This is a genomic window from Arsenophonus sp. PmNCSU2021_1, assembly GCF_036919435.1.
In the GTDB taxonomy this organism is placed as follows: Bacteria; Pseudomonadota; Gammaproteobacteria; order Enterobacterales; family Enterobacteriaceae; genus Arsenophonus; species Arsenophonus nilaparvatae.
The window spans coordinates 696,485-918,585 of the sequence record NZ_JAZHPL010000004.1; the positions used below are offsets into that span (position 1 = coordinate 696,485).

278 protein-coding genes, 4 tRNA genes and 21 pseudogenes (1 of these 303 cut by a window edge) are annotated in these 222,101 nt (G+C 43.6%); 152 read left to right on the forward strand and 151 right to left on the reverse strand.

The window, feature by feature from the left end:
- Positions 1–333: 333 nt before the first annotated feature.
- Positions 334–852, reverse strand: a complete 519-nt coding sequence (locus V3224_RS08435; protein ID WP_334469865.1) for a KilA-N domain-containing protein — start codon at positions 850–852, stop codon at positions 334–336.
- A gap of 102 nt (positions 853–954) precedes the next feature.
- On the opposite strand from V3224_RS08435, the gene V3224_RS08440 reads away from it, so the two are divergent.
- Positions 955–1,380: a hypothetical protein gene (locus V3224_RS08440; RefSeq protein ID WP_334469867.1), complete on the forward strand. Its 426-nt coding sequence runs from the start codon at positions 955–957 to the stop codon at positions 1,378–1,380.
- A gap of 16 nt (positions 1,381–1,396) precedes the next feature.
- Here the strand turns inward: V3224_RS08440 and V3224_RS08445 are convergent, their stop codons facing one another.
- Positions 1,397–1,654 (reverse strand): hypothetical protein, encoded by a 258-nt coding sequence (locus V3224_RS08445; RefSeq protein ID WP_334469869.1) that lies wholly within the window; start codon positions 1,652–1,654, stop codon positions 1,397–1,399.
- A gap of 261 nt (positions 1,655–1,915) precedes the next feature.
- Here V3224_RS08445 and V3224_RS08450 point away from each other — a divergent pair, with 261 nt between their 5' ends.
- Both V3224_RS08450 and V3224_RS08455 read left to right on the forward strand, forming a co-directional pair.
- Positions 1,916–2,461: a hypothetical protein gene (locus tag V3224_RS08450; protein WP_334469871.1), complete on the forward strand. Its 546-nt coding sequence runs from the start codon at positions 1,916–1,918 to the stop codon at positions 2,459–2,461.
- Positions 2,462–2,544: 83 nt separating this feature from the next.
- Positions 2,545–2,766: a hypothetical protein gene (locus V3224_RS08455; protein WP_334469873.1), complete on the forward strand. Its 222-nt coding sequence runs from the start codon at positions 2,545–2,547 to the stop codon at positions 2,764–2,766.
- 75 nt (positions 2,767–2,841) lie between these two features.
- Here the strand turns inward: V3224_RS08455 and V3224_RS08460 are convergent.
- Positions 2,842–3,861, reverse strand: a pseudogene (locus V3224_RS08460) (IS256 family transposase); the annotation flags it as partial.
- A 217-nt stretch (positions 3,862–4,078) separates the two neighbouring features.
- Positions 4,079–4,702 carry a helix-turn-helix domain-containing protein gene (locus V3224_RS08465; protein ID WP_334469875.1) on the reverse strand — a complete coding sequence of 208 codons (624 nt, stop codon included), beginning with the start codon at positions 4,700–4,702 and terminating at the stop codon, positions 4,079–4,081.
- Positions 4,703–4,847: 145 nt separating this feature from the next.
- Between V3224_RS08465 and V3224_RS08470 the strand changes: the two genes are divergently transcribed.
- The 21 genes and pseudogenes from V3224_RS08470 to V3224_RS08560 all read left to right on the forward strand — a co-directional run.
- Entirely contained in the window at positions 4,848–5,099 is a 252-nt protein-coding gene (locus tag V3224_RS08470) for a helix-turn-helix domain-containing protein (RefSeq protein ID WP_334469877.1), read from the forward strand.
- Between the two features lie 2 nt (positions 5,100–5,101).
- A pseudogene (locus V3224_RS08475) lies at positions 5,102–7,192 on the forward strand (Mu transposase C-terminal domain-containing protein).
- 73 nt (positions 7,193–7,265) lie between these two features.
- Entirely contained in the window at positions 7,266–8,207 is a 942-nt protein-coding gene (locus V3224_RS08480) for an AAA family ATPase (protein WP_334470353.1), read from the forward strand.
- A 2-nt stretch (positions 8,208–8,209) separates the two neighbouring features.
- A complete protein-coding gene (locus tag V3224_RS08485) occupies positions 8,210–8,422 on the forward strand; it encodes a hypothetical protein (RefSeq protein ID WP_334469532.1) in 213 nt (70 codons plus the stop codon).
- Positions 8,412–8,831: a hypothetical protein gene (locus V3224_RS08490; protein WP_334469531.1), complete on the forward strand. Its 420-nt coding sequence runs from the start codon at positions 8,412–8,414 to the stop codon at positions 8,829–8,831. The genes V3224_RS08485 and V3224_RS08490 overlap by 11 nt, the downstream gene beginning before the upstream one ends.
- Positions 8,815–9,054, forward strand: coding sequence for a hypothetical protein (locus tag V3224_RS08495; protein WP_334469530.1), 240 nt, complete (start codon positions 8,815–8,817; stop codon positions 9,052–9,054). The genes V3224_RS08490 and V3224_RS08495 overlap by 17 nt, the downstream gene beginning before the upstream one ends.
- 43 nt (positions 9,055–9,097) lie before the next feature.
- Positions 9,098–9,730, forward strand: a complete 633-nt coding sequence (locus tag V3224_RS08500; RefSeq protein WP_334469879.1) for a DUF3164 family protein — start codon at positions 9,098–9,100, stop codon at positions 9,728–9,730.
- A gap of 79 nt (positions 9,731–9,809) precedes the next feature.
- Complete coding sequence (locus V3224_RS08505) at positions 9,810–10,115, forward strand: hypothetical protein (RefSeq protein ID WP_334469526.1); 306 nt, start codon at positions 9,810–9,812, stop codon at positions 10,113–10,115.
- On the forward strand, positions 10,112–10,630 hold the full coding sequence (locus V3224_RS08510) for a gp16 family protein (RefSeq protein ID WP_334469881.1): 519 nt from the start codon (positions 10,112–10,114) through the stop codon (positions 10,628–10,630). The genes V3224_RS08505 and V3224_RS08510 overlap by 4 nt, the downstream gene beginning before the upstream one ends.
- Before the next feature lie 112 nt (positions 10,631–10,742).
- Positions 10,743–11,171 carry a Mor transcription activator family protein gene (locus tag V3224_RS08515; protein WP_334469883.1) on the forward strand — a complete coding sequence of 143 codons (429 nt, stop codon included), beginning with the start codon at positions 10,743–10,745 and terminating at the stop codon, positions 11,169–11,171.
- A 125-nt stretch (positions 11,172–11,296) separates the two neighbouring features.
- Entirely contained in the window at positions 11,297–11,803 is a 507-nt protein-coding gene (locus V3224_RS08520; protein WP_334469884.1) for a lysozyme, read from the forward strand.
- Positions 11,800–12,168: a hypothetical protein gene (locus V3224_RS08525; protein ID WP_334469885.1), complete on the forward strand. Its 369-nt coding sequence runs from the start codon at positions 11,800–11,802 to the stop codon at positions 12,166–12,168. Before V3224_RS08520 ends, V3224_RS08525 begins: the two co-directional genes overlap by 4 nt.
- Entirely contained in the window at positions 12,140–12,337 is a 198-nt protein-coding gene (lysC, locus tag V3224_RS29845; protein ID WP_442890173.1) for an Rz1-like lysis system protein LysC, read from the forward strand. The genes V3224_RS08525 and lysC (V3224_RS29845) overlap by 29 nt, the downstream gene beginning before the upstream one ends.
- Before the next feature lie 3 nt (positions 12,338–12,340).
- Positions 12,341–12,511, forward strand: a complete 171-nt coding sequence (locus V3224_RS29850; RefSeq protein WP_442889627.1) for a TraR/DksA family transcriptional regulator — start codon at positions 12,341–12,343, stop codon at positions 12,509–12,511.
- Complete coding sequence (locus tag V3224_RS08530; protein WP_334467899.1) at positions 12,501–12,809, forward strand: DUF2730 family protein; 309 nt, start codon at positions 12,501–12,503, stop codon at positions 12,807–12,809. The genes V3224_RS29850 and V3224_RS08530 overlap by 11 nt, the downstream gene beginning before the upstream one ends.
- Entirely contained in the window at positions 12,806–13,096 is a 291-nt protein-coding gene (locus tag V3224_RS08535) for a VpaChn25_0724 family phage protein (RefSeq protein ID WP_010618208.1), read from the forward strand. The genes V3224_RS08530 and V3224_RS08535 overlap by 4 nt, the downstream gene beginning before the upstream one ends.
- Positions 13,097–13,106: 10 nt before the next feature.
- On the forward strand, positions 13,107–13,691 hold the full coding sequence (locus V3224_RS08540) for a DUF3486 family protein (protein WP_334469887.1): 585 nt from the start codon (positions 13,107–13,109) through the stop codon (positions 13,689–13,691).
- Between the two features lie 38 nt (positions 13,692–13,729).
- Positions 13,730–15,397 carry a hypothetical protein gene (locus V3224_RS08545; protein ID WP_334469888.1) on the forward strand — a complete coding sequence of 556 codons (1,668 nt, stop codon included), beginning with the start codon at positions 13,730–13,732 and terminating at the stop codon, positions 15,395–15,397.
- Positions 15,397–16,077: pseudogene (locus V3224_RS08550) on the forward strand (phage portal protein family protein); the annotation flags it as partial. The gene V3224_RS08545 and the pseudogene V3224_RS08550, both read left to right, overlap by 1 nt.
- A 164-nt stretch (positions 16,078–16,241) precedes the next feature.
- Positions 16,242–17,126 (forward strand): annotated as a pseudogene (locus V3224_RS08555) (phage portal protein family protein); the annotation flags it as partial.
- Positions 17,110–17,511 (forward strand): annotated as a pseudogene (locus V3224_RS08560) (phage head morphogenesis protein); the annotation flags it as partial. The pseudogenes V3224_RS08555 and V3224_RS08560, both read left to right, overlap by 17 nt.
- An 86-nt stretch (positions 17,512–17,597) precedes the next feature.
- Here the strand turns inward: V3224_RS08560 and V3224_RS08565 are convergent.
- Positions 17,598–18,188 carry a recombinase family protein gene (locus V3224_RS08565; protein ID WP_334469889.1) on the reverse strand — a complete coding sequence of 197 codons (591 nt, stop codon included), beginning with the start codon at positions 18,186–18,188 and terminating at the stop codon, positions 17,598–17,600.
- A gap of 89 nt (positions 18,189–18,277) precedes the next feature.
- Here V3224_RS08565 and V3224_RS08570 point away from each other — a divergent pair, with 89 nt between their 5' ends.
- Positions 18,278–18,868 (forward strand): tail fiber protein, encoded by a 591-nt coding sequence (locus tag V3224_RS08570; protein ID WP_334469890.1) that lies wholly within the window; start codon positions 18,278–18,280, stop codon positions 18,866–18,868.
- 10 nt (positions 18,869–18,878) lie between these two features.
- Here the strand turns inward: V3224_RS08570 and V3224_RS08575 are convergent, their stop codons facing one another.
- The 5 genes from V3224_RS08575 to V3224_RS08595 are packed head-to-tail and all read right to left on the reverse strand — an operon-like array spanning position 18,879 to position 22,586.
- Positions 18,879–19,961, reverse strand: a complete 1,083-nt coding sequence (locus tag V3224_RS08575; protein ID WP_334469891.1) for a gp53-like domain-containing protein — start codon at positions 19,959–19,961, stop codon at positions 18,879–18,881.
- Positions 19,948–20,538: a YmfQ family protein gene (locus tag V3224_RS08580; protein WP_334469892.1), complete on the reverse strand. Its 591-nt coding sequence runs from the start codon at positions 20,536–20,538 to the stop codon at positions 19,948–19,950. The genes V3224_RS08575 and V3224_RS08580 overlap by 14 nt, the downstream gene beginning before the upstream one ends.
- A gap of 5 nt (positions 20,539–20,543) precedes the next feature.
- Complete coding sequence (locus V3224_RS08585) at positions 20,544–21,614, reverse strand: baseplate J/gp47 family protein (protein WP_334469893.1); 1,071 nt, start codon at positions 21,612–21,614, stop codon at positions 20,544–20,546.
- Positions 21,604–22,014, reverse strand: a complete 411-nt coding sequence (locus tag V3224_RS08590) for a phage GP46 family protein (RefSeq protein ID WP_334469895.1) — start codon at positions 22,012–22,014, stop codon at positions 21,604–21,606. Before V3224_RS08590 ends, V3224_RS08585 begins: the two co-directional genes overlap by 11 nt.
- 5 nt (positions 22,015–22,019) lie before the next feature.
- The gene (locus V3224_RS08595; protein ID WP_334469896.1) at positions 22,020–22,586 is read right to left on the reverse strand and encodes a phage baseplate assembly protein V; all 567 of its coding nucleotides are present in this window, start codon (positions 22,584–22,586) and stop codon (positions 22,020–22,022) included.
- A 47-nt stretch (positions 22,587–22,633) separates the two neighbouring features.
- Here V3224_RS08595 and V3224_RS08600 point away from each other — a divergent pair, with 47 nt between their 5' ends.
- On the forward strand, positions 22,634–23,080 hold the full coding sequence (locus tag V3224_RS08600) for a hypothetical protein (RefSeq protein WP_334469898.1): 447 nt from the start codon (positions 22,634–22,636) through the stop codon (positions 23,078–23,080).
- Here V3224_RS08600 and V3224_RS08605 read toward each other — a convergent pair.
- The 3 genes from V3224_RS08605 to V3224_RS08615 all read right to left on the reverse strand — a co-directional run bounded on the left by V3224_RS08605 (position 23,077) and on the right by V3224_RS08615 (position 25,835).
- Positions 23,077–24,138, reverse strand: a complete 1,062-nt coding sequence (locus V3224_RS08605; protein ID WP_334469899.1) for a phage baseplate assembly protein — start codon at positions 24,136–24,138, stop codon at positions 23,077–23,079. The two genes, V3224_RS08600 and V3224_RS08605, sit on opposite strands and share 4 nt — an antisense overlap.
- 114 nt (positions 24,139–24,252) lie before the next feature.
- Positions 24,253–24,843, reverse strand: coding sequence for a recombinase family protein (locus tag V3224_RS08610; protein ID WP_334469889.1), 591 nt, complete (start codon positions 24,841–24,843; stop codon positions 24,253–24,255).
- Between the two features lie 119 nt (positions 24,844–24,962).
- Positions 24,963–25,835 (reverse strand): IS982 family transposase, encoded by an 873-nt coding sequence (locus V3224_RS08615; RefSeq protein WP_334467716.1) that lies wholly within the window; start codon positions 25,833–25,835, stop codon positions 24,963–24,965.
- A 124-nt stretch (positions 25,836–25,959) separates the two neighbouring features.
- On the opposite strand from V3224_RS08615, the gene V3224_RS08620 reads away from it, so the two are divergent.
- Positions 25,960–26,592, forward strand: a complete 633-nt coding sequence (locus V3224_RS08620) for a hypothetical protein (RefSeq protein ID WP_334469901.1) — start codon at positions 25,960–25,962, stop codon at positions 26,590–26,592.
- On the opposite strand, the pseudogene istB (V3224_RS08625) reads toward V3224_RS08620, so the two are convergent.
- A pseudogene (istB, locus tag V3224_RS08625) lies at positions 26,492–27,254 on the reverse strand (IS21-like element helper ATPase IstB). The gene V3224_RS08620 and the pseudogene istB (V3224_RS08625) overlap by 101 nt on opposite strands.
- Positions 27,241–27,654, reverse strand: coding sequence for a hypothetical protein (locus tag V3224_RS08630; RefSeq protein WP_334469902.1), 414 nt, complete (start codon positions 27,652–27,654; stop codon positions 27,241–27,243). Before V3224_RS08630 ends, istB (V3224_RS08625) begins: the two are co-directional and overlap by 14 nt.
- A gap of 142 nt (positions 27,655–27,796) precedes the next feature.
- On the opposite strand from V3224_RS08630, the gene V3224_RS08635 reads away from it, so the two are divergent.
- Complete coding sequence (locus tag V3224_RS08635) at positions 27,797–28,669, forward strand: IS982 family transposase (RefSeq protein WP_334467716.1); 873 nt, start codon at positions 27,797–27,799, stop codon at positions 28,667–28,669.
- Between the two features lie 30 nt (positions 28,670–28,699).
- Here the strand turns inward: V3224_RS08635 and V3224_RS08640 are convergent.
- The 5 genes and pseudogenes from V3224_RS08640 to V3224_RS08660 form a co-directional block, all read right to left on the reverse strand.
- Positions 28,700–29,089 (reverse strand): annotated as a pseudogene (locus tag V3224_RS08640) (DDE-type integrase/transposase/recombinase); the annotation flags it as partial.
- 235 nt (positions 29,090–29,324) lie between these two features.
- Positions 29,325–30,068: pseudogene (locus V3224_RS08645) on the reverse strand (IS701 family transposase); the annotation flags it as partial.
- 17 nt (positions 30,069–30,085) lie between these two features.
- Positions 30,086–31,048, reverse strand: a complete 963-nt coding sequence (locus V3224_RS08650) for an IS701 family transposase (RefSeq protein ID WP_442890175.1) — start codon at positions 31,046–31,048, stop codon at positions 30,086–30,088.
- A gap of 131 nt (positions 31,049–31,179) precedes the next feature.
- Positions 31,180–31,659, reverse strand: a complete 480-nt coding sequence (locus tag V3224_RS08655) for a hypothetical protein (protein WP_334469908.1) — start codon at positions 31,657–31,659, stop codon at positions 31,180–31,182.
- Positions 31,660–31,720: 61 nt separating this feature from the next.
- Positions 31,721–32,503, reverse strand: a complete 783-nt coding sequence (locus V3224_RS08660) for a Rha family transcriptional regulator (protein WP_334469909.1) — start codon at positions 32,501–32,503, stop codon at positions 31,721–31,723.
- A 282-nt stretch (positions 32,504–32,785) separates the two neighbouring features.
- On the opposite strand from V3224_RS08660, the gene V3224_RS08665 reads away from it, so the two are divergent.
- Both V3224_RS08665 and V3224_RS08670 read left to right on the forward strand, forming a co-directional pair.
- Positions 32,786–33,172 carry a hypothetical protein gene (locus tag V3224_RS08665; protein WP_334469910.1) on the forward strand — a complete coding sequence of 129 codons (387 nt, stop codon included), beginning with the start codon at positions 32,786–32,788 and terminating at the stop codon, positions 33,170–33,172.
- Positions 33,173–33,182: 10 nt separating this feature from the next.
- Positions 33,183–33,258 (forward strand) — tRNA-Lys (locus tag V3224_RS08670).
- Here the strand turns inward: V3224_RS08670 and V3224_RS08675 are convergent.
- The 4 genes from V3224_RS08675 to V3224_RS08690 all read right to left on the reverse strand — a co-directional run bounded on the left by V3224_RS08675 (position 33,237) and on the right by V3224_RS08690 (position 35,686).
- Positions 33,237–33,494 (reverse strand): hypothetical protein, encoded by a 258-nt coding sequence (locus V3224_RS08675; protein ID WP_334469912.1) that lies wholly within the window; start codon positions 33,492–33,494, stop codon positions 33,237–33,239. The genes V3224_RS08670 and V3224_RS08675 overlap by 22 nt on opposite strands.
- Before the next feature lie 3 nt (positions 33,495–33,497).
- Positions 33,498–33,932: a hypothetical protein gene (locus V3224_RS08680; protein WP_334469914.1), complete on the reverse strand. Its 435-nt coding sequence runs from the start codon at positions 33,930–33,932 to the stop codon at positions 33,498–33,500.
- 352 nt (positions 33,933–34,284) lie between these two features.
- Positions 34,285–34,614 (reverse strand): hypothetical protein, encoded by a 330-nt coding sequence (locus tag V3224_RS08685; protein WP_334469916.1) that lies wholly within the window; start codon positions 34,612–34,614, stop codon positions 34,285–34,287.
- Between the two features lie 97 nt (positions 34,615–34,711).
- Positions 34,712–35,686, reverse strand: a complete 975-nt coding sequence (locus tag V3224_RS08690) for an IS701 family transposase (protein ID WP_334469918.1) — start codon at positions 35,684–35,686, stop codon at positions 34,712–34,714.
- A gap of 305 nt (positions 35,687–35,991) precedes the next feature.
- On the opposite strand from V3224_RS08690, the gene V3224_RS08695 reads away from it, so the two are divergent.
- Positions 35,992–36,354, forward strand: a complete 363-nt coding sequence (locus tag V3224_RS08695; protein WP_334469657.1) for a super-infection exclusion protein B — start codon at positions 35,992–35,994, stop codon at positions 36,352–36,354.
- Between the two features lie 23 nt (positions 36,355–36,377).
- Positions 36,378–36,515, forward strand: coding sequence for a hypothetical protein (locus V3224_RS08700; protein WP_334469659.1), 138 nt, complete (start codon positions 36,378–36,380; stop codon positions 36,513–36,515).
- Between the two features lie 119 nt (positions 36,516–36,634).
- On the opposite strand, the gene V3224_RS08705 is transcribed toward V3224_RS08700, so the two are convergent.
- The 6 genes from V3224_RS08705 to V3224_RS08730 form a co-directional block, all read right to left on the reverse strand.
- Positions 36,635–36,892 carry a hypothetical protein gene (locus V3224_RS08705; RefSeq protein WP_334469661.1) on the reverse strand — a complete coding sequence of 86 codons (258 nt, stop codon included), beginning with the start codon at positions 36,890–36,892 and terminating at the stop codon, positions 36,635–36,637.
- An 81-nt stretch (positions 36,893–36,973) separates the two neighbouring features.
- Positions 36,974–37,315, reverse strand: coding sequence for a transcriptional antitermination N peptide (locus V3224_RS08710; protein WP_334469919.1), 342 nt, complete (start codon positions 37,313–37,315; stop codon positions 36,974–36,976).
- Between the two features lie 526 nt (positions 37,316–37,841).
- Positions 37,842–38,045, reverse strand: coding sequence for a hypothetical protein (locus V3224_RS08715; protein WP_334469921.1), 204 nt, complete (start codon positions 38,043–38,045; stop codon positions 37,842–37,844).
- A 65-nt stretch (positions 38,046–38,110) separates the two neighbouring features.
- The gene (locus V3224_RS08720; RefSeq protein ID WP_334469923.1) at positions 38,111–38,476 is read right to left on the reverse strand and encodes a hypothetical protein; all 366 of its coding nucleotides are present in this window, start codon (positions 38,474–38,476) and stop codon (positions 38,111–38,113) included.
- Position 38,477: 1 nt separating this feature from the next.
- Entirely contained in the window at positions 38,478–38,837 is a 360-nt protein-coding gene (locus V3224_RS08725; protein ID WP_334469925.1) for a hypothetical protein, read from the reverse strand.
- A gap of 70 nt (positions 38,838–38,907) precedes the next feature.
- Positions 38,908–39,387 carry a helix-turn-helix domain-containing protein gene (locus V3224_RS08730; RefSeq protein ID WP_334469927.1) on the reverse strand — a complete coding sequence of 160 codons (480 nt, stop codon included), beginning with the start codon at positions 39,385–39,387 and terminating at the stop codon, positions 38,908–38,910.
- A gap of 97 nt (positions 39,388–39,484) precedes the next feature.
- On the opposite strand from V3224_RS08730, the gene V3224_RS08735 reads away from it, so the two are divergent.
- A complete protein-coding gene (locus V3224_RS08735) occupies positions 39,485–39,685 on the forward strand; it encodes a LysR family transcriptional regulator (protein WP_334469929.1) in 201 nt (66 codons plus the stop codon).
- Between the two features lie 133 nt (positions 39,686–39,818).
- On the opposite strand, the gene V3224_RS08740 is transcribed toward V3224_RS08735, so the two are convergent.
- Positions 39,819–40,130 (reverse strand): hypothetical protein, encoded by a 312-nt coding sequence (locus V3224_RS08740; protein WP_051297179.1) that lies wholly within the window; start codon positions 40,128–40,130, stop codon positions 39,819–39,821.
- Between the two features lie 501 nt (positions 40,131–40,631).
- Entirely contained in the window at positions 40,632–41,048 is a 417-nt protein-coding gene (locus V3224_RS08745) for a transcriptional regulator (protein ID WP_334469935.1), read from the reverse strand.
- 97 nt (positions 41,049–41,145) lie between these two features.
- Here V3224_RS08745 and V3224_RS08750 point away from each other — a divergent pair, with 97 nt between their 5' ends.
- The 6 genes from V3224_RS08750 to V3224_RS08775 all read left to right on the forward strand — a co-directional run bounded on the left by V3224_RS08750 (position 41,146) and on the right by V3224_RS08775 (position 44,331).
- Positions 41,146–41,382, forward strand: a complete 237-nt coding sequence (locus V3224_RS08750; RefSeq protein ID WP_334469937.1) for a transcriptional regulator — start codon at positions 41,146–41,148, stop codon at positions 41,380–41,382.
- Between the two features lie 107 nt (positions 41,383–41,489).
- Complete coding sequence (locus tag V3224_RS08755) at positions 41,490–41,861, forward strand: hypothetical protein (protein WP_334469939.1); 372 nt, start codon at positions 41,490–41,492, stop codon at positions 41,859–41,861.
- A gap of 66 nt (positions 41,862–41,927) precedes the next feature.
- Complete coding sequence (locus V3224_RS08760; protein WP_334469941.1) at positions 41,928–42,095, forward strand: hypothetical protein; 168 nt, start codon at positions 41,928–41,930, stop codon at positions 42,093–42,095.
- Positions 42,092–42,307, forward strand: coding sequence for a hypothetical protein (locus V3224_RS08765; protein ID WP_442890070.1), 216 nt, complete (start codon positions 42,092–42,094; stop codon positions 42,305–42,307). Before V3224_RS08760 ends, V3224_RS08765 begins: the two co-directional genes overlap by 4 nt.
- Positions 42,308–43,139: 832 nt before the next feature.
- Positions 43,140–43,379 carry a hypothetical protein gene (locus V3224_RS08770; RefSeq protein WP_334469943.1) on the forward strand — a complete coding sequence of 80 codons (240 nt, stop codon included), beginning with the start codon at positions 43,140–43,142 and terminating at the stop codon, positions 43,377–43,379.
- Positions 43,357–44,331, forward strand: coding sequence for an IS701 family transposase (locus V3224_RS08775; protein WP_334469945.1), 975 nt, complete (start codon positions 43,357–43,359; stop codon positions 44,329–44,331). The genes V3224_RS08770 and V3224_RS08775 overlap by 23 nt, the downstream gene beginning before the upstream one ends.
- Before the next feature lie 371 nt (positions 44,332–44,702).
- Here the strand turns inward: V3224_RS08775 and V3224_RS08780 are convergent, their stop codons facing one another.
- Positions 44,703–45,677: an IS701 family transposase gene (locus tag V3224_RS08780; protein WP_334469947.1), complete on the reverse strand. Its 975-nt coding sequence runs from the start codon at positions 45,675–45,677 to the stop codon at positions 44,703–44,705.
- A gap of 121 nt (positions 45,678–45,798) precedes the next feature.
- Between V3224_RS08780 and V3224_RS08785 the strand changes: the two genes are divergently transcribed.
- From V3224_RS08785 to V3224_RS08795, 3 genes are read left to right on the forward strand one after another with little or no spacing between them, the layout of a single operon-like run.
- Entirely contained in the window at positions 45,799–46,050 is a 252-nt protein-coding gene (locus V3224_RS08785) for a DUF1187 family protein (protein ID WP_334469949.1), read from the forward strand.
- A gap of 34 nt (positions 46,051–46,084) precedes the next feature.
- On the forward strand, positions 46,085–47,002 hold the full coding sequence (locus tag V3224_RS08790; RefSeq protein WP_334469951.1) for a hypothetical protein: 918 nt from the start codon (positions 46,085–46,087) through the stop codon (positions 47,000–47,002).
- The gene (locus tag V3224_RS08795; protein WP_334469953.1) at positions 47,002–47,418 is read left to right on the forward strand and encodes a recombination protein NinB; all 417 of its coding nucleotides are present in this window, start codon (positions 47,002–47,004) and stop codon (positions 47,416–47,418) included. Before V3224_RS08790 ends, V3224_RS08795 begins: the two co-directional genes overlap by 1 nt.
- Positions 47,419–47,457: 39 nt before the next feature.
- Here the strand turns inward: V3224_RS08795 and istB (V3224_RS08800) are convergent, their stop codons facing one another.
- On the reverse strand, positions 47,458–48,246 hold the full coding sequence (istB, locus tag V3224_RS08800) for an IS21-like element helper ATPase IstB (RefSeq protein ID WP_334469955.1): 789 nt from the start codon (positions 48,244–48,246) through the stop codon (positions 47,458–47,460).
- Positions 48,243–49,265: an IS21 family transposase gene (gene istA, locus V3224_RS08805; RefSeq protein ID WP_334469957.1), complete on the reverse strand. Its 1,023-nt coding sequence runs from the start codon at positions 49,263–49,265 to the stop codon at positions 48,243–48,245. Before istA (V3224_RS08805) ends, istB (V3224_RS08800) begins: the two co-directional genes overlap by 4 nt.
- Positions 49,266–49,350: 85 nt before the next feature.
- Between istA (V3224_RS08805) and V3224_RS08810 the strand changes: the two are divergent.
- Positions 49,351–49,431: pseudogene (locus tag V3224_RS08810) on the forward strand (tail assembly protein); the annotation flags it as partial.
- Positions 49,432–49,482: 51 nt separating this feature from the next.
- Positions 49,483–49,818, forward strand: a pseudogene (locus V3224_RS08815) (host specificity protein); the annotation flags it as partial.
- A 25-nt stretch (positions 49,819–49,843) separates the two neighbouring features.
- On the opposite strand, the gene V3224_RS08820 reads toward V3224_RS08815, so the two are convergent.
- Positions 49,844–50,716: an IS982 family transposase gene (locus V3224_RS08820; protein WP_334467716.1), complete on the reverse strand. Its 873-nt coding sequence runs from the start codon at positions 50,714–50,716 to the stop codon at positions 49,844–49,846.
- A 12-nt stretch (positions 50,717–50,728) separates the two neighbouring features.
- On the opposite strand from V3224_RS08820, the gene V3224_RS08825 reads away from it, so the two are divergent.
- The 4 genes from V3224_RS08825 to V3224_RS08840 are packed head-to-tail and all read left to right on the forward strand — an operon-like array spanning position 50,729 to position 55,742.
- Entirely contained in the window at positions 50,729–53,353 is a 2,625-nt protein-coding gene (locus V3224_RS08825; protein ID WP_442890074.1) for a host specificity protein J, read from the forward strand.
- Entirely contained in the window at positions 53,350–54,381 is a 1,032-nt protein-coding gene (locus V3224_RS08830; protein WP_334469961.1) for a hypothetical protein, read from the forward strand. The genes V3224_RS08825 and V3224_RS08830 overlap by 4 nt, the downstream gene beginning before the upstream one ends.
- Positions 54,382–54,416: 35 nt before the next feature.
- Entirely contained in the window at positions 54,417–54,740 is a 324-nt protein-coding gene (locus V3224_RS08835) for a hypothetical protein (protein WP_334469963.1), read from the forward strand.
- Positions 54,741–55,742, forward strand: a complete 1,002-nt coding sequence (locus V3224_RS08840; protein ID WP_334469965.1) for a phage tail fiber protein — start codon at positions 54,741–54,743, stop codon at positions 55,740–55,742.
- Positions 55,743–56,026: 284 nt separating this feature from the next.
- On the opposite strand, the gene V3224_RS08845 is transcribed toward V3224_RS08840, so the two are convergent.
- The 5 genes and pseudogenes from V3224_RS08845 to V3224_RS08865 form a co-directional block, all read right to left on the reverse strand.
- Positions 56,027–56,227 (reverse strand): helix-turn-helix transcriptional regulator, encoded by a 201-nt coding sequence (locus tag V3224_RS08845; protein WP_334469967.1) that lies wholly within the window; start codon positions 56,225–56,227, stop codon positions 56,027–56,029.
- 184 nt (positions 56,228–56,411) lie between these two features.
- Positions 56,412–57,149 (reverse strand): M91 family zinc metallopeptidase, encoded by a 738-nt coding sequence (locus V3224_RS08850; protein WP_334469969.1) that lies wholly within the window; start codon positions 57,147–57,149, stop codon positions 56,412–56,414.
- Positions 57,150–57,152: 3 nt separating this feature from the next.
- Entirely contained in the window at positions 57,153–57,638 is a 486-nt protein-coding gene (locus V3224_RS08855) for a hypothetical protein (protein ID WP_334469971.1), read from the reverse strand.
- 47 nt (positions 57,639–57,685) lie between these two features.
- Positions 57,686–57,862, reverse strand: a complete 177-nt coding sequence (locus V3224_RS08860) for a hypothetical protein (protein ID WP_334469973.1) — start codon at positions 57,860–57,862, stop codon at positions 57,686–57,688.
- Positions 57,863–57,900: 38 nt separating this feature from the next.
- Positions 57,901–58,776 (reverse strand): annotated as a pseudogene (locus V3224_RS08865) (dermonecrotic toxin domain-containing protein); the annotation flags it as partial.
- Positions 58,777–59,518: 742 nt separating this feature from the next.
- On the opposite strand from V3224_RS08865, the gene V3224_RS08870 reads away from it, so the two are divergent.
- Positions 59,519–60,112: a tail fiber protein gene (locus V3224_RS08870; protein ID WP_334469975.1), complete on the forward strand. Its 594-nt coding sequence runs from the start codon at positions 59,519–59,521 to the stop codon at positions 60,110–60,112.
- Between the two features lie 5 nt (positions 60,113–60,117).
- On the opposite strand, the gene V3224_RS08875 is transcribed toward V3224_RS08870, so the two are convergent.
- The gene (locus V3224_RS08875; RefSeq protein ID WP_334469794.1) at positions 60,118–60,633 is read right to left on the reverse strand and encodes a tail fiber assembly protein; all 516 of its coding nucleotides are present in this window, start codon (positions 60,631–60,633) and stop codon (positions 60,118–60,120) included.
- Positions 60,634–60,640: 7 nt separating this feature from the next.
- Positions 60,641–61,261: a tail fiber protein gene (locus V3224_RS08880; RefSeq protein ID WP_334469796.1), complete on the reverse strand. Its 621-nt coding sequence runs from the start codon at positions 61,259–61,261 to the stop codon at positions 60,641–60,643.
- Positions 61,262–61,353: 92 nt separating this feature from the next.
- On the opposite strand from V3224_RS08880, the gene V3224_RS08885 reads away from it, so the two are divergent.
- The 8 genes and pseudogenes from V3224_RS08885 to V3224_RS08915 all read left to right on the forward strand — a co-directional run bounded on the left by V3224_RS08885 (position 61,354) and on the right by V3224_RS08915 (position 66,144).
- Positions 61,354–61,944 (forward strand): recombinase family protein, encoded by a 591-nt coding sequence (locus tag V3224_RS08885; RefSeq protein WP_334469889.1) that lies wholly within the window; start codon positions 61,354–61,356, stop codon positions 61,942–61,944.
- A 252-nt stretch (positions 61,945–62,196) separates the two neighbouring features.
- Entirely contained in the window at positions 62,197–62,313 is a 117-nt protein-coding gene (locus V3224_RS29855; protein ID WP_442890078.1) for a Com family DNA-binding transcriptional regulator, read from the forward strand.
- 237 nt (positions 62,314–62,550) lie between these two features.
- A complete protein-coding gene (locus V3224_RS08890; protein WP_334469977.1) occupies positions 62,551–63,270 on the forward strand; it encodes a Mom family adenine methylcarbamoylation protein in 720 nt (239 codons plus the stop codon).
- A gap of 106 nt (positions 63,271–63,376) precedes the next feature.
- Positions 63,377–63,817 carry a hypothetical protein gene (locus V3224_RS08895; RefSeq protein WP_334469978.1) on the forward strand — a complete coding sequence of 147 codons (441 nt, stop codon included), beginning with the start codon at positions 63,377–63,379 and terminating at the stop codon, positions 63,815–63,817.
- Positions 63,810–65,108 carry a DUF2800 domain-containing protein gene (locus V3224_RS08900; RefSeq protein WP_334469980.1) on the forward strand — a complete coding sequence of 433 codons (1,299 nt, stop codon included), beginning with the start codon at positions 63,810–63,812 and terminating at the stop codon, positions 65,106–65,108. The genes V3224_RS08895 and V3224_RS08900 overlap by 8 nt, the downstream gene beginning before the upstream one ends.
- Positions 65,109–65,123: 15 nt before the next feature.
- Positions 65,124–65,348, forward strand: coding sequence for an ssDNA-binding protein (locus V3224_RS08905; protein ID WP_442890081.1), 225 nt, complete (start codon positions 65,124–65,126; stop codon positions 65,346–65,348).
- A 164-nt stretch (positions 65,349–65,512) separates the two neighbouring features.
- Positions 65,513–65,874, forward strand: a pseudogene (locus V3224_RS08910) (ssDNA-binding protein); the annotation flags it as partial.
- Between the two features lie 75 nt (positions 65,875–65,949).
- Complete coding sequence (locus V3224_RS08915; RefSeq protein ID WP_334469982.1) at positions 65,950–66,144, forward strand: hypothetical protein; 195 nt, start codon at positions 65,950–65,952, stop codon at positions 66,142–66,144.
- A 40-nt stretch (positions 66,145–66,184) separates the two neighbouring features.
- Here the strand turns inward: V3224_RS08915 and V3224_RS08920 are convergent, their stop codons facing one another.
- Both V3224_RS08920 and V3224_RS08925 read right to left on the reverse strand, forming a co-directional pair.
- Entirely contained in the window at positions 66,185–67,396 is a 1,212-nt protein-coding gene (locus V3224_RS08920) for an IS256 family transposase (protein WP_334469984.1), read from the reverse strand.
- Between the two features lie 68 nt (positions 67,397–67,464).
- Positions 67,465–67,540 (reverse strand) — tRNA-Lys (locus V3224_RS08925).
- A gap of 481 nt (positions 67,541–68,021) precedes the next feature.
- Here V3224_RS08925 and V3224_RS08930 point away from each other — a divergent pair.
- From V3224_RS08930 to V3224_RS08985, 12 genes are all read left to right on the forward strand, one after another.
- Positions 68,022–68,459 (forward strand): hypothetical protein, encoded by a 438-nt coding sequence (locus tag V3224_RS08930; protein ID WP_442890084.1) that lies wholly within the window; start codon positions 68,022–68,024, stop codon positions 68,457–68,459.
- 248 nt (positions 68,460–68,707) lie between these two features.
- Complete coding sequence (locus tag V3224_RS08935) at positions 68,708–68,920, forward strand: hypothetical protein (RefSeq protein ID WP_334469986.1); 213 nt, start codon at positions 68,708–68,710, stop codon at positions 68,918–68,920.
- Between the two features lie 12 nt (positions 68,921–68,932).
- Entirely contained in the window at positions 68,933–69,145 is a 213-nt protein-coding gene (locus V3224_RS08940) for a hypothetical protein (RefSeq protein ID WP_334469988.1), read from the forward strand.
- Positions 69,146–69,276: 131 nt separating this feature from the next.
- Positions 69,277–71,193 (forward strand): DNA polymerase, encoded by a 1,917-nt coding sequence (locus V3224_RS08945; RefSeq protein ID WP_334470355.1) that lies wholly within the window; start codon positions 69,277–69,279, stop codon positions 71,191–71,193.
- Between the two features lie 26 nt (positions 71,194–71,219).
- A complete protein-coding gene (locus V3224_RS08950; RefSeq protein ID WP_334469989.1) occupies positions 71,220–71,441 on the forward strand; it encodes an ANR family transcriptional regulator in 222 nt (73 codons plus the stop codon).
- The gene (locus V3224_RS08955; protein ID WP_334469991.1) at positions 71,432–71,713 is read left to right on the forward strand and encodes a VRR-NUC domain-containing protein; all 282 of its coding nucleotides are present in this window, start codon (positions 71,432–71,434) and stop codon (positions 71,711–71,713) included. The genes V3224_RS08950 and V3224_RS08955 overlap by 10 nt, the downstream gene beginning before the upstream one ends.
- Positions 71,714–71,999: 286 nt before the next feature.
- The gene (locus V3224_RS08960; protein ID WP_334469993.1) at positions 72,000–72,770 is read left to right on the forward strand and encodes a BRO-N domain-containing protein; all 771 of its coding nucleotides are present in this window, start codon (positions 72,000–72,002) and stop codon (positions 72,768–72,770) included.
- A gap of 134 nt (positions 72,771–72,904) precedes the next feature.
- The gene (locus tag V3224_RS08965; RefSeq protein ID WP_334469994.1) at positions 72,905–73,879 is read left to right on the forward strand and encodes an IS701 family transposase; all 975 of its coding nucleotides are present in this window, start codon (positions 72,905–72,907) and stop codon (positions 73,877–73,879) included.
- A 23-nt stretch (positions 73,880–73,902) separates the two neighbouring features.
- Complete coding sequence (locus V3224_RS08970; protein WP_334469995.1) at positions 73,903–74,697, forward strand: antA/AntB antirepressor family protein; 795 nt, start codon at positions 73,903–73,905, stop codon at positions 74,695–74,697.
- Entirely contained in the window at positions 74,669–76,093 is a 1,425-nt protein-coding gene (locus V3224_RS08975; protein WP_334469996.1) for a DEAD/DEAH box helicase, read from the forward strand. Before V3224_RS08970 ends, V3224_RS08975 begins: the two co-directional genes overlap by 29 nt.
- A 378-nt stretch (positions 76,094–76,471) precedes the next feature.
- Positions 76,472–76,717 (forward strand): hypothetical protein, encoded by a 246-nt coding sequence (locus V3224_RS08980; protein WP_334469997.1) that lies wholly within the window; start codon positions 76,472–76,474, stop codon positions 76,715–76,717.
- Positions 76,718–76,865: 148 nt separating this feature from the next.
- Complete coding sequence (locus V3224_RS08985) at positions 76,866–77,084, forward strand: hypothetical protein (RefSeq protein WP_334469998.1); 219 nt, start codon at positions 76,866–76,868, stop codon at positions 77,082–77,084.
- Here V3224_RS08985 and V3224_RS08990 read toward each other — a convergent pair.
- Entirely contained in the window at positions 77,078–78,481 is a 1,404-nt protein-coding gene (locus V3224_RS08990) for a tyrosine-type recombinase/integrase (protein WP_334469999.1), read from the reverse strand. The genes V3224_RS08985 and V3224_RS08990 overlap by 7 nt on opposite strands.
- Positions 78,482–78,875: 394 nt before the next feature.
- Here V3224_RS08990 and V3224_RS29860 point away from each other — a divergent pair, with 394 nt between their 5' ends.
- The 3 genes from V3224_RS29860 (at position 78,876) to V3224_RS09005 (ending at position 80,930) form a co-directional block, all read left to right on the forward strand.
- The gene (locus tag V3224_RS29860; RefSeq protein WP_442890089.1) at positions 78,876–79,118 is read left to right on the forward strand and encodes a hypothetical protein; all 243 of its coding nucleotides are present in this window, start codon (positions 78,876–78,878) and stop codon (positions 79,116–79,118) included.
- Complete coding sequence (gene istB, locus V3224_RS09000; RefSeq protein ID WP_334467780.1) at positions 79,105–79,866, forward strand: IS21-like element helper ATPase IstB; 762 nt, start codon at positions 79,105–79,107, stop codon at positions 79,864–79,866. Before V3224_RS29860 ends, istB (V3224_RS09000) begins: the two co-directional genes overlap by 14 nt.
- A 191-nt stretch (positions 79,867–80,057) precedes the next feature.
- On the forward strand, positions 80,058–80,930 hold the full coding sequence (locus tag V3224_RS09005; protein WP_334467716.1) for an IS982 family transposase: 873 nt from the start codon (positions 80,058–80,060) through the stop codon (positions 80,928–80,930).
- A 26-nt stretch (positions 80,931–80,956) separates the two neighbouring features.
- On the opposite strand, the gene V3224_RS29865 is transcribed toward V3224_RS09005, so the two are convergent.
- Positions 80,957–81,076: a cation transporter gene (locus V3224_RS29865; protein ID WP_442890091.1), complete on the reverse strand. Its 120-nt coding sequence runs from the start codon at positions 81,074–81,076 to the stop codon at positions 80,957–80,959.
- A 130-nt stretch (positions 81,077–81,206) separates the two neighbouring features.
- Between V3224_RS29865 and cueR the strand changes: the two are divergent.
- Positions 81,207–81,605 (forward strand): annotated as a pseudogene (gene cueR, locus V3224_RS09010) (Cu(I)-responsive transcriptional regulator).
- On the opposite strand, the gene V3224_RS09015 reads toward cueR, so the two are convergent.
- The 9 genes from V3224_RS09015 to ppiB all read right to left on the reverse strand — a co-directional run bounded on the left by V3224_RS09015 (position 81,571) and on the right by ppiB (position 89,154).
- Entirely contained in the window at positions 81,571–82,053 is a 483-nt protein-coding gene (locus tag V3224_RS09015; protein ID WP_334470000.1) for an NfeD family protein, read from the reverse strand. The pseudogene cueR and the gene V3224_RS09015 sit on opposite strands and share 35 nt — an antisense overlap.
- A gap of 16 nt (positions 82,054–82,069) precedes the next feature.
- Positions 82,070–83,011, reverse strand: a complete 942-nt coding sequence (locus V3224_RS09020; RefSeq protein ID WP_334470001.1) for an SPFH domain-containing protein — start codon at positions 83,009–83,011, stop codon at positions 82,070–82,072.
- Between the two features lie 20 nt (positions 83,012–83,031).
- Complete coding sequence (locus V3224_RS09025; protein WP_334470003.1) at positions 83,032–83,889, reverse strand: co-chaperone YbbN; 858 nt, start codon at positions 83,887–83,889, stop codon at positions 83,032–83,034.
- A gap of 59 nt (positions 83,890–83,948) precedes the next feature.
- Positions 83,949–84,737, reverse strand: coding sequence for an SDR family oxidoreductase (locus V3224_RS09030; RefSeq protein ID WP_334470005.1), 789 nt, complete (start codon positions 84,735–84,737; stop codon positions 83,949–83,951).
- Between the two features lie 98 nt (positions 84,738–84,835).
- On the reverse strand, positions 84,836–86,095 hold the full coding sequence (locus V3224_RS09035; RefSeq protein WP_334470007.1) for an MFS transporter: 1,260 nt from the start codon (positions 86,093–86,095) through the stop codon (positions 84,836–84,838).
- An 86-nt stretch (positions 86,096–86,181) separates the two neighbouring features.
- Entirely contained in the window at positions 86,182–87,270 is a 1,089-nt protein-coding gene (purK, locus tag V3224_RS09040; protein WP_334470009.1) for a 5-(carboxyamino)imidazole ribonucleotide synthase, read from the reverse strand.
- Positions 87,267–87,797: a 5-(carboxyamino)imidazole ribonucleotide mutase gene (gene purE / locus V3224_RS09045; protein WP_334470011.1), complete on the reverse strand. Its 531-nt coding sequence runs from the start codon at positions 87,795–87,797 to the stop codon at positions 87,267–87,269. The genes purK and purE overlap by 4 nt, the downstream gene beginning before the upstream one ends.
- Before the next feature lie 127 nt (positions 87,798–87,924).
- The gene (gene lpxH, locus V3224_RS09050; protein ID WP_032115160.1) at positions 87,925–88,650 is read right to left on the reverse strand and encodes a UDP-2,3-diacylglucosamine diphosphatase; all 726 of its coding nucleotides are present in this window, start codon (positions 88,648–88,650) and stop codon (positions 87,925–87,927) included.
- 9 nt (positions 88,651–88,659) lie between these two features.
- The gene (gene ppiB / locus V3224_RS09055; RefSeq protein WP_032115161.1) at positions 88,660–89,154 is read right to left on the reverse strand and encodes a peptidylprolyl isomerase B; all 495 of its coding nucleotides are present in this window, start codon (positions 89,152–89,154) and stop codon (positions 88,660–88,662) included.
- 270 nt (positions 89,155–89,424) lie between these two features.
- Here ppiB and cysS point away from each other — a divergent pair, with 270 nt between their 5' ends.
- Positions 89,425–90,816: a cysteine--tRNA ligase gene (cysS, locus tag V3224_RS09060; RefSeq protein ID WP_334470014.1), complete on the forward strand. Its 1,392-nt coding sequence runs from the start codon at positions 89,425–89,427 to the stop codon at positions 90,814–90,816.
- Positions 90,817–91,374: 558 nt separating this feature from the next.
- Here the strand turns inward: cysS and V3224_RS09065 are convergent.
- Positions 91,375–91,683, reverse strand: coding sequence for a peptide deformylase (locus tag V3224_RS09065; RefSeq protein ID WP_334470016.1), 309 nt, complete (start codon positions 91,681–91,683; stop codon positions 91,375–91,377).
- Here V3224_RS09065 and V3224_RS09070 point away from each other — a divergent pair.
- On the forward strand, positions 91,668–92,642 hold the full coding sequence (locus tag V3224_RS09070; protein ID WP_334470018.1) for an IS701 family transposase: 975 nt from the start codon (positions 91,668–91,670) through the stop codon (positions 92,640–92,642). The two genes, V3224_RS09065 and V3224_RS09070, sit on opposite strands and share 16 nt — an antisense overlap.
- Here V3224_RS09070 and V3224_RS09075 read toward each other — a convergent pair.
- The 3 genes from V3224_RS09075 to V3224_RS09085 form a co-directional block, all read right to left on the reverse strand.
- The gene (locus V3224_RS09075; RefSeq protein ID WP_334470020.1) at positions 92,625–93,011 is read right to left on the reverse strand and encodes a peptide deformylase; all 387 of its coding nucleotides are present in this window, start codon (positions 93,009–93,011) and stop codon (positions 92,625–92,627) included. The genes V3224_RS09070 and V3224_RS09075 overlap by 18 nt on opposite strands.
- Positions 93,012–93,257: 246 nt before the next feature.
- Positions 93,258–94,502 carry a glycoside hydrolase family 68 protein gene (locus tag V3224_RS09080; protein WP_334470022.1) on the reverse strand — a complete coding sequence of 415 codons (1,245 nt, stop codon included), beginning with the start codon at positions 94,500–94,502 and terminating at the stop codon, positions 93,258–93,260.
- Between the two features lie 49 nt (positions 94,503–94,551).
- Positions 94,552–95,499: an IS701 family transposase gene (locus V3224_RS09085; RefSeq protein WP_442890178.1), complete on the reverse strand. Its 948-nt coding sequence runs from the start codon at positions 95,497–95,499 to the stop codon at positions 94,552–94,554.
- 640 nt (positions 95,500–96,139) lie between these two features.
- Here V3224_RS09085 and V3224_RS09090 point away from each other — a divergent pair.
- Positions 96,140–96,328, forward strand: a complete 189-nt coding sequence (locus tag V3224_RS09090; protein ID WP_072012855.1) for an ogr/Delta-like zinc finger family protein — start codon at positions 96,140–96,142, stop codon at positions 96,326–96,328.
- 135 nt (positions 96,329–96,463) lie between these two features.
- Here the strand turns inward: V3224_RS09090 and V3224_RS09095 are convergent, their stop codons facing one another.
- Positions 96,464–96,625: an RNA-binding S4 domain-containing protein gene (locus V3224_RS09095; RefSeq protein WP_442890098.1), complete on the reverse strand. Its 162-nt coding sequence runs from the start codon at positions 96,623–96,625 to the stop codon at positions 96,464–96,466.
- 58 nt (positions 96,626–96,683) lie between these two features.
- Positions 96,684–97,556, reverse strand: a complete 873-nt coding sequence (gene folD / locus V3224_RS09100; RefSeq protein ID WP_334470027.1) for a bifunctional methylenetetrahydrofolate dehydrogenase/methenyltetrahydrofolate cyclohydrolase FolD — start codon at positions 97,554–97,556, stop codon at positions 96,684–96,686.
- A 187-nt stretch (positions 97,557–97,743) separates the two neighbouring features.
- Between folD and V3224_RS09105 the strand changes: the two genes are divergently transcribed.
- Positions 97,744–97,820, forward strand: a tRNA-Arg gene (locus tag V3224_RS09105).
- 14 nt (positions 97,821–97,834) lie between these two features.
- Here V3224_RS09105 and V3224_RS09110 read toward each other — a convergent pair.
- The 13 genes and pseudogenes from V3224_RS09110 to V3224_RS09170 form a co-directional block, all read right to left on the reverse strand.
- Entirely contained in the window at positions 97,835–98,992 is a 1,158-nt protein-coding gene (locus V3224_RS09110; protein WP_334470359.1) for a tyrosine-type recombinase/integrase, read from the reverse strand.
- On the reverse strand, positions 98,875–99,216 hold the full coding sequence (locus V3224_RS09115) for a helix-turn-helix domain-containing protein (RefSeq protein ID WP_334470029.1): 342 nt from the start codon (positions 99,214–99,216) through the stop codon (positions 98,875–98,877). Before V3224_RS09115 ends, V3224_RS09110 begins: the two co-directional genes overlap by 118 nt.
- Positions 99,217–99,460: 244 nt before the next feature.
- Positions 99,461–99,694 carry a hypothetical protein gene (locus tag V3224_RS09120; RefSeq protein WP_334470031.1) on the reverse strand — a complete coding sequence of 78 codons (234 nt, stop codon included), beginning with the start codon at positions 99,692–99,694 and terminating at the stop codon, positions 99,461–99,463.
- 150 nt (positions 99,695–99,844) lie between these two features.
- Positions 99,845–100,591 carry a phage antirepressor KilAC domain-containing protein gene (locus tag V3224_RS09125; protein ID WP_334470032.1) on the reverse strand — a complete coding sequence of 249 codons (747 nt, stop codon included), beginning with the start codon at positions 100,589–100,591 and terminating at the stop codon, positions 99,845–99,847.
- Between the two features lie 281 nt (positions 100,592–100,872).
- The gene (locus V3224_RS09130) at positions 100,873–101,118 is read right to left on the reverse strand and encodes a hypothetical protein (RefSeq protein ID WP_334470033.1); all 246 of its coding nucleotides are present in this window, start codon (positions 101,116–101,118) and stop codon (positions 100,873–100,875) included.
- Positions 101,119–101,144: 26 nt separating this feature from the next.
- Entirely contained in the window at positions 101,145–101,579 is a 435-nt protein-coding gene (locus V3224_RS09135) for a single-stranded DNA-binding protein (protein ID WP_334470035.1), read from the reverse strand.
- Positions 101,531–102,199 (reverse strand): lambda exonuclease family protein, encoded by a 669-nt coding sequence (locus V3224_RS09140; RefSeq protein WP_334470037.1) that lies wholly within the window; start codon positions 102,197–102,199, stop codon positions 101,531–101,533. Before V3224_RS09140 ends, V3224_RS09135 begins: the two co-directional genes overlap by 49 nt.
- Positions 102,200–102,365: 166 nt before the next feature.
- Positions 102,366–102,809: pseudogene (locus V3224_RS09145) on the reverse strand (Sak single strand annealing protein); the annotation flags it as partial.
- Entirely contained in the window at positions 102,806–103,054 is a 249-nt protein-coding gene (locus V3224_RS09150) for a hypothetical protein (RefSeq protein ID WP_334470039.1), read from the reverse strand. The pseudogene V3224_RS09145 and the gene V3224_RS09150, both read right to left, overlap by 4 nt.
- A gap of 196 nt (positions 103,055–103,250) precedes the next feature.
- Positions 103,251–103,565: a hypothetical protein gene (locus V3224_RS09155; RefSeq protein ID WP_334470040.1), complete on the reverse strand. Its 315-nt coding sequence runs from the start codon at positions 103,563–103,565 to the stop codon at positions 103,251–103,253.
- 7 nt (positions 103,566–103,572) lie between these two features.
- On the reverse strand, positions 103,573–104,367 hold the full coding sequence (locus V3224_RS09160; protein WP_334470041.1) for an antA/AntB antirepressor family protein: 795 nt from the start codon (positions 104,365–104,367) through the stop codon (positions 103,573–103,575).
- 64 nt (positions 104,368–104,431) lie between these two features.
- On the reverse strand, positions 104,432–105,205 hold the full coding sequence (locus tag V3224_RS09165) for a BRO-N domain-containing protein (protein ID WP_334470043.1): 774 nt from the start codon (positions 105,203–105,205) through the stop codon (positions 104,432–104,434).
- Positions 105,206–105,480: 275 nt separating this feature from the next.
- Positions 105,481–106,275 carry a KilA-N domain-containing protein gene (locus V3224_RS09170; protein WP_334470046.1) on the reverse strand — a complete coding sequence of 265 codons (795 nt, stop codon included), beginning with the start codon at positions 106,273–106,275 and terminating at the stop codon, positions 105,481–105,483.
- 101 nt (positions 106,276–106,376) lie between these two features.
- Here V3224_RS09170 and V3224_RS09175 point away from each other — a divergent pair, with 101 nt between their 5' ends.
- Positions 106,377–106,856: a hypothetical protein gene (locus V3224_RS09175; RefSeq protein WP_334470048.1), complete on the forward strand. Its 480-nt coding sequence runs from the start codon at positions 106,377–106,379 to the stop codon at positions 106,854–106,856.
- Here V3224_RS09175 and V3224_RS09180 read toward each other — a convergent pair.
- From V3224_RS09180 to V3224_RS09190, 3 genes are all read right to left on the reverse strand, one after another.
- Positions 106,853–107,182, reverse strand: a complete 330-nt coding sequence (locus tag V3224_RS09180; RefSeq protein ID WP_334470050.1) for a hypothetical protein — start codon at positions 107,180–107,182, stop codon at positions 106,853–106,855. The two genes, V3224_RS09175 and V3224_RS09180, sit on opposite strands and share 4 nt — an antisense overlap.
- A 288-nt stretch (positions 107,183–107,470) precedes the next feature.
- Positions 107,471–107,818 (reverse strand): transcriptional antitermination N peptide, encoded by a 348-nt coding sequence (locus tag V3224_RS09185; protein ID WP_334470052.1) that lies wholly within the window; start codon positions 107,816–107,818, stop codon positions 107,471–107,473.
- 515 nt (positions 107,819–108,333) lie between these two features.
- Positions 108,334–109,035, reverse strand: a complete 702-nt coding sequence (locus V3224_RS09190; protein ID WP_334470054.1) for an XRE family transcriptional regulator — start codon at positions 109,033–109,035, stop codon at positions 108,334–108,336.
- A 129-nt stretch (positions 109,036–109,164) separates the two neighbouring features.
- On the opposite strand from V3224_RS09190, the gene V3224_RS09195 reads away from it, so the two are divergent.
- Positions 109,165–109,392 carry a transcriptional regulator gene (locus V3224_RS09195; protein WP_290604188.1) on the forward strand — a complete coding sequence of 76 codons (228 nt, stop codon included), beginning with the start codon at positions 109,165–109,167 and terminating at the stop codon, positions 109,390–109,392.
- Between the two features lie 156 nt (positions 109,393–109,548).
- On the opposite strand, the gene V3224_RS09200 is transcribed toward V3224_RS09195, so the two are convergent.
- Positions 109,549–109,851, reverse strand: coding sequence for a hypothetical protein (locus V3224_RS09200; RefSeq protein ID WP_334470058.1), 303 nt, complete (start codon positions 109,849–109,851; stop codon positions 109,549–109,551).
- 438 nt (positions 109,852–110,289) lie between these two features.
- A complete protein-coding gene (locus tag V3224_RS09205) occupies positions 110,290–110,667 on the reverse strand; it encodes a helix-turn-helix domain-containing protein (protein WP_334470060.1) in 378 nt (125 codons plus the stop codon).
- 105 nt (positions 110,668–110,772) lie between these two features.
- On the opposite strand from V3224_RS09205, the gene V3224_RS09210 reads away from it, so the two are divergent.
- The 5 genes from V3224_RS09210 to V3224_RS09230 all read left to right on the forward strand — a co-directional run bounded on the left by V3224_RS09210 (position 110,773) and on the right by V3224_RS09230 (position 113,883).
- Entirely contained in the window at positions 110,773–111,009 is a 237-nt protein-coding gene (locus V3224_RS09210; protein ID WP_334470061.1) for a transcriptional regulator, read from the forward strand.
- A 106-nt stretch (positions 111,010–111,115) separates the two neighbouring features.
- Positions 111,116–111,487 carry a hypothetical protein gene (locus V3224_RS09215; protein WP_334470063.1) on the forward strand — a complete coding sequence of 124 codons (372 nt, stop codon included), beginning with the start codon at positions 111,116–111,118 and terminating at the stop codon, positions 111,485–111,487.
- Positions 111,488–111,562: 75 nt separating this feature from the next.
- Positions 111,563–111,736 carry a hypothetical protein gene (locus V3224_RS09220; protein WP_334470065.1) on the forward strand — a complete coding sequence of 58 codons (174 nt, stop codon included), beginning with the start codon at positions 111,563–111,565 and terminating at the stop codon, positions 111,734–111,736.
- Positions 111,711–112,535, forward strand: a complete 825-nt coding sequence (locus V3224_RS09225) for a replication protein (protein WP_334470067.1) — start codon at positions 111,711–111,713, stop codon at positions 112,533–112,535. Before V3224_RS09220 ends, V3224_RS09225 begins: the two co-directional genes overlap by 26 nt.
- A gap of 232 nt (positions 112,536–112,767) precedes the next feature.
- Positions 112,768–113,883, forward strand: coding sequence for a replicative DNA helicase (locus tag V3224_RS09230; RefSeq protein ID WP_334470069.1), 1,116 nt, complete (start codon positions 112,768–112,770; stop codon positions 113,881–113,883).
- Here the strand turns inward: V3224_RS09230 and V3224_RS09235 are convergent.
- Positions 113,834–114,802, reverse strand: a complete 969-nt coding sequence (locus tag V3224_RS09235; protein WP_032115191.1) for an IS110 family transposase — start codon at positions 114,800–114,802, stop codon at positions 113,834–113,836. The genes V3224_RS09230 and V3224_RS09235 overlap by 50 nt on opposite strands.
- A gap of 172 nt (positions 114,803–114,974) precedes the next feature.
- Between V3224_RS09235 and V3224_RS09240 the strand changes: the two are divergent.
- The 40 genes and pseudogenes from V3224_RS09240 to V3224_RS09435 form a co-directional block, all read left to right on the forward strand.
- Positions 114,975–115,331: pseudogene (locus tag V3224_RS09240) on the forward strand (DnaB-like helicase C-terminal domain-containing protein); the annotation flags it as partial.
- A 14-nt stretch (positions 115,332–115,345) separates the two neighbouring features.
- Positions 115,346–115,597: a DUF1187 family protein gene (locus V3224_RS09245; protein ID WP_334470071.1), complete on the forward strand. Its 252-nt coding sequence runs from the start codon at positions 115,346–115,348 to the stop codon at positions 115,595–115,597.
- A gap of 19 nt (positions 115,598–115,616) precedes the next feature.
- Positions 115,617–116,552 carry a hypothetical protein gene (locus V3224_RS09250; protein WP_334470073.1) on the forward strand — a complete coding sequence of 312 codons (936 nt, stop codon included), beginning with the start codon at positions 115,617–115,619 and terminating at the stop codon, positions 116,550–116,552.
- On the forward strand, positions 116,553–116,909 hold the full coding sequence (locus V3224_RS09255) for a RusA family crossover junction endodeoxyribonuclease (protein ID WP_334470075.1): 357 nt from the start codon (positions 116,553–116,555) through the stop codon (positions 116,907–116,909).
- A 74-nt stretch (positions 116,910–116,983) separates the two neighbouring features.
- Positions 116,984–117,331: an antiterminator Q family protein gene (locus tag V3224_RS09260; protein WP_334470077.1), complete on the forward strand. Its 348-nt coding sequence runs from the start codon at positions 116,984–116,986 to the stop codon at positions 117,329–117,331.
- A gap of 242 nt (positions 117,332–117,573) precedes the next feature.
- Complete coding sequence (locus V3224_RS09265; protein ID WP_334470078.1) at positions 117,574–118,335, forward strand: BRO-N domain-containing protein; 762 nt, start codon at positions 117,574–117,576, stop codon at positions 118,333–118,335.
- Between the two features lie 360 nt (positions 118,336–118,695).
- Positions 118,696–118,911: a phage holin family protein gene (locus V3224_RS09270; RefSeq protein ID WP_442890108.1), complete on the forward strand. Its 216-nt coding sequence runs from the start codon at positions 118,696–118,698 to the stop codon at positions 118,909–118,911.
- Complete coding sequence (locus V3224_RS09275; RefSeq protein WP_334470080.1) at positions 118,871–119,353, forward strand: lysozyme; 483 nt, start codon at positions 118,871–118,873, stop codon at positions 119,351–119,353. The genes V3224_RS09270 and V3224_RS09275 overlap by 41 nt, the downstream gene beginning before the upstream one ends.
- Positions 119,323–119,598: a hypothetical protein gene (locus tag V3224_RS09280; protein WP_334470081.1), complete on the forward strand. Its 276-nt coding sequence runs from the start codon at positions 119,323–119,325 to the stop codon at positions 119,596–119,598. The genes V3224_RS09275 and V3224_RS09280 overlap by 31 nt, the downstream gene beginning before the upstream one ends.
- 19 nt (positions 119,599–119,617) lie before the next feature.
- Positions 119,618–119,851 (forward strand): Rz1-like lysis system protein LysC, encoded by a 234-nt coding sequence (gene lysC, locus V3224_RS09285; protein ID WP_334470361.1) that lies wholly within the window; start codon positions 119,618–119,620, stop codon positions 119,849–119,851.
- A 50-nt stretch (positions 119,852–119,901) separates the two neighbouring features.
- Positions 119,902–120,345: a hypothetical protein gene (locus tag V3224_RS09290; protein WP_334470082.1), complete on the forward strand. Its 444-nt coding sequence runs from the start codon at positions 119,902–119,904 to the stop codon at positions 120,343–120,345.
- 62 nt (positions 120,346–120,407) lie between these two features.
- Entirely contained in the window at positions 120,408–120,593 is a 186-nt protein-coding gene (locus tag V3224_RS09295; RefSeq protein ID WP_334470084.1) for a hypothetical protein, read from the forward strand.
- Between the two features lie 153 nt (positions 120,594–120,746).
- Positions 120,747–121,220 (forward strand): DUF2280 domain-containing protein, encoded by a 474-nt coding sequence (locus V3224_RS09300; RefSeq protein ID WP_334470086.1) that lies wholly within the window; start codon positions 120,747–120,749, stop codon positions 121,218–121,220.
- Positions 121,221–121,361: 141 nt separating this feature from the next.
- Positions 121,362–122,984 carry a TerL protein gene (locus V3224_RS09305; protein ID WP_334470088.1) on the forward strand — a complete coding sequence of 541 codons (1,623 nt, stop codon included), beginning with the start codon at positions 121,362–121,364 and terminating at the stop codon, positions 122,982–122,984.
- A complete protein-coding gene (locus tag V3224_RS09310) occupies positions 122,981–124,393 on the forward strand; it encodes a DUF1073 domain-containing protein (RefSeq protein WP_334470090.1) in 1,413 nt (470 codons plus the stop codon). The genes V3224_RS09305 and V3224_RS09310 overlap by 4 nt, the downstream gene beginning before the upstream one ends.
- Positions 124,290–125,045 carry a phage head morphogenesis protein gene (locus V3224_RS09315; RefSeq protein WP_334470092.1) on the forward strand — a complete coding sequence of 252 codons (756 nt, stop codon included), beginning with the start codon at positions 124,290–124,292 and terminating at the stop codon, positions 125,043–125,045. Before V3224_RS09310 ends, V3224_RS09315 begins: the two co-directional genes overlap by 104 nt.
- A gap of 4 nt (positions 125,046–125,049) precedes the next feature.
- Positions 125,050–126,267 carry a DUF2213 domain-containing protein gene (locus V3224_RS09320; RefSeq protein ID WP_334470094.1) on the forward strand — a complete coding sequence of 406 codons (1,218 nt, stop codon included), beginning with the start codon at positions 125,050–125,052 and terminating at the stop codon, positions 126,265–126,267.
- Entirely contained in the window at positions 126,264–126,782 is a 519-nt protein-coding gene (locus V3224_RS09325; protein WP_334470096.1) for a structural cement protein Gp24, read from the forward strand. The genes V3224_RS09320 and V3224_RS09325 overlap by 4 nt, the downstream gene beginning before the upstream one ends.
- An 11-nt stretch (positions 126,783–126,793) precedes the next feature.
- Positions 126,794–127,735, forward strand: a complete 942-nt coding sequence (locus V3224_RS09330; protein WP_334470097.1) for a DUF2184 domain-containing protein — start codon at positions 126,794–126,796, stop codon at positions 127,733–127,735.
- Positions 127,736–127,769: 34 nt separating this feature from the next.
- A complete protein-coding gene (locus V3224_RS09335; protein WP_334470098.1) occupies positions 127,770–128,048 on the forward strand; it encodes an STY1053 family phage-associated protein in 279 nt (92 codons plus the stop codon).
- Positions 127,999–128,409: a DUF4054 domain-containing protein gene (locus V3224_RS09340; RefSeq protein WP_334470362.1), complete on the forward strand. Its 411-nt coding sequence runs from the start codon at positions 127,999–128,001 to the stop codon at positions 128,407–128,409. The genes V3224_RS09335 and V3224_RS09340 overlap by 50 nt, the downstream gene beginning before the upstream one ends.
- Entirely contained in the window at positions 128,406–128,954 is a 549-nt protein-coding gene (locus V3224_RS09345) for a hypothetical protein (protein WP_334470099.1), read from the forward strand. Before V3224_RS09340 ends, V3224_RS09345 begins: the two co-directional genes overlap by 4 nt.
- The gene (locus tag V3224_RS09350; RefSeq protein ID WP_334470100.1) at positions 128,941–129,330 is read left to right on the forward strand and encodes a head-tail adaptor; all 390 of its coding nucleotides are present in this window, start codon (positions 128,941–128,943) and stop codon (positions 129,328–129,330) included. The genes V3224_RS09345 and V3224_RS09350 overlap by 14 nt, the downstream gene beginning before the upstream one ends.
- Positions 129,320–129,871: a phage neck terminator protein gene (locus V3224_RS09355; protein WP_334470101.1), complete on the forward strand. Its 552-nt coding sequence runs from the start codon at positions 129,320–129,322 to the stop codon at positions 129,869–129,871. The genes V3224_RS09350 and V3224_RS09355 overlap by 11 nt, the downstream gene beginning before the upstream one ends.
- The gene (locus V3224_RS09360) at positions 129,871–131,349 is read left to right on the forward strand and encodes a DUF3383 domain-containing protein (RefSeq protein WP_334470102.1); all 1,479 of its coding nucleotides are present in this window, start codon (positions 129,871–129,873) and stop codon (positions 131,347–131,349) included. The genes V3224_RS09355 and V3224_RS09360 overlap by 1 nt, the downstream gene beginning before the upstream one ends.
- A gap of 9 nt (positions 131,350–131,358) precedes the next feature.
- Entirely contained in the window at positions 131,359–131,799 is a 441-nt protein-coding gene (locus tag V3224_RS09365) for a phage structural protein (RefSeq protein WP_334470103.1), read from the forward strand.
- Positions 131,799–132,209 (forward strand): phage tail assembly chaperone, encoded by a 411-nt coding sequence (locus V3224_RS09370; protein ID WP_334470104.1) that lies wholly within the window; start codon positions 131,799–131,801, stop codon positions 132,207–132,209. Before V3224_RS09365 ends, V3224_RS09370 begins: the two co-directional genes overlap by 1 nt.
- Positions 132,210–132,322: 113 nt before the next feature.
- Positions 132,323–132,400 carry a DUF6889 family protein gene (locus V3224_RS29870; protein ID WP_442890181.1) on the forward strand — a complete coding sequence of 26 codons (78 nt, stop codon included), beginning with the start codon at positions 132,323–132,325 and terminating at the stop codon, positions 132,398–132,400.
- Positions 132,387–134,381, forward strand: a complete 1,995-nt coding sequence (locus tag V3224_RS09380) for a transglycosylase SLT domain-containing protein (protein WP_334470105.1) — start codon at positions 132,387–132,389, stop codon at positions 134,379–134,381. The genes V3224_RS29870 and V3224_RS09380 overlap by 14 nt, the downstream gene beginning before the upstream one ends.
- Entirely contained in the window at positions 134,381–134,965 is a 585-nt protein-coding gene (locus V3224_RS09385) for a phage baseplate protein (protein ID WP_334470106.1), read from the forward strand. Before V3224_RS09380 ends, V3224_RS09385 begins: the two co-directional genes overlap by 1 nt.
- A complete protein-coding gene (locus V3224_RS09390) occupies positions 134,955–135,254 on the forward strand; it encodes a phage baseplate plug family protein (RefSeq protein ID WP_334470107.1) in 300 nt (99 codons plus the stop codon). Before V3224_RS09385 ends, V3224_RS09390 begins: the two co-directional genes overlap by 11 nt.
- Before the next feature lie 11 nt (positions 135,255–135,265).
- Positions 135,266–135,418: a hypothetical protein gene (locus V3224_RS09395; protein WP_334470108.1), complete on the forward strand. Its 153-nt coding sequence runs from the start codon at positions 135,266–135,268 to the stop codon at positions 135,416–135,418.
- Between the two features lie 14 nt (positions 135,419–135,432).
- A complete protein-coding gene (locus tag V3224_RS09400) occupies positions 135,433–136,404 on the forward strand; it encodes a phage protein (RefSeq protein ID WP_334470109.1) in 972 nt (323 codons plus the stop codon).
- Positions 136,404–137,156 (forward strand): Gp138 family membrane-puncturing spike protein, encoded by a 753-nt coding sequence (locus tag V3224_RS09405; protein ID WP_334470110.1) that lies wholly within the window; start codon positions 136,404–136,406, stop codon positions 137,154–137,156. The genes V3224_RS09400 and V3224_RS09405 overlap by 1 nt, the downstream gene beginning before the upstream one ends.
- Positions 137,157–137,318: a hypothetical protein gene (locus V3224_RS09410; protein ID WP_334470111.1), complete on the forward strand. Its 162-nt coding sequence runs from the start codon at positions 137,157–137,159 to the stop codon at positions 137,316–137,318.
- A 13-nt stretch (positions 137,319–137,331) separates the two neighbouring features.
- Positions 137,332–137,685, forward strand: a complete 354-nt coding sequence (locus V3224_RS09415) for a hypothetical protein (protein WP_334470112.1) — start codon at positions 137,332–137,334, stop codon at positions 137,683–137,685.
- Complete coding sequence (locus tag V3224_RS09420; protein WP_334470113.1) at positions 137,685–138,875, forward strand: baseplate J/gp47 family protein; 1,191 nt, start codon at positions 137,685–137,687, stop codon at positions 138,873–138,875. The genes V3224_RS09415 and V3224_RS09420 overlap by 1 nt, the downstream gene beginning before the upstream one ends.
- Complete coding sequence (locus V3224_RS09425) at positions 138,872–139,525, forward strand: DUF2612 domain-containing protein (protein WP_334470114.1); 654 nt, start codon at positions 138,872–138,874, stop codon at positions 139,523–139,525. Before V3224_RS09420 ends, V3224_RS09425 begins: the two co-directional genes overlap by 4 nt.
- Positions 139,526–139,533: 8 nt before the next feature.
- Positions 139,534–140,664 (forward strand): phage tail protein, encoded by a 1,131-nt coding sequence (locus V3224_RS09430; RefSeq protein ID WP_334470115.1) that lies wholly within the window; start codon positions 139,534–139,536, stop codon positions 140,662–140,664.
- Positions 140,664–141,176 (forward strand): tail fiber assembly protein, encoded by a 513-nt coding sequence (locus V3224_RS09435; RefSeq protein ID WP_334470116.1) that lies wholly within the window; start codon positions 140,664–140,666, stop codon positions 141,174–141,176. The genes V3224_RS09430 and V3224_RS09435 overlap by 1 nt, the downstream gene beginning before the upstream one ends.
- 419 nt (positions 141,177–141,595) lie before the next feature.
- On the opposite strand, the gene V3224_RS09440 is transcribed toward V3224_RS09435, so the two are convergent.
- The 4 genes from V3224_RS09440 to V3224_RS09450 form a co-directional block, all read right to left on the reverse strand.
- Positions 141,596–143,131 (reverse strand): phosphoethanolamine transferase, encoded by a 1,536-nt coding sequence (locus V3224_RS09440; protein WP_334470117.1) that lies wholly within the window; start codon positions 143,129–143,131, stop codon positions 141,596–141,598.
- 50 nt (positions 143,132–143,181) lie between these two features.
- Positions 143,182–143,946, reverse strand: coding sequence for a Rha family transcriptional regulator (locus tag V3224_RS09445; RefSeq protein WP_334470118.1), 765 nt, complete (start codon positions 143,944–143,946; stop codon positions 143,182–143,184).
- Entirely contained in the window at positions 143,924–144,079 is a 156-nt protein-coding gene (locus tag V3224_RS29875) for a hypothetical protein (protein WP_442890119.1), read from the reverse strand. Before V3224_RS29875 ends, V3224_RS09445 begins: the two co-directional genes overlap by 23 nt.
- 340 nt (positions 144,080–144,419) lie before the next feature.
- Entirely contained in the window at positions 144,420–144,689 is a 270-nt protein-coding gene (locus V3224_RS09450) for a transcriptional regulator (protein ID WP_334470119.1), read from the reverse strand.
- Between the two features lie 211 nt (positions 144,690–144,900).
- Here V3224_RS09450 and V3224_RS09455 point away from each other — a divergent pair, with 211 nt between their 5' ends.
- Positions 144,901–145,374: a hypothetical protein gene (locus V3224_RS09455; RefSeq protein WP_334470121.1), complete on the forward strand. Its 474-nt coding sequence runs from the start codon at positions 144,901–144,903 to the stop codon at positions 145,372–145,374.
- Positions 145,375–145,384: 10 nt separating this feature from the next.
- Positions 145,385–145,460 (forward strand) — tRNA-Lys (locus tag V3224_RS09460).
- Between the two features lie 331 nt (positions 145,461–145,791).
- Here V3224_RS09460 and V3224_RS09465 read toward each other — a convergent pair.
- The 3 genes from V3224_RS09465 to V3224_RS09470 all read right to left on the reverse strand — a co-directional run bounded on the left by V3224_RS09465 (position 145,792) and on the right by V3224_RS09470 (position 147,887).
- Complete coding sequence (locus V3224_RS09465) at positions 145,792–146,931, reverse strand: tyrosine-type recombinase/integrase (protein ID WP_442890183.1); 1,140 nt, start codon at positions 146,929–146,931, stop codon at positions 145,792–145,794.
- On the reverse strand, positions 146,814–147,179 hold the full coding sequence (locus V3224_RS29880) for a helix-turn-helix domain-containing protein (protein ID WP_442890122.1): 366 nt from the start codon (positions 147,177–147,179) through the stop codon (positions 146,814–146,816). The genes V3224_RS09465 and V3224_RS29880 overlap by 118 nt, the downstream gene beginning before the upstream one ends.
- A 126-nt stretch (positions 147,180–147,305) precedes the next feature.
- Positions 147,306–147,887 carry a recombinase family protein gene (locus tag V3224_RS09470; protein ID WP_334470125.1) on the reverse strand — a complete coding sequence of 194 codons (582 nt, stop codon included), beginning with the start codon at positions 147,885–147,887 and terminating at the stop codon, positions 147,306–147,308.
- A gap of 224 nt (positions 147,888–148,111) precedes the next feature.
- Here V3224_RS09470 and V3224_RS29885 point away from each other — a divergent pair.
- Positions 148,112–148,334: pseudogene (locus V3224_RS29885) on the forward strand (phage tail protein); the annotation flags it as partial.
- Positions 148,335–148,642: 308 nt separating this feature from the next.
- Here V3224_RS29885 and V3224_RS09480 read toward each other — a convergent pair.
- The 29 genes from V3224_RS09480 to V3224_RS09620 all read right to left on the reverse strand — a co-directional run bounded on the left by V3224_RS09480 (position 148,643) and on the right by V3224_RS09620 (position 170,791).
- Positions 148,643–149,815, reverse strand: coding sequence for a phage tail protein (locus tag V3224_RS09480; protein ID WP_334470128.1), 1,173 nt, complete (start codon positions 149,813–149,815; stop codon positions 148,643–148,645).
- 97 nt (positions 149,816–149,912) lie between these two features.
- Positions 149,913–150,479, reverse strand: coding sequence for a phage tail protein I (locus V3224_RS09485; RefSeq protein ID WP_334470130.1), 567 nt, complete (start codon positions 150,477–150,479; stop codon positions 149,913–149,915).
- Positions 150,469–151,593, reverse strand: coding sequence for a baseplate assembly protein (locus tag V3224_RS09490; RefSeq protein ID WP_334470132.1), 1,125 nt, complete (start codon positions 151,591–151,593; stop codon positions 150,469–150,471). Before V3224_RS09490 ends, V3224_RS09485 begins: the two co-directional genes overlap by 11 nt.
- Entirely contained in the window at positions 151,584–151,946 is a 363-nt protein-coding gene (locus V3224_RS09495) for a GPW/gp25 family protein (RefSeq protein WP_334468073.1), read from the reverse strand. The genes V3224_RS09490 and V3224_RS09495 overlap by 10 nt, the downstream gene beginning before the upstream one ends.
- 23 nt (positions 151,947–151,969) lie before the next feature.
- Entirely contained in the window at positions 151,970–152,611 is a 642-nt protein-coding gene (locus tag V3224_RS09500; protein ID WP_334470134.1) for a phage baseplate assembly protein V, read from the reverse strand.
- A complete protein-coding gene (locus V3224_RS09505; RefSeq protein ID WP_334470136.1) occupies positions 152,608–153,792 on the reverse strand; it encodes a phage late control D family protein in 1,185 nt (394 codons plus the stop codon). Before V3224_RS09505 ends, V3224_RS09500 begins: the two co-directional genes overlap by 4 nt.
- A complete protein-coding gene (locus tag V3224_RS09510; protein WP_334469180.1) occupies positions 153,780–154,022 on the reverse strand; it encodes a tail protein X in 243 nt (80 codons plus the stop codon). Before V3224_RS09510 ends, V3224_RS09505 begins: the two co-directional genes overlap by 13 nt.
- Positions 154,023–154,036: 14 nt before the next feature.
- Positions 154,037–154,918, reverse strand: a complete 882-nt coding sequence (locus V3224_RS09515; RefSeq protein WP_334470138.1) for a phage tail protein — start codon at positions 154,916–154,918, stop codon at positions 154,037–154,039.
- The gene (locus tag V3224_RS09520) at positions 154,918–157,356 is read right to left on the reverse strand and encodes a phage tail tape measure protein (protein WP_334470140.1); all 2,439 of its coding nucleotides are present in this window, start codon (positions 157,354–157,356) and stop codon (positions 154,918–154,920) included. The genes V3224_RS09515 and V3224_RS09520 overlap by 1 nt, the downstream gene beginning before the upstream one ends.
- A gap of 34 nt (positions 157,357–157,390) precedes the next feature.
- Complete coding sequence (locus V3224_RS09525; protein WP_334470379.1) at positions 157,391–157,519, reverse strand: hypothetical protein; 129 nt, start codon at positions 157,517–157,519, stop codon at positions 157,391–157,393.
- Positions 157,488–157,811: a phage tail assembly protein gene (locus V3224_RS09530; RefSeq protein WP_334469186.1), complete on the reverse strand. Its 324-nt coding sequence runs from the start codon at positions 157,809–157,811 to the stop codon at positions 157,488–157,490. Before V3224_RS09530 ends, V3224_RS09525 begins: the two co-directional genes overlap by 32 nt.
- A 25-nt stretch (positions 157,812–157,836) precedes the next feature.
- Complete coding sequence (locus V3224_RS09535) at positions 157,837–158,361, reverse strand: phage major tail tube protein (protein WP_334469187.1); 525 nt, start codon at positions 158,359–158,361, stop codon at positions 157,837–157,839.
- A gap of 43 nt (positions 158,362–158,404) precedes the next feature.
- Positions 158,405–159,841 (reverse strand): phage tail sheath subtilisin-like domain-containing protein, encoded by a 1,437-nt coding sequence (locus V3224_RS09540; RefSeq protein WP_334469190.1) that lies wholly within the window; start codon positions 159,839–159,841, stop codon positions 158,405–158,407.
- Positions 159,838–160,461: a hypothetical protein gene (locus tag V3224_RS09545; protein WP_334469192.1), complete on the reverse strand. Its 624-nt coding sequence runs from the start codon at positions 160,459–160,461 to the stop codon at positions 159,838–159,840. The genes V3224_RS09540 and V3224_RS09545 overlap by 4 nt, the downstream gene beginning before the upstream one ends.
- Positions 160,436–160,933 carry a Gp37 family protein gene (locus V3224_RS09550; protein ID WP_334469194.1) on the reverse strand — a complete coding sequence of 166 codons (498 nt, stop codon included), beginning with the start codon at positions 160,931–160,933 and terminating at the stop codon, positions 160,436–160,438. Before V3224_RS09550 ends, V3224_RS09545 begins: the two co-directional genes overlap by 26 nt.
- Positions 160,930–161,394, reverse strand: a complete 465-nt coding sequence (locus V3224_RS09555) for a gp436 family protein (RefSeq protein ID WP_334470142.1) — start codon at positions 161,392–161,394, stop codon at positions 160,930–160,932. The genes V3224_RS09550 and V3224_RS09555 overlap by 4 nt, the downstream gene beginning before the upstream one ends.
- Entirely contained in the window at positions 161,394–161,747 is a 354-nt protein-coding gene (locus V3224_RS09560) for a capsid cement protein (RefSeq protein WP_334469198.1), read from the reverse strand. The genes V3224_RS09555 and V3224_RS09560 overlap by 1 nt, the downstream gene beginning before the upstream one ends.
- A gap of 3 nt (positions 161,748–161,750) precedes the next feature.
- Positions 161,751–162,689 carry a hypothetical protein gene (locus V3224_RS09565; RefSeq protein ID WP_334469201.1) on the reverse strand — a complete coding sequence of 313 codons (939 nt, stop codon included), beginning with the start codon at positions 162,687–162,689 and terminating at the stop codon, positions 161,751–161,753.
- A complete protein-coding gene (locus tag V3224_RS09570) occupies positions 162,682–163,755 on the reverse strand; it encodes a peptidase (protein ID WP_334469204.1) in 1,074 nt (357 codons plus the stop codon). The genes V3224_RS09565 and V3224_RS09570 overlap by 8 nt, the downstream gene beginning before the upstream one ends.
- A 225-nt stretch (positions 163,756–163,980) precedes the next feature.
- A complete protein-coding gene (locus V3224_RS09575) occupies positions 163,981–164,436 on the reverse strand; it encodes a phage virion morphogenesis protein (protein ID WP_334469206.1) in 456 nt (151 codons plus the stop codon).
- Positions 164,433–165,266, reverse strand: coding sequence for a phage head morphogenesis protein (locus V3224_RS09580; RefSeq protein WP_334469209.1), 834 nt, complete (start codon positions 165,264–165,266; stop codon positions 164,433–164,435). Before V3224_RS09580 ends, V3224_RS09575 begins: the two co-directional genes overlap by 4 nt.
- A complete protein-coding gene (locus tag V3224_RS09585; RefSeq protein WP_334470144.1) occupies positions 165,250–166,710 on the reverse strand; it encodes a DUF935 domain-containing protein in 1,461 nt (486 codons plus the stop codon). The genes V3224_RS09580 and V3224_RS09585 overlap by 17 nt, the downstream gene beginning before the upstream one ends.
- Complete coding sequence (locus V3224_RS09590) at positions 166,710–168,026, reverse strand: phage terminase large subunit family protein (protein ID WP_334470146.1); 1,317 nt, start codon at positions 168,024–168,026, stop codon at positions 166,710–166,712. Before V3224_RS09590 ends, V3224_RS09585 begins: the two co-directional genes overlap by 1 nt.
- The gene (locus V3224_RS09595; protein WP_334470148.1) at positions 168,023–168,574 is read right to left on the reverse strand and encodes a DUF3486 family protein; all 552 of its coding nucleotides are present in this window, start codon (positions 168,572–168,574) and stop codon (positions 168,023–168,025) included. The genes V3224_RS09590 and V3224_RS09595 overlap by 4 nt, the downstream gene beginning before the upstream one ends.
- Before the next feature lie 2 nt (positions 168,575–168,576).
- Positions 168,577–168,888 (reverse strand): hypothetical protein, encoded by a 312-nt coding sequence (locus V3224_RS09600; protein ID WP_334470150.1) that lies wholly within the window; start codon positions 168,886–168,888, stop codon positions 168,577–168,579.
- 2 nt (positions 168,889–168,890) lie between these two features.
- Positions 168,891–169,214 carry a hypothetical protein gene (locus V3224_RS09605; RefSeq protein WP_334470152.1) on the reverse strand — a complete coding sequence of 108 codons (324 nt, stop codon included), beginning with the start codon at positions 169,212–169,214 and terminating at the stop codon, positions 168,891–168,893.
- Positions 169,211–169,612, reverse strand: coding sequence for a hypothetical protein (locus tag V3224_RS09610; protein WP_334470154.1), 402 nt, complete (start codon positions 169,610–169,612; stop codon positions 169,211–169,213). The genes V3224_RS09605 and V3224_RS09610 overlap by 4 nt, the downstream gene beginning before the upstream one ends.
- A 214-nt stretch (positions 169,613–169,826) precedes the next feature.
- Positions 169,827–170,471, reverse strand: a complete 645-nt coding sequence (locus V3224_RS09615) for a transglycosylase SLT domain-containing protein (protein WP_334470156.1) — start codon at positions 170,469–170,471, stop codon at positions 169,827–169,829.
- Positions 170,468–170,791 (reverse strand): putative holin, encoded by a 324-nt coding sequence (locus V3224_RS09620; RefSeq protein ID WP_334470158.1) that lies wholly within the window; start codon positions 170,789–170,791, stop codon positions 170,468–170,470. The genes V3224_RS09615 and V3224_RS09620 overlap by 4 nt, the downstream gene beginning before the upstream one ends.
- A gap of 276 nt (positions 170,792–171,067) precedes the next feature.
- On the opposite strand from V3224_RS09620, the gene V3224_RS09625 reads away from it, so the two are divergent.
- Entirely contained in the window at positions 171,068–171,835 is a 768-nt protein-coding gene (locus V3224_RS09625; RefSeq protein ID WP_334470160.1) for a DNA adenine methylase, read from the forward strand.
- 29 nt (positions 171,836–171,864) lie between these two features.
- On the opposite strand, the gene V3224_RS09630 is transcribed toward V3224_RS09625, so the two are convergent.
- Positions 171,865–172,902, reverse strand: a complete 1,038-nt coding sequence (locus V3224_RS09630) for a hypothetical protein (RefSeq protein WP_334470162.1) — start codon at positions 172,900–172,902, stop codon at positions 171,865–171,867.
- A gap of 139 nt (positions 172,903–173,041) precedes the next feature.
- On the opposite strand from V3224_RS09630, the gene V3224_RS09635 reads away from it, so the two are divergent.
- The 15 genes from V3224_RS09635 to V3224_RS09705 all read left to right on the forward strand — a co-directional run bounded on the left by V3224_RS09635 (position 173,042) and on the right by V3224_RS09705 (position 181,665).
- A complete protein-coding gene (locus tag V3224_RS09635) occupies positions 173,042–173,275 on the forward strand; it encodes a hypothetical protein (RefSeq protein WP_334470164.1) in 234 nt (77 codons plus the stop codon).
- 57 nt (positions 173,276–173,332) lie between these two features.
- A complete protein-coding gene (locus tag V3224_RS09640; protein ID WP_334470166.1) occupies positions 173,333–173,653 on the forward strand; it encodes an IclR family transcriptional regulator in 321 nt (106 codons plus the stop codon).
- A gap of 12 nt (positions 173,654–173,665) precedes the next feature.
- Positions 173,666–174,619, forward strand: a complete 954-nt coding sequence (locus V3224_RS09645; RefSeq protein ID WP_334470168.1) for a DUF3102 domain-containing protein — start codon at positions 173,666–173,668, stop codon at positions 174,617–174,619.
- Positions 174,616–176,403, forward strand: coding sequence for an integrase catalytic domain-containing protein (locus V3224_RS09650; RefSeq protein ID WP_334470170.1), 1,788 nt, complete (start codon positions 174,616–174,618; stop codon positions 176,401–176,403). The genes V3224_RS09645 and V3224_RS09650 overlap by 4 nt, the downstream gene beginning before the upstream one ends.
- Before the next feature lie 12 nt (positions 176,404–176,415).
- The gene (locus V3224_RS09655; protein ID WP_334470172.1) at positions 176,416–177,570 is read left to right on the forward strand and encodes an AAA family ATPase; all 1,155 of its coding nucleotides are present in this window, start codon (positions 176,416–176,418) and stop codon (positions 177,568–177,570) included.
- An 11-nt stretch (positions 177,571–177,581) separates the two neighbouring features.
- Positions 177,582–177,884, forward strand: a complete 303-nt coding sequence (locus tag V3224_RS09660; protein WP_334470174.1) for a hypothetical protein — start codon at positions 177,582–177,584, stop codon at positions 177,882–177,884.
- A gap of 2 nt (positions 177,885–177,886) precedes the next feature.
- Complete coding sequence (locus V3224_RS09665) at positions 177,887–178,117, forward strand: hypothetical protein (protein WP_032116679.1); 231 nt, start codon at positions 177,887–177,889, stop codon at positions 178,115–178,117.
- 32 nt (positions 178,118–178,149) lie between these two features.
- Positions 178,150–178,680, forward strand: coding sequence for a host-nuclease inhibitor Gam family protein (locus V3224_RS09670; protein WP_334470177.1), 531 nt, complete (start codon positions 178,150–178,152; stop codon positions 178,678–178,680).
- Positions 178,677–178,847 (forward strand): hypothetical protein, encoded by a 171-nt coding sequence (locus tag V3224_RS09675; protein WP_334470179.1) that lies wholly within the window; start codon positions 178,677–178,679, stop codon positions 178,845–178,847. Before V3224_RS09670 ends, V3224_RS09675 begins: the two co-directional genes overlap by 4 nt.
- 100 nt (positions 178,848–178,947) lie before the next feature.
- Positions 178,948–179,820: an IS982 family transposase gene (locus V3224_RS09680; RefSeq protein ID WP_334467716.1), complete on the forward strand. Its 873-nt coding sequence runs from the start codon at positions 178,948–178,950 to the stop codon at positions 179,818–179,820.
- Positions 179,821–179,866: 46 nt separating this feature from the next.
- On the forward strand, positions 179,867–180,109 hold the full coding sequence (locus tag V3224_RS09685; protein WP_334470181.1) for a hypothetical protein: 243 nt from the start codon (positions 179,867–179,869) through the stop codon (positions 180,107–180,109).
- A gap of 246 nt (positions 180,110–180,355) precedes the next feature.
- On the forward strand, positions 180,356–180,541 hold the full coding sequence (locus tag V3224_RS09690; protein WP_334470183.1) for a hypothetical protein: 186 nt from the start codon (positions 180,356–180,358) through the stop codon (positions 180,539–180,541).
- Positions 180,542–180,557: 16 nt separating this feature from the next.
- Positions 180,558–180,737, forward strand: a complete 180-nt coding sequence (locus tag V3224_RS09695; protein ID WP_334470185.1) for a hypothetical protein — start codon at positions 180,558–180,560, stop codon at positions 180,735–180,737.
- A gap of 137 nt (positions 180,738–180,874) precedes the next feature.
- Complete coding sequence (locus V3224_RS09700) at positions 180,875–181,297, forward strand: gp16 family protein (RefSeq protein WP_334470187.1); 423 nt, start codon at positions 180,875–180,877, stop codon at positions 181,295–181,297.
- Positions 181,291–181,665 carry a Mor transcription activator family protein gene (locus tag V3224_RS09705; protein WP_334470189.1) on the forward strand — a complete coding sequence of 125 codons (375 nt, stop codon included), beginning with the start codon at positions 181,291–181,293 and terminating at the stop codon, positions 181,663–181,665. The genes V3224_RS09700 and V3224_RS09705 overlap by 7 nt, the downstream gene beginning before the upstream one ends.
- Before the next feature lie 139 nt (positions 181,666–181,804).
- Here V3224_RS09705 and V3224_RS09710 read toward each other — a convergent pair whose 3' ends face one another.
- Both V3224_RS09710 and V3224_RS09715 read right to left on the reverse strand, forming a co-directional pair.
- Positions 181,805–182,413: a DUF4145 domain-containing protein gene (locus tag V3224_RS09710; protein ID WP_334470191.1), complete on the reverse strand. Its 609-nt coding sequence runs from the start codon at positions 182,411–182,413 to the stop codon at positions 181,805–181,807.
- A 49-nt stretch (positions 182,414–182,462) separates the two neighbouring features.
- Positions 182,463–183,335, reverse strand: a complete 873-nt coding sequence (locus V3224_RS09715) for an IS982 family transposase (protein WP_334467716.1) — start codon at positions 183,333–183,335, stop codon at positions 182,463–182,465.
- Positions 183,336–183,617: 282 nt separating this feature from the next.
- Here V3224_RS09715 and V3224_RS09720 point away from each other — a divergent pair, with 282 nt between their 5' ends.
- Positions 183,618–183,890: a hypothetical protein gene (locus V3224_RS09720; protein WP_334470193.1), complete on the forward strand. Its 273-nt coding sequence runs from the start codon at positions 183,618–183,620 to the stop codon at positions 183,888–183,890.
- Between the two features lie 294 nt (positions 183,891–184,184).
- Here V3224_RS09720 and V3224_RS09725 read toward each other — a convergent pair.
- Positions 184,185–185,159: pseudogene (locus tag V3224_RS09725) on the reverse strand (IS701 family transposase).
- Positions 185,160–185,467: 308 nt separating this feature from the next.
- Here V3224_RS09725 and V3224_RS09730 point away from each other — a divergent pair.
- The gene (locus V3224_RS09730; RefSeq protein ID WP_334470195.1) at positions 185,468–185,659 is read left to right on the forward strand and encodes a hypothetical protein; all 192 of its coding nucleotides are present in this window, start codon (positions 185,468–185,470) and stop codon (positions 185,657–185,659) included.
- Positions 185,660–185,705: 46 nt separating this feature from the next.
- Here V3224_RS09730 and istB (V3224_RS09735) read toward each other — a convergent pair whose 3' ends face one another.
- From istB (V3224_RS09735) to V3224_RS09750, 5 genes and pseudogenes are all read right to left on the reverse strand, one after another.
- The gene (gene istB, locus V3224_RS09735; RefSeq protein ID WP_334470197.1) at positions 185,706–186,494 is read right to left on the reverse strand and encodes an IS21-like element helper ATPase IstB; all 789 of its coding nucleotides are present in this window, start codon (positions 186,492–186,494) and stop codon (positions 185,706–185,708) included.
- Positions 186,491–186,736 carry a hypothetical protein gene (locus tag V3224_RS09740; RefSeq protein ID WP_334470199.1) on the reverse strand — a complete coding sequence of 82 codons (246 nt, stop codon included), beginning with the start codon at positions 186,734–186,736 and terminating at the stop codon, positions 186,491–186,493. Before V3224_RS09740 ends, istB (V3224_RS09735) begins: the two co-directional genes overlap by 4 nt.
- A gap of 332 nt (positions 186,737–187,068) precedes the next feature.
- Positions 187,069–187,314, reverse strand: a pseudogene (locus V3224_RS29890) (IS701 family transposase); the annotation flags it as partial.
- A 6-nt stretch (positions 187,315–187,320) separates the two neighbouring features.
- On the reverse strand, positions 187,321–188,193 hold the full coding sequence (locus V3224_RS09745; RefSeq protein WP_334467716.1) for an IS982 family transposase: 873 nt from the start codon (positions 188,191–188,193) through the stop codon (positions 187,321–187,323).
- 111 nt (positions 188,194–188,304) lie between these two features.
- The gene (locus V3224_RS09750; RefSeq protein WP_334470201.1) at positions 188,305–188,430 is read right to left on the reverse strand and encodes a hypothetical protein; all 126 of its coding nucleotides are present in this window, start codon (positions 188,428–188,430) and stop codon (positions 188,305–188,307) included.
- 46 nt (positions 188,431–188,476) lie between these two features.
- Here V3224_RS09750 and V3224_RS09755 point away from each other — a divergent pair, with 46 nt between their 5' ends.
- Complete coding sequence (locus V3224_RS09755; RefSeq protein ID WP_334470203.1) at positions 188,477–190,003, forward strand: hypothetical protein; 1,527 nt, start codon at positions 188,477–188,479, stop codon at positions 190,001–190,003.
- A 182-nt stretch (positions 190,004–190,185) separates the two neighbouring features.
- On the opposite strand, the gene yfcD is transcribed toward V3224_RS09755, so the two are convergent.
- Positions 190,186–190,740, reverse strand: a complete 555-nt coding sequence (gene yfcD / locus V3224_RS09760; protein ID WP_334470205.1) for an NUDIX hydrolase YfcD — start codon at positions 190,738–190,740, stop codon at positions 190,186–190,188.
- Between the two features lie 844 nt (positions 190,741–191,584).
- On the opposite strand from yfcD, the gene V3224_RS09765 reads away from it, so the two are divergent.
- Positions 191,585–192,505, forward strand: coding sequence for a TIGR01777 family oxidoreductase (locus V3224_RS09765; protein ID WP_334470207.1), 921 nt, complete (start codon positions 191,585–191,587; stop codon positions 192,503–192,505).
- On the opposite strand, the gene V3224_RS09770 is transcribed toward V3224_RS09765, so the two are convergent.
- The 11 genes from V3224_RS09770 to V3224_RS09820 form a co-directional block, all read right to left on the reverse strand.
- Positions 192,498–193,070 carry a UbiX family flavin prenyltransferase gene (locus V3224_RS09770; protein ID WP_334470366.1) on the reverse strand — a complete coding sequence of 191 codons (573 nt, stop codon included), beginning with the start codon at positions 193,068–193,070 and terminating at the stop codon, positions 192,498–192,500. The genes V3224_RS09765 and V3224_RS09770 overlap by 8 nt on opposite strands.
- A gap of 95 nt (positions 193,071–193,165) precedes the next feature.
- A complete protein-coding gene (purF, locus tag V3224_RS09775) occupies positions 193,166–194,677 on the reverse strand; it encodes an amidophosphoribosyltransferase (protein WP_334470209.1) in 1,512 nt (503 codons plus the stop codon).
- Between the two features lie 13 nt (positions 194,678–194,690).
- Entirely contained in the window at positions 194,691–195,194 is a 504-nt protein-coding gene (cvpA, locus tag V3224_RS09780; protein ID WP_334470210.1) for a colicin V production protein, read from the reverse strand.
- 191 nt (positions 195,195–195,385) lie between these two features.
- Entirely contained in the window at positions 195,386–196,003 is a 618-nt protein-coding gene (locus V3224_RS09785; protein ID WP_334470211.1) for an SPOR domain-containing protein, read from the reverse strand.
- Positions 195,993–197,300 carry a bifunctional tetrahydrofolate synthase/dihydrofolate synthase gene (folC, locus tag V3224_RS09790; protein WP_442890185.1) on the reverse strand — a complete coding sequence of 436 codons (1,308 nt, stop codon included), beginning with the start codon at positions 197,298–197,300 and terminating at the stop codon, positions 195,993–195,995. Before folC ends, V3224_RS09785 begins: the two co-directional genes overlap by 11 nt.
- 4 nt (positions 197,301–197,304) lie before the next feature.
- Positions 197,305–198,258 carry an acetyl-CoA carboxylase, carboxyltransferase subunit beta gene (gene accD / locus V3224_RS09795; RefSeq protein WP_334470213.1) on the reverse strand — a complete coding sequence of 318 codons (954 nt, stop codon included), beginning with the start codon at positions 198,256–198,258 and terminating at the stop codon, positions 197,305–197,307.
- Positions 198,259–198,367: 109 nt separating this feature from the next.
- Positions 198,368–199,048, reverse strand: a complete 681-nt coding sequence (locus tag V3224_RS09800) for a DedA family protein (RefSeq protein ID WP_334470215.1) — start codon at positions 199,046–199,048, stop codon at positions 198,368–198,370.
- A 58-nt stretch (positions 199,049–199,106) separates the two neighbouring features.
- Positions 199,107–199,922, reverse strand: a complete 816-nt coding sequence (gene truA / locus V3224_RS09805; protein ID WP_334470217.1) for a tRNA pseudouridine(38-40) synthase TruA — start codon at positions 199,920–199,922, stop codon at positions 199,107–199,109.
- Entirely contained in the window at positions 199,922–200,932 is a 1,011-nt protein-coding gene (locus V3224_RS09810) for an aspartate-semialdehyde dehydrogenase (RefSeq protein WP_334470219.1), read from the reverse strand. The genes truA and V3224_RS09810 overlap by 1 nt, the downstream gene beginning before the upstream one ends.
- Before the next feature lie 33 nt (positions 200,933–200,965).
- The gene (pdxB, locus tag V3224_RS09815) at positions 200,966–202,096 is read right to left on the reverse strand and encodes a 4-phosphoerythronate dehydrogenase PdxB (RefSeq protein WP_334470221.1); all 1,131 of its coding nucleotides are present in this window, start codon (positions 202,094–202,096) and stop codon (positions 200,966–200,968) included.
- 308 nt (positions 202,097–202,404) lie between these two features.
- Complete coding sequence (locus V3224_RS09820) at positions 202,405–203,190, reverse strand: AraC family transcriptional regulator (protein ID WP_334470223.1); 786 nt, start codon at positions 203,188–203,190, stop codon at positions 202,405–202,407.
- A gap of 113 nt (positions 203,191–203,303) precedes the next feature.
- On the opposite strand from V3224_RS09820, the pseudogene V3224_RS09825 reads away from it, so the two are divergent.
- A pseudogene (locus tag V3224_RS09825) lies at positions 203,304–204,213 on the forward strand (DMT family transporter).
- 86 nt (positions 204,214–204,299) lie between these two features.
- On the opposite strand, the gene fabB reads toward V3224_RS09825, so the two are convergent.
- The gene (gene fabB, locus V3224_RS09830; RefSeq protein ID WP_334470225.1) at positions 204,300–205,520 is read right to left on the reverse strand and encodes a beta-ketoacyl-ACP synthase I; all 1,221 of its coding nucleotides are present in this window, start codon (positions 205,518–205,520) and stop codon (positions 204,300–204,302) included.
- Positions 205,521–205,782: 262 nt separating this feature from the next.
- Here fabB and mnmD point away from each other — a divergent pair, with 262 nt between their 5' ends.
- Positions 205,783–206,874: a tRNA (5-methylaminomethyl-2-thiouridine)(34)-methyltransferase MnmD gene (gene mnmD, locus V3224_RS09835; RefSeq protein WP_334470370.1), complete on the forward strand. Its 1,092-nt coding sequence runs from the start codon at positions 205,783–205,785 to the stop codon at positions 206,872–206,874.
- A gap of 319 nt (positions 206,875–207,193) precedes the next feature.
- Here mnmD and istB (V3224_RS09840) read toward each other — a convergent pair whose 3' ends face one another.
- The 12 genes and pseudogenes from istB (V3224_RS09840) to V3224_RS09895 form a co-directional block, all read right to left on the reverse strand.
- Positions 207,194–207,955 (reverse strand): IS21-like element helper ATPase IstB, encoded by a 762-nt coding sequence (istB, locus tag V3224_RS09840; protein WP_334470228.1) that lies wholly within the window; start codon positions 207,953–207,955, stop codon positions 207,194–207,196.
- Positions 207,942–208,965: pseudogene (gene istA, locus V3224_RS09845) on the reverse strand (IS21 family transposase). Before istA (V3224_RS09845) ends, istB (V3224_RS09840) begins: the two are co-directional and overlap by 14 nt.
- 46 nt (positions 208,966–209,011) lie before the next feature.
- Positions 209,012–210,922: a neuraminidase-like domain-containing protein gene (locus tag V3224_RS09850; RefSeq protein WP_334470230.1), complete on the reverse strand. Its 1,911-nt coding sequence runs from the start codon at positions 210,920–210,922 to the stop codon at positions 209,012–209,014.
- Between the two features lie 146 nt (positions 210,923–211,068).
- Positions 211,069–211,344 carry a hypothetical protein gene (locus tag V3224_RS09855; RefSeq protein WP_334470232.1) on the reverse strand — a complete coding sequence of 92 codons (276 nt, stop codon included), beginning with the start codon at positions 211,342–211,344 and terminating at the stop codon, positions 211,069–211,071.
- 151 nt (positions 211,345–211,495) lie between these two features.
- Positions 211,496–212,692, reverse strand: a complete 1,197-nt coding sequence (locus V3224_RS09860; RefSeq protein WP_334470234.1) for a Tc toxin subunit A — start codon at positions 212,690–212,692, stop codon at positions 211,496–211,498.
- 1,399 nt (positions 212,693–214,091) lie between these two features.
- Positions 214,092–214,232: pseudogene (locus V3224_RS09865) on the reverse strand (RHS repeat-associated core domain-containing protein); the annotation flags it as partial.
- 248 nt (positions 214,233–214,480) lie between these two features.
- Positions 214,481–214,807 (reverse strand): hypothetical protein, encoded by a 327-nt coding sequence (locus V3224_RS09870; protein WP_442890141.1) that lies wholly within the window; start codon positions 214,805–214,807, stop codon positions 214,481–214,483.
- 200 nt (positions 214,808–215,007) lie between these two features.
- Positions 215,008–215,175 carry a hypothetical protein gene (locus V3224_RS09875; protein WP_334470236.1) on the reverse strand — a complete coding sequence of 56 codons (168 nt, stop codon included), beginning with the start codon at positions 215,173–215,175 and terminating at the stop codon, positions 215,008–215,010.
- A gap of 216 nt (positions 215,176–215,391) precedes the next feature.
- A complete protein-coding gene (locus tag V3224_RS09880; RefSeq protein WP_334470238.1) occupies positions 215,392–216,027 on the reverse strand; it encodes a hypothetical protein in 636 nt (211 codons plus the stop codon).
- A gap of 393 nt (positions 216,028–216,420) precedes the next feature.
- Positions 216,421–216,585: a hypothetical protein gene (locus V3224_RS09885; protein ID WP_334470239.1), complete on the reverse strand. Its 165-nt coding sequence runs from the start codon at positions 216,583–216,585 to the stop codon at positions 216,421–216,423.
- A gap of 494 nt (positions 216,586–217,079) precedes the next feature.
- Positions 217,080–219,218 (reverse strand): phosphate acetyltransferase, encoded by a 2,139-nt coding sequence (gene pta, locus V3224_RS09890; protein ID WP_334470240.1) that lies wholly within the window; start codon positions 219,216–219,218, stop codon positions 217,080–217,082.
- 73 nt (positions 219,219–219,291) lie between these two features.
- A complete protein-coding gene (locus V3224_RS09895; RefSeq protein WP_334470242.1) occupies positions 219,292–220,494 on the reverse strand; it encodes an acetate kinase in 1,203 nt (400 codons plus the stop codon).
- 421 nt (positions 220,495–220,915) lie between these two features.
- Between V3224_RS09895 and yfbV the strand changes: the two genes are divergently transcribed.
- The 3 genes from yfbV to V3224_RS09910 all read left to right on the forward strand — a co-directional run.
- On the forward strand, positions 220,916–221,371 hold the full coding sequence (gene yfbV / locus V3224_RS09900) for a terminus macrodomain insulation protein YfbV (protein ID WP_334470244.1): 456 nt from the start codon (positions 220,916–220,918) through the stop codon (positions 221,369–221,371).
- Between the two features lie 181 nt (positions 221,372–221,552).
- Positions 221,553–222,047, forward strand: a complete 495-nt coding sequence (locus tag V3224_RS09905; protein WP_334470245.1) for a YfbU family protein — start codon at positions 221,553–221,555, stop codon at positions 222,045–222,047.
- Positions 222,048–222,065: 18 nt separating this feature from the next.
- Positions 222,066–222,101, forward strand: the start of a protein-coding gene (locus V3224_RS09910; RefSeq protein WP_334470246.1) for a sugar phosphatase. 630 nt of this gene lie beyond the right edge of the window; only the first 36 of its 666 coding nucleotides appear in the window; its start codon is at positions 222,066–222,068; its stop codon lies beyond the right edge, outside the window.

Here is a 222,101-nt window from a genome sequence, read left to right on the forward strand (position 1 = left end):
CACTAACGATCATCTAAAACTGATCCACTTTGCCAATTTAAGCGGCACCATCCTCTAAAAAATGTTTAGAAGAACCGCCTAAAATCCAACATGAAAGATGACTCAAAGTAGACACATATTGAACCGACCACATCATTGACATCCCTAAACCAAAGATCGGCTTAGCAGTGGGCTGGCGCGGTTTTATGCGCTATGTCTGTAATGAGGTTCGCTTCACTCACGTATCGGCGAAATGAAACTTATGAAAACTTTATAAATATTTTTTTCGCCTTCCATGCCTATGGCATAAAAACCATAAAGAGAATTGGGTGGATCAATTTTGATTGATCGTATTTAGCTAAAAAGTGGATCAGTTTTCGGTGATCGTTGACAAAAATAGCGTAAGCTGGCAATATATCCGGCATACCAAGCGATGACTGTAGCTTTTTCATCGAGCCAAGTAGACCAGAAGGGGCGATACGTAGTTCCTGCTTGTAAAATCATTGCCAAGCCAGCTTGTACTTTTTCGACAAGTACCCCGTTATTGCTTTTTATTGAATCCCTGAACCGCTCGTAAACCTGAACTTCAAAAGCAGGGTCTATCCATGCTGCATATCGGATGGCGATAATTTCAACTGCCCAGCTGCCAGATTCAAGGCCACCTTTGATGATGTTGACCGAAGCACTCTGCGATGCTTCGCTTACTTTTTGTGCAAAAGTGCTGATGCCCTCGCTTCTGAGAAAGACAGAAGGTCTCTGAGATTCTGTCGCTTTACCCTGAGCAACAGCTGCCCTGTGTAAATCATTCAGACAGTAACGCCCGAAAGCATCTTGACGAACAACGGTATTTTCGATAATAACTAATTTAGACATAAAAATATTTCTCCGTAATGAAACGAATTAAGGTATTAACGTGAAAGATTTTGCAGATTGTCCCCTAAACCCGTTATACTTCCCAAAAAGGAGGATAACGTTATGGGTCAGGTCGCATTTGATACACTACAAGCATCAGAAGAGCTTCAAACGGCTGGGCTTACTAGTCAGCAAGCTAAGGCTATTTCGCTTGTTGTACGTAGATCGCATGAGGTTGCTGATGTAGCGACTAAAGCTGATATTGCTGAGGTAAACCGCAATATTGCTGATGTTCGCAAAGATTTATCTTCTGAAATTTCAGATATCCGTAAAGATATGGTTGCTCGCTTTGAAAAAAACGAAGCTCAAATTGCTGATGTTCGCAAAGACTTATCTGCTGAGATGAATTTACGTTTCGAGAAAACTGATGGTCAGATAGCGTTGATTCGTAAAGACGTTGAAACTATTGCTACTGGACTACTTTTAAAACTTGGTGGTGTAATCGTTGTGACTATTAGTGCTGCAACTGCAATACTGAAATTCTTTTAATTCTTCGGTTGCAGGTTCAAGCCCTGCACAGCCCGCCAATCTCACGATGTATCTTCATCAGTCTTAAATTCTCTTTTTTAAGACGCTTATTTTCTTTTGTTAAGCACTGTATAATTTCTTTGAAAGTTCTTGTTTCCATGTCGTCGTCATTCCATATATCAATGCTGCTCAGGTATCTTGAATCACTTAAATTACGACTACCATTGGTCACGCCAACCAGATTACCCATGTTAGGATGTTTTGCTGTTACAATGCGTGGATTATCCAATCTCATGATGTGTACTCCCTCGTTAACATTTACTGAAAAGATAGGATGTGTGCCAAGTGCCACTTGGTGTCCGATTACAGTCATCACGGACGGGTAAACGCAATCAAACTATATTTAGCTATTGAAAGATAATTTATAGTGTGTTGACTGTCCCACGAGCGCAGAGCCGCATTCACACATCCTGAAATTGATTTGATTGCCTGAATGTTTAACCACCTCAGGCGGCAGTGGTTTGCGTATTTACCACAACACACAAAACAGGTTATTATGTGCTCACCACAACACATAGAAAAAGGAATGACACGCTCAATGACACCAATTAAAGAGAGGCATTTAATGCTAATTCGAGAATTAAATAATCCTGATAGCCCCATGCAGCCAATAAGCACTGAGAAATTTGACTTTTTAGAGGAAAAGATAGGCACTAATCAATTAGCATTAGATCTTAATTATTTGATTGAAATTGGTCTTGTTAAAAAAGGTGCCGTTGTTTTAGGTCATAATAATTATTCATTATTTTATGTTGAACATATGGCTTTAACTGCTAAAGGTTTTGATTACGCCAATACCGATACTATCGGTAGTGAACTAAACGCCGTTACAATTAAAATACACAAAAATACTCTTGAGCAAATTGAAACAATTATCAGATCGGCTAATTTAGCTGAACCAGAAAAGCAAACGCTTTTAAAACTAGTGAAAGAAAAAGGCGCAGAATCTGTTGTAGGCAAATGTGTTGATACTTTGTTTGCTAATGCTGGTACAGTGACTCAAGTTCTTTCTGAATTAGCTAAAAGTCAATTTAACTCTTAATTGATTTGATTGCCTGATTATTTAGCCACCTCAGGCGGCAGTGATACACTTGGTGTTTTCCACAACAACCAAGAGGTAGAGTAATGAATGATTCATTAGCTAATTTCGATAGAAATTTACAATTTGAACTGCTTGAGTTAGCGGTGTACGATTATCCCGATGTTATTGAAACAGAAAATATTCCTGATCATTCACGTTTAGTTGATAAGAAAAAGCTTCTTCAAAACATCGCTTATTTGCAAGAAGAAGGACTGGTTAAGGGAGGAATTCCTTTCAGGAAAAGAACCTGCAATACATCGGATTAAAGCAACCAAAGACGCTATAAACCTTCTTACTGAGGAAGGGGGTCTGTAAAATTTTTTGTGTAAATGGCTCCTCCGTTAGCAGGTGATCCGATCACCGTACATCAACATAAATTGACTCATGGCGGGTTTCCAATCTTTGATAGGCATCGTCCATTTTATTGAAATATTATGCAACGCTAAATAAAGTAGCTTGAGGACAGATTCATCTGTTGGGAAAACTCGCCGCGTTTTAGTAATCTTACGCAATGACGCATTAAGTGACTCAATCGCATTGGTGGTATAAATGGCTTTACGGATTTCAGGAGCAAAGTCAAAAATAACGATTAGCCGTTCCCAATTGTTTGTCCATGACGGACTAATTGTTGGGTACTTCTCATCCCATTTGGCTGAGAATGCCTCCAGAGCAGACTCAGCAGCATCGACTGTCGCTGCACCGTAGATAGCTCGCAGGTCTGCTGCCACCGCTTTACGCTCTTTCCAGTGGACGTAGCGAAGAGAATTACGTACTTGATGGACCAGGCATAATTGAACACGGGTTTGCGGGTAAAGCACTTCAATAGCCTCAGGAAAACCTTTTAAACCATCACAGCACGCAACGAAAATATCTTGCAAGCCTCGATTCTTGAGTTCTGTCATCACCGATAGCCAGAATTTAGCTCCTTCGCTTTTTGCTATCCACAAGCCCAATAATTCCTTCTCTCCATGGATATTTATGCCCAAAGCGAGATAAACGGATTTGTTGATGACTACGCCGGAATCCTGGCTTTTAACAACAATACAATCAAGATAAACAATAGGATACAGCGCCTCCAACGGCCTTTTTTGCCAGGCTTTAACCTCTTCCATGACCTCATTGGTTACCTGAGAAATGAAGGTTCCTGACACTTCAACACCATAGACTTCTTGAAAATGCGCCTGAATATCTCGAACCGTTAACCCTCTCGAATACAGAGAAATTATACGCTCATCAAATCCATTAAACTGTCTTTCCCCTTTCGATATCAACTTTGGTTCGAAAGTGCTATTTCGATCGCGAGGAACATCCAACCCGATAGCTCCATGCACAGAACGTACATTTTTACCGGTTGTGCCGTTTATACAGAAGTAGTTTATTTGATACTTACGGGAATTGGCGGGATCTGGCGGGAACTCATGGGATTTCTTGAGGTTAGGGGTGATTTTGGGATTTGATACCAACGGTTAAAAAACAAACAACCCTTCATCTAGAAGTAAAATATTTGATACCAATACAAACGAGCTTTAATGTCCTTTAAGTTGCATTTATAAATAGTTTTACTTGGGCCAGGGCTTCTTAGGCTCTGGCCCGGATGTTAGCGTTAGAGTGCTCTACTTTTGAAATGGTGTCTTCGGTACTGATTTCAATTTTGGACAAAATCTCTCTGAACTGTTCTTCTGACATGGAGTCCATCCGCAAAGCGACTCGTTTTTTATCTTCTCTTAGCTCAAGAAGCGCTTGGTTTGCAGGATCTAGAAGGTATAGAACCGTTTCTACTCCCTTTCTAACTAAAACCTCCATGATTCTTTCTTTTTCATCCTTGGATAGAAAGGATAATAACTCCATAATTTTCAAGTCAATCAATTCGTTGCTAACTCCTTGTTTTAGAATCAATTCTTTTTTGTTCATTTCGTTCTTTATGCTCTTTTTGAAATCTGGGATTTCACCTTCTCCTGTGAGTAACCAATCTAAAGATACTTGTTCTTTTTCTGCAATTTTAAGCAGATGAGCCTTGCGTGGCGTAGGCTCTATATCCTTACGCTTATAATAATTTTGTAGGGTACTAATGTTCATGCCCCAAGCTCTTGCTGCTTGAGAGCGTGACGGATAACGATCTACTAACTGAAAAATTCGATCGATGACAGTTTCTTTTCCTTTGGAGCAAAAAGAACGGGTCGGTTCTTTTTTAAAACTAGACATAATCACACCTAATATATTGATATTAAAAGATAATAACCAAAAGAACTAACAAAAACACTTGATTTTAATTCTTTTTGTTCTTATCATTCTATCCGTAGAGATAACCATCTGATTACCCATACGGATAACTTTTTAGGATAGACGAATGACGACTAAAAAAGAAGACATATGTGCTGATTGGCACCCTGAGATCATTAAAGCGGAGATCCATAAGCGAGGGTTGTCGTTTCGCTTACTGTCCTTGCAGGCCGGTTACAGCAAGGATTCACTCAAAACGGTTTTACGGACGCCCTGTAAAACCTATCAGAAGATTATTGCCGAAGCGCTGGGGATCGAGCCGGAAGCTATTTGGCCCAGCCGTTACAAGATTAAAAGTTACATACGTAAGGCATCATAATTATGTTTGTTGTTGCTAAAGAACTTATTGGCGTAATGGGTCTCCCTAAAACTACTAAAGGCATTAGAGAGATATTGGCGCGTTTAACGAAAAATACGCCCGATTTGGTACGTAAACGTCCCGGCACCAAGGCTTACGAATACCACATTGATTGTCTGCCCATTGAAGCCCAGTGCGCGATCCGTGAGCGTCATCTTCAACAACTGATGATTGCTGCACCGGTGGATGATGCAGCCAAACAACCCACTGTATCAAAGGTCAGCACCGATCCGGAGAAGCTTGGCAAGCTGGACGTTTACCGGCGTTGCCCGGCATTGGTTGGCAATAAACTGGCCGATCTGACGGACAAGCAGCGCCAGATTGCCGATGCACGCATGTTATTGGTGCAGCATATCCTCACCATAGGCCAACAGCCCCGTTATAGCTGTGCGCAGGCCATCCGCTTTATTGTCCAGCAGGCGAAAACTGGCCAGTTGCCCGAGAATATCGCCCAGGCGGCACAGGTAGCCAATGCCAAGAAAGGTAAAAGCCGTCAGCTCAGCGAAATCACCCTCAAGCGCTGGCTGGCCGACTACAGAAAGGCCACTACCCCCGCCGAACGTCTGATAGTGCTGGCACCGGGTAAGCGTGAAGTCGTTAAGCCGGAGCAAATCGCCTGGTTACATGACTATCTGGCGCACTATCGCAAGCCAAACGGGTGCAGCATGAAAGAGGCCTATGTAGATTTTTGCGCCGAGTGGCAACAACGCTATGCCGATGAGCCGCTGATGTTGGCCGCGCAGCCGTCCTATGATGCGGTGCTGTATGCGATGGATAAACTCCCCGAAATCGTCAAACAGCGCGGGCGCAAAACCGGCAGCGAATATCGCCAGCTGGAAGGGTTTGTCCGCCGCGACTGGAGCAGTTTACCGGTTAACTACGTCTGGATTGGAGACGGTCACGGCATGAAGATGAAAGTCGCCCATCCCGACCACGGTCAACCTTTTTCGCCGGAAGTGACCTTTATTCTCGATGGCAGCTGCCGCTATATCACCGGCTGGAGCCTCTCGCTCTCTGAAAACGTGATTGCCGTCACCGATGCCCTACGTTATGGCATTGCCACTCACGGCAAGCCGTTTCTCTACTACTCAGATAACGGCAGTGGGGAAACCAATCTCACCCTGGATGCAGACGTGACCGGTATTCTGCGGCGGCTCGAGATTGACCACCCGACCGGTATCGCCGGCAATCCCCAGGGGCGCGGCATTATTGAACGCCTTAACCGTACCTTGCCCATGTACATTGCCCGCCGCTTTGCCACTTATTACGGTACCGGCGCTGATCGGGAAACCGTGCGCAAGACTGGCAAGGCGCTTAAATCCGCCTTAAATGCCCAGGCAAAGGGCCATGCACTGACCGTCGCCCAGCAGAGCACGCTACGCAAGCTGCCCTCCTGGGAGATGCTGATTGATGAAATCAAGGCCGGGGTCGAGTGGTACAACGCCCGTCCGCACAGTGAATTACCCAAACGCCCCGATGGCCAGCATTACAGTCCGGCCGAGTTTCGCCGCTGAAAGCTGGAAAACGAAGCCACCGAGCTGGAATGGCTGACACAGTTTGAACTGCGTGACCTGTTTATGCCACAGACCGAGCGCACGGTCAGGCGCTGTGAAATCCGTTTCCTTAACAATATTTATTATGCCGCCAAACTGGCCGAGGAGCACGACCGCAAGGTGTTAATCAGTTACGACATTCACGATGCCAGCAAGGTTATCGTGCGCCGTATGGACGGTACTTACCTCTGTGACGCCCTGTGGGACGGCAATAAACAGCTGGCCTTCCCGGTAACGGCGGAATACCACAACCGGCAGCAACGTATCAAAGGGATGCGTAAGCGGGGTGAGGAGAAAGTGGCGCTTGCTGAGGCAGAAAACACCCTGACGTTGCCGGGTGAGAAAGTGAATGACCTCGAGTTACCGGTCAATGTTTATCGGCAATTGGGGAATACCGCATTAAAAGCTGAGGTTGAAGAACAGAGCGACCTTGATACGGAAGCGGCACTACAGCGGGGTTTGGCATTACTGGAAGCCCAGCAGATTGACCCGCTGTTGTAAAAAAGCCATCTGGTCGGCAAACCGAATGGCCTTATCGAAACACAAAAACACTTTCTTTCAAAGAGGCAAGATGATGACTCAAAATGATGATCTTATCAAGACGCTGCATCAACTGATTGATTCAGGCCAGGTCACACAGGCGCAGATTGCCCGTGAAACCGGCCAGTCGAGTGCAGTGATATCCAGCTTTATCAACGGTAGTTATAACGGCAATAACCAGCGCGTCGGTGAACTGTTAACCCGCTGGCTGACGGATTATCAGCAAAAAAAGACTTTGCCCGCGCCGCCGCAGTTTGTGGAGACCGCCACGGTCAAGGAGATATGGGCGGTGTTCCAGTTTGTCCGGCTGGCGCAGTGCATGAATGTGATTGTCGGGGTGCCGGGGGTGGGCAAAACCTTTGCCGCCCGTCAGTACTGCCAGCATGCCAATACCTGGATGGTGACCCTTTCCCCGGCCCACGCCAGCATCACCGAGTGTCTGCTGGAGCTGGCGGAAGCGCTGGGCCTTAGCGACCTGCCTAGAAACAAGGGGACGCTGGCGCGTGCAATTCGGCGGCGGCTAACCGGCACTCACGGGCTGGTGATTGTCGATGAGGCTGACCACCTGGGCATTGACGGGCTGGAGCAGCTGCGCGCCATTCAGGATGCGACCGGGGTCGGTATGGTACTGATTGGTAACCCGCGCGGCCTGTCGAAATCGGCCCGCTCAACCCAGGGGGCGGATGACCTGGCCCGGTTGTACAGCCGTATCGCCCGCTCTAAACGGCTGTTAAAGGCAAAAAAAGCGGATGTGGCCGCGATTGCTGCCGCCTGGGGCATTACCGGCGAGAGTGAGCTGACGCTGGTACAGGCCATTGCCCAGAAAGCCGGTGCCTTGCGGGTATTGTCGCACACCCTGCGCCAGGCGTGGCTGATGGCCAGCGGTGATGCACAGGCCCAACTGGGGGAAAAATACATCAAGGCGGCCTTCAGGGAGGTGTATACCGAGACCGACCTGCTGCCGGCCAGGGGGTGAGCATGGGCGGCGTACTCTTTACCGACAGCACCGGACGCCAGGTGCTGCTCAATACCCGGCGGGTGGTGTCCGTCTCGCTGGAATCGTCACACAGCCTATTAGTGTCATTTGGCAATCGGGGCGCTGCGCTCTATGTGTTGCCGGATGCGCAAGAGGTGATGATGCAGTTATGTCATGACATGAACCGTTTACTCAGGAGAGCCAATGATGAATAACCCTGTACGCCATGAAGTCCGCGCCCTGCGGCGTATGGCCCGCTACGCCAGCTATAACGTTGATGGGACTATCCGGCCCAATATTACCCTGTCACGCGGGGCAACGCCGTACCTCTGGCTGGACCGGTATGAGATGGCGGCGGCGACCTTGCCCCCGGCCCAGCAACAGTATTACCGGTGGCAGGGATTTGATGTAGATAGCTGGGAAGCGCTGCAACTGGGCTGTTATCTCTCTGGCCCAAGCCGGCGTCAGGCGTGGTACGCCGCCTGGCGCACCTTACGGGCATTGTTGTCCGGGCGGTCAGTGCCGTCCGAATCGGGGCCGGTTTTACTGAGCACGCTACTGTGTGAGGCTCGGTTATCAATGAATATGCTGAAAAGGAAAGGTCATCATGATGAACATGTTTGATGCGATGAATAGCGTGCGTTATCAGTTACGCGCGGTCGGCAGCGACATTCTGTCCGCCCGGCGTTATCGGCAGCGCCCGTTTATAAAAATTATCCCGCCGGCGGGTCAGCCGACGGCGTCCGATGCGGTGACGGCCATTACCTTGTATTACCAGGGCCAGCGGCGTCAGGTCTACGCTAAACCGTTATCAGGCTGTCTGGTCTATTGGGACGCGCAGGACTAAATGCGCCGCCGTTATCCACTCTTTTAGCGAGGAAAAACAAAATATGCATTATCACCCTGAAAAATCTCCCCTAACACCCCCTGACGGCTATCGCATTAATGCGTTAGGGCATATGGTGCCGGTCAGTCATATCAAGCCGATTGACCTGCTACGCGATGAATTGATTGACAGCCTGTTTACCGAGGCGCGGCAGCTCCGGCATCAACTGGCCGAATTTAAATTGCGCGCCCTGCAACGTATTCGGGATTTTGTCGATTTATCCGCCGCCGAATATGGCGTCAATTACGGGGCCGCTAAAGGCAATGTCACCCTGACCAGCTTTGACGGGCAGTATCGTCTCGTTCGGGCGGTGGGCGAACACCGTATTTTTGATGAACGTATCCAGGCGGCGAAAGAAAAAATCGAGGCCTGCATTACCAAATGGTCAGATGGCGCGGATGCGAAATTAATCGCCATCGTGAAGCGTTCCTTTAAGGTCAATAAACAGGGACAGATTGATATTAATGAAGTGCTAGCGCTACGGGATTTAGATATTGACGATGAAGAATGGCAAGAGGCGATGCGCGCGGTCAGCGATTCGATTAAGGTCAGCGGCAGCAGTACCTATCTGCGTTTTTATCAGCGGGAAGTGGACAAAGCCTATAAACAACTGTCGCTCGATATCTCCAAACTGTAATGCCTTTTTAATCGATGGCTTTACATCCGGCGCGCACGTCGGGGCACCGGGCGCGCCGAATTCAGCCGAGGACATATTGATGGTAGTGAATGAAAATTTAATTTATGACGCCGCCCTGGCGCGTTGGGGGCATGACCGACAGATGTTAAAAACCATTGAGCGCTGCGGGGCACTGGCCGGCGCGCTGTGCCGTTTTCTTTCGCAGGGTCAGAATATGCGACAAGTCTGTCAAGCCGTGGCGGACATGGAAATCATGCTCGCCCAGCTTCGTCTAAACGGTCTGGCGGCGATGATTGACGATGAAAAAGTGCGCAAGCTGGCCGCCTTGTCGCAACGCCTATTGACCCAACCACCGGCGACGATAAACACGGGAGATAAGGCATGAACCGGGCTACCTTAATCAAACTTATCCATGTGGCCCGTCGGGAGTTGCAGCTGGATGAAGAAACCTACCGCGCGGCGCTGATGAAGGTGTGCGCCGATAAAACCAGTTGCCGGGAAATGACGGTACCGGAGCTGGTCAGGGTGTTACATGCCTTTCAGCAAAAAGGCTTTACCGTGCGTTCAAAGCCGGTTTTACGCGGCGTTAAACCCGCTTCACCGGTCGCCAAAATCCTCGCCATCTGGCAGACCATGCACCGCCAGGGGTTTGTGCAGTCGGGCGATGAGGCAGCACTGAATGCCTGGATAACGCGCACCACGGCCAGGGAGAACGGTGGCCTGGGGGTGGCACAGCTGGCCTGGCTCAATCAGGATAACGCCCTGGCCGTCAAGGTGCTTGAAAGTCTCAAGCGCTGGCATCGGCGCTGCATGCTGGCGACACTCCCACCGGGTACGCCGACTGAAAGTTATCCGCGCGTTTGTCAGCGTTATGAGGCCGAGACCCGTGTATCGTCATAACGTCGGTAACGGGTTATCGTCACCGTGGGCAGAAGGGGCGTCTCGCTTTAGGGTTATGGGATAATATATTGTATAATAACATTATTACTCAACTCACCTGATGAGGTAGACGATGAAGATACAACAAGCAGATTTACTCGCCGATGATACCCAGCTGCATGCGTTAATTGACCGAATAGACTGCGTGGATGAGGAAACCTTACAGCCTCAGTGGCCACAATTACTCGCCGCGTTGGTGGATGTGATGGATAATGAACTGCAACGCCAGGGATTTACCGCCCCCCAATCTCGCCCTCTGGCGCGTAAAATGGCGGCGGCCCTGGCCGCGTATGCGGGTGGGCGTAACTATTATTTGCCCAAAGGCGACAGTCTGCTTACGGCGTTACGCGACGATGAAATTTTCCACCGCTGGCAGCAGGGCACACCGATTGAAACGCTACGCAAGGCATACCGGCTCGGCCAGATACAGATTTATAAAGTGATTGCCACCCAGCGCCAGCGCTATGTCAAGCGTACCCAACCTGCCCTGTTTGCCGACTAATCCCTGCTAACGTATCCGAACAATCGACTGGCCCCCAGGGGACGGATTGTTAACGGAGCGTAATCCCCCGCCTTATCACGCAACGCTTACCCTGTGACCAGGAATCCCTGTATCAAGGTATCGCTATGCCGCCGTTGCCCGACCCGTTACGTAAAAAACTCCTCGCCGTCTCCGGTGCCGGTCTGTTGACTATTGCCGCCTGCTATACCGCGTTCTGGGAAGGTCACGCTCTCCAGCCCTATGCCGACAGCGGCGGGGTGCTGACGGTGTGCTACGGCCATACCGGTGGCGACATCACCCCCGAGACGACCCAAACGCCGGCGCAATGTGAGGCCCTGCTGGCGGCGGATATGCGCCAGGCTTTCGCTGTGATTGACCAGCATGTCACCGTACCGCTGTCAGACGGGCAGCGCGTGGCGCTCGCGGCGTTTATTCACAATCTCGGGTCGGGGGCCTTTGCGCGCTCGACCCTGCTAAAGCGCCTGAATGCCGGCGATATCCCGGCGGCCTGCGATGAGTTTCGTCGCTGGGTTAAGGTGAAGGGTGTCACGCTGAACGGTCTGGTCAATCGCCGCGCCGCCGATGAATGGCTGTGTCGGCATGGACTGCCTGACCCCGAGGCGACGCCGTGAACACGTTACTTAAAACGGTGCTGACGCTGTGCCTGCTGGCGTTATTACTCGCTACCGCCGGCTGGCTCTGGCAACGTGAACGCCTGCGGGAAACCGCGCTGCACGATTTGCGCCAGGAGCGGGACGAAGCCTGGCAGGCGCTGGCAGAGCAACGCCAAATACAGCAGGTATTTCATACCCTGGAGCAGACCGTCACGCATGAAAAACAGCAACAGCGCGAGGAAAGCGAAAAAGACCGCCAACAGGTGCGCCAGCGGTTATCGCGGGTCAATTGTGCCCGTGAGCCTGTGCCTGGCCCTGTGGCTGACCGGGTGCGCCGCGCCGCCCGTGAAAGTGGTGACGTTGCCGCCCGTACCGCTCCCTGAAGGCTTACTGGCGGCCTGTCCGGCGCCGCTGCCGCCGGAGCCGTTGACCTTTGGGGCCAGCGTGGACTATTCCCTGCAACTGCTGGCCGTGATTAAACAGTGTAATGCCGACAAGGGCGCGTTGCGCCAGGCCGAGCATTACCGACAAGAGCAACCCCATGATGAGTAAACGATGGAAACGATAACCCCCTCAATACCGGACAACGGACGGACCCGAACCCCGCCCGCGCGTTATTGCGCCGCGTGCCGGGTTCCGATAGACCCGGCAAGGCTGGCCGTGATGCCCCAGGCGCGCTGCTGTGTGGCCTGCCAGGCACGACGGGAGCGGCGGCGTGTGGGTTAACGTGCTTAAAGACTCTATTGCCCCGGCGCTCTCTGCTGCCAGCACCGCCGGGGCGCTGTTTATGTGGCTGATGCGCCGCTCCTTTGCCGGACGCGAGCAGGTCGAGCGCCTTAACGCCCGTCTGCTGACGGTAGAAACCCAGCTGGGTAATGCGCCGTCGGCACAGACAGTGCATGCCCTGAAAGTGGAAATCACCGAGCTGCGCGGCGATTTGAAAGAAACCCGCGCCAGCTTGCAGGCGGTGACGCATCAGCTGGAATTACTGGTGGAAAAAGCCCTTTACCGGAGTGACGGATGATTGACGATATTTTGACGCAAGACCAACGCCTGGTGATAGTGCGTTCACTGAATGAGTATCACGGCGAATTAAATGAATCGGTGTTGCAGGACTGCCTCGACGCCTACGGTCATAAGGTGTCGCGCGACCGGGTGCGCGTGTTACTGGCCTGGCTGGCGGAGCAGGACCTGTTGCGGCTTGACACCTTGCCCGGCGGCTATCTGGTGGCCCATCTGAGCGGGCGCGGGCAGGAGGTCGCCGAGGGTCGCGCAACCGTGCCGGGCGTGAAGAAGCCGCGTCGGCGCTAGGGAGGTCGCGATGGAAGAAAACCTCACGCGCGGGCGCGCCAGTAAGGTGGATTTATTACCGGCGGATATTCGTCAACGCCTGTTTGCCCTGCTGCGAGAAAAACGCATTACCCAGTTACAGATTGTGGACGAGATTAACCGCCTGATTGATGCCGCAGGCCTCCCTGTCGAGCAACAACTGTCCCGCTCAGGGGTGAACCGGCTGGCAACGCAAAACGAGCGGGTGGCGCGGGATTTACGCGAGCTGCGTGAGCAGACCCGCGCCCTGACCGCTGAACTGGGCGAAAAACCCAGCGGCGAAACCTCGCGGCTGATTATGGAGATGGCGCGCTCCCTGCTGTTCAAGGGCATCCGCAAGCACCAGCTTGCCAGCCAGGATAACGACGAGATTGATATTGATTTTCTCAAAGAAGCCATGTTGGCCGCCCAGCGCCTGGAGCGCACGGCAGAGATGAGCCACAAGCGCGAGGCACAAATCCGTCAGGCTTATGCTGAGGAAGCGGCAAATGCCGTCAGTGAAGCGCTCCGTGGACAAGAGGGCATGAGTCACCAGATGGAAAGCAAAATCCGCGACATTTTGCTGGGTAAGGCCTAATGCATTTTTTAACAGTTTGATTTTTAATGGAAAAAACAATGCGAACCGCTGAACAACCGGCCCCGATGCACCGATTGACCGACCCGCGCAAAATTGACCTGCGCGAGGCTACCCGCGCCTGCGGCGTCTATGTGCCTGAATCACTGGCGTTACCCGAAAATGAACCGGTGTTTTTGCCTTATCAACAACGCTGGTTCCTCGACGACAGCCCGGTGTGCATTGCCGAAAAATCCCGCCGTACCGGCCTGACCTGGGCCGAGGCCGGGCGCAACGTCATCACCGCCAGCAAGTCGCGGCGCGATGGCGGACGCAACGTGTTTTACGTCGGCAGCAAGAAGGAGATGGCGCTGGAATATATTGCCGCCTGCGCGCTGTTTGCCCGCGCCTTTAACCAGCTGGCCCAGGCCGATGTTTACGAGTCCACCTTCTGGGACAGCGAGAAGCACGAGGAAATTCTCCAGTACATGATCCGCTTTCCGCACAGCGGCTTTAAAATTCAGGCGTTAAGCTCTCGCCCGTCCAACCTCCGGGGCTTGCAGGGCGATGTGGTGATTGACGAGGCGGCGTTCCATGAATCCCTTGAAGAGCTGCTCAAGGCGGCGCTGGCGCTCAACATGTGGGGCGCGCGGGTGCGGTTGATTTCCACCCATAACGGGGTCGATAACCCGTTTAATGCCTATATTCAGGACGCCCGCGAAGGGCGCAAGGATTACAGCCTGCACCGCATCACGCTCGATGAGGCGATTGGCGAGGGACTGTATCGCCGTATCTGCACGGTCACCGGGCAGGTGTGGTCGCCTGACGCCGAAAAAGCGTGGCGCGATAACCTGTATAAAAATGCCCCCAATCGCGAATGTGCCGAGGAGGAATACGGCTGTGTGCCGCGCAAGTCGGGCGGTGCCTATCTTGCCCGCCCGCTGATTGAGGCGGCGATGGCCCCGACAGGCCGTGTCCCCCTGCTGCGCTTTGAGGCCCCGGCGGTATTTGAACTGTGGAGCGCCGCGCAGCGTGAAGCTGAAGTGGAGGCCTGGTGTCAGGCGCACCTCGAGGCGGTACTGGCGAGCCTTGCGCCGGACTGTCGTTACTGTTTCGGCGAGGACTTTGCCCGCAAGGGCGATCTGTCGGTGTTTGTGGTACTGGCCATCGCCCCGGATTTAAGCAAGCGCGAGGCACTGCGCGTCGAGCTGCGCAACGTCACCTATGACCAGCAAAAGCAGATAATGCTCACTATCCTGACCCGGTTGCCGCGTCTGGTGGGGGCCGCCTTTGACGCCACCGGCAACGGCGGCTATCTGGCCGAAGCCGCCCGGCTGCATTTCGGCCCGGACATGGTGGATTGCATCACGCTCTCGGCAAAATGGTATGCCGAATGGATGCCCAAACTGAAAGGCGAGCTGGAAGCGCAAAACCTGACCCTGGCCCGCCATCAGTCCACGCTGGATGATTTGCTGCATATCAAGGTAGTGAACGGGATACCGCAAATTGACAAGGGCCGCAGCAAGGATACGCCGTCAGGCGTTCAGGGCGCGCGCCGTCACGGTGACTATGCGGTGGCGCTCTGTATGGCCAACCGCGCCGCCGCGCTGGACGGTTTTGTGCTGGATGAGGCGGCCTGTCAGGCATTGCCCGCCCGTCTCCGGGCGATGGAGTATGCCGATGAGGTCGGCGATGACGATGATAACGCCGATGAGCGAGGATGCTGGTAATGAAAAGGCTGGTAGATATTCAGGGGCACCCGCTGGTGTTTTCACCGGACAGCCAGACGGCAAAGACCGATATTCCTCAGGTGGCCAGCCGTGCGCCAGAACATCCGGCGTCCGGTATCACCCCTAACCGTGCCGCACTCTGTTTGCGGGCGGCAGAGCACGGTGACATGACCGCTCTGGTGGATTTGGCCGCCGATCTGGAAGAAAAAGATACCCATCTGTTTTCTGAACTCAGCAAGCGCCGCCTGGCGCTGCACAGTGTGGAATGGCGTATTCAGCCGCCGGATAACCCCAACGCCCAGGAGAAAGCCCAGGCAGTGGCGCTGGAAGCGCGGCTCACCGATGCGCCCTGGTTTGACAATGCCCTGTTTGACGCCACCGACGCCCTTCTCAAAGGCTATGCGATGCAGGAAATTATCTGGGGTCCCCGGCGCGGCGGCGAATTTTTCCCGACCGCCGTCCACTGGCGCGATCCGGCGTTATTCTGCGTCAATCCCGACGACTACCGCGAGCTGCGGCTGCGCGATGGCAGCCATGCCGGGCAGGTGTTACAGCCGTTTGGCTGGATTTGCCATGAGGCCAAGGCCAAAACCGGCTACCCCGGCACGCAGGGGCTGGTACGCACGCTGATTTGGCCGTTTATCTTCAAGACACGAGTTTCGCACAGGCCTATAAAATTCTAGAAATGGCTTAAAAGTAATGATTAATCCGCAAGTTACTGAAATGCATAAATTCACTTAATTTACAATAAGTTATATTTAATTTATAAGGTTTTATCTATTTACATATTATGCTGAATTAAACTTAAAAATAGAGCGTTTTTTTATTGGTGCGAAACTCGTGCAAGAATTACAGCGTGCGGGATTTTGCCGAGTTTCTGGAGATTTACGGACTGCCGCTGCGGGTGGGGAAATACCCCAGCGGCGCGAGTACCGAGCAGAAAAGCGCCCTGATGCGGGCGGTGATGGATATTGGCCGTCGGGCCGGGGGGATCATTCCCGCCGGCATGAGCCTGGAGTTTGAGGCCGCCGCTAACGGTCAGTCTGACCCGTTTATGGCGATGATTGCCTGGGGGGAGCGCGCGATATCTAAAGCGATCCTCGGCGGGACACTGACCTCAGAGGCGGGCGATAAAGGCGCGCGCTCGCTGGGCGAGGTGCATAATGCGGTGCGCAAGGAGATCCGCAACGCCGATTTACGCCAGCTGTCACGGACCTTTAACCGTGATCTGATTTATCCGCTGCTGGCGCTGAACAGCCCGGTCCCGCTTGACCCGCGGCGACTCCCCCGCCTGGTGTTTGATACGCTGGAATGTGAGGATATGGCCAGCTTTGCCGAGGCTATTCCCAAACTGGCGACCGGCATGGCGATACCGGTTTCCTGGATCTACGATAAGCTGCGCATTCCGGTGCCGGATGGCAATGAGGCGGTGTTTACCATCTCGTCGCCCCCGGCGGTGGCGCACACGGCGCTATCCGCGACCCTCACACCGGCAACGCCGATAAGCGACGCGGTGGAGACAGCACCCGACGCCCCGGGATTGAACGCCAGTGCCGACCCGTTACTGGCACCGGTGATAGCCGCTATCCGTGAGCAGGGGCCGGAGGCGGCGCTGGAGCAGGCGGCGATCCTTTACCCCGAGATGGACGACCGCGCGCTGATTGAACTGCTGACCCGCGCCACCTTTGCACTGGAAGTCTGGGGGCGTCTCGATGCCACAACCGATTGATTTGGGCGTCGTTGCCCGCCTGCCGCCAAAAGAGGCCATCGCCTACTTCCGCGCCAAGGGGTATCACATCACCTGGAACTGGTTTGAGCAACAGGCGGCCATTCACGCCCGGATGTTTACCGTCGCCAAGGCGGCGCGGCTGGACGTCCTGAGTGCGATCCGTGACGAAGTGGACCGGGCCATTGCCCAGGGAATATCCCGGCAGGACTTTATCGACACGCTGACGCCCCGGCTGCAAACGCTCGGATGGTGGGGGAAACAGGTCGTGGTCGACAGCCAGGGCAAGGCCGACGCCGTGCAACTGGGCAGCGCCCGCCGTCTGGCGACGATATATAACGTCAATACCCGCGTCGCCTATAATGCCGGGCGCTATGCACAGATGATGGTGATGCGGCGTGCGATATTTGAAGCCAAAACGTGCGATAAATGGTGGGCTACTTTTGTTTCCGTCAGTGCAACGTAATTACACTTTTATTTTTTGTCGGGATCGCTTTGACCTGTTCGAGCATTTAGATTAACTGGACAATATTTGTAGATGCTAGCTAATGAGACGCCATACAGTAATGCCAGCTGCTTTCTACTATTGCCGGACTCAAGTAATTTTTTAGCCTGCTCTTGCTGTGCGGAAGATAATGAGCAAGGTCTCCCCCCGATACGTCCCTTGCTTCTTGCTGCGGCTAAACCTGCCTTAGTACGCTCAACAATCAGTTCTCGCTCCATTTGCGCCAACGCACTCATCACATGAAAGAAAAAACGACCTGCTGACGAAGAAGTGTCGATAGAATCTGTCAAACTATGAAAATGAATACCTTCATCTTCCAGTTTGGAGATTAAAGTAATCAAATGTTTAATGCTACGACCCAGCCTGTCGAGCTTCCAGACCACCAGAGTATCCCCCGATTTCAGGCAGTTTAACGCGCGTTTTAATCCGGATCTCTGGTCTGTTTTTCCACTGATTTTATCCTCAAAAATCTGTTCACAATTTGCACAAATCAAGGATTTTTGCTGTAAATCGGTGTTTTGGTCATTTTTTGACATCCTCATATAGCCAATTTTTGCCATTTTTAACCTTTTCTCAGACCCGGTAAGCCTTGTAATCGCTGGTTATTGTCTAAATTTTACCTAATTTCTCGATTTAATAAAACCTTGGTTTGTTAGAAACGGTAAATCTGGCTAAAAATGCCACACCCAATCAGCGTAAAATTAACGGCAAAACTCTCACTCAGGATGTGCAGCTAACTGCCACAGATGTTCATGCTGTTACACCCGAAGTATTGCGTGTCGAAATCCCGGTAGGTATTCCCCTGCCTTGGCCTGCTGAAAGAGCGCCGACCGGTTGGTTTATCTGCAACGGTGAGCCATTCGATAAGAAAAAATACCCGCTTTTAGCACTCGCCTATCCATCAGGAAAACTCCCTGATTTACGTGGTGAGTTTATTCGTGGCTGGGATGCTGGGCGAGGCGTGAATCCTAGGCGTAAGGTTTTATCGTCTGAAACTGCATCACTCGAGAGCCACGCTCATGGTTATCGGGACAGGTATTATGTTGAAGATGATGGTCCACTAGGCCACGCAAACAATAAAGAAAAAATGCCTGTAGGGTATAATGCAGATACAGGTTCACGTGCTACGGATGGAGATAATGATTCTTTTCTATTCATTGACAAAACAACGTCTAATGCAGGCGGTAGCGAAACCCGCCCGCGAAATGTCGCGTTTAACTACATTGTCAGGGCGGCCTGATAATGTTGAGTTAGTAGCAAACCAGCTCCCATGTTCTCGGCGCTTTAATCCCTGTTCTGGTATAATCTGCACTGATAATTAACGATTTTCCGACTATTTCGACATAAGTACCTAAATTGCCCTCGGGAGCAATACCTTTGTATTTTACCGTCGCGTTTGCCGAGAAAATGGCATGAGGGACGGGACAAGGTAAAGATACCGTATAAATCTGTCCGGCATTGAGTGGTGGTGTGATGCCCCATTGTCTGATAAGGCCGCTGTCACCACATTTCCACCATCCATTCGTAGCGAGGTGAGCTGTATTTTTTGCTCCTCGATTGTTAATCTGCATATTAAGCCAGCTGCTTAACGCCCCGCCCCAAATAGGGCCAGTTACATCACCATTTTCTTGATAAACCGCGGTTCTGCCGCCCCATGAGATATGCAAATTGCTATGAGTATTGATGGTTCCATCAATTTCTACACTCTTTAACCAATGCAATCGATCATTATTCCAGGAAGCTACTTTTGCATTATTAGCATAAAATGCCACGTTGCCATCGCCATTAGCCCGTAATCCTGAATCGTTATCGCCGATATGCACAGATTGGGTCACATGGAGGTTGCCATTGACGCTACCACCCGTTCGTTTATCCAGTGCATTTTTTGCACAATCTACCGTTTCCGTTAAACCAAGGTTTTTCAGAAAAAGATTCTTGTCTGGGATGTCAGCGCCATTTTGATTTTTTGCTAATTTCTGATTTAATATATTAGTCACCGTTTCGGAAAATTTCGGGTCATTGCCAAGGGCTTTAGCAAGCTTGTTTAGCGTATTCAAATCTACTGTGGAGCCATCAATCAGCGCGTTTTTTGCTTTATTCGCTTCTACCTCAGATAATTTTTTCACTGCTTGATAAAGCTGGTCATGCTGGCTTTTATTAAGACGAATACCTGAGCGTTCAATAACGGTACACACTTCCTCTTGTAGTGCATCATAAAGATCACTATTCAATTTTGTTGACGGTGTTCCCGTAGTCGGATCGCCGTTGGTAAACCCGTTTTTTCCCTGCCCGAATTTATCTTTTTGGGCAGTAGAGGTATCAATTCGATGCATCATTTTCTCCTTTAATGTAGGCAAAAAGTACTTGGGTATGTGAAGGACACTGGCGCTCAATAACACATTCCACGGCGCTATCTCCCCACGTCCTAATCGACTCATTGCAAGCACTGGTACAGCTAATCCAGCGTACATTCGCTTCAGCAGGAATATTTATCCGCCAGTAATAGCGCCACTTGTCACCCCAAGCCGGATCGGGTGTACTATCAAGATGTTGAAATTGTTCTATTGTTGCTGTTGGATAGCCCAATATTTCCAACTGCTTTTTGAAAAAAGCCGCATTAATACCGCCCACAGTATTAACCTTGGCATCAAGCACTTGTTGCCTTTCTTCTAGTGTTTGCGCTCTATTAGCGAGGCATTTATCCGGCAATCCGCATAATTTTTCGTAACGGTTAATTAATTCAACCGATTGGGCCGGGTTAATTTCAATCATCAGGCTATCAGCGTGTTGATGGGCTTGAGCCAGTGAAGGTGCTAGCCCTTTAATGAGCGGATCTTCTTCATCCCATGCGGGGCCGGGCGGTAATAACGTTCGCAACAATTGCGTATATTCGTCGTCCAGATTTGTCATAATGCTCACTCTTTATATTTTGCCCACGTGACCTCACCCAATACCGGCACTTCCGTCTGGGCCAATTCAATATCTGCCGTTGGCGCAATAAGACGATGAGCGATTTCACCTGCTGCAAGACTGATAGCTTCAGCGAGTCTTGAAAGAAAAAGCTTGCTGCCAGGTTCGCCTTCTCGTTGTAAGAAGGCTTTGATTTCTGCGATAACCGCTGCCCGTATTTCTGGCGTATCCGTTGATAAGGCTATCGAAATAGCAACGGTTTTTGCTGTAACGGGGAAAATAGTTAAGCCACTTCCGGCAACAGGAGCAAGGGGTAAGATATGCTCTCTGACTTTGGTTAAGATTTCCTGTGTGGGGGCAGGATGGTCTACATCATCACTCGCCACCATCACCCCAACCGTGCCGATACCGTTTTTATGGCGATGTGTCCATGCGCGACTTATGCCTAAAACTTCTTTCGCCCAGCGAACATAATCACTATCCGCACCGCCTTGTGGCGTATCGTACCAGCGCGCCATGATGCGTTGTCGCCAGCTATCCAAATCTTCAATATCGGCTCCTGTCCTGATGTTATCGGCATAACCGGTCGATGATAAACCAGAAATAGGGGTAGCAAGTCGTAGTGCAATGCCGTCTTCGCAATTGGCCGCCTGACCGCGGCTTTTTGCAACGACGGGTACGCGAAGTACACCCTTTGCTGAGGTTATTGGGGCCGTTGTGGTGTATATTTGACCATCATCACGGTGTATTTCAGTGTCAGCGGGCAGCGATAGGGCATTTTGTACACCTTCCCAGCGAACAAATCCGCTAGCTTTGGTTGCCCCTTTTCGTGGACAACGCTTGATATTACCGTGGCGGGTCAACCAGTCTTCATCGGCTAAATCCGGCAAGATATTGCGCGCTAAATAATCGATATAGCCGTATAGGGTATGAATAGCGGCGGCCTGTACTCTTGCGTACACTTCAGCATCGAGACGGCGCAACACGCTATCTTCATTAAATCGCGTGAGCAAATCACCGCGAATGGTGTCTATCAGTTGTGGCAGTGTCGGGCGCGAAAAACCGCTATTTTGCATGGATCACACTCCACAAATTGTTGATGGTCATCGTTTTTGTATAATGATCAGGCAAGGTAAGTGTAACGGTTGCGGTTAATTTATCGATGCCTGAGCGTATTACCTCAATATCAACCCGAAGCGCGATACCGTCGTCTGTCATCCATGTGAGCGCCTGAGCGATATATTCTTTCGCCTTTTGCACTGTCTGGTTAGTTAAAGTGCTACGTTTTAACAAGTGCAATCGAGAGCCAATCCGGTCATTTTGTACGGTCGGCCACGTATCGCCCCACCACCCAAACGGCGTATCGGTGTCATCATCCGGTTCAGCGCGTCGCCAGGTGAAAAGCGATATCATCACTGCCCGCCTGAGCCGTTCCTGATCGGGTAACGCTGTATTCACTTTTTTATTCATCAGCATATTATTTACATCTGTTGATTGGGTTTGCCTGTTATGCCACCGCTATCACCTTTGTGATCGTGGGTATTGTACTGCGCTCGCATGGTGCTCAATGAGCCGGTTTTGTCCTGTACTTCTGCCTGTGAAACGATGGATTGTGCCGCCGTGATCTTTCCCGGCGTTTCTACTTGTTGTGTGTCCAGCACGATCTTGTTTTTGGCGTGAATAATAAAAGTTTCCGTGGTCGCTTCTATCAATCGTCCACGCTTGAGCATGATGCTGTCGCCTTCGTCCGTGTAGATCGCTACTTCACCGCTTTTTAGCCCTTTTATCCGGTAGCGCCGATCAGCAACGCTAATCACGATGCCGTGAGAACGGTCGCCAGCGAGAAATAGCGCTACACCTTCTGCACCGGAATGAGCCGTTGAAGTAAAGCCGTAAGGTTCGAGATATTCCATGCCCGCTTTTGTATCGCCTGCTATCATTGCAACATCTACTTGTTGACAGGCTGGCGTACTATTCAGCCTTTGAACGACAGCCCGTGACCAGAGACGCGCAAGGCCGCGCTGCAAAGTAGAAAAAATATTTTGCATAATTCACTCATTAATAGGTTAAACTAAGAAAAACAGGAGATTGTGGAATGGGCCAAGTTGCATTTGATACACTACAAGCATCAGAAGAGCTTCAAACCGCTGGACTTACCAGTCAGCAAGCCAAGGCTATCTCGCTTGTCGTACGCAAATCCCATGAGGTTGCTGATGTGGCAACTAAAGCGGATATTGCAGAAGTTAAGCGTGATATATCTGATGTTAGAAAAGAAATAGCCGATGTCCGTAAGGATTTATCTGCTGAAATAGCCGATGTCCGTAAGGATTTATCTGCTGAAATAGCCGATGTCCGTAAGGATTTATCTGCTGAAATAGCTGATGTCCGTAAGGACATGGAACATCGCTTTGAAAAGGTTGAATTACAAATACTAGATGTACGTAAAGATATCAGCATAATAAGCAAAGATTTACTTTTTAAACTGGGTGGGTTGATGGTTACATTGTTTGGCTTGACCATTGCTGCGATGAAGTTTCTTTAAATATCAGTTTCTTCCTCTAGTGCTTTCAATTTCTCAAGTGGTGGAATATAAGCAGCTTCCGGTGCAACACGTAATTCGCATAACGTACCACTCTCATCCTGCGTATAAACAACTTCGCTAATGACCAGTTCCCGATTGTTAAAACCTAACACGGGATCAAAGACGATAACTCGCTGGTTAGGTTTCCACAGGCTGCCGTCACCTTGCCGCCAGCCCTGGACGCTATAAGTCGTTTCTTCCGTTCTGGCTGCTCGCTGTTTGGCTTCAAATTCGCTACGTGCTTTACAACTGCCCCCTGTGGCATTACCGGATTGCTGGATATGTTGCGGACGATAGCGCGTTATCTGGCTATCTTTGTCTTTGGCCCGAATGACAGTTAATGTCGCTTCCCCGAAATCGTCATCATCACCCGATCGTTGACCCGCAACCTGATATTCCGAAAAGCGTTCACGGATACTCTGTTCCGTATCACAGGTGAGAATATTTTCTCCCCAGACAAGCGCCGTTGTCGCACGATCATTGCCGACTGTACCAATTAACAGATTGCCCTCTTCATCATCCCAGGCGAGCGCCTGTTGGCTTCCTAGCGCCTTGTTTAATACTTCGTGTACTGTTTCGCCGTAATCGGCCTGAAAAGCCTGTAGCGGCGTTTTTGGGGCCTTTTGGCTAATGACCTTAATGCTAAACGGTTTGGCCAGTTCTGACGCGATTTGATGTAAGGTTTTGCCCGTAAAAAGCGTCGTATTCGCCGCACAGTCGATTAAATCTGCTGTCTTACTACGACCACTGATACCAACCTGGATACTTTTAGCGTCATAACGTATCGGGGTGGCTTCAATCCAGCCGGTGAGGACTTTATCCTGACCGATGAGGACTTCGACAAGTTCACCTTTTTTAATTCTGGGTTGTAACGGTACGCTTCCTGATCCACCAGGCCATTGGCGGGTGATTTCTACATTGAAATCGCGTGACAGCCGCTCTATGCCTGCTGAAATCTGTACCCGCGTCCAGCCCCCCCATTCGCGCCCGTTGACGCGCAATATCACGTGATTACTCATCTTGCGGGTACTCTCAAAGGTTTCACTGGTGATGCGGCGTGCGATATTTGAAGCCAAAACGTGCGATAAATGGTGGGCTACTTTTGTTTCCGTCAGTGCAACGTAATTACACTTTTATTTTTTGTCGGGATCGCTTTGACCTGTTCGAGCATTTAGATTAACTGGACAATATTTGTAGATGCTAGCTAATGAGACGCCATACAGTAATGCCAGCTGCTTTCTACTATTGCCGGACTCAAGTAATTTTTTAGCCTGCTCTTGCTGTGCGGAAGATAATGAGCAAGGTCTCCCCCCGATACGTCCCTTGCTTCTTGCTGCGGCTAAACCTGCCTTAGTACGCTCAACAATCAGTTCTCGCTCCATTTGCGCCAACGCACTCATCACATGAAAGAAAAAACGACCTGCTGACGAAGAAGTGTCGATAGAATCTGTCAAACTATGAAAATGAATACCTTCATCTTCCAGTTTGGAGATTAAAGTAATCAAATGTTTAATGCTACGACCCAGCCTGTCGAGCTTCCAGACCACCAGAGTATCCCCCGATTTCAGGCAGTTTAACGCGCGTTTTAATCCGGATCTCTGGTCTGTTTTTCCACTGATTTTATCCTCAAAAATCTGTTCACAATTTGCACAAATCAAGGATTTTTGCTGTAAATCGGTGTTTTGGTCATTTTTTGACATCCTCATATAGCCAATTTTTGCCATTTTTAACCTTTTCTCAGACCCGGTAAGCCTTGTAATCGCTGGTTATTGTCTAAATTTTACCTAATTTCTCGATTTAATAAAACCTTAGTTTAACCTGAGTTCGGGATAAGCATTATCAATTATACTTGAAGATACGTACCTGCAACAGGTATCTTTGGTTTAGATGGCATTAAACAATATGCAACCAGTCCGCCTAATAAATTCACTACAAAGTTAGCCGGAGAGCGATGTCGCGTATGCTCTATTTGACAAAGATTTTTTAACTCATCAAATACCGTTTCAATGACAGAACGATGACGCAAGATGGCTTTGTCGAAACAAGTCTGTTTAATAGGCTTCATTTTCTTCTTGATATTCGTTATAAGGCTAATTCCCATCGTTTTGAGTTGCTGTTTCAGTGAAGCCGATAAATACCCTTTATCTGCGTACAAACAACCAGAAAGATCCTTTGTCAGCTCAGGCAATGGTTTCCGATCATCGGTGTTTCCTGGTGTGAGTCGAAAACTGAGTATTTCCCCCAAATGATTGATAATTACATGAAGCTTGAAACCAAAGAACCAACCTGTTGAATTTTTTCCCCGTTCAGCTATCCCATTGAAGACTTTATGTCTGCGGATCCGTAAGTTATCACACACCGCTATCGGAGTAGAATCGGCAACCGATAGCCCCGTGCATTTTCCCTTAATTGACTCAAACAGTGCCGTTAACGCTAAGGCACTACGCGGAAGTAACTCTACACAGCGTGAATAGGATGGCAAGTTAGGAAATTCCTTCCGGAGATATAAGCGGACATAATAGAGATAAAATACCTTGAATTGCCTGAATCGGAGTTGATGAAACAACACAACCAGTGTCATCATTTCCGCCAACGAAAGCTGAGTAGACCGTCTACGACGCTTAGTACCGTTAGTCAGCAAATATTCATGCATTTTTGGCTCGAAGTCTTTGCAAAAATCATCCATCAGGCAATAAAGTTCAGTAAGATTTTCCATAATTGTTTAACAATGCTCTACTCTTTAACCAGACTGTTAGAGTATTTTAACAAAACAGGCTCATTCAACTGTTTGAATATCAAGACTTTCTCTTTATTTCTTATCCCGAACTCAGGTTAGTTTATTGGAAACGGTAGATTGTGCAAAAAACGCACTGGATAAACGAACCGGCGGAACTGTCAACGGAGGTGTCACATTAGGGCAAAATTTAACCATTTCATGGGGCGGCAGAACGGCCACTTATCATGAAAACGGTGATGTAACTGGCCCTATTTGGGGCGGGGCGTTAAGCAGCTGGCTTAATATGCAGATTAACAATCGAGGAGCAAAAAATACCGCTCACCTTGCTACTAACGGATGGTGGAAATGTGGTGATACCGGCTTTATCAGGCAATGGGGCGTTACACCACCCCTCAATGCTGGACAGATTTATACGGTATCTTTACCTTGTCCCGTCCCTCATGCCATCTTCTCGGCAAACGCGACGGTAAAATACAAAGGTATTGCTCCCGAGGGAAATTTAGGCACTTATGTCGAAATAGTCGGAAAATCGTTAATTATCAGTGCAGATTACACCAGAACAGGGATTAAAGTGTCAACGATCACCGTGATCCACTTTTTAGCTAAATACGATCAATCAAAATTGATCCACTGTTTTACTCGGTTATTGCTCCTGATCGCCGCTTATCTTTCAATCGATAGCTTTCACCGCTCAATTGCAGTACATGCGAATGATGAAGTAAACGATCAAGCATAGCGGCGGTTAATGTTGCGTCATCAGCAAAAGCACCAGGCCATTGTCCAAATGATAAGTTACTCGTCAATATGACACTGCCATGCTCATAACGCTTGGCAATCACATTGAAAAATAAGTTTGCTTCCTCTCGCCCAAATGGCAGGTATCCAATCTCATCTATGATCAACAACTTCGGGGCCATTACCGAACGTGATAGATATTGTTTGAGCTTATTTTGTCGTTTAGCAGTTGAGAGTTGCAACATCAGTTCAGCCGCTGTTGTAAAGCGAGTTTTCTTCCTGGCCTGTACTGCTTTTAATCCTAATCCAATAGCTAAATGCGTTTTGCCTACACCGCTTGGGCCAAGCAACACGACATTTTCATTACGTTCAATAAAAGTTAATGCACTTAATTCTTGTATTTGTTGCTTAGGAACACCCGTTGCAAACTTAAAATCGAACGAACTAAGTTCTTTGTGCGTTGGGAATCCTGCCATCCGACTAAAGAGATGGCGAGTTCGTTCATCTCGTTGTTGTTGCTCACATTTTAATAGGGACAATAAAAACTCTCCGTAGCTTTTGTCTTGGGCAATGCACTGTTGGGCAAAGTGATGACCAATGAGTCGGAACAGAATTTAATTTCAATGACTCACACAGGTGTTCAATTTGTTCATGCAATAACATGTTCACCTCCCAGCAATGCTTCATATACGCTGATTGAGTGTTGCAAATTGACAGATTCAAGCGGCGGTACGATACGGATATTAAGCGCATTAGTCTGCGGGATAGATTGGCAAATCCTTGTTGGCAAAGGAAGAAGATACTTAATTTCCTTAGCTAATCTATCTGCTGGCTTCTCTAACGTTGTTCCATGAATCCGCTGATGAGCGACTCGTTGTAACCAGGGCCCCACTTTTGCATTGGCTATCTCCATGTCCAGTTCAAGATTATGAGCACGAAGGTCGGTATTTAATGGTACGATAAAGCTGTTTTTTAAGTAGTGGTTAAAGCGCTCTACTTTACCTTTTGTTTTTGCCCTGTAGGGCTTACAAGCACTCAATTTAAATCCGTAATCTTTCGACATCTGAAGCATTTCGACATTTAATTTAACCTGAGTTCGGGATAAGAAATAAAGAGAAAGTCTTGATATTCAAATAGTTGAATGAGCCTGTTTTGTTAAAATACTCTAACAGTCTGGTTAAAGAGTAGAGCATTGTTAAACAATTATGGAAAATCTTACTGAACTTTATTGCCTGATGGATGATTTTTGCAAAGACTTCGAGCCAAAAATGCATGAATATTTGCTGACTAACGGTACTAAGCGTCGTAGACGGTCTACTCAGCTTTCGTTGGCGGAAATGATGACACTGGTTGTGTTGTTTCATCAACTCCGATTCAGGCAATTCAAGGTATTTTATCTCTATTATGTCCGCTTATATCTCCGGAAGGAATTTCCTAACTTGCCATCCTATTCACGCTGTGTAGAGTTACTTCCGCGTAGTGCCTTAGCGTTAACGGCACTGTTTGAGTCAATTAAGGGAAAATGCACGGGGCTATCGGTTGCCGATTCTACTCCGATAGCGGTGTGTGATAACTTACGGATCCGCAGACATAAAGTCTTCAATGGGATAGCTGAACGGGGAAAAAATTCAACAGGTTGGTTCTTTGGTTTCAAGCTTCATGTAATTATCAATCATTTGGGGGAAATACTCAGTTTTCGACTCACACCAGGAAACACCGATGATCGGAAACCATTGCCTGAGCTGACAAAGGATCTTTCTGGTTGTTTGTACGCAGATAAAGGGTATTTATCGGCTTCACTGAAACAGCAACTCAAAACGATGGGAATTAGCCTTATAACGAATATCAAGAAGAAAATGAAGCCTATTAAACAGACTTGTTTCGACAAAGCCATCTTGCGTCATCGTTCTGTCATTGAAACGGTATTTGATGAGTTAAAAAATCTTTGTCAAATAGAGCATACGCGACATCGCTCTCCGGCTAACTTTGTAGTGAATTTATTAGGCGGACTGGTTGCATATTGTTTAATGCCATCTAAACCAAAGATACCTGTTGCAGGTACGTATCTTCAAGTATAATTGATAATGCTTATCCCGAACTCAGGTTAATTTATGTTCACCTTCTGCATAAGCATCCCGTTCGATGATGAGAGCTTTTGCGTTATCACACCATACTTCCTGTGGTACACCACCAAAATAGTCGAAAGCGTCTTTTAAACCTTGTTGCCAGGATTCTGCTCGCTCATTATCAAAGAATTTTACATAACTCGCACGCGAGTAGCCGAGCGTTGCAACAAACGCTTTTAGGGGTTGTTTTCCTCGCCGGATGGTGGTGAAGTCGATTTGCATTTGTTGACCTGGCTGTGTTTCAAAATGGACGACAGCTTCGGGAACGATGCTTGGTTTAAATTGACAAACAAATCGGCGTAATTGAGCAATACCGCCTTGATAACCTCTTTCAACTACCTCACGAGTTTCGCACAAAACTAATTTGGGTACGCTAATAAAACACGGATTTGCTCAGTAATAGCACTTTTGATTACGTCCCAATTTTGTTGATAAAGGGTTATTTTTTCAGATACACGAGTTTCGCACAGGCATATAAAATTCTAGAAATGGCTTAAAAGCAATGATCAATCTGCAAGTTACTAAAACACATGAATTTTCTTAAATTACAATAAGTTGTATTTGATTTATAAGGTTTTATCTATTTATATATTATGCTGAATTAAACTTAAAAATAGCGCGTTTTTTTATTGGTGCGAAACTCGTGAGATATACGACGTTTATGTTGTTCAAACCACGCAGAAATAACGAGAAAAATATGATTTCTTTGCGCTCGGCTCGTGCGAGCCTGACAGCGTTCAATACCACAGTTTTGTTTAACTTCTCGATGATAAACTTCAACAGACCAACGGGCATCCATGATAGATTTGAGGTATTGACGGGTGGGATTCTCTTTGTTTGTTACTATGTAATCAATACGGCCGTTTTTGGCTGTAAATTTGAAAACGGTTACCCAACCATATCCTCGCAAGTGTATTGACGTTCCTTCTTCTGAGATGTCTAACTTGTTCAGTTGTTTGTTATGGTTAACAATCCTATTTTTCCTCAGCGTGTTTACCCAGATCCAACCATGAGAGCGAATTGATTTCAGGTTATCCAGGCTAGAATACCAAGCATCCATCACTACGGCTTCTGGCATGATCCCTCTTTTTTTAGCAAGAGTGAGCATTTCGGAAAAGTGCGTGTTTTTTGTTTTTCCATCAGAATCTTTATCATAAATACGATAATTGATAGGAATTGATTCAACCTTCGTCAGATCATGCCAAAGCAAATTAACTAAACCTATGCCAGCAATAACATCATGTTCATTACCTGAATATTGATAATGGACCATCACTATTTTTTTACTACGTGTTTTGGCAATCAATGTATCATCGGCAATTAGTACGCAAGGGCTTTTTTTGTCTATAGCACGAGTTTCGCACAAAACTAATTTGGGTACGCTAATAAAACACGAATTTGCTCAGTAATAGCACTTTTGATTACGTCCCAATTTTGTTGATAAAGGGTTATTTTTTCAGATATACGACGTTTATGTTGTTCAAACCACGCAGAAATAGCGAGAAAAATATGATTTCTTTGCGCTCGGCTCGTGCGAGCCTGACAGTGTTCAATACCACAGTTTTGTTTAACTTCTCGATGATAAACTTCAACAGACCAACGGGCATCCATGATAGATTTGAGGTATTGACGGGTGGGATTCTCTTTGTTTGTTACTATGTAATCAATACGGCCGTTTTTGGCTGTAAATTTGAAAACGGTTACCCAACCATATCCTCGCAAGTGTATTGACGTTCCTTCTTCTGAGATGTCTAACTTGTTCAGTTGTTTGTTATGGTTAACAATCCTATTTTTCCTCAGCGTGGTTACCCAGATCCAACCATGAGAGCGAATTGATTTCAGGTTATCCAGGCTAGAATACCAAGCATCCATCACTACGGCTTCTGGCATGATCCCTCTTTTTTTAGCAAGAGTGAGCATTTCGGAAAAGTGCGTGTTTTTTGTTTTTCCATCAGAATCTTTATCATAAATACGATAATTGATAGGAATTGATTCAACCTTCGTCAGATCATGCCAAAGCAAATTAACTAAACCTATGCCAGCAATAATATCATGTTCATTACCTGAATATTGATAATGGACCATCTCTATTTTTTTACTACGTGTTTTGGCAATCAATGTATCATCGGCAATTAGTACGCAAGGGCTTTTTTTGTCTATAGAAGGTTCAACTAATCGCCATAGGTCTTTAGGTCTAAAACATCTACTTTTTAGCCATCGGCTAACAGTGTCATGAAATAAAGGCGATGGGCTTACTTCTGATAACGCTAAATCAGAGTATCTTAAACTGCTTACTTGTAAGAATGTTTTATACACGAGTTTCGCACCAATAAAAAAACGCTCTATTTTTAAGTTTAATTCAGCATAATATGTAAATAGATAAAACCTTATAAATTAAATATAACTTATTGTAAATTAAGTGAATTTATGAATTTCAGTAACTTGCAGATTAATCATTACTTTCAAGCCATTTCTAGAATTTTATAGGCCTGTGCGAAACTCGTGTTATAGATATCTTTAATACATGGATAACCCGACAAAATATGAACACCCTGATTTTTTCTTGTTTTTAAATTTATACTTCTTTTTTGGAGATTGCGAAACTCGTGTAGAATTGACTTTTCTATCTGACAAACTAGTACATTCTCAATTAATTCTTTATTAACCTCAGTTACTGTATTTTCGTATACAAAAATATCTTTAAAACCAAAACGGTCATGGCAGCTAATAATGTATTTCAGTGCGATATTCCTTCTCACCATTGCAGTTAAGCATTTAAGCCCTTCCATGTGTTCATCATGAGATAGCGGGGCAGCGTCCGGTTTAAAGCGACTGTAGTCATCTAACCAGGAGGGATAATTAAGCCCCAAGCAAGTAAAATTTTCTTTTGCGACCGCAATTTCTTTTTGAATCTCATGACATTTATATGATGAATTTGACACAAGGGTATCCCTCAAAATTAATTGATGAATGATTGCCCCTGAAAAGGGGCGTTAAGATTATTTAGTTACGTTGGAGGAAGCGATTGACGTTCGCTTGTTGCCATTTTTCAAGTGATTGGCTCATGACGCTATCGTGTTCGTGAGTACTGGCTTCTAACAGTTGTTGCATTTCACGAAGTACCGTATCGACATTTTCCTTATGGCGGAGTAGACGACGGATAACTTGTTTTTCAGCATCAAAAATAGCGGATTTGAGCGTACTGGTCATGCCGTAAATTCGTCGGCATTCTTCTGCGATTATCGATATTTGACTAACTTCAAAATGTTGAGGGGATGCAACTCCTGTCGCATGACGTAGCGCATACCAAATACCTTGTGTCCATGCTCTCTCAAATCTAAATCCATTCGCCATGCTCCAGACAAGATGAGTCAGATTGCGTGTGTCGTTATCGGTTAAGAGTTCGGGTGCTTCTGGTCTACGTTTAGGGATTGAATGTAGCTCTGCTTCCATGCGATTAAATTCAGCAATATAGGCTTCCTTGAATTGTGCTGCTTTTTTTCCTGTGAATCCCATCACCAAGAATACGAATCCCTCTTTGGTCATTTCGTAGCATTTTGTTGAAATTCCATCGCTTCCATTTGGATTTTTTCTTATGTAAGACGTCTCCTTAAAATTCAGGAGACGAAACTCTGATGAACAATCAAGAGATTCTATTTTTTGAATGACGTTATCGTGACGTTTTGCAAAGTATATTGCAACGGCATTTGATGACGTTACTACTTTACCATTGTGGATAAATACATTTGGAGTGCTAACTTCATTAGCTGCAGTTTGAATAGTCATTTTACGTTCCTATCTGATCGTTGATTTACCCTTGTTGAGAGGGAGGTCGGGTACTTCAACACCGCAGATAGACGGCCAGCAATTTTCCCTTCGAAAAGGTGTTGTATCTTTTGCTCGCTACCCGACCATAATAATCTATGGACGTAAAAAAACCGCATTACTTTCGGGAGCGGTATCCGCTATCTGGGTATGTTGAGTACCTGATAGAAACTATAGCGCATGATTTCTTCTTTCGTCAATGGGTATTGTTAGGTTATACTTCCCAAAAAGGAGGATAATGTTATGAGTCAGGTTGCATTTGATGCACTACAAGCATCGGAAGAACTAGAAAGTGCTGGCATTTCCAGAGAACAGGCTAGGGCTATTTCGCTTGTTGTACGTAGATCGCATGAGGTTGCTGATGTAGCGACTAAAGCTGATATTGTTGAAGTAAATCGCAATATTGCTGATGTCCGCAAGGATTTATCGACTGAGATAGCTGATGTCCGCAAAGACTTATCGGCTGAAATAACCAATGTCCGCAAAGATATGGAAATAACCCGTAAAGACTTACAACTTGAAATGTCAGGCATTCGCGCTGAACAAAAGTTAATGCGCTGGATGTTAGGTGCGGGTATTTTAGGTATCCTTTCTCTGGTGGTAAAAGCGTTTTTGATGCCCGCCTTATAACAAATGCTGTGGGTTATTAGTTCAGTTGGTAGAGCAGTGGACTCTTAATCCATCGGTCGCAGGTTCAAGTCCTGCATAGCCCACCAATTTCACGATGTACCTTCATCAGTCTTAAATTCTCTTTTTTAAGACGATTATTTTCTTTTGTTAAGCAGTGTATTATCGTTTTGAAAGTACGTGTTTCCATGTCGTCGTCATTCCATATATCAATACTGCTTAAGTATCTTGAATCGCTTAAATCACGACTGCCATTGGTCACGCCAACCAGATTACCCATATTAGGGTGTTTTGCCGTCACAATGCGTGGATTGTCCAATCTCATGATTTATTCTCCACTTAAAAGCGCAATCATCGCCTCAGCAGCTGCTATGGCGTCTTCTTTAGTTAAGAAAATCAGACTATTTTTTAAAAGATACTGATCATATCCGCTATTGTTCCATCTATGCCATGTTTGTAAGCTACCATCAAATTGTGGGGTATAGTATATTTCCGCCTCTTTTAACGGCTCTCGCTCAGGCGCATTAATTTCACGATTGCTAATTTTGATCGTGCGTGGTTTTAGTCTATAGTCATATTTTTCATAAAATGAATCTTCCGCCATTGGAAGCCATTCATGTTCTTTATTCAGTCTCCAGTCAAACTCTTCCCACCAATCATATCTGTTTTTAGCTATCTCAGGAGCAGTAACCATTAATTCAGCGTGGGGGTGTCTTTCTGTTATTTGATACATTGGGAAATCCTTATATGCATTTCGTAACATATTGTTATCATTGATAAATGAATATCGAGAATCACTTTCGTTAGCTACTTCGTAATATTTACACGAGTTTCGCACAGGCGTATAAAATACTAGAAATGGCTTAAAATCGATGATTAATCTTCAAGTTACTAAAACACATAAATTTTATTAAATTACAATAAGTTGCTTTTGATTTATAAGATTCTGTCTATTTATATATTATGCTGGATTAAACTTAAAGATAGAGCGTTTATTTATTGGTGCGAAACTCGTGATTTATTTAAAGTTACCCCTTCTTGCCAAGCCTCATCAGCGTATTCAAACGTTGTAATTTTTATATGTTTTGTCATTCAAATTCCTCATCACTACTCGCTTAATTCAACCAACATGGACGCTCACCTTTACCCAAGTAAAAGTCTAAGATATCAAGTAAGCGAGGGTAGAATTCAAGTGCTTTTCTGCCGTCCATTTCTGCGATTTCTTCTTTACTAAATTGCCGCCACTTCTCTACCGAATGATGTTGACATCCGGCATGCAAATAATCTCCATTTGTAATTATGATTGGATAGGTTTCACCCATGATCACAAATGTATGCTCTGGCAGGTTGGCTCCGATTAGGTTGGCCTTACGTCCCTTTTTGCCAAGCGACTCTACCCAAACTTTATGCTCATCAAGTATTTTTCTTAATTCATCGTTGTTCATTTCATTACCTTTAGGCGAAAAAAAGACCTGATCAGGTCTTATATATATGAGATAGGATGTGTGCCAAGTGCCACTTGGTCACGAGTTTCGCACAAAACTAATTTGGGTACGCTAATAAAACACGGATTTGCTCAGTAATAGCACTTTTGATTACGTCCCAATTTTGTTGATAAAGGGTTATTTTTTCAGATATACGACGTTTATGTTGTTCAAACCACGCAGAAATAGCGAGAAAAATATGATTTCTTTGCGCTCGGCTCGTGCGAGCCTGACGGCGTTCAATACCACAGTTTTGTTTAACTTCTCGATGATAAACTTCAACAGACCAACGGGCATCCATGATAGATTTGAGGTATTGACGGGTGGGATTCTCTTTGTTTGTTACTATGTAATCAATACGGCCGTTTTTGGCTGTAAATTTGAAAACGGTTACCCAACCATATCCTCGCAAGTGTATTGACGTTCCTTCTTCTGAGATGTCTAACTTGTTCAGTTGTTTGTTATGGTTAACAATCCTATTTTTCCTCAGCGTGGTTACCCAGATCCAACCATGAGAGCGAATTGATTTCAGGTTATCCAGGCTAGAATACCAAGCATCCATCACTACGGCTTCTGGCATGATCCCTCTTTTTTTAGCAAGAGTGAGCATTTCGGAAAAGTGCGTGTTTTTTGTTTTTCCATCAGAATCTTTATCATAAATACGATAATTGATAGGAATTGATTCAACCTTCGTCAGATCATGCCAAAGCAAATTAACTAAACCTATGCCAGCAATAACCTCATGTTCATTACCTGAATATTGATAATGGACCATCACTATTTTTTTACTACGTGTTTTGGCAATCAATGTATCATCGGCAATTAGTACGCAAGGGCTTTTTTTGTCTATAGAAGGTTCAACTAATCGCCATAGGTCTTTAGGTCTAAAACATCTACTTTTTAGCCATCGGCTAACAGTGTCATGAGATAAAGGCGATGGGCTTACTTCTGATAACGCTAAACCAGAGTATCTTAAACTGCTTACTTGTAAGAATGTTTTATAGATATCTTTAATACATGGATAACCCGACAAAATATGAACACCCTGATTTTTTCTTGTTTTTAAATTTATACTTCTTTTTTGGAGATTGCGAAACTCGTGTTGGTTTCCGATTACAGTCATCACGGACGGGTAAACGCAATCAAACTATATTTAGCTATTTGAAAGATAATTTATAGTGTTGACTGTCCCACGAGCGCAGAGCCGCATTCACACATCCTTAAATTGATTTGATTGCCTACTTTTAACCACGTTAGGCGAGGTGGTTTCTCTTGTACCCCTACAGAGAGAAATAAGCTAAAATAATTTCACCCTTACAGAGTGAGAAAATTAAGCCTATGAACAACACTTGGTGGCAGGAATTTGTTCGTTTCTTCCTGCAAGGAATAACCCTAAATCGGTTGATTTATATGCTTATTATATTGATTATCTTAATAATCATTACACCAGCACAGATAAAAGAATGGATAAATTTTTACAATCCTGAAATTATTCCAAGTTATTGGATGTACTACACTCTATTATTTTGTGTTAGCTATGTTATAGCTTCCATTTTCGGTGCTACCTACAATTTTATAAAGCCTTTTTATTACTCACTGTTAAATTGGATATATAAGCGTAAAGCCGAAAAATATATAGACCAATTAACGGATGATGAGAAAGACTTTATTTGTTTGTTTTTAGATTTGAAGTACCAGTAAATAAGTTCAATAGGAATAACCCGTTGATAGAAACATTGGTTCAAAAAGGGATTCTGATTGATTTGGGCGCATTACCCTATCAGCAAGATAAAAATCAGTATAAAATTAATGAGTATTATTCTTCTTTGATTATAATAAAGCTTTCATCTAGATGGAATTAAACTTTAATTAAATACAAATCTGGATTTTATTATTGTTCATCTTTTGATTTCTCAAGCTGCTCTATAATATATCCAGCTAGCCTTAGTTATATTTGATTTTATATTACTTGAGCTAACTGTCATTTCAGTTCCTTATTTTTGAAGGCCCAATTCAATACATCATAAAGAAGCCATTTTTTAGATAATATATGAACTCCATCGTCACGAACAGGTTTAGGAAAGTCTTTTTCTAACATTATTATATTTTTAAGCGCAATATAATTAACGCCAAGTATCGATGATAGATAGGATAGATTACATTCAATTTTGTTATATTTAAGCATGACTAGTAGAGCATTTATGAACATTTCATCTTTAACTATATAATTTTTTCTCATATGAGACCTCGAAACTAATTAAGTATATGACGTCTAATCTTATTTTAGACAATAAATTTCATGATATTTATATTGCTAATCTTAACAATTAGCGGTGAATCCAAAATGTGATTTTGGCTTTTTGTTAAACCGTCTAGAAGTGTACAAAGCTGCTATGGGCAAACAGCAATTATCAAATGAGTCATAAACTTTAGTAGGGCGAATTGATATTGCTATTTCAATACGACTCATCACTTTTCTTTTTAGTGAAAGAGCAGGGCGTTTAGTGTTGGGTGGTGTTTGTTGCTGAGAGGGTTTACTTGGATTTAAGGCTGCTTTCAGTGCCATATTAAGTGCTTTGTTATAGTTATAGGCTGCTTGTTTAGCTTTTCTACGCTCTTGTCTACGACTACGAGCATTATCATAGCCATGAAAGTTACACATATTACCTCCTACAATGGGTTTTGGTGGTGTGTGCCGGAGGTGTCCGGATTATATTTACAGTCATATTGGTAGTTCCCTAGTGTTGGTTTTAACTTAATGACTGTATTTTGGTTATTTCACACACCCCAAAACCGACTGTTTGGGTGTTTTATGGTTCGCTTTTTCAGCGTAATAGTGTTAAAGAGCGGTACTGCTTAACTGTCGTCACTGGCCTTCATGTTCATACGCCTCGGGCTGGCTACTTAGCAATCTCTGGCAAAGTTTCAGATAACTCGGAGTCTTGTCTGGCGTTTGCCTGTTGCAGTGATGAATATTACATTAGGTAATAAATAAAGTCAATACCGAATATATTATAAATTTATTATCTTATTTTTATTGAATGATTTTAAGAGAATTATTTTTCAGCGATTAAAAACTGGATTATTTAAACAAAGATGGAGGGTAATGTATGTATTTTTATCAGGTGCGCCGTAAAACCCCGTTCTTTTGCGACAGCCTCTTTAGGGCGGGGAGGATGTTAATAAAGTTATTTTTCCGTGACACTTTTAACGTAAATTATAATTGCTGACTTAATTTCTTCACCTAAAATTTGTGCATTTATGCTTAAATGAAGAGGTTCTCTATCCCATTCTGCTTTTTGCAACATCTCTTTATTCTCTTTTTCATCGAGAAAAATGTCTTGAACTATACATGTAACAAGTTTATTAGTATCAGTCTCTCTAACAGTCACTTTAAAGACATCAGGATCTGATGAATCTACTTTTTCTACTCCGTATATGCCATCAATTCTTGTAGTTATAGGTTTTTCCTTGCATTTGTTGAGAGTTGTTTTGTCATTTCTTGATCTAAGTTGATATCAGCAAATTCTACATTTTTAGCGTTAGATAATGATTTTAGTAACTCGGCTTTTGCATCATCAGCAATGTCTTGCTGTTGTTTTAATTGTGGTATTCCATCTATGACTTTTTGAAAAATTTCCATTCGCTTGGTTTCTTCTTGTGACATTATTGTCATAGTATTAAGAAATTGCTTTTCACTTTCATTTTTAGCCTCTAGCGCTCTTATTTCGCGGCGGTGATCTAAGTATTTTTTAAACATAGATGCTGCACCCCAGATAACCGCGGTTCCAAGAACAATAGTAATCATTTCTTGAGGTGTCATTTTATCTATAATAGCCTTCTGAGCCTAAAAGTCCATTAAAATCAATATTAATGATAGATGAACCGCTATCAACAGTAACAATTATCTCAATGGATTGCCTTTCTTCCTGTGACAAAATTTTTTCTGGATCATTGTACTTGAGTGTTGCATATACTTTATTTACCTGAGATTGCATTTTAACAAAACCCTTCATAACAGAAGGAGTTATACTGCTTTGGAATTTTTCTCCTGTTAATTTGAATGCTAGATTAGGCCAACCATCAAGTTTAATGTTATTAGGTATAGCATGTCCTTCTGAGTATTGCTCCAAATATTTTATCACTTCATCTTCAGACTGAATAATTATAATATCGTTTTTCAAAATATTTCCTTAATATTTAAATCAAACTGGCTGATGAATCGTCTGAAATTTATTATTATTTCCACCCAGATCACGATGCTCTTTTGGATTTCTTCTCTTTTTCTTTCATTTCTTTATAAATTCGTTCAAGATTAGCCCGAGTCTCAGTAATTTCTTTCAAATAATTTTTTTGTTCTTCTTGTGTGAGAGCGTTGAACATTTCTAAAAGATTTTCTTCTGTTTTTGTTAATTTGATATATGAATTATCAGGTATCATATAACTATAATCTGTTGGTAGCATTAATTTTGCTATTTCTTCTAACTCTAAAGCTATTGATGGGCTTATGTCACTTGGTTTTACTTTTAGTAGTTTTGCAAATAGAGCTACAGTTTTTGCATTTAAAGGATTTACGCCATTTAGATAATGACTAACCGCAGCCTGACCAATACCTAATTGATCTGCTATATCTTCTTGTGTGATGCAAAGTTCATTTTTTTTAAGCATATAGATTGATTTCAATCTTTTTGCATCATCTAGCTGTTCTTTTGTCAAAGGTTTTTTCTTATTCATGTTCTTATTTTATTACCGTTGATCATATTATAGAAATACATTCGGTATTGACATGCGTTATTACCGAATGTAATGCTATATTTAAAAGGAGATTCGGATGAACAAAATTACTATTAAGGATTATGTAAACCGACATGGACAAGAAATAACTGCTAAGGAACTTGGTATTACCCAAGGAGCCGTTAGCAGAGCATTGAAGCAACATCGGAAAATGTTTTTAAATTTTACTAAGAATGGAATAGAGGCAATAGAAATAAAGCCTTTTCCATCAAATGGTAATAAGCAAAAATCGAACTAATTTACACCGCTCTTTAACAATCTGGCCTCCCTGAAATTGGGAGATTTCAAATTCCCAGCCCATCGGGAGGGATAACTATTATCTGAAACTAATGGATTAAGTGTAGGATAAGATTGCTGCAAAGACTATCAAATCATTTTGTCTGTATGCTATTTGATTTGCGTGTTTTTGAGTATTTTCTTGCAGAATAGAGATAAGTATTTGGTAAGCAACAGTTATCAAATGAAGGCTGAGGCTTTTTGTCTTTTAGATTGAGCGTGAGTGATGCAAGGGTATTAACGGTATCATCTTGTTTGTTGAATATGGAATCAAGGATTTGCTCTGTAGAACGTGGCTTAGGTTTCGCTTCATATTCAGCGCGTTTTCTATCCCAAAATGCCATTTGTTTTGCTAGGCGACGAGATTTAGCATTGTCTTTTTTAGGTTTAAAGATAATGGTTGCCATTTTGTTCCTCCTAAATAAGTTTTAGTGGTGTGTGCCGAATACTTACGGTTAATGTTCACAGTCTGTTTATTCCCTGGTGTAGAAACGAGATTTGACTGTTCTGTTCATATTCACACCCCGCAAAACTCACTTGGTGGTGTTGCTCTAACGCTTATTCAGAGCGGTGATTCCAGTATGTTAAAGAGCGAAATGACTTAGTTACTGATGACTACACTTGCCTTCATGTTCATACGCCTCAGGCTAGCTACTTGGCAACGTCTGGCAAAGTTTCAGATAACTCGGAGTCTTGTCTTGGCGTTTGCCTGTTGCAGTGAGTTGATGGATTTATTAAATATGAAACTTAAATTTAAGCCAATATTAAATTTAATTAAAGGTAAGTTTTAAACTTATCAATTAGGTTAACAATATGATTTTATTTAAAAAATAAATTTAGAATTAATTGATAGAGGGTTTTTGCGTTTTTATGAGGAAAAAAACGAGGGTTTTGTTAAAGTTTTACCTTTACAATGGTTTGTTTATGTTTTTCTTTTGTAAAAGTTCTTTTAATAGTTTGTCGTAATAATATTTTTTTTCAGTCAAAGTTTTTAAAAGTTCATTAGATTCACTTTCTGGTAATTCATTGAATAGTTTTAATAATAATTTTTCTTTTTCTGATAATTCAGGTTTCGGGAGGTCCAAGTCATCAATTGAAGCATCACCTTCACCTAAAATCCAAGCCACAGAAACATTTAAATGATCCGCTAATTTTATAGCAGACTCTTTTCCTATGCTTCCCCTTATATACCAGCCATTAACAGATTGGGGAGTGACTCCGCAAATTTTTGCCATGTATGATTTTGTAATTGATTTTACCTCAATAAGTTTATTGAGCCTTTCTGATAAGGGGTTGTTTGTGTTTTTATTTATCATTTTGTTCATATATTAATTTTAAACTTAAAGTTTAAATAATTAAATAAGTTTAAAATTGACTTTTATTAAGTTTTTTATTTAAATAAAGACTAAAGGAGGAACAATCATGTCTGCCCTAAAGAAAGTTATTAACGTAACAGGCACTGCTACTCGTTTAGCTGCTGCGTTAGGTGTTTCAAATATGACAGTTAGTCAATGGAAAAATAAGTATAAAGGTCGTGTGCCTGTCGATCGTGTATTAGCAATTTACGAATTAACAGGAATAACTCCCCATGAGTTACGCCCTGATATTTACCCAAACCCAACAGACGGTATCCCTGCTAATAAGCAAAATACTCTCTGAGTAACACCGTTCTTTAACATTTTGACTCGCTCTGAATAAGCGTTAGAGCCACCACAACCTCATAGGAATATCGAGGTAGGGAATTTTATTACTTAAGGATTATAACCATGGAATATACAAAAACTATCAAAATCACCTGCAAACCTGAGCATTTAGAATCTTACTTTTACCAGAAGATGTCATCAGAAGGGGGTAATAACGGGTTTGCTAAATCACTAGGGATCCACCCCTCAACAGCGAGTCGGGATAAAACTAGAATATTTAAACTAGCCTGTCAGGTCGTCTCAGAATACGGTTTGCCTAGGCATGTGGTGAGTGTGCCTGATTCATCGACACAGGAGCTTGTTATTACGAATATATCAGGTGAAGAAATACGCAAGCTGATAGACATGCTAGAACATTTGAGATTGCCAAAAAAAGAAGCCTCAAAGTTAAAAAACAATGAAGCTTTTGAATGTCAGATGGAATGTTGTATTTAACTAGTATTTCAAGGAGAAGGGAATCGTCGAATTTCCCTTTTTTCTTTCAATTTCAGCGAGGTCATTATGCCAAAAAATCGCCGATTTTACCAGTCAAATATTCATAAAAACATTATTCGAGAGAGAGTCAATCGCTCTTTCACGGAGTTAGCCGCCAAGAAGCTAAAAGCCGCATTTGAAGATGCAAAATTAAGGCTTAAACATCGCAAAGAATCCATTAGAGGTAATCAATGAAACATCTTACTCCAACCGAGACCGTTAACCAAATTGGGCGTATAAATCTGTCTGGTAATGTTATCCCTGCTAACTGGTGGCATCATATTAAAATGCCAAGCGGAAAGCCTGACAGCACAGCTATTGTTTTGCTATCTGAAATTATTTACTGGTATCGTCCAACTGAAATCAGACACGAGTTTCGCACCAATAAAAAAACGCTCTATTTTTAAGTTTAATTCAGCATAATATATAAATAGAAAAAATCTCATAAATTGAAAATAACTTATTGTAATTTAAGTAAATTTATACGTCTTAGCAAGTTACAGATTAATTATTGTTCTGAAGCCATTTCTAGAATTTTATATGCCCGTGCGAAACTCGTGTCAGAGACAAATGTACGGGCAAGCTGAAAGGCTGGCGCAAGCGTTTTCAGGGTGACAAATTACAGCGTAGCTATCAATCTTTTGCTGATCAGTTCGGATTTACAAAACGCGAAGTAACTGATGCCTTAAAACGATTGAAATCGCAAGGTATTATTACACTAGAACTCCGTACAATTAATACTTGAACAGGGCCTTGTTGTAATGTTTTGTTCATTGAACCTGTTCCTGCACGCATTGATGAGATAACTAACGCTATACAATTAGTTAACAATCAACCTAAATTAGACTCAGTTTTTGTAATAGCTCCTACGAAAAAACGTAATAGGGGTTACGTTGAAACGGAATACCCCCTACGAAAAAACGTAACACCCCCTACGTTGAAACGTAAGACGTATACAGAGACTACTACAGAGATTACTACAAAGAATAAAAACATATTGATCGAACCCGTTCGATCTGAGGTTGAAAAAACAGAATCTGAAATCACAAAACCAAATCAAATACGAGTTTCGCACGGGCATATAAAATTCTAGAAATGGCTTCAGAACAATAATTAATCTGTAACTTGCTAAGACGTATAAATTTACTTAAATTACAATAAGTTATTTTTAATTTATGAGATTTTTTCTATTTATATATTATGCTGAATTAAACTTAAAAATAGAGCGTTTTTTTATTGGTGCGAAACTCGTGTCAAAATCCAATTGATTTAGCGTTTGAAGGCATATTCTGGCCACAGGTTCAGCGTAAGGTGGGTAAGCAATCAGCCAAATCAGCATTTAAAACTCAATTCAAGTTGTGGCGGAAAGAGACAGGTGAGACAGCGGCACGAGTTTCGCAATCTCCAAAAAAGAAGTATAAATTTAAAAACAAGAAAAAATCAGGGTGTTCATATTTTGTCGGGTTATCCATGTATTAAAGATATCTATAAAACATTCTTACAAGTAAGCAGTTTAAGATACTCTGGTTTAGCGTTATCAGAAGTAAGTCCATCGCCTTTATCTCATGACACTGTTAGCCGATGGCTAAAAAGTAGATGTTTTAGACCTAAAGACCTATGGCGATTAGTTGAACCTTCTATAGACAAAAAAAGCCCTTGCGTACTAATTGCCGATGATACATTGATTGCCAAAACACGTAGTAAAAAAATAGAGATGGTCCATTATCAATATTCAGGTAATGAACATGAGGTTATTGCTGGCATAGGTTTAGTTAATTTGCTTTGGCATGATCTGACGAAGGTTGAATCAATTCCTATCAATTATCGTATTTATGATAAAGATTCTGATGGAAAAACAAAAAACACGCACTTTTCCGAAATGCTCACTCTTGCTAAAAAAAGAGGGATCATGCCAGAAGCCGTAGTGATGGATGCTTGGTATTCTAGCCTGGATAACCTGAAATCAATTCGCTCTCATGGTTGGATCTGGGTAACCACGCTGAGGAAAAATAGGATTGTTAACCATAACAAACAACTGAACAAGTTAGACATCTCAGAAGAAGGAACGTCAATACACTTGCGAGGATATGGTTGGGTAACCGTTTTCAAATTTACAGCCAAAAACGGCCGTATTAATTACATAGTAACAAACAAAGAGAATCCCACCCGTCAATACGTCCAATCTATCATGGATGCCCGTTGGTCTGTTGAAGTTTATCATCGAGAAGTTAAACAAAACTGTGGTATTGAACGCTGTCAAGCTCGCACGAGCCGAGCGCAAAGAAATCATATTTTTCTCGCTATTTCTGCGTGGTTTGAACAACATAAACGTCGTATATCTGAAAAAATAACCCTTTATCAACAAAATTGGGACGTAATCAAAAGTGCTATTACTGAGCAAATCCGTGTTTTATTAGCGTACCCAAATTAGTTTTGTGCGAAACTCGTGAGCGGAACAGTTTGCCGAATTTCTTGTAGCTGATATTTGTTCGAGGTTACAGGTTAATCAGTTTGGCTTTGAAAAGTTACATCCTGCCACTTACCTCAATGGCAAACGCTGGTTAGACGATAAACCGGTAATACAATCACATTCAACCAAACCTCAAGCAACAACCACATCAACGTTTACCGTTAGCAACGGCTTAGTATTTTTCTAACAAAATCATCATGAAATCAATTATCAAATCAATACTCATCCGTGGGTATAACTACGGCTGGCTAAGTGCTCGCATTGTTCAATACGGGTTTGACAAATTTAATCTGAGGGAAGCATGATAACGATTACACGAGTTTCGCACAAAACTAATTTGGGTACGCTAATAAAACACGGATTTGCTCAGTAATAGCACTTTTGATTACGTCCCAATTTTGTTGATAAAGGGTTATTTTTTCAGATATACGACGTTTATGTTGTTCAAACCACGCAGAAATAGCGAGAAAAATATGATTTCTTTGCGCTCGGCTCGTGCGAGCCTGACAGCGTTCAATACCACAGTTTTGTTTAACTTCTCGATGATAAACTTCAACAGACCAACGGGCATCCATGATAGATTGGACGTATTGACGGGTGGGATTCTCTTTGTTTGTTACTATGTAATCAATACGGCCGTTTTTGGCTGTAAATTTGAAAACGGTTACCCAACCATATCCTCGCAAGTGTATTGATGTTCCTTCTTCTGAGATGTCTAACTTGTTCAGTTGTTTGTTATGGTTAACAATCCTATTTTTCCTCAGCGTGGTTACCCAGATCCAACCATGAGAGCGAATTGATTTCAGGTTATCCAGGCTAGAATACCAAGCATCCATCACTACGGCTTCTGGCATGATCCCTCTTTTTTTAGCAAGAGTGAGCATTTCGGAAAAGTGCGTGTTTTTTGTTTTTCCATCAGAATCTTTATCATAAATACGATAATTGATAGGAATTGATTCAACCTTCGTCAGATCATGCCAAAGCAAATTAACTAAACCTATGCCAGCAATAACCTCATGTTCATTACCTGAATATTGATAATGGACCATCTCTATTTTTTTACTACGTGTTTTGGCAATCAATGTATCATCGGCAATTAGTACGCAAGGGCTTTTTTTGTCTATAGAAGGTTCAACTAATCGCCATAGGTCTTTAGGTCTAAAACATCTACTTTTTAGCCATCGGCTAACAGTGTCATGAGATAAAGGCGATGGGCTTACTTCTGATAACGCTAAACCAGAGTATCTTAAACTGCTTACTTGTAAGAATGTTTTATAGATATCTTTAATACATGGATAACCCGACAAAATATGAACACCCTGATTTTTTCTTGTTTTTAAATTTATACTTCTTTTTTGGAGATTGCGAAACTCGTGGTCTCTAGAGATTAAACCCAGCTTCAATATCTTCGAATAATCAGGAAACCCAATGAAATACCAAATCGAAGCAACCATTGTTAAGGATGGTGGCGAGCCTGTGCATTGGTATCGCTTTAGCGACAAAGCACTATCAGAACAGGATTGCCTGAAAATGTTATCGGCGCCATCCATGTTCAAAATGCAATTTAGCGAGATAGGTTACTACTGGACTATTGTCAGTGACAAGGCTGGAAATCGTGGCAAATTGCCAAAAGTGTCAATAGAAAATTTCACCTGTACTCCGCTAAACCTACCCCAATAAGAATCAAATAGGCAAAAATATGAAAATTCAAAGCATGGCAAATCGCTGTGAGGGACATCTTTGTGCCCAAAGTGAGGACTTCAATATATTTAACCGCCAAAAAGCGGTGATTTCGGGTAACTGGTCAGTCATTAACAACGGTATCTGTACATTAACGGATTTAGGATTGAGACACAATGGAAATGGATTAGTGTGGCTTAACTCGGGGATTTCTGTTCATGAGGCAGATAGTGATATTGGCCTAACAGGTCAGGATAAGCAATCTTATGATTATCATTCGGAGGTGCGCACAACTAATAGATTGGAAAATAATGATTATTATGAATTTGTGCAGCCCAAAGATATTGATAGTTATGCACTGAATATTATCGGCAAAGTCAATAAGAATTTTACTGAACGTAAAGACGGTTCACCTTTGGCTACCTTTGCGTTGTTGATTGACCAACAAGCACGGAAACAAGCGGTTGATAATTGGACGCTTTACCGTCATCCGAAGCAAGGCGATAAATACACGATTTTGAATAAATATTACCATCTCGGATTGATAAAAATCCATGAGGCTAAAGACTGGCAAGCTGAACCGCTACGATATATCGGGAATTTAATCCGAAACAATGCTGAATTTAGTAAGCTGATGAAACGACTGGGTTATACCAAAGTACGAACGCGAAAGATAACCGGAAAGCTCAATGATTTTTGGATTTATCGATGTAAAGAAAGAAGAGTTAATGAGTTGCGCACAAAAGAAACAATTAAAAACAATAAGTTAATACGATTTGTGCAGTACACAAAACAACCAATGAGAGCTTTTAAACACATCCTTGTCGATAGTGAATACCGTTATGTTTATGAAGACCATATCCATTTTCTAACAAAAAAACGTCAACGGATAGCAGGTAAACAGTTAACCGGTTATACAGCTAAAGGGGTGGAGATGAGAGAGATTAGCTGATGGAAGATAAATTACTCTTCCACGAATCAACGAAACAATCCGTCTGGCAAACCTTAAAAGCTGTTCTCGCAACAAACCAACCTCATCACCTCATCATCAAGCCCTACAAGCAAATTCGCTCGTTATCTCAAAACTCACTCTTTCACATGTGGGTGGGAGAGATAAGCAAATATCTGTGTGCTAACAACGCTAACGTTACCTCTGAGCAAGTGAAGGAAATGTTGAAACATACATTCTTAGGCTATGAGGTGGTTGAACGTATCGATGTGACCACACAGCAGCCAGAGCGCGTCAGAATGCTCAGAAGGACATCAAAACTTGATACGGGTGAGATGCATGTTTTTATGCAAAAAGTGGAATGCTGGGCGATTGGCATACGTTGTTTCGTGACGATGTCAATGCCAACTGAATTCTGATCCACTTTGCTAAAGTAAAACTGATCCACCCCCTTTAATTTACTCGCTAAGTTCCGGTTTCAATTTTTTATGTAGCTGACCGCTTTTTAGCTTGTCTTTTAACCAATAACTTTGTCCACTAATCTGTACAATATGTGCATGGTGCAGCAATCTATCCAGCATAGCCGCTGTTAGCGTCTCATCGTCACCAAATGTACTTGACCACTGAGCAAAAGACAGATTACTAGTTAAGAGCACACTACCCGCTTCATATCGCTTTGCCACCACCTGGAAGAACAGGTTTGCTTCTTCCTTGCCAAAAGGTAAATAGCCAACTTCATCGATAATCAATAGTCTAGGTTTACTGATAACTCGGGTAAGATATCCTTTAAGGTCACCTTGTCGATGAGAGGTAAGCAGCTGCAACATCATGTCCGCCGCAGTTAGAAAACGGATGCTTAATCCCTGCATCGCAGCCCTATAGCTGATGGCAGTAGCAAGGTGGGTCTTACCGACACCAGACGGACCTAGCAACACGATATTCTCCTGGCGCTCAATAAAAGCCAGTCCAGCCAGTTCCTGTATTTGGTTACGGGGAACACCGCTGGCATATTTGTAATCAAACTGCTCCAACGTCTTTATCACTGGCAGCCCAAATAAACGGAGTATCGTTTGACGCCGACGTTCAGTAAGTCCTTCATACTGGAGTCGAAAAACAGACTCTAGAAAGTCAGCGAGTGTACCGTTCTTGTCGACAGTTCCTTGCGCTACAGCTGGCCACTCTGTGCTTAGTCTGTCCAGTTTAAGCTGCTGGTAGAATTTTTCGATGCGTTCATACTGAAGACTCATATCGGCATCTCCAGAATCGACTGATAGACGGACAAAGGATGTTGTAGGCTCTCGATAGGAATGGGGCGAGTCTGATGTATCGGTAAAGGAAATGCTTGCATGACTTTCGGCAGCGGCAACAGTGCCAAGCGTTCTTGTAGCATGCGCTCTTCCGGCGATACACCCGTAGTGCCGTGTTTACGTACATTAGCTATTGTACTCAGCCAGTCTCCAATACGTGAGTTGGCGGCGGTAGCATCCAAAGTAAGCCCTGCCTGACGAAATGACGCGGTTAGTGGAACAATGAAACTGTTCTTAAGATAGTGATTAAAAGGTTCAACCTTACCTTTAGTCTTCGCCCTGTATGGACGGCAGACTTTCGGACTGAAAGCATATTTTTCGGCAAGTTTGATAAGCTGTGGGTTCCAGCGGTGTTTACCAGGACCATAAACATCACGCTCAATGATAATGGTCTTCGCATTATCAAATAGCAGCTGACGAGGCGTACCGCCAAAATACTGTAGGGCTGACTCAATCCCGTCGCCCCAGGCTGCTGAATTTTGACAGGTGTAAAACCTAACAAAAGTGGAGCGACTCCAGCCTAACGTGGCAACGAATGCCATCAAAGGATTCTTCCCCTGTCTGATAATCGTGAAGTCAACCTGCATCTGTTCACCGGGTTCAGTCTCAAAGCGGACAACATCTTCAATAACGGTTTTTTTCATAGGATGAAGAAAAGCGGTCAGCAAGCTATAGCTGCCTGTGTAGCCTCGTTCACGGATCTCCCGTAGCAATACGCAGGCCGGTATCCAATCAGGTCTGGCCGCCTCTACGCGTTCGAGAATATATACCTTGAAGGGATCCAACTTACCGGGTCTAGGCGCTCTCGATTTATAACGCATATTCGCCGCCGCTTCAGTGCTACGAAGATATCGCCTCCCGGTTACTCTTGAGCATGAAAGCCGTCGCGCAATCGCACGTATAGACATATCCTGGCGATGTAAAACAGAAATTTCCACTCTGATCTCCAATGTTATCATCGGCAGTACCTTAAAACTGCCATATTTATTCTTAGTGGATCAGTTTTACATTAGCAAGTGGATCATTTTTACATTGGTAGCGACACCGTTATTGTATACCTTGGATAGAAAAGAGATAGGTGGGGCAATCATATCCGCGGGGATTTACACCGAAGACCAACGATAACATTAATTATGGACATTGAGTCGCTGAGGCGACTTTTTTTATGGGTGAAATATGACAAATGTTATTTTTGGGGCGAAAGGTGGTGATGGCGGTGGACATAAACCCGTAGAGTCTCCTGATAGTTTGCTATCGGAATCAACCGCAAAATTACTCTTTGCTATTTCTGAAGGAGAAATTGCCGGGGGGTTAGATGCTACCCGTATTTTTCTAGATGGTACGCCTATCGGTAATGCTGACGGCAGTAAAAACGTTGAGGGCGTGACGTGGGAGTTTCGTCCGGGCAGTGAGCAACAGGCATACATCAAAGGTATTCCGTCAGTTGACAATGAAATTAGCATAAGCAGGGAGTTAAAAGATGAACAGCCGTATATCAGGTCGATAAATAACCTGAGTTCGGGATAAGCATTATCAATTATACTTGAAGATACGTACCTGCAACAGGTATCTTTGGTTTAGATGGCATTAAACAATATGCAACCAGTCCGCCTAATAAATTCACTACAAAGTTAGCCGGAGAGCGATGTCGCGTATGCTCTATTTGACAAAGATTTTTTAACTCATCAAATACCGTTTCAATGACAGAACGATGACGCAAGATGGCTTTGTCGAAACAAGTCTGTTTAATAGGCTTCATTTTCTTCTTGATATTCGTTATAAGGCTAATTCCCATCGTTTTGAGTTGCTGTTTCAGTGAAGCCGATAAATACCCTTTATCTGCGTACAAACAACCAGAAAGATCCTTTGTCAGCTCAGGCAATGGTTTCCGATCATCGGTGTTTCCTGGTGTGAGTCGAAAACTGAGTATTTCCCCCAAATGATTGATAATTACATGAAGCTTGAAACCAAAGAACCAACCTGTTGAATTTTTTCCCCGTTCAGCTATCCCATTGAAGACTTTATGTCTGCGGATCCGTAAGTTATCACACACCGCTATCGGAGTAGAATCGGCAACCGATAGCCCCGTGCATTTTCCCTTAATTGACTCAAACAGTGCCGTTAACGCTAAGGCACTACGCGGAAGTAACTCTACACAGCGTGAATAGGATGGCAAGTTAGGAAATTCCTTCCGGAGATATAAGCGGACATAATAGAGATAAAATACCTTGAATTGCCTGAATCGGAGTTGATGAAACAACACAACCAGTGTCATCATTTCCGCCAACGAAAGCTGAGTAGACCGTCTACGACGCTTAGTACCGTTAGTCAGCAAATATTCATGCATTTTTGGCTCGAAGTCTTTGCAAAAATCATCCATCAGGCAATAAAGTTCAGTAAGATTTTCCATAATTGTTTAACAATGCTCTACTCTTTAACCAGACTGTTAGAGTATTTTAACAAAACAGGCTCATTCAACTATTTGAATATCAAGACTTTCTCTTTATTTCTTATCCCGAACTCAGGTTATCCTAATACCGCTTTATTGTTTATCACCTTTGATACAAGACAATTTAATAATCGCATCCCTAAAGTCAGTTTGCGCCCCAAAGGTGGTTTGCTGGTAAAAGTACCCGCAAACTATGACCCTGTAAACCGAACTTATTCGGGCGTCTGGAATGGCACCTTCAAGTTGGCCGCGACGAACAATCCCGCCTGGATTTTTTATGACCTGGTTTTGAATAACCGTTACGGTTGTGGAGAGCGGATTAATAGCACACAGATAGATAAGTGGGATTTATACCAGATAGCCCAGTATTGCGATGAAAACGTTCCTGACGGTCAGGGTGGTTCAGGTAAAGAGCCTCGTTTTTTATGTGATATTTATATTCAGTCTCAGGAATCGGCTTATCAGGTATTGCGTGATATTGCGGGCATTTTTAGAGGCATGACTTTTTGGGCGGATAATTCTGTCAAAGCGGTGGCTGATATGCCCTCGGATGTCTTTCGGATTTTCACGCAAGCGAATATCGTCGATGGAAAGGTGACATATTCAGGCGGTAGTCAGCAAAACCGTTATACGCAGGTGCTGGTTTCCTATTCGGATGCCGATAATCACAGTCATGATGGGATTGAGGCGGTCTCTGATAGCAAACTGCAGCGCCGTTATGGTGTGCGTAAAACGGATATTTCGGCGATGGGTTGCACTCGGCAATCAGAAGCAAACCGACGTGGACGCTGGATATTATTAACGAATGCTTATGACAGGACGATTACCTTTTCAACAGGGCTTGAAGGGGCTATTCCAACGCCTGGACAGATTATAGGGGTAGCGGATGCAAATCTTGCAGGGCGAATTATTGGTGGCAGGATTTCATCTGTTGATGAGAGAAAAATTACGCTCGACAGGCAGGCAGATGTTAAATCGGGTGACAGACTTATCATTAACTTACCCGATGGAAAATCAGAAGCAAGAACCGTCCAGACGGTTAACGACAATATTATCACTGTAACAGCCCGTTATTCTCAACCCATTGAAAAAAATGCGGTTTGGACAGTAGATGCCAATGACTTGGCGATTCAGCTTTATCGCGTAATTAGCCTTCAGGACAACGCCGATAATACATATACCCTCACGGGGACTTTCCATAATCCAGATAAATATGCGCATGTTGATTCGGGCGCCAGGATTGATAAAAGACCAATTACTGTCATCCCACCGGGTGTTCAATCGCCCCCTAAAAACGTACATATCTCTGCTTATACCCAAATCAGTCAAGGGATTGCTGTTACAACGTTAAGCGCTGACTGGGATGCCACAGAAAATGCGATTGCCTATGAGGCGCAATGGCGAAGAGGAAATAATAACTGGGTAAGTATACCTCGAACATCTACATCCAGTTTTGAAGTTCAAGGGATATATGCCGGACGTTATCAGGTAAGGGTAAGAGCCATAAACTCATCGGATATCTCATCAATCTGGGCGAATGCGCCTGAGACAATACTGAAAGGTAAGGAAGGCGAACCCCCTACACCTGTTAACTTCAGAGCTTCCACGTTGGTGTTTGGGATTAAGTTAGACTGGGGATTCAACGAAAATACGGAAGATACGTTAAAAACAGAGATTCAGTACAGCGAAACGAATGACGGTGAAGGCTTGATGTTACTGGCTGATATCCCTTATCCGTCAAAAAGCCATGAAATGTCAGGGTTGGCCGCAGGGACAGTCTTTTATTTTCGCGCAAGACTCGTTGATAAATCCGGTAACCCGTCACCGTGGACAGAATTTGTGCGGGGTGAGTCAGAATTCGATGCCAGCAGTATCATTGATGAAATTGATAAAAAAATTAACGATACGGAAGCGATTAAGCAGCTAAAGAAAGGGATAGACAGTAGCACAGAAGCGATACTGGAAAACGCGAAGGGACTTAACGGCAATACGCAGTATTTCATGCGTCAAAATGGCAAGATTAAGGCGGAAATTGTCAGGGTTGACAATTATGTGGTAACCGAGACTAAAGCCTTGGCTGAATCTATCCATCAGGTCAGAGCGACAGCAGATAAGTCCTGGGCAGCCGCGCAAAACTCGCTACAAGCCAAATATGACATGAAAAAGGGTGAGGCTTCTGCAACCTGGACATCGTTAGTCAAGATTGTTTATGACGGCGTCTCTTATGATGCAGGCATGGTGATTGGTGCTGAGCTTAAAAACGGTAAAGTCAGCACACAAATTGGCTTTAGCGCCCAAACATTCATCGTATACAATCCGGCTAATGGCAAGATGGAGCCGGTTTTTGCCATCAAAAACGGTCAGGTAATTTTTAATGATGCGCTAATAAGTAAGGCAACCATTGAAAATGTAATAGTCGGAATGGATTTAAAGTCTAAAAATTATATTCCCGGACAACAAGGAACACGTATAGATATGGTTAACGGTAATTTTGAAGTTAACGGCGTATCCTCTAATTATCGGACAAGACTAACAAACAAAGGTTTTTATGTATATTTAGGCAATACTCCGATTATAGAAATTGGAGAATTTATATGATTGGCTTAAGAATAACAAATCCAGATGGTTCTTTTTTTTATTTTAATGAAAATACAACACCAGCGACAAATATATGGACAAAAGCTGTTGACGTTAGAAGAGGTAGTTGGACCTGCCCCAACCCAATACCGCAAGGTTATAAATTTGTTATTTCTCGCGGAGGAGCACTTGCTAGTGTAAGATTTGTGCAGCATGGTAACGCTATGGTTGCCGCAGGGACAGAAACACTAGTATCTTATTCTGAGTCTAATCGTTTAGTGACAGTACGTAATTTACACGGGGTGGGGACTGAACCTATCCAAATTATAGCTTATCCAGACTACAATAAAATACCTCTTGTAGGAAGCGCGGGGTTGAAGATACTAGGTAGCGCTATTTTTCTAAGTTCACTGCCGATAACTGGTTATTCATACGCTTTTCACAAGAAGATTATGATTATTGATGGAGTTTTTAATCCTGTAGAATTAGGAGCTGGTTTAACACCAGATAATGCCATTTATTTTTTTTATTCTACCGATGTAAAAAATTATATTGGCAGAGAGCCTATCAGGGATGGGGGTGGAAGTGTAAAAAGTTTGAGGATATCAAACATAAGACGTAATTCACATAGCTTGGCAAAATCTAAATATTATGTAATTGCTTTTAGGGCAGCTAAATCTGGCGAACTAGAGACCAAGGGGTGTGGACTAAAATTGCGTAATATTGATGGTAATGTGACATTTAATTCTCAGTTTAATGTTATGACAAAACCTGTTTTAGTACCAAGTAGTGAATTTGCGGTTGGAAAAGGAAAAACAATTCCAGGAATAAAAAGGCCGATGTACACCCCTCAACGGGTTGGAGATTATTTTTGGCATACGGATGGCGGTTATCTAGATTATCTAAATGTCTGTCAATACAGTGCAACAAGTTTAGGTCTTTCTCGTTACAGATATTTTTATAATTCAGCATATATTGGTGAAACGACAACCGCCTTGTCATCTTTCCCAGTATTAGTATTGGATGCAGAAGATTACTTTAAATTCTAATTAAAACCCTTCTTTTATTTATAACGGAAATAAAAATGATTTATTCAGATGGCACAATTACAATAGTGTCAGGCTCTTCTATTGTCAAAGGCACAGGCACAAAATGGAATAGCAATAATCCACTAGTATCACCTGGCATGTTAATGCTGATTAAAAATGGTGATGTGAATTATCCGTACATGATATTGGCAGTTAATAGCAACACGGAATTAGTCCTTGCTGAAGAAGCAACATTTTCAGCTACCGACACAACATACACGATTAATCTCACCGAGCCCAATAATAATTCTGATGCAGCAAGAGCACTTGTTGCAGCCAACACTTACATTATCTATTTTCTGCAAAACATGAACACATAGATGACTGAAAATGGTGTGGTTGAAATCACGTTACCGAGTGGTAAAACAGTTAAGTTAGCGTCGATTAAAGCACTGCAAGAGCTAGTAGAAAGCAAAGCAGATGCTAGTAGCATTGAAGAGATAAAAACTGCACTAGAAAGTAAAGCTGATACAAAAACTGTTGAAGACATAAGTGAAACGGTGACCGGTAAGTTTGATAAGGAAAGCGTAGTTCAGGAAATCGGTAGCGTTACTGATAAAGTCATGAGTCAAAAAGCATCTACTGATATTCTTGCGAAAAAAGATTCAAATGAACAACTTAGAGCTGGAAAAATAAGTGCCTCACATTCTACCGGTGACTCAGTTATATGGTTAGGAGATCCTAAAGAGGGTTATGATTTAGTCTATGTACGTTCATCTAAACGTGGTTTTATACGTAATAATAGGCTTAGCGTAGCAACTTATTTTCCAGATAAAGATGGAACATTTGCTTTATTGTCAGACATTCCAAAAATGATAGCGGATGCTAACGGTTTTTTTAAAAGAGCCTCGCCGATAGTAAAAATCCATCCCGATGGTAGTTTTGAAACCAACGAAGAATCAGAAGGGGCAAGAGTCCAACGAACTGGAATTGGCAGCTATTTTATTTCCGGCGTCATGGGTTATAACGCTGATGGAGCATGGGGTGTGAATGGCGGAATATCAATCCCTAAAGATATTAATGGATTAGAACTTATCTACGTCAGAGACAAAATCTTATCCAATGGTGATATTGAGATTCAAACATTTCACCGACAACACACCCATTTGCCTAGAGATTTTCAAAATTGGCGAATTAAAGAAATTATTGACGGCAAACCAGTTTATTACGCTGACGGTGAGCAAGTTGATATTCCACCCTCGACATGGTTAGACGTGCGGGTGCAAATGCCGGATAATTCAATCTGGAATAAGCAACAAACCAGAAAGGTAATAGCCCCATCACAGGGGCTTCATATTAGCAGCGTTGGAGGAAGTTGTTAAGAATTAGTTGTTAGTTGTGTGTGAGGGGTTTTGTGTGAGAACTAGGCTAAACGGGGAAATAAAGACGCTATATTTAGTGGGACAAATTTGGGACAAGTATCTGCGAGTATGATGAAGTATCCATAGGTATCTGAAGGCATCTTTTGACGTGAGAGCGAGGAAAGATGCGGTGTATCAATGAATTATAAGGTGAGTCTACTCACTTCTAAGCCGTAGGTCGTAGGTTCGAGTCCTACAGGGCGCGCCAATAAAATCAAGGCGTTATGTGAACTTTCCTCTGTAAATTAAAAATGACGGGTGCTGTTATCTCTTTGAGAGTCAACCCATTCTTCATAATCTTTTTCAGGCCAGCCTAAGAAAGTACCGCTTTTACTTTTCTGGGGAGTAGGAAAATCTTTCTTTTTCGCCCACATCCGCCACAAGGTAGGATGGCTTTTGCCGGTCAACTGGCACATTTCTTTAAGTCCGATATAACGGGTTGCCATTTTATAAACCTCTCTTTAATATTAAGCTGCTTCACTATTCGTCATAACGGTGAGCAATCAGGAAATTGTGAATCGTAGGTATGGCTTTGTGGTGATGTAATGAAGGAGGGTCAGTATGTCGCACCAATGTATTTAACTTGACATTCTCACAGTCCTAATCTTTTTTGGCGGTAGTTCCAGCCACTCAATATCCGCGGCATGAGACCTTGTGCGATATTTTAAGTACAAAATGTGCAATAAATAGCGTGTTACTTTTGCTAGACTCACAGCTAAAGCCGCGGATGTAGTTTTTTTGCTCAAATCCCTTAGTCACAGTACTGTTATCATGTATTATGTATGAATCATGAGGATAGGAGGTTCTTCGTGGTACACCAATTTCTTTACGAAATTTATTTTCTGACAGTGCCTCTTCAGAATAATCTCCTAATCCAACCGTTTTTGCTTCTTCAAGTAAAGGTGGATAGGATATGTATGTTTCTGTTTCGGAAGATAGAGGCTCGATATCAATACGTTCACCATTTAAATTATTAACAAGACGCTCACCCTTCAAATTGTTGAGAACGTGGATCAATTCATGAAAAATCTTGCACGCATCAAAGTTCTCCTGACTTATTGCTTGCTCGCTAGTGTGTTGAATTTTATTCAAATTGCAGTAAAAGTCAGAACCAGTTCCATGAGAGTTATGAGCATCTGCGTAAGAGTGTGGTACTACACCCAAATCTTCAGAATCGAGGTATATTGCCAATTTCATCGATTTATCGCGGAATATTTCATCAATAGATTTCAAAAGAGTGCTCCCAGTATCCGTTGACTCAATCTTATTGAGTGCCACTTCAAATCGTTGGTAAATATTATTATCACTCCCGAAGACAGAAAGGTATTGATTGTTTTGTAGCCAGTTTATCTTGCTTTTCTTTAGCAAAGATTAAATGTCTGTAGTTGTAACAGAACTAGAAGATGATGATAAGTTTAAATTTAGGGATCTTTTCTGTTTATCAAGTTTTAGTTTTTCCGTTGGCTTTGAATGGGTCATCTCATCTACTGAAGCGAGTAACTTCCTTGATGTTGAAGATTCTGCTGCCATGTTTCTATCCGCCTCTTTTGAACCCTTACCACTCAGACCTTCAGTGCGAATCTTGTTTAAACGTTCACTCAGAGGAAGCGGGATAGGCTCAAGTATATCTGAATAATCTTCAGACCGATAATACCGTCTACCAAATACCTTTTCCGTTATGGGGTCGTATCTCATCCAGATATCTTTTCCATTTTTATCTTCCGCTACTTTTACTACAGAAATACTTTTATTTATTCCTTCTATAAAACCCCTTACTTGTTTTTCAGCGGCGTTATTGATATGAACTTCTGTATAGGGGTCGGCTAACTCACTTAATTCTGATAGTTCGTTTTTCACCTCAACAAATTTAGCAACACCCGCAAACAGTAACGTTGTCCCGATATCTATACTGGCAGCCCAAAACCCTCTTTGCGTTCTTCTTCAGTATCACCGGTTACTGTTTGGTGAATCTCCATACCTATCTGTGCTACGAAGGTTCCTGTTGCTAAAATTGCCCAAAAAGTTCCACATAATCCAACAATAGGGCCAAACATTTGATTCGCTATCTTTGTGTAACCCAACCATTGCTCCCAAGTAATTTCAGCATTTGATTTTATTACTATATCTGCGTCACTGAAGTTTCTTTCTTTTGTTTTTTTATAACGGTCGAAAATACATCACTGGCAAAAAAAGCATTACCATTCTTATCAATTCCACTTCCTGATATATCCCATGAACCTGAGATTAAATTTAACAAGCCATTATCTACTCCTTTATGAAAATAACCATCCTGACGATTATACAAAGAAAAATGACTTTCTAATCTAGAAAGTTTTTTTGAAACTTTACCTTGTTCTACAATCCATTGACGCATTGCATTGTCATTTTTAAAAATTTCAAATGGCTTTTCCTCACCAGGAATATAGAGGATTTCATGACCATCATTTTTTACAAATCGTAAAATATCATTGGAATAATAACCATTGATATCGAGAGAATATACATATCCTTGCGAACAGGTTTTACTCGCCAGTTGGTTGATGGTAACCGGACCTTATAAAGGAAGATGGGGAACCACGGTTTGCATGACCAATTTATAATCATCTTCAGAAAGAACACCTTCTAACCTGGCCAGTCTTGCTTCTGACACAAATGTAGCTTTAACTAGAGTGAGCATATCGGCTTCATGCTTTTCCCAGAAGGTATTAAGATTATTTTTCACCAGCGAATAAAAGTCATTTTCATTTAATATTTTCCTTAAATCAGATGGCAATATTTTTACTTGATCTTTTTCTGTAAAATGTTCAACCATGCGTCTTTCCGCTACTCCATAATGATATGGATATGTATATATCACTTTTTCTTTTGGTCCGTCTTTATAAACTCCGTAGTTTAATTTTAAATCATCTGAAGTCAGGTCTTGGTCATGAGCACTAAAATTTGTGAATGCAAGATCGGTTAATGTTAAAGATTTTTCAGGTGCCCAATATTGCCATCCAGAGTATGATGTGGCTAGAGGTTATGCCAGCTGAAATCCTGAATATATGCGAACATGATCTGGGTCTATATCCTGTCCAGTCAGTTTTTTTATGTGCTCTTTCATAAAACTTTTTGCCATCAACTTCAAGTTGGGTATTTCACTTAAAACTTTATGTTTAAATTCAGCATAGTTTTTTATCTCTCACGAGTTTCGCACCAATAAAAAAACGCTCTATTTTTAAGTTTAATTCAGCATAATATGTAAATAGATAAAACCTTATAAATTAAATATAACTTATTGTAAATTAAGTGAATTTATGCATTTCAGTAACTTGCAGATTAATCATTACTTTTAAGCCATTTCTAGAATTTTATAGGCCTGTGCGAAACTCGTGTCTCTAACATTTCGTTTAAATGCGTATCTTTTTGATTTGAGATTTCTTGACTCATAGTTAATACCCTTATGATTTCTTGTTATTATTTTAGGATTTAAATTTCTTCGTCCTAAAACACAATTGTTAAAAACAATAAAATTTTCACTGTCGGTTTTGACTAAGATTTGTTGATACTTTTATTCTGGATTACCCCCTTAAAAACTGTTTAAATTTTGTGCAAATGAGCATTTTTGCGCATAAATCGGCGATTTGGTCGTTTTTTGACCTAAAAATAGCCGCTATTTTTCACTTTTTTCCTTGCTTACCTGTCATGTATGGCTTGTTATCACTGCTTTTTGATGAATTTTTTGTCAAAATAGGGTTTTGAAAAACCTTGGTTTATTGGAAACAGTAAATCTGGCTAAAAATGCAACGCCAAGTCAGCGTAAAATTAACGGTAAAACACTCACTCAGGATGTGCAGCTAACCGCCACCGATGTTCATGCTGTTACACCCGAAGTATTGCGTGTGGAAATCCCTGTAGGTGTTCCCCTGCCGTGGCCTGCTGAAACAGCGCCAACGGGTTGGTTTATCTGCAACGGTGAGCCATTCGATAAGAAAAAATACCCGCTCTTAGCACTCGCCTATCCATCAGGAAAACTCCCTGATTTACGGGGCGAATTTATCCGGGGCTGGGATGCAGGACGAAAAGTGGATAACGGACGCGAAATATTAAGCGTACAAGTTGATACCCTTCAACATTTCACTGGAAACATAACCGGCATTCAATTTGTCGGTCAATCATCAGCCAGTGGGATTTTCAAAATGGGAAGAAGAATGGTCAGTAGTAGCATTAATGGAGGAACCAGCGGCGTATTCGCTGTTGATTGCTCAGCCAGTTTTCAGTCTGGTTTGAGAACCGCTTCAGAAACAAGGCCGCGAAATGTCGCGTTTAACTACATTGTCAGGGCAGCATAAAGTTTTTATCTTTTCGGAGCTTCCGGCCACGCAACATCCAGCGTTTTGCTGATATCGACACGGTTTAGCAGCACGCGGTATTTTTTCCAGGCCAGCAGTGAAGTTTTTTCGGCGTCTGTCGCCATATCGAGGTCTACCGCATCCTGTAGCGGAGCAATAGCGATGCTCGCCATCTGCATCAGCTCTGCTTTCTCACGCTTAGCTTTCGCAACAAATTCACCCTGGGTCGGGATGCGGGGGACTACTTTTTGACCATCAAATAGCCAGCCACCCGAGATATCCACCCCACCAGGCAGTTCATCGACGTCGACAACGGTAAACCCGGCGGGGTACAGGGTGGATACATCTTCAGCCATTGAGCGAATGATACCGGTATCGGGTTCTATACAGAGTGTGTATTTTTTGGTGAACAGGTTCAGCGATTCATAAAAATCCTGCCCCTCTTCACTCTTAAAATACTGGACACCATGACCATAGGGCATGTTATCCGGGGAATAGCGGGAGACATTTTTTAATTCCATAGTGACCTCATTTTGAATCAGAAATGTCAGAAATCGTGCGCCATGCGCCATTGATTTTAATCTGCAACGGGCAATAACGAACCTGATAAACATGTGTACCCGAAGAGCCGTCACCACTCAGTGTCACCCCTACCATGACACACCCCTTCGAGGCATCAGTGGATACACCTTCTGGTGTGTAGATTGCGCTCACGGCACCACGCTGTACATCCCGAACATACCGGGCGTCTGATTCCTCCTTGGTGTAAGCCTGACCCACCCCCTTGGGCTGGAAGGTTTTTTTCAGGTAAGCGTCCAGCCACTGATTTCCCCATTGACTGCCGTAGATATTGCCGTCATGGGCTATCCTTGCAGCTCCGGCATACACGGAAGAAGGGGCATGAAAACCGCCATCTTTATGGAAAACGTACTCACCACCACCGTCACTGCCGTTGTTCAGTCGAACACCATCACCGCCCTTGTCTTTGAAGAGCCACATGCGAACGCTACCATCCTGATTATGAATACCCAGATGCTTGCGATCATCCCCCTTCAGTGAGAGTACACCACCTTGTGAAATAATGTCGCCATTGACCGTTCCGCCGGTTCGTTTGTCCAGTGCGTTTTTTGCACAATCTACCGTCTCCAATAAACCAAGGTTTTATTAAATCGAGAAATTAGGTAAAATTTAGACAATAACCAGCGATTACAAGGCTTACCGGGTCTGAGAAAAGGTTAAAAATGGCAAAAATTGGCTATATGAGGATGTCAAAAAATGACCAAAACACCGATTTACAGCAAAAATCCTTGATTTGTGCAAATTGTGAACAGATTTTTGAGGATAAAATCAGTGGAAAAACAGACCAGAGATCCGGATTAAAACGCGCGTTAAACTGCCTGAAATCGGGGGATACTCTGGTGGTCTGGAAGCTCGACAGGCTGGGTCGTAGCATTAAACATTTGATTACTTTAATCTCCAAACTGGAAGATGAAGGTATTCATTTTCATAGTTTGACAGATTCTATCGACACTTCTTCGTCAGCAGGTCGTTTTTTCTTTCATGTGATGAGTGCGTTGGCGCAAATGGAGCGAGAACTGATTGTTGAGCGTACTAAGGCAGGTTTAGCCGCAGCAAGAAGCAAGGGACGTATCGGGGGGAGACCTTGCTCATTATCTTCCGCACAGCAAGAGCAGGCTAAAAAATTACTTGAGTCCGGCAATAGTAGAAAGCAGCTGGCATTACTGTATGGCGTCTCATTAGCTAGCATCTACAAATATTGTCCAGTTAATCTAAATGCTCGAACAGGTCAAAGCGATCCCGACAAAAAATAAAAGTGTAATTACGTTGCACTGACGGAAACAAAAGTAGCCCACCATTTATCGCACGTTTTGGCTTCAAATATCGCACGCCGCATCAGAAAATCGTACTACCGACCTTGCGCCGGCTAACATGAAACATAAGTGTCATTAGCGATCAATAAAGCCTTATCGATCGCTAAAACAGATCAATTACAGTGGCTTAATCACATTCACAATACTTGATGTGTAACATGATATTCCTTGATTAAGTAGGGATATCAGAAGATGTTACAAGAGATACGTTGCTGTGGTTGTCACCGGTTGCTGGCAAAAGCAAACGCGATTTACATCCAGATCAAGTGTCTGCGCTGCAAAGCATTTACACGAGTTTCGCACCAATAAATAAACGCTCTATCTTTAAGTTTAATCCAGCATAATATATAAATAGACAGAATCTTATAAATCAAAAGCAACTTATTGTAATTTAATAAAATTTATGTGTTTTAGTAACTTGAAGATTAATCATCGATTTTAAGCCATTTCTAGTATTTTATACGCCTGTGCGAAACTCGTGATTTAATGAAATGAGGATGAGCAATCCCTCAACCAGCGTCTCCGAACGCCAGTCGGAGACCGGAAATGAAGCGCGCACATACGTCACGCATTATCACACCACCCCAGCCCATTTTCGATAATGACCAGATTGTTGGATACGGCTCACACGAATTGCGGGTAGAAACCATTGCCTGCTGGCTGGTCCGCGTCATTGTAACAAGTCGGCATTATAGCCGGCGGTTTGTTAATAATTCCTGGCTACATCTTGGGGTATTCTCCGGTAGGGCTCTGGTTGGGGTGATGCAGTGGGGGTACGCCCTGAATCCTAACAGTGGCGCAAAAGTGGTCTCTGGTACAGGGAATCGTGAGTATATGGAGCTTAACCGCTTATGGCTGCATGATGACATGCCTAAAAATTCAGAGTCACGAGCGATCAGCTATGCACTGAAAACTATCAGGTTACTTTATCCTCAAGTGCAATGGGTGCAATCCTTTGCAGATGAGCGCTGTGGGCGTTGTGGCGTGGTGTATCAGGCGAGTAATTTTGAATATATCGGCAGCCATTACTCGCGATTCTATGAGCTTGATGGTGAGTGGTATCACGAAATAGCCCGCAACGCGATCACGCGGGGCGGCAAGCGAGGAGAATACCTGAGGGCCAATATAGAGCGTGCAACTGTTCATCGCTTCCAGCAGTTCCGATATATCCGCTTTTTGGACAAACGCGCGAAGAAGCGCCTCAATACAAAATTATTTAAAGTGCAACCTTATCCTAAGCCGGAAACGTTAAAACCAAGTTCATGATGTTTTAGGAACAATAAAAGCGTTACATCAGTACAACAATTGGTATCAAATAATTTTCATTTGTGTGATTTTTGAGCGTATCAAATATTTTGCCTTTCGGTATCAAATGATTTGCCGCGCTATATTTGCATCTGAAAAAGAAGATAGCGTCACCGGACAAATTGATGCGCTGTATTGCGCCTTGAATGGGTTACCTAAAGTGCGATTTCTTCCCAAAGCCAAGATCTTAATTATCTGCCTAAAAACGTTGGCAAATTGGGATAATATCTCAGGTATCACCGAACGACGCGAATTTGCCTTGTCATTATTGCGTGAATTGCCTACGCCTGCGGAAGTGAAATCGGTAGAAGCTGAAGACCCACGCACTAAGTCTTCAAAACTGATAACCGAATTGGCAAAAAAAGGCTATCGAAATGACGTCGTTAAAATATTCGATCAATTTAAGGCTAAAAGACTGAGTGATATTACCGATGACAATCTGGCTCAATTCATTGAAAAACTGGAAAGCGTTTTAGCCGATGATAACGCCGAGGGTAGCGATGGCTGAACATGCAAAACTTTCCCCCTCCTCAGCGCATAGATGGATTAAATGTAGCGCCAGTCTCGCAGTCGAGGCCACATTACCCGATAAAACATCGCCGTTTGCTGAAGAAGGCAGCGCGGCGCATGCCTTAGCGGAAAGTATCTTAAAAATGCGCCAAAATCCCTATAGTGACGGGCGTAGACGAACATCTGGCTTTGATGCGAAGGATTATATCGGCACTTATCCGTTGCTAAAAGCCAACTCGCCACAAGTGGATGAGGATATGATTGAGCACGTCCAGACCTATGTTGATACTGTCTGGCACCTAGCGGACGGGAAAATCTTACAGGTTGAGGAGCGAGTTGACTTTTCAGCGGCCATTGGCGTAGAGAATTCATTCGGTACCGCTGATGCGATTATTATCAGCGATGATAAGTTACAAATCCATGACCTGAAATATGGTAAAGGCGTTAAAGTAGACGCCCCGAACAACGAGCAGCTCATGCTCTATGCGCTAGGGGCGTTACATCAGTTTGACCTTGTTTATGACTTCAAAACGGTTCGTCTTTTCATCCATCAACCTCGCCTTAACCATCGGTCTGAATGGACGCTATCGGTTCAAGATTTAAAAGACTTTGGTGATTTGGCCAGATTAAGGGCGCAAAAAGCCATGGAGATGGCAACCCTCGCCGAGCGCAACGGGCTTGATGCGCTACCCGATAGTGCCTTTTCACCGGGTATCAAACAATGCCAGTTCTGCAAAGCCAAAGGCGGATTGTGTTTTGCTCAGGCGCAATTTGTCCATAATGAAGTCAGAGGCGATTTTGTCGATTTAACTCAACCTTTGAACCCCCAACTAAGTGATGCACCAAAACGCATTACGCTACTAACCCCTGAGCAAATGGCAACACTCTACCCGCATGTCGATTTGATAGAGAGCTTTTGTAAAGCCTTACGAAATCGGGTAGCCGAGGCATTACATAACGGGCAATCGGTACCTGGCTTTAAACTGGTTACGGGCAAACAGGGGAATCGCTTATGGGGTGATGAACGTGAAGCCGAAACGCTGTTAAAAAATGCCAAACTTAAACAGGAGCAAATCTACCACAAGAAAATTATCAGCCCACCACAGGCTGAAAAATTGCTTAAAAAAGACAAACCGAGTCGCTGGGCAAAACTGGAAGCGCTTATTGAGCGCGCAGACGGTAAACCCGTCATCGCACCGGAATCAGACCCAAGACCTGCCATTATTACTAACCCCTTAAACGACTTTGACGATGTGACCGAAGCGGCACTCGCTGATAAATCCATTTAATTAAAAGGTAACACTATGAAAATCAAATTAAACAACGTACGTCTGGCTTTTCCTGATTTATTTGAACCTACGCAAGTCAGTGGTCAAGGAGCGTTCAAATACCGTGCCAATTTTCTTATCGCCAAAAGTAGTAAGGATCTGATTGAGGAAATCAAAACGGGGATTAAGGCGGTTATTAAGGAAAAATGGGGCGCCAAAGAGGTAGAAAAAATTTATCACGAGTTTCGCACAGGCATATAAAATTCTAGAAATGGCTTAAAAGCAATGATCAATCTGCAAGTTACTAAAACACATGAATTTTCTTAAATTACAATAAGTTGTATTTGATTTATAAGGTTTTATCTATTTATATATTATGCTGAATTAAACTTAAAAATAGAGCGTTTTTTTATTGGTGCGAAACTCGTGTTTATAACAGCATCTGCCACTCCAACAACCGTTTTTGCTTCCGCGACGGCGACAATAAGGAATACGACGGCTATGCCGGAAATATGTACATCAGCGCCAGTAATAAAGATCGTCCGTCAGTCTTCGATCGTAATCTCTCACCCCTGACCGCACAGGACGGCCGCCCCTATTCTGGCTGTTACGTTACTCCACAATTGAGTTTTACGCGTATGACAACAATGGTAAAGGGGTTTCAGCGTCATTAAGAGGCGTTCAGTTTTACCGCGATGGTGATGCGTTTAGCGGTGGAAGTGTGGCCTCCGTTGACGAGTTTGACGACCTGAGCATGGCTGAGGAAGAAGAATTATTGGCAAGTTAACACCAGGGAACCACTGCCGCCTTAAGTGGTTAAATAATCAGGCTACCGCGCTAAATTCCTTGAGGAGGCTTAAAAATGAAATTAGATAATATTGATAAAACCATTGCGCTCACTAACCCCAGTAATAACAGCCATTATCTGCTCAACCTAGCGCAACCCGTTTACGCCGATGAGGAAACCAAAACCTTAATCAATATGATTCAACTACTGGCAGAAGAAAACCAATACCTGAGAAAAGAGAATAAGCGATTGGCAAAAAGCCATCGGTAAAATGGGGTCTGTAAAATTTTTTGTGTAAATGGCTCCTCCGTTAGCAGGTGATCCGATCACCGTACATCAACATAAATTGACTCATGGCGGGTTTCCAATCTTTGATAGGCATCGTCCATTTTATTGAAATATTATGCAACGCTAAATAAAGTAGATTGAGGACAGATTCATCTGTTGGGAAAACTCGCCGCGTTTTAGTAATCTTACGCAATGACGCATTAAGTGACTCAATCGCATTGGTGGTATAAATGGCTTTACGGATTTCAGGAGCAAAGTCAAAAATAACGATTAGCCGTTCCCAATTGTTTGTCCATGACGGACTAATGGTTGGGTACTTCTCATCCCATTTGGCTGAGAATGCCTCCAGAGCAGACTCAGCAGCATCGACTGTCGCCGCACCGTAGATAGCTCGAAGGTCTGCTGCCACCGCTTTACGCTCTTTCCAGTGGACGTAGCGAAGAGAATTACGTACTTGATGGACTAGGCATAATTGAACACGGGTTTGCGGGTAAAGCACTTCAATAGCCTCAGGAAAACCTTTTAAACCATCACAGCACGCAACGAAAATATCTTGCAAGCCTCGATTCTTGAGTTCTGTCATCACCGATAGCCAGAATTTAGCTCCTTCGCTTTTTGCTATCCACAAGCCCAATAATTCCTTCTCTCCATGGATATTTATGCCCAAAGCGAGATAAACGGATTTGTTGATGACTACGCCGGAATCCTGGCTTTTAACAACAATACAATCAAGATAAACAATAGGATACAGCGCCACCAACGGCCTTTTTTGCCAGGCTTTAACCTCTTCCATCACCTCATTGGTTACCTGAGAAATGAAGGTTCCTGACACTTCAACACCATAGACTTCTTGAAAATGCGCCTGAATATCTCGAACCGTTAACCCTCTCGAATACAGAGAAATTATACGCTCATCAAATCCATTAAACTGTCTTTCCCCTTTCGATATCAACTTTGGTTCGAAAGTGCTATTTCGATCGCGAGGAACATCCAACCCGATAGCTCCATGCACAGAACGTACATTTTTACCGGTTGTGCCGTTTCGAGAATTTCCCGAGTTGTTACCGATAGGATCATGTTTGTCATAACCAAGATGCATCGCCATTTCCGCTTCCAGCACCCTTTCAGCAAGACGTTTGGTGAGTTCTTTAAGCAACCCACCTTCGCCCAATAGGTCTTGTGGGGCATTACAATCTTTGAGTAGTTGATCAATCAATTCGTTACTGATAGGCATTTTGTTATCCTGTAAAAAGTTTTTTATCAAAATGCCATTTACACAGTTTATTTTACACTCTCGTAAAATGGTGGGCTATGCAGGGCTCGAACCTGCGACCGATGGATTAAGAGTTCACCGCTCTACCCACGGAGCTAATAACCCGCAATATTTGTTATAACAATCCTTTTAATAAACATGGCGGGAAGTAATTATCAAAACCTTCAGCGATACTATAATCTCTTAGTTGTTTTCGTGTGTAAATATCAATCTTATTACATATCTGTCGGATTATTTGCTCTACAACACAAGAGTAGGTACCTAACTTATTAGCGTATATAAAACGAGATTCAATATTTTTTATACCCCAACCATCTCCCCGTCTTTCCATAGATGAGATAAGATGATTTGTTAATACATCACTAGTTTTCATAAATATCAATATTAAAATTTAATTCTTATGATTAAGTTTATATTTCTTTTTTTTAAAAATATATAAACTTCTGGCTTTCTTATTAAATCCCCTACTGCACCGATCAGTGGTACGAAGGTGAACTGACCCATTTCTTAGAACGTCACTAATTAATCTTAACGCCCCTGTCTAAGGGGCAATCTTTCATCAATTTAACTATTGAGGAATTTTTATATGCAAAATTTAATGAACGCACAAAATATCGCCCTATCCGACAGTGAAACAATTGACTCGCAACAATTACTGCTCATGGTCAACGAGACACGAAAAGAACACGGCGAACCACCAATTAGAAACAACAAATTTATTGAAAAGGTTAAAGATGAGCTTGAAGGAGAGTACTACACAAAAAGTGTAGTGCAAAAAATGAACAACACGGAATCAGAAATTATCGAAATGACGCTTAAACAAGCCCTCCGCGTTGCCGCCCGTGAATCGAAAGCGGTTCGCCGCTCACTGATTGATAAATTAGAACAGCAAAGTAAACCACAAAGCGCCAATGAAATTATCGCAGCAATGGCATTGGCTAACGTTGCACAGGAGCGTCGGTTAAAAAGTATCGAATATCAGGTACACGAGTTTCGCACCAATAAAAAAACGCTCTATTTTTAAGTTTAATTCAGCATAATATATAAATAGATAAAACCTTATAAATCAAATACAACTTATTGTAATTTAAGAAAATTCATGTGTTTTAGTAACTTGCAGATTGATCATTGCTTTTAAGCCATTTCTAGAATTTTATATGCCTGTGCGAAACTCGTGAGGTAGAGCAAGTCTCAGAAGACATCGAGCATATCAAACAAGGCACTATTCCACAAGGCTTTCAAGGCTATAGCTATCTGAAAACAAAGTATGGTTTGAGTGATGCGAAATGTCGCCAGTTAGTGATGGCGTGGAATATACCTTATAAAAAAGTGCCCCATGTTACGCCAGGGGGACAGATTACCCAAATGTCGGTGGTTGGTGAAGCAGCCTTTAGAAGTGCACTGGATAATATGATGCTTGAGTCTGAGAAACGCGGCAGTCAGTGGTATCACCCTAAAATGGGGCGTTTTTCCGTAACCGCCTGATAAGGATGGATTATGCAAAATTTACTATTTTGTGATTTAGAAACCTATAGCGATATCCCCATTAATTGTGGCACGCATCGCTACGCTGAAAATGCAGAAATATTACTTTTTGCGTATGCTTATAATCATGCTCCTGTCAAGGTCTGGGATGTGACGCAAGATAAAACGATGCCAAAGGATTTAAAACACGAGTTTCGCACCAATAAAAAAACGCGCTATTTTTAAGTTTAATTCAGCATGATATATAAATAGACAAAACCTTATAAATTAAATACAAATTATTGTAATTTAATAAAATTTATGTGTTTTAGTAACTTACAGATTAACCATTGCTTTTAAGCCATTTCTAGAACTTTATATGCCTGTGCGAAACTCGTGTAAAAGCCTATCTTGATGACCCTGCGATCTTAACCGTTTGGCACAATGGCGGTATGTTTGATACGGTAATTTTAAACAAAGTGTTAAATATTGACTTACCGTTATCCCGCGTTCACGACACATTAGTACAAGCACTGGCACATGGCTTACCCGGTGCGCTTGGTTCGCTTTGCGATGTCTTCAACGTCAATAGCGATAACGCCAAAGATAAAGAAGGTAAAGCGCTCATACAGTTATTTTGCAAACCGCGCCCTAAAAATAGCAAAATACAACGCGCCACGGCGTTAACACATTTCGAAGAGTGGCAGCGGTTTAAAACCTACGCAGGTTCAGATATTTTAGCCATGCGCGAGATTTATCAACATTTACCGCGTTGGAATGTGGATTTTGATGAAACAACGTTATGGCAATTAGACCAACAAATTAATCGCCGTGGGATGTGTATGGACGTTGAACTGGCGAAAAGCGCCTTGACTGCCGTTGAAAACGAGCAAAAACGGTTATCAACCGTCACCCGGCAATTAACAGATAATGCCGTACAAGCCGCGACCCAACGCGATGCCCTGTTACAGCATATCACCTCGTCATTTGGCATCACATTACCGGATATGCAAGCCAGCACACTACAGCGCCGAATTAATGACCCGAACATTCCACCGGCTTTACGCGAACTGCTATCAGTCCGTCTGCAATCGTGCACAACCAGCACCAGTAAATACAAGGCACTGTTAAAATCGGTAAGCGCAGATGGGCGTCTTCGAGGAACCAAGCAATTTTGTGGTGCCTCACGAACCGGACGATGGGCGGGGCGGATTTTTCAGCCGGATAATCTCCCAAGACCTTCACTTGACCAGGAAGCCATTGATAACGGCATTGACGCATTAAAAGCTGGTTGTGCTGAGCTGATTTGCGATGACATTATGCAACTGACCAGTTCTGCACTTAGAGGATGTATTATTGCCCCACCCGGTAAAAAACTGGTTATCTCGGATTTATCAAATATTGAGGGCCGCATGCTGGCATGGCTGGCAGGGGAAAACTGGAAAGTCAACGCTTTTAGCGAGTTTGATAACGGCAAAGGTGATGACCTCTATAAACTGGCCTATGCGCGCGCATTTAATCTTTTACCTGAGAACGTCACTAAAGCTCAACGACAAATCGGTAAGGTGATGGAACTCGGCTTAGGCTATGGCGGTGGGGTTGCGGCATTTTTGACATTCGCCCTCGCCTACGGTCTGGATTTAGATGAACTGGCGGAAGTCGCATTACCTAACATACCGCCTGGTGTTAAGCGAGAGGCAATAAGCTGGTATCAAAAATCTATTGAAACGGAGAAGACTTATGGCCTCAGCGAAAAAGTCTTTGTTACCTGCGATGCCCTTAAGCGCATGTGGCGCAATGCCCATCCACAAACCGTATCATTCTGGTACGACATTGAAGAGGCAGTAAAACAGGCCATTCAGTCACCGGGGATAGCGTTTAAGTGCCGTAAACTTAGCGTCCGTCGCGATAAAGGCTGGCTCAGAATTTGTTTACCATCAGGACGGAGTCTTTGCTACCCTTCTGCGCGAATAGAGAATGGACAGATTACCTACATGGGGACTAACCCCTATAGCCGTAAATGGGAAAGGCTAAAAACCTATGGCGGGAAAATCACAGAAAATATCTGTCAGGCAGCAGCACGCGATGTCTTGGGCTATAACATGCCACCTATCGAAAAGGCGGGTTATGAGATTGTCCTAACCGTCCATGATGAGATTATCAGCGAAGCGCCCGAAACTCCACAATTTTCCGCCGAGGGGTTAAGCACACGGTTAAGTGCCAAGCCTGACTGGGCTTTTGATTTACCGCTTAGTGCAGCGGGGTTTGAGACTTATCGCTATCGCAAGGAATAAATAACACACAGGATAAAATAAACATCATGGCCTTTAGAAAAAACGATAGCCCACTTTATTTCAAGGCGGCACAGGATGCGGTACACCTTGAGCAGTCAGGGCAATACCATGAAGCCGCGCGCGCATGGTCACAGGCAAATCGGCTGGCGCGCAATCGCAATAACCGTATCTGGAGTGAACACCGCGCCGATTTTTGCCTGATGCAAATAAAACGGGAACATATTAAAAGGATGTATTCATGCTGTTAATCAGGGAAGAGAGTATCGAAAAACATTTGGTGCGTGAAGTGCGAAAAATGGGGGGCATTGCCTATAAGTTTGTTTCGCCTGGACGACGGGGCGTACCTGACCGATTAGTCGCCCTGCCCAATGGCAAGATTATTTTTGTGGAATGTAAAGCACCGGGCGAAAAACCTACCCCCTACCAATTACGCGAACACGCTCGGCTTTTTGCCCTGGGTCATCAAGTCATCGTATTGGACAGTCAGGATCTAAGCAGCATCTTACCCACTGTTGACTGAAAATTAACTTATTGACGAAAGAAGAAATCATGCGCTATAGTTTATTTGCATCTGCAAAATCAGATGTCGGGATTGACCTCTCGCCAGATACAACCGCGACATGTACACGCCGCGAGCGTGTTTTTTAATGTCGTAATCTAGCTACATTTCAATGGTGGGCTGGATGAGGGAGCAGAAATGCTCGCCGATTGGTTGTATTCGGTAAGGTCAACCTCGTTCAGTTCACCACCCAAGATTGACCTCAAAGGTGGTGATAAGCATAGATACAACCACTATTGGAGGTCGTATGACCAAATTGATAGTTAATCCTTTTACATTCGAAAATCATCAAATCCGTATAATAATCAAAAATAATGAGCCGTGGTTTGTTGCTCAAGATATATGCAATGTACTAAAAATAGTTAACAGCCGAGACGCTTTAAGTAAGTTAGATAACGATGAAAAGGATGTAGGTTTAACCGACACCCTCGGCGGCCAGCAAAGTATGAACATAATATCAGAATCAGGTATGTATACTTTAGTACTACGTTGCCGTGATGCAGTAAAACAAGGAACGCTCCCTCATCGTTTTCGCAAATGGGTAACAAATGAAGTTCTCCCATCAATCCGCAAAACTGGCAGATATGATCACCCTCAACCCCACACTAAAGCCGTAGAGCGTTTTACCCATTCAGACACCCGTAACCTAACGCATTTAGTCTGGTGCATGACAAATGGCTTTCGATTTGAGCGTTCATGGAGTAATGCAGTGTGGTTGGCGTTACGCGAAGTAACTGGCACGCCATCACCCGAGCGTTTTCAGGTAGCGCATATCCCCTTAATGGCTGACGAGTGCAGACGCATTTACTATATTACCGAGTCACTACGACAAATTATTAATGACGCTGAAAAACAGGTTATCAAACGCCTTTTGCGCAAGCGTGAAAATATCGATACCGTATTATCAGAAATAAAACAGCTTTTTGAGCAATTCCACCATCAACAAACCGGAATAATCACCGCTCGCACCGATCAGTGGTATGAAGGTGAATTGACCCATTTCTTAGAACGTCACTAATTAACCTTAACGCCCCTTTTTACAGGGGCAATCTTTCATCAATTTCATTATTGAGGAATTTTTACCACGAGTTTCGCAATCTCCAAAAAAGAAGTATAAATTTAAAAACAAGAAAAAATCAGGGTGTTCATATTTTGTCGGGTTATCCATGTATTAAAGATATCTATAAAACATTCTTACAAGTAAGCAGTTTAAGATACTCTGGTTTAGCGTTATCAGAAGTAAGCCCATCGCCTTTATCTCATGACACTGTTAGCCGATGGCTAAAAAGTAGATGTTTTAGACCTAAAGACCTATGGCGATTAGTTGAACCTTCTATAGACAAAAAAAGCCCTTGCGTACTAATTGCCGATGATACATTGATTGCCAAAACACGTAGTAAAAAAATAGAGATGGTCCATTATCAATATTCAGGTAATGAACATGATATTATTGCTGGCATAGGTTTAGTTAATTTGCTTTGGCATGATCTGACGAAGGTTGAATCAATTCCTATCAATTATCGGATTTATGATAAAGATTCTGATGGAAAAACAAAAAACACGCACTTTTCCGAAATGCTCACTCTTGCTAAAAAAAGAGGGATCATGCCAGAAGCGGTAGTGATGGATGCTTGGTATTCTAGCCTGGATAACCTGAAATCAATTCGCTCTCATGGTTGGATCTGGGTAACCACGCTGAGGAAAAATAGGATTGTTAACCATAACAAACAACTGAACAAGTTAGACATCTCAGAAGAAGGAACGTCAATACACTTGCGAGGATATGGTTGGGTAACCGTTTTCAAATTTACAGCCAAAAACGGCCGTATTGATTACATAGTAACAAACAAAGAGAATCCCACCCGTCAATACCTCAAATCTATCATGGATGCCTGTTGGTCTGTTGAAGTTTATCATCGAGAAGTTAAACAAAACTGTGGTATTGAACGCTGTCAGGCTCGCACGAGCCGAGCGCAAAGAAATCATATTTTTCTCGCTATTTCTGCGTGGTTTGAACAACATAAACGTCGTATATCTGAAAAAATAACCCTTTATCAACAAAATTGGGACGTAATCAAAAGTGCTATTACTGAGCAAATCCGTGTTTTATTAGCGTACCCAAATTAGTTTTGTGCGAAACTCGTGTTTACATGCAAAATTTAATCAACATCGAAACAAAAAACATCAATGACTCATTAATCCAAACGGTTAATGCCCGTGATTTACATCAATTTTTAGAAGTTGGCAAGGATTTCTCAAATTGGATTAAAGACCGTATTAAGCAATACGGATTTGAAGACAATATCGACTATATAGTTTTCGCCAATTCTGGCGAAAACCGCTTAGGAGGTCGTCCGGCAAAGGAATATCACATTTCCCTTGATATGGCGAAAGAACTATCCATGGTTGAGCGTAACGAAAAAGGGAAGCAGGCCAGACAGTATTTTATTGAATGCGAAAGGCGTATTTTACAACCTCAAGCATTACTACCAACGGCAAAAGAACTGGCGCTCATGGTTGTTCGTGCCGAGGAAGAGAAAGAAAAGCTGTTACTGGAAAATAAAAGTCTCTCAACCGAAAACGATTGTCTTAAAAATCTCTTCAAAGAAGGTATGACCCCTACCCAGTTTAGCAAAATGCTTAACGGGGTGAATAGTCAACAGATAAATCATTACCTTGCAGCGAAAAACTGGCTCTATAACGAAAGTAAGTCCGGTAACAATTTACGCTGGCGCGTTGCTGCTAATGCTCGGGATAAATATTTAACCGAAAAACAAAATGAAATCAGCCCCCATGGTGCGAATAGCTTCATTAGTTATCGCCCTGTTTTACTGAGAAAAGGCGCACAGCGAATTTATGACCAGTATTTGGCTGACAAACTCCCCATGAAAAAGAACTGGAACGGATTACATACCCATGACAAAACTATCCAGATTGTCGCCTGAACAAAAGACAACCGCAAAACCCTTCACCCCTCGCCCTTACCAAAATCTCATTATCAATCACCTACTCGATATCAAACGCTCAAATGTCTGGGCGGGAATGGGTATGGGTAAAACAGCAGCAACGCTGACGGCGTTAGAAAATCTCTATTTATCAGGCAGTGAAACCAAACCCACATTGGTATTAGCCCCTCTAGGGGTAGCCCAATCCACCTGGCCGGATGAAGCACTTAAATGGAACCACCTCCATAATATCGAGGTGCAACCCATCATTGGCACTGCCAAATCACGGATGGCAGCACTCAAAAATACCCATGCCAGCGTATTTACGGTCAATTATGACAATCTCGTCTGGCTGGTTGACATCCTTGGAGACAGTTGGCCTTTTGGCACAATTATTGCCGATGAGAGCACCCGGTTAAAATCATTCCGGTTACGCAAAGGGGGTAAACGCACCGCAGCCCTTGCCAAAATCGCCCATAAATCTGTCCATAGATGGGTAAATCTAACCGGTACACCTTCATCGAATGGTCTAATGGACTTATGGGGGCAAGCGTGGTTTGTTGACCAGGGCGAACGCTTAGGCAGAACGCATAATGCGTTTACGTCCCGCTGGTTTAACCGTATCCAGTTCCCTGGGCAACAGTGGAGCAGGTTTGAGCCTTTAGGATTTGCTAATCTACAAATTCAGGCAGCTCTCAGTGATGTCACCTTATCCCTTAATGCCACTGACTGGTTTGATATCGAAGAGCCGATACACAACGTTATCAACGTTGAACTACCTGCAAAAGCGCGAGCACACTATCAGGCGATGGAAAAAGAACTGTTTCTTGAATTAGGTGATAGCGCTATTGAAGAGTTAAACGCCGCGGCCAAAACAATAAAAACCTTACAAATTGCCAGTGGCGCTATTTATAGCGATGACAATCACAACTGGACAGAAATACACGATGCCAAAATCCAGGCACTGGAAAGTATTGTTAATGAATCAGGAGGGATGCCAGTGCTGGTTGCTTACCACTGGAAGCATGACCTGGAGCGTTTATTAAAAGCCTTCCCAAAAGGCAAAATGTTAGACGCTAACCCACAAACCCTTACCGACTGGAATAATGGCAAAATTCCGTTGCTTTTTGACCACCCCGCAAGCTGTGGACACGGCTTAAATTTACAGGACGGCGGTAATATTCTGGTCTTTTTCTCCCACTGGTGGGACTTGGAGCAGTACCAGCAAATTATCGAACGTATCGGCCCTACGCGTCAAGCACAAGCCGGACATAACCGCCCTGTCTTTATTCACCATATCGTCGCTAAAGATACACTCGATGAAGTGGTCATGGAAAGGCGCAACTCAAAACGGGCAATACAGGATTTATTACTGGAAGCTATGAAGAGAAAGTAAAAAAGACCAGCGCAAGGCTGGCCAACACCAGGGGAAAAAAAATTGTGAATAGCAAACACACAACCCAATAATTATACAAGAGAAATAAAGAATTAACCTTAAATTTACAAATATTTATACATTTAAAACAAATAGTTACCATTAACATTATTATTCTTATTAGCAACGGAGAACTTACCATGTGGATTTTAATCTTGGCCATGTACACCAGTCCTTAGGCATCCAGTAACTTTGCAAGTCTTCATACTCAGGAATTTGACACTGAAAATATGTGTCAATTTGCCGCTAAGCAGTTTCAGCGGGAATTTGAAACTTTCAAGGATATCAACGCCAAAGCGATTTGCGTTAAGAAATAAGCCAATTTCAAAAGGTTCAACCATGAAACTTAACATCATCAAATTACTAATCACGACATTATTGTTTATCGGTGCAGCATTTGCCTTTGAATTGGCAGTTGGACATCTTGCGCACGCCGATACTATCATTGACCCGCAAATCAGGTTCAAACGTGGTGAATTAGGCAATATCCATTTAGGTGGGCAAGAGCTACTGGTTATCGGCATTATGATAGTCTCTGCACTCTTGGTCTATTTGGGGGTATTTCTAGATACATTAAAGAAATAGTCTAGAGCGAATAGTTATTATTCCACCTGAATTTACCCCGCTTGAATTATCAATACCGAAAGGTGAACGTCTATCAATTTGATATTCAGGGATAACTATATGCAAAAGCCAAACTTTTATAGGAATAAATTAGTATATTGAGGTAACCATGCAGAATACTAAAAAACAATATCAAGATAATGATTTGTTAAATATTGAAGAAGTATGTGAATTAATTGGAGGCATAAGTAGTAAAACTCTTGCAGATTGGAATAATACTCACCGACATAGAAAAGTTTTATCTCCTATCCGTTTTACTAGTAAAATAATTAGATATGAGTATAAAAACGTAAAAGCTTTTATTGAAAAATGTCGAAGTATCTATTGATACAACTTGCGCCGCAATAAAGCAGCCTGAATCAATATACTAGTTTCATGAGCTTCAAAAGCCTGACGCTTTAATACCATTTCTTCTTGTAATATCTCTTCTGAAAAATCATAATGTTCAGCCATAGGATCAATACTCCTATCTGAGTGATGTAAGCATAAAAGGCTTATTTCACGAGTATCAGACCGTGAAAAGCCTTTTGCTCGCATCTGAACAATGACATTGCTTTTTAAAAATTTCCTACACATAGTGTTAAATGCCCCAGCTTTCCCTTTTACTGTTCCTTCATGCGTAATGCCTTTCACAGCACCCTTAGGACTGTGCATTTTAACTAATTTATCTAATGATCTTTTTGCAAAAGGTAGATTAGGATCTCTAGGTTGCAAGAAAACGAATACATGATTACAACTTGGAACTGAATCATTCCATTCTTTTTGCTCTTCCAATATTTTTTTCATTGCACAAGTAATCGGTAATCTAAATTCCTTTTGAGTTTTCATTGCGCCTCGCATCCCAGTAACTCCCGCAGGATATATAATTTCCAGATTGTCTAGATCAACATATTCCCAACGTAAATTAGAAACATTTATAGGTCTTACACCTGTTAATATCATAAATCTGACTGCATTTTTTTGGTGTATAGAAGAGCAGGAAGCAACATTTAACCAAAGTGCTGCAATAGATTCTAGATCAGTAAATAACCTTGTTGGCTGAGGTTTTTGAACTCTAGAAGAAACATAATCGTTTGGTAAACTAGCTGCAATATTCTTACCGTTACAATAAAGTGGTGCCGCATATTTCCAGAAACGTCGTAATTCAGCAAATAATTCAAAAGATTGATTATTCGATTTTGTTTGGATCCAAGTATCCAACACTTCAATTAATCGAGAATAAGTTATATCACTAAAAATTTCACGAGGTTCAAAGGCTTCTTTTAATTGTTTAATTCGACAACAATAAGTCTTATAACTATTTTGACTAAGCTTAGTACGCTGTACTTTCCCCCATAAGTCTTTCTCGTATAAATCCAATAGCTGGTGAATAGACTCTGCTTTTAGTCCATATTTTGCTAACTCTTGGGCTTTTTCCCTCGCCAATGGTAAAGTTAATTCAGGCCACTCTCCTAATCTTTTTCCTTTTAACCCCATATGTTTAGGAAACTCCGCATATATGGTAACTTTGCCGACTTTATTGAAATCTAGCCTTAAATTATATTGTTTTTCATATTTTGATCGTCGCGGTTTACCTAAATGTTTTAGAATAGATTTAGCTGCCACAACACAGATCTTCATGTGTGAGCTTGTGTAAGGGGGTTTACATGACTCCCAACGCTCTAAAGCTTCTAAATATTCATCAGAATAAGTATTTTTTTGTCTTTGTGTTGTTCCGAGAGCCATTGAATTTACCTTTTAAAACAAAATATTGAGTTTAATGCTCACACACTTAATATTTTTAGATATTAAAAACAGTATGTGTTGTTATTTTGTGTTGTAGAATTAGGTTTTTCAATGTAATGTATACTGTATAAAATTACAAGTTATAGATAAAAGGAACTAATAGATTTTATGCATAACTTATTGATATTCATGTAATTTAATCATAAGGTATTGATATGTCTTTATTAATTACTCATCGCTGTATCAACTGTGTGCTTGCAAGCCCTACAGGGCAAAAACTAAAGGGAAAGTAGAGCGCTTTAACCACTATTTAAAAAACAGCTTTATCGTACCATTAAATACCGACCTTCGTGCTCATAATCTTGAACTGGATATTGAGATAGCTAATGCAAGAGTGGGGCCCTGGTTACAACGCGTTGCCCATCAGCGGATTCATGGAACAACGTTAGAGAAGCCAGCAGATAGACTAGCTAAGGAAGTTAAGTATCTTCTACCCTTACCAGCAAGGGTTTGCCAATCTATCCCGCAGACTGATACGCTTAATATCCGTATCGTACCGCCCCTTGAATCTGTCAGTTTGCAACACTCAATCAGCGTATACGAAGCATTGCTGGGAGGTGAACATGTTATTGCATGAACAAATTGAACACCTGTGTGAGTCATTGAAATTAAATTCTATTCCGACTCATTGGTCATCACTTGCCGAACAATGCATTGCCCAAGACAAAAGCTACGGAGAGTTTTTACTGTCCCTATTAAAATGTGAGCAACAACAACGAGATGAACGAACCCGTAATCTTTTGAGTCGGATGGCAGGATTCCCAGCACATAAAGAACTTAATACGTTCGATTTTAAGTTTGCAACGGGGATCCCCAAACAACACATACAGGAATTAAGCGCATTAACGTTTATTGAACGTAATGAAAATGTCGTGTTGCTTGGCCCAAGCGGTGTAGGCAAAACGCATTTAGCTATTGGGTTAGGATTAAAAGCAGTACAGGCCAAGAAGAAAACCCGCTTTACCACGGCAGCTGAACTGATGTTGCAACTCTCAACTGCCAAACGACAAAATAAGCTCAAACAATATCTATCACGTTCGGTGATGGCCCCGAAATTGTTGATTATCGATGAGATTGGATACCTGCCGTTTGGGCGAGAAGAAGCAAACCTGTTTTTCAATGTGATTGCCAAGCGTTATGAGCATGGCAGTGTCATATTGACGAGTAACTTATCATTTGGGCAATGGCCAAATGCTTTTGCTGATGACGCAACATTAACTGCCGCTATGCTTGATCGTTTACTTCATCATTCGCATGTACTGCAATTAAGCGGTGAAAGCTATCGATTGAAAGATAAGCGGCGCTCAGGAGCAATGACTGAGTAAAAGTGGATCAATTTTGATTGATCGGATTTAGCTAAAAAGTGGATCAGTTTTCGGTGATCGTTGACACATAATTAACCTGAGTTCGGGATAAGAAATAAAGAGAAAGTCTTGATATTCAAATAGTTGAATGAGCCTGTTTTGTTAAAATACTCTAACAGTCTGGTTAAAGAGTAGAGCATTGTTAAACAATTATGGAAAATCTTACTGAACTTTATTGCCTGATGGATGATTTTTGCAAAGACTTCGAGCCAAAAATGCATGAATATTTGCTGACTAACGGTACTAAGCGTCGTAGACGGTCTACTCAGCTTTCGTTGGCGGAAATGATGACACTGGTTGTGTTGTTTCATCAACTCCGATTCAGGCAATTCAAGGTATTTTATCTCTATTATGTCCGCTTATATCTCCGGAAGGAATTTCCTAACTTGCCATCCTATTCACGCTGTGTAGAGTTACTTCCGCGTAGTGCCTTAGCGTTAACGGCACTGTTTGAGTCAATTAAGGGAAAATGCACGGGGCTATCGGTTGCCGATTCTACTCCGATAGCGGTGTGTGATAACTTACGGATCCGCAGACATAAAGTCTTCAATGGGATAGCTGAACGGGGAAAAAATTCAACAGGTTGGTTCTTTGGTTTCAAGCTTCATGTAATTATCAATCATTTGGGGGAAATACTCAGTTTTCGACTCACACCAGGAAACACCGATGATCGGAAACCATTGCCTGAGCTGACAAAGGATCTTTCTGGTTGTTTGTACGCAGATAAAGGGTATTTATCGGCTTCACTGAAACAGCAACTCAAAACGATGGGAATTAGCCTTATAACGAATATCAAGAAGAAAATGAAGCCTATTAAACAGACTTGTTTCGACAAAGCCATCTTGCGTCATCGTTCTGTCATTGAAACGGTATTTGATGAGTTAAAAAATCTTTGTCAAATAGAGCATACGCGACATCGCTCTCCGGCTAACTTTGTAGTGAATTTATTAGGCGGACTGGTTGCATATTGTTTAATGCCATCTAAACCAAAGATACCTGTTGCAGGTACGTATCTTCAAGTATAATTGATAATGCTTATCCCGAACTCAGGTTAATTAAGTGTAACGGCAACTTGTTGTATGTCTGGCAGTGCTTCCAGCGCTTTAGTTAGCTTGCTAATACAATTGGAGCAAGTCAGTCCTTGTAGCGCTAGAATGGTGATATTAGGCATGATTGACACTCTTAATGCATACAATAAATTAATTGGTATAATGCTAATTACGTCCTAACATTATGGCTGAAATAACCTGGATTATGATAAAGGTTAAACCTTCTAGTAAGGGTAAGGTCAAGGAGAAATAATGAATATTACTCAAGTTGCAGAGAAAACGGGATTAAGTGCCAAGACAATTCGGTTTTATGAGGAAAAGTCATTAATTACTCCGCCAGCGAGAAGTGAAAATGGCTATCGCCATTATCAACCTGCTCACTTGGAAGAATTAACATTATTAAAGCAAGCCAGAGAGGTTGGATTTACGTTATAAGAGTGTCGGAAATTACTTGAACTTTTCCGTAATCCACGTCGCCACAGTGCGGATATAAAAGCGGCGACGTTAAATAAAATTAGTGAAATTGAAAAAACCATTACCGAACTTAATTTGATCCGCGATAGCTTGCTTTCATTGGTTGCATCGTGTCCAGGGGATGACAATGCAAAATGCCCGATTATTGATCATCTGGTTGGTCATCATGTTGATTAGACCAAACCGGTTTGACGGTTAGCGTAATACCATCGACATCAATCACTTCGACTTCAGTGTTAGCTAATAATTGCTGAGAACAATAAACCCGCCAGCTACCATCAGCCAGTCGTATTCTGCTATAGCCATTATTGGTATCTGAGATTAAACGTGCTTTTGTGCCAATTAATTGATGTTGCTTTTGATTAGGTTCATCGGGCATTGATTTATTACGTATGCTAAGCCATTTACTCCAACCCAATACAGAAAGAATGATCATAATGGCAAATAATAGACCTTGCCAATCCCAACTCATTTCAGGTATAAGCCAGGTAATAAGCGCCATGATAACGGCAGCAACACCAGACCAGAGTAGATAACCGCCGGCACCGAGTAGCTCAGCAATTAACAGTAATCCACCTAAATAGAGCCAAAACCAGGCTGGTTGCGCAATTATTTGCTCAAGCATCGTTTAATACCTCTAGTTATGTTTGATTGCTTTTTTGGCTATCGCGTTTTTTGTTGTCTTGAAATAGTTCACTGATGCCACCAATAGCAGCCATTAAATTACTTGCTTCAAGCGGCATCATAATAACTTTGCTGTTATCAGCTTTACCAATATTGGTTAGCGCCTCGGTATATTTTTGTGCAATAAAATAGTTTATCGCCTGCATATCACCATTGGCAATGGCATTAGAGACCATTTGGGTTGCTTTGGCTTCGGCTTCTGCCGCGCGCTCTCTCGCTTCAGCATGTAGAAATGCTGATTGACGTTCACCTTCTGCTTTTAAAATTTGTGACTGCTTTTCACCTTCAGCTTTTAGAATAGCTGCCTGGCGTATCCCTTCAGCCTCAAGAATGTCAGCGCGCTTAGTTCGTTCTGCTTTCATTTGCGCATTCATGGCATTAATTAATTCTTTCGGCGGCCGAACATCACGGATTTCAATCCGGGTGATTTTAAGCCCCCAGGTATTGGTAGCTTCATCGACAATATGCAGTAAACGACCATTGATTACATCTCGTTGAGACAAAATTTCATCTAGTTCCATCGCACCTAATACCGTACGAATATTGGTCATGGTTAGATTAATTACAGATAATTCAAGGTTATTCACTTCGTATGCGGCACGAACGGGATCAACAACTTGAATAAAGCAAACGGCATCAATAGTGACATTGGCATTATCTTTAGAAATAACTTCTTGCGATGGAATATCGAAAACTCGCTCCATCATGTTAATTTTTCTTCCTATTTTATCCATGAACGGAACAATGAAATGTAAACCTGGTAGTAGTGTACGGGTGTAGCGGCCAAAACGTTCAACCGTCCATTGAAAACCTTGTGACACGGTTTTCACACAAGTTAAAACAATGACAATAGCAACAAAAATAATGATGGGTATGGCACCAAAAGAAAATAAGTCCATCGCGTTTTTCCTGTTTGATGTTAGTAAAGTAGTGAGTAAATTTGATGACGGTAGCGATTTGTTAAGGGATCACTAGAGCCTAAGGCAGATAAAATATCCATCATCGTTTTTTTCACAGAACCGTCTCCTGCCGACAAATCTTTCTTAAGAAATGTTAGCAAAATTTCTAATGCTTCTTCATTTCTATTTACTTGATGTAGTTTAAGAGCCAGTTGTACCGCTAGTTCGGCATTTTCTGGCTGTTGAGCGAAGGTTTCTTGTAGTTGCTTAATTTCCGGTGTATCTGCGGCTTTCTTTTGTAGTTCAATTTGGGCTAATAAACCTTGATAACGGCTATTTTGATCTTGAATAGCGATGGTGTTCAAAATTTTCTGGCTTTCATCTAACTGATTGAGGGTAATTAATGCTTCTGCATAAGTTAGGCTAATGTCACTATTTTTAGGCGCTAGTTGATGGGCTTCTTTTAACAAGGGCAAAGCTTCGGCGGTTTTTCCAGCGGCCATTAATTCAGTCGCTTGAGCAATTTTTAATTCTTCTGCTGTTGGTAGGACATGCGTTAACATTTCGCGGATAAATTCTTCAGATTGAGGTCCTTGAAAGCCATCAATCGGTTGACCTTGCTGTAATAAATAGACAGTTGGAATGGCTCGTAATCCAAACTGAGCGGCAACCATTTGCTCGGTGTCACAATTGACTTTTGCTAGCGTGAATTGGCCAGTATATTCAGCCGCTAATTTATCCAGCGTGGTACCTAAGGTTTGGCAATGAGGGCTTTGTGGTGACCAAAAATAGAAAACAACCGGTTGCATCATTGATTGTTCGATGACTTGTTGCAGATTAGATTCGTTTACGTCGATGGCATAAGCAGCTGCTAGCATGATGTTTCTCTTAAATTATGTTCGGTGATCCCTATAAAATAAGCTCAAACTTGGTTATTTCAAGGGGAAAAAGATATTTGTGATGTTAAAAATTTATCCATTAACCGATCAGGTAATAGACGTTTCATAAAGGCAATAGCGTAAGTTAATAGTGTTACTGGGTAGCGAATTTTAGGCTTGGGACTCTCTAATGCATGGAGTAGTCGTTTGACAACGTGTTCTGGCGTTAATGCAAGCCTTGCAGCGATAGTTGGATTTTCAACCGGATTATCTTTGTTGGTTTGATCGACGTTGTCAGTAAAACGTGTCTTAATTGGGCCAGGTTCGATAATACAAACTTTTATACCCGAGCCTTTTAGTTCAAGACGAAGTGCATCTGACCAAGCCTCTAAGGCATGTTTACTGGCCGCGTAGGCTCCACGACCAGCAGAAGAGACAATTCCTAACACAGAGCTGGTCTGAATGATACGCCCTTCGTTATATGGTAGCATGGCCGGTAGCAATAGAGTGGTGAGCTGATGGATACTAAAAAAATTAGTGGAAAACTGCTGCTCTAGTTGTTGTCGACTGATGGTATTCAGTGAGCCATAGACACCATAGCCGGCATTGTTAAATAAGGCATATAATCGGCCATTAGCTAATTCGATAACTTGTTGGGCTGCTTGTTTTACACTTTCTGCATTATCCATATCAATTTTAATCGGTTCAAAGCCTAGTGTTTTCATGGTAATTAAATCGGCTTCTTTACGACAACCCGCTAATATTCGATAACCTTTGGTTAGCAAAATTTTGGCAGCGCATAATCCAATACTACTTGAGGTTCCGGTAATAAAAATCACTCTTTTCATAGTTTTTGATCTCAATAAAATTATCATTCTACGTATTAGTATTGATTCTTAATGCCAACAGATAAAGCGCTAAATAAGTAAAATAAGTCTGTTTTTAATTACAATTTGTAATTTTGAGGTAATCGCTGTACTGGCGGTTTCATGAATAATGTTAGTGATAAAATGATGAAAACAGGAATAGTAATAATTAAAAATGCCGGAGTAAAACTCGCTGTATAATCTTTTATTATTCCGCCGAAGAATGGGGCAAAGCAGGCGCAAGTAGAGAGTAAGTTCATGACAGAAAAAAGCTCCAGGTATGGATCTCGACCAAAATAATTAGCCAGTAAAACACTTGAGGCTAGAAAGGTCATGCCATAACCGACTCCAACACCAATAGTAAATAAGATTAGCCACAGCCAGGTTGTGGCAAAACTGAGGGCAATAAGTCCACAAATAATAATTATTAGACTGATTATTAATAATTTTTTTGGCTCTAGCTGCTCGCCGACTGCACCGCCAGCCAGGCGAGAGAAGGCGTTGATAAACGCCATTGCACTTAAGGAACCTGCGGCAATTGTTTCGCTAAAACCTTGTTCTATAATGTGGGCAACGGCAAAGCTATTAACGGTAATACCGCACCAAAGAAAGGCGGTATAGCTAGCGGCAATGATATAAAATTGCCAGGTGCGTAGGGCACCACTGGCAGTCCATATTTCTTTCGTTTTGTAAATTGTTTCTGAAGAGTGTTGTGTCAATTTGTCAGCGATCGTTTTGGCATGTGAAATTTCACGTTGGCCTTCGCGTAAGGTTAATAGTGTAATAAAAACAACAATTACCAAACAAAGCGCTGAAATGACCCAGTGTATGCGCCATGAACCCCAGACACGTGTTGCCAGGAAATAGATCCAAGGGCCTACCACACCGCCTAAGCCACCAATAGTGAAGTAGAAGCCAAAAGCGAGTGATTGTTTTTCAAACAATCGCGAAATAACATAAGTACCTGGTACCGTTGCTAAAAAAGTAAAGCCAATGCCTAACAAGGCAGTACCAGAAAAGTAATCAAATAAACTGGCGGTAGAATAGAGGCAATAAAAGCCAAGGATAAAAATAGTAAGGCCGAATAATAATGTTATTCGAAGACCCAGTTTACGGATCATTAAGGTGGGTAGATAGCTTGATAAACCACAGGTTAATCCTAATATTGTGAACCCCAGTCCTGCTTCTGCCCAGTTCCAATTGAATTCATTAATCATGCTAGGTAGTACGACACCTAGAGAAGTGAAAGTGGTGGCTGTTGATAAGAAGTAAATTAATCCCAATAAAACTAACATATACCATGGGTAAATAGGACCAAATATTTGTTGTTGTGCAGGCATTATGACTCCTAAGCAGACAACTATTGCATGAAAACAGTAAGCTTAACAATAAACTGGCTTATTCAACATGGTAGTTGTTTTTATTTTCACTCATCGTGTCGTGGGGAATGCATTAATTTTGTGTTTAGCCATCCAATACTATCGTTATATTCACTAGGAAGTAAGGTTTTTATTGTATTTAATGAGTTTTTTATCGCTTGCCGATTGTTACTACACAAATTTAGATGGCCTACTTTGCGCGCTGGACGGACGTCTTTTTCATACCAATGTAGGTGAACTAAAGGTAATGACAACCATGCAGGATTTAATGCTGTACCTATCAAATTAATCATGACTGCCGTAGTGTCTATATTAGGGGTAGGAATTGGTAAATTTGAAATGGCTCGCAGATGGAGTTCAAATTGACTAATAGATGCGCCATTTTGCGTCCAGTGACCGCTATTATGAACACGTGGCGCTAATTCGTTAATTAGCAGTTTATCATTTAAAATAAAACATTCCATTGCCATAACACCCACATAATTTAATTTTGTCATAATGGTCGACAGCATCAATTCTGCCTGAGTTTGCAATTTTTTATCTGGCTGAGGAAAAGCGATACTTGCCCGTAGTATGCCCTCTTGAGGCAGATTGTATGTTAGCGGGTAAAAAACACATTGGCCATTTATATTACGTGCACCGACGAGTGAAACTTCTCCTAAAAAAGGAATGGCTTTTTCAACAATTGCTTGGCCATAAATCTCAGCTGGCAGTATTGATAGGTTATCCGGTGTGATACGCCATTGTCCACGGCTGTCATAACCACCAGTACGACATTTAACAATAACAAAATCGCCTAACTCGGTAAATAATTGTGGCCATTGTGTTTGATTGGTAAGAGGTTGCCAGGGAGCCGTCGTTAAGGCTAAAGAATCTAGCAATTGCTTTTGTGGCAACCGGTCGGCCAGTTGCGGAAAGATATCGCGATTAATAAAGCTAGCTTGGCAAGCTAATTCACATGTAAGCGGCGTTTCGGGCCAGCGCTCAATTTCGGCTGTTATGATGCTGTGTTGATAGGAGATAGTTTCTAATTTATCATCGATACCGATAGGATAGACACTAATACCTAACGGCTCTCCTGCTTGGCGTAACATGCGGCCTAACTGGCCATTACCAAGGACGCAAATCGATTTCATTCCACCTCCCGTGGATCGCGATTGCTTAAGACGTCATTAGTTTGTTTTAAACGCCAGATTGATAAACTCTCATAAAGTTCATTATCTGTACCAGCAAGAAATTGGGCTGCCAGTAATGCTGCATTGGCTGCCCCAGCTTTACCAATTGCGAAGGTAGCCACCGGAATGCCCTTTGGCATTTGAACAATCGAATAAAGGCTATCAATACCATTAAGTGTCGCTGTTACAACGGGAACGCCAAAAACAGGAACTAACGTTTTAGCTGCTAGCATACCGGGTAAATGTGCGGCTCCACCAGCACCGGCAATGATAATTTGCAATCCTTTTTCTTTTGCTTGTTCAGCAAAGGTGAAGAGTTTATCTGGCGTGCGATGAGCAGAAACAATTTCTACTTGATAGGGTAGTTCTAGTTCATTAAGTATATCGGCTGCATATTTCATCGTGCTCCAGTCGCTTTTGGAGCCCATTACTATGGCAATTTTGGCGTTAGAATGTGATGGTTTCTGTGCATCAAATTGAGCGATCATTAATTTGTTGCTCCTGGATTTAAGTCATTTATTGATGGCAAATTAAGAGAGATCATATCATGGCCGATAAAGAAGGAAAACGTTTGCCTAAATTTTTCATCACAGGATTAAGCTGAGATGGGAAATGTTAATAAAAAGGGAAATGAAGCAGCTCGATAGTTTTAGGCGTTATTTTGATCACTGAACCATTTTGATCCCAGGCACCTAACACCGCTCGGTGTAATATTTTACCATTAACATTAATTTCGTGGATAGCAGGTCGATGCGTATGGCCGTGGATCATCCAATCGACTTGATATTTTCGAAATTTTTCAATTACTGTTTGTTCATTAACATCGGTAATATACTCTGGCTTAAGTCGGGTGGCAGATTGGCTATTCTTACGCATTCTTTCAGCGATGCGGTGGCGGGTAGATAATGGAAGCGCTAGAAATAGCCGTTGCAACCAGCGATTATATACTCGTTTTCGATAACGCTGATAGGAAATATCATCAGTACAAAGTGTATCACCGTGTAAAATGAGGATATTATGGCCATGTAGCGTTAATACTTTCTCTGCTGGTAATAAAATCATGCCACTTTCTTTAGCAAATTTCTTACCCAGTAAAAAATCACGATTACCATGAATAAAGTAGCAGGGAACACCTTTACTTTGCAGTTCCTTAAGTTCTTGCGCTATAGCTTCATGTAGCAGGCTGGGATCATCATCACCGATCCAATAATCAAAAAAATCACCTAAAATATACAAAGCCTTAGCTTGGCTCGCCTGTTCGCGTAAGAAATGTAGAAAACCGGCAGTGATAGCCGGCTCTTTTTCACTTAAATGTAAGTCAGCAATAAATAAGATTGCCATAGTTTATAATTATTCGTTAACCGTTATGCGTTTGATGATAACATCTTCAACTGGTACATCTTGATGTAAGCCACTACGACCTGTTTCGACTCCTTTAATTTTATCAACAATATCCATTCCTTCAACTACTTCGCCAAAAACACAGTAACCCCAGCCATTTTGCTGTTCTGAACGGAAATTTAGAAAGTCGTTGTCGACAACATTAATAAAGAATTGTGCTGTGGCTGAATGTGGATCATTGGTTCTAGCCATAGCGAGCGTACCACGGTTATTTTTTAATCCGTTATTCGCTTCATTTTTGATTGGATCCTTGGTCGTTTTTTGCTGCATTCCGGGTTCAAAACCTCCACCTTGGATCATAAATCCATTAATAACGCGATGAAAAATCGTGTTATCGTAAAATCCATCACGACAATAGTTTAAAAAATTTTTTACCGTTATGGGCGATTTCTCATCAAAAGTTTTAATGACAATATCGCCTAAATTGGTGTGAAAAGTTACCATAATCACTATCCTGATAAATCGTTATAAGTAATGTAAAAATCAAAAAGCAAAGTAATCAATTTAAAGTAGATCAACTATTTTATACCATATTGGGCTAATTGCGTCAGTATTTGTGGAATATTGAATAATTTCCTTGCGCCTTGTAGTTGCATAACTCAGAATATAGGGCTCCAATAGTTGTGTTTATTGGTAGCAATGGCCTCTTGCATAATCTTGTAATTAAAATAAACCATTTACCGCATGTACCGGCTGATGATGGAAAAAGTCTCAATGTTAAAAATTTATAATACACTAAGTCGTCAAAAAGAAGAGTTTAGACCAATTACCCCAGGCAAAATTGGCATGTACGTGTGTGGTGTTACTATTTATGATTTATGTCATATTGGTCATGGCAGAACTTTTGTCGCTTTTGATGTGATTAGCCGTTATTTGCGTTATCTTGGTTATGACCTGACTTATGTGCGTAATATTACTGATGTGGATGATAAGATCATCAAACGGGCAGCTGAAAATAATGAAACATGCGACGCTTTGACATCACGCATGTTGGCTGAAATGTATAAGGATTTTGATGCGTTAAATATTTTGCGCCCCGATTTTGAACCAAGAGCAACTGACCATATTAAAGAAATTATTGATTTGACTGCGCGCCTAATTGAGCGTGGCCATGCTTATATTGCAGACAATGGTGATGTCATGTTCGCTATTAATAGAGATCCTGATTATGGACTATTATCCCGCCAAGATCTCGAGCAATTACAAGCTGGAGCGCGGGTTGAAGTCACGGATGCCAAGCGTAACCCATTAGATTTTGTGCTATGGAAAATGTCTAAACCGAATGAGCCCAGTTGGTCTTCTCCTTGGGGAGATGGGCGACCAGGTTGGCATATAGAGTGTTCAGCCATGAATGGTAAACAACTGGGTGAACATTTTGATATCCATGGTGGTGGGGCAGATTTGATGTTTCCTCATCATGAAAATGAAATAGCTCAATCATCCTGTGCCCATAATGGCCCCTATGTAAACTATTGGATGCATACTGGAATGGTTATGGTAGATCGGGAGAAAATGTCAAAATCATTAAATAATTTCTTTACCATTCGTGATGTATTGACACATTATGATGCCGAAACAGTGCGTTATTTCTTATTATCAGGGCATTATCGTAGTCAATTAAATTATACCGAAGAAAATTTAAAGCAGGCTCGCACCGCACTTGAGCGTCTGTATACCGCTTTACGAGATACTGATACTAATAATTTTATATCTACTGATAATGAAATATTTAAGCGGCGTTTTATGCAAGCAATGAACGATGATTTTAATACGCCGGAGGCTTATTCAGTTCTATTTGATTTGGCAAGAGAAATTAATCGACTGAAAGTCGATGATATGGCAATGGCGAATAGATTAGCAGTACAATTACGCCAATTAGCCAATATCTTGGGGTTATTAACACAGGATCCTGAACAATTCTTACAAAGTAGAGCACAAGTTTCTCACAGTGCTGACATAGAAAAAATTGAGGCATTAATTAAGCAACGTAATGATGCACGCGAAAACAAATTATGGGCGCAGGCTGATTCAGCGCGTGATGAACTGACTAAAATGGGCATTATATTAGAGGATAGTTCGCAAGGAACCGTATGGCGTCGTAAGTAAAAAACAGGTTCAAATTTTAGTCTATATATGGTTGTTAGCTTGATTGTTTTTAGCTAAGTTTTGGTTTGTTGTGTAAATAGCGTGGTTAAACGGAATGTTTCTTTATAGGATTTATTTCATCAGTAAACTATAAATCAATTCAGCCACCATGAGATCGCCAGCGCCGGCTGTACCAGTAATTTTACAAGCCGGCAGTTTTGCCAACTATATTCCTCTATTATTAATCCATATAGGCTCCTCTTTACCTAATGATATTATTATGTGATTAATACACTCTTTTGTGATCGTAAGGCTGTTTGTTGAATATCCAGTAAAGCTGCAAGTGAATGATCAGCCCATATTCCAGTTGGTATCGATTCTAATTTATTTACACTGGTACTTAAGAGATTCTTTAAGTTTGGTAACTTATAAGCTTAATTTATTATTAATGTGTTAAAAACAAATATTGCTTTGATAATTCGTCATGTTTTCATTAATAAGTGAATTTGATTGAGCGTGAATTATTTCTAAATAGCCTCATGTTTTGCCAAAGCTTTTCCTGTTAATACGACATTACCTTTATTTTTCTATTTTCATTATGTTTAAAGCTTCGGAGGTTGAAACAAATCGGCAATCATTACATAAATAATCAATATATAATTTACCATTTAAATGATCTATTTGATGCTGAATAAGCCTAGCCAAAAATCCTTTTGCGTGAACACTTATTTTCTTATCTTCTAGTGTATAAGCCTCATAATGTATTTCATTATAGCGATAAACTTCGTCGATCTTATTTGGTACACGAGTTTCGCAATCTCCAAAAAAGAAGTATAAATTTAAAAACAAGAAAAAATCAGGGTGTTCATATTTTGTCGGGTTATCCATGTATTAAAGATATCTATAAAACATTCTTACAAGTAAGCAGTTTAAGATACTCTGGTTTAGCGTTATCAGAAGTAAGCCCACCGCCTTTATCTCATGACACTGTTAGCCGATGGCTAAAAAGTAGATGTTTTAGACCTAAAGACCTATGGCGATTAGTTGAACCTTCTATAGACAAAAAAAGCCCTTGCGTACTAATTGCCGATGATACATTGATTGCCAAAACACGTAGTAAAAAAATAGAGATGGTCCATTATCAATATTCAGGTAATGAACATGATGTTATTGCTGGCATAGGTTTAGTTAATTTGCTTTGGCATGATCTGGCGAAGGTTGAATCAATTCCTATCAATTATCTTATTTATGATAAAGATTCTGATGGAAAAACAAAAAACACGCACTTTTCCGAAATGCTCACTCTTGCTAAAAAAAGAGGGATCATGCCAGAAGCCGTAGTGATGGATGCTTGGTATTCTAGCCTGGATAACCTGAAATCAATTCGCTCTCATGGTTGGATCTGGGTAACCACGCTGAGGAAAAATAGGATTGTTAACCATAACAAACAACTGAACAAGTTAGACATCTTAGAAGAAGGAACGTCAATACACTTGCGAGGATATGGTTCGGTAACCGTTTTCAAATTTACAGCCAAAAACGGCCGTATTGATTACATAGTAACAAACAAAGAGAATCCCACCCGTCAATACGTCAAATCTATCATGGATGCCCGTTGGTCTGTTGAAGTTTATCATCGAGAAGTTAAACAAAACTGTGGTATTGAACGCTGTCAGGCTCGCACGAGCCGAGCGCAAAGAAATCATATTTTTCTCGCTATTTCTGCGTGGTTTGAACAACATGAACGTCGTATATCTGAAAAAATAACCCTTTATCAACAAAATTGGGACGTAATCAAAAGTGCTATTACTGAGCAAATCCGTGTTTTATTAGCGTACCCAAATTAGTTTTGTGCGAAACTCGTGTGGTACTGAAAAACAACCTTCCCAATCTTTAATTTGACAGGCATTTAATATAGGGGTATAAACCGGATTTATTAGTATCGTCGGTGATAAAGTATCATAAACATATTTACGTTTTTCTTTTGCCTCTGGAGGTATCTGAATAATTACGATTTTAAATGGATAACCAATTTGAGGTGCGGCTAAACCGGCTGGTTTTCCTAAAGGACTTTTTAAATTATGGAAAAATTTTTGCAAAGTAGAAATAAATTTTTTTTGCTTGCTATTTAGCGGGAATACTACAGATGTTGCTGACTTGAGTAATATATTATGATCGTCTTCTTCAATAGTAACTAATCGTACTGTATCTTTCATATTATTACCTTTATTACTATTTGTTAATGCATAACAGAAACCGATTTTATAAAGGAATAGTAGAATCACATACAAAAATATTTTCTTCATAATTGCTAATATTCTTTTAGTTTATATAGGTGTCATGCAGAATATTGATTGACATTTGAATTGAATAATCATGCGTATTTTTTACTTTTCATTATGTGTTTTAAGCGATATTTTATAATGAAATCGAAAATATCGCTCAATATCAAGATAATTTATTTATCTGACAACTATGTTTTTTAGCGGTGGAATAAAGCCGTAATCAAACTGTTTGACGACAAAAGTTCTATTACCAACAATTTTAATTTGCACAGTCGGTGCTTCGGTGCCACCGATACGAAACTTGTCACCACGACCAGGAACGTTATCGATGAATGAAGTGACAAGACCGTTAGGCATAACATAATGTGAGTAAGTCTGAAACGGTTGGGAAGATGGATTGCCTAACACTAAACCAGAACCGTTAAGTGGTGTATAAGGGCCGAATAATGAATCGCTGACAAAACCATAAACACCATCTGGGCCTTTCAAACCATCGGTATAAGTGTATTGATGACTAATGGTAAAAAGATAATATTTACCATCTTTAAATACAAAATGTGGACGCTCTGTTTGATCATTTACACCTACGGCGGTGAGCAATGGAGGAAGTATTCCCCAATTATTTCCCGTGCTGTCTCTTGCCACTGCAAAACCAATACAACCAACTTGATACTTAGCGCCGCCCACATCCTCACCTGGCGGCACATTGCCCATATCAGCGCTAGAAATAATATGAGAGCCTCTATCACCGGCAACATTACCCTCAAAGACGATATAAAGATTGCCATCATTGGGATCAATGAAAGGGCAAGGATCGCGGAAATTCCAATACTCATTCTGTTCTTCTGTCTGATAATAAACGCCATCGGCAGAGAAAAGCGGGATAACCTTGTCAAAGCCACTTAGTTTTACACTATTATTGTCAGTTTGCACTTTACCACTAACTTTAGCGATAGTTGCGCCAGGTGTAACACAGGTATAATAAAGATCAATGTCACCGTTATCATTTAGTAAAATAGGAGTACCGGCCCACTCACGTTCTGTTGGTGATACGCCATCATTCATTACTCGGCCACCGTATTGCCAACTCTTACTATTTCTGGCGTACCAAAAGCACATGCGGGCTCGGCCATGTCGATCATTCCAGTCTTTAACAATATCGTAATTACCATTTTTGTCTTTAAATCGGTCGGGTTGTTTCACTGCCGTGAGAGTAAAAATAATCGACCAACCATCCACTGATACAATATTGCCTTCAAGATCTCGTAATGGCATGGTATCCCAGATAAACAACTTTTCACTCATAACGGGGAAGTCAATATTGACCTTGGGTTGCGTTGTTGTTGGATCATCGAAATGAACCTTAAGTGCATCAGCTCGCGTCCAACAACTAGTAATAACTCTGTCTCTTAGTATGTCCATGATTTAAGTTAATCTCCTTATCTTTATAGGACACGAGTTTCGCACAAAACTAATTTGGGTACGCTAATAAAACACGGCTTTGCTCAGTAATAGCACTTTTGATTACGTCCCAATTTTGTTGATAAAGGGTTATTTTTTCAGATATACGACGTTTATGTTGTTCAAACCACGCAGAAATAGCGAGAAAAATATGATTTCTTTGCGCTCGGCTCGTGCGAGCCTGACAGCGTTCAATACCACAGTTTTGTTTAACTTCTCGATGATAAACTTCAACAGACCAACGGGCATCCATGATAGATTTGAGGTATTGACGGGTGGGATTCTCTTTGTTTGTTACTATGTAATCAATACGGCCTTTTTTGGCTGTAAATTTGAAAACGGTTACCCAACCATATCCTCGCAAGTGTATTGACGTTCCTTCTTCTGAGATGTCTAACTTGTTCAGTTGTTTGTTATGGTTAACAATCCTATTTTTCCTCAGCGTGTTTACACAGATCCAACCATGAGAGCGAATTGATTTCAGGTTATCCAGGCTAGAATACCAAGCATCCATCACTACGGCTTCTGGCATGATCCCTCTTTTTTTAGCAAGAGTGAGCATTTCGGAAAAGTGCGTGTTTTTTGTTTTTCCATCAGAATCTTTATCATAAATACGATAATTGATAGGAATTGATTCAACCTTCGTCAGATCATGCCAAAGCAAATTAACTAAACCCATGCCAGCAATAACCTCATGTTCATTACCTGAATATTGATAATGGACCATCTCTATTTTTTTACTACGTGTTTTGGCAATCAATGTATCATCGGCAATTAGTACGCAAGGGCTTTTTTTGTCTATAGAAGGTTCAACTAATCGCCATAGGTCTTTAGGTCTAAAACATCTACTTTTTAGCCATCGGCTAACAGTGTCATGAGATAAAGGCGATGGGCTTACTTCTGATAACGCTAAACCAGAGTATCTCACGAGTTTCGCACCAATAAAAAAACGCTCTATTTTTAAGTTTAATTCAGCATAATATGTAAATAGATAAAACCTTATAAATTAAATATAACTTATTGTAAATTAAGTGAATTTATGCATTTCAGTAACTTGCAGATTAATCATTACTTTTAAGCCATTTCTAGAATTTTATAGGCCTGTGCGAAACTCGTGTATCTTAAACTGCTTACTTGTAAGAATGTTTTATAGATATCTTTAATACATGGATAACCCGACAAAATATGAACACCCTGATTTTTTCTTGTTTTTAAATTTATACTTCTTTTTTTGGAGATTGCGAAACTCGTGTAGGAGTCTTTAATCTAACAATAAAAAAACAAATTTTTAACGTTAAAAAAATCTGTCGTCAACCACACAACAAAAAGGATAAAAGGACGCGTTGCGGCTTAAAAAAGAAAAGCGAGTGGTGATCTAGGTAGTGGTAAATATATTGAAATATCAAATAATCAACAAAAAATAACAAAAAAGAGATGGTTGTTGCTATCTAACCTTGGTATAACGAGTTGATGTTCCATTTTCAATGGATATTGATTTAAATAGCGCTAGTACTGAAGTACAAGGTAGAGATTTATAACGAAAACAGATCATTTTACCTCTATATAAATTACTCAATCTTAAGTTTTAGGAGGTGTATATGATGCGTTGCCCTGTTTGTAAAAATACCGCTCATACTAGAACGAGCCGTTACTTAACTAACAAAACTAAGGAATCTTATTATCAATGTCAAAATATAAGATGTTCTTGTACCTTTAAAACATTAGAAAGTTTAGCCAGAATAATTTCTGCTCCAGAGACAGAAGAAAATTTTACTATTGTTACCTGATAAGAATAATATTATAAAATATTCACTCATTAGCTTTAAAAGCTGTAAATCATTACTTAAAAATGAGTAAAAATTAAGCAGAAGATTAGCCCCCGTTATAAGGGGCATTGTTAAATATTTTTTTATAATTGATGATTACTCTTTAACTATTACGCTGTTATTAATTAAAGTGACAATATTATTTTTGCTAATTTTACAGCGTTTACGGGTTTCAATTTCACCATCAACTTTTACATCACCTTGGGCGATAAGTGCTTTGGCTGCGGCGCCGCTATCCACCCAACCTTGTAATTTCAATAAATCACATAATTTAATATAAGGCTGCCCATTTGATGAAAGGTTTCCATTTTATCGCTTACTGGTTAGTATTTTGAATATCATGATATTCTTCACAAGCTTGTAAGGTATTTTGCATAAGTGTTGCCACTGTCATTGGGCCAACGCCACCAGGCACAGGAGTGATCCAGCTAGCGCGTTGTTGTGCTTCTTGATAGCAGACATCGCCAGTAACTGTGCCATTTTCAAGCCGATTAATTCCCACATCCATAATAATGGTACCCGGTTTTATCCATTCACCGGGAATAAAATTTGGTTTACCAACAGCGACAACTAATAAATCAGCCTGCTCTATATGTTGACGTAAATTAGTAGTAAAGCGGTGGGTGACAGTAGTTGTACAACCAGCAAGTAACAATTCCAGGCTCATTGGGCGACCTACGATATTTGAAGCACCAACAATAACTGCATTTAAACCAAGTAGATTAATTTGGTAGCGCTCAAGTAAGGTAATAATGCCGCGAGGTGTACAAGGGCGTAGTCTTGGGGCTCGTTGGCAAAGACGGCCTATGTTATAAGGATGAAAACCGTCAACATCTTTGTCTGGATGTATATGTTCTAGTATCTTGATATAGTCAATAGTTTTGGGCAGTGGTAATTGAACCAGGATGCCATCAATTGCCTTGTCATTATTAAGTTGATCAATTAATTGTAAAAGTTCAGACTCAGTGGTTTTTTCCGCTAAATCATATGAGCGAGAAATAAAACCAACCGCTTCACAAGTACGACGTTTACTGTTTACGTAGATCTGTGAAGCCGGATCATTACCGACTAGAATGACTGCAAGTCCGGGAGCTCGCTTGCCTAGTGAAAGTCTCAATTTAACTTTTTCGGCAATTTCCTGTTTGATTGTTTCGGAAATCATTTTTCCGTCAATAATTTTTGCTGACATTTATTTCATTAATCCATAAAAACATTGTGATACTGCTATTTTGTCAGAAGAAAGCGATGCTGTCAGTTTTATTAGTAGTCAGAAAATGAGCAGATAGATAATTTGTCATTGAAAAGACGTTGACTCAGTGCTCAGCAACCGTATAATCCAACGGCATTATTTTATTATTGAATAAGCATTTTTCTAAGCGCCCTTAGCTCAGCTGGATAGAGCAACGGCCTTCTAAGCCGTAGGTCGTAGGTTCGAGTCCTACAGGGCGCGCCAATAAAATCAATAGGTTACGATTTATTTAGTCTTTCATTGAATAACCCTTGTGTCGTATTTGTGTCGTTATCTGTAAAAACAGCATCAATTTTACGTGCGTGTTCAGTAAGATGATTAGGCGCTAAGTGAGCGTATCGTCTGACCATCTCTATACTTTCCCATCCACCCATTTCTTGTAAAGCTGAAAGTGGAACACCAGATTGAATTAACCAGCTTGCCCAAGTATGCCTTAGATCATGAAAGCGGAAATCGTCAATACCCGCTTTTTTAAGGCCAGCATACCAAGCATTGTTGTCATCAACGCGCATTTTACGCACAGCTGGAGTTAATGTTCCATCTGGACGACATTTTGCTGTTGTATGTACAAATACCCAACGATGATGTTTGCCTATCTGAGCACCAAGTACTTTACATGCGGTGTCATTTAAAGCAATACCTATAGCTTTCCCCGCTTTTGCATTTTCAGGATGAATCCATGCAACTTTTCTTTGTATATCAATTTGTGTCCATTCTAGATCAAGGATGTTAGATCGGCGTAATCCAGTCGATAAAGCAAATATGACGATAGGCTTAATGCTTTCAGGCATACATTCAACAAGCCTGTTGGCTTCTTCTTTTGTTAACCATCTGATTCGTTTGCTTGCCGGTTTTTTAGCTTTAATAACTGGAGCTGATTTCATCCATCCCCAATCATTTGCTGCTGCTCTAAGTAAAGAACGCATAAAAGATAAGTATTGACTTTTAGTTGCTTGGCTAATTGGAATTGGCGTATAAGCTGGGGTTTCCTTACCTTTTCTAATAGCTGCATCCTTTTTAGCCTCCCATATTTGGTAATGTTTCCGATTTTTCATCTCAGAAACAATGCTATTAACTTCCTCTGCTGTTATTGTGGAAATATCCCGACCTGCAAAATGCTGAAGAAAAAACGCTATTTTAGTTTTATCGTCATCAAGCGATCGTTTATGTTCTTTTTCTTTTATCCAACGTATGCAGCATTCTTCAAATGCCCTTATAGGAAGATCTTGTAATTTATCAATCCTCCATGCTTCAGACTTTATCTTATCGTATAGCTCCTTTGCTTGTTTTTTGTCCTTCGTTCCAAGAGAGCGTCTAATTCTTTTACCTGACGGTGTGAAGAAATGACAGTGCCATATTCCGTTTCGTTGGGTGATTGACATGATAAGTTACCTTTTATATCACCCGCGTTCGCTCGTATAGTTTCATGCGGGACTGATAAATATGCAAGACATGCTTCTCCAGTTGTACGATACTTATTACCTATTTTACGGCCAGATAATTGTCCTGAAGCAATTAACTTATGGATTGTTCTTGGTGAAACCTGGAGAAAATCTGCCGCCTGTTCAGCTGTTAAGATTTTTTTATATTCAATGCTCATATTGCATGCTCTTATTTGATGGGTATATCATTCAAAACTCACACTATTCTCAGGCGCTTCATTGCCCCACAGAAACCAATGACTAAGTACGAATGTTTATATTCAGTGTTTGTTAGGTTAGGGATATGATTTAATCAGGTAGATTATTAGGGGTTATTTGCAGCGCCTTTTGATGCTTTGTTTTGGTATTGCCAATGTGGGTCTGCGAGTATCAGGTCATACTTCACGTCATCCCCTAAACATATCAGCTTTTACTTTTATACAAGTCATTTATTTTTTCTAAGACAGTGATTTTATTACCGCCATTTCCGGTTAATGTTCCGCTTTCTCCATCATTATCAAATTGATATATCAATCCTTTGTTTGTTAATTTTTTTTCCTTCAATCTAATTATTTTCATCATTACACCATGATAAATAACCTGCATCCCTGCTTTTACATGATGTAATGTTGTTCGGTATGAATGGGTGTTATTCATAGGATTTTTCCGGTTATTGATTAAATAAATGTGATGAAGATCAAAAATTGATCATCTGTAAATTTTTATGGTAGGATTGTTTCCGTTGTGTGTTATGCACAACATTTTCCCTGGTGTTGGCCAGTCTTGCGCTGGTCTTTTTTATTAGCATTATTCAGTAATAAGAACAGATAATTTGCCAAGTCCTTTTGGCGTAATTCTTACCTGCTCAGTTAATTTTTCTGAGCCATCATTTCTGGCAACAACGGTTACTTTATGCTCAATTAAATCTTGTTTAATTTTATCCTGATAACCGACCCAGTTTTTTCCGCCAACACGCCGATAAATCCAGTCATGTCCTTGTAACCATGAGAAAAGGGTTTTCGGTTTCATTTGGAGTGATTTAGCTGCATCGGTAATACAAAGTGAACCTTCCGAATAGCTGATTCGTTTTAATGCTTCGACTTGCGGTTTCATCTCATCGACTTTGTGTTCAAGGGCAATAACCTTTTCTGTGTAATTGAGTAGTAATCCTCTCATCGCGGAAGGGTCATTTAATATCTCAACAGGATTAACAGATTCTAAGGCCTTTCTTTCGCATTCAATGAAATACTGTCTTGCCTGTTTCCCTTTCTCATTGCGTTCGACCATTGATAACTCTTTAGCCATATTGATAGAGATTGCATATTCTTTAAGCATCCGTTGTCGAGATTTTGCACTCGCCAGTTTTGGCGAGCTCAAATTTTCAACAATAATGAAATCATCGCCCTCTAAAAATCCATATTGTTTAATTCTATCTTTTATCCAGTTGGAAAAATCTTTACCAATTTCCAGGAATAAATGTAAATCACGAGCATTAACCGTTTGGATTAATTCACCATTGATGTCTTTTGTTTCAATATTGATTAAATTTTGCATATTGTAATTCCTCAAAATTAATTGATGACACGAGTTTCGCACCAATAAAAAAACGCTCTATTTTTAAGTTTAATTCAGCATAATATATAAATAGAAAAAATCTCATAAATTAAAAATAACTTATTGTAATTTAAGTAAATTTATACGTCTTAGCAAGTTACAGATTAATTATTGTTCTGAAGCCATTTCTAGAATTTTATATGCCCGTGCGAAACTCGTGGATGAATGAGTATTGATTAAGTGGAATAAGTTAGGGTGGGATAATGACTGTTCGTTCTAGACTACTTCTTCAATGTGTCGAGGAATACCCCCAAATAGACTAAAAGTGCAGGGACTAACATGATCGCAATAATCAGTAGCTCTTGCACACCTAAATGGATGTTGCCTAATTCACCACGCTTAAACCTGATTTGTGGGTCAATGACGGTATCGGCGTGCGCAATGTGACCAACTATCAATTCGAAAGCAAATGCCGCGCTGATAAACAATAATGTCGTGATTAATAATTTGATGATGTCAAGTTTCATAACTTAACCTCCGGTATAATTAGCGTCTAGAAGGGTATATCTTGGTCTTCAAAATCAGCTTGATGAATAGGGTTAGTGGTTGGTATACCCGTTCTACCTTGGCTTTCCTGCGGTTTCTTCTCTTTCCGATTGCCCAATATTTCAATGTCATTGACCAGAAATTCAGGTGATATCCTTTGCTGACCGGATTTGTCTGTCCATTTATTCTCTTGATAGGTAGTGGTAACACGAACAAAAGTGCCTTTTTGTGCATGCTTCTCAATATATTCGGCTATTTGCTTAAATGCCTTGCAGTTTATCCATGTTGTGTCATCAATCCATTGACCGTTACTATCTTTCATTGATTTACTAATAGCTAGAGAAAATGTGGTAAATGGAATAAAAATATCGTTACTGGGAATATAGCGGATGTCTAATTTACCGATGCGTCCGGTAAAGTTACACTGGTTTTGGTTTGCCATGAGGTCTCCCTATATTGATTAATTTTGTTGATTTCTGATTTCAGTTTTTCAATAAATGCTTGAACAGATTGTTCAATCTCGTGAACCAAATTGTCATCCTTGATAATTCGGATTTTGTAGTAGGCAAGGTTAGGGGGAAGTCTGTCATCATAACTGACAAAATCGCACCAGTTTCTCCCTGTGCACATCATTTGCCCATGCATTTGTAGTAGGTATTCGTATTTGGGCTTTCCTGTGACAATGGTTTCAATGTGGGTAGTGGTGTTGGGGCATTTTATTTCGATAAGTCCATCATCATTAACCAGGCCGTCAGGACTGGCACCAAATAGTGCAATAGTCGGGTGGAGAATAAAGCCTATTTCGGTGACCGTGACATCAAACTCATTGAGACAATATCGTGCTCTGGCTTGAGGCTCTAGGGCAATGCCGCGTTCAATGGCCTGATTGGTTTTAATTTCTTCTCGTCGTCCGGTAAGGGTTTCACAGACTAACTGCATGAGGTAGTGTCGTTGTGTTGTTCCCTTGCCTTTGGATAACACCTTGTGTAAATTGCTGGCGGTGACTTTCCCAAGTCTTGCCTGAAACCACTCGTCCGTTTTCTGCTTCATGATGAGCCTCATTTTTCATTGCGATGTTGCGATAAATAGCCATTTTATTTTCTTCGCCGATGACATCTTTATCTTCTGGTGTTAATTTCAACCAATGGGATTTCATTGATTCAACACCGCCTTTTGCTGCTATTTCTAATTCCTTGATTAATTGGGCTAAACGGGCTTTTTGTTGTGTTTGTTCTTGCTGTATCACGATTTTTTCCTGTTCAGGCAAGTCTTCACCGGCATAGATATAAAATCCTAATCCAAACATCGAAATGGCTTTAGTGAGACAGCGCATCAGCGTTTTATTGATATCAACGGCGTTAGGGTTAGAAATCGCCTGATTCCGGTAATCCATAACGGGTAACCACATTTTGCGAGGAAATTCGTTATCACCCTGTTTAACCGTGAGGGTTAATGACACCATGGCACTGCCATCATTGTTATAGCTAACGGCATCAATGACATAGTAAGATTCTGGGTAATGTGCCATTAATACGCCCCATGCCCAAGCCCATGAGAGATAAGAGAGGCCGCTTTTCTTTTCAACCTTATCGTTAACGTTAATCGTAGAAAGGGTTTCCCAAACCTGTTGTTGAAAACTTCTCTCTTTTTCGATATGTTGTGTTTCGCTCATAGATATTTCCTCTTGGGCGCTCGAAGTGCTTTGTACTGATGGATATTCTCATTTTTGAAATGGTCAAACAGCGCCTTCCAGATATCGTCAAAATCCTCAATACTGAGTTTTCGCATCACTGAGGAAGGCAGGCAGTCATAAACAGGTTGGACAATTTCGCTGATTTCGTCGTCCAGCCTGTCTTCCCAATAAGCAATTTCTTGTTGTTGTTCGTACCAGTCATCTTGCATGGCGTAGGGATTCATGTAACCTCCTATCTTGCTAACAGTAAAACGAGGCTTGCCAACGCGATGATCAGCAAGGCGGGGATAATTTTTAGGGATTCTTTTCTGGCGAAGCTGTCACTATTTAAGACGTAGCGTAGCTCCTGCTGTTTAAGCTGGTTCATATTGTTAACTCTCAATTGATATTCAGGTATGATTGATTGGTAGAATACGGTCTTTATTCGTCCGTTTTCTTTGATTGATATTTGAGTAGCGCCTGTGTTGCTTTGCGGTGTCGACGATGTGCGTTATAGAGTTCACGCTTTTTCTTCATTAACGTCCTATAGTGAGGCTTTGTATATTTGATGACCCCTTCGTATTCCGGTTTTTCTGGACTAAGTGAACCACAATGCGTTCTTGGGTCACCATTTTTGAGCAAATATTGGCGTATGGCAGAATGATAAATATCTTTCAGCGTTACGATGGCTTTTTCACAGGTAAAAATATCTTTGGATGCGGCAATGATACGAGCAATAATAACGTCCTGATTCATCCTCATCTTAGGCCACCTGACTATATTTATCGTGGGTGAATTCACCATTCCACTCTTTCTTCATCGGTAGCTTCCTTTTGAGGTATTGGTTATATAGCCATGAGGCGCCCTTTTTTAGCAGAACGATTTTGTAACACTGGCGTTGCCCGTAATCGTTTGTCATGATGAAGGGTGATTCGGTTAAATATTTATCTCTTGCATACGAATGAACACGCCAGACATGAGACTTGCTGATATCCTTTTCTGCATCGTAGAGAAAATTGCGCGATTCCAGAAAAAGGTCGACCTGGTTAATATTTACGCCATTAAGTTGTTTGCAGAATTGGACAGGTGACATGCCAACTTGGAACAGGTTTTTTAAACTATCGATTTCGGTTTTTTGTTCCTTGTTAACTAACGATAAGTGTTGAACTTTCTCTGCCATTTCAGCAGCAAGCCGTAGTGCATCAGGAAGGGTTTGTGGAATAACATGTGTAGCAGTTTTAGCCTGTCTTTCGCATTCAATAAAATACTGTCTGGCCTGTTTGCCTTTTTCGTTGCGCTCAACCATCGATAGCTCTTTCGCCATATCGAGGGAAATGTGGTATTCCTTTGCCGGACGGCCTCCGAAAGGGTTTTCGCCAGAATTGGCGAAAACTATATAATCAATATTTTCTACAAATCCGTACTGCTTAATACGGTCTTTAATCCAATTTGAGAAGTCTTTGCCAACTGCCAAAAATTCATGTAAATCACGGGCATTAACCGTTTGGATTAATCCACCGTTAATGTTTTTTGGTTCAATATTGATTAAATTTTGCATAAGGGTATCTCTCAATAGTTAAATTGATTAATGATTGCCCCTGTGAAAGGGGCGTTAGGATTATTTAATTACGTTGGAGGAAACGATTGACGGTCGCTTGTTGCCATTTTTCAAGTGATTGGCTCATAACGCTATCGTGTTCGTGAGTACTGGCTTCTAACAGTTGTTGCATTTCACGAAGTACCGTATCGACATTTTCCTTATGGCGGAGTAGACGACGGATAACTTGTTTTTCAGCATCAAAAATAGCGGATTTAAGTGTATTAGTCATGCCGTAAATTCGTCGGCATTCTTCTGCGATTATCGATATTTGATTAACTTCGAAGTGCTGAGGTGAGGCAACTCCTGTGGCATGACGTAGCGCATACCAGATACCTTGTGTCCACGAACGCTCAAATCTAAATCCATTCGCCATGCTCCATACCAAATGAGCCAGATTGCGTGTGTCGTTATCGTTTAAAAGTTCGGTTGCTTCTGGTCTGGGTTGTGGATGCTCATATTTTCCTGTTTTGCGTATAGATGGGAGTACTTCATTTGTTACCCATTTGCGAAAACGATGAGGGAGTGTTCCTTGTTTGACTGCATCACGGCAACGGAGTACTAATGTATACATGCCGGATTCGGAAATTATTAATGTATTTGGATTTCCACGATTACCGTCGGTTAAAGCGACAGTATTTTTTTCGTCATCATCGAGTCTTTCTACAGCATCGCGATTATTTGTAATTTGCAATGCTTGACAAACATCTAATGCAACAAACCAAGGATCATTATTAATGATAATTGTACGAATTTGAATGTTATCAAAATGAAATGGAATAATCGATAGATTGGTCATATTGACCTCCAACGGTATTTTTAAACTTTGCTAACACTAGAGTTTCCAATCTCGTGGTGGCAGCCCAGATAGGGTTGGAAATGCCGGATACCGTAACCGGTGAACTTTTAGTTCCCCTACCTGAGCCACCATAGAAGGCTGCTGAGGCAATAAAAAAACACGCTTATGCGTGTCAGTTTACGACACGGTATTACGGCGGGTTTCCAATCCCGACATCTGATTTTGCAGATGCAAATAAACTATAGCGCATGATTTCTTCTTTCGTCAATGTTTTATTATGCCGCAACCCCGTTCATCATTACCTCTAACAATCTAGGGAACTGGTTATCGTAGAAATGAGGTTGAGTCTGACGAGGGTTATTAGGGTCAGTCAGATTTTTACCAAACTGTAATCCTTTTTCTGTCAATGACCAGAATAGTTTTTCCTTGTCAGGATGTTTGCTACTTGGACGTGATTTACGTTCAGCAAGTCCTAGCAGTTGTAGTCGTCGATAACCAGATTGTGCCGTATAGGGTTTGCCATGAAGCAACAAAAGCTCCGTAAAGGAATGCGTCACTTCGCTTGAACCCGTTAAACTCCCTTCTGGTGCATCAACAGCGTAAGCTGGCAATATATCCGGCATACCAAGCGATGACTGTAGTTTTTTCATTCCACCAAGCATACCAGAAGGTGCGATACGCAATTCTTGTTTGCAGAATGCCAGCATTGCTAATCCAGCCTGAACTCTATCGGTTAGCGGTTGGATAGGTGTAGAAATAACTTCATCAAACGTCCGAATAACTTTGAGATGGAAAACTGCGCTAATCCACATTGCATAAGTATAAATTAGTTCTTTAGCGACGTAAGTACCTTGTTCCACGCCACCTTTAACAATGTTAACAGAAGCGATGCTCATATCTGAGCATCGGTCAATTTCTAAACAAAGTTCTCTAACCGAATCAATTCTGAGAAAATTGGAAGGTTTATGTTTATCATGTCCCCCTGATGCCTTGTGTAAATCATTTAGACAGTAACGCCCGAAAGCATCTTGGCGTACAATGGTATTTTCAATAACAACTATTTTAGACATAAAAATATTTCTCTGTAGTTAAACGAATTAAGCTATTAACGTGAAAGATTTTGCAGATTGAACCCTAAACCCGTTATACTTACCAAAAAGGAGGATTTCCTATGGGTCAGGTTGCATTTGATACACTACAAGCATCAGAAGAGCTTCAAACGGCTGGGCTTACTAGTCAGCAAGCTAAGGCTATTTCACTTGTTGTACGTAGATCGCATGAGGTTGCTGATGTAGCGACTAAAGCTGATATTGTTGAAGTAAATCGCAATATTGCTGATGTTCGTAAAGATTTATCTGCTGAGATCGCTGATGTTCGCAAAGATATGGCTGCTCGTTTTGAGAAGAACGAAGCTCAAATTGCTGATGTCCGCAAAGACTTATCTGCTGAGATCGCTGATGTTCGTAAAGATATGGCTGCTCGCTTTGAGAAGAGCGAAGCCCAGATACAAGCGCGCTTTGAAAAAACTGATGCTCAGATAGCCTTAATTCGTAAGGATGTTGAACATATTGCTACAGGACTACTTTTAAAGCTCGGTAGTGTGATAGTTTTGACTATCGGTGCTGCAACGGCAATACTCAAATTCTTCTAATCCCTATATTGCAGGTTCAAATCCTGCACAGCCCGCCAAATGTTATTTAATGATTTTGTTAATTTATTATTTTCTTTATTCAGGTATTTATTTTGCTGAGTTAAATAGTGAATAAAGGTCTTTAGTGCTTTGGTGTATTCGTCTTCTGCATCCAATGGCTCAAGATTAATCATGTAATGAGCATAATTATCACCGTCATAAGTCATATCTATAAAGTTAACTAAATTAGGATGCTTTGCCATTACAATGCGTGGATTGTCCAATCTCATTATGTGTACTCCCTTGTTAACATTTTCTGAAAAGATAGGATGTATGCCAAGTGCCACTTGGTGTCCGATTACAGTCATGACGGACGGGTAAACGCAATCAAACTATATTTAGCTATTGAATAGATAATTTATAGTGTTGACTGTCCCACGAGCGCAGAGCCGCATTCACACATCCTTAAATTGATTAGTTTCCTGATTGTTATTTAACCACTTAGGGTGGAAGTGGTTTTGTGTATTCCCACAACACATAAAAAGGAATAATGATCACCTTGATAATTCATTGATTATATTATGAATGACTTGTTTATGATTAATGAGAAGAAAATATTTTATCTTATGAGTTGATTAAACTTTTGCAGTTACTTCTATTGATTTAAGAACATGGTGAAAATGTCTATTTTTGACTGAATACAGAGCTACTTGAGGCAAACAACAATTATCAAATGAGTCATAAACTTTAGTAGGGCGAATTGATATTGCTATTTCAACACGACTCATCACTTTTCTTTTTAGTGAAAGAACAGGGCGTTTAGTGTTTGGCGTTGTTGTTTGTTGCTGAGAGGGTTTACTTGGATTTAAGGCTGCTTTCAGTGCCATATTAAGCGCTTTGTTATAGTCGTAAGCTGCTTGTTTGGCTTTTCTGCGCTCATGTCTACGACTACGAGCATTATCATAACCATGAAAGTTACACATATTACCTCCTGACAATGGGTTTTGGTGGTGTGTGCCGGAGGTGTCCGGATTATATTTACAGTCATATTGGTAGTACCCTGGTGTTGACTTTTACTTAATGACTGTATTTTGGTTATTTCACACACCCCAAAACCGACTGTTTGGGTGTTTTGTGGTTCGCTTTTTCAGCGAAAGAGTGTTAAAGAGCGGTACTGCTTAACTGTCGTCACTTGCCTTCATTTTCATACGCCTCGGGCTGGCTACTTAGCAACTTTTGGCTCGGCTTAAGATAACTCGGAGTATTGTCTGGTGTTTGCCTGTTGCAGTGAGTTGATAGGATCATAATAGGTTTTTCTATTTTAATTGTCAATCGTAAAAACGATTAAAGTTAATAATTTTGAATAACTAAATGATAATATAGTGTTTTTTATCTGAAAAACGATTGTCGTTAATTTTGAAATGAAAAGTAGATTTGGAATATATAAATTAATTGAAGGCTACTAAATGCCCACTTGGATAGTGGGCTAATTATATGTTTAATCGATTTTACCTGCTACATAGTAGATTTTCCCTATTATTAGTAGCTCTGATGCAGAAACGATCAATTCTGGGTAATCATCAGATTTATAATTTTTTAATTTAATTTTATTTTCAGGCAAGCTGTAAAGTGCGCGTATCATAAATACACCACCATAAGATACTAAATAAATCTTACCATTTTTAATATCTTTTATGCTCGTATCCAGTACAACGGTAGAGTTTTCTTGAATAATCGGTGACATGCTGTCATCAGGTGCAATTATTGATATTGAATCTTTGATTGAGCTATTGGTTTCTTCAACTATATTTTTAGGTATTAAAAACATAGAATAAGTATCCTCTTTATCCCTAACGCTAGGGGAAAGCACCCACTCAATGCGGTTGTATAATTTTAGTTTGACAACATTATTATCTTTTTCATAAGCTTTACTCTTGTTCGTGTAATGTGATACAGAATCAATCATTAATTGATTATTAGATTTAATCTCATGAGCTTTCATCGTTCCAATACCATCTGAAAGCCATTCAGGGTTGACATCTAAAACTTTTGCTATTTTTATTAATTTTTTTGTTCCTAATGCTCCACCACTCGTCAGTCGCCATACGCTTGATTGAGCCATTCCGACAGCTTTAGCTAAAGCGCCTTGACTGAATCCTTTTTCTTGCATTGCTTGCTTGAGTCTCTCTGAAAAGCTCACCTAAATAACCCCACGAAGATATTTGATCAAATAATATCGCATTAACGATATATACGCAAAATAGCAAATACGATTGACAGTTTATTAATTGATTCTTATAATCGGTTTTATCTATAGGAGATTCGATTAATGAAAAATTATGGAATAGAAACTGCTATTAAAATAGCCGGAAGTCAGAAGGCATTAGCAAAAAAATGCGGATTAGCTCAATCGACTATTTGTGATTGGTTAAATGGTAAAAAACCAGTATCTCCCAAATCTGTACCTGATTTAGTTGAAGTCACGGGAGGTACAGTTCCTGCTTATCGTTTTAGACCTGATCTACCAAAGTTATTCCCTCATCCTGAAAGTGAATAATAAATAATTACGATTTTTAGTACCACCGCTCTTTAACAACCTGGCCTCCCTGAAATTGGGAGATTTATAAATTCCCAGCCCATCGGGAGGGAAAGCTATTATCTGAAAGTTATGGACTAAGTGTAGGATAAGATTGCTGCAAAGACCATCAAATTGTTATGCAATTCTTAATTTGCGGGTTTTTGAGTATTTTCTTGCAGAATAGAGATAAGTATTCGGTAAGCAACAGTTATTAAACGAAGGCTGAGGCTTTTTGTCTTTTAGATTGAGAGTGAGTGATGCAAGGGTATTAACAGTATCATCTTGCTTGTTAAATATGGAATCAAGGATTTGCTCTGTAGAACGTGGCTTAGGCTTAGCTTCATATTCAGCGCGTTTTCTATCCCAAAATGCCATTTGCTTTGCCAGGCGACGAGATTTAGCATTGTCTTTTTTAGATTTAAAGATAATGGTTGCCATTTTGTTTCTCCTAAATAAGTTTTAGTGGTGTGTGCCGAATACTTACGGTTAATGTTCACAGTCTGTTTATTCCCTGGTGTAGAAACGAGATTTGACTGTTCTGTTATATTCACACACCCCAAAACTCACTTGGTGGTGTTGCTCTAACGCTTATTCAGAGCTTGATTCCAATATGTTAAAGAGCGAAATAACTTAGTTACTGCTGACTGCACTTGCCTTCATGTTCATATGCCTCAGGCTGGCTACTTAGCAACGTCTGGCAAAGTTTCAGATAACTCGTGGTATTGTCTGGCTTTTGCCTGTTGCAGTGAGTTGATGGGAATAAGTGTAAGTAATTAGCTAACACTTGTCAACTTAAAGTAAGCAATTAATGTATGATAAATAAAAAAAGCCGCTTGATGCGGCTTATTATTTAGGAAGTGTATTTATGAGTAAGGGTTAATTATTTTTAATTACATAACGATTGTAGTATTCTTTTAACTCTTTTAAGCGCATTTCAAATGCTGATAGCATATTCAGTTTTTCAGCATTAGGTAATTCTCGAAATAGATCTAAGAGTTTCATTTCATCTTGTGATAATTCGACCAAGTTACTAGCGTCCTCTCCCAATATCCATGCTAATGACACCCCAGTTGCAGATGAAAGTTTTAGTGCTGCTTCTTTGCTTATACTGCCGCGCTTGAACCAACCATTGACTGAAGCACGACTTACACCAGTAACCCTGGCCATGTCAGATTTAGACATATGCCTAGTTCTTAATAATTCATCGAGACGTTGTGTTATCAACGATTCTTTTTCGATATTCATTTTTTTCATAATTAAAGTATAAGCAAGATGCTAATATCACTCAATCTAGTATATTGTTGACATTAGTTAGCTAAATGCTTACAATTGTTAATCTTTCAGAATCAAGGAGTGCTTATGAACGGACTTGATAAAGCCATTAAACAATTTGGAAGCCAGCGAAAATTGGCTATTGCTTTAGGAGTTACACCAGCTTCTTTGAATAGATGGGTCAAAAAGAATGCTGGTAAAGCTCCACCTGAGCGTTTATTACCAATTTATAAACTTACAGGCATAAAGCCACATGAAATTAGGCCAGATCTTTATCCAAACCCAACAGATGGTATCCCTGCTGATAAGCAAGCTACTATCTGAGTAACAACGTTCTTTAACATTTTGACTCGCTCTGAATATGTGTTAGAGCCACCACAACCTCATAGAAATATCGAGGTAGGGAATTTATTACTTAAGGATTATAACCATGGAATATTCAAATACTATCAAAATCACCTGCAAACCTGAGCATTTAGAATCTTACTTCTACCAGAAGATGGCGTCAGAAGGCGGTAATAATGGGTTTGCCAAATCACTAGGGATCCACCCCTCAACAGCGAGTTGGGATAAAACCAGAATATTTAAATTAGCCTGTCAAGTCGTTTCAGAATACGGCTTGCCGAGGCATGTGGTCAGTGTGCCTGATTCATCGACACAGGAGGTTGTCATTACGAATATATCAGGTGAAGAGATACGCAAGCTGATAGACATGCTGGAGCATTTGAGATTGCCAAAAAAAGAAGCTCCAAGGTTAAAAAACGATGAAGCTTATGAGAATTGTAATGAGCTTTGTGTTTGATGAAGAAAGTTTAGTATTTCAAGGAGAAGGGAACCGTAAATTTCCCTTTTTTCTTTCAATTTCAGCGAGGTCATTATGCCAAAAAATCGCCGATTTATCAATAAAAACCATGAAGAAAAAGCGCATCCAGATAGTCCTGATGGGCTATTGGTTGCTGCATCAAAAAATAAAGATTTCGCCCGTCGGTTAATATCAGAATTCAGAAAGTTACAAGGAGTTAAAAATGGCTGCAATAGTCACCAGTCTTGATGATTACAGAGTTAAAAACGAAGTCAGGGAGAATGCCGTGGCTGAGATTGAAAATGGGTATACCAAAATACCGAATGAGCTTTATGAGGAACTAATTATCTCTGATTTAACAAGGAATCAGGCAAAGGTAGCTCATTCAGTTTGTAGAAAAACTTACGGATTTCATAAAGAGTTTGACCGTATTTCTGATAGTCAGTTATCAGAATTGACTAAATTACCAAGACAAAAAGTAAACAAAGCAAAAAACGAATTAATTGCTATGAATATTCTAATTAAATCAGGTAATAAGATTGGATTAAATAAAATGATTTCTGAGTGGAAAATTCAAGTGTGTCACCAAAATAGTGACAATTTAAGAAATGTCACCAAAACAGTGACAAAAAGTGTCACCAAAAGCGTGACAGCGTTGTCACCAAAACAGGGACACACAAAAGAAACTATTACAAAAGAAAATAAATATACTCCCCTAACCCCTCACGAGGGGAATGATGAGAAATTAATTTCTAACAATCGAAAAACCAAAATCCCCTATCAGGAAATTCTCCAAGTTTACAACGAGACAGTAGGTGACAGATTACCCAATGCTGAATCACTGAACGACAAACGAAAACGAGCTATTGGTAAATTCTGGAAAGAACTCAAAAATCCTTCGGTTGATGCTGCCAGAAACTATTTTGAAGTATTTGTTGAAACCGCAAACTCCTGGTATTTCGGTGAGAATAATCGAGGCTGGCGAGCAAGTTTTGATTATCTGCTAAGACCTGACACGGTAACAAAAACTAGGGAAGGGGCGTTATGAGTTATCAAGTGGTAATTCAGTCAAGGAGGACAGAGCAAATGACCGAAGTTAAAAATTAGCATTTTTACCTCAGACTTAAAATTTAATCTCAATTTGCTATTCAAACACCCTCTAAAACGCTCTGTAATCCATTCTAAGCCGTTTTCTCGATTTAAGCATAAATTCGCACCACTAAAATTTTATCGTCGCTCAGAATGCGATAAGGCGAGTTTTAGATTTAAGGAATGACCCAATGAGATATAGTATTAATCAAGTACCTAATAACATCGCTGCTGAGCAAAGTGTTATTGGTGGTTTGTTGATAGACCCGATGAGCGACAATGCCTTGAAGGTGTTTTCACTGCTAAGCCCTGATGATTTTTATGCAACACACCACCGATTGATTTATGCAGAAATGAGCGCGATGAGCCGGAAACGTCAGGCAATTGATATTATCACAGTGGATGAAGCGTTGTCTAAATCAGGGATGGCGCAAAAAGTGGGTGGATTTGCCTATCTTGCTGAGATAGCCAAAAATATCCCGAGTGCCGCAAACATCGTCAGTTACGCAAAAAGTATCAAAGAGTGTGCGGCAGGGCGTTATACCGTTGAAAAAGCCATTGAGATACAAAAACTGTTTATTCAGCCTAATGCTTTAGGATTTACTGATAAAATCGACATGGCGCAACGTCTAATTGATGAAGCGGCAAAGTTTGGCAAGATTGGAAATAAGGCAGGACTTCGTCGGATTGATGACGTACTGGATGGCGTATTCACAGATATTTGTGACCGTCAGGACAACCCTGAGAAACACTGTGGACTCAAAACAGGCTTTAGGGACTTTGACGACTTACTGAAACCTAAGCAAATCGTTAATGGCTCGTTGTTCGTGGTTGGCGCACGCCCAAAGATGGGTAAAACCACAGTGCTGACTGAAATGGCGAAAAACGTTTCCAATCAAGGGAAAACTGTATTGTTATTTAGTATGGAAATGACTGATTGTCAGTTAGCCGAGCGAACATTAAGCCAACAATCTAATCTTAATTCAAATCGGTTTTATGGGAAGCTGGAAGAGCATGAATGGGATGAGTTATGTAATGCGATTGGCCGACTCAAACAGTGCCCAAATATCTGGATTGATGATACGCCCGCCATGACTTTGCATCACATACAATCAGAATGTCGAAAAATAAAACGTAAAACAGGGGATATTGGGTTTATTGGTGTTGATTATTTAACGCTGATGCAGACTGAGAAAGCGGATAGAAACGATTTAGCCTACGGAAATATCACCAAAGCAACTGTCTTGAACAGTATATTTATGGAGCAACGTTATGATACGACTCATCCCATTCTTGGTTCTTTCTGAGAATCGCATTCAGGATAGTCAGCAGTTTGCGCATACAGGCAACCAGCGCCACTTTTTTGGCTTTTCCTGCTGCAACCAGCCGTGTGTAAAATGCTTTTATCACCGGATTGAAACGAGTTGCAACCAGTGCAGCCATGTACAAAGAGGTTCGAACTCCGGCCCGACCGCCAAAAATGGTTCGTCGGCCACGCATGGTTCCCGAGTCTCTATTAACAGGAGCTACCCCAACCAGTGCACTGATCTCCCTGCGCGAGAGTTTCCCTAACTCAGGGACTTCTGCCAGCAATGTAGCAGCAGTCATCATACCAATGCCTTTGATAGTACTTAGCCGCTCTGCAAGCTCGTTGAAATGATCCGTAATATGCTTATGCATATCCTCGTCAATCCGTTTAAGTTCATTTTCTAGTGCATTGATGATGTTACTGATGCTTTTTCTGTTTTGCGGGTGAGATGGATGCATCCGGTTTCTTTCAGCTACAAGCATTGCAATCAGCTGGCGTCTGCGCACCACCATAGCAGCAAGAATCTGACGCTCTGCATCAGGAATAGCCTGGATAAAACGTGACCGCTCAGGATGGCGGTTAATGACATCAGCCATCTGAGCTAAAACTCTGGCATCTATTCTATCAGTCTTTGCCAGATAGCCCATGGATCGAGCAAAGTCTCTGGCTTGCCTGGGATTGATAACGGCAACATCAAAACCTTCAGCCTGAAGAGCGCATGCAATCGCTGCCTCGAGACCACCTGTAGCTTCCATCAGAATCAAGGCTATGTTGTTCTTTTTCAGTTGATAAATGATGGTATCGAACCCGTCAGGGTTATTGCTGACTCTGAACTGCTCAATGTTATTGGTGCCTGCAATATCCAATGAAGCTTTAGAAACATCAATTCCTACACAAATTGGATTTAGCTGACTCATATTACCCATCCTTGCAAATACGTTATGAATTACGGACAACTGTTCGGGTTTCAGATGAGTGGCTAAGTGTATGCATCATTCGCTTTGCTACGGGCTATAAACCCCAGGGACAATCGGATTACATACACCTTGCCAAATCTAATCGCTATTATTATAACCAAATTTCAAGATACAAGGGTTAAAAGTCTTGGCAAAAGAACTCAATACTGTTGTCGTGTTATTAACACAATTAAACCGAAGTTTAGAACAGCGCACCAACAAAAGACCCATGCCCAGTGACAGCCGCGATACGGGGCAAATTGAGCAGGATTGCGATTATTGGTTAGGGATTCATCGAGAATCGGTTTATGACCCTGACGCAGATAAAACATTAACAGAACTCATATTACGGTTAAATCGACATGGTAAAACAGGCACGGTTTACGTTGACCAGAAAGGACTTAGTATTTCCCCTGTTGACCAGCATGTAGCCACAGCAAAAAGCCAACCTCAAAAAGAACCTAAGCGCTATTCCGATAAGAAATTCTAATCAGGACACCCCCAATGAAATACCAAATCGAAGCAACCATTGTTAAGGATGGCGGTGCGCCCGTGTATTGGTATCGCTTAAGCGACAAAGCACTCTCAGAACAGGATTGCCTGAAAATGTTATCCCAGCCGTCCATGTTCAAAATGCAATTTAGCGAGCTGGATTACTATTGGACTGTTGGCAGTGGCAAAGCTGGAAAGCGTGGCAAATTGCCAACAGTGTTAATAGAAAATTTTACCTGTAATCTGATAAACCCCACCCAATAAAAATCAAATAGGCAAAAATATGAACATTCAAAGCATGGCAAATGGCCGTGAAGGGCTTCTTTGTCCCCAAAGTGATTACATCGATATATTTAACCGCCGAAAAGCGGTGATTTCAGGCAACTGGTCAGTCATTAACGATGGTCTCTGTACATTAACGGATTTGGGACTGAGACACAATGGAAATGGGTTAGTTTGGCTAAACTCTGGGATTTCTGTTCATGAGGCAGATAGTGATATTGGACTGACAGGTCAGGATAAACAATCTTATGATTATCATTCAGAGGTGCGCACAGCTAGTCGATTGAAAAGTAATGATTATTATGGATTTGTGCAGCCCAAAGATATTGATAGTTATGCACTGAATATTATTTGCAAAGTTAGTCAGCAATTCACTGAACGTAAAGAGGGTTCACCTTTGGTTACCTTCGCGTTGTTGATTGACCAACAAGCACGGAAAGAAGCGGTTGATAATTGGATATTATACCGTAATCCTAAGCAAGGCGATAAATACACGATTCTGAATAAACATTACCATCGTGGATTGATAAAAATCTATAAGGCTAAAGACTGGCAAGCTGAACCGCTACGATATATCGGGAATTTAATTCGTAATGACGCGGAATTTAGCAAACTAATGAGGCGACTTGGTTATATCAAAGTACGTACCAGAAAGATAACCGGCAAGCTTAATGATTTTTGGATTTACCGATGTAAAGAAAAAACACTCAAACAGGTGCGCACAAAAGAAATATTTAAAAACAATAAGTTAATACGATTTGTGCAGTATACAAAACAACCAATGAAAGCTTTTAAACACATCCTTGTCGATGGTGAATACTGTTATGTTTACGAAGACCATATCCATTTTTTGACGAAAAAGCGTCAACGGATAGCGGGGAAACAGGTAACCGGTTATACCGCTAAAGGCGTGGAGATGAGAGAGGTTAAGTCATGAATGAAAACCTATAAAATCACGGTTCCTTTTCCCCCTTCTGTCAATCACTACTGGTATCACGCCAAACACAAACACTTCATCACCGAAAAAGGCAAATTATACCGCCAGTGGGTAGTCACTGAAATAATGCGTCAAAAGCTCTGTAAGCGATTATCGCAACGTTTAGGGGTTGAGATAGGGGTGTATCCGCCTGACCGTCGTAAGCGAGATTTAGATAACCTGATGAAAGCACCGATTGATGCGCTCTGTCATGGCGGTTTAATCATTGATGATGCTCAGATAGATGTGTTGCATGTCGAGCGAAAGGAAATCATTAAGGGCGGGAAATTAATTATCACCATTTGGGAAATAGCGTAATCAAGAAACCACCATTAGACATTTAAAGCAGGGCATTGAAACCATGCCCCTATTCATATTTTGCCGGAGGAGAGATGAGTAGGCACGTAAAAGATTTACTCGAAGGATGGGGAAACTGGAGCATGAGCCGCATTGGAACCGAGTACAAAGGTATGTCTTCCATTGCTCCTGTTAAATTCGATGATGACAGACCTTGGTTAAGCGATGAAGAAGGCGAAATTGTTGATAAGGCCGTAGCAGGATTAAAAAAATATGATATCGATGGATATAACATTATTTGCTTACATTACCAGCATCATATCTCATTTAGAGCAATTGCTAAAAATATACACAAGCGCCACCAATATGTCTCTGATTATTGTGAGCGGGCAGAAGCTTACATAGCGGGCACTGTTCACGCACTCTTTAAAGCAACAAATTGACAACACCGTATAGACTATCGTATGCTGACCGTACTGAATACATAAGCGGCAACCCGCACCCGATAGCCATGCGGCTTTTTTATGTCCGTTATACGGCATAATCACATCCGAAGGCCGGGTGGAGAGGCGTAATAAAATACTCGAAAGGGGAATATGCCCGGAGCGTCTTATGTAGCTCAGTTGACACCTGGCTACCAGTTACTAACTGGTAGTCGTAGACTAAATACATAAGGAGGCCGAACATGGCTGCTTTATCAATCTCATTTTCTTTCAAAGAAACCCATAATGTACGCATAAAAATAATTGATGCTGAACCGTGGTTCTGTCTTAAAGATGTTTGTGAAGTTCTAACGATCACAAATTCACGACGTGTAGCTTCTGAAGTACTAGATCAAGATGGGGTACGCAAAACGTACATCACTGATTCTATCGGAAGAGAACAAGAAGCAGCATTTGTGAATGAACCTAATTTGTACCGTGTGATTTTTCGCAGCAATAAACCTGAAGCAAAACAATTTCAAGATTGGCTCTTTAACGAAGTTCTTCCATCTATCCGCAAAACGGGTAAATATGAACACCCTAATCATAAACCAGAAGCAAGAGAATTACTAACCGCAGATGACACCTCACATCTTTCTCGTCTCATCTGGACAATGGCTAACGGATTCAGATTTGAGCGTTCGTGGACGCAAGGTATCTGGTATGCGCTACGTCATGCAACAGGCGTAGAGTCACCTCAACATTTTGAAGTTAATCAGATACCCATCATCGCAAAAGAATGCGAAAAGATTTATAACTTCACTAATGGCGTTAAAGAAGCTATTTATGAGGCAGAGAAACAGGCCGTAAGGCGAGTACTTCGCAAACGTGAGGATGCAGACAAGGTGTTAGCTGAGATGAAGCAATTACTTGAAGAGAGTTATCAGGAACAGACTCTCGTTCTGGCAGATACACTAACACGTTGGCAACAAGCGGAAATACAGCAATTTTTACAGCGCCGTTAAATACTGATCAAATCATCAGTAAAATACTTGACTGGTCGACCGGTCGACCATATAATTGTGGTATATTAGCGCAAAGCTATTGAGTTAGCGCTTAAACATACATTAGAGCCTCGCTTTTTGCGGGGGCTTTTTATTAAAAGTTGAAATAAAATTATTATATTCTGACATCGCACTACTTTTTATAATCTTGTAGGGTACATATAGGTAAATAAGCCAGTAGTGCATAGCCCCATGTGAAAACGTGGGGTTTTTCATTTGTACCACTGTAAAACTGACAGACCGAATAATCTAAATCGGTAAAGCGATTGGCTCCCTATTTAACTCAAAGCAAAGGAACCCTCAACGGTAGGGTATATGCGCATGTCTGAAAAATACTCAACACCCACCGCCTACCTTTGGGGCATTATGACAACCATCTTAGGTTTCTTCACTCTTGAACAATGGGTGGCGGTGATAGGTATTGTCTGCACGATAGGGACATTTTCAATCAACGTGTACTACCGCAAAAAGGAGTACAAACTCAAGGAGCGTCAGTATGAAAATACCCAAAAAAATATGGATGGCAACAGGCGGTAGTGCGTTATTTCTGGCCTCAAGCATGATAACCCATTTCGAAGGATTGAGACTTAAGCCCTATTTTGACGGTGGCGGTATTCTTTCTGTCTGTTATGGACACACAGGAAGCGATATTGAGCGTAACCGGACGTACACCAAAGAATATTGCGACAATTGGCTTGATGACGATTTAAAAGCGGTAAAACGTTACGTTGACCCGTTGATTAAGGTCAATATCAACACGCTCACACAAGCTGCGCTTTACTCATTTGCTTATAACGTGGGTGTGGGGAATTTTGCTAAATCAACGTTACTCAAAAAGCTCAACGCCAATGACCGAAAGAGCGCTTGTGATGAGATGAAGCGATGGGTTTATGTCGATGGTAGAAAGTGGAAAGGGTTAATGACCCGTCGAGAGATAGAGAGCGTAATATGTTATGGCGACCTTACGCATTTGTCGTAGTGATTATTGCAGGATTAATCTTATGGGCGTCTTGGTTGTTAACATCCTTAAACGAAGTCAGGGCATTGAATAAAAAACTCACCGTTGACCTCAATAAACAGGTAGCCATCACGACTAATGCTTTTCAGTCAATGAGGGTAATCAATGATATTGCACGCATCAATAGTGAAACGCGTCGGCGTAAAGTGGTTGACTCTGAGGCAACGCAAGCAGCAATTAAAAGGCATATCGTCAATCAGGATTGAGCCAATATCGTTATCCCTAATGGTGCTGTTGTCGAGTTGCAGCAGCACACGAACCGAATACGTTCAGGCTCTTCACATTCCGATACCCTCTCACCTACTCGCTGACTGCTTGCCGCCAGCCATCACGGGTATGATGACATGGCGTGATAGCCTGATACTCAATGAGCAGTTACTGACAGTGATTGAGCAGTGTAATCTTGACAAACAGGCGATAAGGCGAATTCAAGAGCAGAGAAATGATGGTAGAGAATGAGAAGCAGGTGGAATATTTGCAGCGTTATATCAAGACATGGAGGTAATACGATGTCAGGAGAAATCACCGATAGAATTCTCTACAGTTACTATCTTGAACAGTTGTTTGCAATAATCGCGGGACGCATAGACAGATTTATTTCGGGATTACTGTTCATTTCTGGTTTAGTGATTGTGTTGAATGGAAATCCTTTCTTTTTTGGTATGTCAATTGTTGTCCTTTCCGCCATTCAATCAACTTGCCAATTTGGTAAAAAATCAGGCGCTGCAAAGAAAAAAGCGTTTGATTATCTAAAACTTTATACCCATGAATCTAAATTTGATGATAGTGAATTAAGAAAGCGTCTGTTAGAGCTGGAAAGTACCGATGAAATCATCTGGCCTTGTTTGGAATCGATAGCGCTACTTAAAACACAGATTAGGTTAAATATTGAGCCACAGTTTCAAGAGAAATTACCTTGGTATCAAAAGCTAGTGTATTTGACGTGTAGCTAGATCAGATTATTTACAGCAGTACATAAAAACACCGTGTCAATTCCATTAAAAGGAAAAGCAATATGTTCAAACATGAATTAGGTCAGGTAGTTCAAATTACTATCAGTGGGGAAGAGGGCCGTATCAAAGGGCGGGCTGAATATACAAACATGAGTAACAAGTATTATTTTCATCATCTAACGGCGGATGGCTATGCCTTTGATAGGTGGTTCGATGAGAGTGATTTGTCGCCAGCGAAACCGGTATGACTGAACTGTAGCTATCAAGAAATTGAAGAAAAAGATTTCACGACAAAGCGGGTATTCATTTCCTGTCCTTAATTCAAAGTAACGACTTTTTTCCTCATCAAATAACCATAATGATCTCAATAATTATATTAACTTAGCAGGAGGACGACACCAATGGCGGCATTATCTCCAGAGGTTAAAGCCTTCATCGTGCAGTCGTTAGCCTGTTTCGATAGCCCAACTCAGGTGCTCAAACAGGTGAAACTGGAATATGGATTAACGCTTACCGTACAACAGGTCTCTTCCTATGACCCCACAAAAGCGATTGGAAAAAGCCTTGGTCAAAAATGGGTTGATCTCTTTCACTTTACGAGAGAGCGATTCAAAAAAGAGATTAGTGACATTCCTATTGCCAATAAAGCGTATCGACTGCGTGTGTTAAACCGCATGGCTATTCGAACAGAGTCGATGGATAATTTTTTGCTCACGGCACAAATGATAGAGCAGGCGGCTAAAGAGTGCGGTGATGCGTATACGAATAAACAGAAAATAGAACATTCAGCAACTTCACATAGTCAGGTTGAATTAATCACCCATGACATGACGCCTGAACAGGCGGCAGAAGCCTATAAAAAATTGATGGGGTAAAGAGCTAAAAATCCCTTACTTATTTTCACTAGAAATAATATTTATATAAAAATAATACATTAATATCCTGTTTTTTATTTTTTATGTACGCAGTTATGTGCGATATATTTTTTTGACTCGCCTTTTTTCGGACATTTTTCCATGCCATTACCGTTTCCTTTTGACTTTAAAAAGCCGGATTATGTCCAGGTGTTTGAGTGGCGTGCTGAGCGATTAAAACGTCTCCGTGAGCAGCCGAAAAGTCTTAAACTATTAACCCGATTTTACAATGAAAACCCTGCACAATTTATCATTGACTGGGGTATGACCACAGATCCACGTAACATTGATTATGGACTACCGGTGACTATTCCTTTTTTGCTGTTCCCGAAACAGGAAGCCTGGATTGACTGGATAATGACCCGCTGGCGTGGGCGGGAAAATGGCATTACCGAAAAAAGCCGCGAAATGGGCTTAAGCTGGACGTCCATTGCATTGGCCTGTTCGTTATGTCTCTTCAACAAGGAAATGGTGATTGGCTTTGGCTCGCGCAAAGAAGAGTATGTTGACAGCACGGGTGACCCGAAAGCGCTATTTTGGAAAGCGCGCAAGTTTGTGGAAACGCTACCTCAAGAATTCAGGGGGGGATGGGAAGCGAAAAAGCATGCGCCTTATATGCGGGTCAATTTCCCAAACACTGGCGCCATTATCAAAGGTGAAGCAGGGGATAATATCGGACGGGGCGACCGCACAACACTCTATTTTGTCGATGAAGCCGCTTTTTTACCGCGTCCGTTACTGATTGATGCCGCCTTATCGCAAACGACTCGCTGTCGCATTGATTTAAGCTCGGTTAACGGTATGAATAATCCGTTTGCCCAAAAACGTCATAGCGGACGCATTCCGGTATTCACCTTTCACTGGCGCAGTGACCCCCGTAAAGATGAGCATTGGTACGAAAAAGAGTGCCAGAAAATTGATAATCCGGTCATTGTGGCGCAAGAACTGGATTTGAATTATCAGGCGTCGGTTGAAGGTGTCTTAATTCCGGCAGAGTGGGTACAGGCGGCGATTGATGCCCACACGAAACTTGGCATTACCCCAACCGGTATCCGCCTGGGCGCCTTTGATGTGGCGGATGAGGGCAGAGACAAGAACGCTTTTTCTTGGCGTCACGGCTTCTTGCTTGAAGGCATTGAGGAATGGTCGGGAAAAGGCAGTGATATTTTTGGCAGCGTTGAGCAGGTGTTCAATTTAGCCGATAAATATCAGCTTGAAAGTTTTCGCTTTGATGAAGATGGATTAGGGGCAGGTGTACGAGGCGATGCACGTATTATCAATGACCAGCGCAGACAAAGAAGAGCCGTACGTATTGACGCAGTGCCGTTTCGCGGTAGCGCTGGTGTATTTGACCCAGACAAAGAGGCGGTTGCTGGTTTTGACGGACAGAATGCGCGATTGAACAAGGATTTTTTCGCCAATGCCAAGGCACAAAGTTGGTGGCATTTACGCAAACGCTTTCAAAATGTCTATCGTGCGGTGGTGGAAAAACAACCCTTCAAACCGGATGAACTGATTGCCATTAATGGCGCAATGCGACTCAAAGACAAACTCATCGTTGAGCTATCGCAGCCAACCTATTCTATTAACACCGTGGGGAAAATCGTCATAGATAAACAACCCGATGGGACAAAGTCCCCCAATCTAGCCGATTCGGTGATGATTAACTTTGCCCCAATGAACACGTCACTTGAAATTTGGTCACTACTGGGCAGGAGCGCATGACAAAAAAGAAAAAATCACACTCTCAAAAAACCGTTGACGGGTATGAGAATTTTACCGCCCGAGTCGGGATGCAAACTCCCAATCAACATGCGGATTCCACTTATCGCCCTGATTGGACAAGTCGAAACAGGTTATTGCTTGAATATGCTTATCGTTCATCGTGGATCATTGGTGCGGCGGTCGATACCGTCGCCGATGATATGACCCGAAAAGGCGTGCGGATCACCTCACAAATGGAGTCGACCGATAAAGGTGCAATCGAATCCTTGTTTGACGAATTGGAAATCTGGGAAAGCCTGAATAACGCCATTAAGTGGTCACGGCTCTACGGCGGCGCATTAGGGCTTATTATGATAGAAGGGCAAGCGCCTTCTACCCCCTTACGTGTTGAGACGATAGGTCAGGGTAAATTCAAAGGCATTTTACCGCTTGACCGTTGGCAGGTTAACCCCGATTTGAATCGGCGTATCAAAACATTGAGCAAGGACTTAGGTAGACCAGAATTCTACGACATTGTGACCGTTGAGAACGGGATACCCGCCTGGCGAGTGCATTATAGCCGATTAATTCGATTTGATGGCGTCACCCTCCCTTATCAGCAAGCTAAAACGGAGAATGAGTGGGGTATGTCAGTCATTGAACGTATTTTTGACCGGTTAACTGCCTTTGATAGCACCACAACGGGTATTGCGCAACTGGTCTATAAAGCACATTTACGAACCTTTAAAGTCAATAAGCTCCGTGAAATTATTGGCTTTGGCGGTGAAGAATACCAAGCATTGATGAAGCACATGAATATGATACGCCAGTACCAAAGTAACGAAGGCATGACGCTGATGGACGCTGACGATACCTTTGAAACGCATAGCTATTCCTTTTCAGGATTGGATAACGTGCTGGCGCGGTTTGCTGAACAAATCAGTGGGGCAACCGGTATTCCTTTAGTCCGATTGTTTGGTCAATCGCCATCAGGATTTAATACCGGCGATGCGGATTTAGCCAATTACTACGATAATATCGCGACACAACAAGCAAGGCGCCTAAAACAACCGTTACGAAAGTTATTTGAGATAGCGCATCAATCGACATTAGGTAAACCGTTGCCCGATGATTTTGCGTTTGCCTTTAACCCGCTGTGGCAAATGTCAGACATGGATAAGTCTGCCGTTGCGGTTAACATGATTAATGCGCTCAATGCCGCGCAGGATGGCGGCATGCTGTCAATGAAAGCGGCAATGTCGTCGCTACGGGATTTGTCCGATATTATTAGTATTGGCAGTACCATCACCGATGAGGACATAGCGAATGCGGAAGAAGAAGTACCGCCAAGGCTCAGTGCTGTCCACGCACCAACGGTCAAAACGGGCGGAAACCCAATATCGAACGAGCCTTATTCAAGTTGCCCGTGAAATCGGCGCTATCATCAATCAGCGTTACGATGGTTCTAATGATTCTGTGTTGGAAATCCAGCAAGCGTTATCGGATTACAGCGCACTCATCGATAGCTGGGCAAAGCGGATAGCGACAAAGTTTGTCGAAACCGTATCACAAGATAATGCGAAGTTGTGGCAGCAACATAGCCATGAAATGCGCAGAGAACTCAAGCAATTGATTGCTCAAGCGCCAGTAGGTCATGTGATGCAATCACTTGTTCATGAGCAAATCAAGTATATCAAATCCTTACCGATTGAGGCCGCTGACAGGGTTTATGACATCCAAAACCGGGCGATTGAGGCGGTTGCGAACGGTGAGCGCCCTGAACATTTTATCGCAATGATAGCGGATTCCGGCAAAGTGACGGCATCGCGGGCAAAGATACTAGCCCGAACCGAATTAGGCAAAGCAACGCAAGCCTTAACTCAAGCGAGAGCATTGGCAATTGGCTCAACCGGCTATATTTGGCGGACCGCCCATGATGGTGATGTAAGGCCATCACACAAACAACTGGAAGGTCAATTTATCGATTGGCACAACCCACCCACCTTGGATGGGTTGACAGGGCACGCGGGTGCATTACCTAATTGCCGTTGCTATTGTGAAGTCTCTTTTTCTGACAGATAACATCATGAAATATTTTTTTAAAACCCGTCTGGGTAACACCCGTTATCAGATGGCGGACGGCTCGCTACTGTGTAAAAACGTTCCGATTGCCCGAACAGGCACGCAAGTTTATTCCGCCTTGGATTTGCCGAATCTGACGCCTGACAATCGTGGCCAAATTCTCGTTGAAAGAAGTGAAGATGAAGTTTTTCGTCCTGAAACGCTGGCCTCGTTTGAAGGTATGAGTGTCACGCTGCTGCATCCCGAAGATGGGGAAGGCAATGTCATTTTTGTTGACACCGACAATTGGCGCGATTTAGCGCAAGGGCATTTACAAAACGTCAGACGGGGAGAAGGGGAACAGGCGGATTTGATAATCGCGGATTTAATTATCAAAGATGCGCTCGCAATCGAGGAAATTAATCACGGCAACGACGAAGTCTCGTGTGGCTATGACGCGCAATACGAACAGATTGCGCCTGGCATCGCACGTCAGTATGAAATCGTTGGCAATCATGTCGCTCTGGTCCCTAAAGGCAGAGCGGGAATACGGTGTGCAATTGGAGACAGCATGTCAAACAAAACACAAACCTGGTTCAAACGGCTGCTAAGTGCCCATCGCACGAAAGATGCCGTTGCCATGGAGTCAGCACTAAATAACGCGCCCGAGTCAATTACGGGCGATGAAGGAACAGAGGAACTACCAAAGGCGATTAATATTAATATTAGTCCGCAACATCCGATGCCAGCGGAAAAACCCGAAGTCGAGACCCGTGATGAGGGTGTTAATGATGTCATTCAGGCTATTTTGACCCGATTAGATGCCCTTGAGGGGAAAACCGCTGATAGTGGCGATAAACCGGAGGATAAAACAGCCGGTACGGTTGATGACGAGGAAAAAAACGAAAAGGCAGAAACCATTACCGGCGATGCGGCGTATAAAGCAGAGTTGATTATGCCAGGGATAGCGTTATCCACACCGATAAAACCCACCATCTTTAAACGTCAGGTGTTAGCCAATGCAGACCAAACTATGGTGCGCTCAATTGTGGGCGATGCAGAAATTAACCGATTACCCAAGCGCACGGTGGATATGGCGTTTAATGCGGTGGCAGAACTTTCGAAAAACCGCAATACAGCCAATACCCCCACTATCGATTCAATCCGAAAATCCGGCAATGCGATTGCGGATTTAAACAAGTCAAATGCCGAATTTTGGGCGACACGAGGTAAACAACAATGATGAAACCTTATTTATACCGGATGCCAGTGGGTATCGCCGGTGCAATCTCCCGTTACCGTGATTTAACCACCGAACCGGTGTTACTAAAATCTAAAGACAGTTTTCCGGACTATGGACTAGCAGGTAAATATGACGACGATTATTTTGTGCCGCTTGCTGAAAATGACACGGCAGACGTCATCAAAGGCATTTATATTCGCCCTTATCCAACGACGCAAACGCAGGATTTTATCCGGCAAGTCGGCAAAGAGAAAAATTTTACTGGCGATGCGCTAAAACGCGGATATGTCTTGGTGAATATCGGTGTGGATAGTCAACAGGTTAAAAAAGGCGCCAAGGTCTATGTGCGAGTGGCAGGAGCAACGGATAAAAGCCCACTGGGTTCTATTTTGATTGCCGAAGAAAAAACAGGGTCAGGGGCGTCAGAAAAAATCAATACCGTGATATTGGCGAATGCTGAGTTTACCGGCCACGGTGATGCTGACGGCAACGTTGAAATCTCGTACAAAATTTAAGGAATTAACCCATGTTAACATATGACCAACGCACGTTTGACTCAACCGGTGCTTTTCTTATCGGTGAGCTCGAGCGTTTAGACCAAACGATTAATATGCCTTTGGTGCAATACACCAACAGTCGGGATGTCCAACGCAGGGAAGATGTCTCGATTGCGGATGAAATTTCGAGTTTTACGCGTACGGGTTTTGCGGCGGCAGGCAGTGGCGCCAACCCGAATGGGAAAAACTGGATTGGTACAGATTCGACCGCATTAGCGAGCATCAATATCGATATTCAAAAATACGGCTTCCCTTTGCCGCTTTGGGGAATGGAGTTGGGCTGGACGGTTGTCGAATTACAATCCGCCAGACAAGTAGGTCGCCCCGTGGATGCACAGAAACATGAAGGGATGCGTCTGAAATGGAATATGGATATGGACGAACAGGTTTATATTGGTGATTCCGGTTTAGGTATTAAAGGGTTACTCAATCTTGATAATATCAAGACCAACAATGCCGCCAAATTGTGGAGCCAGTCGACTGCCGATGAGATACGTGACAGTATCAACAAAATCTTAAGCGATGCATGGGCTGCATCGGCTTACTCGATGGTTCCCACCGACTTACTTATACCACCAGAACAATTTGCTCACATATCCAGTGTTATCGTCTCTAGTGCGGGTAACCAGTCATTACTGACGTATCTAAAAACCAACACCATTGCGTATCACCAAAACGGGGTGCCACTCAATATTTATGCGGTGAAATGGTTAAAAGGGCGGGGGGTTAGCAACAAAGATCGCATGATCGCTTATACCAATGATAAACAATATGTTCGCTTCCCAATGGTACCGTTACAGAGTATCCCTATCCAGTATCGAGGATTGTATCAACTGGTGACTTATTATGGTCGTCTTGGTGCGGTTGAAGCGGTTTATCCCGAAACACTTGCCTACTGTGATGGTATCTAAGCCCGTATTGGGGCTTCATTTTTGGAGTTCATTCATGAAAATTCAGGTACATACCCCTTTTACGCTTACCCATGAGTCAGGTGAGCAAACCGATTTTGATGTGGGTATTCATGAGGTAAGTAAAAGCACGGCGGAGCATTGGTTTGCCAAGGCACATAGTATTGTCCTTAATCCCGTAAAAGCGCAAACCAAAGAAACAGTGAATACCAAGAAAAAAGGGAAAGAAGAAATCAACCAGGAACCTAAAAATAAAGAGGGTATCGATCAGTCAACGGAACAAACACCTGCCAACGATCCAACAATTCCGCAATGATTTTCCTCAGTTTAACGATGAGGTTAAATTTCCTGATTCACAAATTCAGCTTCGTTTAAATTTAGCCGACAAATTCCTCAGTGAAAATGTCTCAGGGAGTGATGTCTTTCCTTACTGGGTGGGGTTATTTGTTGCGCATTACCTCACGCTTTATGCCATGGATGAACGATATTTAAAGGCTGGCGGTGTGGGCGGTTCAAGTTCAGGGGTGGCAACCTCTAAGTCAGTGGATAAGGTGAGTGTCAGCTATGACAACAGTATGACACTCAACCCCAACGCCGGATTTTGGAATAACACCCGTTATGGCGCGGAGTTTTACCAATGGTTGCTTATGTTTGGAGCTGGAGGACGGCAATTATGAAAAGTGGTGTCACCTTACGTATCGACAACACGGGTAAATTGTTTGATGCCCTCGTTCAACTTGGTAAAAAAGAGGTACTGGTCGGCATTCCGGCTGAAAATAGCAATCGCGATGACATTCTCTTTAGCAATGCAGTGATTGGTTATCTCAACGAGTTTGGTTCGCCCGTTAAAAACATTCCGGCAAGACCCCATCTAATACCTGGTATTCGTTCAGTTGAAACCAAAACAACCTCTGAACTTAAAATAGCCGCTAAAGCCATTTTGGATTCTCAACCGGATAAAGCAGAGCAAGGATTAAATCGAGCAGGCCAAATCGCCGTTCAAGGGGTGCAGACTGTCATTACCCAAAGCAATTTTACCCCGCTGGCTGACAGTACATTAGCTGCTCGGGCACGACGAGGACGTAAAGGGGCGGCGCAAGAGCTGGAAAATCGAAAAGCCGGTTTACCGCCCGATAACAACAACGCTAAACCGCTGATTGATACGGGAACCTATCGGCGTGCTATCACTTATGTTGTGAGGAAGAAAAATGCCAATGCTTGATGTAACCGATGTGCTTTTTGATCCGGATTTTTGCGATACCTCGCTCACTCACACACGACGGGAAATTTTGATTGATGATGAAGGTATCACCTCGACAAAAGAAAGTACTTACCCTTTTTCAGGCGTAGTGACCGTAGATAGTTCAATTGAGGCGCAAATACGAACATCGGGTCAACTAGTGAGTGGACGAATATTGGTGATCACCACCACCCGATTGATTGCCGGCGAAACGCATCATATTGGCGATATTGTCACCTATCAGGGACGAAAATATCTGGTGAAATCCGTCGATCCTTACACCGCTTATGGTGCGGGATTTGTTCAGGCGCATTGTGAACTGATGCCGTTTGACGGAGGTATGGCTCATGAGCAATAACAGCAGTACGGAGGCAGGTTGGCTAACGCCGTTTGATGATAATGCCCTGTATAATGAAGGCTTAAATCGTCTGTTAAGTCTTTGGGTTTGTGGCGTCTCGGGGTTGCCCGCAAAACACGTTTTACCTCGCTGGCAACGCGATCCGGCACCGTTGCCATCCCCTGATACTAACTGGTGCGCGTTTGGCCTCATCGATATTGAGAGTGAGCCAAATCCCGCCATGGTCAATCAACGTGATGAACTAAGCGAACTTTGGCAGTACGAGACCTTAACGTGTATGGCCTCTTTCTATGGAAAAGACGGCATGTACTATGCCGCCCGTTTTCGTGATGGCCTTATGCTTAGTCAAAATAACGCTGAACTGAATAAATCCAATCTTACTTTAGGTAGTTACAGTCAAATTAATGCTTTTCCTGAGCTTATCAACAATCAGTGGGTGAACCGGTTTGATATAACCGTTCATCTACGTCGCAAAGTGGTGCGTCGCTATCACATCAAATCAGTGACAGATGCCCACGTCACCTTTTTGGGAGACAAATAATGTCAACAGGTTTACCCGTTTCAAGGGTGGTTAAGGTCACGCTTGATATGTCACCGCGCGCGGCAAGTGGCCGTAATTTTGGTTCACTGCTGCTTTTAGGTGACTCACCCGTTATCGATCCGCTTGAGCGATTACGGGCGTATTCCAATATTGAGGAAGTCGCCAATGATTTTGGTACAACCGCACCCGAGTATCAGGCGGCTTCACTCTATTACCAGCAGTCACCCAAACCCGTTGATTTATACGTGGGACGCTGGGTAAAAGCAGCCTCACCCGCATTATTGCGCGGTGGCATTTTGTCCGAAGAAGAGACAAAAATTAACAATTTTAAGGTGATTACCGATGGCGCGATGAATATCAGTGTAAACGGAAGAACGGTTAAGTTAAGTGCCATTGATTTTTCGCAAGAAACCAATTTAAACGGGGTTGCCGCTCGAATTGGTGAAAAAATAAGCACATCTACAATAACGTGGAATAATAACGATAGTCGATTTGTGATGACATCGAATACGGCAGGTAAAATAAGCGCAGTGGGTTTTGCTTCCGCACCGGAATCAGGCACTGACTTATCGGCGTTGTTGAAACTAACCCAAGAGAGCGGCGCAACGCCGGTTTCAGGTATGGACGGTGAAACTATTGTTGATGCGGTGACAACCTTGGCGGATTTTTCCAGCAATTGGTATGGACTGGTGGTAACCGCTGCCCTTTCTACCGATGAAGTCAAAGGTATCGCCAACTTTATTGGCGCGGCCGGCAGTTCCCGCGTTTTTGGTTATACCACCCAAGATACCGCTGTCCTTGATAGCACGAAAGCGGATGATATCGCTTCCCAGTTAAAACAAGCAAAATATCAACGGGTGTTTACCCAATATTCCGCTTCGACGCCCTATGCAGCGGCTTCGGCTTTTGGTCGGGCGTTTTCCGTCAACTTCAACGGCAATAACACCACGATCACACTTAAATTCAAACAGGAGCCTGGTGTTAAAGCGGAGACCTTGACTACGTCTCAGGCGAATACGCTGGCGGCAAAAAACTGCAACGTGTTTGTCAATTACGATAACGACACTGCCATCATCCAGGAAGGTGTGATGGCCAATGGTGATTTTTTCGATGAACGCCACGGCCTGGATTGGTTGCAAAATTTTGTGCAAACCAATTTGTATAATCTGTTGTATACCCGTACCACCAAAGTCTCTCAAACGGAGCAAGGCAGCACGACGCTTTTGACCAATGTTGAGCAATCCCTGGCTCAGGCGGTCACCAATGGACTACTCGCGCCTGGGGTATGGAACGGGGGCGATATAGGTCAATTAGCAAGCGGGGATACACTTACCAAAGGGTATTACGTCTATATTCAACCGCTGGTAGAGCAAGCGCAGTCTGAACGCGAAAAACGCAAGGCGCCACCGATTCAGGTTGCCTGTAAGTTAGCGGGTGCGGTGCATTTCGCGGATATCTTAATCACCATTGTTCGATAAGGAGAGAAAATGGCCACTTATAGTTTTGTGGATGTTTCCGCCACGCTAACCGGCCCCACGGGGGTGATAGATTTGGGCGCTGGCTCGGCGAACTCGGAAGAAGGCATTGTGGTGACAATGACCGAGGCTAAAAACACCATGACCATTGGTGCCGATGGGGAAGGGATGCATACCCGACATGGCGGAAAATCCGGCACAATTACCGTGACACTGATTAAGGCCTCACCGGTTAATAAAAAATTGATGATTGCTTATAACGCGCAAAGCGTGTCATCTACGCTTTGGGGTAATAATGTGATTGTGATCCGTAATCCGGTATCCGGCGATATCATCACCGCCCGTAGTTGCGCTTTTCAAAAAATACCGGATTTGCAAAATGCGAAAGCGCCGGGCACGTTAGCTTGGGTCTTCGACTGCATCAAAATCGATGCGCTATTAGGAGAATTCTAGTGGAAATTGAAATTAACGGTCATGCGTATCGCGCGACAAAACTCAGTGTATTTGACCAACTTAAGGTGACGCGAAAGTTATTGCCGGTGCTATCCGGTTTAACCGGTGAATGGCAAAAATTACAGCAAGGGGAAATGCCAATGGCAGCGGTGCTACCCATTATGGCAAATGCCATTGCGCAAATGAGCGATGAAGATTGTAATGCGATTTTGCACCCTTGTTTAGCCGTGGTTTCACGCAAAAATGCCAAGGCATGGACGCCGATTTTTCGCCAGGGCGAGTTGATGTTTGATGATATTGACTTGAAGACCCTGCTTGAGATTGTGGCGCAGGTGATTGGGGACTCCCTCGGTAATTTTTTTCACGCACCCCAAGGCGACGAGACAGCCAGCCTCCCAGCACAGGATTAACACTGGATTCACTGCCGGATGGTAAGGACTTCTTACGCCTTCCTGTTAAGTATGGCTACATTAAATTCGACAAATTAAAAGATGGCTCAATTGATTTGGCAGATTTAGCTGAAATGAATGAGTGGATAGACATCGAACAGGATAACGAAGCGCGAATTGCGCGTTGGAGGGATCGCCATGACGAATGCTGAAACATTGCGGGACTTTCTCATCAGCCTCGGTTTTAAGGTTGATGACAGTGGCATGCGAAAATTTCAGTCCGTTGTTACAGGGGTGAGTGCTAATGTTATCAAACTGGGGGCGACTGTTGAGGGGGCAGCGCTGGCCGTCGTGGGGTTTACCACGCAAATTGCGGCAGGACTAGATAAGATGTACTGGGCGTCACAGCGTACAGGCGCCAGTGTTAACGGTATAAAAGCATTAGGGTATGCCGCCAGTCTCACCGGCAGTAGCGCAGAAGCGGCAAGCGGTTCACTTGAAAATCTGGCACGATTTTTTAGAAATAGTCCAGGTGCTGAGGGGTTTTTAAATCGCCTTGGGGTGCAAACCCGTGATGCCAAGGGCAATTTGCAGGATATGAGCGCTATTTTTACCCGTGTGGGGAATAAACTGGCCTCTATGCCCTATTACCGCGCCAATCAATACGCTCAAATGCTTGGCATTGATGAAAATACGCTAATGGCAATGCGTAGAGGCATTAATGCCTTTTCTGCGGATTACCAGCGGATGCTCAAACAAACCGGATTTAACGCAGACGTTGCTGCCAAACAGTCAAACCAGTTTATGACCTCGATGAAAGGATTGACGGGGTTATTTGGCATTTTGCGCGATAAGGTTGGGTCAAACTTAGCAGGGGGATTGAGCAGAGAGATAGACAATCTCCGAAAAAGGCTGCTGGATAATTTCCCGAAAATTGAACGGGTGTTAACCAGTATAATCAAAGGTATTATTCGAGCGGGTGAAATGGTGGGTCGGGTTATCTGGCGAGTCAGTGAGGTAATTGGACAGGTTTTTGACTGGTGGCGCAATTTAGACGAAAAATCTAAAAAACTCATCACGACCTTTAGCGGATTGGCAGCGGCTATCTGGGTGCTCAATCGCGCATTCTTTGCCTCGCCCATCGGGATTATCACCGGTCTTATTGCTGCTTTACTGTTACTTTGGGAAGACTACCAGACGTGGAAAGAAGGGGGAAAATCCTTTATCAACTGGTCGAAGTGGGAAGGTGAAATAAACCAAGCAAAAGCGGCATTTAAGTGGTTAGGTGAAAAATTAACAGGATTGGTTGACCTGGTAGGCGGTTGGAAAAATGCGCTTGAGCTAGTGGCGGTGTTTATTGCTGGTCGGTGGTTAACCAAGGTATTGGGGGCTTTTGGTCAAATCAAAAAGTTGCCGATGCCACCGTGGATGGCTGGACTCAGCGCTTACATGCTGTATCTAGACCAAGACAAGAACAATATTAAAGCCAGCGCAAGTTCGTCTTGGGATTACAACACCCGTCAAGCCAAACGCGCGATTGGCGATGGCTTGCGTTTTTTTGGTATTGATAACGGTTGGGCTAATCAAAAGAAAGGCGGAAATATCCGAGATAATATCGCCGATGTCCCGACGGGTAGACCCAAACCCAATGCATCAGGCAGACAACTCCTTGGGTGGTTACAACCGACACTTGGCAAACTGGAGCAGCTTTATCGACTCCCTGAAGGCTTACTTCGCAGTGTGGCCATCACAGAGTCTGGCGGCAATCAGTTTGCGATTTCCCGCGCTGGCGCAAAAGGATTATTCCAGTTAATGGATGGCACCGCCCGTGATCTTGGGCTAAACGGGAATGAGGTATTTGATCCGGTTAAATCAGCGCAAGCGGCCGCGCGTTATCTCGCTCAACTGTTTAAGATGAACGGTGGGGATATTGAAAAGACATTAGCTTCTTACAATTGGGGGATTGGCAATGTGCAAAGGCATGGTATGGCGTTAATGCCACAGGAAACCCGCAATTACATTCCGAAAGTATTAGGCAACATGCCTGGATCTAGCGGAAATTCAGTTGCTCAGGAAACGAATATTTATGTTCAAGGTGCCTTAGATCCCCTCGCTACTGCCAATGAGATTGCAGATAAACAAACGGGCGTTAACGCCAGATTGATTGGACAATTAACCCAGCGAGCCTACTGATGGATATGCTTTCTACGCTTTTTTCTCAACGTTCGCGCAAAATTGGTTTACTGGTGCCGGATGTCATTATCTCAGAAAAACATCACGACACCCTTGAAATCACCGAGCATCCGGTTGAACTCGGCGCGGAAATAGCCGATCACGCTTACAAACGTCCGGCGGAAGTGACGATGGAGGTGGGTTTTTCAAGTGGGGGATCGCTGCTGGATTTTTGGGACACATCAAAATTGGGTATTAGCGTAGGGTTAAGCGCACCGGAAATCTACCAGCAAATTTTAGCGCTTCAAGCCAGCCGTCAACCGTTTGATGTGATAACAGGTAAGCGCAAATACCAGAATATGCTAATTCGGGCAATCGAAGTGACCACCGATAAACACACGGAAACCGTGTTGATGGCGATATTAACCTTACGGGAGCTTAACATCACCCAAACCCAAACGGTTAATATAAAATCTACCGATGCAAAAAATATGCGGGAAGGGAATGCAACGAGTGGCGTGAGTAATACCGGTATGAAAACGCCAAAACCCGTAGATAATCGCAGTCTATTACAGCGAGGAGCCGCATTTTTTAATGGAAATTAACGAAATACCGCTTACCCCCACCAACCAGCAATTTACGATTAAGCTATCCGATACCGTGTGGCAATTTCGCCTTATCTGGCGTGATAGCGCTGGCTGGGTGCTGGATATGCTTACGGTTGATAATCAACCCGTGATACAGGGTGTTCCTCTAGTTGTGGGTGAAAATTTAGTTGCCCAATACTGCCACCTTATCCCCGAAGGGAAACTTGTCTTGCTATCGGATGGGGAAAGCGACATCAACGCGGATACGTTGGGCACAACCGTAAAATTATACTGGATAACCGATTGAGGATTTACGGGATGCTAAATAAAAAAATGAGTGAATCTCTGCCAAAAACACCCCAGGCAAATAAAGTTATTGAACGTCAAAATGCTGCTATGTCTTTCGAAAAAGCGTTGCAGTTAACTCAGCAGAAATATGCACACATTATTAATGCGTTAGCAGATAAATAAGTGAATCTATCGCCATGTCAAAAAACTGGATAAGAAAATGCTCACTGATTGTTTCTGATAAAAAAGGTGAGGGTATTGAGTTATCGGATTTTCGCGCCACCTTCAATATCACGTGGCCAGATACGCGTTATCCTCGCACGGGGGTGTTTAAAGTCTGGAATCTGAAAAAAGAAACCGTCAGTCAAATTCAGGCAAAGGAGTTTGTTAACATTCAGCTCATGGCAGGCTATCAGGATAATACGGGTCTGATATTTACTGGAAAAATCCGCTACACGATTTCAGGTAGAGATAATCCTACTGACACGTTTGTTATTGTTCAGGCGATTGATTCTCATGAGGCATATGACTACGCCACGTTAAATACTACCTTAAGCGCAGGGCATACACAGGCAGAACAACACAATACGTTACTGACAGGGCTTGCCCCTTACGGGATTATTAAAGGGGTAACACCTGAATTTGATAACACCCGCTTTCCAAGGGGTAAAGTGTATTTTGGTATGGTTAGGGACGCCGCTGATAATCTGGCGGGGCAATGCCTTGCCTCGTGGCAATACATTAACGGCCAGCTCGTGATGGTGCCAGAAAATAGGTACGTTCAGGAGGCCATTGTGCTTAATAGTGCAACGGGCTTGATTGGCTTACCGCAACAAACGATTGAGGCGGGGGTGAATGTGCGTTGTTTGATTAACCCAAACATACAAATTAATGGGCTTATTCGTCTTGACCAGGCGTTAGTTTATCGCACGATGTTACCCAACAGTGATATTGCACTGGGATATGGCAAGTTAAGCGAAAACGATGACGGTGGCTTACGGCAAACCCAAGGCGCTGTTTCACAACCGGCCAGTCTTTCCACCGATGGGGATTATATTGTGAAAAACATCACGTATACCGGTGATACGCGCGGCAAGCCGTGGTATATGGACTTGGTGTGTATTGCCAAAGGGTCAAATGACCGAATCGATATTAAGAAGGTGGGATAATGGCAATTTCCGTTTCAGAGCGTATTGGTGACCCGCAACAATTGCTCAAAGTCTTCAATCATGCGATTTCATCACAACTTCGCGTCGCCATGCCAGGCATTATTCAGTCATTCGATGCCAATAAAGTCACTTGTGTTGTACAGCCAGCGATAAAGGGGACATTGACTGATAGCCAAGGGAATGTGCAGTCGGTGAATTTACCGCTACTGGTTGACGTGCCCGTTGTGTTCCCGCGTGGTGGCGGTGTGACAATGACCTTTCCCATCAAAAGCGGTGACGAATGCCTGGTGGTCTTTGCAGACAGGTGCATTGATTTTTGGTGGCAAAATGGCGGAATTCAAGAAGCGATTGACCCCAGACAGCATGATTTATCGGATGCCTTCGCTTTTATCGGTGTGCAATCACAAGCGAAAAAAATAAGCAACATCAATGAGAGTGCCATGCAGTTAAGAAGTGACGATGGCGCAACCTATTTTGAAGTAAACCCGACAACGCAAAAAATGAAAATTGTTGCCCCTGGGGGTATTGAAATCATCACCCCCGAGGCCATTTTCTCAGAGAGAGTGACCATCAAAGGACTATTAAGTTGGCTAGGCGGCATGGTCGGTTCAACGCCCTCCGGTGTGGCCGCAAAAATTACCGGTGCGATTGAATTTTTGGGCACATTGACATCTAATGGCAAACGGATTGATGAAACACATACCCACAAAGGCGTCAAAGCCGGTGGGGAGAGTTCAGGTGAGGTAAATTAAATGAAAGAAAGTGTTAACATTTTTTTTGGCGGTTCTTATTTGCACAAACTAAAAACCGCATGGCGACTTCTGGGCGTGATTTTTTTATTAATTCTTAATGATGAGCCTTCTCTCAAGTTGGAAGACATCAAGGTAGTTGAGAAAAATAAAAAGCAACAGTAAAAGGGTTCTATTGATGCGTTATCGACGAGAAACAAATGGGGGCGATTACAGCTTTGGGCAAGGCGATAACACGTTTTTAACCAACAGCCCTGATGCCGTCGCCCTGGCGATTAAAACCCGTTTGTCCCTCTGGCAGGGACAATGGTTTTTAGACAGCGAAGAAGGTACGCCCTGGTTGCAATCGGTATTAGGTAAGCCTTATTTGGAGGCTTACGGTATGACCATCAAAGAGCGCATACTGGATACACAGGGCGTAACCACGTTAACCGATTTTACTGTCAGCCAAAATCCAACGACCCGAAAACTGAGTATCACCGCAAAAATACAAACCCAATACGGCGAAACTTCCTTTATCCACGAGGCATAATGTTAAATCTTGATACGTTAGGGTTGTCAGCGAAAGTGACTGACGACGGCATCAGTGCGCCGGATTATCAGACCATACTGATGCGATTAACCGATTTTTTTCATGAAGTTTATGGGCAGGATGCGTATTTAACACCGGATAGTAAAGACGGCCAGATGATAGCCATTTACGCGCTCGCCATCCATGATGCCAATAATGCGCTTATCGCCACCTACAACAGTTTTAGCCCAAGCACGAGTAAAGGCGCTGCACTATCAAATAATGTCGCCATTAATGGTATTTCCCGTCATGCATCGGGTTATTCCAATGTGGATGTCGTATTAACGGGTCAAGTGGGTACGGTGATAAAAAATGGTCGTGTACGCGATAAAAACGGCAATATCTGGCGGTTACCTGAAACGGTTACGCTCGATACGCACGGCGAAGCGACGGTGACGGCTGTTTGTCTGGTTGCTGGAAGTGTTACCGCATTAGCTGGTGAAATAACCGAGATAGCCACACCCACGCGAGGCTGGCAAACGGTGAGCAATCCCAAATCCGCAACACAAGGCAGGCCGATTGAAACGGATAATCAGTTACGGGAGCGGCAGCGAAAATCGGTCTCACTCCCTTCACGCACGGTACTGGAAGGTATACAGGGCGCAATTAGCCTGATACACGGGGTAACCAGGCAGCGCGGTTTTGAAAATGATACCAGCAAAACCGATAAAAATGGGATTCCGCCGCATTCTATTGCCATGATTGTGGATGGTGGCGATGTGAACACGATTGCCAACGCAATCGCCCAAAAGAAAACCCCAGGGGCGGGCACGTTTGGCGACACTTCAATTACGGTCAAAGACCGTTACGATATGCCAATTACGATTCGCTTTTCACGCCCCAAGACGGTTGATGTGCATGTTGAAATCGACTTAACCGCATTTTTAGGATTTACCACACTAACAGGCGATAAAATCCGACGTAAAGTTGCAGACTATATCAACCAACAACTCATTGGCGACAATCTGTATCTGACCCGTCTTTATTCACCAGCAAATCTGCCCGCTGATGAAGAAGGGAAAACGTTTGATATCACGGCGCTAAAAATCGGGCGAACAGAGGCGGATGTCAAAGAAGAAAATTTGATTGTGGCTTTTAATGAAGCCGTTAGTTGTCGTGAGAATAACGTCAAACTGGTGGTAACCTCATGAGAGATTACACCGAATACATTACCCCGCAACATCGTCAAGCGGAAAAGTTTACGCAACATATTGAATTAATGACAAAACCTCTAAGCGATATTGCAGCCTTGGCCGCGCAGCTTAATGCGTTTTTCAGTATCGATAATGGAACAGGAAAACAACTGGATGCCGTCGGTGAATGGATAGGACTATCACGATTTGTCAAAACGCCAATAAAAGGTGTCTATTTTTCACTGGATACCGAAAAGGTGGGCTTTGACCAGGGAAGCTGGAAACGACGCTTTGATGCCGACAGTGGCTTTACCGAACTCGATGATGAAACCTACCGCTTTATATTGAGAGCAAAAATACGCGCAAATCACTGGGACGGCACAAGCGAGATGCTCTCAGAAATTTATCAGGGTGTTATTCCTGATGAAACGGTAAAAATCTTTTTTATCGACAATCAGGATATGTCAATGGATGTGTATCTGACCGGTGGCGTCATACCGGAAGTGACAAAAGCGGTTATCAAACAGGGGTATCTCAATATTAAACCCGAAGGGGTAAGACTCAACGCCTATACCGGTTCCGAAGGGGATAACGGTATTTTTGGCTTTGATGTTAACAATCGTTATATCGATGGCTTTGATGTCGGTAGCTGGGCAGTCAGATTATAGGAAATAGTATGGCAAAAAATGAAATTTTACCGTTTGCAATTGCAGATGGGGCTAACGTATTGCCAGCAGAGGAGTATCAGAAACTCCCTGCGCGTAATAACGGATTTAGTGCAGGTGTCGCTCGCTCACAGGAGCTAAACAAGGTCTGGCGTCAGTCATCAATGATTGCGCATGTAATAGCGCAATTTATTGCAGAGACCAATAACAGTGATGTACTTGACGACGGCAACGTTGACAAACTCAAAGCCGGACTCATCAGTGCCTTATCGAAAAATGTGAATAATACCGTACCTGCCGCGACAAAAACAGTAGCAGGGATAACGAAACTCAGTAGTGCGACGAATAGTGACGATGAAACACAGGCCGCAACGCCTAAAGCTGTCAAAATTGCTTATGACTTAGCGAAAACGGTGAGTATTGATGAAATCAATAAAAAATTCGATAAAGCAAGCGTATTACAAACGACGGGTGATGCCACGGATAAAGTGATAAGCCAAAAAGCCTGTGACGAGTTCTATGCCAAGAAAGACTCTTGGGAAAAATTCACCGCGGGTCAAATAAATATAAAGAGCAGCGGTAACTACTCCAGTTTGATCCTTATAAAAGGTAGTGGTGATACTCTGTTGCTCGAAACTTCACCCAATGATGCCTATTTCGTTTACAGGGATGCGGAAGGAAAAAATAAAGGCGTCATCACTATTCCGTCAAATAAAAATGGCACGCTGGCATTAACCTCATCAACAGACACATTCAAAGCTGGAAGATTAAATATTGAATCAGCAACAGGTGATACGATTTTTAATCTGGGCGGCACAAATGGCTCTTCTGGTTCTGAAATTTCTTACGTCAGAAGTTCAAAAAGAACGCAAGTGCATGATATAAATTCGAAAACAACGGTTGTGTTTCCCCAAAAATCCGGTGAACTTGCTTTATCTTCTGATTTTATTAGCAATATCCGCAGAGGTGCTAAAGTTAAATCACCAGACACTAGCGAATGGGGGCCAAATGAATGTCCATCTGGTTGTGTATTAACTCAGGTTGTCCATAAAGGTAATACAGAATGGGGTGTTAATAATTGGTATCGCCCACTCCAAATATTTATCAATGGTAAGTGGAAAACATTAGCAGGGGATGTATAATGCAATTAAATAACTTCAAACGATATGAGCCGGAGAATCCTTCAGATGGGGTTAGGGTTCAATATTTTATATCGGAAGATGGGACTGATTTTTACGAATCATTTAAATTATTTTCAAAGAAGTATAAAATAGGTTTCGACGAAAATAGAATTATTAGAACACTCTCTGAGGATATTTCAGCAATTTATCCTCATGAATTATCAATAGTTGATATTGAAGAATTACCAGATGATTTTAATATTGATGAAAAATGGGTATATATCAATGGTGAAATTGAGCGTTATCAATTAACAAAAAAAGAATTGATTCAACAAGCTGAGCAAAGTAAATATTCCTTAATGAATAACACGAATATGATAATACATCCTCTTCAAGATGCTGTTGATTTAAATATGTCTACTGAAAATGAAAAGTTGCAACTTGGAAAATGGAAAAAATATCGTATACTACTTAATCGAATAGACACATCGGCTGCACCAGATATTGAATGGCCTAAAAAACCCGTGTTATAAAATTATTGTATTTTATGGCTTTGTTGAATAATAGGTAATCATGCTGTTTTTCCATGCCAGTTTTGGTTGAAAATGCTTGTCATATCAGGTGTACAGTTTTTTCATGAGGCGGCTTTGTTGAATAAACAGATTTTATGCTGCCTCTCCAGTGCAACTGCTGATTGTAGCAACGTAAAATCATGCAGTTAGGCTACGTGATAAAACGGTACACCTAGGGTGATAAGAATTTTCCGCCAAAACGAGTATGGCAAAACAGCACAATTCTCTATTATTCAACAAAGCCTCATGAGGCCTAACTGCATGATTTTGCGTTGCTAGGATCCGTCGTTTCACTGGGCTGCCAGCATAAAATCTATTTATTCAACAAAGCCGTATTTTATATGAAACCTGTCGGAAAAGACGGGTTAATTTTGTTATCCTTATTCAGAGATTTCTGCAAACAGTATTGGCTTTTCATTAGCGTTTAGTATTCTGTCATAATCTCTTTCTTTTTTAAGAATATTTTTATCAATTTCATAACCGAGAAGTTCAGATAAAATATACTTATTCATCAACCCACTCAGATATCCATCTTTATTACGAAAAGATTCGATAAACCGACAATCGTAGATAGGATTAGTAGATTTATACATAAAAGGAATTAAATATTGTTCTTTGCCTTTTAATGATCCATGACCAACATTTACTTTCTCGCCGTGATCAGATGTATAAATTAAATTAAAATCAATTTTCTTTTCGTTAATGACATTAAATATATCATTAACAACTCTGTCAGTATAATGGATGGTCAAATCATATTTTTCCGCGTTTGGTAGTGCTTTTTTGTCTACTTCATCATAGTTATCGTATGGCATGTGATTACCAAACAGATGAATAATGATAAATCGCTTTGGAGCACTGTCCGATAGCACTTTTGCTAAAATGTTAGGCAATTGATTATCTTTATAATTAGTCAACTTTACATAGTCGCTTTTTCCAGCAATAAAACCATATTTGGAGCTATAAATACCTTGTAGTTCTTGAGACCCCAACCAATAAGTTTTATATCCATTAGCGCTGGCCATTTCGACAATAGACTTATTTTCTGACAAGTTTTTAGCACTTTCTGGCGTATTGAATGCTAAAGTCATAGGAATTGAATCTCTAGTTACTGGAGCGCTAGAATGTGCGTTATTAACTATACAACTATTCTCTGTAGAAAAGATTTTTTGCATATGTGGAGTTGTATTTAAATGATAACCGTACGCGCTGTAACGTGAAAATAAAGAAGACTCACCCATGATTAATATTATATTTTTATTATTATTTTCTCTTTTCGAAAGAATGGAAGAATTAAATTTCTCAATTTCGGCGGTATTTAAATACTTATCATCATTTGCTGATATTATCAAATAAATAATATCACCAAAAACCAAAGGTATTTTATGTTGAAAAAAAACACCAAGTTCTAATTTATCTACTTTAATATGAGAAATTAACCTTTGATCATTTTTTATATCTAAAGCAATCAGGATAATAGAAAGTATTGCAGAGAATAATATCGAATACAAAAATAGAGATGTGTTTTTTTCATTTTTCTTGATTTTATCGATGAAATAAAATGAACCAGCAGTGATGATAAATGAAGGTAAAATCAACTTCAAAAATAAAGCACTGATCATAGATAGCGTTTCATGAGTGTTTGTTTCAAGAATTGAACGTAGGACAGCAGTTGTCACATTACCGTTAGAGTATAACGCATATATAATTTTTAAACTAATTAAAAATAAAAGAAATATCCCGATGAGCTTTTTTATTTTGCTATTACTAATAATTAATATAAAGGTTATTAAGAGAATAGTAAAAGTAGATACATGAGGGACTCTAGAATCTTCTTCAAAAACAAAAATATTCAGAAGTATCGATACTAAAAATATTAATAGCAAAATTATATAGTTAAGATTATCTTTTTTCATATATTTCAATTTTTATAATAACAAATTAGCCCCATCCAAGGGGCATCATATTAGCAGCGTTGAAGGAAGTTGTTAACATTAGCTTGTTGCCATTTTTCAAGCGAGTGAGTCATGACGCTATTGTGCTCGTGAGTACTGGCTTCTAGCAGTTGCTGCATTTCACGAAGTACGGTCTCGACATCTTCCTTATGGCGGAGTAGACGACGGATAACTTGTTTTTCAGCATCAAAAATAGCGGATTTGAGCGTATTAGTCATGCCGTAAATCCGTCGACATTCTTCTGCTATTATCGATATTTGATTAACTTCGAAGTGTTGAGGTGATGCGACTCCTGTAGCATGACGGAGAGCATACCAGATACCTTGCGTCCATGCTCTCTCAAATCTGAATCCATTAGCCATGCTCCAGACAAGATGAGCCAAATTGCGTGTATCGTTATCTGTTAAGAGTTCGGGTGCTTCTGGTCTACGCTTAGGCATTGAATATAACTCTGATTCCATGCGATTAAATTCAGCAATGTAAGCCTCTTTAAATTGCGCTGCTTTCTTTCCGGTAAATCCCATCACCAAGAATACGAAGCCATCTTTGGTCATTTCGTAGTACTTTTGTGGTTTCCCATTTTGTAACTCATTGTTTTTATAGCAAAGCGAAAAATTGCGCTCTGTAAATTCAGTGGAACATTCAAGAGCCTTAATCTTTTTTAGAACATCTTTGTGTAATTTACAGAAATAGTCGGCTACGTCTAAAGAAGTGGTAATGGCTTTACCGTTATGAATAATAACATTGGGTGTATTAGAAAATAATGGAAGTGTCATAATGACCTCTCCTATGGTTTATGCCAATTTTACTACCACTAGAGGTGACAATCTCATTGGTGGTAGCCCAAACAGGGTTGTCACAACTGGATAAACCAACCAGCGAACCTTGCGGTTCCCCCGCCTGAGCCACCGTTTATATAGAGGCTTAGCTGTGACCAATAAAAAACACGCTCGCGGCGTGTCTATCGGCGCGGTTTATCCTTCGGGGTGACAATCCCGACATCTGATTTCTCAGATGCAAGTAAACTATAGCGCATGATTTCTTCTTTCGTCAATGGATACTTGAAAACGAAAATGCCAGCTCTAGTGGTTGGCTTAGGTTTCCCTGGTGTTGGAATATATTTTATGATTAATGATGAAGCTAAAAGGGCATGGATTGTTTTATCTGTGAAAGCATTATTATCTCAATCAATAATCCAAAATAGATCGCTTAATGCGATCTAGGCATTCTCAATGTTCTATGCATTCAATTATTTTCTTTTACCTCCATATAGTGCAAATAACACCAAACGAATATGAAATACGGTCAATAATTGATTCAATGAATTTGTTTCAAACTTTGATTTAGCTGCTGCGATATCGCGCTGCACCAATCGATAGTTAACTGAACGTAACACTGAAATCTGCTTTTGCGGAATACCAAAAGCAAAGAGTAATGATGTTTCAAATTCAACAGGGGTTAACTCTGGGAAAAGATTGCGTAATTCTGGATATTGGGAGATATCAACGATTTTCATCATGCGACACCTTCCATTGTATACAGATTAGCATGTTGTATTAATGATTGTGCTTCACAAATGGACACAGGAAAGCTAGACTTTTTCATTAGCCTTACTCCTATTATGGTAGGTTTAGGGTTAGCTGGCTGTTGGGATTCACACTCCTTTCAGTCAGCGATGATTTCTCACTGAGTATGATTATGTTATACTTCCATCAAAAGGAGGTATTGTTATGGGTCAGGTTGCATTTGATACACAAGAATTTGTTGAAACATTAGAAAAAGAAGGATTGCCAAAAAATCAGGCGAAAGCTATATCGATTGCTGTGCGTAAGTCACATGAAGCAGTTGATGTAGCTACTAAAAGAGATCTTGATGATGTTCGTAAAGATTTAACTACCCAAATATCTGATGCCAAAAAAGAAATTGATATCAGATTTGATAAAGTTGATGCTCGCTTCGAGAAAATTGAGTCTCAAATAGCTGATGTTCGTAAAGACTTATTTGCTGAGATGAATTTACGTTTCGAAAGAGTAGACGCTGAAATATCTGATGTTCGCAAGGATATGCACTTAGTTCGCAAAGACCTGCAACTTGAAATGTCTGGCATTCGTGCTGAACAAAAATTAATCCGCTGGATGTTAGGTGCGGGTATTTTAGGTATTCTCTCTCTGGTGGTTAAAGCTTTTCTGATGCCAGCCTTATAAATTATATTATGGGTTATTAGCTCAGTTGGTAGAGCAGTGGACTCTTAATCCATCGGTCGCAGGTTCGAACCCTGCATAGCCCACCAATCATTATTCATTTTCTTATTACCGAAGATATCAGTAAAGTTCTGTTCTTCATCGAGTTAATCATTTTAATTTACCTATCTTACATTCTAATTGTTCTTTCAGATTTCATTATATTTTTCTTGTGTCGTATTTGTGTCGTGATTTAAAAGCAGCTAATGACATAATATTACCTGAAAAGACATATAGTGACACAATCATCAAAGCGAACGCGGATAAATCATTATTTTTCAGTTAGTTATATTATGCTCTACTATCTTCTAAGCCGTAGGTCGTAGGTTCGAGTCCTACAGGGCGCGCCAATAAAATCAAGGAGTTACGTAGTTTTGTCTCCTAAGCATTATTTAAAAGTGCCAGATTAGTGACATCGTTCCCCAACGCCTCATCAATTTTCTTGGCATGCTCAGTCAGGTGGCTAGGTGAAAGGTGTGCGTAGCGACGTACCATTTCGATAGATTCCCAGCCACCCATTTCTTGTAAGGCGGACAACGGTACGCCTGCCTGTACTAACCAGCTTGCCCATGTGTGACGTAGATCATGAAATCTGAAATCTTTTATTCCTGAGCGCTTTAGGCCAGTCTTCCAGGCTGAATTATCATCGACGCGTAATTTCCTGACTTCGGGTGTTTTCCCTCCTCCTGCTTTATGTTTCGCTTTAGTATGAACAAAGACATAACGATTGTGGCGGCCTATCTGGTCTCTCAGAACCTTGCATGCAGTATCATTCAGTGCAACGCCTATCGCTCTTCCTGCTTTGGCATTTTCCGGATGTATCCAGGCAACCTTCCGTTGCATGTCCACTTGTGACCACTCAAGATCGATGATATTTGAGCGGCGTAACCCTGTGGCCAGCGCGAAGATGACGATGTGTCGAAAACTTTCAGGCATACATTTAATCAATGTGGATGCCTCATCTTGCGTTAACCAGCGGATCCGCCGACTAATGGGTTTCCTGACTTTGACCACAGGTGATTTTTCAATCCACTTCCATTCGTCAGCAGCGATCTTCAACAAGCCTCGCATAAAAGAGAGGTGCTTGCTCCGCGTCGCCGCAGATACCGGTTTTTCAACATAATCAGGAATAGGTAGACCTTTACGTAGTGCAGCATCGCGTCTGGCCTCCCATATCTGACGATGTTTACGATTTAGCATTTTTGCTACCGCTTGCATAATATTATTTTCTGTTAGACTGGATAAAGATTTCCCTGAAAAATAAGTGAGGAAAAACGCTATCTTGGTGCGATCATCGTCTAAAGAACGCTTATGCCCTTTTTCATTGATCCAGCGTAAGCAAGCTTCATCAAAAGTATGATCAGGGATTTCTCCTAATTTACTTATCCGCCATGCTTCCGCTTTCAGCTGATCATAGAGTTCCTGCGCTTGCTTTTTGTCTGTCGTGTTAAGGCAGCGTCTAATTCTTTTGCCACCCGGTTCAACGAAGTCACAGTACCAATTGCCATAACGTTGTTTGATTGCCATTTAGATTTCCTCTCTGAATGGCCGTTTTCTACATTCACGGCCTGATTATGTTGCTGATAGTGGATATATTCAAGGCATGCAGACTTCAAAATCTCGAATTGTCCACCACCGTTACATCCAGATTTACTCGCACGAAGTCGTTTATCTTTAATAAGTTTGCGTATAGTTCTGGGCGATTTTTTAAGAAATTGAGCCGCTTCGGGAAGATTGAAAATCTCATCATCCATTCTAAGGATTGTCATAGTGACCTCTGCTAAAATAAAGCCGCAGCGCCGTTTATGGCGGCGAGCGGTTGGGGAAATTGTTAATCGTAGGAATGGGTTTTGTGGTGAAGAATTAATTTCTATCAGAGCAATGAGATTACATCTTTATTTTTCATCAGAGCTTATTTGAGCGTTTCGATTAACTGGAAAATATTTGTAAATGCTGGCTAATGAAACCCCATACAGTAATGCAAGCTGTTTTCTACTATTGCCAGACTCAAGTAACTTTCTAGCCTGCTCTTGCTGTGCAGAAGATAACGAGCAAGGTCTACCTCCGATACGTCCTCTGCTTCTTGCTGCGGCTAAACCAGCCTGAGTACGCTCAACAATCAGTTCTCGCTCCATCTGTGCCAACGCACTCATCACGTGAAAGAAAAAACGACCTGCTGACGAAGAGGTGTCGATAGAATCCGTCAAACTATGAAAATGAATCCCTTTCTCTTCCAGTTCAGAGATTAAGCCGATTAAATGCTTTATGCTGCGTCCCAGTCTATCGAGTTTCCAAACAACTAACGTATCGCCCGTTTTTAAGCAATTGAGCGCGCGTTTTAATCCGGGTCTCTGGTCTGTTTTTCCGCTGATTTTATCCTCAAAAATCTGCTCACAATTTGTACAAATGAGTGATTTTCGCTGTAAATCGGTGTTTTGGTCATTTTTTGACACCCTCATATAGCCTATTTTTGCCATTTTATCCCCTTATCATGCCTCTAAAAGCCTTGTCATTGCTGGTTTTGGGCAAAATTTTAGCTAAATTCCATATTTAATAAAACCTTGGTTTGTTGAAAACCATAAATCTGGCTAAAAATGCCACACCCAATCAGCGTAAAATTAACGGCAAAACGCTGACTCAGGATGTGCATCTAACCGCAACCGATGTTCATGCTGTTACTCCAGAAATATTACGTGTAGAAATCCCTGTCGGCGTTCCTCTTCTTTGGCCTACTGAAACGCCTCCGACAGATTGGCGTATATGCAATGGTGAGAGCTTTGATAAAAAACAATATCCACTTTTAGCGCTGGCTTACCCGTCGGGAAAGCTCCCTGATTTACGCGGCGAATTTATTCGGGGCTGGGATGCAGGACGAAAAGTGGATAACGGACGCAAAATATTAAGCGTACAAGGTGATTCCCTTCAAAATTTCACTGGAAACATAACCGGCATTCAGTTTGTCGGTCAATCACCAACCAGTGGGATTTTCAAAATGGGTAGTCGAACAGGCGGCAGCAGTATTGGTTCTGGAACCAGCGGCGTATTCGCTGTTGATTGCTCAGCCAGTTTTCAATCTGGTTTGAGAACCGCGTCAGAAACAAGGCCGCGAAATGTCGCGTTTAACTACATTGTCAGGGCAGCATAAAGTTTTTATCTTTTCGGAGCTTCCGGTCACGCAATATCCAGCGTTTTGCTGATATCGACACGGTTTAGCAGCACGCGGTATTTTTCATTACCACTCAATCGTTAACCAACCATTGGCACCATCGCTACCGTTACCGCCAGCCGTCCCAGAGATGCGTGTTCCACCGCCACCACCCCCTCCAGCACCATAGCCGTAAGCAGGTCGGGCATGGTGCGCTCCTTGTGACCCGACATGGCCACCTGGGCCACCTCCACCAAAAGCGCAGGATGCGCCGCTAGCCGCTACCATATAAAAAGTGCTCATGGCATTCAAGTTGCCGCCAACAGCCGTCTCGCCATAGGGATAACCGGCACCACCGTAGCCATTTGTTCCTCCTATACCAGGTGGCCCACCATCACCTCCGGGTAACGTGAGTAAATCGCCTAGCGCCGTCAGGCCACCGTTTCCGCCTTTTATTCCTGAATTATTCGACGCTCCTCCTGCACCGCCTTTGCCACCACGACCTATCGTAATGGTTATCTGTTCACCTGGTGTTACTTTCACAGCTTCACGTATAACCGTTTTTCCCGCACCACCGCCACCTCCGCCACCTCCGCCACCTCCGCCACCTCCGCCACCTCCGCCACCTCCGCCAGAGGTATAACCATTCAGATAGCCAAGTCCACCGCCACCACCGCCCCCTGCTCCACAGCCTGAAACATAAACGGTCGTAATGCTTTCTGGAACGGCAAACACACCACCGTTAAAAAAGGTAGAAAAGCGAGGTTCTAACAAACCAAGGTTTTTTAAAAATTGATTCTTGTCTGGGATGTCAGCACCGTTGTCATTTTTTGATAACTTCTGCTCAAGAAGCTGATTGAGTTTTTCAGCAAATTTAGGGTTATTGTCGATGGCTTTTGCCAGTTTATTCAGTGTGTCCAATGTTGAGGGTGCACTGTCGATCACCGCATTCAACCTGTCATTGACAATTTTCACCGCTTTAGGGGTTGCGGCTTCCGTTTCACTGCTGCTCTGATTGGCATTGCTGAGCTTGACAAAACCTTTTTCACTTACGCTCGCATCCGGGTGGTTTCGGGAGCGTGTATGCCCCTTTAACGCCGCTTCCGCCGCTTTTAATTGCTGCTTTAACCAGGCGGTGCGATTCGCCAGTTCACGTGTGGGCCGGTTGGTGATGCCGTCTGGCCCACCCAATACCGGGTCGGAGGTCTCTATCTGGTAGATACCGTCCTCCCAGGCAGCCGTTTCTTTTAAATAACTCATGTCATCGTCCTCCATCGGGCTGGATCCCCTCGTTGGGCGGATTGTTAGTCATAGTGTAGTCTGTTTTTGTCTATTCATTAAGTGTTTTTGCATACCCTTAACTGCTGCCATGATTATAGCGCCCGTGGTAGGTCGTCTGAGCGTTATAACGCAACGGAACCGCCGTATAATCCAGCGCCACCAGTTCGCTGCGCGCCGGCGCAAAGGCCGCGAGCGTCTCGCGTAATCTGGCCGCCTGGTCATTGGTGATAAGCTGGTTGAGGATGACCCGATACAGCGCCCAGTGCGTCTCGCCATCGGGATACGCGGTGGCCTGTTCAGGTTTAAGGGCGGCTCCCCCTTCGGTTATCGTCACCTCCCCCAATCCCAGCGCCCGTATCATGGCGCGAATCGACCAGGGGGTGCCCTTATACCGATGCAGGGTTATCGCCGATTTCAGCATCGCACGGCGCGCATCATCCGATTCTGCCAGATGCCAGCCATTGACCCCGGTTAACGCCTGCTGCTCTGCCAGCCAGGGCAAGACTGACGCCTCGGTCATATCCAGCAGATAAACCAAGAGCGGCGTCAGGTCAATTTGCTGTAACCGTGCCGCCTGTGCCGCCAGCGCCTGAAAATGGCTCTCTGCCGCCAGCGGCGGCGGTAACAGGCTGTTATCGGTCATCGCTGCTCTCCGTGCCCAGGGTCAACTGAATGTCGCTACAATGCGCCCATTGCTGCGCCGACAGTACCGTCGGTTCAAGGGTAGTGAAACTCGTGAGCTGCACCCGGTAAACGCCCGGTACCGAGAGTGCCGCGATAATCTGGCTGGGCACAATATCCCGTCCCAGCTGTTTAGCCTGGCGGGCCACATACTGCTCAGCGGCCTGCCGCGCCTGTTTCAGTACCGGCTCGCCCGGCTGGCTGGCATAACAGGTCAGCTGTGCGGTAATGGTATAGTCAACCTTTTCAGGGGTCAGCACCTGCACTGTATCGTTCAGCGGGCGCACCCGCTCTTCCGAGCACAGGGCCGTCACCAGACTCAGCACCGTCTTGTCCGGCAGCCCGCTGGTCAGCAGCGGATACAGGTTGACCGTGCCGGGTTTCGGGCGGGTCACCGCCACATCACAAATCCCCGGATGGGCACTCATGGCATGAAAACGATAGGCTTCGCGTGAACCGGCGGTACTGAACGACGCCGGAGCCAGACGGATACGGCGGCGCAAATGTTCATCGTCCTCGGCGTCTGAACCGCCCGCGCTCGGTATCGTGTTGGTGACCTGGATATCCCCGTCATCGATGGCGTCCATCAGGGTACTGATTTGCGCCGGTTGCCAGCCATTACCCTGTATCCCTGCCTCGTTGCAGGTGGCACTCACCGTCACCCGGGATGCCGTTGGCGTCAGCCTGACCTCGCTGTCGGTGGTAAATATCAGGCTGTCTGTGGCGCTGAGCCGTGTTCCAGCCGGTATCGCTATCGTCACCGGAGGCGCGACCGCCAGCGAAAATTCCACCGTAGTGCGCGCCGGTTGGGCTGGCAGACGGTAAACGCCGACCAGCTCAGCCAGATAGTCCAGCATTGGCGCACGGGCAAAGGCCACCAGGTTTTGTTCGGCGGCGGATTGAATGGCACTGCGCACCAGGGTTTCCCGGTAGGCGAACAGGTCTATCAATAGCCGCTCAGCCTGCGCCGGCCACAGGATCTTGCCGCTGGCCGCTTCATAGGCCGTGATCATCTCGCGGGTAATGGCCTGCGCATCCGCTGCAACAAAAACCGGCTTCTCGAGGGTTAACGCCATGCCACCTCCGTTTGTGCGTTGACCTGACTGCCCTGCAGTCGCCAGCGCAGCAGGAGATTGACCCGCTCACCCTGCGCAGCCAGCGTGACCTGATGTAATTCGCATCGGGGCTCCCAACGTCTGATGGCCTCCACCGTTTCCCGCACCACATGCGGCAAGGCGCGTTCTACCGGCATATCCAGATAACGATGCAGGTCACTGCCAAAATCCGCTCGATGCGGGTCACTGCCTTTCGGAGTGCCTAAAATCAGTCGCAGGCACTGCTGAATATCCTCGACGCCACTGACCCGTTCACCCGACGCATGCAACGCAGGTTGCCAGTCTGCGCTGCTGAGAACGGTCATTGTGTTCATCATGATAGTTCCTCCTCCCTTGCTTATAACGGCTTGCCGGTAGGCTTACCGTCATGCCCGTTACTGTGTTGGTGATTTTGTAGCGACACCCGACCCGCCTGGATATCACCGCTGGCCTGGAGCGTGCCGTCAATGATGGCGGCCGCGCCACTGCCGCCCGAACCGCTCATGCCGCCCTGGTAAGTCAGTCGCTTTTGCACCGTCAGGTTGCCCGTTGTGACGGTGTCCGGCGCATCCAGCAACAGGGTATGACTTGCCTTCACCGTCGCATTTTGCGTCTGAATTAGCACCGTGGTCTGGGTGGTGAGCGTCAGGGTCTGTATCTCGCCCCCGATAGCCATCGCGTGATTTTTGCGGTCATACTCGACAACGGTTCCGTCGGCAAAATCCACTCGCCGTTTATCGCGGTTTGCCACTGCCGGGCGGTCTACCTCGGAATACACTGCCCCTAACACCACGCCATCATCGCCGTCAGCATCCAGCAGCAGGCTCACCTGCTCACCCACATCGGGTAGCCCGTAATCCTTGTTATGCTGGGTATTACGTTGCAATACTGGCAGCCAGGCGGTGCGCAGATTGTCACAGGTCGGCAGCCGTACCCGTACCCGGACGTTTTGCTCATCAATCTGGCTCACGGTACCGAACATCAATTGCAGTGCTTTCATGGTGGCTTTTCTCCGATTGTCATCTCTTTTTCATTCAGCGGCCCCACACTGCCATCGGCTTTCACCCCCATCACCGGTGGGGTCGCCGACTTATCCGCCTGCGTCGTTTTCCTGTTGGTGCGCGCCATCGGCCCCTGGCCCAGGGTGAGTTCACAGGTGTACCCGCTTTGGCGCGACAGGGCATGGCGGACTTCGGTGATAAGCCACACCCCGGACAGGCGACCAAAATCGGCCAGGCGCACGGTTAACCCGGCTTGATACGCCGTATTGCCCGCCAGCGCTACCGTCGCCACCCGTTGATATTCATTATGCCGGTTCAGCCCCGCACACACCTTGGCAGTCGCTTCTTCCCGGCTCCGTGCCCGGCTGTGCAGTCTTAAGGTATCGGCGCTGGTTGAACGTCCCTGTTTTTGAGGCGCCGTTTCTCGCGCCACGTCGCCTATCGTGCCATCGGCCTTGATACCGACCGTGACCAGTTGTTTGCGCTGGCTGTCCTGGTATTTCACCTTGCCCTGCTGGTAGATACGGTTAAGCGTATCGCGCAGGCTGTAATGACTGACGGCTTGCGGGGTAATGACGTTAACTGGCGAGGCTTCTCGCAATCTGATGCGCTCAGAAAAAATCAGCCTGCTCGGCGTGACTTTAACGATATAGCCGTACTCCTCCGCCAGCCGGCGCAAAAAAGCCAGGTCGGTTTCATGTTGCTGCGTGACCCTGTCAAGGGGCAGCGGCGCAATCAGCCCTTCCAGTGTCAGGTGGTGTTTTTGGGCAATCCGCCGGGCGATGGCCGCCAGGCTGGTCTGCTCAAACGCCCGGTAGCTCCGGGTTCGCAGCGCGGTGGTCACCGAAGCGGATAACCCACGCAGCGACACCGTATCCGGCGGGCCACTAAGCTCTATTTCATCAATCGAAAAGGTGCCACAGGGACGTAATGGCGCGCCGACCCTGCCGAGCGCCAATGAGAGCGTGTCGCCTTTACCCGGATACCAGGCCCCACGCCAGCGCCCGGCGCTGTCTTCCAGTTCGACCGTCAGCTCATCAGACTGGCCACTGAGCTGATCGGTAAAGCGGATCCCGAGCACGTCCGGGGTGATATCGTGCGTGATGTCCTTTTGGCCATAATGCAGGGTCCAGGTCGGGGCCGGTACCGCCTGCTGTCGTTGTGTCATTAACGCAACCATGGCGGTGTCTCCTCAACGCTGTCCTGTGCGTTAATCAACGGGATAGCCAGGGTGATGCCGGCAGGCAACACCGGTGTAATGGGGATATCAGGATTGGCGGCAATGATCCGCACATAGCCCAATGCGTCACCGTAATAGTAGGCGGCCAGCGTATCCCAGCGCTCGCCCTCACGGGTAATATGCTGCCAGACACCTGGCTTATGTTCTTCTTCCTGTTGGCTTGCAAACATCGTCCTGTTCTCCTTTAGCGGCGCGTCACCAGATGGCTCGTCAGACGGCTCAGCAGCGGGGTGACGTCGTTCCAGGTACTGAGGGCACCGCCCACCTGACCGGCCACCGTATCCAGTGCACCGGGCAGTGCCTGGCCGGTACCGGGGGTCAGAGCACTGAGCGTGTTTTTCGCCTGGCTGGCCGTGGTCGCCACCTTGCCCGCCGCTCGGGTCAGCTGACTGGCCGCAGGAAAATGGGCTTCCAGGCCGGCCAACAACGGCTGCGCCTGTATCAACGGGGTGGCCACCTCACCTAAGCTAGTAATGACCCCAGGGAGGCGCGTTAACGCCGCGACCGGATCCGTTTTCATCTGGCGCACCACCCGGATCGCCTGTGAGGCCGTGGCCAGTGCCGACTGCGCCTGACGGGCCAGACCCACCGCCCGCGATAGCGGTGTACCGGTGGCTATTGCCCGGGTTAGCCCGGCGGCTTTTCTGTTCAGTGTCGTGGCCATCGCCGGCGGCTTAAGTGGTTGGCGCAGATCGCCGGTAAATTCACGCAGACTGATATCGACCTCCAGGCATTGGGCGATACCGTCGGCATGCGCCAACACCGTACGACCGGTAAGCGTGGTGATCACAAAATGCCCCAGGTACTCGCCATTGCCGAGCACAAACGCCAGTGCCTGGTGGGCACGACAGGCGGCCTGTAGCCGTTGCCATTGCGCGGTCGGTTGACAGTACTGCTGATGAAACCGCACGCTTAAACTGTATTCATCGCACTTGTCGCCGACCCACTGCAGACCCGGTTTACGGCCAATGCGCGCCTGCTCGGCAAACTCACCGCCAAGGGTGGCTTCCAGCGCGGTAAAGCCGGTCTGTAACTGCACTTCAATCTCACCGAGTATCGCCAGCATCAGTGAAAGGCCCGCCGTTGTTGTTGGTGCATCAGCTGCGCCAGGCGTTTTTCCAGCTCACGCACACTGATAGCCAATGCATCACGCAACGCCGCCGGGGTCGTCTGCGACTGACCGTTCATCACAATCTGCGGCGCAAAGGTGATCTGCATGCCTGAAAAAGCCTTCCCCTGACCGGCAGGGGAGATCGGGGTATCAGGCCAGTGGGGCACACGCGGGGACGGCGGTTGCATCAGCGGCATCAGGCCGCCGACGGCGCGTTCTAACGCGGGCGTGGTGCGGGTAATGCCCAGCACCGCCCCCTGCACAATATTGTCCCCCAATCCGGCGAAAACACGAGAAGGGCTGTGGATCCCCAGCGTTTCCTTAAACCAGCCCGACACACTGTCACCAAAATGGACAATCGTCTCTTTGGCGGCGGTTAAACGACTCTTGATCCCGTTGACCAGACCCTCAATCAGCTGGCGACCCGCATCGGTAAAATGGGCGGGCAGTTCAACATGGAAATAGCTCATCACCCCGGCAAAGGCTTTATAGAACAGACCCACTGGCGACCAGTTAAGGATAAGTGCCCCAACGCCCGCAATACCGCCGGAAAACGCCTGTTTCACCTCGGCCCAACGGGCCTGAAAGAAAGCGCTTATCGGCGTCCAGTAGCGGACAATCAGGTAAGCGCCGGCGGCAATCGCGGTGATAGTCAGGCCGATAGGGGTAAACATCAGTGCCCGCCCCAGCCACAGCAGTGCGTGTCCGGCGAGGCGCAGGCCCGTCACCAGTCCGCCGGCCAACACCTTACCTAATCGTCCCGCACTGCCCGCGAAGCGGCTTAAGCGCCCACCCATGCCAAAGGCGGTGCTGAGTAATAACCAACCGGTACGCAGCCGGGTAAACCCGCCCCACAGCAGGCGTATCGGCGAACCCAGCAGATTGAACGCCAACCTTGTGGCCAACAATCCCCCCTTAAACAACAGGAGCGCGCCCACCGTTTTAGCCATACCACTGACCAGCTGGGGGTGGGTTTTGACCCAGGCATTGGCGGCGTTCACATAAGGGAGTACCGTGGCGGCTAAATTCTCTACCGCTGGTTTTAGTGCATCACCGAGACTCAGCGACAAATCCTGACTGGCAATGCCTAACTTTTTCATCTGTTCAATGGGGGATTCAAGCCGTTTTTTATAGTCACTGCCTAATACATCCTTGTCCGCGGCCGCCAGGGCCTGGGCGCGGATTTGCCGGTACTTGTCCATATTGGCCAGCATCGGACGCACAAAGGCCATCACCTGCATATCGGCAAACAGTTCACCTAAGCCAAAGTTCTGCTGCAGGGCCAGTAACGCTTTATCGCGGGCGGTATCGTCCTGCAGCGCCATCGCTGATTTAAATTGCGCCAGCGCCTCGGGACTCTTTTGCGCCAGATAGGTTTGCAGGGTATTCATCATCCCTTCAATCGGCGAAATCCCGTGCGCTTTTTGCTGCATGAGTGATTTTTCAATATCGATACCGACATCACCAAAACGTTTTTTAGTTTCAGGGGCGTACAGTTTTTCCAGAAAGTTATTGAAATTGTTCGCCGCTTTATCGGTGCTACCGGCACCCATTTTGGCTACCTGCAAGGCAGCGACCATCTCGGCCACCGCCGCTTTACCCTGGGCTATGTTGGCCATTTGTGGTGCCAGCTCCGGCAACCACTTCACCTGGTCAGCGATTTCAAATGACCCAGCCTTACCCCCTTGCGCCATGATGTTCTGTACCACAGCAAAATCTTTCGCGGCAATGCCCAACCACTGCTGGGTGGTCACCGCCGCCTGTGCCCACAGTTCAGCCGACGTCCGGGTGGCGGTTGCACCTCGGGCGATGTGTGGCAGGTAGGCGCGGATATCGTCCAGGCTGTCAATGTTATTGCCAATAAGCGCACGGGTGGCGGCCTGTAAATCATCCTGCGTCTGGTTGTATTGCTGGCTCCAGGCGCGGATATCTTTACCCAGCGCCGCCTGGGTGGCACCGTCGTAACCGGCGGTGATACCCATATCGACCAGATTGTCCTGAAAGGTCATCGACTGCTTGACAGACGGCGCGACCGCGCCCACCGCTGCCGCCGTGGTGGCCCCTAACGCCAGTCCTTGCCCCATCAGGGCCTGTCGTTGTTGCCCGGCAATCTGACTGGCCATCATAGTGTGATGCAAACGGCGATGCTGTTGCTCGAGACGGGAAAGTGTCTGACCCACCCGACCCAGCTCGCTATTAAGGTTACGCGCAGCCTGACCGCCCAACTGACCGTAGCGGGTCATTGCCTGGGTCAGTTGTTGCTGACGAGTCTGCAGACGACGGGTGGTGTCCCCTAACAGATTGAGGCTACGTCGGGAGTCACCCATCGCCGAGCGAAAGGCACTGGCCACCGCCCCCTTAATCACCACCCCAATCGAAAATGTGTTGGCCACCGAGTCACCTGCCTGTGTTACGTCTGATTAACGGTTAAGTACTTGTCCCGCGTTGCCCGTGCTCCTGCCGGATTTGGGCGGCGGCTTCCTGTAAATAGTCCTCAAATTCCACCACGGTCAGCGCATCCAGCTCACTCGGCTGCCAACGGAACCATCTCGCCAACAGGGCCTGCGCCTGACGCAGCGCCTTCGGCGAGTGCATCCAGCCCCGCAAACTGGCGAAAGTGGTCTTGCAACTGCTGATAATCCACCAAATCCATATTGTCGATATCTTCCGGTATCAGGCCGGTCATACGGGCAATCAACAGACTGTCCCAGTCATTGGCGTTTTCACTTAAGCGGCGTACCGCCTTGATGTCACTGACCTTGAGCCGGTTTAAGCTGACCTGGGTTAGCCTTTCACCACTGCCCAGGGCATAAGGGTATTGCAAGGTGTAATGTAAAGACGGTGTCATGAGGGTTATTCCTTACCTGTTACTGTCAAGCGCCCAGATTGGCGCGATAATCGGTGAGCATATCTTCACCGTTGATTTTAAAAATATTGGCGATCACATCCAGCTCCAGCAGCACCTGGCCATCCATCACCTGCTTGATATAGCTGCAGGTAAAACTGCTGCTCATCTCCGGCACCTCATGCTGCTTAAAGCTGCCCAGACTATTTTTGCTGAACATCACCGTCATAAACACCGCGACGGGTAATTCATCCTGGCGACCCTGTGCCGGGTTATAGCGCTGCAGGCTACCGCGACATTGCAGCGGATACGCCTTGAAGGGATTGGCGGTACGCAGCGCCACTTCTTCATACAGGCTGGTCCAGTGAATCTCCCCTTCCAGCTTGTCAAACCCCGCCGGTAACTGAATTTTGCCTATCATCCCCAGCGCCTGATGCTCCTGCTGCACCACGTTGATTTCCGGTAGCTTGATTTCTTTTTCCCGACCTATCAGGCTATTGCCGTCCAGGTAGACGTTGGCATTGGTCATAAAATGCAGTGCATTGCCCGCCATCATCTCCTCCTTATCGTTATCTTATTGACCCTGTGCGTCACGCTCATGTGGAAACCCCACTTTTCAGGAAGGTGAGATAGTCATTAGTGATTTCCGTCTCAAAGGTCAGGTGCTCCATCGGCGGCGGTGGGGTGTATTTGTAATTCAGTTTCAACTGCCCCAGACTGAGCGCATCCTTGGTGTTCTTCGCCGGGTCATACCAGCAGTGAAAACCCAGCAGCGCCCCATCGGCAATCAACCTCCGACCATAGCCATTCACGGATTCGGTCAGCGCATCAATCAGCCCCTGATTAATGGGGCGATCAATATATTGCAGACTGAAATGGCGGATAGATTCATTAATCATATCCCCGGTGCGCCGCACATTTTCAAAATTCTTCAGATGCGTCACGGTCGGCCAGGCCGCGGTGCGATTGCCCCACAGGCGTAATCCGCTACCAAAGCGGTTAAACACCGTGGTAATGCCGTTCTGGTTAAGCAGATTGACCTCGCTATTGGCATCATCAATGCGCGCACTTAACGGGCGCTCAATCCCGACAATGCCCATCAATTCCTGATTGGAAGACGACCACCAGAACCCTTTTTCCCGGTCAATTTTTGCCCGCAGGCCCGCCGCGCGCGCTGAGAGCGGCTCCAGACGATTCTGATTCGTCGCCTTGTCATAGACCTTGACCTGCGGATAACACAGGCGTACCCGGTCAGAGGCGGTATTAAAATTAATGGTGCCTTGTGGCCCGCGTCCGGCTATCGCCTGGGCAAACGTCGTCCCCGCAGGCGCATCAATATAGGCGATGGCTTCACAGGGGTGCGCCAGGGCAATCATGGCGGCAGCCACCGCATTTTGGTGCGAGAAGCCGGGCACAATCAGCAGCTTTGGGCGAAAGCCAAACAGGCTGTCGGCATTTTCCAGTGCTTTCATGCCGGTACGCTGGTCGGCGGCATTGGTGGCACCCAAAACGTCAGCGGCGGTGATTTTTGAGACATCCGGGGTGTTATAGGTCACACTGACGGTGGCCCCCTGGGCAATACCGCCGGTGGTAACACGGGTGACGTTGCCCGTTGCGGCGGCCATGGTATAGTCGGTCGCCACCTGATAGGGGGTCTGCCCATCGACGCTTTTCACCACCATATCGCCCACGGGTAACTGGCTCAGTGTGGCACTGTGGTGCGTGCTATCGAAGGTGACACTTTCTGCGGTTATCGTTTTCTGATGGCTTTTGGGGTCAAACACATTGACCACCAAAACGGTCCCGACACCGTGGTCATAGATAGCGCGCAATGCCTGTGGCAGGGTAAATCCACTTCGCTCATCGCCAAACTGCGCCGCATCCTCTTCCGACAGGCACAGGGTCAGGGTATTGACCGGGCCTTTGGGCGCGGTACCGACCAGGCCAATCACGGACGATTTTCCCGTTTTGACCGGACGGGTCCCGCGTTCAATTTCCAGCGTATCGACGCCGTGATGGTGTTCTCTACTCATGGGGTGACCTCGTTACTTTTGGTGTCTGCTGGTACTTTGCCGCGTTTTCTGGCGGGCATCGCTAACGATGAGCTGACCGGCACTTCGACGGGTTTGGCCTCATCAGGGCGGGGAGCAGCGGTGTCGCCCGATGAGGTGATTGCCGGTGCCAACGGTGCAGCCACGATGGGTTTGACGGGGGTTTCTGCTTCCTGACCCAGAAAGGTTAAATAGCCCTGGGCTTCCAGCCCCAGCACATAATCGTTATCCATCGGCAAGGTCACTTCCTGACCCGGCCAGAACATCACATCCAGGATGCGGCCATCCGGTAAACGTAATGAAGCACCCCCCATCTGTTCGCCGTCATAACGATAACGGGCCGGTTTGCCGGTCGGCTGTTGAGCCTGTTGTGATCGTTGTTCAAAATCAGTCAACGGTTTTGCCGGTTCAACGGGCGGATCGGGATAATCAAAGCCCAGAAAAGTCAGATAGCCCTGCGCTTCCAGCGAGACAATAAACGGATGATCGACCGGCACATCGACCACCTGACCGGGATAAAACATCACATCCTGGGTACGGCCATCAGCCAGACGCAGGGGGGCCCCATTCGGGGATTCACCGTTGTAGCGAAACTTCGCCATAGACCACCTCATTACTTTCTGTCTTCATGAACTCTTCCCGAGTACGCGGTAAGGCGTCGTGCGGGGCGTCCTGCACAAACCAGGTTTCTGTCGCGACCGTCAGCGCGTATTGCCATAAACCCTCCGATTGCCCCAAAAAAACCTCATCAATCAGCCACAGTGGGCGGCGACAGTCCGGCGGCATAAAGCCGCCCACCGCCTGACGCAGGGTATCGAGCAGGGCAATCGCCCCCTCGTTACCGTTAAGCTGGCGCATCACCAAGGTCAGCGTGAAATGCAGCACCCGCGGCTGAAACACCCTACCCACATCCTGAATGTCGCCAAAACGCGAGCGGGCAAAACTGAGCAGCACCGCGCCGAGCGGATGATTGAGATGAAAGCGTTCCGGCTGCTCAGGAAAGAAGGTGACGTCCAGTTGCGGCAACCGCTGTTTCAGCAGGCCCAGGAGGGCGCGCATGATATCGAGCGTCATTCAAAGTCCTCCAGTAAGCCGCCGGGGCCGCTAAAGCGCGCCGGACGGGCGCGGACATGAAAAGCCCCCGGCTCGGGGAGCACCTGACCACTTGCGGCGATACCTAACGTCAATTTTCCGTCACGCAAGGCTTCCAGCATTTTCAGGCTGCCGCGATACACCTCTTTTATCGCCTCGGGCAGTTGGCCTTCGGGACGACGCAGGTACAATCGATGCGTCACCAGATTGACCGCCATATCGCGCAGTACCGTGGGAACGGTCTGCAGCGGCAAGACGTAACGCCCGCGCAGATCAGCATCAATCAGCTCATCGGCATAGCGGATAGCGTCGCTCAGCACCTTGTCGTGAATCACATTGGGCAGGCTACCCATCAGCGCTTCGCCTGAGACATCCTGCGTCAACTGAACCAGCGTATGGTGTGAGAGCAATTGCCCGATATCCTCCAACGTGCAGTAGGCCATCAGATACCTCTGACCATGCGGATAATCTCGCCAGCGGCGGTGGCGGCATCCAGGGCCACGCCCACCGTTGAAGCGGGCAGCCCGCCACCGGTTAATGCGCTTTCTGATACCACCCGGCCTTCACTGTCGGCCTTGAGCAGTTCACCGGCGCTAATCGCGGCACCGGCTTCTACCGCCATGATGCCCAGCACATTAATCGGTACGCTGTCGCCTTTTTTACCGGAGACCTCGGCGACACCGAGTTCCGTCCCGGTGCCCTTAAAGGGTTTTGCCGTGATGCTCACCAGACGATGGACGGTTAACTCCTCCACTGCCACCACGGTCGTGGTGAGTACCACCTGTTGCGTCACCATGTTTTACGCTCCTTTAATGCCACTAATCAGATACCCGGCCTCACTGCCCACCACCGCGACCTTGTAAATATCGGTGTAGCGGATATTGACCACCTTGCCGCCAACACTGTCAAAGCGGTCGGCCAGGGGCATTCCCTGCCGGCGGAAGGTATAGCCAAAGGACGGCCTATGCTCATCCGCGCTATCACTGCCCGCAGAGGCGGGACTGACCACATGCAGCATCAGGTTATCTTTCCACAGGTCGGTGGTGGTTTTACCGTCTTTCGCCAGCTGAACCGGCGCGCCAATCAGCACCTCATCCACCTGGAATAAATCTTTTAACATCTCGGTGGTGATACGTTTGCGTTCATTCCCACCCAGCGCGTCTTGCAGCACCTTATGAAAGCGCAACAGCGCCATCACGCTCGCCCCCATGGTAATGACGTTGGGTCGCAGTCCAATATTGGCCCGCACCACTTCCATTCCGGCTTCAATATCTTTCAGCGGATCGCCTTTTTCTTTATTCCAGGCGGCATCGCCGGTCAGGGCCTTTTTTGCATTGCTGGCATAGACCGAGGTCGATTGCGCCAGCTCCGCCACATACTGCTCACGGCGCAGCAAAATACCGTCGGTGGCGCGTTTAATCGCCTTGATTTCTTCATTGAACATCGATTCCGCCTGTTCGCGGTAATCGACCGGCACCGCTAAATCATGCTCATCGAGCACGATATCGGTAAACGCCTGTTTTTCTCTTAACAGGATATTGCTGTTGGCCCCGACCGCGCGTTTGGTTTCATACAGCGCCAGCCGTCCTTTACCAAAGGTCGGTACCTTAACGCCTTCTTTTTCTACCCTGACGAGAGGAAACAGCTTCTCTCCAATCAGGCTGGCATTGCGGTATTCAGCGGCAATGTGGGTCAGCACCGGGTCGTTGGCCCGTTTGCTTTTTAAATAATCAGACATGGGACTCTCCTGTCAGGCAGCGTTTCACCGCCGCTTCGTAAGGCATGGACTCACGCGCCTTAAGCGCCATCGCCTGTTGATGCAGCGCATCCGGATCGGCGGCCTGCTCAGTAAAGGCAGCGCACCCTTGCGGTGTAGCGCGTCTGCCCGGCACCGCCTGTGGGCGAAAATCAACCAGCGGGGCGGATGAGGTCAGCAGCGATTTAACCGCTTCTACGAGCGGACGGGTGTGACTGCCTTCGGTAAACTCCAGCGGTTTTTCGCTGTGGGTCAACGCATCCAGTAACGCGACAATCACCGGCTGTCCCGCCGGGGCCAGTCGTCCGTCGTTCATCAGCGTTTCGGCAAAGGCCACATTGGCGTCATGAGCGACTTTAGCGGCCTGCGCGGCTTTTTCGGCCTGATGAGCGCTGAGCTGTTGCTTTAACGCCGCGTTCTCAGCTTCCAGCTGTTTTTCGGTTTCGGTTTTTTCCACAGTAAGGCTCTCCGTTGTGGGATAAGGGTTGACAACCCCAGGCTCAGAAAAGGCCAGGGTCTCGGTGGTTAGCGCAGGGGGTTCAGATGGAGTACCCACATAGTGGCTCAGTAACGCCCGTAGCCGAAGTAGCAGCGAGTCGTGGCTGTCATCCCGATCTTCGGTAAATTCCACCACCCCGTCCTCGGTATCTGCAAAAGAGACCGCGCGTAGCCCTTTGACAGCGGGCGGCTGTGCGCCAAGAAAACCGACATGGCGTAAATACAGGGCACCCGGTGCCGGATTATTCGGCGCGTGGGGTAAATAGAACGACGCCGAGATTTTTTTGTAGCGGCCCGCCGTCACCAGTTCAGAAAAAGCCGGATCAACCTGCTGCGGCTCTGCCAACAAATCACGTCCTTGCGCCGACAGCTGTTTGATCCAGCCGTAAGCGGGCGCATCGGTAGTCGGGTGACCGGTCACTATCGGGGCTTCATGTAACGCCGGATCGTAGGCATCCGCACAGGCGCGTAAATCCTGCTCGCTGACGTTCAGTACCTGCCCGTGGCTATCCGTATGCCGACCGCGCGTAAAAATATGCAGGGATTTCATGGCACCTCCATTAACATCATGGCAGCAGTGTATGCCAGGTCGGCGCATTTCCCTTTTAAAGGGCTTTAAAGATTTTCATTTGAATATTTTTGATGACAGAAGAATGCGGCGGCGGCTATCGGGGATAACCGCGTCAGGAAGGGGTTTATAAAGCTTTATAAAGGGCGGAAACGTCCTCGGGTATCGCGTTGTATCCTTTAACCACCCGAGCGCGTCAGGCAGCGCTTAGCGGAGGCTAGCCTGTTGCAAATAATCAAGCACCTCATCGAGCAGCTGGCGTTTGACTTCAGCCTGTAGCTGTCCCCCCTCGGATACCGGCAGGTAAGGGCGCGGGGGCAGCGTCACTGACCCACCCCGCCCCGCTTTCCCGCCCTGTTGATGGATACGTGCATAAACGCGATTCGTGCCGACCCGTGCCTGATGCGCATCATAGTCCGGCGTCACGCTGCGGCGTAAATACCCGTCCTGGGAGAGCGTCATGCCCTGGCGGGCGAGGGCCGCAACCGACGGCTGCCAGCGTGGCCGCCCCTGCGCCTCAAAGTTCAGGTCAGTAGCGGTTTTCAGCGTTTCAGACCAGCGTCGCATCAGCGGGGTCAGGTCGTAAGCGGCGTTCTCCAGGCGCTTTAGCGCCTGTTTCAGGTCGTTATCGGTTATCTCAACCGACAGGAGAGTGGGTTTCATTGAGTGCCCCCGAGTGCTTTGCTAGCGACGGCGTGTAACGGCCCCTGATAGCGGGTTAAGTCCGGTCGATACCCTTCACCGGGGTTATACGACCAGCCGATATCCGGGGAAAACACCGTATGATTGTCAAGTGTCAGCTGGGCCACCGGCTGCATTTCGCCGGTTTTGCGCGAGACGACTTGCAACGACCAGCGCAGACGGTCGCCGGACGTTTCCACCGTGAGTCCTCGCGCTTTGATGTCCCGTTCAGACAGGGCTATCACGCTGCAGCGACAGCGCCAGCCATTGGGCGGGTAGAGTGCACGCCATACCGGGTCATCGGCAGGAAACACCCGGCCATGCAGCGCCAGGTGGCTTTTGCGGGTGCGGTTATCGCGTATTGCCACATACATCCAGTAGGGACGCGCCGCAACATTCTCCCGCATTTCTGCCCAGCGCCCGGCGTTGTACAGGGTAGTGAGATTGGTGCGGTAAATCGTCTCCAGTCGCGGCGGGCTGCCTAATTGCACCGTGACCGGCTGCCCGCTCACGGGGTCGGTGCTATCCTGCTCCCCCCACCATCCCTTGGCCTGCAGTACCGGGGTCAATTCCTGAGCAAACCACTGGCCGGTTTTGCCTTCCGCCAAGGTGGTTTCCAGCGCCTGATAAATGTCCTGCAGAATATCCAGTTGTGTCACCTTGGCCACCGTCGCGCTCTGGGCATGGGCCTGCTGCCAGACATCCTGCCAGTCCCAGGAAAAGGTAAAGCCTTTGGCTTTCAAGTAGGCTATCGCCCGTTTGGGCGGCAGGCTAAACAGTGCCGTCAGTGCGTTATCATTGAATGTCGGCATGTAACCTCCCCCAGACGTTGGCAACAAACATCACCCTGGCCAGGGTTTCCTGTAGCGCCTCTGCCTGCATCTCGGGGTAGAGTGCGGCCAGTTTTCCCCTCAGTTCGCGGGGAGCCACACCGGATTGTACGGCTTGAAATAACGGTGACAGTAGTGGTTGTAGCGTCTTATCTAACGAGCCATCTTTCATCAGGCTGTCTAGGGCACGGTCAAGCTGTGCCTGGGCATCGGATGCGGTCTTGGTGTCGTTCTCGGCAAAGATCAGCGGCGGTGCGGCGGAAGAGGTGGCGTGTGGCGCGCTTTCCATCAGCAAATCGCCCGGTTGCAGGCCATATTCACGCTGATAGTATTGCGCGCTGAAAAAGCCTGCCGTTTGCGCCAGACTCTGGTCACGTTTGGCCTGCACCTCATCAATGGTCTCCTGCTCCCACAGTCGCCAGGTCGGCACCGGCACATCACCAAAGTTCAGTTCAACCAGCCAGCGAATCACCTGATTCACCGCACTCATCACCATCACCGCATCGCCATCGCGGATATCGGCGGCCACTTCCAGCCCGGCCTGGGCCGAGGCGTGATTGGTTTCGGCTTCGGTAGTCTGGTTCTGGCCCAAGAGCGCAATGGTAATTTCACTGCGCGCCATCTCAATCAGGTCTTTATACAGACGGCTCGACGCACCTTTGGTGGCGGGCTCCTTGAATTCAATACTGCTGTCATCCGGGATAACCGCCACCGCATCCTGCACCATCTGCTCGAGGGAGTGCAGCAGCGGGCTGATATGCGCCTGGTCCTGGCTACGCGGATGATACCCCACTACCCAGGGGGTGCCGTATTTTTCACTAAAGCGCATCCAGAACGACCAGCCGGCCTTCTTGAACGTCACCGGCCAGAAGCACAGCGACAGGTCGGCAAAGCCGTAAGGGTTATCAAAGGTGGCGTCTTGCGTGGCCACCACAAATTTGCGCGGCGGTAATAACTCGCCCGCCAGTCCCGACTGCTGGGCCTGAAAGCGCAGGCGATTCTCGGTATCAAAGGTAAACCACTCCGGTGGCTTGCCCACCACATCGGTGACCACCAGATGGCGACCGTCTTTTGCCCAGGTCAGTTCGGCGGGTTGATAGCCAAAAAAGGCCGCCTCCAGCAGCTCCCCAATGAGGCGGTTCATGTCCCACTGTGCCAGCCTCTGTTCAATAAAACGCACCACAGGCGCAGGTGCCTGCCCCGGCTCCAGTCCGCGCTCCAGGCATTTGACCGCCGATTTACGCCGCCGGATACTGCTACCCACCAACGGCTCAGCGCGTAACTGGCGGTAGACGCTAATCGCCTGGCCTCTGGCGCGTAATATCGGGTCGGGATTGGGTAAATGGCCGAACAGTTGACCCAGGCCCGCCGGACTGCGGGCGCGGGTCGCGATGTCACTGAACAACGCTTTTTTATCGACAATCATCAATATCCCTCCAGCAAGGATGAGGCCTGACGTGGGCAACAGGAGTAAGCCCGTACTGGCCCCTGCGGCTGGTCGGCAGCGTTAAGCGCTAAAAACAGCGCCCAGGCACGGTCAGCGTGCCCGGCGGCATCGCTCTCGGCCACAAAACGCGGCGCGCCAGTCGGACTCATCACTTTTTTCAGTTTATGCAAATCGGCCCGTAGCGCCCCGTCTCCTTGCGGCAAACGCAAGCGCCGGTCTTCAAACACCTCTTTACCGCGTGTTGCCAGCGTCAGCTTGTTGCTGGGCGTGAATAACACCCCTTCGACCCGCGTGCTGCCATGACGGCGTTTGGCATCTTCCACCGGCTTTTCGCCGAGACCAGTCTGGTCGATGCAGCACCGCAGTACCCGGTAGTGGGCAAAGACCGCATCGAGCAGCGCATCCTGTTCGGCAAAGGGGGCACGCTTGCGGGTAATGATGTCGCGCGTCCAATACACATCGCCGACCTGTTCAATCACCCATATCACAAACAGGTCATGGCGCAGACCGATATCGACCCCGACAAAACAGGGGCCGCCGTTATACTGCGCCGGTTTGCCGGCCTGTGGGTGCTCTACGCCATCAATCAGGTCATAGGAGAGCCAGGCGGCGGCTTCATCCAGCCAGTGCAGTTCAAATTCCTGCGCCCAGGCATCGTCATCATTGAGCGCCTGTTTGAGGGCGGCCACATCCCGTGGCAGGCCGTCTTTGACCGCCTGGTAAATATCGACCCGATGGCGTGACCAGACGCTGTCCAGCGACGGGTCGGTCATCAGCTCATAAAACTTGTTGCCCTTGCCATTGGGGGTGGAGGTGACGCGTAGCTTGTAGCCGTTTGATATCACCGGAAACAGCGCCGCCCAGATTTTGCGGCTGTCGGCATGAAAGGCAAATTCATCGAGAAACACATTAGCGGCAAAGCCGCGCGCCGTATCCGGGTTGGCGGGGAGTGCAGTAATACGCGAACCGCCGGGCAGCTCCGCCTCCAGCAGGGTGTAACGTTCGCTGCCTGGGCCTTTCACGCTGCCTTCGATTTCACGGATGGCCAGACCGTACGCCTGACAATGCTTTTTGACCCCTTCTTCCATTGCCTCTTTGGCCTGGCGCTCACCGCGCGAGAGAATAACCCAGCGGGTGCGACCGCCACGGGCCTCGGTCTCAAAACAGTCGTCAACCAGCTCTAGCGTGGTGGTAAAGGTTTTGCCGGTCTGGCGGGCAAACTGGCCGATTTTAAAGCGCGCCCGGTCGAGGAGCCAGTGCTGTTGGTAAGGGTAAAGCTTGAGTGCCGCGCTCATTGGATTATCCCGTAAATTTGTTGACGGACACGCTGCACGGTTTCCAGGCTGACGTGGCCGTCGTTGTTTTTGACTTCCTGCTCCAGCTCATCGAGGCGGGCGGCGATTTTCTCGCGCACCTCCGCCTGATAGCGTTTGAGACTCACTGACGAGCGGGTCAGGGTGGCAATGCTTTTACCGACTTTGGCCAGTAGCGAGGCGCGCTCTGCCGGCTCCATCTCTTCATCACTGGCCTCACGCACGTCAATCAGCGCGGTCAGGATATCGGCCTGAATGGTGGCGATAATCGCCTCCGAGCGTTTGTCCTGGTCGTCTTCGGCCCCTTCGGTAATGACGCGTGCCATCTCGGTGGCTTCACGAATGGCGGCAAAGCGGCGTTGTACCTTCTGGCCGTAGCGGGAAATCTGCGCCCGACCGATGCTGTACCCTTTCTCCCGCAGCAACGTCTCCAGCTCGCGGTAGCCACTGAAATTCCGCTCCGTCAGCGCCCGGTCGAGCCATTCACGCACCGAGGAGGGCAATACCTCGATATGACTGCGCGGTGCCATCGTCACTCTCTCCAGTATTTGGCCGGGCGGGCAATGCCGGGGATATCGTCGGTGACGTATTCCACCAGATTCACCCCTTCCGGCATCAGTGTGGCCGTCCATGAGCGTGCGGGCGGTCGGGTCAGGCGTACCAGGCTTAAGCCCTCAAGGAACAGTAACTCTTTTTGCAGCTCCAGCATGGTCATGTCCGGGTAGAGCGAATGGCCCACATCCCACAGCAGCCGGTCATTGGCCGGATAGGGCCTTGCCTTGTTAACCACCTGCAGTAACACCCAGCGCAACCCTTCACCGCGTGCCTGTTCGGTCTCTATCATTCTTATCCTCCTGCCACCTGACGCAGTTGTATGGTTTCCAGCTTCTGGTAAATCGCGTCAAGCCGTGACTCCACCACCTGCTGATAATGAATAAATTCGTCGCGCCGAACGTAACGTTCCGGCACCTCCACTTTGAATTCCAGCACCCCGCGCTCAAGGCGTGAGCCTTTATCGGACGCCTCGCGCATCAAGCGCTCCAGTGACGCAAACCGCTCAGCCTGACGCTTTTCGGTCTCGCGGATAAACCACCGGGCCAGCCCCGCGAGAAAGCCTGCCAGCCCAAACAGGTAGCTCACCAGTACCCAGAAATCGACCTGTAATGTCATGGTGTTAATCCTTCAATATAATCCAGTAATCCATTGACCTGTGCCCGCCAGACCTGGCATTGCTGCCCGTTGTCGGTGATATTAGTGAGGATATCGCGCTGGGTGACCGGACTCGGTCGGTGTCGCTCGCCAGGGGTCTCAGCTGACCGGGTCGGGTTGCCAGTGCCGCCGGCAGCGGCGGCAGGGACTGAACCGTCAACGTCTGACAGCCCGAGAGCGGCGTTGTAGTGTTGCACGAAGCCACGAGTAAATACGCAGGCCACAGCATGAGGCTGGCCTTTTTCATCCTGCCAATGTTGGGTAACATCCTCTATCCGCCTAGTTAAGTGTTGGGTTTTGTCACGAAGCTGTGCAATGCGATTCAGGTAGTGCTGTTCAGCTTGATGCGCTACCTTCACCTGATGAGTAAAACGCCGTTGTAGCGCTTGTAGGGTTTGCGCGGCCTGCTCGGCGCGCTGTTTTTCCTGAACCGCAAACGCTTCGCGCAGCTGATGGAGGGTTGCCTCGCCCCGTTCCGTGGCACGATTGACGCCGTGCGTGTAGCCGTGCCACCAGATGCCCGACAGCAGCGCCATTACCAGCAGCCCACCGAGGCTTTTGATGCTGACTGCACTAAACACAATTTGCCCCTCCCCAGGTCAGGTAACGTGGTGCCAGGGCGTATAAAATACTGCGGGGATAATGGCGATTCTCACGCCAGGCACTCACGCGACGTCCGGCATTGACCCGTTCAATGTGGTGAAACCAGCGCCCACTGTCGTGACCGAGACGTTTGGCCAACTGACGGTCACGCTGCACCCAGCCCAAACCGCCGTTGTAGGCCGAGAGGGTCATCGCCATACGTTCACAGCGATTGACCGCCGATAATCGTTGCCATAGCCAGCGGTCGAAACTCACCAGCGCCCGCAGGCTCCAGCCGGGATTAAGCGGCGCTTTGGCTGCCAGTGCCGGCATTACTTCCCCAATCCATGCCGTGGTCGCGGGCATAAACTGCCCCAACCCCTGCGCCCCGATGGGGTTCGTGATGCCGGGCTGCCAGCTGCTTTCGTGGTGAATTTGAGCGGCAAAATCCGCCACCGGCGCATTAAGGCCCCACACCAGACGGGCGTTACGTATCAGCTCAGTCCGGTACGGCAGTGCGGCTTGTGGGGGACGGGCCGCATCGGCATCAAGCGCGCCACCAAGGAGCACTATCAGCAAAAGGAATAACAGCCATCTGGGGTCGCCCTGCGGACGTTGATAGCGGTTCATGGTCATAACCCCATTGCCACACTCAGGCAGACAGCGGCGGCAAACACCTGATGACAGCCGCCGCGTACCGGATGTCGACCTTGTGCTACCTGCGGGTGGTCATGGTGCAGGTATTGACCGGGTCGGGCTTTGGGGAACAGCGAGCGGTCAAGCCAGTAACCTACGACTGCCGCCAGGGTGATCAAGGCCAGCTTGTAGAGCACCACCGGCAATTGCTGTGGTGAGACCAGGCCAATCACCAGCAGCAGACCGGCGGCGGTGAGGAACCAGCCACCGAGGCGTGGGGTTTTAAAGGGGGGTAACATCAATTTTTTTCGGGTTTTCATGGCGGCCTCCCTGAGAATCAGGCAGACAGTGTGACAAGGTAGTGCGCCAATCGCTTTTAAAGCGGTTTACTAGTGGGAATGGCAGGGCGTGGTTAGATTATCCTCAGCAATTGCCTCGAGCGGGGCAAGGGAAAAAGCGCGACCCACCCGGTGCGTTAACACCGGACAGGCCGTCAACACACAGCACCGACCTGTGAGTCAACCGTGGCGCTTTCCGTCCTCGAGGACAGGAAAGAGTCTACACGAATTTCCATTAGTGAAACAGGCTTACAGACAATGACGCAACATTTTTTACCAATACTGCCCTGGATAGGCGGTAAACGGCGGCTAGCCAAACAGATTTTACCGCGCTTCCCGGCGCACACCTGCTACGTCGAGCCATTTTGTGGCGCAGCGGCGCTCTTCTTTATGAAGTCACCCAGCAAAGCGGAAGTGATTAACGATATCAACGGCGAGCTGGTCAATCTCTATCGGGTGCTGAAACACCATCTGGAAGAGTTTATGCGCCAGTTTAAATGGGCGCTGGTCAGCCGGGCGATGTATCACTGGTTAAACATCACCCCAACCGAAACCTTAACCGATATCCAGCGGGCAGCCCGTTTCTACTACCTGCAAAAACAGGCGTTCGGCGGAAAAGTCGCTGAGCACACCTTTGGCGTGACCACCACCACGGGGCCACGCCTGAATCTGTTACGCATGGAAGAAGAGCTGTCGCTCGCGCATCTGCGATTATCACGCACCACCATTGAACAGCTGGATTGGGCCAGCTGCATCGCTCGCTATGACCGTCCACACACGCTGTTCTACTGCGACCCACCGTACTGGGGGACAGAGGGCTATGGCGTGGATTTTGATCTGGCGCAATATGAAAAACTGGCAGGGATGGGACGAGACCTGGCGGGCATGATGATTATTTCGGTCAATGATATTCCCGAGATGCGGGCAGTGTTTCAGAGCTTTGCGATGGAGAGCGTACCGATACGGTATAATCTGAACAGCAATCAGCCCACACAACGGCGTGAGCTGATTATTACCGTTAAATAACCCTCTCCGCTGCAACGGAGAGGGATGGGTCATGCGCGGCTGCGGGCGGCTTTTTTCTCTGCCATTGCGGTCAAGGTGCGTTTAGCCACTTCGCGGGTTTCGCCGGGAATATGTCGAAAGGCTGTTAGCACTTCCGCTTCTTCCTCATCACGCACCACATCGAGCGCACTGGCTTCATCACTGCGCTCCCCTGTCATCACATAATTGAGATCAACCCCTAACGCCTTCGCCGCGATTAAGTAGCCCGCATCAGGATGTCGTTCGCTTTTTTCGTAGTTGTACTGGGTGAGTTTTTTGACCCCACAGCGTTCGGCGAAGATCTCCTGGCTAAGCCCCAACCGCAGACGCTCGGATTTAAGGCGATCTCCGACGCCTTCGAGTGTCAGCGTCACCCACTGCTGGGCATCAACGGGTGTTTGTTCATCGCTCGCAGCAACCGACGAGGTTTTGCCCGCCAGTTGTTGGCTTAACTGTTGTAACTGCTTCTCTTTTTCGGCGACCAGTTGCTGGCTGCGTTTAAGGGCTGCTTCATCTTTACGTAATGCTGCTCGCAATTCCCGCACCGACATGCGGTCAACCTCATCCAGCGTCAAGCCCGCAATGGTGCCGCCTTCAGCGAGTTCGGCGAGTTCTTCATCATCTTCGGTCATTAACTCAAACAGTTTTGCTTTGCCAAGTAGTGCCAACGTTGGAACTTTTGACTGGATGGCGGGGGATAAGTACTTTAGTGATGCGTTCATCATCCTATATCCAGTGCTTTTAGTTAAACCAAGTTGCTGAGTTAAAATGTTAGTGAATTCTCCATAAGGTTCATTTTCCTTAAGAATCAGCAGTCTTTTTCCCGCTTCCAGCATGGCTTCGGCACTTTGTGCCATATAGAAGCGCGCTTCATGCACAATGCGCTCGCGTTCATAGGGTAGTCCATCCCCAAAACGTGCCATTACCTCCTGTTGGGCGCTGTTTTCTACATTTTTTTCAGAGTATGCAATTGCCCCCCCCCCCCCGGCAATCGTGATATTGTCCGCCGTACTGACAGACAGGCTGGTTGCCACTTTTTTCTTTGCCATGCAGGTCTCCTTTAGGCTGATAACAGCCCGTGGTTTTTAACGGTGATAAGAAATATACAAAAACAAACGAAAAAGACTTTACATCATTTTGCATGTTAATGTATATTTATTTTTAACTTTTTATGACGGAGATAACACCATGTCACTGCAACACCCCGCCGACTTTAAGCGCTGTTTTTATGACCATGTCTATCAGCACTATCCATCCATGAGAGCATGGGCCAAGACAAACGGTTTTAACCACCATCACGTATCCATGCTACTGAGTGGTCGCTGCCAGGGCTGGCGTGGGGAAGCCCGTAAAATCAAACAGGCGATTGAACAAATCATGGGTTCTCCCATGCCATCGGGAAAAAAGCGCCATAAAAAATAACATTCGCCTGTTTCACTGACGGTAACACAATTTCCATTAATGAAAAAGAGGCATCCGATGAAAAACACCTTATTACTGCACCCTTCTTCACGCACACGATGGGCGCTGCGTATTTTAAAAGCCATGAAAGGGCATTACCGCGACGGCCTGTCCAATAAAGCCCTGGCGGCGCTAATCAATGACTCTGCGGCCAATATCAGTCGCACCCTGCCATTTTTAGTGGAAGAAGGGATGGTTGAGCAGCGCATCAATGGGAATTACGGCCTCGGTGAAGAATTGATACAGATTGCTATTGCCTTTTTCGATGAAACCGAACGGGCACAAATCAAGATGGCAGAACGACGTGGGCGCTGCGTAGCCTCACCGTCAAAACTGTAAGAGGAAAAAACAATGGGTAGAAAAGCATTGCCGATGATGGCTGAAATCGCCCCCGAACAACCTTTGGCACCGGATTTAATGAATAATCTTAACGCCTTAGCTGAACATCAGCAGGCCATTATGGAGAAGTACGGCGAGGGCTTGCCCTATGAGCGTGAGCGCATTGTGCATGAAGCGCGCTTCTATATGGCGCAAAGTGCCGAAGCCATGCTGGAGGCGGGAAAAAGACTGCTGATTCTTAAGGAAAATGAACCTTATGGAGAATTCACTAACATTTTAACTCAGCAACTTGGTTTAACTAAAAGCACTGGATATAGGATGATGAACGCATCACTAAAGTACTTATCCCCCGCCATCCAGTCAAAAGTTCCAACGTTGGCACTACTTGGCAAAGCAAAACTGTTTGAGTTAATGACCGAAGATGACGAAGACCTCGCCGAACTCGCTGAAGGCGGCACCATTGCGGGCCTTAACCTCGACGAGGTTGACCGCATGTCGGTGCGGGAACTTAGGGCAAAACTGCGAGAGACAGAAAAGATGCTCGAAGCTAGCCGCGACCGAGTCAGAGAAAAAGAAGAAAAAATCAATAAACTGAGTGACAAGCTGATACTCGATCAACCTCGACCATCAGGGGAAGAAAGCATACGTCAGCTCCGCGAAGAAGTTAGCCTGGTCGGATTTGATGTTAAAGCCATATTAATGGGCCGCTTTCGGGAAGGGCTGGAAAAACTGAGCAGCCACAGTGGCGATATCACGTCCCACGCCGACTATTTAGCGGGCTTGCTTAATGATATTGAGTTTGAAATCAATGTGTTACGCAGTGATTTTGCATTACCCCACCACGCAGTATCAGCGTTGGTACCTGACTGGGCAAAAGCCGATGCGGATGCCGACGATGCCGATTTTCAGTTACCGGAACACCTGCGCGGCACCGGACAGGATAACGGCGAGGAGGCGGTGTTATGAACGCCATCCTGACCGAACGCGTACTGGCAATTGCCCAGGCCGCAGAGAAAGCCGGACATGGCGGCAAAGACGCGGTGTATCAGACAGGCTGTCAGGCACTCGGCATTTCCAAAGCCACGCTGCTGCGAAAAATCAAACAGGTAAGCGCTAAACCACCGCGCAAACAGCGGGTGGATTATGGCACCAGTGCCCTGACGCGTGAGGAAGCCCTGCAAATATCTGGCGTGATGATGGCCTCGCATCGCAAGAACGGCAAGCGCCTTTACAGCCTGGAGCAGGCGGTTAATGACCTGCGGGCGAACAACCTGATTAATGCCGGGTATATTGATAACGAGAACGGCGAGTGGTTCCCCCTGTCGGTGGATGCCATCAGCCGGGCGCTGTACCGTTATCGACTGCACCCCAACCAGTTAGGCGCACCTGCCCCTTGCGTCCAGTTAAAAACCGACCATCCTAATCATGTTTGGCAACTGGATGCGTCGCTGTGTGTGCTCTATTACCTGAAAAATCCCGCCAAAGGTCGCAATACGCGCGATAGCGGCCTGCGCATGATGCGTAAAGCGGAATTTAACCCCAACAAACCCAAAAATCTGGCCCGTATTGTTAATAACCGTGTCTGGTCATTTGAGCTGACCGACCATACCAGTGGCTGGATTTACGCCGAGTACCGCTTCGGCGGCGAAACAACGCAAAACTTTACCGATGTACTGATTAATGCCATGCAAGAACGCGGTGGGGCCGACGTACTGCATGGTGTGCCGCGCATCCTTTATACCGACCCCGGTTGCGCCCTGGTCTCGTCCACCATGCGCAACCTGTGTAAAACTCTTGGTATTCAACTTATCGCCCATAAAGCCGGTAATGCCCGCGCCACCGGCTCAGTGGAAAAGGCGCGCGACATTCTGGAGTGCAATTTTGAATCCGGTTTACGGTTTGTGCAAGTCGATAATATTGATGAACTCAACCGCCTGGTCGGGTTATGGCGTAAAAAGTATAACCGCACCGCACTGCATCGGCGTACCGGCATGACCCGCACCGACTGCTGGTTACGGATCACCCCGCAGCAGTTAATCAAGGCACCACCCGTTGAAATATGCCGTGAACTAGCAGTGAGTCTGCCGGAAAGCCGTAAGGTTAGCGCACATCGGCGCGTATCGTTCAGGGGGAGTGAATACGATGTACGGCAAGTCCCCGGCGTTTGCGTGGGCGACACTGTACAGATAGTCCGTAATCCCTGGCGCGACAGTGAAGCGCAGGTGGTCATGATGAATGAGGACGGCATGGAAGTCTTTTACCGGGTACCCGAAGTGGCGAAAGACGAGTACGGTTTTCCCCTCAACGCACCGACACCCGGCGAATCGTTCAAGGCATTACCCCACACCCCGGCGCAACATCATCTGGCGGAAGTCGAGCAGACCCTGTATGGCACCACCACGCCGGGGGAAACCGCCGTCGCGCAAAAAGCCAATGCCTTACCCTTTGGTGGGCGCTTTAACCCTTACCTTGATAATGAACGCGATACCCCACCCATTTACCTGCCCAAACAGGGCCAGGCTTCCACGGTTTGCGCGCCACGTTTTGAAGAACGTTTAAACCCGGTCGTGGTGGTTCAACAGTTGCGCGCGCGTTTCCAGGCGGCGGGCAAGACCTGGCGCAGTGAATTTTACACCACGCTGACCCAACGCTTCCCGGACGGCATCCCCGCTGACCAGGTCGACGCGCTGGGTGATGAGCTGATGGCCCAGTCCACCGAGGTGGTGGTCAGTCTGGCCAGTCACGGTTAACGGGAGGCCATCATGCTGAAACTCAAAACCCTGTTACAACACCACAACCTGACCCAGGCAGCACTGGCCCGTGCGCTTGACCTTTCCGAGGCGACGCTGGCGCAAATAGTCAATCACCATCAGTGGCCGAAACAGGATACCGACGCACTAAAACACCGCATCCGTGGCTGGCTAAGTGACCAGGGCATCGCGGCGGACGACTGCTTTGACGGGGTCACATCCAGCAGCAAGGAAAAGCACACACCACCTAGCAACGAGGAAGACACCATGTTACTGAAAAAACAGGTATTACTGACTGCCACCAAAAAGCATTTTGGGCTGTTTCGTGCCCCATTTGACGACAACGCGGTACAAGGTCATGAAGATGTGTTTTTAACCCCTGAAAGTCGTTATGTGCGCGAGGGGTTGTACCAGACCGCCAGCTATGGCGGCTTTATCGCGGTTATCGGTGAATCCGGCTCGGGTAAAAGCACGCTGCGACGTGACCTGACTGACCGCATCTATCGGGAAAACGCCCCGGTGGTGGTGATTGAACCCTACGTGCTGGCGATGGAAGACAACGACCATCAGGGCAAAACCCTGAAAGCCGCCAGTCTCGCCGAGGCTATTGTCCATACCCTGGCCCCACTGGAAAAACTCAAACGCTCACCCGAAGCCCGCTTTCGTCAGCTACACCGACTATTAAAAGAGAGCCCCCGCGCCGGGTACAGCCATGTACTGGTGATTGAAGAAGCCCATTGCCTTCCCATCCCGACCTTAAAGCACCTTAAACGCTTCTTTGAGCTGGAAGACGGCTTTAAAAAACTGCTGTCCATCGTCCTGCTGGGACAACCCGAACTGGGCGACAAGTTATCCGAGCGCCTGCTAGCGGTCAGGGAAGTGGTACAGCGGTGCGAAGTGATTGACCTGCCGCCGCTGGATGAACACCTGACCGACTTTCTTGATTTCAAGTTTAAACGCGTCGGCGGCGACACGAGCAAAGTCCTCGGCCCGGATGCGATACCGGCACTACGTCAACGCCTAAGCTGGCTGCGCCCGAAAAAAGACACGCCGGTCAGCCTGCTTTATCCCCTGGCTATCGGCAATCTGGTGACCGCCGCCATGAATCTGGCCGCGCAAAACGCCATTCCGGTTATCGACGCCAATATTATTCACAGTGTGCATTAAAGGAGGCTTTTATGCTGAACCCCGCCGTGACCATTAAAAACCCGTCAGCGATGACCTACCAGGCCATCCAGCAGCAGTTCAGGCAATGCCTGTCGGTGATGGACAACCTCAGCCAGGAAGGTTTTACCGTCAGTCAGTTTACCGTTGATGGCTATAGCCGTCCGACCATTACCCTGCTGCATGACCGACGGTGTGATGCCTTACATAAAAAGGGGCATGCCGTTCGCTATGCCCTGGGTACCGACCATCAGGGTTGCTGGGAAAAATACCAGTTTCTGCAAGATAACTGCCGAATCACCTGGGAGGTACGTTAATCATGAAAACACGCCCTGTCCGTATTACCGCTCGCCAATCGGTTTATTTGGCAAAGACCGTCGATATGCCGGAACAGGACTATGAAACCTATTTATCGATTTGCGAAAACTGCCGTGATTTTAATGAACAGGATTGCTGTCTCGGTGACATTGCGGCCCGATATAGAATTAACGTATTTGAGCATATTCAATACAGTGACGCCCTTGAGGACATTATTTTCGAGCGCGTTTAATTCCCGACGTTGTTAATGAAAAGGTAAAAAAGATGGCAAAGAAAATAACGCGGCTTAAAGCCGTGGCGGCTTCCTGCGCCCCGCAAACCCGTGAGCAGGTGATAAACGATATTAAAAATCTGGGCGATATTCAGCGGGAAATGACCCGACTGGAGACACAGATTAACGATGAAATTGCGCGCTTAACCCATCAACATGCGGCTGATATTGAAGCCATGAAAGCCCGCATCACCCTGTTGCAAAGAGGTATCCAGACCTGGTGCGAGGCCAACAGGGAGGAGCTTACCCAAAACGGCAAAACCAAAACCGCCAACCTGATAACCGGCGAGGTGTCATGGCGTAACCGCCCACCGTCCGTTTCGCTAAAAGGGATGGACGATATCCTGCAGGCGCTGGAAGAAAACGGACAGACCGACTGCATTATTCGCAAAGCACAGCTTGATAAAAATGCCCTGCTAAAAAATCAGGACACTATCCAGCGACTGAATATTCCCGGCATTACGTTTCGCAATCAGCTTCAGGATTTCATTATTACGCCCTTCGAGCAGGAGGTGACCTCATGAGCTATCAGGAAATAAAACCTCTGCGCCGCCAAATTGAAAGGCACATAAACCGCGCCATGCATCACCTGCAGGCAGACCATTCTGCCGCCGCGTATTGTGAATTTCAAAATGCCTTCGAGATATTGGCCGAACTCATCGTCGCCTTAGATAACCTGAGTTCGGGATAAGAAATAAAGAGAAAGTCTTGATATTCAAATAGTTGAATGAGCCTGTTTTGTTAAAATACTCTAACAGTCTGGTTAAAGAGTAGAGCATTGTTAAACAATTATGGAAAATCTTACTGAACTTTATTGCCTGATGGATGATTTTTGCAAAGACTTCGAGCCAAAAATGCATGAATATTTGCTGACTAACGGTACTAAGCGTCGTAGACGGTCTACTCAGCTTTCGTTGGCGGAAATGATGACACTGGTTGTGTTGTTTCATCAACTCCGATTCAGGCAATTCAAGGTATTTTATCTCTATTATGTCCGCTTATATCTCCGGAAGGAATTTCCTAACTTGCCATCCTATTCACGCTGTGTAGAGTTACTTCCGCGTAGTGCCTTAGCGTTAACGGCACTGTTTGAGTCAATTAAGGGAAAATGCACGGGGCTATCGGTTGCCGATTCTACTCCGATAGCGGTGTGTGATAACTTACGGATCCGCAGACATAAAGTCTTCAATGGGATAGCTGAACGGGGAAAAAATTCAACAGGTTGGTTCTTTGGTTTCAAGCTTCATGTAATTATCAATCATTTGGGGGAAATACTCAGTTTTCGACTCACACCAGGAAACACCGATGATCGGAAACCATTGCCTGAGCTGACAAAGGATCTTTCTGGTTGTTTGTACGCAGATAAAGGGTATTTATCGGCTTCACTGAAACAGCAACTCAAAACGATGGGAATTAGCCTTATAACGAATATCAAGAAGAAAATGAAGCCTATTAAACAGACTTGTTTCGACAAAGCCATCTTGCGTCATCGTTCTGTCATTGAAACGGTATTTGATGAGTTAAAAAATCTTTGTCAAATAGAGCATACGCGACATCGCTCTCCGGCTAACTTTGTAGTGAATTTATTAGGCGGACTGGTTGCATATTGTTTAATGCCATCTAAACCAAAGATACCTGTTGCAGGTACGTATCTTCAAGTATAATTGATAATGCTTATCCCGAACTCAGGTTAGATAAGGAAAACACGTTATGACCATTACCTGCATCAGCTGCCATCAGGCAACGCGACGTCTGAATCCTACCCAGGCCGAGATCACCCAACAACCGGAAAGCGGCGAGTGGGGGATTGACCTGTTACTGACCTGTCCACACTGCGGACAGCGGTATAGCGCCTGGGTACTTAATTGGGATGTCGTGCCGCTAAAAGGTATCACGGCAAAGTCGCCATCAACACCACCCCATCATCAAACGCACGAGGTAAATAAACCATGAACCTTGACCTTTGGTTAGTTTTTTTAGGGGGTGCCTTGCTCAGTGCCGTATTACCCGGCGTTGGCGCTATCCTCACCCTTAACCATGCCTTCCAGCGGGGATGGCGCAAGACACTGCCGCTGATTGCCGGTCAGGCGACCGCATTAGCCTTGATGGTGCCCATTGTGGCACTGAGCACGGAAGCGTTGCGCGCTTCAGCGGCCGCCTGGCTGTTGCTGAAAAGCATTAGGGCCACAAATTACTCTCATGACCTTGACGATGGTGATGGTCGATGCGCTGATGATGACGCTCTACGCACTCATTGCCACTCGCTTGCGGCCTTATTTTCAATCGCCCGAAACCCGCAAACAACAAAACCGCCTGTTTGCCGGTTTCTTGGTGTTCATTGCGGTCAGCCTTTGTTTTATTGAACATCCGACCTTAATTCAGTGAAAGAGGATAAATTATCATGTGGATATTAATTTTAGCCCTATACGCCAGTCCCTATGCCGGTAATGCTTTTTCCACGCTGCATACACAGGCGTTTGACACGGCAACCGCCTGTCAACAGGCCGCCAAACAGTTCGCAGAAAAATTTGAAACGGTCAAGGATATGGATGCCAAGGCGATTTGCGTGAAGAAGTCATAGCGGAAAAGTCGCGCTTTATGCATTCAATTGAACAATAAAGATATTCATTTTATAATCCTTCAAAACCCGAAGGATTATTTTTTTATTCATGGCACAAGGAATCCTGACCCCGACCACAACGATAAAGGACGCCTCCGATGACCCGACAAAAATACCTGCAGTTAATCCATATTGCCGCCCACCACCTAAAACTGGATGACACGACTTACCGCCAGATGCTGCACAGGCTAACGGGGAAAACATCAGCAAAAGCCCTGAATATCGGTCAACTGGCGCAAGTGTTAAACGCCCTGAAGACACAAGGCTTTCGTATCCAACCGACTCAACCCACGACGAAAAAGCAGACCGACCGTCCGCAAATCCAGAAAATGCAGGCCCTGTGGCAGGCAATGGCCGATGAGGGCATTGTCCGGGATGCGTCAGCAACAGCCCTGGCCCACTTTGTTAAACGGGAAACCGGCTGTGATTCGCCTTACTGGCTAGATAGCCAACAGGCCAGCCAGGTTATCGAGAAACTCAAGCAGTGGCAAAAACGCGTGGTGAGGGCAACCTCATGCTAGAGAATACCTTTCGCAGTAAAGGGCCGGAGTTACTGGTTGAGCTGGCCGAACACACGGCGCAGACCGTCAGACAGATTATCGACGTTGACCCCGCTGTTGCCAGTCAGATAGGCGATGCCGTCGCCAGCCAAATGATGCGGGTCTGGGGCGGGCAGAATGTCTATTTTCCGATGGGGCTGATGTGGAAAATAAACCAGCGCGACCGGGAGATATTTGCCGATTTCAATGGGCGTAACCACCGTGCCCTGGCACGCAAGTACGAAGTCTCGCTACAGTGGATTTATTCCGTGATAAAACGGGTTAAAAAAGAAGAGCTGGCTCGGATACAAGGTAGTTTGTTTGAGGATAATGCCCCATTAGAGGATTAAGTACAGCCCACTAGCTGTTATTCGTTAGCATCCATAATGCATGACAAACAACAAGAGCTGGCGTAAAAAAGATAACTTTATTAAAGACGTTTAATAGTCTGCTCCCCGCAAAAAACGAAGAATGGGATATAACGTCAATTCATTTTCTGAGGGTCTTAATGCGTTCTGGGTAGCTGAAAAGTAGTTCAAGAAACAATGTAGTAAAGCGAACCGCTTCATCAGCTTCTGCTGGAGTGGGGTCATATTCATCCCCATGAACGGCATCATTTCCAATGACCCGTATGGTATGAGCCCAGTCCGCAATGGCTTCAACCGTTTTTAACCGCTTAATAGCATTATTTATAAGCTGAATGAGTTTAGTATCTCGACCTTCGTCGCCAAGTGTATGTTTGCATGCTTTTTCTAATAAGCTTCTGCATGCAATGACTGTAAATCTGGGCACACTACGCACACCGGATAATTCGTTAAATCCTTTAGCTAATTCTGGAGGTAAAGCCGTCGGTGTTTTAAGCGTAGAGTCTGGATGGCGTGCTGTGATGTCGAACCATTTGTGGAGGCATTGTCCCCATTTATGTTCTTGGTAGGCCATCTTAGCGTCACAGGTACCGGCCACAGGGCCTGATGCTAACCAGGTTATAACGGGTGCCAGACGATTCAGAAACTGAATGACCGTATGCTGTTTAAATGTATCAACGCCCAGTTCCTTTTTATGTAGATGGGTTATAGGACAAAGTGTTAAATCAAGCATGTAAGGGTAATGGCAGTAATTAACCTGAGTTCGGGATAAGCATTATCAATTATACTTGAAGATACGTACCTGCAACAGGTATCTTTGGTTTAGATGGCATTAAACAATATGCAACCAGTCCGCCTAATAAATTCACTACAAAGTTAGCCGGAGAGCGATGTCGCGTATGCTCTATTTGACAAAGATTTTTTAACTCATCAAATACCGTTTCAATGACAGAACGATGACGCAAGATGGCTTTGTCGAAACAAGTCTGTTTAATAGGCTTCATTTTCTTCTTGATATTCGTTATAAGGCTAATTCCCATCGTTTTGAGTTGCTGTTTCAGTGAAGCCGATAAATACCCTTTATCTGCGTACAAACAACCAGAAAGATCCTTTGTCAGCTCAGGCAATGGTTTCCGATCATCGGTGTTTCCTGGTGTGAGTCGAAAACTGAGTATTTCCCCCAAATGATTGATAATTACATGAAGCTTGAAACCAAAGAACCAACCTGTTGAATTTTTTCCCCGTTCAGCTATCCCATTGAAGACTTTATGTCTGCGGATCCGTAAGTTATCACACACCGCTATCGGAGTAGAATCGGCAACCGATAGCCCCGTGCATTTTCCCTTAATTGACTCAAACAGTGCCGTTAACGCTAAGGCACTACGCGGAAGTAACTCTACACAGCGTGAATAGGATGGCAAGTTAGGAAATTCCTTCCGGAGATATAAGCGGACATAATAGAGATAAAATACCTTGAATTGCCTGAATCGGAGTTGATGAAACAACACAACCAGTGTCATCATTTCCGCCAACGAAAGCTGAGTAGACCGTCTACGACGCTTAGTACCGTTAGTCAGCAAATATTCATGCATTTTTGGCTCGAAGTCTTTGCAAAAATCATCCATCAGGCAATAAAGTTCAGTAAGATTTTCCATAATTGTTTAACAATGCTCTACTCTTTAACCAGACTGTTAGAGTATTTTAACAAAACAGGCTCATTCAACTATTTGAATATCAAGACTTTCTCTTTATTTCTTATCCCGAACTCAGGTTAATTACAAGAGCATAAAGCTCGATATTCGCTATCGCTCTCTACCCATTTAGGCAGGCGATCATCAGTGCTTTTGACGGAGAGGGGGTGTGCATAGAGCAACTGAAAATCTGATGTACGACCACAATTACCACAATGTTGATTAGAAAACCAATGGAGATAAGCCATGAGCAAGCATTCCCTAATGAAAAATATAGATACCATTTTATGTGAAATGGGCGAAAGGGAAAATGTTATTTATCGCGCTACTGACGTTGTTATATCAGGGGATACGATTGAAGGTGTGCGTGCAATGGCAGACCTACTCCTTGTACATAAACACCTGCTAGCTCATAAAGAACTGGAGCTTTCAAAGGTTCGCGCAGAGTTAGCTGTAGCGCAAGCGCGAGTGCAAGCAATGATCCACCCACTTCCTCCTGCTGTATTCGATATTGAGTAATTACTATGATATAGCCAAATACTTAATATTTATGATGCAGTGTTATTTATATGAAAGAAGTCATTTGGCTATATACTAATAAATATGAAGACTAATTTTTATTGTCTTAGGTAGATATCTCGAGTCATGGTAGATGATTTTAAGTAATGATTTCTGTTTCACTATGTGTAACTTAATCACCCTGACTTGTCCCAGATGGATCCAGTTTGTCCCAGGTAGATCCACATTTATCGCACGTTTCCCTTTTAAATATCTCACGTCCTATCAGCAAACAGACACGAGTTTCGCACAAAACTAATTTGGGTACGCTAATAAAACACGGATTTGCTCAGTAATAGCACTTTTGATTACGTCCCAATTTTGTTGATAAAGGGTTATTTTTTCAGATATACGACGTTTATGTTGTTCAAACCACGCAGAAATAGCGAGAAAAATATGATTTCTTTGCGCTCGGCTCGTGCGAGCCTGACAGCGTTCAATACCACAGTTTTGTTTAACTTCTCGATGATAAACTTCAACAGAACAACGGGCATCCATGATAGATTTGGGGTATTGACGGGTGGGATTCTCTTTGTTTGTTACTATGTAATCAATACGGCCGTTTTTGGCTGTAAATTTGAAAACGGTTACCCAACCATATCATCGCAAGTGTATTGACGTTCCTTCTTCTGAGATGTCTAACTTGTTCAGTTGTTTGTTATGGTTAACAATCCTATTTTTCCTCAGCGTGGTTACCCAGATCCAACCATGAGAGCGAATTGATTTCAGGTTATCCAGGCTAGAATACCAAGCATCCATCACTACGGCTTCTGGCATGATCCCTCTTTTTTTAGCAAGAGTGAGCATTTCGGAAAAGTGCGTGTTTTTTGTTTTTCCATCAGAATCTTTATCATAAATACGATAATTGATAGGAATTGATCCAACCTTCGTCAGATCATGCCAAAGCAAATTAACTAAACCTATGCCAGCAATAACCTCATGTTCATTACCTGAATATTGATAATGGACCATCTCTATTTTTTTACTACGTGTTTTGGCAATCAATGTATCATCGGCAATTAGTACGCAAGGGCTTTTTTTGTCTATAGAAGGTTCAACTAATCGCCATAGGTCTTTAGGTCTAAAACATCTACTTTTTAGCCATTGGCTAACAGTGTCATGAGATAAAGGCGATGGGCTTACTTCTGATAACGCTAAACCAGAGTATCTTAAACTGCTTACTTGTAAGAATGTTTTATAGATATCTTTAATACATGGATAACCCGACAAAATATGAACACCCTGATTTTTTCTTGTTCACGAGTTTCGCACCAATAAAAAAACGCTCTATTTTTAAGTTTAATTCAGCATAATATATAAATAGATAAAACCTTATAAATCAAATACAACTTATTGTAATTTAAGAAAATTCATGTGTTTTAGTAACTTGCAGATTGATCATTGCTTTTAAGCCATTTCTAGAATTTTATATGCCTGTGCGAAACTCGTGTTGTTTTTAAATTTATACTTCTTTTTTGGAGATTGCGAAACTCGTGACAGAATAGAATTTTATTCAAAAAAGTTCCAGGCAAAAAAGAGTGGAATTGGATACCAGTTACAACGGTGGAACCTTCCCAGGGTTAGAAAGTATTGATAATGTCGAAAGCTTCTTTGCTAAAGGAGATAATAAAACCGAACCGATGGACTTTGCCGATGCCAATGCGCTCTATTTTTGGGAACTGTTCTATTACGTGCCGATGCTGGTGATGAAGCGTGTCAATGCCAACTGAATTCTGATCCACTTTGCTAAAGTAAAACTGATCCACCCCCTTTAATTTACTCGCTAAGTTCCGGTTTCAATTTTTTATGTAGCTGACCGCTTTTTAGCTTGTCTTTTAACCGATAATTTTGTCCACTAATCTGTACAATATGTGCATGGTGCAGCAATCTATCCAGCATAGCCGCTGTTAGCGTCTCATCGTCACCAAATGTACTTGACCACTGAGCAAAAGACAGATTACTAGTTAAGAGCACACTACCCGCTTCATATCGCTTTGCCACCACCTGGAAGAACAGGTTTGCTTCTTCCTTGCCAAAAGGTAAATAGCCAACTTCATCGATAATCAATAGTCTAGGTTTACTGATAACTCGGGTAAGATATCCTTTAAGGTCACCTTGTCGATGAGAGGTAAGCAGCTGCAACATCATGTCCGCCGCAGTTAGAAAACGGATGCTTAATCCCTGCATCGCAGCCCTATAGCTGATGGCAGTAGCAAGGTGGGTCTTACCGACACCAGACGGACCTAGCAACACGATATTCTCCTGGCGCTCAATAAAAGCCAGTCCAGCCAGTTCCTGTATTTGGTTACGGGGAACACCGCTGGCATATTTGTAATCAAACTGCTCCAACGTCTTTATCACTGGCAGCCCAGATAAACGGAGTATCGTTTGACGCCGACGTTCAGTAAGTCCTTCATACTGGTGTCGTAAAACAGACTCTAGAAAGTCAGCGAGTGTAACGTTCTTGTCGACAGTTCCTTGCGCTACAGCTGGCCACTCTGTGCTTAGTCTGTCCAGTTTAAGCTGCTGGCAGAATTTTTCGATGCGTTCATACTGAAGACTCATATCGGCATCTCCAGAATCGACTGATAGACGGACAAAGGATGTTGTAGGCTCTCGATAGGAATGGGGCGAGTCTGATGTATCGGTAAAGGAAATGCTTGCATGACTTTCGGCAGCGGCAACAGTGCCAAGCGTTCTTGTAGCATGCGCTCTTCCGGCGATACACCCGTAGTGCCGTGTTTACGTACATTAGCTATTGTACTCAGCCAGTCTCCAATACGTGAGTTGGCGGCGGTAGCATCCAAAGTAAGCCCTGCCTGACGAAATGACGCGGTTAGTGGAACAATGAAACTATTCTTAAGATAGTGATTAAAAGGTTCAACCTTACCTTTAGTCTTCGCCCTGTATGGACGGCAGACTTTCGGACTGAAAGCATATCACGAGTTTCGCAATCTCCAAAAAAGAAGTATAAACACGAGTTTCGCACCAATAAAAAAACGCTCTATTTTTAAGTTTAATTCAGCATAATATATAAATAGATAAAACCTTATAAAACAAATACAACTTATTGTAATTTAAGAAAATTCATGTGTTTTAGTAACTTGAAGATTGATCATTGCTTTTAAGCCATTTCTAGAATTTTATATGCCTGTGCGAAACTCGTGAATGTATCATCGGCAATTAGTACGCAAGGGCTTTTTTTGTCTATAGAAGGTTCAACTAATCGCCATAGGTCTTTAGGTCTAAAACATCTACTTTTTAGTCATCGGCTAACAGTGTCATGAGATAAAGGCAATGGGCTTACTTCTGATAACGCTAAACCAGAGTATCTTAAACTGCTTACTTGTAAGAATGTTTTATAACCTGAGTTCGGGATAAGCATTATCAATTATACTTGAAGATACGTACCTGCAACAGGTATCTTTGGTTTAGATGGCATTAAACAATATGCAACCAGTCCGCCTAATAAATTCACTACAAAGTTAGCCGGAGAGCGATGTCGCGTATGCTCTATTTGACAAAGATTTTTTAACTCATCAAATACCGTTTCAATGACAGAACGATGACGCAAGATGGCTTTGTCGAAACAAGTCTGTTTAATAGGCTTCATTTTCTTTTTGATATTCGTTATAAGGCTAATTCCCATCGTTTTGAGTTGCTGTTTCAGTGAAGCCGATAAATACCCTTTATCTGCGTACAAACAACCAGAAAGATCCTTTGTCAGCTCAGGCAATGGTTTCCGATCATCGGTGTTTCCTGGTGTGAGTCGAAAACTGAGTATTTCCCCCAAATGATTGATAATTACATGAAGCTTGAAACCAAAGAACCAACCTGTTGAATTTTTTCCCCGTTCAGCTATCCCATTGAAGACTTTATGTCTGCGGATCCGTAAGTTATCACACACCGCTATCGGAGTAGAATCGGCAACCGATAGCCCCGTGCATTTTCCCTTAATTGACTCAAACAGTGCCGTTAACGCTAAGGCACTACGCGGAAGTAACTCTACACAGCGTGAATAGGATGGCAAGTTAGGAAATTCCTTCCGGAGATATAAGCGGACATAATAGAGATAAAATACCTTGAATTGCCTGAATCGGAGTTGATGAAACAACACAACCAGTGTCATCATTTCCGCCAACGAAAGCTGAGTAGACCGTCTACGACGCTTAGTACCGTTAGTCAGCAAATATTCATGCATTTTTGGCTCGAAGTCTTTGCAAAAATCATCCATCAGGCAATAAAGTTCAGTAAGATTTTCCATAATTGTTTAACAATGCTCTATTCTTTAACCAGACTGTTAGAGTATTTTAACAAAACAGGCTCATTCAACTATTTGAATATCAAGACTTTCTCTTTATTTCTTATCCCGAACTCAGGTTTTATAGATATCTTTAATACATGGATAACCCGACAAAATATGAACACCCTGATTTTTTCTTGTTTTTAAATTTATACTTCTTTTTTGGAGATTGCGAAACTCGTGACATAATGTTGCCATCAACTATCCACGTCGACCCATTAGTATAATTCCTCCCTCCATCTGGTTGCCAGACGGTGCTTTTGAGCAAAGTTACGATCCACAACAACTACTATTACGCATTAGCGAAAATCAAATCCGCTATCACAATTTAAAAACACCAGAACAGTGGCGATTAAATATTGCTGATATACAGCGGACAGATATAATCACCTTACCTGCCAGCGATGTGCCAGCTGAAGGATTTTCGCTTGAATCGCTGTTAAATCCTGATGGTATTTTGAGTGAAAACACACCGCGAGAATATGCCGGACAAAGTAAAATTTACTACCTAGAGGGTGGCGATAATAAACTAGTAGAAATCCCGACAATCCAAGCTTTAGTCGCTTTTACTGAGCAGGCCGAACTGGATGAACAAAGTTTGCTCGCATTTGAACCAGTACTTAGCACAAGTCAAATTGAAGCATATTTAACCAATGCGGGTTATATCAAAACCAAATACCTATTCCCACGTCCAGGGGAAGAAACTGCCGATATCTGGGTCGCACGACTTAACTATAGTGAATATTATGATGAAAAGACTTTTTATTATCCTTATCGCCAGCGACACTCATTATTAACCGGCGCAACCAATTATCAATGGGATAAATATTACTGCGTCGTATTAAGCACTACTGATGCCGCTGGTTTCTATACGCAAGCGGATTATGATTACCGTTTTCTTATGCCTTATCGCATTAAAGATATTAATGATAATATCAGTTATGTCGATTTTGATGCCTTTGGGCGCATCTCTTCCAGTCGAATATGGGGTACAGAAGAAGGACAGCCAGCCGGATTTCCACCTCCCGATGAAGTTCCTTTTATGCCACCGGACACAATTGACGCGGCTTTAAGCATGCCAACACCACAACCGGTTGCACTATTTTACTTCTATGCACCAGCAGCGAGGATGAAACCAGCAACCAAAGATTTTGTCTCAGCAATCACTAATTCACAGCATCAATATAACCAAGTTGTCAATGAGCAAGGTTATGTCAATGTTATTGGCTACCAACGTTGGTTACGTAATAGCAATACGCCAGTCGACAAAGTACAGTTAGCCGATGATGCCGAAAGGCAACCGCCCTATGTTTTAACTGTCACTACCGATCGTTATTATCCTGATGAGCAACAACAGCAGCGACAACAGATCAACTTTATTGATAGCGCAAACAGGTCTCTGCAAACTGCATTACGGGTACCCGCTGGTGATGCTTATATTGTGACCAAAGATAGTCGTTTAGCCAAAAATAAACTCGGTAAGGCAAAACAGGCTCTCACCAGCTCACGATGGGCAGTAACCGGTCGAGTAGAGTATGATAACAAGGGCTTAGTTGTCCGCCAATATCAACCTTTTTTCAGTAATAGCTGGCATTATATTCTCGATGATAGCGGTCGTGATAGCTACTATGCCGACACCCATTATTATGATCCGCTAGGGCGAGAAACACGAACGGTTACCGCTAAAGGCTATCAGCGGCGCCAACAATACTATCCTTGGTTGACGGTTAGCGAAGATGAAAATGATACGGCGGCTGAAATAACAAATTAATAATTTATTTAAACTGATAGCATATTATCTAAAATAACAAGATAATATGCTATGATTTTCAATATAAGACTTTTATTACAAAATAATATTATTATATATTATCAACAAATAGATTGATAAATTACTGCTGATTAAATCTTATCACTACTACTTTACCATTATTTATTTTTGCTCATCAAAACTTAATCAACTTTCTGGCATAACTTGGTTTTTTGCGATTCATTATTATTGCGGGATAACCAAAGTGACAAGGCTTTCAGTGAATCAGGGGTAAATTCATGACGACGTGCATTAATCTCGTCTGGCGTCAACCAAAAAACCGATTCCACTTCCGCTTCCTGTAATGCAAACGGGCCATGACTGACACAGCTAAACAAACCACCCCACACCCGACATTGTGTTGTTTCATAATAAAAAAGCCCATGCTCTGCAAAAGGTACATCGGCAATCCCCAACTCTTCTTCTGCCTCTCGCCTGGCTGCTGCCAGCATACCTTCACCACTGGTAACAACACCGCCAGCGGTTGCATCAAGTAAACTAGGATAAATATCCTTCATTTCAGTACGACGTTGGATCAAAATTTTACCCATACCATCATGCACAATAATATAAGCTGCACGATGACACAAATTCTCTGCTCTCATCTGCTGGCGTGTCGCCTGAGCAATCACTTTATTTTTATCGTCAACAATATCAATCCATTCTGCATTGACTACTTCGCTTATTACTCGTCCCATTTTGAACCTTTTTCATTTTTAAGCGGTCATCAATCTGTTTACTTGAGTCTAAACTCAGTAACTTGCTGATACAAATTAAGTCTTCATTAGATAGCCATTGGCGCACTTTTTGCACCCTGTTTTTTACTACAGCTTAAATAAGCATAGCCTGTTATTAGCAGATACAAAAGGCTTTACGCTGAGCCTAGGGATAGTTGAAATTAACAGTTAAATTACTCATAAAATCACATCAATTCTTTTTATAATATAAAGCAAAAATGATAATAAGCATTAAGTTAGCAAAATATAAAAATAAGATATACTAATTTTAGCCGCTAAATAAAACGATGAAAATTTACTGATATATATTAGCCATTTTAATATTAATTACTTTTATCTAGCGGCTGGTTTTTTTATAAATAACAACTAATATCAACAATAATTAATAAAATATTGCTATTATCCTACCTTTACTTTTAATATATTAACAATCTGTAAAATAACAACTTATTGTTACAATTAATTTATTGATGAATATAAATCTCTTTTCATAAAAAATTAAAATAAATAAACTTAGCTAATATGATTTTTAGCATTGATTTAACAGTCTTACAAGAAATATGATTATTATATAACTCACTATTTCATTTTTTAGTTTTAATTAATCAATGGGCTAACCAAAAATTAACATTTAAAGTATTAAATAACATTAATTAGCCATATTTAATGAAGTTTTTTAAACAACAAATCGGCGACAATTTTACTGGCCAGTTTATTGATTGTATTCACAGTCTAATGATCTGCTGTTTCTTTAAATATCAATACTATAATTACTTATATCATTATTGAAAACTACGGAGTGAGAATGCGGATTTTTATTACTGGCAGTACCGGCTTAATTGGCTCAAGACTTGTTCAACAACTGGTTATACATTCCCATACTATCACCGTATTGAGTCGATCATGCCAAAAAGTTTACAGCCTATTTGGTCGACATGTTGATTGTCTGACAAGCTTAAATGAGATTAATAATCTTGATGGTTTCGATGCCATTATTAATCTTGCCGGTGAACCTATTGCAAATAAACCATGGACTAAGGAACAAAAAATAATTCTGTGTGAAAGCCGCTGGAAAATGACAGAACGCTTAAGCCAACTGATCAACGACAGTAAAAAACCACCAAAAACGTTTATTTCTGGTTCAGCAGTTGGCTATTATGGTGATCAGGGACAAAGCGTTGTCACTGAATCCGATATGCCACATGCCGAATTCACTCACCAACTATGCCAAAAATGGGAATCATTGGCATTAGAAGCAGAAAGTGATAAAACACGCGTTTGTTTGCTACGAACCGGAGTGGTACTGGCGAAAGAAGGCGGTGTACTGAAGAAATTGTTACCGATATTTAAAGCCGGATTAGGCGGGCCAATCGGCAAAGGCAAACAATATATTCCCTGGATCCATATTGATGACGTTGTCAATGCGATTAATTACCTGCTTGAGTCACCTTCATTATCTGGTGCGTTTAATATTACTTCACCCTACCCGGTGCATAATGATCAGTTCAGTGCAATACTGGCCGAAGTACTTAATCGTCCGGCAGTGATTAGAACGCCAGAATTTGTTATTAAATCGATTATGGGCGAATCTGCAGCGTTAATGTTAGGTGGGCAACAAGCGATTCCAAAGCGTCTTGAAGAAGCTGGATTTAAATTTCACTATATTGAATTAAAAGAAGCACTCGAGTCATTACTGTTAACTACGTCGCAAGAGACCATTACTTAATACCTTGCCAACGAGTAAATAAGGTTTGTGGTAAGGTGATACCATATTGATCTAATATTCGATTGACAGTTTGATCGACAATGTCCTGTACGGTTTCTGGCTGATGATAAAAGGCCGGCATCGGTGGAAAAATTATCGCGCCAATCTCTATGACATTCATCATTAATCTCAAATGACCTAGGTGCAAAGGTGTTTCCCTGACACCCAAGATTAATTTACGCTTCTCTTTTAAAACCACATCAGCCGCCCGCGTAATTAATGTATCGTTATAACTGTTGGCAATACCAGATAACGTTTTTATTGAACACGGCATAATAATCATACCGGAGGTAATAAATGAACCAGAAGAAATCGCCGCAGCAATGTCTCTATCTTCATAGACAACATCAGCCATTGCTAGAACATCGCGTAGGCGATAAGAGGTCTCTAGCGCTATAGTCTGCTTAGCTGCTGCACTGACAATTAAATGTGTTTCAACCTCAGCAACAGAACGTAAAACTTCAAGTAAACGAATACCGTAAATTGCACCACTAGCGCCTGCCAATCCGATAATTATTCTCTGCATCATTTTTGCTCAATAACAACGATAAAATAGATTTCAGTATTGTCAGCTTAACGATATCCGTTAAAATCTAACTTAATTCAAACGATAACAACAAGTTAGCCTTCGTTGTAAATTTCCAAATTTTCAATCTCATTATGTTCTTTTAACTGATCGTCCTTACGCAGATTTTCCAGATAATCCAAGTAAGCTTGATCAATATCCTTGGTAACATAAACCCCATTAAAAACCGAACACTCGAAAGTGGTGATATCGGGATTTTCCTCTCTCACTGCGGCAATCAGATCAGTAAGATCCTGAAAAATTAAATCATCAGCACCAATAAGTTGACGAATTTCATCCACTTCACGCCCATGGGCAATCAATTCATCAGCGGACGGCATATCAATACCATAAACATTCGGAAAACGAACTTCTGGTGATGCCGAAGCAAAATAGACCTTTTTGGCCCCAGCTTCGCGTGCTAATTCAACAATTTGTTCAGAGGTTGTTCCGCGCACAATAGAGTCATCGACTAATAAAACATTTTTACCACGGAATTCGGCTCGATTGACATTCAGTTTACGACGAACCGACTTGCGTCTCTCCTGCTGTCTTGGCATGATAAAAGTGCGTCCCACATAACGATTTTTAACAAAACCTTGGCGATAGGGTTTACCCAAAATATAAGCTATTTCCAGTGTGCTATCACAAGATGTTTCAGGGATCGGGATCACAACATCAATCTCTAAATCCTGCCATTGACGGGCAATTTTGGCGCCCAATTTTTGCCCCATCCACAACCGAGCTTTATTAACCGATATTTTATCGATAAAAGAATCTGGTCTGGCTAAATAGACAAACTCAAACAGACAAGGGGTTAATTGTGGATTTTCTGCACATTGCCAGCTGTAAAGCTCTCCCTGTTCAGTGATATAAATCGCTTCACCAGGCGCGACATCACGCAAGAACTCAAAACCAAGGGTATCTAAAGCGACACTTTCCGAAGCAACCATGTACTCATTTTGACCGTCTTCCAATGTGCGCTTACCCAGCACCAGAGGGCGGATACCAAATGGGTCACGAAACGCCACTAAACCATGGCCAATAATCATTGCAACACAAGCATAAGCGCCACGAACTTTGTTATGCATCGCAGCAATAGCGGTAAAAATATTTTCTGCAGTCAGCGGAAAATGATCAAATTGATCCAATTCATGGGCAAGCACATTGAGCAAGATTTCTGAATCTGAAGAAGTATTTACATGACGACGGGCCGTTTCAAATAACGTTTTTCTTAATTCATGTGCATTGGTCAAATTACCATTATGGGTCAATGTAATACCAAAAGGAGAATTAACATAAAAAGGTTGCGCTTCGGAAGCGCTGGAGCTACCCGCGGTTGGGTAACGCACATGGCCAATTCCCATTTTACCCCGCAAACGCAGCATATGGCGGGCAGCAAATACATCTTTTACTAAGCCATTCGATTTACGTAGGCGAAATTGTTTATTTTCATCAATTGTTGCAATACCTGCAGCATCTTGCCCACGATGTTGAAGCACTGTTAGCGCATCATAAATTGATTGGTTAACTGGTGTAAAACCAGCAATACCGACAATACCGCACATCTACTTTTCCTCATCAACCAAACGGAGTGATATTTTCAGGTAAAAAACTTGACGCATTTTTTAAATAATCAAAAAACCATCTAATAATATGACTAAATTGGGGTATCAATTCAGAACGTTGCCAATCTTCACTTTTTGGCAAGGGTGTAAAAGTATCCAGGAAAAACAGGATTGCCGACACAATTAATATACCGCGTAATACACCAAAACAGACGCCTAACACGCGATCAGTACCTGATAATCCTGTTCGCTCAACTAACGAGCTAATCACATAATTGACTACCGCACCCACAATTAAAGTGGCGATAAATAAAATTGCAATCGCAATACCATTTTTAATCAGCCTCTCATCGAAGCGGGTGAGATAAGTCGCCAGATAAGAATAAAATTGGCTGGCAACAAAAAAAGCACAACCCCAAGTAATAAGTGACAAAGCTTCTCGTACAAAACCACGAATTAAACTAACCAAGGCCGAAAAGCAAATAATGGCAATAATAGCGTAATCAATCCAAACCATAATTTTAATCCAAAAAATTAAACATTCAGCATGGTCGAACGCATTCTAGCAGAAAACGAGAACGTTTGCGTTAGATATTTTGCTGAAAAGTAGCAATAAATTACGGCGCAAAGATAAATCATGATCGCCGCAGGAATAATTAATATAACTGTTTAGTATCAATATGTTTTATCTATTAGTACATACCCAATTTACGGTTTATAACCGCGTATTTGCCCCTGTAAGCCGGTTAAATCTTTCAATTCCGACAAACTGGATTGCAATTTATCTCTCGAAGCATTTGGGCCAACAAAAATTCGAGTTAATTGACCATTAATTGGTAATGATGGCTCGGTATAAACCTGGTAGCCAGATAAACGTAATTTGGCAATAATTTCTTCCACTTTTGCTGCATTTTTCAGTACTGCCAACTGAATAACATAAGCCCGCGCCTGAGGTGCTTGAGTTTTCTCATTTGACTTAGTGATATGTTCTGGCACTAGCGCGGGTTTTTCAACTTTGACAGCTGGTTTAGACTTTGCTTGTTGCTGAGCGGACAGACTATCTGCTGATTTGGCCTTCGAATCAGAAGTGGGCTCAGAAATCATGGCTTCTACAGCGCTCGCTGAAGATGTCGCTAGTGGTTTCGGATTAATCGGCGCAATAGGTTCAATTTCATATTCATCGCTGGCTTTAGGCACCAAAGGGATCGCTGCAAATTCAGTCTCATTATATTTCTTATTACCATCCAATAATATGGGTAATACAATAACACCAACTGCAACAATAACAATCGTTCCCACCAAACGGTTTTGAAACTTACTGGCCACTTAAACTTTCCTCTTTTGTCTGCAGTTCCATAACCTCTGCAACAGTATGAAATGAGCCACAAACCAACACAATGTCCTGTTTGTCAGCCTCGGCCATAGCCTGCAACCAAGCATCTTTGACCGTCGCAAATTGATATGGCGATTCAACATACTGCGCTAATTGCGCTGCATCGGCACCGCGTATCCCACTTAATGAAGCGAGATACCATTTATCAACCTGCGCAGCCAAATAAGATAAAGTACTTTTTATATCTTTATCGGCTAACATCGCTACAACGGCATGAACTTTAGTATTTTTCTGCCTGGGTAAGCGAGCTAGTCTATCGGCTAAATAAGCTGCCGCATGGGGATTGTGCGCAACATCTAAAATTACACAAGGTTGCTCGCAGATAATTTGAAAACGTCCTGGTAATTTCGCCTTAATCAATCCCTGCTGAATAGCAGACAATGATATCGCCTGCCCAATGGCATCACCCTGTTTGATTAAACAATCAATAATTGCCAATGCGGTTGCAGCATTGGCCAGTGGGACATTTGGCACAGGTAACTGTTTAAAATCGTGATCATGGGATCGCCAATGCCAATGATCATTTTGTAGCTCAAATTGCCAATCTACTCCACAACGAAATAACTTTGCCCCTAAGGTTTGAGCCACTTGATTAATCGACTGCGGCATATCCGGTTCACCCACAACCGCATAGCGCCCTGAGCGAAAAATACCGGCTTTTTCGTAGCCAATCTGTTCACGATCACCACCAAGCCAGTCAATGTGATCCAATGCAATGCTAGTGATGGCAGCAATATCCGCATCGACGATATTGGTTGCATCTAACCGTCCACCCAAACCAACTTCTAAAATAACCACATCAAGTTTAGCTTGTTTAAATAACTGTAAAGCAGCTAAGGTGCCATATTCAAAATAGGTCAGCGTTAGCGTTGTTGTGCCGCGTTTCGATTCAATATCGGCAAAAACCCGACAAAATTCAGCTTCAGCTAACATTTTACTCTGGATCCTAACGCGCTCAGTATAATCTAACAGGTGAGGAGAACTATAAACGCCGACTTTTAATCCTGCTTCGATTAAAATAGATTCCAATATATGGCAAGTCGTTCCTTTACCATTAGTGCCAGCAACAGTAACGACTTTCGGGGCGGGATATAAAAGATCCAGCTGTCGAGCGACGACACCAACCCGCTCAAGCCCCATATCGATAATTTTGCTATGCTGGTGGGTTAAATAAGTTAACCAGGTAGCTAAAGAAGAGGTTACCTCTGGTATCATTAAGGGTTCAGATATCTTCTCATTTTTGATCTGATTTGTTGTCAATTTCGGGTTTCTCACGATCGGGTGGCTCCAGATCATCGTCAACTAAGGTAATAACATCAATTTGACTTGCATCTTGAACGGTTTGATGAGTGAGCATCGCCAGTATTTCGGCTAATTTGTCCCTCATTTCAGGCCGTCTGACAATCATATCAATCGCACCTTTTTCAATCAGAAATTCACTGCGCTGAAAACCTGGTGGTAATTTTTCACGAACCGTTTGCTCAATAACCCGAGGACCAGCAAAGCCGATTAACGCTTTAGGTTCGGCAACATTAATATCGCCTAACATGGCTAAACTTGCTGATACACCGCCCATAGTTGGATCGGTAAGTACTGAGATATAGGGAAGCCCTCGTTCCTGCATCTTCGCCAGTGCCGCACTGGTCTTTGCCATTTGCATCAAAGACATTAATGCTTCTTGCATGCGAGCACCTCCACTGGCAGAAAAACAAACTAACGGACAATTATCTTCCAGTGCTTGCTCTACCGCACGCACAAAACGTGCACCAACAACTGAAGCCATTGAGCCGCCCATAAAAGCAAATTCAAAAGTGGCTACAATGACCGGCATACCTTTAAGCGAGCCTTTCATCACGATTAAAGCATCTTTTTCATGTGTCGCTTTTTGTGCTGCTGATATGCGATCTTTATATTTCTTGGAATCACGAAATTTTAAAATATCTTTCGGCTCTAATTCACTACCTAATTCAGCCGTGGTTCCTTCATCAAGAAAAGAGGCCAGACGTTGACGGGCCGAAATACGCATATGATGATCACATTTTGGACATACGGCTAAATTACTTTCTAATTCAGCGCGATAGAGTACTTGCCCGCAGCTATCACATTTTGTCCAAACCCCTTCAGGGATACTCGCTTTACGGGTCTGGCTAATATTGCTTTTATTAAGAATCTTTTCAATCCAGCTCATTAATAGACCTTTCTGTCTGAAATTACATTATCAGTCTCATTATTATGTTAATCATTAAACCACAATGACAAAGCATAGTGGATAAAAAACTGATCAAACCTGCTAATGACTATCTATTTTTTGGTTTAACAACCTGTTTTTCTTTTATTGATGATCGACGATAACACCAAATCTCAATAATACCCGGCAGAATAGAAATTAAAATAATTGCCACAATTAATAATTTTAAATTCTGCTGAACAATTGGCAAATCACCAAAAAAGTAACCCGCGTAAGTAAATAATAGAACCCATATTAAAGCCCCGGCCACATTATAAAAAGCAAAATGCCGATATGACATTTTTCCCATCCCTGCGATAAATGGAGCAAACGTTCTAATAATAGGTATAAATCTAGCTAAAATAATCGCTTTACCACCATGTTTTTCATAAAATTGGTGTGTTTTTTCCAAATAAACCCGTCGAAAAATTTTTGAATTAGGATTGCTAAATAGACGCTCGCCGAATAAACGACCAATAGTATAATTAACCGCATCACCAATAATTGCTGCAATAATTATTAATACTACCATTAAATGAACATTAAGATCATTGCTCTCCAGTGCCGTTAATGCCCCAGCAACAAATAATAGGGAGTCACCTGGTAAAAAAGGCGTAACAATTAATCCAGTTTCACAAAATACTATCAAAAATAGAATGGCATATAGCCAAATACCATATTCAGCAACCAGCTCAGCTAAATGAAGATCGATGTGTATAATAAAATCAATAATAAAAGTAATAAATTCCATAAAAAATCCAACAGTTGACAGCTTCAGCGCTGTGTAATTAAACGCAAAATTAAATTCATTATTCTGGTAAAAAAAGCGGTCCTACGATCGTTGTAGGTAATTTATATTTTGCCGGATAATCGACAGCAACTAAATAGAGCCCCTCTGCTTTTGCAGTCGCCGCCGCTTTTGTTCTATCTTTCAATGCTAAAAGCTCTACTACCCAACTAATATCCTGATCACCACACCCTACTGCCAGCAAACTACCAACAATATTGCGTACCATATGATGAACAAAGGCATTAGCTTTAATATCAACCACAATATAGTCACCATAACGGTTGACATGAACATGCTTTATATTACGCCAAGGTGATTTAGATTGACACTGAATAGCCCTAAATGAAGTAAAATCCTGCTCCCCAACCAATGCCTGAGCGGCAAGATGCATTTTTTCCGCATCTAAGGGGGCATGGTAATGCGTTACGCCTGCGGCTAATATCGCAGGTCTAAGTCGATGATTGAAAATAATATAACGATATCGACGCGCGGTGGCAGAAAAACGAGCATGAAAATCTGGCTCAACAATTTTGCACCACTGTACTGCAATGTCGGATGGTAAATAACTATTAACCCCCATCGTCCAGGCAGAATCTTTACGTATGACAGATGTTTCAAAATGGATAACCTGACCAGTCGCATGCACACCTGCATCAGTGCGACCGGCGCAATAAACATGGATAGATTCATTGGCAACTTTTGTTAGCGCGAACTCCAAACAAGCTTGAATACTTTTTACCTGTTGTTGACGCTGCCAGCCATAATAATGGCTACCATCATACTCAATGCCTAACGCAATTTTAGCCATCGACAAAGGGGGTTGCTTCTCCAACATTAATAATATTGCTCCTGCACTAATCGCTCCGCAGTTTCTATTAACATTCGAGCACCACCAAATCGGGTATTATCGGCAACCGACCAAAACTGTAATATCTCAGGTGCACCATAATCATTATGCATACAACCAATACTTAATCGATCACTACCTGAAGCATCGGTTACTTGAGTTGGAAAATCATCTTCGCAAACTAGCTCAATATCATCAAATTGAGCAATTTCTTGCCAGGCTTCTTGTACAGTCATTGGACGTAATGTTTCCACATGAACCACTTGTGCATTGCCATAAAAAACCGGTGCTTGTAAGCAACTGACAATAATAGATAACCCATCATTTTGTAAAATTTTACGCACTTGATCAACTAAACTGCGCTCCTGTGGTGCAGAGCCTTCATCATCACTTAATAATGGTAATAGATTAAATGCTAGCTGCTTAATAAAACGTTCATTATCAACGGGTAAACAGTTTAATAATCGGGCACTTTGACCCGCCAATTCATCCACTGCACTTTTGCCATGCACCGAAACTGAAAACAGATTGGTTAAAATTAAACGATGAATGCCGGCAACATTAATTAGCGGTTTAACGGCGACTAACAATTGACTGACATAGCTATCAGCAACGGCAATAATATTACGGTTACGATAATTAGCCAAGAGATGGGGATTAACACTCGGTACCACTAATGGAATATCTGGCTCCAGCGCAAATAAACCACTACTATCAATGACAATACAACCATCTTGCGCTGCTTGCTCTGCATAACGAGCGGACGCTTCCTTACCAGCAACAAAAAAAGCTAATTGCACCTGTGTCCAGTCAAATAATTGAGCATCAATAACCGTATATTGCTTGCCATTAAAACGAATGCTTTCTCCCGCACTATTTTCACTGGCCAATAGAAATAACTCACCAACAGGAAACTGACGTTCTTGTAATAAACTCAATACGGCTTCTCCGACCGCACCAGTAGCACCTAATAGTGCAATATTCCAACCTTCTGTCATGTTGGTTTTCTCCAATTTCATTAGCATGCTTAATCAAATTAATTTGGTATTGAAGCCTAGCATTTTTAGTGCATTCGCGGCATCGACATCATTACAACTCACTCTAAGAGATGACCATTCACGGCGTTCTGGATAATATTTACGCAGATGATCAAACTGACCAGCAAGATGGGCAATTTTTCTTAATGGCGCATCATCACGACGGACATCATAAACTAAATGCACTAAACGTTTTAAACTTGCCTGCGTTAATTCACCGCTAAAAGTAATTTCATTAAACTCTGCACTAGGTAATAAATCAGCTAGTTTAATTTGCTGTTCTTGGCCTAAAGACTGGCTAAATGCGGTAAAAATCTGGCTGGTACCGCGTGCTTTACCTTCCAGAGAATAGCCAGCAATATGTGGCGTGCCAATTCTAGTTTTAGCTAACAAAGGTAGGGAAATAGAGGGTTCATGTTGCCAAACATCTAATATAACGTCGATTTTCTTACCATTTTCTAAGGCTGTTAACAATGCCTGATTATCAACAACTGATCCGCGGCTAGTATTTAGTAAAATACGTCCTGCCGGCATAGCTGTAAGCAACTCTTCATTTAATAAATGATAAGATGAATAACGGCCAGATTTATTTAACGGGGTATGAAAAGTTAAAATATCCGCCTGACTAACTAATTTTTCCAGTGGCCAAAATTGCTCACTATTATCGGCAGCATCTGCACGAGGTGGATCACAAAGTAACGTATTCACTCCCCAAGCCTTTAAACGCGCATTAAGACGACTGCCAACATTACCAACCCCAACAATACCGACCGTTTTTTCTCGTAAATCAAAGCAATCACGTTCAGCCAGTACCAATAAAGCGGAAAAAACATACTCCACCACCGCTGTCGCATTACAACCCGGAGCGGCAGAAAAAGCGATGCCCGCTTGCGCTAACCATTGCCTATCAACATGATCAAATCCGGCCGTTGCAGTACCAACAAAGTTTACCTTACTCTCTTTAAGTAATGCTTCATTGACTTGAGTAACAGAACGCACCATTAAAGCATCCGCTGTTGCTAGCTCTGACGATGAGATTGAACGCCCAGAAACTGCCTTGACTTCACCCATTGTTTGAAACAATTGTGTTGCGTAAGGCATATTTTCATCAACCAATATTTTCACTTATTTAATGCCCAATTATATTTATCAAAATTAACCCATCGTTTTTTACTATTCGATAAGGTAACAAGTTGCTATTTTGCCATGCTAATGAAATAAATCCTAACAACCGGTTTAGTCACCGTCACGAGTTTCGCACCAATAAAAAAACGCTCTATTTTTAAGTTTAATTCAGCATAATATATAAATAGAAAAAATCTCATAAATTAAAAATAACTTATTGTAATTTAAGTAAATTTATACGTCTTAGCAAGTTACAGATTAATTATTGTTCTGAAGCCATTTCTAGAATTTTATATGCCCGGGCGAAACTAGTGACCGTCACTTTTTTGTCGAAAACGTTCGGGTGTTGTGCCTGAAATCTGCTGAAACATGGTAATAAAAGCCGAGGAGGAACTATAACCGACATCAAAAGCCACCTGATGGACACTATTACCTTGTTCTAATTTCATTATGGCATGTAAAAAACGTAATCGCTGGCGCCATTCACTAAATGACATCCCCAGTTCCTGCTGACAACGGCGTGACAAGGTACGTTCTGAGGTATATACCCGCTTGGCCCATATAGCTAAAGCGGTATTATCGGCTGGATTTTGCTGTAATTGCGCTAAAATAGGCGCTAAAAATTTATCCTTACTGGCAGGTAAATAGGTTTTTTGAATAGGTGAACGTTTTAATTGATCAATCAAAACATTGGCTAAGCGCATATCTTCTACGGTGTTAGGTTGGCTTATCTGACGTGCATAAAAATCTAATAGTATGGTATGAAAAATAGCTGTTTGACGAATAATACACGGTTTTTTACACAGAACATGACTAAGTGTCTGAGAAATATCTAATATATTAAACTTAACACTTTTTTTCTTGTAAGTGGCATGTTCAACACCGCTTGGGATCCAGATACAAAATTCCGGCGGAGCAATATAATGTTGAGCAGCAACTTGCATCTCTATAATGCCTTTAACCACATAAATTAATTGGCCAAAGTTATGGAGATGTAATTTACACTCAGTATCACCTAACAATTCATTATTACGAAAAACTATGGATTCTGGCTCAATAATATTTGGTTCAAGTATATATTTGATTTTTTCCATTACAGTAATATTGGCAGAAAGAACGGATCGTTTGTCTTATTATAAATATATGCAATAAATCAGACAATGCTAAAATAGCAAAATTATTACCAAATGATAGATATGACTAAATAATGAAAAATTTTCTTTTTCCCCTTTTTGCAGTTTTATTATGGTCAATTAATGCAGTCGTAAGTAAAGCAGCTGCAAATGTTATTGACCCTGCGGCTATTTCTTTTTATCGCTGGTTATTGGCGTTTTTATTACTTACCCCATTTATGATCAAAGGGATAGTTAAAAATCGCGCAGTAGTGATGCAATATGGCTGGAAACTTTTTATTTTAGGGGCCCTTGGCATGGTGCTCTACCAAAGTTTGGCTTATTATGCTGCACACACGGTCAGCGCAACCTTTATGGGAGTATTAAATTCGGTTATTCCTTTGTTAACGGTGATACTCAGTATTTTTGTGCTACGCACTATTCCTACTATTGGTATTGTAATCGGTACCCTCTTATCCTTAATTGGGCTTATCTGGCTTATCAGTCAAGGTAATCCAATGATATTTTTTATGCAGGGAATAAATAGCGGGCAATTACTCATGTTTATCGCTGCTCTCTCTTATTCTCTATATGGTGTATTAACCAAGCATTGGGCAATCCCATTACCCAATTGGCAATCACTTTATATCCAAATTAGCTTTGCGGTGATCCTACTATTGCCTAATTTTTTACTGGCTAAAACAGTAGAAATTACCGCAGCAAATATTAATTTGATCTTGTTTGCCTGCATTGCCGCCTCGCTGATTGCACCTTACTTATGGATCCAGGGTGTATTTCGACTTGGTGCTAATACAACTTCAATATTTATGAATCTGGCACCGGTATTTACTGCCATTATCGCTGTCCTATTTTTAAATGAAAAAATGCACAGCTACCATTGGTGGTGTAGTGCTACTCGGTGTTATTTTGGCGCAGCCATTACGTACGCCACTGACACAGCTTTTTAACCATCTCCGTTGTAACACTAATAAAAAAGAACAATAACTTATTAAATCAATTAATTATATCAAAAACAATAAAAAAACCTACTGTAGACTATCAGTAGGTTGTTGTTTTTCTTGTTAAGGTAATTATGAATGGTATTTACTCATTACCAACGACGCATTAGTTCCACCAAAACCAAAGCTGTTTGACATTACAGTATTTAATTTCTTATCAGTGGGTTGCGTAATAATATTCATTGCTTGCGCTTTTTCATTCAAATTATCAATATTGATGCTTGGAGCAATAAATCCATGCTCTAACATTAGCAAACTATAAATAGCTTCATGTACCCCAGCCGCGCCCAGAGAATGGCCAGTCATTGCTTTAGTCGCTGAAATCGCTGGCGTATTAGTACCAAACACTTCAGTAATTGCTTCTAGCTCTTTTGTATCGCCAACTGGCGTTGAAGTTCCATGAGTATTGATATAATCAACCTGTTCGACATCTGCCAATGCCATTTTCATACACCGTACCGCACCCTCACCTGACGGAGCAACCATATCATAACCGTCTGAAGTCGCTCCATAACCAACAATTTCAGCGTAAATATGTGCGCCACGTGCCAAAGCATGCTCTAACTCTTCCACCACAACGATACCGCCACCACCAGCGATCACAAAACCATCCCGATCCTGATCATAGGTACGAGAAGCTTTTTCTGGGGTTGCATTATATTTGGTAGATAATGCTCCCATTGCATCAAATTCACAGGTTAATTCCCAGCTTAGTTCTTCACCTCCACCAGCAAAAACAACATCCTGTTTACCTAATTGGATCAATTCAACTGCATGGCCAATACAGTGGGCTGAGGTTGAGCAAGCGGAGCTAATAGAATAATTAACGCCCTTAATTTTAAACGGTGTGGCTAAACAAGCTGAAACACCAGAAGCCATTGCTTTGGTCACCATATAGGGACCAACACCACGTAATCCTTTGGCACGCATACCATCAGAACCAGCCACTTGATTACGGGGTGAACCGCCACCAGAACCAGCAACTAAACCGGTACGAATATTTGAGATCTGCTCTTCTGTCAGTTTAGCGTCCTGAATTGCCTCTTCCATCGCCAAGTAGGCATAAATAGAGCAATCACTCATAAAACGAAGAATTTTTCGGTCAATCTTTTGTTTAATATCATCTTCCGTCAGCTGAATATTACCCCAGACATGGCTGCGTAAACCCATTTCTTTAAATTCTTCTGAAAACCTGATGCCAGAACGACCCGCTTTCAGGGAAGCCAGTACCTCTTGCTGGTTGTTACCTATGCTGGAGACAATGCCCAGACCAGTGATGACTGCACGCTTCATTGCTTATATTACCTCATAGTCGAAATTCATTTACTGGGAGCTTAGCCTGTTACTTTAGCTTACACTTGTAAGCTAAACAAGTCCGATCAGGTAAAATTTTGTAGAAAATATTATCTTGGCTAACTTTTATATTTTGCGATAGCTAGCGCACTCAGGTTAAATTCGTTAAAATTGGCTGATTATTTAAAATATTGTAGATAATTTTCTGAATACAAATGAGATCAGCCAAGCTAAATTAAGCTGGAACGAGCAAGATATCCCTATCTCTGAACACTTTGGTGATGTCTATTATTCTAATCAAAATGGTTTAGAAGAATCGCGTTATGTGTTCTTAGCCGGTAATCAGTTACCGAATCGCTTTTTTTCTCACTCAGCAAAACAATATGTTATTGCAGAGACTGGTTTTGGTACTGGGCTAAACTTTATGGCAGTCTGTCAGTTATTTATTCAGTTTCGCCAACAAGCGCCTAACAACCAGTTACAACTTTTACACTATATCAGTTTTGAAAAATATCCTTTGTCCATTACTGATTTGCTAAGAGTTCATCAATGTTGGCCTGAACTCGCCACTTTTTCTAAACAAATTTGTCGACAATGGCCTCAGTCGTTACCAGGTTGTCATAGAATAGTTATGGAAAATGGGGCAATCATTCTCGATCTCTGGTTTGGCGATATAAATATACAATTACCTCAATTAAAATCTAATTTTTTCAATAAAATAGATAGTTGGTTTTTAGACGGTTTTGCTCCAGCTAAAAACCCTCAAATGTGGAGTGAACAACTGTTCACTACAATGGCAAATTGGGGACGTGATGGTTGTACTTTTGCTACCTTTACTTCTGCCGGTATCGTTCGCCGTGGATTGGAAAAAGCCGGTTTTCAAGTAAAAAAAATCAAGGGTTATGGCCGTAAACGTGAAATGCTAACCGGTCAATTACTAGCAAATCAGCAATCTAATCGACAACCCTGGTTCGCTCGACAAGCCGCATCAACAACCGAGGATATTGCCATTATTGGCGGTGGTATTGCCAGTATGATGACTGCTCTTGCTTTATTACGTAGAGGCAGTCAGGTAACTTTATATTGCCAAGATCCCAGTGTGGCACAAAATGCTTCCGGCAATCGTCAAGGCGCACTTTATCCATTATTAACTGGTCACCACGATGGTTTAGAACGCTTTTTTATTACCGCCTTTACTTTTGCTAAACGCTATTACACCCAACTTCAACAGTTAGGCATCACATTTGCTCAGGATTGGAACGGTTTAGTACAGTTAGCTTATGACGTAAAAAGCCGACAAAAAATCGAACAAATATTAACAAAAAATTGGCCAGCTGATTTTGCACACCATTAAACTCGACAAACATTACAAACCATTTGTGGTGTTGATGTTAACCATGATGGCATCTACTATCCAGCTGCTGGCTGGTTATGTCCAGCTGAGCTGACATCCAATAGTTGGCAATATGGGCAACAACAAGGTTTAATCAGTCATTTTAATCATCGTCTTATTTAGCTTGAAAATAGTGCCGCTGGCTGGAAGTTGCTATTTAAACAAGGAGATATGCAACGACAAATAACCCATAAAACCGTCATTATCGCTAATGTGTCAACGATCACCGAAAACTGATCCACTTTTTAGCTAAATCCGATCAATCAAAATTGATCCACTTTTACTCAGTCATTGCTCCTGAGCGCCGCTTATCTTTCAATCGATAGCTTTCACCGCTTAATTGCAGTACATGCGAATGATGAAGTAAACGATCAAGCATAGCGGCAGTTAATGTTGTGTCATCAGCAAAAGCATTTGGCCATTGCCCAAATGATAAGTTACTCGTCAATATGACACTGCCATGCTCATAACGCTTGGCAATCACATTGAAAAACAGGTTTGCTTCTTCTCGCCCAAACGGCAGGTATCCAATCTCATCGATAATCAACAATTTCGGGGCCATCACCGAACGTGATAGATATTGTTTGAGCTTATTTTGTCGTTTGGCAGTTGAGAGTTGCAACATCAGTTCAGCTGCCGTGGTAAAGCGGGTTTTCTTCTTGGCCTGTACTGCTTTTAATCCTAACCCAATAGCTAAATGCGTTTTGCCTACACCGCTTGGGCCAAGCAACACGACATTTTCATTACGTTCAATAAACGTTAATGCGCTTAATTCCTGTATGTGTTGTTTGGGGATCCCCGTTGCAAACTTAAAATCGAACGTATTAAGTTCTTTATGTGCTGGGAATCCTGCCATCCGACTCAAAAGATTACGGGTTCGTTCATCTCGTTGTTGTTGCTCACATTTTAATAGGGACAGTAAAAACTCTCCGTAGCTTTTGTCTTGGGCAATGCATTGTTCGGCAAGTGATGACCAATGAGTCGGAATAGAATTTAATTTCAATGACTCACACAGGTGTTCAATTTGTTCATGCAATAACATGTTCACCTCCCAGCAATGCTTCGTATACGCTGATTGAGTGTTGCAAACTGACAGATTCAAGGGGCGGTACGATACGGATATTAAGCGTATCAGTCTGCGGGATAGATTGGCAAACCCTTGCTGGTAAGGGTAGAAGATACTTAACTTCCTTAGCTAGTCTATCTGCTGGCTTCTCTAACGTTGTTCCATGAATCCGCTGATGGGCAACGCGTTGTAACCAGGGCCCCACTCTTGCATTAGCTATCTCAATATCCAGTTCAAGATTATGAGCACGAAGGTCGGTATTTAATGGTACGATAAAGCTGTTTTTTAAATAGAGGTTAAAGCGCTCTACTTTCCCTTTAGTTTTTGCCCTGTAGGGCTTGCAAGCACACAATTTAAACCCGTAATCTTTCGACATGTAATTTATGTTCACCTTCTGCATAAGCATCCCGTTCGATGATGAGGGATTTTGCGTTATCACACAATATTTCCTGTGGTACACCACCAAAATAGTCGAAAGCTTCTCGTAAACCTTGTTGCCAGGATTCTGCTCGTTCATTATCAAAGAACTTTACATAACTCGCACGCGAATAGCCTAGCGTTGCACCAAACGCTTTTAGTGATTTTTTACCTCGCCGGATGCTGGTGAAGTCGATTTGCATTTGTTGACCTGGCTGTGTTTCAAAACGGACGACAGCTTCGGGAACAATGCTTGGTTTAAATTGACAAACAAATCGGCGTAATTGAGCAATACCGCCTTGATAGCCGCTTTCAACTACTTCATCAAATAAGACTGTTGCAGGGATCCAATCAGGTTTAGCCAGTTCAATTCGATGAAGCAAATAAGGTTTAAAGGGTGCTAATTTAGTCGGTTGTTGACTTCTTTTAGGATAAGTTGGCATTGTCTGTTGTTGTAAATGATGTTTTACGGTGTTACGGGATATGCCCAATTCACGGGCAATTTTTCGAAGGCTTTGTCCTTGTGCAAAGCGAACATGAATATCCACAAATATCTCCTTGGTTAACATAAATTATCCGTACAAAAATGTGCGAATAATACCAAGTGGATCAGTTTTAGATGATCGTTAGTGGATCAGTTTTGCATGATCGGTGACAGGTGAAACCTTTTTGCACATCTAATTGGTCATGGTAGCCACTAATCATGGTTAAATTGGCGACCAACTCAAAATCGGTCAGGTAGCTATGGAAAGCCTGTTCAACAATATCGCTGGTTAACTGACTTTGATTAATCGCTTGTAGCAGCTTATTCATCATCTGAGTTTGGCCGATCCTTTGGGTCGGATTGATATAATTTTCTGGATAGTAGTCCGGTTCCCTGATGCCCGCCCAGCTACTATAGCAGCGATTATATTGTTCCCAATCTAGGAAAAATGGCCGTTGCAGGGCAGAATAATTTACCCCAACCTCATACTCTGGCTGCTGAATACAACGATTAATGTAGAGTTGCACACTCGCCATGGCCGCCGCTATCTGGCTGGAGATGACTTGATAACTGTCTTGGTTATCAATCAACAGATAGCCATACAATTGGTCTCGGTTGTTGAGTGTCAGATTTTTATCAGCGACATAGGCCAGATAGTAATAACATTGAGCGCGACTGAGGTTTTCAGCCAAAATACCGTTCACGCTTTTGAGTTGTGACTTGTTAAGGGAATTTAACAGGCTGGTGGCTAAAGATAATAAAAAGGGATTCAAATCGGGTTGAATTGGGATGGTAATATTGAGCTCTTGAGACAATTGGTCAATAAAGGTTGTTGTTGGATATAGGTCACTTTTTTGTTGATATGAATATTTTTGATTAACAATAGGTTGCTGATTTTCACAATTGTAAATTGTGATTTCATTAGGTATTTTTAATGTTGTCCAATCTATGTATGTGGTGAGTTCATATTCATTTTCACTGATCTTTTTCGCATCCCCTAAATATTGGATGCTCGATGTTGTTTCATAAGCCCAACCATATTGTTTATCTTGATTCCAGTCAAAAATCTTGGCCTTGATTTTAAATTGATTATTCCCTAGCGGATAAAGTAACAGGATATAGCCAGGATTTCTTTCTTCATTATCCAAATACCATAATGCAATATCATCATTATTGTTAATGATTGCAGCTTGATAACTATAATCTCCCGATGCTGGATTGTAATCTTTTGTTAATGCAGCAATAGTATTTGTTAATCTCTCAATGGGAAGTTGGGTTTGTAGTTGTAACGAAGACAATGTTAATGGGTAATTATTAGTGGGATCGTATAAGCTGCCAACCACCGTGGCATCAACCGCTAGCGTTTCCCCTGCCTGATACCACTGCTGAATAAATAAGCCTTGTTGGACATCGCTAACTATGGTATCGCTGGTGGCCAGTTTATCAACTTGCTGAGCAGCGGCGGTATATTCGTCAACTGGGGCATTAATCGCCTTTGCCAGCATACTGACGGTGAGTTGATCTTTACCCAATGAAGTAATGGCGACGGGTGCTTGTGTCGCCAATAGGATGGTCCAATCGTGGAATTGAGTGATAAATTGTAAATTGTTTACCGTTAGATAAACTTTGGTTAACGCTTTTTTCAAATGCTCTGGTTGGTTTACAATCAGCGTGACTTCAGCCAGTGATAGCTTAAACAGGTTGGTTATAAGCGCTAATTGGGCAATCCGATGGCAATAACGGATGGCTGTTGGAGTGAGAGTAAAGGGTTGATCAATGTTAATGTTACTGATTTGTTGCCAAAATTGGTTGATGTCTAGGTCTTCAGGACGAGTTTTAATATTATCCAGCCAAATCAGTAATTGGTAGGCGATATCTGCTGACGAAAGCGCTAACTGGTAAGCAAAATAGGATGCCAGCGCGGTTTTGAGCACGTTATCTGATAAATTCGGATCATCCAAATTGCTTCTTAGCGTAATAATCAGATTTTCAATTTCAGGTGATTGATTGGTATCGAAATTATCTGTCCACGAGTTTCGCACCAATAAAAAAACGCTCTATTTTTAAGTTTAATTCAGCATAATATGTAAATAGATAAAACCTTATAAATTAAATATAACTTATTGTAAATTAAGTAAATTTATGCATTTCAGTAACTTGCAGATTAATCATTACTTTTAAGCCATTTCTAGAATTTTATAGGCCTGTGCGAAACTCGTGCTGTCGTTAATGCGACTAAGCTGGCGACATTAAGATTCTGTTTATTTAGCCATTTGACGGTGGTATTAAGTTTACTAATTAACTCGGCAGATGGAATATTTTTATAGTTAAGTAGGTTAAGTAAGATAGTTAATTCAGCAACTGTGAGATGAAAAGCAGAAGTCAGTAGATAAAGTGAATAAAAAACGCTGGTTGTTGCTAGATCATTTTTACAATAGTTATCGTCTTTAAAAAGCAGCAACATTTGATATAACTCTTGGTCATTAACCGCAAACGCTTGCTTCAAGTTCGATTTAAAGATGTTTTGGGCGCTACGTGCAATGTCGTAATCTTTATCGTCTGGGACGAATTTTTGACCATATAAAGGCGGGTTATTAAATAGTTGGTCGTATTGACTAAGCTCCCCCATTAACAGTGGTTTGGCTAATTTTTTGACCGGCTAATATCCGTGCTTGTGGTTCTTTAATGGTATCGTATTGTTCATATAGTTTTATTTGCAAAATTTCAGTTAAGGTATCATCTGTGACGTTACCATTCTTGTCGTCCACTAAATTAAGTAGCGTAAGTTGCGTCAGCTGAGTGGTTTTGTGCAATAAAACAACTTTATGCACTTTTAGTAAACGTTCTTTAAGCTGCTTTTCCGTCGCATCTTTATTAGGTAGTAATAGTTCAAAAAAATCAGGCGCTAAATCGTAATGTTCTGCCAGTGCAACCGCTGTGGTCAGGGTTTGTGGTGGAATGGTGCCAAACACTTTTTGGTATTCAGCGTCAAGATTATCTGGAGTAATTTCCGTGGTTAAAAGCGTGTAAATCGGCGGTGATATTTTTAAATCGGTACATAAGATAAAGGTTTCATCGGTATTGGCCGGACGATTTTCCGGCTGAATTAATTGCGCTAGCATGACATTATGGTTTTGTAAAACCTGCTGAATAACATTGGTGTAATAATAATAGGGGCCATCAGGATTTAACGTATCTTTAGCCAACGCGTCGAGAATTTTTTGTTTATCGTTATCACCGATTTTTTTGCCAATTTGGGCCGCTAGTATTTGATTGGATAAGGTTAGCGTGCTTACTGGTGTATCCATATTGTCCTGACTCAAAACCAGATCGGCTAAGTCAGGGCGACGATTGTCGATAAAATAGGGTGAATTTACCGGATGCAGTTTTTGTGCTTCGCGATAAAGTTTTACCAGATAAGCGGCTGGTGAAAACATGGACGCGATATCACCTTGATTGACAAAATCGCTATCACGATCGGGAATAAAATCGTTACTGTAAAACATGGCTTCGTCATACTGCAGTTGTTGCGCTTTTGCGTTGCTAAAATTTGTTTGTAATTGAGTCGCGACCAGATGTCTTGATTGTTTTGGAATGGCTTGGCGGGTGATTTGTTGCCGGTATTGAGCATTATTTTTTGCCTGGATCTTTTTGGCTTGGGCTAACAGTTGGTCACAATCCTGCAAACTTAATTGATTATCGGCAGCTTGATAAAGTTCTTCTTTAGCGTAATCAGCTAGCTCACTGAATGATTTAATATTTAATTTATTAATAATATTCTTAATGGAATTTTCGTTAATTTTGTATGACATAAAACCCTCACTTATATTAGATGGCTCTATCGTTTTTTTAAAGAAAAGGAATATATTTCGATGGAATATAAAAATCAGATGTGATTATTTATATTTATATCTTTTAATTTATTTTTATTGATTAGGATTAAATTTAAAAAAATAATAACATACTTTATTTTTAAATCTAGTATTTTTTATTTAAATTTATACTAAATATTTTTTAGTAAAATCAGTTAATTATTCGCTTCATGGATTTAGCTTGGTAATTATTTCTATTTTAAATTATCGCGGGAGTTCATTTTTATTAGAAATGAGTATTTAATAATAAGCAAAGGGTAAATTCATATTGGTTAATTATTTTTTGTTGTAATTAAAGATAATAAATTATGTGTCATTGAATAAAGGTTGTTTTTATTTATTAGCTGAATCGATTAATTGTCGCCAAATTATTTTAACCGTTATTTTTATTTTTTATTGCATCTTTAATTTAATAAGAAAATTTAATTAATCAGCATCATTTAACTTTAATTTAAATTTAAATTTAATCAGAATTAAATTTCACTATTTAAGTGGCAATGTAAATGAATAAAAATAGATGATAAGTATGTTTTATCTAAAATAAAATCACTTATTTCAAAAGCAATAAGTGATTTTGTGTATGTTAATTATTGGTTTATTGTCTACATGTAAACATTATTTGATCTATTTTTTTCATAGATACGCTGTGCTCTTTGATAACTGATATTTGCAAGTAAGGAATATTCGTCTAAGTACATGTTTTTGGCATATTCAACCCAATCAGTCTCACTTTCAAATAAACCTACAGCGTAATATAAATACTGAATTGCTTCTTCTTGAGTTTCTGGGGCTCTAGATGCAGGATTTTTGGTAAATTCTCCTTTATCGATTTCGATATCTGAGGCGGGCTCGATACGTTTTATGTAATCATCAGCAATGTTTTTTGTTAATACATTGGTTTTTTTTGTAAAACATTTGTTGTCAATTTAGCTAAGTCAGAAGTTAGATTTTGTAAACAAAAAGTCTCAGAATTTATATCTCTTTCAAGATATGGTTTAAGGAAAGAATACATGTCTTTACTCTCTCTTGTTTGGTTAACAAGATCTTTAGGAGGACGATTAAATTCTTTAGTCGAAATTAATATTTGTTTACCCTCTGATAAAGAGCCTTCTGGTTGAAGATCAATAAAAAAGGTTGAAAGTTTACTCATTGTACTTTCAAATCTACTTCCTGTTAATGCTCTTGCGCCCCCTCGTCCTTCTTCGATTAAATCAACTAAACGTTCAATAACAATGTTTAATGGTTTTTGGGAGGCTGTAGTATTTCCACTACTGGTTGAGGGTTTAGCTTCTGGATTACTATTTGTTGTTTGGTTATTTTTTTTCTTCCATGACCAGGGCATTAGACCATGTATATCTTTGTTATTAAAAGGATTATTTCTTACCATGCGATAGAGATTTAATCCATCAATGATACCTGCGGGATCTGGATTTAACCATCGCCCAACCCATGGTTGATAATAACGGAAGCCATAATAATAACCTGAGTTCGGGATAAGGAATATAAATTTTTTCATTATATATTCAATTACTTAAATTAAAATTATTACATAAAACAGTGCTAAATTTTGGCTTTTTTCATGATTTTAGCAGAGAAAATAGCTTATTTTTTAACCTACAACCAACTAAAAATATTCCTTTTTTTATCATTTTATTGATTTTAAAAGGTTTTTATTGATAAATGAGCTATTTTTATTTTCTCATAACTAACGCTTATCCCGAACTCAGGTTAATAATATAGCCCAGTAGCATCCCGTTCTTTGCCTGAATAACGATAGGTTTTATAATGGTTTTCAAGTTGATTTTCAGCCGCCCACCAGGCAGTGCCACCAAAGGGGAAAAATTCTTCTTCACTACTCAATTGGCCATATTCATCTAACTCTAAAATGCAGCTGCCGATCTGATTATTTATACTATAGCGTAACGCATTATTGCCGATTTCTGCTGGCGCATCTTGCTCACTAGCCCAATGCAATACGCACAAATTTTCTTGCATAATGACTGTTCGTAGGGATTTGCGCTGTTGTGATTGGTCCATCTGTTGTTTGTAGATCATGAGTAATTATCTCAATTCCAGGCAAAATCACGAGTTTCGCACCAATAAAAAAAACGCTCTATTTTTAAGTTTAATTCAGCATAATATATAAAATAGAAAAAAATCTCATAAATTAAAAAATAACTCATTGTAATTTAAGTAAATTTATACGTTTTAGCAAGTTACAGATTAATTATTGTTCTGAAGCCATTTCTAGAATTTTATATGCCCGTGCGAAACTCGTGCAAATAACAACAGGTTTCAATGTGGCTTACATTGCTAGCTAGATACTGCTGCTGTTTGACTAGGCGTATTCCCTGGCTGTCATAACAGTAGATTTCACTATCATTTTGCCCTGTTTCCCGGCTAATTGGGACAACTGCAGCCAACTGATTTCGACTATTCCAGCTTAAATTTTTGGCCAATTTGCAACTGAAGCTGATTGCCAGCGGCAATCAAAGTAATCGTCAATTGGTAAGCTTGGAGTTGATGGAAAAAAAAAGAGCCAGCTAAAGCATGGTTACTGGTGTCAGAAACATAAATATGCTTTGTCCACTGGACTAGCACCTTGAATGTTTTATGGTCGGTTTAAATTACCTGAAGCATCATATTGATACTGGCGAGTATAAGGGGTGCTTTTGATAGGCGGCGTCAGCAGGTGATGCAAGGAAAAACGTTTGAGCAACAGGGGGGCGGTTGGTTAGGGATTCTCGTCCAGTCGCTTCGATGAGCTGATAGAACGTATCATAGCGGTACTGATTTTCGGCAACGGATTTTTGATTATGATAAAAACGGGAGGCATGAGCATCATTCTGGATAAGGATAATATTACCAACCGGATCATAGGTGTAGCGTAAATCCTGAAAAGTTAAATAACCCAAAGGATGATCTGCGGGACGGTAGGTTTTTACCATTAATAGATAACCTGTTTCAGCTTCATAGGTATAATCAGTTACTACGCCATTACCCAATATTTCCTGTCTGATTTGTCCACTAGCCGCGTAATCAGCCGATTGTAAGACAATTTTTAGCGGCTGATCTTTAATTTGCAATAAGCGTGCAATTAACTGTCCTGCGCGGTTATAATTCTGTTGTTGAATGTTACCGTCAGCATCAATTTGTTGTAGTAAACCACCTTGAGTATCATAGTCTTGGCGAGTAATAAAATTTTCTGGGACGATTTTTTGTTGCCACTGTTGTTCTGTACCCTGCCAATCGCTTTGCTCAGAAAAATTTAGCAATAGCTGGCGTTGCTGAATTTGAAGATATCCTTGAAGGGTAAAACTTTGTTGTTGTTGACAGCCGGCGGTATCATAGTGACGAATGACTTGACCTCATAAATTATATGCTTGGCTTTCTGGTGTTGCTGGTGCATAAATAAAGCGTTCACGGATCTGTGATGGTTGGTTAGCGACTTGCTCATCGATAGCAAGTAACCTGCCCATAAACGGTGATTCAGCCGATTCATATAGCCAGTTACGCTGAGTATGTCTTGCATCTTGTTGATAAAAAGATCGTCCTTCAATGTTGTTTAAGGTGAATAAGTCACCACTGTCCTGGCTCTTAGTATAGATGATATTGCCTGTTAATGATGTTTGATAAAGGAAATTGGGGATAGTAAGTCGTGGATCTTGTTAGGAAATAGCGGAAAACTTTTGTTGGATCAGACGTATTTCTGGGGGATCTTCGGTCGTTGTTCGATAAAATTCTAATGTTCGAATTGCTAAGCCCCGGTTATCTTGTACTTTGATAGTGGGAGTGCCTTGATGAATTGAGCTAGAAGAGGTAGAGATAGACATAAAACCTCCAATGTTTAAATTAAGAGTATTAATGTTACATTCATCCCCACTCACTTATAGGTATTCAGTGAGTGAGTTTGTTCAGTATAGTGAACAAACTTAGCGCTAAGAAGCCTATTTTTAATTCGATTTTTAGCTAAAAATAATATTTTGTATTAAATTGATTTACAAATATTATGGAATAGATTGATTTGCGAATAATATGTTTGCTGATTATTATTGAATGAAAAAACTTTACTATTTGAAGCCGATCAATTTTGTCATGGATTGATTCTTTGGCATTTTTGTCTATTCCTCGATGGCTTACAATCTCTTTAGATGCATTCTATTTATATTGAATATCACTTTTTATTAACGATTTCATATTAAAAACCTTTTTATGATAATCACTTTTTTTATTTTTGTTAGTTAGTATCAATAGTAATAAATTAAATAGCGAATAAAAAAGCTGAAACACATTGTGTTTCAGCTTTTTCACTAGTGAGCAAAATCCATTATTTTTGATTTTGTGTTGCCTGAATAGCAGTGAGCGCAATGCTATAAACGATATCATCAACTAGCGCGCCACGAGACAAGTCATTAACCGGTTTACGCATCCCTTGTAGCATTGGGCCGATAGAAACCAGATTAGCTGAGCGTTGTACCGCTTTATAAGTGGTGTTGCCAGTATTGAGATCAGGGAAAATAAACACCGTGGCTTGACCGGCTACCGGTGAATTTGGTGCTTTAGATTTAGCCACATCGGCCATAATGGCGGCATCATATTGTAGTGGACCGTCGATCACCAGATCTGGCCGTTTTGCTTGCGCCAAACTGGTTGCTTCACGGACCTTGTCTACGTCACTACCGGTACCGGAGTTACCGGTAGAGTAAGAGATCATCGCCACACGCGGTTCAATACCAAATGCTTTGGCAGAATCGGCTGACTGAATGGCAATTTCCGATAATTGTTCGGCCGTTGGGTCTGGATTTATCGCGCAGTCGCCATAAACTAATACTTGCTCAGGTAACAGCATAAAGAATATCGAGGAGACGATTGAATTACCTGGCGCAGTTTTGATTAGTTGCAACGGTGGGCGAATAGTATTGGCGGTGGTATGAACCGAGCCGGAAACTAAACCATCAACCTCATTTTTTTCCAGCATCATGGTGCCTAACACCACATTATCTTCTAACTGTTCGCGCGCAACAATTTCAGTCATGCCTTTATTTTTACGCAGCTCAACCAAGCGCTCAACATAATTTTTCCGTACTGATTTAGGCGCCACAATTTCGATCCCCGCACCTAATTCAATTCCTTGCGCTGCGGCAACCCGTTTTATTTCATCAGGTTCACCTAGCAGAATACAGGTGGCAATACCTCTTTCAGCGCAAATAGCCGCTGCTTTTACCGTACGGGGTTCATTACTTTCCGGTAGCACGATACGTTTATTAGCTTTACGTGCGAGCTCGGTTAATTGATAACGGAAAGCCGGTGGTGATAGCCGTTTGGGTCGTTCAGAATCAGCAGTCAGTGAATTGATCCATTTTTGGTTGATATGTAAAGCAACATAATTTTGTATTTTTTCAATCCGCTCATGATCATCCGCATGCACTTCTAAGCTGAAACTTTGTAGACTTAATGAAGTTTGCCAGGTATTGGTATCTACCATCAGCACCGGTAAGCCCGTTTCGAAAGCACGGTGACAGAGATCGTGTATCGGCTTGGCAATAGGGTAACCGCCGGTTAACAGTAATGCGCCAATTTCGATACCATTCATGGCAGCTAGACAGGCAGATACAATAACATCTGGGCGATCAGAAGAGGTTACCAGCAATGTGCCGGGACGAAACAGCTCGACCATATTGGGCACACTGCGGGCACAGAAAATAACCGATTTTATGCGCCGGGTTTGTAATGCGCCTTCATTGATAATAGCGGCATTCAGATGATTCGCAATATCGATACCACGGGTGGCTATCAGATCAAAATTCCACGGAATACAACCTAAAATTGGTAGCGGACAATTGTCAGCTAACGTTTTACTGTCAATTTTTGCGATTGTGGCTTTAGTTGATTCATCAAATATTTCTGATAAATCAGGACGGGTACGGCCATGCTCATCAACTGGTGCATTGAGTTTATTGATAATTACTCCAGTGATATTTTTATTTTGTCCACCACCAAACTCTGCGCGGGCTAACTCAATGCGCTCTTTTAACTGTTCTGGTGTATTGTTACCCAGTGCGGTGACAAAAATAACGTCAGCCCCCAGTGTGTTAGCGATATCGTAATTCAACGATTGGGTAAAAGGGTGCTTACGGGTAGGCATTAAACCTTCGATCAGAATAACTTCAGCCTGCTGCCTATTGTCATGGTATCGCGCAACAATCTCCTCCATTAAAACATCTTTTTGATCATTAGCCAGTAGGGATTCAACATAACTCATTTTTAGTGGTTCAGCGACCTGAACACTAGAGTGGGAGCGTAATACTTCAGTTGTCTGATCTTTATTACCAAAACGGGGTTGAGCAATGGGTTTAAAAACCGTTAGACTAACCCCTTTTTGCTCCATTGAACGAACGACCCCTAAACTGACGCTGGTTAAGCCAACACTAATGTCAGTCGGTATTAACATTATTGTACGGGACACAAGTACCTCTTTAATAATTGCAAGATGTTTAACTCAGAACTGCCAATCAGTAGACTGACAGTTTCTAATCTATTTATGCCGTTAGACGGCTCGCGTCCTGTGCAATAACTAACTCTTCATTTGTTGGAATAACCAGAGCAGGAATGCTATCGTCAGTTGTGATCTTGCCTGATTTGCCAAAACGGGCGGCTAAGTTGCGCTCGTGATCATATTTAATACCAATTAAAGATAGCTTCTTAAGGGTTAATTCACGTACTAAAGCTGAATTTTCGCCAATACCACCGGTGAAAATAATAGCGTCTAGGCGCCCTTCCATTAATGCACAATAAGCGGCGAGATATTTGGCTAAACGATGACAATAGACATCCATCGCTCGTTTTGCATCTGCTTTAGTGTCATAATTGTCTTCGACATAACGACAATCGTTGGTAACTTCTGTTAATCCAAGTATGCCAGACTCTTTGGTTAATAATGTATTGATCTGATCAACACTCATACCCAAGGCGTCGTGAAGGTGGAACACAATAGCTGGATCGATATCACCACTGCGGGTTCCCATTACTAAGCCTTCTAGCGGTGTGAGACCCATTGAAGTATCCACAGATTGACCATTAACGACAGCGGTAACTGATCCACCATTGCCTAAATGACAGGTGATCACATTCAGTTTATCGATCGATTTATTCAATTCTTTGGCAGCTTGCTGGGAAACATAGTAATGACTGGTACCGTGCGCACCGTAACGACGAATACCATGCTTTTTGTAAAGATTATAAGGTAGAGCATATAAATAAGCTTCAACCGGCATGGTTTGATGGAAGGCGGTGTCAAATACAGCGACATGCTTGTCATTTAAATGCGGAAATGCTTTTTTAGCTTTTTCAAGTCCAATAATACCAGCAGGATTATGTAATGGTGCAAATGGAATAGAGGCTTTAATGCCTTCAACGACTTCATCATTGATAATAACCGATTTGGTAAATTTTTCACCACCATGAACAATACGATGGCCAATAGCCGAAATGGCTTGCGCTAATTCTGGTTTTGCGGTGAGAATTTGATTGACAATGAAAGCCATCGCTTCACTGTGAGCAGCGCCTGAACCTAAAGCAGCTTCGTTTTTAGTGCCATCTATTTTCCACTTAATACGGGCTTCTGGTAGATGAAAACATTCTGCTAAACCAGATAGTTGTTCTTCGCCGTTAATCGGATCAATGATAGCAAATTTAAGGGAAGAGCTACCGCAGTTGAGGACAAGTACCAGCTTACTTGACATGGAATTACCTACTATATCGTTATCATGGAGTCTTCTTTTTTGTCAGATTAACCAGGAAGACTAGGGTTAATAAACATCAATCCAATAGAATGCTAGTAGCCTAGCTTATCCCTGGGATCATACTGAATGATTAATATCATATTTATGCAATATTATGATATTTTAACTGTATTTATTGACTAAATAACTATGTTTGCAATGTTAGTATTAAAGATGCAATATAATATTAACATTATGGATTGAAAACATAGTAATAGACCAAATATAAACTTTATATGATATAAGTTTTTTCTATAGATTATAGAAGTCGTGGCCTCAGGCAACCAAAGTTGCCCTATAAATTCTACTAAAAAGATTTTATGCTTTATACATTTTTTTTAAATTTTGCATGAGAAATTGATTGAAGTCATGTGAGGTATTGATGAATACGACACCAGAAACGACCCCAGGTTTCTTACAAAAGTTGAAACTAGGCCGGCAATATGCCAAGACATTTCCGTTAGAAAAATGTTTGATGCCTATTTTTCCTGAACATCGGGTGATCACAGTTAGTCGCTTTGCGATTCGTTATATGTCTGCTGTTGCTGTTTTTACCCTTACCTGGCAGATTGCATTAGGTGGTCAGCTGGGACCGGCTGTGGCGACAGGGCTTTTTGCCTGTAGCTTACCTTTGCAGGGATTATGGTGGTTAGGTAAGCGTTCAGTTACGCCACTACCGTCGGCATTACTAACTTGGTTTTATGAAATTCGTGAAAAATTTAATCAAGCTGGAATTGCCATCAGACCCGTCAAAGCAACACCGACTTATCAGGCATTAGCTGAATTGTTAAAACGTGCTTTTAAACAATTAGATCGCTCTTTTATTGATGGTATTTAACATAATTTGAATAGTTATGGGGTTAGCTAGTCAGCAATAGAGATAATAGGCATTACAAAATAGATTATTAATGGTTAAAGTTTGAAAAGCCTTTTTAGATCAATAAAAGGTAAGTTATCACTATAAAAAGAAGGTCGGTAATGCGATGATTTAGCAAATTTCCAAGTATAGGAGAACCATAATGGAAATGACTAATGCACAACGCTTAATTCTGTCTAACCAGTATAAAATGCTGATCAAGCTTGATCCGGATAATGCCAAACATTATCAACGCTGTCAAACTATCATTGAAAATGGTTTTGGCTTGCAAATGAAAGAGTTAGAGAAAAATTTTACTGAGTTGTCAGAAGAAAATTGCCAGACTATCATTGATATTGTGGAAATGTATCATGCCTTACAAGTTTCCTGGGAAAATTTGTCGTCTAAAACCGATATTACCGACAGAAGAGTTATCTTTTTAGGCTTTGATGCTGTTACGGAAGCACATTATCTCAATTATGTTCGTTTTTTGATTAATAATGAGGGTCGCTACCGTCATTTTGTCAGTGGTAGTGATGATTTTAATGCTCAGACACCTATGTGGGATAAATATCTAAGAATGTTAAATGTTTGGACATCTTGTCCGCGTCAGTATCATCTTTGTGCAGTAGAAATTAATCAAATCATTAATGCATGACTTATCTAAGGAGCATCAATGGTATTAAAATGTAAGGGATTTTTATTTGATTTG

Excerpts from the sequence above, each read along its gene's own strand:
- V3224_RS08435 (WP_334469865.1), bottom strand. The coding sequence starts at position 852 with ATGTCTAAATTAGTTATTATCGAAAATACCGTTGTTCGTCAAGATGCT.
- V3224_RS08440 (WP_334469867.1), top strand. The coding sequence starts at position 955 with ATGGGTCAGGTCGCATTTGATACACTACAAGCATCAGAAGAGCTTCAA.
- V3224_RS08445 (WP_334469869.1), bottom strand. The coding sequence starts at position 1,654 with ATGAGATTGGATAATCCACGCATTGTAACAGCAAAACATCCTAACATG.
- V3224_RS08450 (WP_334469871.1), top strand. The coding sequence starts at position 1,916 with ATGTGCTCACCACAACACATAGAAAAAGGAATGACACGCTCAATGACA.
- V3224_RS08455 (WP_334469873.1), top strand. The coding sequence starts at position 2,545 with ATGAATGATTCATTAGCTAATTTCGATAGAAATTTACAATTTGAACTG.
- V3224_RS08465 (WP_334469875.1), bottom strand. The coding sequence starts at position 4,702 with ATGTCTAGTTTTAAAAAAGAACCGACCCGTTCTTTTTGCTCCAAAGGA.
- V3224_RS08470 (WP_334469877.1), top strand. The coding sequence starts at position 4,848 with ATGACGACTAAAAAAGAAGACATATGTGCTGATTGGCACCCTGAGATC.
- V3224_RS08480 (WP_334470353.1), top strand. The coding sequence starts at position 7,266 with ATGACTCAAAATGATGATCTTATCAAGACGCTGCATCAACTGATTGAT.
- V3224_RS08485 (WP_334469532.1), top strand. The coding sequence starts at position 8,210 with ATGGGCGGCGTACTCTTTACCGACAGCACCGGACGCCAGGTGCTGCTC.
- V3224_RS08490 (WP_334469531.1), top strand. The coding sequence starts at position 8,412 with ATGATGAATAACCCTGTACGCCATGAAGTCCGCGCCCTGCGGCGTATG.
- V3224_RS08495 (WP_334469530.1), top strand. The coding sequence starts at position 8,815 with ATGATGAACATGTTTGATGCGATGAATAGCGTGCGTTATCAGTTACGC.
- V3224_RS08500 (WP_334469879.1), top strand. The coding sequence starts at position 9,098 with ATGCATTATCACCCTGAAAAATCTCCCCTAACACCCCCTGACGGCTAT.
- V3224_RS08505 (WP_334469526.1), top strand. The coding sequence starts at position 9,810 with ATGGTAGTGAATGAAAATTTAATTTATGACGCCGCCCTGGCGCGTTGG.
- V3224_RS08510 (WP_334469881.1), top strand. The coding sequence starts at position 10,112 with ATGAACCGGGCTACCTTAATCAAACTTATCCATGTGGCCCGTCGGGAG.
- V3224_RS08515 (WP_334469883.1), top strand. The coding sequence starts at position 10,743 with ATGAAGATACAACAAGCAGATTTACTCGCCGATGATACCCAGCTGCAT.
- V3224_RS08520 (WP_334469884.1), top strand. The coding sequence starts at position 11,297 with ATGCCGCCGTTGCCCGACCCGTTACGTAAAAAACTCCTCGCCGTCTCC.
- V3224_RS29850 (WP_442889627.1), top strand. The coding sequence starts at position 12,341 with ATGGAAACGATAACCCCCTCAATACCGGACAACGGACGGACCCGAACC.
- V3224_RS08535 (WP_010618208.1), top strand. The coding sequence starts at position 12,806 with ATGATTGACGATATTTTGACGCAAGACCAACGCCTGGTGATAGTGCGT.
- V3224_RS08540 (WP_334469887.1), top strand. The coding sequence starts at position 13,107 with ATGGAAGAAAACCTCACGCGCGGGCGCGCCAGTAAGGTGGATTTATTA.
- V3224_RS08545 (WP_334469888.1), top strand. The coding sequence starts at position 13,730 with ATGCGAACCGCTGAACAACCGGCCCCGATGCACCGATTGACCGACCCG.
- V3224_RS08565 (WP_334469889.1), bottom strand. The coding sequence starts at position 18,188 with ATGGCAAAAATTGGCTATATGAGGATGTCAAAAAATGACCAAAACACC.
- V3224_RS08575 (WP_334469891.1), bottom strand. The coding sequence starts at position 19,961 with ATGCATCGAATTGATACCTCTACTGCCCAAAAAGATAAATTCGGGCAG.
- V3224_RS08580 (WP_334469892.1), bottom strand. The coding sequence starts at position 20,538 with ATGACAAATCTGGACGACGAATATACGCAATTGTTGCGAACGTTATTA.
- V3224_RS08585 (WP_334469893.1), bottom strand. The coding sequence starts at position 21,614 with ATGCAAAATAGCGGTTTTTCGCGCCCGACACTGCCACAACTGATAGAC.
- V3224_RS08590 (WP_334469895.1), bottom strand. The coding sequence starts at position 22,014 with ATGCTGATGAATAAAAAAGTGAATACAGCGTTACCCGATCAGGAACGG.
- V3224_RS08595 (WP_334469896.1), bottom strand. The coding sequence starts at position 22,586 with ATGCAAAATATTTTTTCTACTTTGCAGCGCGGCCTTGCGCGTCTCTGG.
- V3224_RS08600 (WP_334469898.1), top strand. The coding sequence starts at position 22,634 with ATGGGCCAAGTTGCATTTGATACACTACAAGCATCAGAAGAGCTTCAA.
- V3224_RS08605 (WP_334469899.1), bottom strand. The coding sequence starts at position 24,138 with ATGAGTAATCACGTGATATTGCGCGTCAACGGGCGCGAATGGGGGGGC.
- V3224_RS08610 (WP_334469889.1), bottom strand. The coding sequence starts at position 24,843 with ATGGCAAAAATTGGCTATATGAGGATGTCAAAAAATGACCAAAACACC.
- V3224_RS08615 (WP_334467716.1), bottom strand. The coding sequence starts at position 25,835 with ATGGAAAATCTTACTGAACTTTATTGCCTGATGGATGATTTTTGCAAA.
- V3224_RS08630 (WP_334469902.1), bottom strand. The coding sequence starts at position 27,654 with ATGTCGAAAGATTACGGATTTAAATTGAGTGCTTGTAAGCCCTACAGG.
- V3224_RS08635 (WP_334467716.1), top strand. The coding sequence starts at position 27,797 with ATGGAAAATCTTACTGAACTTTATTGCCTGATGGATGATTTTTGCAAA.
- V3224_RS08660 (WP_334469909.1), bottom strand. The coding sequence starts at position 32,503 with ATGACTATTCAAACTGCAGCTAATGAAGTTAGCACTCCAAATGTATTT.
- V3224_RS08665 (WP_334469910.1), top strand. The coding sequence starts at position 32,786 with ATGAGTCAGGTTGCATTTGATGCACTACAAGCATCGGAAGAACTAGAA.
- V3224_RS08675 (WP_334469912.1), bottom strand. The coding sequence starts at position 33,494 with ATGAGATTGGACAATCCACGCATTGTGACGGCAAAACACCCTAATATG.
- V3224_RS08680 (WP_334469914.1), bottom strand. The coding sequence starts at position 33,932 with ATGTTACGAAATGCATATAAGGATTTCCCAATGTATCAAATAACAGAA.
- V3224_RS08685 (WP_334469916.1), bottom strand. The coding sequence starts at position 34,614 with ATGAACAACGATGAATTAAGAAAAATACTTGATGAGCATAAAGTTTGG.
- V3224_RS08695 (WP_334469657.1), top strand. The coding sequence starts at position 35,992 with ATGAACAACACTTGGTGGCAGGAATTTGTTCGTTTCTTCCTGCAAGGA.
- V3224_RS08705 (WP_334469661.1), bottom strand. The coding sequence starts at position 36,892 with ATGAGAAAAAATTATATAGTTAAAGATGAAATGTTCATAAATGCTCTA.
- V3224_RS08710 (WP_334469919.1), bottom strand. The coding sequence starts at position 37,315 with ATGTGTAACTTTCATGGCTATGATAATGCTCGTAGTCGTAGACAAGAG.
- V3224_RS08720 (WP_334469923.1), bottom strand. The coding sequence starts at position 38,476 with ATGACACCTCAAGAAATGATTACTATTGTTCTTGGAACCGCGGTTATC.
- V3224_RS08730 (WP_334469927.1), bottom strand. The coding sequence starts at position 39,387 with ATGAATAAGAAAAAACCTTTGACAAAAGAACAGCTAGATGATGCAAAA.
- V3224_RS08735 (WP_334469929.1), top strand. The coding sequence starts at position 39,485 with ATGAACAAAATTACTATTAAGGATTATGTAAACCGACATGGACAAGAA.
- V3224_RS08740 (WP_051297179.1), bottom strand. The coding sequence starts at position 40,130 with ATGGCAACCATTATCTTTAAACCTAAAAAAGACAATGCTAAATCTCGT.
- V3224_RS08745 (WP_334469935.1), bottom strand. The coding sequence starts at position 41,048 with ATGAACAAAATGATAAATAAAAACACAAACAACCCCTTATCAGAAAGG.
- V3224_RS08750 (WP_334469937.1), top strand. The coding sequence starts at position 41,146 with ATGTCTGCCCTAAAGAAAGTTATTAACGTAACAGGCACTGCTACTCGT.
- V3224_RS08755 (WP_334469939.1), top strand. The coding sequence starts at position 41,490 with ATGGAATATACAAAAACTATCAAAATCACCTGCAAACCTGAGCATTTA.
- V3224_RS08760 (WP_334469941.1), top strand. The coding sequence starts at position 41,928 with ATGCCAAAAAATCGCCGATTTTACCAGTCAAATATTCATAAAAACATT.
- V3224_RS08765 (WP_442890070.1), top strand. The coding sequence starts at position 42,092 with ATGAAACATCTTACTCCAACCGAGACCGTTAACCAAATTGGGCGTATA.
- V3224_RS08785 (WP_334469949.1), top strand. The coding sequence starts at position 45,799 with ATGAAATACCAAATCGAAGCAACCATTGTTAAGGATGGTGGCGAGCCT.
- V3224_RS08790 (WP_334469951.1), top strand. The coding sequence starts at position 46,085 with ATGGCAAATCGCTGTGAGGGACATCTTTGTGCCCAAAGTGAGGACTTC.
- V3224_RS08795 (WP_334469953.1), top strand. The coding sequence starts at position 47,002 with ATGGAAGATAAATTACTCTTCCACGAATCAACGAAACAATCCGTCTGG.
- istB (WP_334469955.1), bottom strand. The coding sequence starts at position 48,246 with ATGAGTCTTCAGTATGAACGCATCGAAAAATTCTACCAGCAGCTTAAA.
- istA (WP_334469957.1), bottom strand. The coding sequence starts at position 49,265 with ATGATAACATTGGAGATCAGAGTGGAAATTTCTGTTTTACATCGCCAG.
- V3224_RS08820 (WP_334467716.1), bottom strand. The coding sequence starts at position 50,716 with ATGGAAAATCTTACTGAACTTTATTGCCTGATGGATGATTTTTGCAAA.
- V3224_RS08825 (WP_442890074.1), top strand. The coding sequence starts at position 50,729 with ATGCTCTACTCTTTAACCAGACTGTTAGAGTATTTTAACAAAACAGGC.
- V3224_RS08830 (WP_334469961.1), top strand. The coding sequence starts at position 53,350 with ATGATTGGCTTAAGAATAACAAATCCAGATGGTTCTTTTTTTTATTTT.
- V3224_RS08835 (WP_334469963.1), top strand. The coding sequence starts at position 54,417 with ATGATTTATTCAGATGGCACAATTACAATAGTGTCAGGCTCTTCTATT.
- V3224_RS08840 (WP_334469965.1), top strand. The coding sequence starts at position 54,741 with ATGACTGAAAATGGTGTGGTTGAAATCACGTTACCGAGTGGTAAAACA.
- V3224_RS08845 (WP_334469967.1), bottom strand. The coding sequence starts at position 56,227 with ATGGCAACCCGTTATATCGGACTTAAAGAAATGTGCCAGTTGACCGGC.
- V3224_RS08875 (WP_334469794.1), bottom strand. The coding sequence starts at position 60,633 with ATGGAATTAAAAAATGTCTCCCGCTATTCCCCGGATAACATGCCCTAT.
- V3224_RS08885 (WP_334469889.1), top strand. The coding sequence starts at position 61,354 with ATGGCAAAAATTGGCTATATGAGGATGTCAAAAAATGACCAAAACACC.
- V3224_RS29855 (WP_442890078.1), top strand. The coding sequence starts at position 62,197 with ATGTTACAAGAGATACGTTGCTGTGGTTGTCACCGGTTGCTGGCAAAA.
- V3224_RS08890 (WP_334469977.1), top strand. The coding sequence starts at position 62,551 with ATGAAGCGCGCACATACGTCACGCATTATCACACCACCCCAGCCCATT.
- V3224_RS08895 (WP_334469978.1), top strand. The coding sequence starts at position 63,377 with ATGATTTGCCGCGCTATATTTGCATCTGAAAAAGAAGATAGCGTCACC.
- V3224_RS08900 (WP_334469980.1), top strand. The coding sequence starts at position 63,810 with ATGGCTGAACATGCAAAACTTTCCCCCTCCTCAGCGCATAGATGGATT.
- V3224_RS08905 (WP_442890081.1), top strand. The coding sequence starts at position 65,124 with ATGAAAATCAAATTAAACAACGTACGTCTGGCTTTTCCTGATTTATTT.
- V3224_RS08915 (WP_334469982.1), top strand. The coding sequence starts at position 65,950 with ATGAAATTAGATAATATTGATAAAACCATTGCGCTCACTAACCCCAGT.
- V3224_RS08920 (WP_334469984.1), bottom strand. The coding sequence starts at position 67,396 with ATGCCTATCAGTAACGAATTGATTGATCAACTACTCAAAGATTGTAAT.
- V3224_RS08930 (WP_442890084.1), top strand. The coding sequence starts at position 68,022 with ATGCAAAATTTAATGAACGCACAAAATATCGCCCTATCCGACAGTGAA.
- V3224_RS08940 (WP_334469988.1), top strand. The coding sequence starts at position 68,933 with ATGCAAAATTTACTATTTTGTGATTTAGAAACCTATAGCGATATCCCC.
- V3224_RS08950 (WP_334469989.1), top strand. The coding sequence starts at position 71,220 with ATGGCCTTTAGAAAAAACGATAGCCCACTTTATTTCAAGGCGGCACAG.
- V3224_RS08955 (WP_334469991.1), top strand. The coding sequence starts at position 71,432 with ATGCTGTTAATCAGGGAAGAGAGTATCGAAAAACATTTGGTGCGTGAA.
- V3224_RS08960 (WP_334469993.1), top strand. The coding sequence starts at position 72,000 with ATGACCAAATTGATAGTTAATCCTTTTACATTCGAAAATCATCAAATC.
- V3224_RS08970 (WP_334469995.1), top strand. The coding sequence starts at position 73,903 with ATGCAAAATTTAATCAACATCGAAACAAAAAACATCAATGACTCATTA.
- V3224_RS08975 (WP_334469996.1), top strand. The coding sequence starts at position 74,669 with ATGACAAAACTATCCAGATTGTCGCCTGAACAAAAGACAACCGCAAAA.
- V3224_RS08980 (WP_334469997.1), top strand. The coding sequence starts at position 76,472 with ATGAAACTTAACATCATCAAATTACTAATCACGACATTATTGTTTATC.
- V3224_RS08985 (WP_334469998.1), top strand. The coding sequence starts at position 76,866 with ATGCAGAATACTAAAAAACAATATCAAGATAATGATTTGTTAAATATT.
- V3224_RS08990 (WP_334469999.1), bottom strand. The coding sequence starts at position 78,481 with ATGGCTCTCGGAACAACACAAAGACAAAAAAATACTTATTCTGATGAA.
- istB (WP_334467780.1), top strand. The coding sequence starts at position 79,105 with ATGTTATTGCATGAACAAATTGAACACCTGTGTGAGTCATTGAAATTA.
- V3224_RS09005 (WP_334467716.1), top strand. The coding sequence starts at position 80,058 with ATGGAAAATCTTACTGAACTTTATTGCCTGATGGATGATTTTTGCAAA.
- V3224_RS29865 (WP_442890091.1), bottom strand. The coding sequence starts at position 81,076 with ATGCCTAATATCACCATTCTAGCGCTACAAGGACTGACTTGCTCCAAT.
- V3224_RS09015 (WP_334470000.1), bottom strand. The coding sequence starts at position 82,053 with ATGCTTGAGCAAATAATTGCGCAACCAGCCTGGTTTTGGCTCTATTTA.
- V3224_RS09020 (WP_334470001.1), bottom strand. The coding sequence starts at position 83,011 with ATGGACTTATTTTCTTTTGGTGCCATACCCATCATTATTTTTGTTGCT.
- V3224_RS09025 (WP_334470003.1), bottom strand. The coding sequence starts at position 83,889 with ATGCTAGCAGCTGCTTATGCCATCGACGTAAACGAATCTAATCTGCAA.
- V3224_RS09030 (WP_334470005.1), bottom strand. The coding sequence starts at position 84,737 with ATGAAAAGAGTGATTTTTATTACCGGAACCTCAAGTAGTATTGGATTA.
- V3224_RS09035 (WP_334470007.1), bottom strand. The coding sequence starts at position 86,095 with ATGCCTGCACAACAACAAATATTTGGTCCTATTTACCCATGGTATATG.
- purK (WP_334470009.1), bottom strand. The coding sequence starts at position 87,270 with ATGAAATCGATTTGCGTCCTTGGTAATGGCCAGTTAGGCCGCATGTTA.
- purE (WP_334470011.1), bottom strand. The coding sequence starts at position 87,797 with ATGATCGCTCAATTTGATGCACAGAAACCATCACATTCTAACGCCAAA.
- lpxH (WP_032115160.1), bottom strand. The coding sequence starts at position 88,650 with ATGGCAATCTTATTTATTGCTGACTTACATTTAAGTGAAAAAGAGCCG.
- ppiB (WP_032115161.1), bottom strand. The coding sequence starts at position 89,154 with ATGGTAACTTTTCACACCAATTTAGGCGATATTGTCATTAAAACTTTT.
- cysS (WP_334470014.1), top strand. The coding sequence starts at position 89,425 with ATGTTAAAAATTTATAATACACTAAGTCGTCAAAAAGAAGAGTTTAGA.
- V3224_RS09065 (WP_334470016.1), bottom strand. The coding sequence starts at position 91,683 with ATGGATAACCCGACAAAATATGAACACCCTGATTTTTTCTTGTTTTTA.
- V3224_RS09075 (WP_334470020.1), bottom strand. The coding sequence starts at position 93,011 with ATGAAAGATACAGTACGATTAGTTACTATTGAAGAAGACGATCATAAT.
- V3224_RS09080 (WP_334470022.1), bottom strand. The coding sequence starts at position 94,502 with ATGGACATACTAAGAGACAGAGTTATTACTAGTTGTTGGACGCGAGCT.
- V3224_RS09090 (WP_072012855.1), top strand. The coding sequence starts at position 96,140 with ATGATGCGTTGCCCTGTTTGTAAAAATACCGCTCATACTAGAACGAGC.
- folD (WP_334470027.1), bottom strand. The coding sequence starts at position 97,556 with ATGTCAGCAAAAATTATTGACGGAAAAATGATTTCCGAAACAATCAAA.
- V3224_RS09115 (WP_334470029.1), bottom strand. The coding sequence starts at position 99,216 with ATGAGCATTGAATATAAAAAAATCTTAACAGCTGAACAGGCGGCAGAT.
- V3224_RS09120 (WP_334470031.1), bottom strand. The coding sequence starts at position 99,694 with ATGAATAACACCCATTCATACCGAACAACATTACATCATGTAAAAGCA.
- V3224_RS09125 (WP_334470032.1), bottom strand. The coding sequence starts at position 100,591 with ATGCAAAATTTAATCAATATTGAAACAAAAGACATCAATGGTGAATTA.
- V3224_RS09130 (WP_334470033.1), bottom strand. The coding sequence starts at position 101,118 with ATGAAACTTGACATCATCAAATTATTAATCACGACATTATTGTTTATC.
- V3224_RS09135 (WP_334470035.1), bottom strand. The coding sequence starts at position 101,579 with ATGGCAAACCAAAACCAGTGTAACTTTACCGGACGCATCGGTAAATTA.
- V3224_RS09140 (WP_334470037.1), bottom strand. The coding sequence starts at position 102,199 with ATGAGGCTCATCATGAAGCAGAAAACGGACGAGTGGTTTCAGGCAAGA.
- V3224_RS09150 (WP_334470039.1), bottom strand. The coding sequence starts at position 103,054 with ATGAATCCCTACGCCATGCAAGATGACTGGTACGAACAACAACAAGAA.
- V3224_RS09155 (WP_334470040.1), bottom strand. The coding sequence starts at position 103,565 with ATGAATCAGGACGTTATTATTGCTCGTATCATTGCCGCATCCAAAGAT.
- V3224_RS09160 (WP_334470041.1), bottom strand. The coding sequence starts at position 104,367 with ATGCAAAATTTAATCAATATTGAACCAAAAAACATTAACGGTGGATTA.
- V3224_RS09165 (WP_334470043.1), bottom strand. The coding sequence starts at position 105,205 with ATGACCAATCTATCGATTATTCCATTTCATTTTGATAACATTCAAATT.
- V3224_RS09170 (WP_334470046.1), bottom strand. The coding sequence starts at position 106,275 with ATGTCTAAAATAGTTGTTATTGAAAATACCATTGTACGCCAAGATGCT.
- V3224_RS09175 (WP_334470048.1), top strand. The coding sequence starts at position 106,377 with ATGGGTCAGGTTGCATTTGATACACTACAAGCATCAGAAGAGCTTCAA.
- V3224_RS09185 (WP_334470052.1), bottom strand. The coding sequence starts at position 107,818 with ATGTGTAACTTTCATGGTTATGATAATGCTCGTAGTCGTAGACATGAG.
- V3224_RS09195 (WP_290604188.1), top strand. The coding sequence starts at position 109,165 with ATGAAAAATTATGGAATAGAAACTGCTATTAAAATAGCCGGAAGTCAG.
- V3224_RS09200 (WP_334470058.1), bottom strand. The coding sequence starts at position 109,851 with ATGGCAACCATTATCTTTAAATCTAAAAAAGACAATGCTAAATCTCGT.
- V3224_RS09205 (WP_334470060.1), bottom strand. The coding sequence starts at position 110,667 with ATGAAAAAAATGAATATCGAAAAAGAATCGTTGATAACACAACGTCTC.
- V3224_RS09210 (WP_334470061.1), top strand. The coding sequence starts at position 110,773 with ATGAACGGACTTGATAAAGCCATTAAACAATTTGGAAGCCAGCGAAAA.
- V3224_RS09215 (WP_334470063.1), top strand. The coding sequence starts at position 111,116 with ATGGAATATTCAAATACTATCAAAATCACCTGCAAACCTGAGCATTTA.
- V3224_RS09220 (WP_334470065.1), top strand. The coding sequence starts at position 111,563 with ATGCCAAAAAATCGCCGATTTATCAATAAAAACCATGAAGAAAAAGCG.
- V3224_RS09225 (WP_334470067.1), top strand. The coding sequence starts at position 111,711 with ATGGCTGCAATAGTCACCAGTCTTGATGATTACAGAGTTAAAAACGAA.
- V3224_RS09230 (WP_334470069.1), top strand. The coding sequence starts at position 112,768 with ATGAGATATAGTATTAATCAAGTACCTAATAACATCGCTGCTGAGCAA.
- V3224_RS09235 (WP_032115191.1), bottom strand. The coding sequence starts at position 114,802 with ATGAGTCAGCTAAATCCAATTTGTGTAGGAATTGATGTTTCTAAAGCT.
- V3224_RS09245 (WP_334470071.1), top strand. The coding sequence starts at position 115,346 with ATGAAATACCAAATCGAAGCAACCATTGTTAAGGATGGCGGTGCGCCC.
- V3224_RS09250 (WP_334470073.1), top strand. The coding sequence starts at position 115,617 with ATGAACATTCAAAGCATGGCAAATGGCCGTGAAGGGCTTCTTTGTCCC.
- V3224_RS09255 (WP_334470075.1), top strand. The coding sequence starts at position 116,553 with ATGAAAACCTATAAAATCACGGTTCCTTTTCCCCCTTCTGTCAATCAC.
- V3224_RS09260 (WP_334470077.1), top strand. The coding sequence starts at position 116,984 with ATGAGTAGGCACGTAAAAGATTTACTCGAAGGATGGGGAAACTGGAGC.
- V3224_RS09265 (WP_334470078.1), top strand. The coding sequence starts at position 117,574 with ATGGCTGCTTTATCAATCTCATTTTCTTTCAAAGAAACCCATAATGTA.
- V3224_RS09270 (WP_442890108.1), top strand. The coding sequence starts at position 118,696 with ATGTCTGAAAAATACTCAACACCCACCGCCTACCTTTGGGGCATTATG.
- V3224_RS09275 (WP_334470080.1), top strand. The coding sequence starts at position 118,871 with ATGAAAATACCCAAAAAAATATGGATGGCAACAGGCGGTAGTGCGTTA.
- V3224_RS09280 (WP_334470081.1), top strand. The coding sequence starts at position 119,323 with ATGTTATGGCGACCTTACGCATTTGTCGTAGTGATTATTGCAGGATTA.
- lysC (WP_334470361.1), top strand. The coding sequence starts at position 119,618 with ATGGTGCTGTTGTCGAGTTGCAGCAGCACACGAACCGAATACGTTCAG.
- V3224_RS09290 (WP_334470082.1), top strand. The coding sequence starts at position 119,902 with ATGTCAGGAGAAATCACCGATAGAATTCTCTACAGTTACTATCTTGAA.
- V3224_RS09295 (WP_334470084.1), top strand. The coding sequence starts at position 120,408 with ATGTTCAAACATGAATTAGGTCAGGTAGTTCAAATTACTATCAGTGGG.
- V3224_RS09300 (WP_334470086.1), top strand. The coding sequence starts at position 120,747 with ATGGCGGCATTATCTCCAGAGGTTAAAGCCTTCATCGTGCAGTCGTTA.
- V3224_RS09305 (WP_334470088.1), top strand. The coding sequence starts at position 121,362 with ATGCCATTACCGTTTCCTTTTGACTTTAAAAAGCCGGATTATGTCCAG.
- V3224_RS09310 (WP_334470090.1), top strand. The coding sequence starts at position 122,981 with ATGACAAAAAAGAAAAAATCACACTCTCAAAAAACCGTTGACGGGTAT.
- V3224_RS09315 (WP_334470092.1), top strand. The coding sequence starts at position 124,290 with ATGCGGAAGAAGAAGTACCGCCAAGGCTCAGTGCTGTCCACGCACCAA.
- V3224_RS09320 (WP_334470094.1), top strand. The coding sequence starts at position 125,050 with ATGAAATATTTTTTTAAAACCCGTCTGGGTAACACCCGTTATCAGATG.
- V3224_RS09325 (WP_334470096.1), top strand. The coding sequence starts at position 126,264 with ATGATGAAACCTTATTTATACCGGATGCCAGTGGGTATCGCCGGTGCA.
- V3224_RS09330 (WP_334470097.1), top strand. The coding sequence starts at position 126,794 with ATGTTAACATATGACCAACGCACGTTTGACTCAACCGGTGCTTTTCTT.
- V3224_RS09335 (WP_334470098.1), top strand. The coding sequence starts at position 127,770 with ATGAAAATTCAGGTACATACCCCTTTTACGCTTACCCATGAGTCAGGT.
- V3224_RS09345 (WP_334470099.1), top strand. The coding sequence starts at position 128,406 with ATGAAAAGTGGTGTCACCTTACGTATCGACAACACGGGTAAATTGTTT.
- V3224_RS09350 (WP_334470100.1), top strand. The coding sequence starts at position 128,941 with ATGCCAATGCTTGATGTAACCGATGTGCTTTTTGATCCGGATTTTTGC.
- V3224_RS09355 (WP_334470101.1), top strand. The coding sequence starts at position 129,320 with ATGAGCAATAACAGCAGTACGGAGGCAGGTTGGCTAACGCCGTTTGAT.
- V3224_RS09360 (WP_334470102.1), top strand. The coding sequence starts at position 129,871 with ATGTCAACAGGTTTACCCGTTTCAAGGGTGGTTAAGGTCACGCTTGAT.
- V3224_RS09365 (WP_334470103.1), top strand. The coding sequence starts at position 131,359 with ATGGCCACTTATAGTTTTGTGGATGTTTCCGCCACGCTAACCGGCCCC.
- V3224_RS29870 (WP_442890181.1), top strand. The coding sequence starts at position 132,323 with ATGAATGAGTGGATAGACATCGAACAGGATAACGAAGCGCGAATTGCG.
- V3224_RS09380 (WP_334470105.1), top strand. The coding sequence starts at position 132,387 with ATGACGAATGCTGAAACATTGCGGGACTTTCTCATCAGCCTCGGTTTT.
- V3224_RS09385 (WP_334470106.1), top strand. The coding sequence starts at position 134,381 with ATGGATATGCTTTCTACGCTTTTTTCTCAACGTTCGCGCAAAATTGGT.
- V3224_RS09390 (WP_334470107.1), top strand. The coding sequence starts at position 134,955 with ATGGAAATTAACGAAATACCGCTTACCCCCACCAACCAGCAATTTACG.
- V3224_RS09395 (WP_334470108.1), top strand. The coding sequence starts at position 135,266 with ATGCTAAATAAAAAAATGAGTGAATCTCTGCCAAAAACACCCCAGGCA.
- V3224_RS09400 (WP_334470109.1), top strand. The coding sequence starts at position 135,433 with ATGTCAAAAAACTGGATAAGAAAATGCTCACTGATTGTTTCTGATAAA.
- V3224_RS09405 (WP_334470110.1), top strand. The coding sequence starts at position 136,404 with ATGGCAATTTCCGTTTCAGAGCGTATTGGTGACCCGCAACAATTGCTC.
- V3224_RS09410 (WP_334470111.1), top strand. The coding sequence starts at position 137,157 with ATGAAAGAAAGTGTTAACATTTTTTTTGGCGGTTCTTATTTGCACAAA.
- V3224_RS09415 (WP_334470112.1), top strand. The coding sequence starts at position 137,332 with ATGCGTTATCGACGAGAAACAAATGGGGGCGATTACAGCTTTGGGCAA.
- V3224_RS09420 (WP_334470113.1), top strand. The coding sequence starts at position 137,685 with ATGTTAAATCTTGATACGTTAGGGTTGTCAGCGAAAGTGACTGACGAC.
- V3224_RS09425 (WP_334470114.1), top strand. The coding sequence starts at position 138,872 with ATGAGAGATTACACCGAATACATTACCCCGCAACATCGTCAAGCGGAA.
- V3224_RS09430 (WP_334470115.1), top strand. The coding sequence starts at position 139,534 with ATGGCAAAAAATGAAATTTTACCGTTTGCAATTGCAGATGGGGCTAAC.
- V3224_RS09435 (WP_334470116.1), top strand. The coding sequence starts at position 140,664 with ATGCAATTAAATAACTTCAAACGATATGAGCCGGAGAATCCTTCAGAT.
- V3224_RS09440 (WP_334470117.1), bottom strand. The coding sequence starts at position 143,131 with ATGAAAAAAGATAATCTTAACTATATAATTTTGCTATTAATATTTTTA.
- V3224_RS09445 (WP_334470118.1), bottom strand. The coding sequence starts at position 143,946 with ATGACACTTCCATTATTTTCTAATACACCCAATGTTATTATTCATAAC.
- V3224_RS09450 (WP_334470119.1), bottom strand. The coding sequence starts at position 144,689 with ATGATGAAAATCGTTGATATCTCCCAATATCCAGAATTACGCAATCTT.
- V3224_RS09455 (WP_334470121.1), top strand. The coding sequence starts at position 144,901 with ATGGGTCAGGTTGCATTTGATACACAAGAATTTGTTGAAACATTAGAA.
- V3224_RS29880 (WP_442890122.1), bottom strand. The coding sequence starts at position 147,179 with ATGACAATCCTTAGAATGGATGATGAGATTTTCAATCTTCCCGAAGCG.
- V3224_RS09470 (WP_334470125.1), bottom strand. The coding sequence starts at position 147,887 with ATGGCAAAAATAGGCTATATGAGGGTGTCAAAAAATGACCAAAACACC.
- V3224_RS09480 (WP_334470128.1), bottom strand. The coding sequence starts at position 149,815 with ATGAGTTATTTAAAAGAAACGGCTGCCTGGGAGGACGGTATCTACCAG.
- V3224_RS09485 (WP_334470130.1), bottom strand. The coding sequence starts at position 150,479 with ATGACCGATAACAGCCTGTTACCGCCGCCGCTGGCGGCAGAGAGCCAT.
- V3224_RS09490 (WP_334470132.1), bottom strand. The coding sequence starts at position 151,593 with ATGGCGTTAACCCTCGAGAAGCCGGTTTTTGTTGCAGCGGATGCGCAG.
- V3224_RS09495 (WP_334468073.1), bottom strand. The coding sequence starts at position 151,946 with ATGAACACAATGACCGTTCTCAGCAGCGCAGACTGGCAACCTGCGTTG.
- V3224_RS09500 (WP_334470134.1), bottom strand. The coding sequence starts at position 152,611 with ATGAAAGCACTGCAATTGATGTTCGGTACCGTGAGCCAGATTGATGAG.
- V3224_RS09505 (WP_334470136.1), bottom strand. The coding sequence starts at position 153,792 with ATGGTTGCGTTAATGACACAACGACAGCAGGCGGTACCGGCCCCGACC.
- V3224_RS09510 (WP_334469180.1), bottom strand. The coding sequence starts at position 154,022 with ATGTTTGCAAGCCAACAGGAAGAAGAACATAAGCCAGGTGTCTGGCAG.
- V3224_RS09515 (WP_334470138.1), bottom strand. The coding sequence starts at position 154,918 with ATGCTGGCGATACTCGGTGAGATTGAAGTGCAGTTACAGACCGGCTTT.
- V3224_RS09530 (WP_334469186.1), bottom strand. The coding sequence starts at position 157,811 with ATGACACCGTCTTTACATTACACCTTGCAATACCCTTATGCCCTGGGC.
- V3224_RS09535 (WP_334469187.1), bottom strand. The coding sequence starts at position 158,361 with ATGGCGGGCAATGCACTGCATTTTATGACCAATGCCAACGTCTACCTG.
- V3224_RS09540 (WP_334469190.1), bottom strand. The coding sequence starts at position 159,841 with ATGAGTAGAGAACACCATCACGGCGTCGATACGCTGGAAATTGAACGC.
- V3224_RS09545 (WP_334469192.1), bottom strand. The coding sequence starts at position 160,461 with ATGGCGAAGTTTCGCTACAACGGTGAATCCCCGAATGGGGCCCCCCTG.
- V3224_RS09550 (WP_334469194.1), bottom strand. The coding sequence starts at position 160,933 with ATGACGCTCGATATCATGCGCGCCCTCCTGGGCCTGCTGAAACAGCGG.
- V3224_RS09555 (WP_334470142.1), bottom strand. The coding sequence starts at position 161,394 with ATGGCCTACTGCACGTTGGAGGATATCGGGCAATTGCTCTCACACCAT.
- V3224_RS09560 (WP_334469198.1), bottom strand. The coding sequence starts at position 161,747 with ATGGTGACGCAACAGGTGGTACTCACCACGACCGTGGTGGCAGTGGAG.
- V3224_RS09565 (WP_334469201.1), bottom strand. The coding sequence starts at position 162,689 with ATGTCTGATTATTTAAAAAGCAAACGGGCCAACGACCCGGTGCTGACC.
- V3224_RS09570 (WP_334469204.1), bottom strand. The coding sequence starts at position 163,755 with ATGAAATCCCTGCATATTTTTACGCGCGGTCGGCATACGGATAGCCAC.
- V3224_RS09575 (WP_334469206.1), bottom strand. The coding sequence starts at position 164,436 with ATGAAACCCACTCTCCTGTCGGTTGAGATAACCGATAACGACCTGAAA.
- V3224_RS09580 (WP_334469209.1), bottom strand. The coding sequence starts at position 165,266 with ATGCCGACATTCAATGATAACGCACTGACGGCACTGTTTAGCCTGCCG.
- V3224_RS09585 (WP_334470144.1), bottom strand. The coding sequence starts at position 166,710 with ATGATTGTCGATAAAAAAGCGTTGTTCAGTGACATCGCGACCCGCGCC.
- V3224_RS09590 (WP_334470146.1), bottom strand. The coding sequence starts at position 168,026 with ATGAGCGCGGCACTCAAGCTTTACCCTTACCAACAGCACTGGCTCCTC.
- V3224_RS09595 (WP_334470148.1), bottom strand. The coding sequence starts at position 168,574 with ATGGCACCGCGCAGTCATATCGAGGTATTGCCCTCCTCGGTGCGTGAA.
- V3224_RS09600 (WP_334470150.1), bottom strand. The coding sequence starts at position 168,888 with ATGATAGAGACCGAACAGGCACGCGGTGAAGGGTTGCGCTGGGTGTTA.
- V3224_RS09605 (WP_334470152.1), bottom strand. The coding sequence starts at position 169,214 with ATGACATTACAGGTCGATTTCTGGGTACTGGTGAGCTACCTGTTTGGG.
- V3224_RS09615 (WP_334470156.1), bottom strand. The coding sequence starts at position 170,471 with ATGACCATGAACCGCTATCAACGTCCGCAGGGCGACCCCAGATGGCTG.
- V3224_RS09620 (WP_334470158.1), bottom strand. The coding sequence starts at position 170,791 with ATGAAAACCCGAAAAAAATTGATGTTACCCCCCTTTAAAACCCCACGC.
- V3224_RS09625 (WP_334470160.1), top strand. The coding sequence starts at position 171,068 with ATGACGCAACATTTTTTACCAATACTGCCCTGGATAGGCGGTAAACGG.
- V3224_RS09630 (WP_334470162.1), bottom strand. The coding sequence starts at position 172,902 with ATGGCAAAGAAAAAAGTGGCAACCAGCCTGTCTGTCAGTACGGCGGAC.
- V3224_RS09635 (WP_334470164.1), top strand. The coding sequence starts at position 173,042 with ATGTCACTGCAACACCCCGCCGACTTTAAGCGCTGTTTTTATGACCAT.
- V3224_RS09640 (WP_334470166.1), top strand. The coding sequence starts at position 173,333 with ATGAAAAACACCTTATTACTGCACCCTTCTTCACGCACACGATGGGCG.
- V3224_RS09645 (WP_334470168.1), top strand. The coding sequence starts at position 173,666 with ATGGGTAGAAAAGCATTGCCGATGATGGCTGAAATCGCCCCCGAACAA.
- V3224_RS09650 (WP_334470170.1), top strand. The coding sequence starts at position 174,616 with ATGAACGCCATCCTGACCGAACGCGTACTGGCAATTGCCCAGGCCGCA.
- V3224_RS09655 (WP_334470172.1), top strand. The coding sequence starts at position 176,416 with ATGCTGAAACTCAAAACCCTGTTACAACACCACAACCTGACCCAGGCA.
- V3224_RS09660 (WP_334470174.1), top strand. The coding sequence starts at position 177,582 with ATGCTGAACCCCGCCGTGACCATTAAAAACCCGTCAGCGATGACCTAC.
- V3224_RS09665 (WP_032116679.1), top strand. The coding sequence starts at position 177,887 with ATGAAAACACGCCCTGTCCGTATTACCGCTCGCCAATCGGTTTATTTG.
- V3224_RS09670 (WP_334470177.1), top strand. The coding sequence starts at position 178,150 with ATGGCAAAGAAAATAACGCGGCTTAAAGCCGTGGCGGCTTCCTGCGCC.
- V3224_RS09675 (WP_334470179.1), top strand. The coding sequence starts at position 178,677 with ATGAGCTATCAGGAAATAAAACCTCTGCGCCGCCAAATTGAAAGGCAC.
- V3224_RS09680 (WP_334467716.1), top strand. The coding sequence starts at position 178,948 with ATGGAAAATCTTACTGAACTTTATTGCCTGATGGATGATTTTTGCAAA.
- V3224_RS09685 (WP_334470181.1), top strand. The coding sequence starts at position 179,867 with ATGACCATTACCTGCATCAGCTGCCATCAGGCAACGCGACGTCTGAAT.
- V3224_RS09690 (WP_334470183.1), top strand. The coding sequence starts at position 180,356 with ATGACCTTGACGATGGTGATGGTCGATGCGCTGATGATGACGCTCTAC.
- V3224_RS09695 (WP_334470185.1), top strand. The coding sequence starts at position 180,558 with ATGTGGATATTAATTTTAGCCCTATACGCCAGTCCCTATGCCGGTAAT.
- V3224_RS09700 (WP_334470187.1), top strand. The coding sequence starts at position 180,875 with ATGACCCGACAAAAATACCTGCAGTTAATCCATATTGCCGCCCACCAC.
- V3224_RS09705 (WP_334470189.1), top strand. The coding sequence starts at position 181,291 with ATGCTAGAGAATACCTTTCGCAGTAAAGGGCCGGAGTTACTGGTTGAG.
- V3224_RS09710 (WP_334470191.1), bottom strand. The coding sequence starts at position 182,413 with ATGCTTGATTTAACACTTTGTCCTATAACCCATCTACATAAAAAGGAA.
- V3224_RS09715 (WP_334467716.1), bottom strand. The coding sequence starts at position 183,335 with ATGGAAAATCTTACTGAACTTTATTGCCTGATGGATGATTTTTGCAAA.
- V3224_RS09720 (WP_334470193.1), top strand. The coding sequence starts at position 183,618 with ATGAGCAAGCATTCCCTAATGAAAAATATAGATACCATTTTATGTGAA.
- istB (WP_334470197.1), bottom strand. The coding sequence starts at position 186,494 with ATGAGTCTTCAGTATGAACGCATCGAAAAATTCTGCCAGCAGCTTAAA.
- V3224_RS09745 (WP_334467716.1), bottom strand. The coding sequence starts at position 188,193 with ATGGAAAATCTTACTGAACTTTATTGCCTGATGGATGATTTTTGCAAA.
- V3224_RS09750 (WP_334470201.1), bottom strand. The coding sequence starts at position 188,430 with ATGGCAACATTATGTCACGAGTTTCGCAATCTCCAAAAAAGAAGTATA.
- yfcD (WP_334470205.1), bottom strand. The coding sequence starts at position 190,740 with ATGGGACGAGTAATAAGCGAAGTAGTCAATGCAGAATGGATTGATATT.
- V3224_RS09765 (WP_334470207.1), top strand. The coding sequence starts at position 191,585 with ATGCGGATTTTTATTACTGGCAGTACCGGCTTAATTGGCTCAAGACTT.
- V3224_RS09770 (WP_334470366.1), bottom strand. The coding sequence starts at position 193,070 with ATGCAGAGAATAATTATCGGATTGGCAGGCGCTAGTGGTGCAATTTAC.
- purF (WP_334470209.1), bottom strand. The coding sequence starts at position 194,677 with ATGTGCGGTATTGTCGGTATTGCTGGTTTTACACCAGTTAACCAATCA.
- cvpA (WP_334470210.1), bottom strand. The coding sequence starts at position 195,194 with ATGGTTTGGATTGATTACGCTATTATTGCCATTATTTGCTTTTCGGCC.
- accD (WP_334470213.1), bottom strand. The coding sequence starts at position 198,258 with ATGAGCTGGATTGAAAAGATTCTTAATAAAAGCAATATTAGCCAGACC.
- V3224_RS09800 (WP_334470215.1), bottom strand. The coding sequence starts at position 199,048 with ATGGAATTTATTACTTTTATTATTGATTTTATTATACACATCGATCTT.
- truA (WP_334470217.1), bottom strand. The coding sequence starts at position 199,922 with ATGTTGGAGAAGCAACCCCCTTTGTCGATGGCTAAAATTGCGTTAGGC.
- V3224_RS09810 (WP_334470219.1), bottom strand. The coding sequence starts at position 200,932 with ATGACAGAAGGTTGGAATATTGCACTATTAGGTGCTACTGGTGCGGTC.
- V3224_RS09820 (WP_334470223.1), bottom strand. The coding sequence starts at position 203,190 with ATGGAAAAAATCAAATATATACTTGAACCAAATATTATTGAGCCAGAA.
- fabB (WP_334470225.1), bottom strand. The coding sequence starts at position 205,520 with ATGAAGCGTGCAGTCATCACTGGTCTGGGCATTGTCTCCAGCATAGGT.
- istB (WP_334470228.1), bottom strand. The coding sequence starts at position 207,955 with ATGTTATTGCATGAACAAATTGAACACCTGTGTGAGTCATTGAAATTA.
- V3224_RS09855 (WP_334470232.1), bottom strand. The coding sequence starts at position 211,344 with ATGTTGCTGCTTTTTAAAGACGATAACTATTGTAAAAATGATCTAGCA.
- V3224_RS09860 (WP_334470234.1), bottom strand. The coding sequence starts at position 212,692 with ATGTCATACAAAATTAACGAAAATTCCATTAAGAATATTATTAATAAA.
- V3224_RS09870 (WP_442890141.1), bottom strand. The coding sequence starts at position 214,807 with ATGATCTACAAACAACAGATGGACCAATCACAACAGCGCAAATCCCTA.
- V3224_RS09885 (WP_334470239.1), bottom strand. The coding sequence starts at position 216,585 with ATGTCTATCTCTACCTCTTCTAGCTCAATTCATCAAGGCACTCCCACT.
- V3224_RS09895 (WP_334470242.1), bottom strand. The coding sequence starts at position 220,494 with ATGTCAAGTAAGCTGGTACTTGTCCTCAACTGCGGTAGCTCTTCCCTT.
- yfbV (WP_334470244.1), top strand. The coding sequence starts at position 220,916 with ATGAATACGACACCAGAAACGACCCCAGGTTTCTTACAAAAGTTGAAA.
- V3224_RS09905 (WP_334470245.1), top strand. The coding sequence starts at position 221,553 with ATGGAAATGACTAATGCACAACGCTTAATTCTGTCTAACCAGTATAAA.